This is a genomic window from Pseudomonas frederiksbergensis (assembly GCF_003732275.1).
In the GTDB taxonomy this organism is placed as follows: Bacteria; Pseudomonadota; Gammaproteobacteria; order Pseudomonadales; family Pseudomonadaceae; genus Aquipseudomonas; species Aquipseudomonas frederiksbergensis_H.
On the sequence record NZ_MOBM01000039.1, the window covers coordinates 608,684 to 834,337 of the forward strand.

General features: G+C 59.4%; 216 protein-coding genes, 2 tRNA genes, 1 pseudogene and 1 riboswitch (2 of these 220 only partly in view). Of the genes and pseudogenes, 100 read left to right on the top strand and 119 right to left on the bottom strand.

What is annotated here, in order from left to right:
- On the top strand, positions 1 to 232 hold the 3' portion of the coding sequence (locus BK662_RS28895) for a PepSY domain-containing protein (RefSeq protein WP_007898755.1). 74 nt of this gene lie to the left of the window's left edge; 232 of the gene's 306 nt are visible here — the last part of the coding sequence; the start codon falls outside the window, past its left edge; it ends in the stop codon at positions 230 to 232.
- Between the two features lie 159 nt (positions 233 to 391).
- Entirely contained in the window at positions 392 to 1,570 is a 1,179-nt protein-coding gene (locus BK662_RS28900) for a GAF domain-containing sensor histidine kinase (protein WP_123360363.1), read from the top strand.
- Here BK662_RS28900 and BK662_RS28905 read toward each other — a convergent pair.
- Positions 1,567 to 2,000, bottom strand: a pseudogene (locus BK662_RS28905) (hypothetical protein). The gene BK662_RS28900 and the pseudogene BK662_RS28905 overlap by 4 nt on opposite strands.
- Positions 2,001 to 2,111: 111 nt before the next feature.
- Positions 2,112 to 3,737 carry a methyl-accepting chemotaxis protein gene (locus tag BK662_RS28910; RefSeq protein ID WP_123360364.1) on the bottom strand — a complete coding sequence of 542 codons (1,626 nt, stop codon included), beginning with the start codon at positions 3,735 to 3,737 and terminating at the stop codon, positions 2,112 to 2,114.
- A 277-nt stretch (positions 3,738 to 4,014) separates the two neighbouring features.
- Between BK662_RS28910 and BK662_RS28915 the strand changes: the two genes are divergently transcribed.
- Positions 4,015 to 5,037 (top strand): transporter, encoded by a 1,023-nt coding sequence (locus BK662_RS28915; RefSeq protein ID WP_123360365.1) that lies wholly within the window; start codon positions 4,015 to 4,017, stop codon positions 5,035 to 5,037.
- A 192-nt stretch (positions 5,038 to 5,229) separates the two neighbouring features.
- A complete protein-coding gene (locus tag BK662_RS28920) occupies positions 5,230 to 6,846 on the top strand; it encodes an inorganic phosphate transporter (protein ID WP_123360366.1) in 1,617 nt (538 codons plus the stop codon).
- Positions 6,847 to 7,028: 182 nt separating this feature from the next.
- Here BK662_RS28920 and BK662_RS28925 read toward each other — a convergent pair whose 3' ends face one another.
- Positions 7,029 to 7,466, bottom strand: a complete 438-nt coding sequence (locus BK662_RS28925; RefSeq protein ID WP_123360367.1) for a multidrug/biocide efflux PACE transporter — start codon at positions 7,464 to 7,466, stop codon at positions 7,029 to 7,031.
- Positions 7,467 to 7,555: 89 nt separating this feature from the next.
- On the opposite strand from BK662_RS28925, the gene BK662_RS28930 reads away from it, so the two are divergent.
- Positions 7,556 to 8,410 carry a LysR family transcriptional regulator gene (locus BK662_RS28930; RefSeq protein WP_123360368.1) on the top strand — a complete coding sequence of 285 codons (855 nt, stop codon included), beginning with the start codon at positions 7,556 to 7,558 and terminating at the stop codon, positions 8,408 to 8,410.
- A 121-nt stretch (positions 8,411 to 8,531) separates the two neighbouring features.
- On the opposite strand, the gene BK662_RS28935 is transcribed toward BK662_RS28930, so the two are convergent.
- From BK662_RS28935 to BK662_RS28950, 4 genes are all read right to left on the bottom strand, one after another.
- The gene (locus BK662_RS28935) at positions 8,532 to 9,767 is read right to left on the bottom strand and encodes an RNA polymerase sigma factor (RefSeq protein WP_123360369.1); all 1,236 of its coding nucleotides are present in this window, start codon (positions 9,765 to 9,767) and stop codon (positions 8,532 to 8,534) included.
- Complete coding sequence (locus BK662_RS28940) at positions 9,767 to 10,258, bottom strand: SRPBCC family protein (RefSeq protein WP_123360370.1); 492 nt, start codon at positions 10,256 to 10,258, stop codon at positions 9,767 to 9,769. The genes BK662_RS28935 and BK662_RS28940 overlap by 1 nt, the downstream gene beginning before the upstream one ends.
- 27 nt (positions 10,259 to 10,285) lie before the next feature.
- Positions 10,286 to 10,630 carry a YciI family protein gene (locus BK662_RS28945; protein ID WP_123360371.1) on the bottom strand — a complete coding sequence of 115 codons (345 nt, stop codon included), beginning with the start codon at positions 10,628 to 10,630 and terminating at the stop codon, positions 10,286 to 10,288.
- A 129-nt stretch (positions 10,631 to 10,759) separates the two neighbouring features.
- Entirely contained in the window at positions 10,760 to 11,185 is a 426-nt protein-coding gene (locus tag BK662_RS28950; RefSeq protein WP_007898742.1) for a YybH family protein, read from the bottom strand.
- A gap of 141 nt (positions 11,186 to 11,326) precedes the next feature.
- Here BK662_RS28950 and BK662_RS28955 point away from each other — a divergent pair, with 141 nt between their 5' ends.
- From BK662_RS28955 to aqpZ, 3 genes are all read left to right on the top strand, one after another.
- Entirely contained in the window at positions 11,327 to 11,812 is a 486-nt protein-coding gene (locus BK662_RS28955) for a GNAT family N-acetyltransferase (RefSeq protein WP_123360372.1), read from the top strand.
- Between the two features lie 18 nt (positions 11,813 to 11,830).
- On the top strand, positions 11,831 to 12,436 hold the full coding sequence (locus BK662_RS28960) for a pyridoxamine 5'-phosphate oxidase family protein (protein ID WP_123360373.1): 606 nt from the start codon (positions 11,831 to 11,833) through the stop codon (positions 12,434 to 12,436).
- A 182-nt stretch (positions 12,437 to 12,618) separates the two neighbouring features.
- Positions 12,619 to 13,317: an aquaporin Z gene (gene aqpZ, locus BK662_RS28965; protein ID WP_123360374.1), complete on the top strand. Its 699-nt coding sequence runs from the start codon at positions 12,619 to 12,621 to the stop codon at positions 13,315 to 13,317.
- Positions 13,318 to 13,337: 20 nt separating this feature from the next.
- Here aqpZ and BK662_RS28970 read toward each other — a convergent pair whose 3' ends face one another.
- The 7 genes from BK662_RS28970 to aceK form a co-directional block, all read right to left on the bottom strand.
- Positions 13,338 to 14,462 (bottom strand): GNAT family N-acetyltransferase, encoded by a 1,125-nt coding sequence (locus BK662_RS28970; protein ID WP_123360731.1) that lies wholly within the window; start codon positions 14,460 to 14,462, stop codon positions 13,338 to 13,340.
- Between the two features lie 149 nt (positions 14,463 to 14,611).
- Complete coding sequence (locus BK662_RS28975; protein ID WP_123360375.1) at positions 14,612 to 15,955, bottom strand: OprO/OprP family phosphate-selective porin; 1,344 nt, start codon at positions 15,953 to 15,955, stop codon at positions 14,612 to 14,614.
- Between the two features lie 232 nt (positions 15,956 to 16,187).
- Positions 16,188 to 16,424, bottom strand: a complete 237-nt coding sequence (locus BK662_RS28980; RefSeq protein ID WP_008071928.1) for an anti-sigma factor family protein — start codon at positions 16,422 to 16,424, stop codon at positions 16,188 to 16,190.
- Positions 16,418 to 17,032, bottom strand: coding sequence for an RNA polymerase sigma factor (locus BK662_RS28985; RefSeq protein WP_123360376.1), 615 nt, complete (start codon positions 17,030 to 17,032; stop codon positions 16,418 to 16,420). Before BK662_RS28985 ends, BK662_RS28980 begins: the two co-directional genes overlap by 7 nt.
- Before the next feature lie 191 nt (positions 17,033 to 17,223).
- A complete protein-coding gene (locus BK662_RS28990) occupies positions 17,224 to 18,345 on the bottom strand; it encodes a beta-ketoacyl-ACP synthase III (protein WP_123360377.1) in 1,122 nt (373 codons plus the stop codon).
- 373 nt (positions 18,346 to 18,718) lie between these two features.
- Positions 18,719 to 22,630, bottom strand: a complete 3,912-nt coding sequence (gene hrpA, locus BK662_RS28995) for an ATP-dependent RNA helicase HrpA (protein ID WP_123360378.1) — start codon at positions 22,628 to 22,630, stop codon at positions 18,719 to 18,721.
- A 224-nt stretch (positions 22,631 to 22,854) separates the two neighbouring features.
- Complete coding sequence (aceK, locus tag BK662_RS29005; RefSeq protein WP_123360379.1) at positions 22,855 to 24,576, bottom strand: bifunctional isocitrate dehydrogenase kinase/phosphatase; 1,722 nt, start codon at positions 24,574 to 24,576, stop codon at positions 22,855 to 22,857.
- 129 nt (positions 24,577 to 24,705) lie between these two features.
- On the opposite strand from aceK, the gene BK662_RS29010 reads away from it, so the two are divergent.
- Complete coding sequence (locus BK662_RS29010; RefSeq protein ID WP_123360380.1) at positions 24,706 to 25,614, top strand: DMT family transporter; 909 nt, start codon at positions 24,706 to 24,708, stop codon at positions 25,612 to 25,614.
- Positions 25,615 to 25,813: 199 nt separating this feature from the next.
- Here the strand turns inward: BK662_RS29010 and BK662_RS29015 are convergent, their stop codons facing one another.
- The 4 genes from BK662_RS29015 to cysK all read right to left on the bottom strand — a co-directional run bounded on the left by BK662_RS29015 (position 25,814) and on the right by cysK (position 29,508).
- A complete protein-coding gene (locus tag BK662_RS29015; RefSeq protein WP_123360381.1) occupies positions 25,814 to 26,677 on the bottom strand; it encodes a DMT family transporter in 864 nt (287 codons plus the stop codon).
- 106 nt (positions 26,678 to 26,783) lie between these two features.
- Positions 26,784 to 26,948, bottom strand: a complete 165-nt coding sequence (locus BK662_RS34975) for a hypothetical protein (RefSeq protein ID WP_165353262.1) — start codon at positions 26,946 to 26,948, stop codon at positions 26,784 to 26,786.
- A gap of 423 nt (positions 26,949 to 27,371) precedes the next feature.
- Positions 27,372 to 28,310, bottom strand: coding sequence for an aspartyl/asparaginyl beta-hydroxylase domain-containing protein (locus BK662_RS29025; RefSeq protein WP_123360383.1), 939 nt, complete (start codon positions 28,308 to 28,310; stop codon positions 27,372 to 27,374).
- Positions 28,311 to 28,533: 223 nt separating this feature from the next.
- Entirely contained in the window at positions 28,534 to 29,508 is a 975-nt protein-coding gene (gene cysK / locus BK662_RS29030; RefSeq protein WP_123360384.1) for a cysteine synthase A, read from the bottom strand.
- A 126-nt stretch (positions 29,509 to 29,634) separates the two neighbouring features.
- On the opposite strand from cysK, the gene BK662_RS29035 reads away from it, so the two are divergent.
- The 3 genes from BK662_RS29035 (at position 29,635) to BK662_RS29045 (ending at position 32,903) form a co-directional block, all read left to right on the top strand.
- Positions 29,635 to 30,711, top strand: a complete 1,077-nt coding sequence (locus BK662_RS29035) for a DUF748 domain-containing protein (RefSeq protein WP_123360385.1) — start codon at positions 29,635 to 29,637, stop codon at positions 30,709 to 30,711.
- 142 nt (positions 30,712 to 30,853) lie between these two features.
- On the top strand, positions 30,854 to 31,699 hold the full coding sequence (locus BK662_RS29040; protein WP_038979370.1) for an AAA family ATPase: 846 nt from the start codon (positions 30,854 to 30,856) through the stop codon (positions 31,697 to 31,699).
- A gap of 25 nt (positions 31,700 to 31,724) precedes the next feature.
- Positions 31,725 to 32,903, top strand: coding sequence for a vWA domain-containing protein (locus tag BK662_RS29045; RefSeq protein ID WP_123360386.1), 1,179 nt, complete (start codon positions 31,725 to 31,727; stop codon positions 32,901 to 32,903).
- A gap of 120 nt (positions 32,904 to 33,023) precedes the next feature.
- Here BK662_RS29045 and BK662_RS29050 read toward each other — a convergent pair whose 3' ends face one another.
- From BK662_RS29050 to BK662_RS29065, 4 genes are all read right to left on the bottom strand, one after another.
- Entirely contained in the window at positions 33,024 to 33,950 is a 927-nt protein-coding gene (locus tag BK662_RS29050) for a 5-oxoprolinase subunit C family protein (protein ID WP_123360387.1), read from the bottom strand.
- Positions 33,947 to 34,651 (bottom strand): 5-oxoprolinase subunit PxpB, encoded by a 705-nt coding sequence (gene pxpB, locus BK662_RS29055; protein WP_123360388.1) that lies wholly within the window; start codon positions 34,649 to 34,651, stop codon positions 33,947 to 33,949. Before pxpB ends, BK662_RS29050 begins: the two co-directional genes overlap by 4 nt.
- Positions 34,648 to 35,400, bottom strand: coding sequence for a 5-oxoprolinase subunit PxpA (locus tag BK662_RS29060; RefSeq protein WP_123360389.1), 753 nt, complete (start codon positions 35,398 to 35,400; stop codon positions 34,648 to 34,650). The genes pxpB and BK662_RS29060 overlap by 4 nt, the downstream gene beginning before the upstream one ends.
- 78 nt (positions 35,401 to 35,478) lie before the next feature.
- Positions 35,479 to 36,762 carry an MFS transporter gene (locus BK662_RS29065; RefSeq protein ID WP_123360390.1) on the bottom strand — a complete coding sequence of 428 codons (1,284 nt, stop codon included), beginning with the start codon at positions 36,760 to 36,762 and terminating at the stop codon, positions 35,479 to 35,481.
- A gap of 147 nt (positions 36,763 to 36,909) precedes the next feature.
- Here BK662_RS29065 and BK662_RS29070 point away from each other — a divergent pair, with 147 nt between their 5' ends.
- The 4 genes from BK662_RS29070 to BK662_RS29085 all read left to right on the top strand — a co-directional run bounded on the left by BK662_RS29070 (position 36,910) and on the right by BK662_RS29085 (position 43,199).
- Positions 36,910 to 37,839 carry a LysR family transcriptional regulator gene (locus tag BK662_RS29070; RefSeq protein ID WP_123360391.1) on the top strand — a complete coding sequence of 310 codons (930 nt, stop codon included), beginning with the start codon at positions 36,910 to 36,912 and terminating at the stop codon, positions 37,837 to 37,839.
- 111 nt (positions 37,840 to 37,950) lie between these two features.
- Complete coding sequence (locus BK662_RS29075) at positions 37,951 to 39,873, top strand: IucA/IucC family protein (RefSeq protein WP_123360392.1); 1,923 nt, start codon at positions 37,951 to 37,953, stop codon at positions 39,871 to 39,873.
- A complete protein-coding gene (locus BK662_RS29080; RefSeq protein ID WP_123360393.1) occupies positions 39,863 to 41,074 on the top strand; it encodes an MFS transporter in 1,212 nt (403 codons plus the stop codon). The genes BK662_RS29075 and BK662_RS29080 overlap by 11 nt, the downstream gene beginning before the upstream one ends.
- Positions 41,075 to 41,087: 13 nt before the next feature.
- Positions 41,088 to 43,199 carry a TonB-dependent receptor gene (locus BK662_RS29085; protein WP_123360394.1) on the top strand — a complete coding sequence of 704 codons (2,112 nt, stop codon included), beginning with the start codon at positions 41,088 to 41,090 and terminating at the stop codon, positions 43,197 to 43,199.
- Between the two features lie 111 nt (positions 43,200 to 43,310).
- Here the strand turns inward: BK662_RS29085 and BK662_RS29090 are convergent, their stop codons facing one another.
- From BK662_RS29090 to BK662_RS29100, 3 genes are read right to left on the bottom strand one after another with little or no spacing between them, the layout of a single operon-like run.
- Entirely contained in the window at positions 43,311 to 43,853 is a 543-nt protein-coding gene (locus BK662_RS29090) for a DUF2937 family protein (RefSeq protein WP_008067554.1), read from the bottom strand.
- A 13-nt stretch (positions 43,854 to 43,866) separates the two neighbouring features.
- On the bottom strand, positions 43,867 to 44,643 hold the full coding sequence (locus BK662_RS29095; RefSeq protein WP_007898710.1) for a class II glutamine amidotransferase: 777 nt from the start codon (positions 44,641 to 44,643) through the stop codon (positions 43,867 to 43,869).
- A gap of 32 nt (positions 44,644 to 44,675) precedes the next feature.
- Positions 44,676 to 45,173 (bottom strand): MFS transporter, encoded by a 498-nt coding sequence (locus BK662_RS29100; protein ID WP_123360395.1) that lies wholly within the window; start codon positions 45,171 to 45,173, stop codon positions 44,676 to 44,678.
- Positions 45,174 to 45,389: 216 nt separating this feature from the next.
- Here BK662_RS29100 and BK662_RS29110 point away from each other — a divergent pair, with 216 nt between their 5' ends.
- Together BK662_RS29110 and BK662_RS29120 are read left to right on the top strand one after the other, a co-directional pair.
- Positions 45,390 to 47,444, top strand: coding sequence for a S9 family peptidase (locus tag BK662_RS29110; protein WP_123360396.1), 2,055 nt, complete (start codon positions 45,390 to 45,392; stop codon positions 47,442 to 47,444).
- Positions 47,445 to 47,655: 211 nt separating this feature from the next.
- Positions 47,656 to 48,129, top strand: a complete 474-nt coding sequence (locus BK662_RS29120; protein WP_123360397.1) for a cyclic nucleotide-binding domain-containing protein — start codon at positions 47,656 to 47,658, stop codon at positions 48,127 to 48,129.
- A gap of 4 nt (positions 48,130 to 48,133) precedes the next feature.
- Here the strand turns inward: BK662_RS29120 and BK662_RS29125 are convergent, their stop codons facing one another.
- On the bottom strand, positions 48,134 to 48,424 hold the full coding sequence (locus BK662_RS29125) for a hypothetical protein (RefSeq protein ID WP_123360398.1): 291 nt from the start codon (positions 48,422 to 48,424) through the stop codon (positions 48,134 to 48,136).
- A 95-nt stretch (positions 48,425 to 48,519) separates the two neighbouring features.
- Between BK662_RS29125 and BK662_RS29130 the strand changes: the two genes are divergently transcribed.
- From BK662_RS29130 to BK662_RS29145, 4 genes are all read left to right on the top strand, one after another.
- Positions 48,520 to 49,206: a spermidine synthase gene (locus BK662_RS29130; RefSeq protein WP_007898703.1), complete on the top strand. Its 687-nt coding sequence runs from the start codon at positions 48,520 to 48,522 to the stop codon at positions 49,204 to 49,206.
- A gap of 133 nt (positions 49,207 to 49,339) precedes the next feature.
- A complete protein-coding gene (locus BK662_RS29135; RefSeq protein ID WP_123360399.1) occupies positions 49,340 to 49,714 on the top strand; it encodes a YajD family HNH nuclease in 375 nt (124 codons plus the stop codon).
- A gap of 211 nt (positions 49,715 to 49,925) precedes the next feature.
- On the top strand, positions 49,926 to 50,396 hold the full coding sequence (locus BK662_RS29140) for an RNA methyltransferase (RefSeq protein ID WP_123360400.1): 471 nt from the start codon (positions 49,926 to 49,928) through the stop codon (positions 50,394 to 50,396).
- A gap of 92 nt (positions 50,397 to 50,488) precedes the next feature.
- Positions 50,489 to 50,866, top strand: a complete 378-nt coding sequence (locus BK662_RS29145) for a YgaP family membrane protein (RefSeq protein WP_123360401.1) — start codon at positions 50,489 to 50,491, stop codon at positions 50,864 to 50,866.
- Between the two features lie 96 nt (positions 50,867 to 50,962).
- Here the strand turns inward: BK662_RS29145 and BK662_RS29150 are convergent, their stop codons facing one another.
- The gene (locus BK662_RS29150; protein WP_123360402.1) at positions 50,963 to 52,192 is read right to left on the bottom strand and encodes a hypothetical protein; all 1,230 of its coding nucleotides are present in this window, start codon (positions 52,190 to 52,192) and stop codon (positions 50,963 to 50,965) included.
- 136 nt (positions 52,193 to 52,328) lie between these two features.
- Positions 52,329 to 52,778: a YcgN family cysteine cluster protein gene (locus tag BK662_RS29155; RefSeq protein ID WP_038979355.1), complete on the bottom strand. Its 450-nt coding sequence runs from the start codon at positions 52,776 to 52,778 to the stop codon at positions 52,329 to 52,331.
- 279 nt (positions 52,779 to 53,057) lie between these two features.
- Here BK662_RS29155 and BK662_RS29160 point away from each other — a divergent pair, with 279 nt between their 5' ends.
- Positions 53,058 to 53,651: a nitroreductase family protein gene (locus BK662_RS29160; RefSeq protein ID WP_123360403.1), complete on the top strand. Its 594-nt coding sequence runs from the start codon at positions 53,058 to 53,060 to the stop codon at positions 53,649 to 53,651.
- 63 nt (positions 53,652 to 53,714) lie between these two features.
- Here BK662_RS29160 and BK662_RS29165 read toward each other — a convergent pair whose 3' ends face one another.
- From BK662_RS29165 to BK662_RS29190, 6 genes are all read right to left on the bottom strand, one after another.
- Complete coding sequence (locus BK662_RS29165; protein ID WP_123360404.1) at positions 53,715 to 54,647, bottom strand: D-2-hydroxyacid dehydrogenase; 933 nt, start codon at positions 54,645 to 54,647, stop codon at positions 53,715 to 53,717.
- 120 nt (positions 54,648 to 54,767) lie between these two features.
- On the bottom strand, positions 54,768 to 55,061 hold the full coding sequence (locus tag BK662_RS29170; protein ID WP_007898694.1) for a YcgL domain-containing protein: 294 nt from the start codon (positions 55,059 to 55,061) through the stop codon (positions 54,768 to 54,770).
- Positions 55,058 to 56,191 (bottom strand): ribonuclease D, encoded by a 1,134-nt coding sequence (rnd, locus tag BK662_RS29175; protein WP_123360405.1) that lies wholly within the window; start codon positions 56,189 to 56,191, stop codon positions 55,058 to 55,060. The genes BK662_RS29170 and rnd overlap by 4 nt, the downstream gene beginning before the upstream one ends.
- Before the next feature lie 181 nt (positions 56,192 to 56,372).
- Positions 56,373 to 57,035: a class I SAM-dependent methyltransferase gene (locus BK662_RS29180; protein WP_123360406.1), complete on the bottom strand. Its 663-nt coding sequence runs from the start codon at positions 57,033 to 57,035 to the stop codon at positions 56,373 to 56,375.
- A 73-nt stretch (positions 57,036 to 57,108) separates the two neighbouring features.
- Positions 57,109 to 58,758, bottom strand: a complete 1,650-nt coding sequence (locus BK662_RS29185) for a phosphoethanolamine transferase (RefSeq protein ID WP_123360732.1) — start codon at positions 58,756 to 58,758, stop codon at positions 57,109 to 57,111.
- Positions 58,759 to 58,925: 167 nt separating this feature from the next.
- On the bottom strand, positions 58,926 to 60,308 hold the full coding sequence (locus BK662_RS29190) for a glutamine synthetase family protein (RefSeq protein ID WP_123360407.1): 1,383 nt from the start codon (positions 60,306 to 60,308) through the stop codon (positions 58,926 to 58,928).
- Positions 60,309 to 60,844: 536 nt separating this feature from the next.
- Here BK662_RS29190 and BK662_RS29200 point away from each other — a divergent pair.
- From BK662_RS29200 to BK662_RS29210, 3 genes are all read left to right on the top strand, one after another.
- On the top strand, positions 60,845 to 62,029 hold the full coding sequence (locus tag BK662_RS29200; RefSeq protein ID WP_123360408.1) for a cyanate transporter: 1,185 nt from the start codon (positions 60,845 to 60,847) through the stop codon (positions 62,027 to 62,029).
- A 15-nt stretch (positions 62,030 to 62,044) separates the two neighbouring features.
- Positions 62,045 to 62,992 carry a DMT family transporter gene (locus BK662_RS29205; protein WP_123360409.1) on the top strand — a complete coding sequence of 316 codons (948 nt, stop codon included), beginning with the start codon at positions 62,045 to 62,047 and terminating at the stop codon, positions 62,990 to 62,992.
- Between the two features lie 147 nt (positions 62,993 to 63,139).
- A complete protein-coding gene (locus tag BK662_RS29210; RefSeq protein WP_123360410.1) occupies positions 63,140 to 64,075 on the top strand; it encodes a LysR family transcriptional regulator in 936 nt (311 codons plus the stop codon).
- Positions 64,076 to 64,077: 2 nt separating this feature from the next.
- Here the strand turns inward: BK662_RS29210 and BK662_RS29215 are convergent, their stop codons facing one another.
- The 8 genes from BK662_RS29215 to dapA all read right to left on the bottom strand — a co-directional run bounded on the left by BK662_RS29215 (position 64,078) and on the right by dapA (position 69,806).
- A complete protein-coding gene (locus tag BK662_RS29215) occupies positions 64,078 to 64,443 on the bottom strand; it encodes a 5-carboxymethyl-2-hydroxymuconate Delta-isomerase (protein WP_123360411.1) in 366 nt (121 codons plus the stop codon).
- Positions 64,444 to 64,503: 60 nt separating this feature from the next.
- Positions 64,504 to 65,430: a LysR substrate-binding domain-containing protein gene (locus tag BK662_RS29220; RefSeq protein ID WP_123360412.1), complete on the bottom strand. Its 927-nt coding sequence runs from the start codon at positions 65,428 to 65,430 to the stop codon at positions 64,504 to 64,506.
- A gap of 152 nt (positions 65,431 to 65,582) precedes the next feature.
- Positions 65,583 to 65,774 carry a YegP family protein gene (locus tag BK662_RS29225; protein ID WP_008074435.1) on the bottom strand — a complete coding sequence of 64 codons (192 nt, stop codon included), beginning with the start codon at positions 65,772 to 65,774 and terminating at the stop codon, positions 65,583 to 65,585.
- 342 nt (positions 65,775 to 66,116) lie between these two features.
- A tRNA-Ser gene (locus tag BK662_RS29230) sits at positions 66,117 to 66,206 on the bottom strand.
- Between the two features lie 83 nt (positions 66,207 to 66,289).
- A complete protein-coding gene (gene purC / locus BK662_RS29235; protein WP_007898671.1) occupies positions 66,290 to 67,003 on the bottom strand; it encodes a phosphoribosylaminoimidazolesuccinocarboxamide synthase in 714 nt (237 codons plus the stop codon).
- A 28-nt stretch (positions 67,004 to 67,031) separates the two neighbouring features.
- Complete coding sequence (locus BK662_RS29240) at positions 67,032 to 67,790, bottom strand: MBL fold metallo-hydrolase (protein WP_038979338.1); 759 nt, start codon at positions 67,788 to 67,790, stop codon at positions 67,032 to 67,034.
- A 4-nt stretch (positions 67,791 to 67,794) separates the two neighbouring features.
- Positions 67,795 to 68,910 carry an NlpB/DapX family lipoprotein gene (gene bamC, locus BK662_RS29245; protein ID WP_123360413.1) on the bottom strand — a complete coding sequence of 372 codons (1,116 nt, stop codon included), beginning with the start codon at positions 68,908 to 68,910 and terminating at the stop codon, positions 67,795 to 67,797.
- Between the two features lie 17 nt (positions 68,911 to 68,927).
- The gene (gene dapA / locus BK662_RS29250) at positions 68,928 to 69,806 is read right to left on the bottom strand and encodes a 4-hydroxy-tetrahydrodipicolinate synthase (RefSeq protein ID WP_007941448.1); all 879 of its coding nucleotides are present in this window, start codon (positions 69,804 to 69,806) and stop codon (positions 68,928 to 68,930) included.
- Between the two features lie 325 nt (positions 69,807 to 70,131).
- Here dapA and BK662_RS29260 point away from each other — a divergent pair, with 325 nt between their 5' ends.
- Positions 70,132 to 70,692, top strand: a complete 561-nt coding sequence (locus BK662_RS29260; RefSeq protein WP_007898662.1) for a glycine cleavage system transcriptional repressor — start codon at positions 70,132 to 70,134, stop codon at positions 70,690 to 70,692.
- A gap of 10 nt (positions 70,693 to 70,702) precedes the next feature.
- Entirely contained in the window at positions 70,703 to 71,176 is a 474-nt protein-coding gene (locus BK662_RS29265; protein ID WP_095051510.1) for a peroxiredoxin, read from the top strand.
- A gap of 126 nt (positions 71,177 to 71,302) precedes the next feature.
- On the opposite strand, the gene BK662_RS29270 is transcribed toward BK662_RS29265, so the two are convergent.
- On the bottom strand, positions 71,303 to 72,373 hold the full coding sequence (locus BK662_RS29270) for an AI-2E family transporter (RefSeq protein ID WP_123360414.1): 1,071 nt from the start codon (positions 72,371 to 72,373) through the stop codon (positions 71,303 to 71,305).
- Between the two features lie 31 nt (positions 72,374 to 72,404).
- Positions 72,405 to 72,644, bottom strand: a complete 240-nt coding sequence (locus BK662_RS29275; protein WP_007898654.1) for a sulfurtransferase TusA family protein — start codon at positions 72,642 to 72,644, stop codon at positions 72,405 to 72,407.
- Between the two features lie 98 nt (positions 72,645 to 72,742).
- On the opposite strand from BK662_RS29275, the gene BK662_RS29280 reads away from it, so the two are divergent.
- Positions 72,743 to 74,176, top strand: coding sequence for a M48 family metalloprotease (locus BK662_RS29280; protein ID WP_123360415.1), 1,434 nt, complete (start codon positions 72,743 to 72,745; stop codon positions 74,174 to 74,176).
- A 90-nt stretch (positions 74,177 to 74,266) separates the two neighbouring features.
- Here BK662_RS29280 and BK662_RS29285 read toward each other — a convergent pair whose 3' ends face one another.
- From BK662_RS29285 to rpoE, 4 genes are all read right to left on the bottom strand, one after another.
- Positions 74,267 to 75,697, bottom strand: a complete 1,431-nt coding sequence (locus BK662_RS29285; protein ID WP_008014849.1) for a DegQ family serine endoprotease — start codon at positions 75,695 to 75,697, stop codon at positions 74,267 to 74,269.
- Between the two features lie 248 nt (positions 75,698 to 75,945).
- Positions 75,946 to 76,908: a MucB/RseB family sigma factor regulatory protein gene (locus BK662_RS29290; protein ID WP_123360416.1), complete on the bottom strand. Its 963-nt coding sequence runs from the start codon at positions 76,906 to 76,908 to the stop codon at positions 75,946 to 75,948.
- Positions 76,909 to 76,916: 8 nt separating this feature from the next.
- Entirely contained in the window at positions 76,917 to 77,504 is a 588-nt protein-coding gene (locus BK662_RS29295; protein WP_123360417.1) for a sigma-E factor negative regulatory protein, read from the bottom strand.
- Positions 77,505 to 77,534: 30 nt separating this feature from the next.
- Positions 77,535 to 78,116 carry an RNA polymerase sigma factor RpoE/AlgU gene (rpoE, locus tag BK662_RS29300; RefSeq protein ID WP_003172477.1) on the bottom strand — a complete coding sequence of 194 codons (582 nt, stop codon included), beginning with the start codon at positions 78,114 to 78,116 and terminating at the stop codon, positions 77,535 to 77,537.
- A 557-nt stretch (positions 78,117 to 78,673) separates the two neighbouring features.
- On the opposite strand from rpoE, the gene nadB reads away from it, so the two are divergent.
- Complete coding sequence (gene nadB, locus BK662_RS29305; RefSeq protein WP_123360418.1) at positions 78,674 to 80,290, top strand: L-aspartate oxidase; 1,617 nt, start codon at positions 78,674 to 78,676, stop codon at positions 80,288 to 80,290.
- On the opposite strand, the gene BK662_RS29310 is transcribed toward nadB, so the two are convergent.
- Entirely contained in the window at positions 80,259 to 80,711 is a 453-nt protein-coding gene (locus BK662_RS29310; RefSeq protein ID WP_123360419.1) for a protein YgfX, read from the bottom strand. The two genes, nadB and BK662_RS29310, sit on opposite strands and share 32 nt — an antisense overlap.
- Positions 80,695 to 80,949 (bottom strand): FAD assembly factor SdhE, encoded by a 255-nt coding sequence (locus tag BK662_RS29315; RefSeq protein ID WP_007898624.1) that lies wholly within the window; start codon positions 80,947 to 80,949, stop codon positions 80,695 to 80,697. The genes BK662_RS29310 and BK662_RS29315 overlap by 17 nt, the downstream gene beginning before the upstream one ends.
- A 148-nt stretch (positions 80,950 to 81,097) precedes the next feature.
- On the opposite strand from BK662_RS29315, the gene ygfZ reads away from it, so the two are divergent.
- Both ygfZ and BK662_RS29325 read left to right on the top strand, forming a co-directional pair.
- A complete protein-coding gene (gene ygfZ / locus BK662_RS29320) occupies positions 81,098 to 82,039 on the top strand; it encodes a CAF17-like 4Fe-4S cluster assembly/insertion protein YgfZ (protein WP_123360420.1) in 942 nt (313 codons plus the stop codon).
- 35 nt (positions 82,040 to 82,074) lie between these two features.
- A complete protein-coding gene (locus BK662_RS29325) occupies positions 82,075 to 82,896 on the top strand; it encodes an HDOD domain-containing protein (protein WP_123360421.1) in 822 nt (273 codons plus the stop codon).
- A gap of 118 nt (positions 82,897 to 83,014) precedes the next feature.
- Here BK662_RS29325 and tctE read toward each other — a convergent pair whose 3' ends face one another.
- The gene (gene tctE, locus BK662_RS29330; protein WP_123360422.1) at positions 83,015 to 84,403 is read right to left on the bottom strand and encodes a two-component system sensor histidine kinase TctE; all 1,389 of its coding nucleotides are present in this window, start codon (positions 84,401 to 84,403) and stop codon (positions 83,015 to 83,017) included.
- Complete coding sequence (gene tctD, locus BK662_RS29335; protein WP_007898613.1) at positions 84,396 to 85,067, bottom strand: two-component system response regulator TctD; 672 nt, start codon at positions 85,065 to 85,067, stop codon at positions 84,396 to 84,398. Before tctD ends, tctE begins: the two co-directional genes overlap by 8 nt.
- Positions 85,068 to 85,300: 233 nt before the next feature.
- Between tctD and BK662_RS29340 the strand changes: the two genes are divergently transcribed.
- The 5 genes from BK662_RS29340 to BK662_RS29360 are packed head-to-tail and all read left to right on the top strand — an operon-like array spanning position 85,301 to position 90,675.
- The gene (locus tag BK662_RS29340; RefSeq protein ID WP_123360424.1) at positions 85,301 to 86,593 is read left to right on the top strand and encodes an OprD family porin; all 1,293 of its coding nucleotides are present in this window, start codon (positions 85,301 to 85,303) and stop codon (positions 86,591 to 86,593) included.
- A gap of 38 nt (positions 86,594 to 86,631) precedes the next feature.
- Positions 86,632 to 87,609 carry a Bug family tripartite tricarboxylate transporter substrate binding protein gene (locus BK662_RS29345; protein ID WP_123360426.1) on the top strand — a complete coding sequence of 326 codons (978 nt, stop codon included), beginning with the start codon at positions 86,632 to 86,634 and terminating at the stop codon, positions 87,607 to 87,609.
- Between the two features lie 58 nt (positions 87,610 to 87,667).
- On the top strand, positions 87,668 to 88,126 hold the full coding sequence (locus tag BK662_RS29350; RefSeq protein ID WP_123360427.1) for a tripartite tricarboxylate transporter TctB family protein: 459 nt from the start codon (positions 87,668 to 87,670) through the stop codon (positions 88,124 to 88,126).
- A gap of 1 nt (position 88,127) precedes the next feature.
- Entirely contained in the window at positions 88,128 to 89,642 is a 1,515-nt protein-coding gene (locus BK662_RS29355; protein ID WP_123360428.1) for a tripartite tricarboxylate transporter permease, read from the top strand.
- Positions 89,635 to 90,675, top strand: coding sequence for an AbrB family protein (locus BK662_RS29360; RefSeq protein WP_123360430.1), 1,041 nt, complete (start codon positions 89,635 to 89,637; stop codon positions 90,673 to 90,675). Before BK662_RS29355 ends, BK662_RS29360 begins: the two co-directional genes overlap by 8 nt.
- A gap of 119 nt (positions 90,676 to 90,794) precedes the next feature.
- On the opposite strand, the gene ung is transcribed toward BK662_RS29360, so the two are convergent.
- Positions 90,795 to 91,487: a uracil-DNA glycosylase gene (gene ung / locus BK662_RS29365; protein WP_123360431.1), complete on the bottom strand. Its 693-nt coding sequence runs from the start codon at positions 91,485 to 91,487 to the stop codon at positions 90,795 to 90,797.
- Between the two features lie 132 nt (positions 91,488 to 91,619).
- On the opposite strand from ung, the gene dspII reads away from it, so the two are divergent.
- Positions 91,620 to 92,732 carry an enoyl-CoA hydratase/isomerase DspII gene (gene dspII, locus BK662_RS29370; RefSeq protein WP_123360432.1) on the top strand — a complete coding sequence of 371 codons (1,113 nt, stop codon included), beginning with the start codon at positions 91,620 to 91,622 and terminating at the stop codon, positions 92,730 to 92,732.
- A gap of 53 nt (positions 92,733 to 92,785) precedes the next feature.
- Here dspII and BK662_RS29375 read toward each other — a convergent pair whose 3' ends face one another.
- Both BK662_RS29375 and BK662_RS35610 read right to left on the bottom strand, forming a co-directional pair.
- The gene (locus BK662_RS29375; RefSeq protein WP_123360433.1) at positions 92,786 to 93,238 is read right to left on the bottom strand and encodes a hypothetical protein; all 453 of its coding nucleotides are present in this window, start codon (positions 93,236 to 93,238) and stop codon (positions 92,786 to 92,788) included.
- A 210-nt stretch (positions 93,239 to 93,448) separates the two neighbouring features.
- Positions 93,449 to 93,685 (bottom strand): hypothetical protein, encoded by a 237-nt coding sequence (locus tag BK662_RS35610; RefSeq protein WP_123360434.1) that lies wholly within the window; start codon positions 93,683 to 93,685, stop codon positions 93,449 to 93,451.
- Between the two features lie 295 nt (positions 93,686 to 93,980).
- Positions 93,981 to 94,081, top strand: a riboswitch (guanidine-I (ykkC/yxkD leader).
- 62 nt (positions 94,082 to 94,143) lie between these two features.
- Here BK662_RS35610 and BK662_RS29385 point away from each other — a divergent pair.
- The 13 genes from BK662_RS29385 to BK662_RS29450 all read left to right on the top strand — a co-directional run bounded on the left by BK662_RS29385 (position 94,144) and on the right by BK662_RS29450 (position 109,266).
- Positions 94,144 to 95,211 (top strand): putative urea ABC transporter substrate-binding protein, encoded by a 1,068-nt coding sequence (locus tag BK662_RS29385; protein WP_123360435.1) that lies wholly within the window; start codon positions 94,144 to 94,146, stop codon positions 95,209 to 95,211.
- 17 nt (positions 95,212 to 95,228) lie between these two features.
- Positions 95,229 to 96,044 (top strand): ABC transporter permease, encoded by an 816-nt coding sequence (locus BK662_RS29390; RefSeq protein WP_123360436.1) that lies wholly within the window; start codon positions 95,229 to 95,231, stop codon positions 96,042 to 96,044.
- Positions 96,041 to 96,829, top strand: coding sequence for an ABC transporter ATP-binding protein (locus BK662_RS29395; protein WP_123360438.1), 789 nt, complete (start codon positions 96,041 to 96,043; stop codon positions 96,827 to 96,829). Before BK662_RS29390 ends, BK662_RS29395 begins: the two co-directional genes overlap by 4 nt.
- 12 nt (positions 96,830 to 96,841) lie before the next feature.
- On the top strand, positions 96,842 to 97,567 hold the full coding sequence (locus BK662_RS29400; RefSeq protein ID WP_123360440.1) for an urea amidolyase associated protein UAAP1: 726 nt from the start codon (positions 96,842 to 96,844) through the stop codon (positions 97,565 to 97,567).
- An 11-nt stretch (positions 97,568 to 97,578) separates the two neighbouring features.
- Positions 97,579 to 98,220, top strand: coding sequence for an urea amidolyase associated protein UAAP2 (locus BK662_RS29405; protein WP_123360443.1), 642 nt, complete (start codon positions 97,579 to 97,581; stop codon positions 98,218 to 98,220).
- A gap of 307 nt (positions 98,221 to 98,527) precedes the next feature.
- Positions 98,528 to 102,169, top strand: a complete 3,642-nt coding sequence (uca, locus tag BK662_RS29415; RefSeq protein WP_123360447.1) for an urea carboxylase — start codon at positions 98,528 to 98,530, stop codon at positions 102,167 to 102,169.
- A 15-nt stretch (positions 102,170 to 102,184) separates the two neighbouring features.
- Complete coding sequence (gene atzF, locus BK662_RS29420) at positions 102,185 to 103,963, top strand: allophanate hydrolase (protein ID WP_123360449.1); 1,779 nt, start codon at positions 102,185 to 102,187, stop codon at positions 103,961 to 103,963.
- A gap of 91 nt (positions 103,964 to 104,054) precedes the next feature.
- Positions 104,055 to 104,273 carry a cysteine-rich CWC family protein gene (locus BK662_RS29425; RefSeq protein ID WP_032836298.1) on the top strand — a complete coding sequence of 73 codons (219 nt, stop codon included), beginning with the start codon at positions 104,055 to 104,057 and terminating at the stop codon, positions 104,271 to 104,273.
- 45 nt (positions 104,274 to 104,318) lie between these two features.
- The gene (locus BK662_RS29430) at positions 104,319 to 105,011 is read left to right on the top strand and encodes a pseudouridine synthase (protein ID WP_123360450.1); all 693 of its coding nucleotides are present in this window, start codon (positions 104,319 to 104,321) and stop codon (positions 105,009 to 105,011) included.
- Between the two features lie 315 nt (positions 105,012 to 105,326).
- Positions 105,327 to 106,211 (top strand): alpha/beta fold hydrolase, encoded by an 885-nt coding sequence (locus tag BK662_RS29435; RefSeq protein ID WP_123360451.1) that lies wholly within the window; start codon positions 105,327 to 105,329, stop codon positions 106,209 to 106,211.
- Between the two features lie 179 nt (positions 106,212 to 106,390).
- Positions 106,391 to 106,464, top strand: a tRNA-Gly gene (locus BK662_RS29440).
- Positions 106,465 to 106,795: 331 nt separating this feature from the next.
- Entirely contained in the window at positions 106,796 to 108,361 is a 1,566-nt protein-coding gene (locus BK662_RS29445) for a Fic family protein (RefSeq protein WP_123360453.1), read from the top strand.
- A 344-nt stretch (positions 108,362 to 108,705) separates the two neighbouring features.
- Positions 108,706 to 109,266 carry a magnesium transporter gene (locus BK662_RS29450; protein ID WP_123360454.1) on the top strand — a complete coding sequence of 187 codons (561 nt, stop codon included), beginning with the start codon at positions 108,706 to 108,708 and terminating at the stop codon, positions 109,264 to 109,266.
- A gap of 30 nt (positions 109,267 to 109,296) precedes the next feature.
- Here the strand turns inward: BK662_RS29450 and BK662_RS29455 are convergent, their stop codons facing one another.
- The 5 genes from BK662_RS29455 to BK662_RS29475 are packed head-to-tail and all read right to left on the bottom strand — an operon-like array spanning position 109,297 to position 114,326.
- Positions 109,297 to 109,614 carry a cytochrome C oxidase subunit IV family protein gene (locus BK662_RS29455; RefSeq protein WP_123360456.1) on the bottom strand — a complete coding sequence of 106 codons (318 nt, stop codon included), beginning with the start codon at positions 109,612 to 109,614 and terminating at the stop codon, positions 109,297 to 109,299.
- Between the two features lie 13 nt (positions 109,615 to 109,627).
- Positions 109,628 to 110,341, bottom strand: coding sequence for a heme-copper oxidase subunit III family protein (locus BK662_RS29460; protein ID WP_123360457.1), 714 nt, complete (start codon positions 110,339 to 110,341; stop codon positions 109,628 to 109,630).
- Positions 110,342 to 110,347: 6 nt separating this feature from the next.
- Positions 110,348 to 111,037, bottom strand: coding sequence for a cytochrome c oxidase subunit 3 (locus tag BK662_RS29465; RefSeq protein WP_123360458.1), 690 nt, complete (start codon positions 111,035 to 111,037; stop codon positions 110,348 to 110,350).
- Positions 111,034 to 112,809, bottom strand: coding sequence for a cytochrome c oxidase subunit I (gene ctaD, locus BK662_RS29470; protein ID WP_123360733.1), 1,776 nt, complete (start codon positions 112,807 to 112,809; stop codon positions 111,034 to 111,036). Before ctaD ends, BK662_RS29465 begins: the two co-directional genes overlap by 4 nt.
- Positions 112,810 to 112,859: 50 nt before the next feature.
- Entirely contained in the window at positions 112,860 to 114,326 is a 1,467-nt protein-coding gene (locus BK662_RS29475) for a cytochrome c oxidase subunit II (protein WP_123360460.1), read from the bottom strand.
- A 369-nt stretch (positions 114,327 to 114,695) separates the two neighbouring features.
- Here BK662_RS29475 and BK662_RS34985 point away from each other — a divergent pair, with 369 nt between their 5' ends.
- The 3 genes from BK662_RS34985 to BK662_RS29490 all read left to right on the top strand — a co-directional run bounded on the left by BK662_RS34985 (position 114,696) and on the right by BK662_RS29490 (position 115,984).
- Positions 114,696 to 115,031, top strand: coding sequence for a hypothetical protein (locus BK662_RS34985; RefSeq protein ID WP_185047197.1), 336 nt, complete (start codon positions 114,696 to 114,698; stop codon positions 115,029 to 115,031).
- Positions 115,032 to 115,361: 330 nt separating this feature from the next.
- The gene (locus BK662_RS29485) at positions 115,362 to 115,541 is read left to right on the top strand and encodes a type II toxin-antitoxin system HicA family toxin (protein ID WP_123360461.1); all 180 of its coding nucleotides are present in this window, start codon (positions 115,362 to 115,364) and stop codon (positions 115,539 to 115,541) included.
- Positions 115,542 to 115,576: 35 nt separating this feature from the next.
- Positions 115,577 to 115,984: a type II toxin-antitoxin system HicB family antitoxin gene (locus tag BK662_RS29490; protein WP_008074516.1), complete on the top strand. Its 408-nt coding sequence runs from the start codon at positions 115,577 to 115,579 to the stop codon at positions 115,982 to 115,984.
- Positions 115,985 to 116,040: 56 nt separating this feature from the next.
- Here BK662_RS29490 and tam read toward each other — a convergent pair whose 3' ends face one another.
- Positions 116,041 to 116,811 (bottom strand): trans-aconitate 2-methyltransferase, encoded by a 771-nt coding sequence (tam, locus tag BK662_RS29495; RefSeq protein WP_123360462.1) that lies wholly within the window; start codon positions 116,809 to 116,811, stop codon positions 116,041 to 116,043.
- Positions 116,812 to 116,882: 71 nt separating this feature from the next.
- Entirely contained in the window at positions 116,883 to 117,212 is a 330-nt protein-coding gene (locus BK662_RS29500; RefSeq protein WP_123360463.1) for a YXWGXW repeat-containing protein, read from the bottom strand.
- A gap of 447 nt (positions 117,213 to 117,659) precedes the next feature.
- On the opposite strand from BK662_RS29500, the gene BK662_RS29505 reads away from it, so the two are divergent.
- Both BK662_RS29505 and BK662_RS29510 read left to right on the top strand, forming a co-directional pair.
- On the top strand, positions 117,660 to 118,163 hold the full coding sequence (locus BK662_RS29505) for an inclusion body family protein (protein ID WP_038979303.1): 504 nt from the start codon (positions 117,660 to 117,662) through the stop codon (positions 118,161 to 118,163).
- A gap of 123 nt (positions 118,164 to 118,286) precedes the next feature.
- Positions 118,287 to 118,826 (top strand): AidA/PixA family protein, encoded by a 540-nt coding sequence (locus BK662_RS29510; protein WP_123360464.1) that lies wholly within the window; start codon positions 118,287 to 118,289, stop codon positions 118,824 to 118,826.
- A gap of 64 nt (positions 118,827 to 118,890) precedes the next feature.
- Here BK662_RS29510 and BK662_RS29515 read toward each other — a convergent pair whose 3' ends face one another.
- On the bottom strand, positions 118,891 to 119,976 hold the full coding sequence (locus BK662_RS29515; protein ID WP_123360466.1) for a type I restriction endonuclease: 1,086 nt from the start codon (positions 119,974 to 119,976) through the stop codon (positions 118,891 to 118,893).
- 175 nt (positions 119,977 to 120,151) lie between these two features.
- On the bottom strand, positions 120,152 to 120,298 hold the full coding sequence (locus tag BK662_RS34990) for a hypothetical protein (protein ID WP_185047198.1): 147 nt from the start codon (positions 120,296 to 120,298) through the stop codon (positions 120,152 to 120,154).
- A 196-nt stretch (positions 120,299 to 120,494) separates the two neighbouring features.
- On the opposite strand from BK662_RS34990, the gene BK662_RS29520 reads away from it, so the two are divergent.
- Positions 120,495 to 120,896: a low affinity iron permease family protein gene (locus BK662_RS29520; RefSeq protein ID WP_123360467.1), complete on the top strand. Its 402-nt coding sequence runs from the start codon at positions 120,495 to 120,497 to the stop codon at positions 120,894 to 120,896.
- A gap of 53 nt (positions 120,897 to 120,949) precedes the next feature.
- On the opposite strand, the gene BK662_RS29525 is transcribed toward BK662_RS29520, so the two are convergent.
- From BK662_RS29525 to yiaY, 10 genes are all read right to left on the bottom strand, one after another.
- Positions 120,950 to 121,453, bottom strand: coding sequence for a DUF4142 domain-containing protein (locus BK662_RS29525; RefSeq protein WP_123360469.1), 504 nt, complete (start codon positions 121,451 to 121,453; stop codon positions 120,950 to 120,952).
- Between the two features lie 73 nt (positions 121,454 to 121,526).
- Positions 121,527 to 121,682 carry a KGG domain-containing protein gene (locus BK662_RS35725; RefSeq protein WP_008014777.1) on the bottom strand — a complete coding sequence of 52 codons (156 nt, stop codon included), beginning with the start codon at positions 121,680 to 121,682 and terminating at the stop codon, positions 121,527 to 121,529.
- Positions 121,683 to 121,798: 116 nt separating this feature from the next.
- The gene (locus BK662_RS29535) at positions 121,799 to 123,148 is read right to left on the bottom strand and encodes a sensor domain-containing protein (RefSeq protein ID WP_123360735.1); all 1,350 of its coding nucleotides are present in this window, start codon (positions 123,146 to 123,148) and stop codon (positions 121,799 to 121,801) included.
- 103 nt (positions 123,149 to 123,251) lie between these two features.
- On the bottom strand, positions 123,252 to 123,890 hold the full coding sequence (locus BK662_RS29540; RefSeq protein ID WP_123360470.1) for a LysE family translocator: 639 nt from the start codon (positions 123,888 to 123,890) through the stop codon (positions 123,252 to 123,254).
- Between the two features lie 64 nt (positions 123,891 to 123,954).
- Positions 123,955 to 124,371 (bottom strand): fosfomycin resistance glutathione transferase, encoded by a 417-nt coding sequence (gene fos, locus BK662_RS29545; protein WP_123360471.1) that lies wholly within the window; start codon positions 124,369 to 124,371, stop codon positions 123,955 to 123,957.
- A gap of 212 nt (positions 124,372 to 124,583) precedes the next feature.
- On the bottom strand, positions 124,584 to 125,915 hold the full coding sequence (locus tag BK662_RS29550; RefSeq protein ID WP_123360473.1) for an MFS transporter: 1,332 nt from the start codon (positions 125,913 to 125,915) through the stop codon (positions 124,584 to 124,586).
- 182 nt (positions 125,916 to 126,097) lie between these two features.
- Positions 126,098 to 127,024: a hydroxymethylglutaryl-CoA lyase gene (locus tag BK662_RS29560; protein ID WP_123360477.1), complete on the bottom strand. Its 927-nt coding sequence runs from the start codon at positions 127,022 to 127,024 to the stop codon at positions 126,098 to 126,100.
- Positions 127,021 to 128,214 carry a CaiB/BaiF CoA transferase family protein gene (locus BK662_RS29565; RefSeq protein WP_123360479.1) on the bottom strand — a complete coding sequence of 398 codons (1,194 nt, stop codon included), beginning with the start codon at positions 128,212 to 128,214 and terminating at the stop codon, positions 127,021 to 127,023. The genes BK662_RS29560 and BK662_RS29565 overlap by 4 nt, the downstream gene beginning before the upstream one ends.
- Before the next feature lie 238 nt (positions 128,215 to 128,452).
- Entirely contained in the window at positions 128,453 to 129,361 is a 909-nt protein-coding gene (locus tag BK662_RS29570; RefSeq protein WP_123360481.1) for a LysR family transcriptional regulator, read from the bottom strand.
- Positions 129,362 to 129,431: 70 nt separating this feature from the next.
- Positions 129,432 to 130,580, bottom strand: coding sequence for an L-threonine dehydrogenase (yiaY, locus tag BK662_RS29575; RefSeq protein ID WP_123360483.1), 1,149 nt, complete (start codon positions 130,578 to 130,580; stop codon positions 129,432 to 129,434).
- Between the two features lie 157 nt (positions 130,581 to 130,737).
- Between yiaY and BK662_RS29580 the strand changes: the two genes are divergently transcribed.
- The gene (locus BK662_RS29580; protein ID WP_123360485.1) at positions 130,738 to 131,757 is read left to right on the top strand and encodes a DUF4917 family protein; all 1,020 of its coding nucleotides are present in this window, start codon (positions 130,738 to 130,740) and stop codon (positions 131,755 to 131,757) included.
- Positions 131,758 to 131,948: 191 nt separating this feature from the next.
- Here BK662_RS29580 and BK662_RS29585 read toward each other — a convergent pair whose 3' ends face one another.
- The 3 genes from BK662_RS29585 to BK662_RS29595 form a co-directional block, all read right to left on the bottom strand.
- Entirely contained in the window at positions 131,949 to 132,293 is a 345-nt protein-coding gene (locus BK662_RS29585; protein ID WP_123360487.1) for a YegP family protein, read from the bottom strand.
- A gap of 182 nt (positions 132,294 to 132,475) precedes the next feature.
- A complete protein-coding gene (locus BK662_RS29590) occupies positions 132,476 to 132,781 on the bottom strand; it encodes a ribbon-helix-helix domain-containing protein (RefSeq protein WP_007935755.1) in 306 nt (101 codons plus the stop codon).
- 14 nt (positions 132,782 to 132,795) lie between these two features.
- Positions 132,796 to 133,377 carry a DJ-1/PfpI family protein gene (locus tag BK662_RS29595; RefSeq protein WP_095051422.1) on the bottom strand — a complete coding sequence of 194 codons (582 nt, stop codon included), beginning with the start codon at positions 133,375 to 133,377 and terminating at the stop codon, positions 132,796 to 132,798.
- Positions 133,378 to 133,749: 372 nt separating this feature from the next.
- Between BK662_RS29595 and BK662_RS29600 the strand changes: the two genes are divergently transcribed.
- On the top strand, positions 133,750 to 134,655 hold the full coding sequence (locus BK662_RS29600) for a DMT family transporter (RefSeq protein ID WP_123360488.1): 906 nt from the start codon (positions 133,750 to 133,752) through the stop codon (positions 134,653 to 134,655).
- Between the two features lie 59 nt (positions 134,656 to 134,714).
- Here BK662_RS29600 and BK662_RS29605 read toward each other — a convergent pair whose 3' ends face one another.
- From BK662_RS29605 to BK662_RS29625, 4 genes are all read right to left on the bottom strand, one after another.
- The gene (locus tag BK662_RS29605) at positions 134,715 to 135,929 is read right to left on the bottom strand and encodes a class I SAM-dependent methyltransferase (protein WP_123360489.1); all 1,215 of its coding nucleotides are present in this window, start codon (positions 135,927 to 135,929) and stop codon (positions 134,715 to 134,717) included.
- Between the two features lie 270 nt (positions 135,930 to 136,199).
- Positions 136,200 to 136,817: a TPM domain-containing protein gene (locus tag BK662_RS29615; RefSeq protein WP_007903764.1), complete on the bottom strand. Its 618-nt coding sequence runs from the start codon at positions 136,815 to 136,817 to the stop codon at positions 136,200 to 136,202.
- Between the two features lie 48 nt (positions 136,818 to 136,865).
- Entirely contained in the window at positions 136,866 to 137,615 is a 750-nt protein-coding gene (locus tag BK662_RS29620) for a TPM domain-containing protein (protein WP_123360491.1), read from the bottom strand.
- Between the two features lie 43 nt (positions 137,616 to 137,658).
- A complete protein-coding gene (locus BK662_RS29625; RefSeq protein ID WP_048393987.1) occupies positions 137,659 to 138,270 on the bottom strand; it encodes a LemA family protein in 612 nt (203 codons plus the stop codon).
- 238 nt (positions 138,271 to 138,508) lie between these two features.
- Between BK662_RS29625 and bglX the strand changes: the two genes are divergently transcribed.
- On the top strand, positions 138,509 to 140,800 hold the full coding sequence (bglX, locus tag BK662_RS29630; RefSeq protein ID WP_123360493.1) for a beta-glucosidase BglX: 2,292 nt from the start codon (positions 138,509 to 138,511) through the stop codon (positions 140,798 to 140,800).
- A 142-nt stretch (positions 140,801 to 140,942) separates the two neighbouring features.
- On the opposite strand, the gene BK662_RS29640 is transcribed toward bglX, so the two are convergent.
- The 5 genes from BK662_RS29640 to BK662_RS29660 all read right to left on the bottom strand — a co-directional run bounded on the left by BK662_RS29640 (position 140,943) and on the right by BK662_RS29660 (position 145,406).
- The gene (locus tag BK662_RS29640; protein ID WP_123360494.1) at positions 140,943 to 142,100 is read right to left on the bottom strand and encodes a phospholipase D-like domain-containing protein; all 1,158 of its coding nucleotides are present in this window, start codon (positions 142,098 to 142,100) and stop codon (positions 140,943 to 140,945) included.
- Position 142,101: 1 nt separating this feature from the next.
- Positions 142,102 to 142,692: a YceI family protein gene (locus BK662_RS29645; protein WP_123360496.1), complete on the bottom strand. Its 591-nt coding sequence runs from the start codon at positions 142,690 to 142,692 to the stop codon at positions 142,102 to 142,104.
- A 233-nt stretch (positions 142,693 to 142,925) separates the two neighbouring features.
- Positions 142,926 to 143,252, bottom strand: coding sequence for an amidase (locus BK662_RS29650; protein WP_123360497.1), 327 nt, complete (start codon positions 143,250 to 143,252; stop codon positions 142,926 to 142,928).
- Positions 143,249 to 144,343, bottom strand: coding sequence for a serine hydrolase domain-containing protein (locus BK662_RS29655; RefSeq protein WP_123360499.1), 1,095 nt, complete (start codon positions 144,341 to 144,343; stop codon positions 143,249 to 143,251). Before BK662_RS29655 ends, BK662_RS29650 begins: the two co-directional genes overlap by 4 nt.
- A 184-nt stretch (positions 144,344 to 144,527) precedes the next feature.
- Positions 144,528 to 145,406: an acyl-CoA dehydrogenase middle domain-containing protein gene (locus tag BK662_RS29660; RefSeq protein WP_123360501.1), complete on the bottom strand. Its 879-nt coding sequence runs from the start codon at positions 145,404 to 145,406 to the stop codon at positions 144,528 to 144,530.
- A gap of 154 nt (positions 145,407 to 145,560) precedes the next feature.
- Here BK662_RS29660 and olsB point away from each other — a divergent pair, with 154 nt between their 5' ends.
- Positions 145,561 to 146,316, top strand: a complete 756-nt coding sequence (gene olsB / locus BK662_RS29665; RefSeq protein ID WP_007903792.1) for an L-ornithine N(alpha)-acyltransferase — start codon at positions 145,561 to 145,563, stop codon at positions 146,314 to 146,316.
- Positions 146,316 to 147,107, top strand: a complete 792-nt coding sequence (locus tag BK662_RS29670; RefSeq protein ID WP_123360503.1) for a lysophospholipid acyltransferase family protein — start codon at positions 146,316 to 146,318, stop codon at positions 147,105 to 147,107. Before olsB ends, BK662_RS29670 begins: the two co-directional genes overlap by 1 nt.
- 110 nt (positions 147,108 to 147,217) lie before the next feature.
- On the opposite strand, the gene BK662_RS29675 is transcribed toward BK662_RS29670, so the two are convergent.
- Positions 147,218 to 147,796: an acyl carrier protein phosphodiesterase gene (locus BK662_RS29675; RefSeq protein ID WP_123360505.1), complete on the bottom strand. Its 579-nt coding sequence runs from the start codon at positions 147,794 to 147,796 to the stop codon at positions 147,218 to 147,220.
- Between the two features lie 154 nt (positions 147,797 to 147,950).
- Here BK662_RS29675 and BK662_RS29680 point away from each other — a divergent pair, with 154 nt between their 5' ends.
- From BK662_RS29680 to BK662_RS29690, 3 genes are read left to right on the top strand one after another with little or no spacing between them, the layout of a single operon-like run.
- Positions 147,951 to 148,271, top strand: coding sequence for an ArsR/SmtB family transcription factor (locus BK662_RS29680; RefSeq protein WP_123360506.1), 321 nt, complete (start codon positions 147,951 to 147,953; stop codon positions 148,269 to 148,271).
- A gap of 2 nt (positions 148,272 to 148,273) precedes the next feature.
- Positions 148,274 to 149,443 carry an MFS transporter gene (locus BK662_RS29685; RefSeq protein ID WP_123360508.1) on the top strand — a complete coding sequence of 390 codons (1,170 nt, stop codon included), beginning with the start codon at positions 148,274 to 148,276 and terminating at the stop codon, positions 149,441 to 149,443.
- A gap of 21 nt (positions 149,444 to 149,464) precedes the next feature.
- Positions 149,465 to 150,514: an alkene reductase gene (locus BK662_RS29690; RefSeq protein WP_123360510.1), complete on the top strand. Its 1,050-nt coding sequence runs from the start codon at positions 149,465 to 149,467 to the stop codon at positions 150,512 to 150,514.
- 100 nt (positions 150,515 to 150,614) lie between these two features.
- On the opposite strand, the gene BK662_RS29695 is transcribed toward BK662_RS29690, so the two are convergent.
- Complete coding sequence (locus BK662_RS29695; protein WP_123360512.1) at positions 150,615 to 151,499, bottom strand: DMT family transporter; 885 nt, start codon at positions 151,497 to 151,499, stop codon at positions 150,615 to 150,617.
- A 161-nt stretch (positions 151,500 to 151,660) separates the two neighbouring features.
- On the bottom strand, positions 151,661 to 152,293 hold the full coding sequence (emhR, locus tag BK662_RS29700; protein WP_038979269.1) for an efflux system transcriptional repressor EmhR: 633 nt from the start codon (positions 152,291 to 152,293) through the stop codon (positions 151,661 to 151,663).
- A 267-nt stretch (positions 152,294 to 152,560) separates the two neighbouring features.
- On the opposite strand from emhR, the gene emhA reads away from it, so the two are divergent.
- From emhA to BK662_RS29720, 4 genes are all read left to right on the top strand, one after another.
- The gene (gene emhA / locus BK662_RS29705) at positions 152,561 to 153,718 is read left to right on the top strand and encodes an efflux RND transporter periplasmic adaptor subunit EmhA (RefSeq protein ID WP_123360513.1); all 1,158 of its coding nucleotides are present in this window, start codon (positions 152,561 to 152,563) and stop codon (positions 153,716 to 153,718) included.
- A gap of 3 nt (positions 153,719 to 153,721) precedes the next feature.
- A complete protein-coding gene (emhB, locus tag BK662_RS29710) occupies positions 153,722 to 156,883 on the top strand; it encodes an efflux RND transporter permease subunit EmhB (protein ID WP_123360515.1) in 3,162 nt (1,053 codons plus the stop codon).
- On the top strand, positions 156,883 to 158,343 hold the full coding sequence (gene emhC / locus BK662_RS29715; protein ID WP_123360517.1) for an efflux RND transporter outer membrane subunit EmhC: 1,461 nt from the start codon (positions 156,883 to 156,885) through the stop codon (positions 158,341 to 158,343). The genes emhB and emhC overlap by 1 nt, the downstream gene beginning before the upstream one ends.
- Positions 158,344 to 158,723: 380 nt before the next feature.
- Positions 158,724 to 159,980, top strand: a complete 1,257-nt coding sequence (locus BK662_RS29720) for an OprD family porin (protein WP_123360519.1) — start codon at positions 158,724 to 158,726, stop codon at positions 159,978 to 159,980.
- Between the two features lie 402 nt (positions 159,981 to 160,382).
- Here BK662_RS29720 and pcaC read toward each other — a convergent pair whose 3' ends face one another.
- The 11 genes from pcaC to pcaR all read right to left on the bottom strand — a co-directional run bounded on the left by pcaC (position 160,383) and on the right by pcaR (position 171,458).
- Positions 160,383 to 160,775, bottom strand: coding sequence for a 4-carboxymuconolactone decarboxylase (gene pcaC, locus BK662_RS29730; RefSeq protein ID WP_123360523.1), 393 nt, complete (start codon positions 160,773 to 160,775; stop codon positions 160,383 to 160,385).
- Positions 160,776 to 160,785: 10 nt separating this feature from the next.
- Positions 160,786 to 161,592: a 3-oxoadipate enol-lactonase gene (pcaD, locus tag BK662_RS29735; RefSeq protein WP_123360524.1), complete on the bottom strand. Its 807-nt coding sequence runs from the start codon at positions 161,590 to 161,592 to the stop codon at positions 160,786 to 160,788.
- Positions 161,593 to 161,603: 11 nt separating this feature from the next.
- The gene (locus BK662_RS29740) at positions 161,604 to 162,968 is read right to left on the bottom strand and encodes a 3-carboxy-cis,cis-muconate cycloisomerase (protein ID WP_123360527.1); all 1,365 of its coding nucleotides are present in this window, start codon (positions 162,966 to 162,968) and stop codon (positions 161,604 to 161,606) included.
- A 45-nt stretch (positions 162,969 to 163,013) separates the two neighbouring features.
- A complete protein-coding gene (locus tag BK662_RS29745; protein ID WP_123360736.1) occupies positions 163,014 to 164,309 on the bottom strand; it encodes an MFS family transporter in 1,296 nt (431 codons plus the stop codon).
- 239 nt (positions 164,310 to 164,548) lie between these two features.
- Positions 164,549 to 165,115, bottom strand: coding sequence for a protocatechuate 3,4-dioxygenase subunit alpha (gene pcaG / locus BK662_RS29755; protein ID WP_123360528.1), 567 nt, complete (start codon positions 165,113 to 165,115; stop codon positions 164,549 to 164,551).
- 1 nt (position 165,116) lies between these two features.
- The gene (gene pcaH / locus BK662_RS29760) at positions 165,117 to 165,821 is read right to left on the bottom strand and encodes a protocatechuate 3,4-dioxygenase subunit beta (protein WP_123360530.1); all 705 of its coding nucleotides are present in this window, start codon (positions 165,819 to 165,821) and stop codon (positions 165,117 to 165,119) included.
- Positions 165,822 to 165,873: 52 nt separating this feature from the next.
- Positions 165,874 to 167,079, bottom strand: a complete 1,206-nt coding sequence (gene pcaF, locus BK662_RS29765; RefSeq protein WP_173667551.1) for a 3-oxoadipyl-CoA thiolase — start codon at positions 167,077 to 167,079, stop codon at positions 165,874 to 165,876.
- Entirely contained in the window at positions 167,076 to 167,855 is a 780-nt protein-coding gene (locus tag BK662_RS29770; protein ID WP_123360532.1) for a CoA-transferase subunit beta, read from the bottom strand. Before BK662_RS29770 ends, pcaF begins: the two co-directional genes overlap by 4 nt.
- Positions 167,855 to 168,712, bottom strand: a complete 858-nt coding sequence (locus BK662_RS29775) for a CoA transferase subunit A (RefSeq protein ID WP_007903838.1) — start codon at positions 168,710 to 168,712, stop codon at positions 167,855 to 167,857. The genes BK662_RS29770 and BK662_RS29775 overlap by 1 nt, the downstream gene beginning before the upstream one ends.
- 269 nt (positions 168,713 to 168,981) lie before the next feature.
- A complete protein-coding gene (gene pcaK, locus BK662_RS29780; protein WP_123360534.1) occupies positions 168,982 to 170,328 on the bottom strand; it encodes a 4-hydroxybenzoate transporter PcaK in 1,347 nt (448 codons plus the stop codon).
- 287 nt (positions 170,329 to 170,615) lie between these two features.
- Positions 170,616 to 171,458 carry a pca regulon transcriptional regulator PcaR gene (pcaR, locus tag BK662_RS29785; RefSeq protein ID WP_007903845.1) on the bottom strand — a complete coding sequence of 281 codons (843 nt, stop codon included), beginning with the start codon at positions 171,456 to 171,458 and terminating at the stop codon, positions 170,616 to 170,618.
- Between the two features lie 667 nt (positions 171,459 to 172,125).
- On the opposite strand from pcaR, the gene BK662_RS29790 reads away from it, so the two are divergent.
- Positions 172,126 to 172,326 (top strand): hypothetical protein, encoded by a 201-nt coding sequence (locus tag BK662_RS29790; RefSeq protein ID WP_007903846.1) that lies wholly within the window; start codon positions 172,126 to 172,128, stop codon positions 172,324 to 172,326.
- Positions 172,327 to 172,704: 378 nt separating this feature from the next.
- Positions 172,705 to 174,180 (top strand): inorganic phosphate transporter, encoded by a 1,476-nt coding sequence (locus BK662_RS29795; RefSeq protein WP_123360536.1) that lies wholly within the window; start codon positions 172,705 to 172,707, stop codon positions 174,178 to 174,180.
- 266 nt (positions 174,181 to 174,446) lie between these two features.
- Here BK662_RS29795 and ccoM read toward each other — a convergent pair whose 3' ends face one another.
- From ccoM to BK662_RS29800, 3 genes are all read right to left on the bottom strand, one after another.
- On the bottom strand, positions 174,447 to 174,560 hold the full coding sequence (ccoM, locus tag BK662_RS35730; protein ID WP_010462558.1) for a cytochrome c oxidase subunit CcoM: 114 nt from the start codon (positions 174,558 to 174,560) through the stop codon (positions 174,447 to 174,449).
- Between the two features lie 144 nt (positions 174,561 to 174,704).
- A complete protein-coding gene (locus BK662_RS34995) occupies positions 174,705 to 174,866 on the bottom strand; it encodes a hypothetical protein (protein WP_008074569.1) in 162 nt (53 codons plus the stop codon).
- A gap of 105 nt (positions 174,867 to 174,971) precedes the next feature.
- Positions 174,972 to 175,313 (bottom strand): hypothetical protein, encoded by a 342-nt coding sequence (locus tag BK662_RS29800; protein WP_052966937.1) that lies wholly within the window; start codon positions 175,311 to 175,313, stop codon positions 174,972 to 174,974.
- Between the two features lie 230 nt (positions 175,314 to 175,543).
- On the opposite strand from BK662_RS29800, the gene rapA reads away from it, so the two are divergent.
- The gene (rapA, locus tag BK662_RS29805; protein WP_123360537.1) at positions 175,544 to 178,390 is read left to right on the top strand and encodes an RNA polymerase-associated protein RapA; all 2,847 of its coding nucleotides are present in this window, start codon (positions 175,544 to 175,546) and stop codon (positions 178,388 to 178,390) included.
- Between the two features lie 187 nt (positions 178,391 to 178,577).
- On the opposite strand, the gene BK662_RS29810 is transcribed toward rapA, so the two are convergent.
- Positions 178,578 to 179,960, bottom strand: coding sequence for a spinster family MFS transporter (locus tag BK662_RS29810; protein ID WP_375539015.1), 1,383 nt, complete (start codon positions 179,958 to 179,960; stop codon positions 178,578 to 178,580).
- Positions 179,961 to 180,214: 254 nt separating this feature from the next.
- Between BK662_RS29810 and BK662_RS29815 the strand changes: the two genes are divergently transcribed.
- Positions 180,215 to 182,497, top strand: a complete 2,283-nt coding sequence (locus BK662_RS29815; RefSeq protein ID WP_123360541.1) for a putative bifunctional diguanylate cyclase/phosphodiesterase — start codon at positions 180,215 to 180,217, stop codon at positions 182,495 to 182,497.
- On the opposite strand, the gene BK662_RS29820 is transcribed toward BK662_RS29815, so the two are convergent.
- Positions 182,388 to 183,284 carry an NAD(P)-dependent oxidoreductase gene (locus BK662_RS29820; protein ID WP_123360542.1) on the bottom strand — a complete coding sequence of 299 codons (897 nt, stop codon included), beginning with the start codon at positions 183,282 to 183,284 and terminating at the stop codon, positions 182,388 to 182,390. The genes BK662_RS29815 and BK662_RS29820 overlap by 110 nt on opposite strands.
- Positions 183,285 to 183,480: 196 nt before the next feature.
- Between BK662_RS29820 and BK662_RS29825 the strand changes: the two genes are divergently transcribed.
- Positions 183,481 to 185,676 carry a hypothetical protein gene (locus BK662_RS29825; RefSeq protein WP_123360544.1) on the top strand — a complete coding sequence of 732 codons (2,196 nt, stop codon included), beginning with the start codon at positions 183,481 to 183,483 and terminating at the stop codon, positions 185,674 to 185,676.
- 299 nt (positions 185,677 to 185,975) lie between these two features.
- Here the strand turns inward: BK662_RS29825 and BK662_RS29830 are convergent, their stop codons facing one another.
- A complete protein-coding gene (locus BK662_RS29830; RefSeq protein WP_123360545.1) occupies positions 185,976 to 186,281 on the bottom strand; it encodes a DUF2288 domain-containing protein in 306 nt (101 codons plus the stop codon).
- Positions 186,282 to 186,632: 351 nt separating this feature from the next.
- Here BK662_RS29830 and BK662_RS29835 point away from each other — a divergent pair, with 351 nt between their 5' ends.
- The 9 genes from BK662_RS29835 (at position 186,633) to BK662_RS29875 (ending at position 194,362) form a co-directional block, all read left to right on the top strand.
- Positions 186,633 to 187,760: a branched-chain amino acid ABC transporter substrate-binding protein gene (locus BK662_RS29835; RefSeq protein ID WP_123360546.1), complete on the top strand. Its 1,128-nt coding sequence runs from the start codon at positions 186,633 to 186,635 to the stop codon at positions 187,758 to 187,760.
- 233 nt (positions 187,761 to 187,993) lie between these two features.
- Entirely contained in the window at positions 187,994 to 188,917 is a 924-nt protein-coding gene (gene livH, locus BK662_RS29840) for a high-affinity branched-chain amino acid ABC transporter permease LivH (RefSeq protein ID WP_008005854.1), read from the top strand.
- On the top strand, positions 188,914 to 190,170 hold the full coding sequence (locus BK662_RS29845; protein WP_123360547.1) for a high-affinity branched-chain amino acid ABC transporter permease LivM: 1,257 nt from the start codon (positions 188,914 to 188,916) through the stop codon (positions 190,168 to 190,170). Before livH ends, BK662_RS29845 begins: the two co-directional genes overlap by 4 nt.
- The gene (gene livG, locus BK662_RS29850; RefSeq protein WP_123360548.1) at positions 190,167 to 190,934 is read left to right on the top strand and encodes a high-affinity branched-chain amino acid ABC transporter ATP-binding protein LivG; all 768 of its coding nucleotides are present in this window, start codon (positions 190,167 to 190,169) and stop codon (positions 190,932 to 190,934) included. The genes BK662_RS29845 and livG overlap by 4 nt, the downstream gene beginning before the upstream one ends.
- On the top strand, positions 190,935 to 191,636 hold the full coding sequence (locus BK662_RS29855; RefSeq protein WP_030128348.1) for an ABC transporter ATP-binding protein: 702 nt from the start codon (positions 190,935 to 190,937) through the stop codon (positions 191,634 to 191,636).
- Positions 191,637 to 191,936: 300 nt separating this feature from the next.
- Entirely contained in the window at positions 191,937 to 192,242 is a 306-nt protein-coding gene (locus BK662_RS29860; RefSeq protein WP_123360549.1) for a BufA1 family periplasmic bufferin-type metallophore, read from the top strand.
- 25 nt (positions 192,243 to 192,267) lie between these two features.
- Complete coding sequence (gene bufB, locus BK662_RS29865; RefSeq protein ID WP_123360550.1) at positions 192,268 to 193,122, top strand: MNIO family bufferin maturase; 855 nt, start codon at positions 192,268 to 192,270, stop codon at positions 193,120 to 193,122.
- Positions 193,119 to 193,880 (top strand): HvfC/BufC N-terminal domain-containing protein, encoded by a 762-nt coding sequence (locus BK662_RS29870; RefSeq protein WP_123360551.1) that lies wholly within the window; start codon positions 193,119 to 193,121, stop codon positions 193,878 to 193,880. The genes bufB and BK662_RS29870 overlap by 4 nt, the downstream gene beginning before the upstream one ends.
- Complete coding sequence (locus tag BK662_RS29875; RefSeq protein WP_123360552.1) at positions 193,877 to 194,362, top strand: DoxX family protein; 486 nt, start codon at positions 193,877 to 193,879, stop codon at positions 194,360 to 194,362. Before BK662_RS29870 ends, BK662_RS29875 begins: the two co-directional genes overlap by 4 nt.
- Before the next feature lie 146 nt (positions 194,363 to 194,508).
- Here BK662_RS29875 and BK662_RS29880 read toward each other — a convergent pair whose 3' ends face one another.
- On the bottom strand, positions 194,509 to 195,423 hold the full coding sequence (locus BK662_RS29880) for a LysR family transcriptional regulator (RefSeq protein ID WP_123360553.1): 915 nt from the start codon (positions 195,421 to 195,423) through the stop codon (positions 194,509 to 194,511).
- A gap of 106 nt (positions 195,424 to 195,529) precedes the next feature.
- Here BK662_RS29880 and BK662_RS29885 point away from each other — a divergent pair, with 106 nt between their 5' ends.
- The 3 genes from BK662_RS29885 to BK662_RS29900 all read left to right on the top strand — a co-directional run bounded on the left by BK662_RS29885 (position 195,530) and on the right by BK662_RS29900 (position 198,706).
- Positions 195,530 to 196,129 (top strand): short chain dehydrogenase, encoded by a 600-nt coding sequence (locus tag BK662_RS29885; RefSeq protein WP_123360554.1) that lies wholly within the window; start codon positions 195,530 to 195,532, stop codon positions 196,127 to 196,129.
- 202 nt (positions 196,130 to 196,331) lie between these two features.
- A complete protein-coding gene (locus BK662_RS29895; RefSeq protein WP_123360556.1) occupies positions 196,332 to 196,997 on the top strand; it encodes a COG3650 family protein in 666 nt (221 codons plus the stop codon).
- A 95-nt stretch (positions 196,998 to 197,092) separates the two neighbouring features.
- Positions 197,093 to 198,706, top strand: coding sequence for an NAD(P)/FAD-dependent oxidoreductase (locus tag BK662_RS29900; RefSeq protein WP_123360557.1), 1,614 nt, complete (start codon positions 197,093 to 197,095; stop codon positions 198,704 to 198,706).
- Between the two features lie 142 nt (positions 198,707 to 198,848).
- Here the strand turns inward: BK662_RS29900 and BK662_RS29905 are convergent, their stop codons facing one another.
- Positions 198,849 to 199,946, bottom strand: a complete 1,098-nt coding sequence (locus BK662_RS29905; RefSeq protein ID WP_185047209.1) for a PLP-dependent cysteine synthase family protein — start codon at positions 199,944 to 199,946, stop codon at positions 198,849 to 198,851.
- Between the two features lie 247 nt (positions 199,947 to 200,193).
- On the opposite strand from BK662_RS29905, the gene nhaA reads away from it, so the two are divergent.
- The 3 genes from nhaA (at position 200,194) to BK662_RS29920 (ending at position 202,988) form a co-directional block, all read left to right on the top strand.
- Positions 200,194 to 201,381 carry a Na+/H+ antiporter NhaA gene (gene nhaA, locus BK662_RS29910; RefSeq protein WP_123360559.1) on the top strand — a complete coding sequence of 396 codons (1,188 nt, stop codon included), beginning with the start codon at positions 200,194 to 200,196 and terminating at the stop codon, positions 201,379 to 201,381.
- 121 nt (positions 201,382 to 201,502) lie between these two features.
- On the top strand, positions 201,503 to 202,726 hold the full coding sequence (locus BK662_RS29915) for a colicin E3/pyocin S6 family cytotoxin (protein WP_123360560.1): 1,224 nt from the start codon (positions 201,503 to 201,505) through the stop codon (positions 202,724 to 202,726).
- Between the two features lie 7 nt (positions 202,727 to 202,733).
- Entirely contained in the window at positions 202,734 to 202,988 is a 255-nt protein-coding gene (locus BK662_RS29920) for a colicin E3-like toxin immunity protein (RefSeq protein ID WP_123360561.1), read from the top strand.
- Positions 202,989 to 203,055: 67 nt separating this feature from the next.
- Here the strand turns inward: BK662_RS29920 and BK662_RS29925 are convergent, their stop codons facing one another.
- Positions 203,056 to 203,520, bottom strand: a complete 465-nt coding sequence (locus BK662_RS29925) for an outer membrane lipoprotein (RefSeq protein WP_123360562.1) — start codon at positions 203,518 to 203,520, stop codon at positions 203,056 to 203,058.
- 168 nt (positions 203,521 to 203,688) lie between these two features.
- Between BK662_RS29925 and BK662_RS29930 the strand changes: the two genes are divergently transcribed.
- On the top strand, positions 203,689 to 203,925 hold the full coding sequence (locus BK662_RS29930) for a hypothetical protein (protein ID WP_052966960.1): 237 nt from the start codon (positions 203,689 to 203,691) through the stop codon (positions 203,923 to 203,925).
- A gap of 5 nt (positions 203,926 to 203,930) precedes the next feature.
- Here BK662_RS29930 and pdxH read toward each other — a convergent pair whose 3' ends face one another.
- The 5 genes from pdxH to dinG form a co-directional block, all read right to left on the bottom strand.
- The gene (gene pdxH / locus BK662_RS29935) at positions 203,931 to 204,578 is read right to left on the bottom strand and encodes a pyridoxamine 5'-phosphate oxidase (RefSeq protein ID WP_008005815.1); all 648 of its coding nucleotides are present in this window, start codon (positions 204,576 to 204,578) and stop codon (positions 203,931 to 203,933) included.
- Between the two features lie 24 nt (positions 204,579 to 204,602).
- Positions 204,603 to 205,700: an OmpA family protein gene (locus BK662_RS29940; protein WP_123360563.1), complete on the bottom strand. Its 1,098-nt coding sequence runs from the start codon at positions 205,698 to 205,700 to the stop codon at positions 204,603 to 204,605.
- 111 nt (positions 205,701 to 205,811) lie between these two features.
- Complete coding sequence (locus tag BK662_RS29945) at positions 205,812 to 206,957, bottom strand: serine hydrolase domain-containing protein (protein ID WP_123360564.1); 1,146 nt, start codon at positions 206,955 to 206,957, stop codon at positions 205,812 to 205,814.
- Positions 206,958 to 207,182: 225 nt separating this feature from the next.
- On the bottom strand, positions 207,183 to 209,705 hold the full coding sequence (locus BK662_RS29950; RefSeq protein ID WP_123360565.1) for a beta-galactosidase: 2,523 nt from the start codon (positions 209,703 to 209,705) through the stop codon (positions 207,183 to 207,185).
- 96 nt (positions 209,706 to 209,801) lie between these two features.
- A complete protein-coding gene (dinG, locus tag BK662_RS29955; RefSeq protein ID WP_123360566.1) occupies positions 209,802 to 211,946 on the bottom strand; it encodes an ATP-dependent DNA helicase DinG in 2,145 nt (714 codons plus the stop codon).
- 99 nt (positions 211,947 to 212,045) lie between these two features.
- On the opposite strand from dinG, the gene BK662_RS29960 reads away from it, so the two are divergent.
- A complete protein-coding gene (locus BK662_RS29960; protein ID WP_123360567.1) occupies positions 212,046 to 212,510 on the top strand; it encodes a CopD family protein in 465 nt (154 codons plus the stop codon).
- Positions 212,511 to 212,673: 163 nt separating this feature from the next.
- Here the strand turns inward: BK662_RS29960 and BK662_RS29965 are convergent, their stop codons facing one another.
- The 4 genes from BK662_RS29965 to BK662_RS29980 form a co-directional block, all read right to left on the bottom strand.
- The gene (locus BK662_RS29965) at positions 212,674 to 213,432 is read right to left on the bottom strand and encodes a collagen-like triple helix repeat-containing protein (RefSeq protein ID WP_123360568.1); all 759 of its coding nucleotides are present in this window, start codon (positions 213,430 to 213,432) and stop codon (positions 212,674 to 212,676) included.
- Positions 213,425 to 213,703 (bottom strand): DUF1145 domain-containing protein, encoded by a 279-nt coding sequence (locus tag BK662_RS29970; protein WP_123360569.1) that lies wholly within the window; start codon positions 213,701 to 213,703, stop codon positions 213,425 to 213,427. Before BK662_RS29970 ends, BK662_RS29965 begins: the two co-directional genes overlap by 8 nt.
- Positions 213,704 to 213,851: 148 nt before the next feature.
- On the bottom strand, positions 213,852 to 214,565 hold the full coding sequence (locus BK662_RS29975; protein ID WP_123360570.1) for a PA1041 family peptidoglycan-binding anchor lipoprotein: 714 nt from the start codon (positions 214,563 to 214,565) through the stop codon (positions 213,852 to 213,854).
- 90 nt (positions 214,566 to 214,655) lie between these two features.
- Complete coding sequence (locus BK662_RS29980; RefSeq protein WP_123360571.1) at positions 214,656 to 215,351, bottom strand: PA1041 family peptidoglycan-binding anchor lipoprotein; 696 nt, start codon at positions 215,349 to 215,351, stop codon at positions 214,656 to 214,658.
- Between the two features lie 201 nt (positions 215,352 to 215,552).
- On the opposite strand from BK662_RS29980, the gene BK662_RS29985 reads away from it, so the two are divergent.
- The 4 genes from BK662_RS29985 (at position 215,553) to BK662_RS30000 (ending at position 217,346) form a co-directional block, all read left to right on the top strand.
- The gene (locus BK662_RS29985; RefSeq protein WP_123360572.1) at positions 215,553 to 216,050 is read left to right on the top strand and encodes a DUF6231 family protein; all 498 of its coding nucleotides are present in this window, start codon (positions 215,553 to 215,555) and stop codon (positions 216,048 to 216,050) included.
- A gap of 4 nt (positions 216,051 to 216,054) precedes the next feature.
- A complete protein-coding gene (locus tag BK662_RS29990) occupies positions 216,055 to 216,531 on the top strand; it encodes a YchJ family protein (protein WP_123360573.1) in 477 nt (158 codons plus the stop codon).
- Positions 216,532 to 216,645: 114 nt separating this feature from the next.
- Positions 216,646 to 217,131: an LEA/WHy family protein gene (locus tag BK662_RS29995; RefSeq protein ID WP_123360574.1), complete on the top strand. Its 486-nt coding sequence runs from the start codon at positions 216,646 to 216,648 to the stop codon at positions 217,129 to 217,131.
- Positions 217,132 to 217,136: 5 nt separating this feature from the next.
- Positions 217,137 to 217,346, top strand: coding sequence for an SEC-C metal-binding domain-containing protein (locus BK662_RS30000; RefSeq protein ID WP_007906737.1), 210 nt, complete (start codon positions 217,137 to 217,139; stop codon positions 217,344 to 217,346).
- A gap of 200 nt (positions 217,347 to 217,546) precedes the next feature.
- Here BK662_RS30000 and BK662_RS30005 read toward each other — a convergent pair whose 3' ends face one another.
- Positions 217,547 to 218,104 (bottom strand): cysteine hydrolase family protein, encoded by a 558-nt coding sequence (locus BK662_RS30005; RefSeq protein ID WP_123360575.1) that lies wholly within the window; start codon positions 218,102 to 218,104, stop codon positions 217,547 to 217,549.
- Positions 218,105 to 218,250: 146 nt separating this feature from the next.
- Between BK662_RS30005 and BK662_RS30010 the strand changes: the two genes are divergently transcribed.
- The 5 genes from BK662_RS30010 to BK662_RS30035 form a co-directional block, all read left to right on the top strand.
- Positions 218,251 to 218,895 carry a glutathione S-transferase N-terminal domain-containing protein gene (locus BK662_RS30010; RefSeq protein ID WP_123360576.1) on the top strand — a complete coding sequence of 215 codons (645 nt, stop codon included), beginning with the start codon at positions 218,251 to 218,253 and terminating at the stop codon, positions 218,893 to 218,895.
- Positions 218,896 to 219,248: 353 nt separating this feature from the next.
- Positions 219,249 to 221,699: a penicillin acylase family protein gene (locus BK662_RS30020; RefSeq protein WP_123360577.1), complete on the top strand. Its 2,451-nt coding sequence runs from the start codon at positions 219,249 to 219,251 to the stop codon at positions 221,697 to 221,699.
- Between the two features lie 252 nt (positions 221,700 to 221,951).
- Positions 221,952 to 222,983 carry a ligase-associated DNA damage response exonuclease gene (locus BK662_RS30025; protein WP_123360578.1) on the top strand — a complete coding sequence of 344 codons (1,032 nt, stop codon included), beginning with the start codon at positions 221,952 to 221,954 and terminating at the stop codon, positions 222,981 to 222,983.
- Complete coding sequence (locus tag BK662_RS30030; protein ID WP_123360579.1) at positions 222,980 to 224,668, top strand: ATP-dependent DNA ligase; 1,689 nt, start codon at positions 222,980 to 222,982, stop codon at positions 224,666 to 224,668. The genes BK662_RS30025 and BK662_RS30030 overlap by 4 nt, the downstream gene beginning before the upstream one ends.
- Positions 224,669 to 225,039: 371 nt before the next feature.
- Positions 225,040 to 225,654, top strand: partial view of a transporter substrate-binding domain-containing protein gene (locus BK662_RS30035; RefSeq protein WP_123360580.1) — the 5' portion only. The gene runs 168 nt beyond the window's last position; only the first 615 of its 783 coding nucleotides appear in the window; it begins with the start codon at positions 225,040 to 225,042; the stop codon falls past the right edge of the window.

Below are 225,654 nucleotides of genomic sequence, written 5' to 3' on the forward strand. Positions count from 1 at the left end.
CGTCGACCAGATCCCTGAGTTGGTCAAGAGTGGCAAGATCAAGCCCCTGGAAGAACTGAACCAGGCTGCCTTGAAGTTGCACCCGGGTGCCACGATTACCGACACCGACCTGGATAACCACTTCAACGGTTACGAATATGAAGTTGAACTGCGCAGGGCTGACGGTACCGAATGGGACGTGGACTTCGATGCCACTACCGGCAAGGTTCTGAGCAACAAACAAGACACGTGATTCAACTGCAAAAAAGCCGCACGACTTTCGGGTCGTGCGGCTTTTTTGCGTTCGGCGTCAGGCAGTTCGCTGAAGCGACGAACGAAGCCGCGACAATTCGCGCAAGCCCGCTAGAATCCCTCCAGACCATTTGGCATGTTGAAGCAGAGAACCAAGGATATGGGGCAAACAGCGGCAGCAGACGTCGCCACGATCAGCCGGATCAGCGCGGTGCCGGCGATTCTTCAGGTGATCAGTGAGCTGACCGGCTTGCGGTTCGCGGCGGTGGCTCGCGTCATCGAAAACACCTGGACCGCCTGCGCGGTGCTCGATCGACTGGGTTTCGGTTTGCAGGTGGGCGATGAACTGGATCTGGTCTCCACCCTGAGCAACGAAATTCGCCAGGGCCACCACTCGATGGTGATCGACAAGGCCAGCGAAGATCCGCTCTATCGCAATCACCTCATGCCTCAGACTTATCAATTCGAAAGCTACATTGCCGTCCCGATATTGCGCACTGACGGGCGCTTTTTCGGCACTATTTGTGCCCTTGATCCCGATCCGGCACCGCTCAAATCCAGCACGATCCTTAGCACCATGGAGTCGTTCGCCCGGATGCTGGCGCTACAGATCGAAGCTGACGAAAACCTGCAACGGACCGAAGCGGCGCTGATCAAGGAACGCCAAACCGCCGAACTGCGCGAACAATTCATTGCCGTGCTCGGCCATGACCTGCGCAATCCCTTGTTCGCCATCAGCGCCGGCGCCGAAATGCTCCTGCGCAAACTTTCCGATCCGGCGAATGAGCAACGAGCCCGGCACATCCTCACCAGCGCCCGACGTGCGACCAAACTGGTGGAAGATGTGCTGGACTTCGCGCGGGGTTCACTGGGCCGAGGCATCCCCGTAAATATCGAGCCGTGCCCGGATCTGGCGGATGCGTTGCGGCATGTGATTTCCGAGATCCAGAGCATTTACCCTAAACGCATCATTCAGTCGTCGATTGGCGACCTGAGCAACGTTCATTGCGATCGCGAACGGGTCGCGCAATTGCTGTCCAATCTGCTGGCGAACGCGGTTGTCCACGGAGATCCCGACAGCCCGATCGAGGTCAGTGCTCAGGTCGAGGATGGACACTTCGAATTGAGCGTGAAAAACCAAGGGCTGATTGCCGAGGATGCGCTGCCGCATCTGTTCCAGCCCTACTCGAAACCAGCCGGCGCAATACCGCAGGCAGGTCTCGGGTTGGGGTTGTACATTGCCAGTCAGATTGCGCAGTCCCATGGCGGGAAACTGGAGGTGGTATCGACCGAGCAACAGGGCACGACGTTTACCTTCAGCTTGCCCTCACGGACTTAAGCGGTGGTGCTGACCACCGAACCCGACGTGCTGCCACCCTCATCCTGCAACGCTTGCAACAACGCCGCCGTCACCGTCTGCAACGAAGCCGACGTGGCCGCAACCTGCGACTGAGCCGCCGCGACGTCCGCAGCTTTGGCTTCGGCGCTGTCTTGCCTGGCCTGGGCTGCTTGCAGTTGTTGCTGTTGTTCCTGTAATTGCTTTTGCAGCTCGGCGAGCTGCTTGCGCAGTTCTTTCACCGTATCGGATTCGCTGCTGCTGGAACTGCTGTCGCTCGACGCGGATGCACCGCCAGCGGCAACCTTGGTGGTGTCGCTGGACACCTCAGTCGTCGCTGCGATGTGGTGTCTTCGGTGCTGTCGCTGATCGCGGTTTTGCTTGAAGGGGTCGACAGGGTCTGGTTGATCGAAACGGAGCTGATGCTGACCATGGGATTTATCCAATGTGGCGTTTGGGTAAATCCCTCATCGACGGGCACGGCAGGAACTTGAGAGCGACTGTGTACCGGCTCGGTAACCGAACCGGTACACAGCCCGTTCCACTAGGCGCCCAACCGCGCCGTCACTTCATTCAACTGCCCCGACAACCCATGCAGATTGTGGCTGGCCGCTTCGGTGCGTTGCACGTTATCCAGGTTGGTACTGGCGATACTGGTGATTTCGGTGAGGTTGCGCGAGATATCCTCGGCCACTGAGGTCTGCTCTTCAGCGGCGGTGGCGATCTGGCGGTTCATGTCGCGAATGGCTTCCACGGCATGGGTGATGCGCTCGAGCATGGCGCCAGCCTGGGTCACTTGCTCGACGCTCTCTTCACTGCGCGACTGGCCGCTTTCGATAGCCTGGGCCGCGTCCACCGCACCGGTTTGCACGGTTTGAATGATCTGGTTGATCTCGATGATCGACGCCGCCGTGCGCTGGGCCAGACTACGCACTTCATCGGCGACCACCGCAAAACCGCGCCCGGCTTCACCGGCACGGGCCGCTTCGATTGCGGCGTTGAGCGCCAGCAGATTGGTCTGTTCGGCGATGCCGCGAATCACTTCCAGCACCTTACCGATGCGCCCGCTGTCGGCTTCCAGACGACGGATGACGGTGGCGGTATTAGCGATTTCACCGCGCATTTGGGTAATGGTGTGAATGGTGCCCTGCATGACTTTTTCGCCCTGCTGAGCGGACTGGTCGGCATCATCGGCCGCTCGTGCCGCATCGGCCGCGTGGCGCGCGACTTCTTGCGCGGTGGCGGACATTTCGTTCATCGCCGTGGCCACCTGATCGGTACGGTTGAACTGCTCGTTAGTGCCGCTGGCCATGAGGCCGGCAATCGAGTTCAGTTCGCCGCTGGCGCTGTCCAGGTCCGTCGCGCTGCGCTGCAAACGACTGAAGGTTTCGGCGAGGAAATCGCGCAAGGTGTTGGCGGCCTTGGCCAGGTTGCCCAACTCGTCTTGACGGGTGCTGGCCACGCGCTCGGCGAAGCGCCCTTGGCTGAGCTGTGCCACATAGTCGATCAGTTTGCGGATCGGCTCCACCAGGTTGCGGTTGACCAGCCACAGACTCAACAGGCCAATCAGCAGGCCCGACACCAACATCACGATGATCCCCAACAACACCGTCTGATCGGCGCTGGCGCTGATCAGTTTCGATTGCTCGGTGCCCTGCTTGCGCAACTCGCTGACCAGTTCACTCATCTGCTCACTGGCGGCACGGTCCACGCCTTTGACCGCGTTGTCGCCAGCCGTTGGATCGGCACCGGCTGCCACGTAGGCATCACGGCCCTTCTGATAGGCCCCACCCAACAGACGATGTTCGTCACGCAGGCGTTCGATGCGGGTCTTGAGTTGCGGCTCGATGCCCTTCTGCCCGGCCAGTTCACCGAGGATGCCCTGCACGTCGCGCTGGCGGTCCTCGAATTGCTTCCAGTATTTGTCCAGGTCCGCAGGTTGCTTGCCGCGCAGCAGGACGTTTTTCCATTCCTGAACCTGCACCTTGAATTGCAGGTTGGCTTCATCGATCAATTGCGACGTGTGCAGCGGGCCTTCGATCAGGTTCGCGTAGCTCTGAACGCCGTTGGACAGAAAGTGAAAGCAAGCCAAAGCGATCAGCAACATCGCCAACAGGCTGCCGCTCAACAGGGCGAGGATTTGCGCTCTCAAGGATTTTTGCAAAAACATTCGAGTGGTATCTCATGACAGGGATAAGGCACGCCAAAGTGGCATGCAAGATGTCCGGACAATCCCTGTCAGCGACACTGGTTCACCACCAGAATCGGAAGATCAACCTTAGCGTCATCGGCGGGCCAGAGCCTTTCTTGAGCCCTTCCGACCACCGGTAGGAGGCCGGATTTGCGCCGCCCTCAAACTGTCACAAAACCTTCAACATACGTTGCGATGATGGGGCTCAAGTGAACCTGTGAAACCCGCGACAGGCGCCTCCTCACAGCGAGACCTCATGAATCACAGCATTGACCAACGCCATCGCGATTCTGACCTGTTCGGCCTGCTTTACGGTTTCAGTTTTCGCCCCGGCGAGCGCGGTCGGGAAATCGATTCGGCCAGGGCGCTGCACTGCCTGCAGCACCCGGACGACAGTGATGAATTCCTCTGGCTGCACCTGAACCTGGCCCATGCCGCGTGCGAGCGCTGGATGAAAAGCCATCTGGCATTGCCCGACGAGTTTTTCGAAGCGCTGCACGAAGGCTCCCGTTCGACACGCATCGAGCATGTCGATTCGGCGTTGCTGGCGGTGGTCAACGACGTGGTGTTCAACCTCAGCAGCATGGTCTCCTCGGATGTCTCGACGCTGTGGGTTTGCGCCCGCAGTCGGCTGATCATCAGCGCACGCCTGCAACCGCTGCACTCGGTGGACAAATTGCGTTCTTCGGTGAAGGCCGGTGAATGCTTTCGCTCGCCGCTGGAGTTGCTGGTGCATTTGCTGCGCGATCAGGGCGAAGTGCTGACGCAGATCGTGCGCAAGACCAGCCTCAGCGTCGATCAGATCGAGGATGAGTTGCTGTCTTCGCGCCTGTCGACCAACCGGGCTGAGCTGGGCGCCAACCGCCGGGTGCTGGTGCGCCTGCAACGGTTGCTGGCGCTGGAGCCGGGCTCGTTGCTGCGCCTGCTCAATCGCCCGCCGCAATGGTTGCAGAAAGAGGACGTCAAGGAGCTGCGCAAGTCCACCGAGGAGTTTGCGCTGATCATCAACGACCTCACGGCCCTCGGTGAACGGATCAAGCTGTTGCAGGAAGAAATCGCCGCCAACCTCAACGAACAGAGCAACCGCACGCTGTTCACCCTGACCGTGGTCACGGTGCTGGCGCTGCCCATCAACATCATCGCCGGCTTCTTCGGCATGAACGTCGGTGGCGTGCCGCTTGCCGGCGATCCGGAGGGGTTCTGGATTCTGGTGGCGCTGGTCGCGACGTTTACCCTGATTGCCGGGCGCTGGGCGTTTCGCAAGCGCCAGGATTATTAAGATCAAAAGATCGCAGCCTTCGGCAGCTCCTACATTTGAAATGCGATCCCTGTAGGAGCTGCCGAAGGCTGCGATCTTTTGCCTCTGCGCTTTAAGACTGCAAAAAACCCAAACACTGATCCAGCGCAGCCTGTCTGTAATATTTACCAACGATCATGGGAGACACTCCTTCTCTGCTCAGGATTGTCCGGCATGGCTACGCCTTCCTTCACCGCCGCTGCCCAGGCTCCCGCCAGCAGTGCCAAGCCACAACTCGATAAAAAGCCCGGCCTGTTCACCATTGTGCTGTTCTTTGTAGTGCTGGGCAGCGGGCTGTTATTCACCGCCTACAGCCTGATGCACGACATGAGCGAACTCGGCACGGTGGTCACCACCTGGACGCCGTTTCTGTTGTTGGGCGTCGCGCTGCTGATTGCTCTGGACTTCGAGTTCGTCAACGGTTTTCACGACACCGCCAACGCCGTGGCGACGGTGATTTACACCAACTCCCTACCGCCGAATTTCGCCGTGGCCTGGTCCGGGTTCTTCAACTTTCTGGGGGTGTTGCTGTCGAGCGGCGCGGTGGCGTTCGGCATCATCGCCCTGCTGCCGGTGGAGCTGATTCTGCAAGTCGGTTCCTCCGCCGGTTTCGCGATGATCTTCGCGCTGTTGATCGCCGCGATCCTGTGGAACCTCGGCACCTGGTGGCTGGGCTTGCCGGCGTCTTCGTCGCACACCCTGATCGGCTCGATCATCGGTGTCGGCGTGGCCAATGCCCTGATGCATGGCCGTGACGGCACCAGTGGCGTGGACTGGGCCCAGGCGACCAAAATCGGTTACGCGTTGCTGCTGTCGCCGCTGATCGGTTTCGTGTTTGCTGCGCTGTTGCTGCTGGCGTTGCGCGTCTTCGTCAAAAATCGCGCGTTGTACAAGGCGCCGAAGGGCGACACCCCGCCACCGTGGTGGATTCGCGGCATGTTGATTCTGACCTGCACCGGTGTGTCCTTCGCTCACGGTTCCAACGATGGCCAGAAAGGCATGGGCCTGATCATGCTGATTCTGGTCGGTACCCTGCCGATGGCGTATGCGCTGAACCGCACCATGCCGGCGGATCAGGCCTTGCAGTTCGCTGCGGTGGCTGAAGTTACCCAGCAAGCGCTGATGAAAAATTCGCCGCTACCGGCACCCGCCGATCCACGCCCGGTGCTGACTGATTACATGCGCAGCAAGGAGGCCACGCCGCAATTGATCCCCGCCCTCGCCGCGCTGGCAGGCCACATCGGTAACGAAGTGAAGGGGTATGGCTCGCTGTCGAAAGTCCCGGCCGAAGCGATGGGCAACGTGCGCAACGACATGTACCTGACCAGCGAAACCATTCGCCTGATGGACAAGAACAAGGTTGGCAACTTCGACGCCGACACCACCGGCAAGCTGCAACTGTTCAAGCAACAGATCGACAATGCCACTCGGTTTATTCCGCTGTGGGTGAAAATCGCAGTAGCCATTGCCTTGGGGCTGGGCACCATGGTTGGCTGGAAACGCATTGTGGTGACGGTCGGCGAAAAAATCGGCAAGACGCACCTGACCTACGCCCAGGGCGCCTCGGCGGAAACCGTGGCGATGCTGACCATCGGCGCTGCCGATATGTTCGGCCTGCCGGTGTCGACCACCCACGTATTGTCTTCAGGCGTGGCCGGGACCATGGTCGCCAACGGTGGCGGCTTGCAGATGAAGACCATCCGCAACCTGCTGATGGCCTGGGTGCTGACCTTGCCGGCGGCGATTGTGTTGTCGGGCAGTTTGTATTGGTTATTTACCAAGCTGTTCTGATCACACAAGCCTCGCTCCTACACGTCGTCCGTTGTTGTTCAGGTCGGGGCTAGGGTTGGATATTTTCTGGAATCAGGATCAAAAGATCGCAGCCTGCGGCAGCTCCTACGCCGATTGGGTACATCCGTGATGATGGTTGTACTCAATCAACGCAGGAGCTGCCGAAGGCTGCGATCTTTGCTTTAAACCTCGCAAGCCCTGCGCACCAACAGCCGCTCACGCACCACGTCATAACCCCAGTGATAAACGTAGGTGTACGGCAGGAAAAACAGCAGCACGCCGATGTCCAGCAGGAACGCCTGCCACAGGCTGACCTTCAGCCACCAGGCAATCAACGGCACACCAAACGCGACCAGACCGCCTTCGAACAACAGCGCATGCACCACGCGCACCCAAGCGTTACGCACAATGGCAAAGCGCTTGAGCAACCGGTCGAACAGGCCGTTGAAGACCACGTTCCAGGCCAGGGCAAGGGCTGCAATGGCCATGGTTACCGCGCCCATTTCCAGCATGGGTTTGTCCATGACCCAGGCCAGCAGCGGGGTACAGATCAATATCGCCAGCAGTTCGAAACCGATGGCCTGGAAGATTCGTTCAGTGATGGATTTGTTGGCGTTCATGGCCAGACTCCCTGAGTGACTATGGTTGCCATGATCTGTCATCACACCGATACTTCATAATCAATAACCATCGATCAAGGCGATAGTTAATGGCTTCCCACGAAGTGTTGCTGGCGTTTGTCCAGGCGGCGACTCAAGGCTCGTTTTCTGCTGCGGCGCGCAAGCTCGGTCGCAGTCAATCGACCATCAGCGCCGCAGTGGCCAGCCTGGAAATCGACCTGAACCTTGCCCTTTTCGACCGCAGCAGTCGCAAACCAAGCCTGACCCCGGCCGGACACGTCATGTTGCAGCGGGCCGAGGAGATTCTGGCCGCCACCAGCCGTCTGGAAATGACCGCCAGCCAACTGTCCCAAGGCGTCGAGCCGAAGCTGACCGTGGCGATTTCCGACACCTATCAGTCCGACCGTTTCGAAGCGGCGCTCAGTGCTTTCGAGCAGCGCTATCCCGATCTGGAACTTGAATGCCTGATCGCCGAATGCGATGACCTGGTGGCTCTGGTGCAACGCGGCCGAGCGCATGTCGCGTTCGCCGAGATGCAAGACAGCTACCCACCAGACCTGGTCAGTTCAACGGTGGACGAGCGCACGGAAATCGCCCTGTTCGTGTCCCACGCTCACCCACTGGCGAAGCTGGAGGGAATCGATCAGGACGTGCTGCAACAGCACCGCGAGCTGCGTCTGGCAACGATCGTCAATCCGTATGAAAGCCGGGCAAAGGGGCGCGTCTGGTCGGCGCCGAGCTACCTGATGCTGCTGGAAATGGCCCAGGGCGGGTTCGGCTGGGCGCCGTTGCCTCGCTGGCTGGTAGGCCGGTTCGGAGCCGGATTGTTGGTGGAGCTGAATGTGCGCGGCTGGCCGAAACCGGTATGCGTCGATGCGCTGTGGTCGCGGCTGCATCCGCCGGGGCCGGCGGGGAGTTGGTTGCTTGGCAAGATGCTGGAATAGCGGTGCTGCCATCGCGAGCAAGCCCGCTCCCACATGGGTTCTATGTCGGGCACATATTCTCTATCCACCGACGATCAAATGTGGGAGCGAGCCTGCTCGCGATGGGGCCAGTGAAATCACATCACTCCAACGCCTTGAGCCGCCCCTCGATAAACCGCCGCTCCGGCACTTGCTGTGTCAATTCCAGCGCCCGCTCATACGCCGCTCGCGCCTCATCCACCCTCCCCAACTGCCGGTAAAACTCTGCCCGCGCCGAGTGCGCCAGGTGGTAATCGAGCAACTCGCCCCGGGCCAGAATCCCTTCGATCAACGTCAGCCCGGCCAACGGTCCATCGCGCTTGGCCAGCGCCGCCGCGCGGTTCAGTTCGATCACCGGTGACGGCACGGCCCGCAGCAGCACATCATACAAACCGACAATCTGCAGCCAGTCCGTCTCCGCCGCCGTGGGCGCTTCGGCATGCACCGCCGCAATCGCCGCTTGCAGGCAATAAGGCCCGAAACGCCCCGTCGTCAGCGCCCGCTCCACCAATGCACAGCCTTCGGCAATCAGCTCGTCGTCCCACAACGAGCGATCCTGCTCGTCCAGCACAATCAGCTCGCCGTCGGGCGAAGTCCTGGCCGGGCGCCGGGACTCATGCAACAGCATCAGCGCCAGCAGCCCCATCACTTCCGGTTCGGGTAGTAATTCCATTAACAATCGACCGAGACGAATCGCTTCACGCGTCAGGTCTTCGCGGGTCAATTCGTTGCCGATAGACGCCGAATAACCTTCGTTGAACACCAGGTAAATCACCCGCAGCACGCTGTCGAGACGCTCGGGCAGTTCTGTCAGGGTGGGCACCTGATAAGGGATTTTCGCGTCACGAATCTTGGCCTTGGCCCGCACGATGCGTTGGGCGATGGTGGCCGGTGCCGAGAGAAAGGCCCGGGCGATTTCTTCCGTGGTCAGGTCGCAGACTTCACGCAGGGTCAGCGGCACTTGAGCGTCCGCCGCGAGTGCCGGGTGACAACAGGTGAAAATCAGCCGCAAGCGATCGTCTTCCACATCTTCATCACTCCAGTCAGCCTGCTCCAGCTCTTCCAGTTGAGCGATCAACATCGGCCGGGACGCATTAAAGCGCGCGCGCCGACGCAACACATCGATGGCCTTGAAGCGCCCGGTAGACACCAGCCAGGTGCGCGGATTGTCCGGCACACCGTCACGCTGCCAGCGTTCGACCGCGACGAAAAACGCCTCGTGCAGCGCTTCTTCGGCGAGGTCGAAATCGCCGAGCAGACGGATCAGGGTCGCCAGAATCCGCCGCGAGTCTTCGCGGTAGACCTGCTCGACTCGCGCCCGTACCAACTCGCCAGGCATCAGTCCGGCATGCCTTCAGTCACCAGCGTCTCCAGCCGATCGAGGCTTTGCCCCCAACCGTCGTGAAACCCCATGGCCTCGTGCGCCTGACGATCTTCTTCGCTCCAGTGCATGGCGCGGGCGGTGTAGAGGGTTTTGCCGTCCCGGTCTTCGAGCGTCACTTCGGCGGTCATGAACGGTTTGCCGGAGGGAATCCAACCGGGAAGAAAAGCGTCGGTGAACACCAGACGCTCCGGGGCGACGATCTCCAGAAACACGCCCATGGTCGGATACTCGGAGCCATCCGGCGCCCGCATCAAGGTGCGAAACTGACCGCCCACCCACAGGTCCATTTCGCACTCCGGCGTGGTCATGCCGTGAGGCCCCCACCATTGGGCGAGCAGCGCGGGCTCGGTCCAGGCGCGGAAGATTTTGCTGCGCGGCGCATCGATCAGGCGACTGATGGACAGCTCGAATTCGGCCGGTTTTCGCTGGACGGATTGCGGACTCATGAAAGAACTCCTGTTGTGATTGTTATTTTAGGGATTCAACTGGCGAACGGGTCGCACCTCGACACAGCCGACCCGGGCCGCAGGAATGTTGCCGGCGACCTGGATGGCCTCATTGAGGTCCTTGGCATCGATCAGGTAAAACCCGGCCAACTGCTCCTTGGTTTCAGCGAACGGGCCATCGGTGACCGACATTTTGCCGTTGCGCATGCGCACGGTGGTCGCGGTCTGCACCGACTCCAGCGCTTCGGCGGCGATCATCCGGCCGCTGCCCTGGATCGACTCGCTGTAGGCCATGCACTCGGCGTCATTGGGGCTTTCGGGCAACGAGTGCAACTCGTGCTCGTTACTGTAGACCAGGCATAAATACTTCATGGGGACTCTCCATTCTTTGGGGCTCTCCATCTCTTGGAGCTCTGCCCTGATCGAACTGATCAACTATGGCTGCAGATGGGTGTTTTGGCGTTGCTTTCCGATAAACAGCCCGACGAATCAGGCCGACCATCAGGGTTCCAGATTGAATAGCGCCGCACCGCTCGTCATGTCGAACGGTGCCGACCAGTGCTCGTGAACGATCTGCCATAGCCCCGCTTCCTGGCGGTAGCACGCGGTGACGCGCATCCAGCAGGCCTGGGTTTCACCCTTTTCATTGGTGCCGCCGCAATGCGCCAGCCAGTGAGCGAAAGCGATCTCCTGCGACGGCACGATGTCGATCTCGTGGAACTCGAAAATGTGCGGGCCAGGGCACATCTCCATGCATTCCTGCCAATGCGCACGGTAGGCCGCCTTGCCCTTGAATTGCAGCGCTTTGACGGCATCGAAGGAGACGATGTCGTCGGCGTAAAGGGCCATGACCTTTTCCACGTCCTTGGCGATGACCGCCTGGCGATAGTTCTCGATCAGGTTATGGATTTGTGTCTGAGCATTCATGATGGTTTCTCCGTGTTTTTTTATTGAAGACACCCTTAGTCGTCTGGTGATAAGCCAAATCGACAACCGAAATAAAAATAATCCATGGCTGCAAACTCGCTAGAATCCGAGCCTCATTTCCGTTGGAAAAAGGACACTCCAGTGACTGCCCGACTCGTGCCTTACGAAAGCCTGAACGCTCTGCAGCGCCAACAGGTCGAGGCCATCGAAATCCACGCTGAACAAATCAAATTCTCCGGCGACATTCATGGTGCGTTGCACACCTTGCTGTCCAAGCCTGGCCCTGGCGTCAAAGGCTTTGCGCTACTGGTGGAGGATGCTCCGGTGGCCTTCCTGCTGCTCAAGCGCCCGCCGGTGCTGCCGGCCTGGGCCGATGAACACAGCGCCACCCTGCACGCCCTGCAGGTCGATCGCCGCGCCCAGGGCAAAGGCTATGGCAAAGCCTGCCTGCAAGCCCTGCCCGAGGTTGCGCGCCAGGCCTGGCCGGAAATCAAAGGACTGGAGTTGTCGGTGGATGCAGACAATGAGTCGGCCATCGCGTTGTATGCCAAATATGGCTTTGTCGACAGCGGCGAAGCGTACAAAGGCCGAATCGGTTACGAACGGCGAATGGGGCTGGTTTTCTGATTCGTAGAGGGATGAACGATGTTGAATTCAATCGAAGCGCTGGAAGCGATCTACGGCCTGCCCCATGACCGCGCGGTGCGCAAGCAGATCCCGTTTCTGAACGAGGACTATCAGGCGATGGTCCGCGCCTCGCCACTGGTGATTATCAGCTCGGTCGGCCCCGACGGCATGGACGGTTCGCCACGTGGCGATACACCGGGTTTCGTGCGGATCGTCGATGAACGCACGCTGGCGATCCCGGATCGACCGGGCAACAACCGCATCGACACGCTGCGCAATGTCGTGCTCGATTCGCGGGTATCGCTGCTGTTCATCATTCCAGGGATAGGCGAGACATTGCGGGTCAATGGCACGGCGCAGATCAGCGCCGAGCCCGAGTTGCTGGAGAGTTTTGCAGTCAACGGCAAACAAGCACGCACGGTGATGCTGGTGACGGTGCAAGCGGCGTATTTCCATTGTTCGAAAGCGATTGTGCGTTCGGATTTGTGGAACCCGCAGAAACACCTCGAACGCTCTGCACTGCCGACCGCCGGGGCGTTTCACAAGCGCCTGAACGATGGGCAGTTCGATGCCGAGGCGTATGACCGGGAAGCACCGGCGAGAGTGCGGGAGAGCCTCTACTGATCACCCGCTCCCACATTAGATCGGCGAACCGCCACAACCCTTTAAGCAGGGCCCTGGCGGTTTTTTATGGTCACTGGAATTTCATTAAAACCCTGCTGTACTCAGCCAAGGTTCTGGAGATGGTTCTGTAGTCCATCTGCTGGATGCACAACGACAGTGTTATCTCGACAGGGAAATTCGCTATGTCTTTGTTCAAACGCTCGGCTACAGAATTGGTGGGGACGTTCTGGTTGGTGTTAGGGGGGTGCGGCAGTGCGGTCCTGGCAGCGGCGTTTCCAGACGTGGGGATCGGTTTGCTGGGGGTGTCTTTGGCATTCGGTTTGACGGTGCTGACGATGGCCTTCGCTATTGGCCACATTTCGGGCTGTCATCTCAACCCTGCGGTTTCGGTCGGGCTGGTGGTCGGTGGACGGTTCCCTGCCAAAGAACTGCCCGCCTACATCATCGCCCAGGTGATTGGCGGGATCATCGCAGCGGCTCTGCTGTACTTCATCGCCAGCGGCAAACCTGGCTTCGAACTGGCCAGCGGCCTTGCATCCAATGGTTACGGCGAACACTCGCCAGGCGGCTACTCGATGGCAGCGGGCTTTGTCAGTGAACTGGTGATGACCGCCATGTTCATCCTGATCATTCTCGGCTCCACCGACAAACGCGCCCCGGCCGGGCTGGCGCCCATCGCCATCGGCCTGGCGCTGACCCTGATCCACCTGATCTCGATTCCGGTCACCAACACCTCGGTGAACCCGGCCCGCAGTACGGGCCCGGCGCTGATTGTCGGCGGTTGGGCGATTCAACAACTGTGGCTGTTCTGGCTGGCGCCGATTCTGGGTGCCGTCATCGGCGGCGTGACCTATCGCTGGCTCGGTAAAGAGGACAGCTAACAAGGGACATAATGCGAAGATCAGCCTTGTCGGTAGGGCAAGGCTGTCTTCGCTTCTTCTGCATAGCCCATGACCCCGACCCGCTCACGCTCAAGGAAGTCTTTCACCGCCGACTTCAAGCCCGGGTGGCGCAGGTAATGCCAGGAATGGGTGATCACCGGTTCAAAGCCACGAATCAATTTGTGCTCACCCTGAGCGCCAGCGTCGAAACGATGAAAGCCGTTGGCAATCGCGTAGTCCATGCCCTGATAGAAACAGGTCTCGAAATGCAGGCGATCGAACTCTGCCAGGCAGCCCCAGTAACGACCATAAAAACTGTCGCCACCGACCAGACTGAAGGCCATGGCCACCGGTCGTGAGCCTTGTTTGGCCAGCACCACACGGATCGACTCCGGCATGCGCTCGGCCAACAGACTGAAAAATTCTCGCGTCAAATACGGCGCTTGCCGACGTACTGCGTAGGTATTGGCGTAGCAGGCATACACAAAGTCCCACTGCGCCTGGTCCAGTTGTCGTCCTTCCAGCCATTCGAAATCGATGCCCTGCCCCGCCACTTGCTCACGCTCCTTGCGCATTTGCTTGCGCTTGCGCGAACTGAGGGCGTCGAGGAAGTCCTGAAAATCCCGATAACCGCGATTCTGCCAGTGGTACTGACAGCCAATGCGCTGCAACCAGCCAGGCTGTTCGGCCAATGCCGCGTCGGTGAATGGATCGGTGAAGTTGATATGGGCGCTGGAGAGTCCTTCGATCTCCAGATAACCCGGCAGGCTCTGCAGGAGTTCGAAACCGTCCTCGATCGTCGCCGCCAGCAATCGCGGCCCGCTGACCGGGCTGAACGGCACCGCCGTCAACAACTTGGGGTAGTAGTCGATGCCGGCACGCTCACAGGCTTCGGCCCAGGCATGGTCGAACACGTACTCGCCGTAGGAATGCCATTTGCGGTAACTGGGCAACGCGGCGATCAGGCGATCGCCTTCAACATGCAGCAAATGCTCGGGCTGCCAGCCGGAATGCGGGCCAAGGCTGCCGCTGTCTTCCAGCGCGCTCAGAAAGGCATGACGCAGAAACGGCTGAGTTTGCGGTACCAGCGCGTCCCAGGTGTGCGGCGCGATTTCGGACAAACTTTTCAGACGTTGCAGCGGCATTAGCATCCCAACCATCATTTTCTACAGATGGGACGAGTATCGCTTATCTGATTGCCTAACCCGAAACAAAAAAAACCCCGCCGAAGCGGGGTTAAAACGAGAGGAGCTTTAACGGATGAAGAAAGAGCTCTTACAGCGTTTACTGCAATTTAGAACACGTATTGAGCGCGGACCACGAAGCCGTCACCGCTGTCATCACCGGTACGACGTGCCGGGGTAGTACCGCTGGCAGCCGTGGCATTGGTCACGTTGTCAGTCTTGGCCTTGAGGTAGGCGCCAGTGATTTTTACCGCTTCGTTGGCGTACCAGTTGACGCCCAGGGTATGCACCTTGGCTTCGGCATCGCCGACATCGCGGGTCAGGCTGGCGGTGGTGATGTTGTCGTCTTCGACGGTCAGGCTGTCGTAACGATAGAACAGCTCCCAGGCGCCGATGGATTTGTTGGCTGGCTTGATCGCATCGAACTTGCCGACTTTATAGCCACGGGCTTCGCCGGTGAGGGTGTAGGCACCCTGAACGTAGAAACCGTGACCCTTGATGTCTTCAAGGTTGCTGGCATCGGCCTTGGTTTTGCGGGCGACGTATTCACCCTGGATCGAGGCCGGGCCCATGGCGAATGCGGCTTCCAGGCCGTAAGCGTCGTCACGGTCATAAGAGCCGGCAGCCGAAGTGGAACTGCCGCCCAGCACCGGACGGTTGCCGTTGGTGCCAGCATCATTGCCGCCGAGGGTTTCCACACCACGCATGCCCATGCGGGTGCGATAACGCGAATCGAAGGCCGTGTCGGAGACATCACGGGAAGCCACGTTCACACCAAAGTGCAGCACGTTGCCGGCGTCATGCATCGGCGCGAATACAAAGCGGCCGTTGACCTGTTTGACGCTGTTGCCATCGGTATCGTCGGTGTCTTTGCTGAACACGCCGGCGGAAGCGTAGAACGAATCAGCGAAGGTGCTGGAGGCTTGCAGGCCCAGACCATTCTGGTGGCTGTTCGCCCAATCGACCATGTCGTAGGCCATGTTGCGTTCTGGTGCGGTAACCCACTTGGAGCTGGTGGCTTTTTCCAGGCCGAAGTCCGGATCGAAACGACCGACTTTGATTGAGACCGGTTTGAAGCCGTTGTAGGCCAACGACGCTTCGTCGAAGTAACCGTTGTCGGAATCACCGCTGTTGTGGGAGAAGTCGTAGTTGATGGTGTAAGCCCAATCCGTGTACAGCACACCAGACAGCTCCAGGAAGCCACGACGGATGTAGGCAGCGTCAGCGGTATCGCCGTTTTTGGTGTAGACGCCATCGAACTGGCTATAGTCCGCCTGCAAGCGACCGCCGAGTTTGAAGCTGAATTCTTTATCGGTAGTGGCGACTTCGAGGCCGCCCTTGGTTTTGACTACGATATCGGCGCCGTCAGAGGTGACGGTGCCAGCGAAAGCCTGGGCGGTTACTGCCATGGCCAGTACGCTGGCGGCAAAACCGGCGAAGTGCTTACGGATCATCGAAGAGTTCCCCTAATTGGTGGTCTGTAGCTTGGAAACACGCGGGTCTGGCCCGCTTGTGTTGGGAGGGAATCTTGGGGGCGCGGTATTTCAGCCGGGTTGCTGATAGATAAAGATTTTATGACAGGGGAACTTTTTTACTTCGAATTGAAATAACAGAAAAGCAGCCACGGAAGATGAGCTGCAAGCCGCAAGCTAGAGCGGCTGAAGAGGTGTGTTACGGACGGGGAAACTACGGTTTGTTCTTCAGATGCTCGTTGGCAAGCCGTTCAGCCAGCGCATCCAGATCAGCCACAGGTGGCTCGGGCATCACTTTCAGGGTGGCCTGCATCAACCGCATCTGCCGAATGAACCGTCGGCAATTGGGGCAGAACATCAAATGATGCCGCACCATCAGTCGCTCGCGAAAACTCAACTGGCCATCGAGATAATCACTGGAGCGCGCCACTTGTTCCTTGCAGGTCAACATTCGCCGGTTTCCTCAAAGTGCTCCACGGTCGCAAAGACCTTCAACCGAGCCCGATGCAGCAGCACACGAACATTGGAGAGCGAGACCTCCAGAAGATTACAGATCTCCTCCAGCTCCAGTCCTTGTCGTTCGCGTAACAGCAAAACACTGCTTTGCAGTTCCGACAGGCTGAGCAACGTGTGCTCCAGACATTCGCGCAGTTCGTTTTCGGTCAACAGAGCCTCTGGCGTGTCCTGATGCCAGGCGTACGGCGCCACCAGCCAATGACCATCAGTCGATGAAAAACGATCGTCATCGACCGTGCCGTGAGGCGACGGCAGGTCATCGAGCAGCACTTCCCGGCGGTTTTGCTTGTAGCGGCTTTTGGCCGAGTTGGCGGTGATGGTCAGCAGCCAGGTCTTGAGGCTCGAACGCCCCTCGAACCCGCCGAGATTGCGCACCACCGACAGCCAGGCATCCTGTACTACCTCGTCGACGTGTCGGTTGCCGACGATGGCATAGGCCACCGCGCGCATGGCGCTCTGGTAAGTGCTGACCAGTTCCTTGAAAGCCCTCTGCTCGCCCGCCAGCAGGCGTTCGATCAATAGGGTGTCGTCAGCTGCGGCCATGCAAACCTCGTTTCAGAACCCACCGATATTCCAGTGTCGGACACCATTGTGGGAGCGGGCTTGCTCGCGAAGAGGGAGTGTCGGTCGACATGAATATTGCCTGATACACCGCCTTCGCGAGCAAGCCCGCTCCCACAGGTTCCGCGCCTTAACCGAGAATGGCATTGGGACAATGCCACCTCGCGACAGCTTCAGCGCTTGCGCAGAATCACGCTACCGATCGAGTAGCCAGCGCCGAACGAGCTGAGTACAGCCAGCGAACCGCTGACCAGATCGTCCTGATTTTTGTGAAACGAAATCACCGAACCGGCCGAACTGGTGTTGGCATAGGTGTCGAGAATCACCGGGGCTTCTTCTTCGGTGGCTTCGCGGCCCAGCAGCTTCTTGACGATCAAGTGGTTCATGCTGAGGTTGGCCTGGTGCAGCCAGAAGCGCTTCACGTCGCTGACGTTGAGCTGGTTTTCTTCCAGGTGCGTGGCGATCAGCTCGGCGACCATCGGGCAGACATCGCGGAACACCTTGCGGCCTTCCTGGACAAACAGTTTGTCGGGGGCACCGATGCCCTCTTCCGCAGCGCGGTTGAGGAAGCCGAAGTTGTTGCGGATGTTGTTGGAGAACTTGGTCAGCAGTTTGGTGCTGACCACGTCGAACTGATACTTGGACGTCGCGAGATCCGCACGTTCGATGATCACCGCGGTGGCGGCGTCGCCGAAGATGAAGTGGCTGTCGCGGTCACGGAAATTCAGGTGACCGGTGCAGACTTCCGGGTTGACCATCAGGATCGCCCGGGCCTGGCCCAGTTGCACGCTGTTGGCCGCAGCCTGGATGCCGAAGGTCGCCGAGGAACAGGCGACGTTCATGTCGAAACCGAAACCCTGAATGCCCAGCGCTTCCTGAACTTCGATGGCGATGGCCGGGTAGGCGCGTTGCAGATTGGAGCAGGCGACGATCACACCGTCGATGTCAGCGGCGGTCTTGCCGGCACGCTGCAAGGCTTGTTCGGCTGCACCGATGGCCATCTGGCAAAGCACCGACCACTCGTCGTTGGAACGTTCTGGCAGGCGTGGTGCCATGCGCTGCGGATCGAGAATGCCGTCCTTGTCCATGACAAAGCGGCTTTTGATGCCAGACGCTTTTTCGATAAACGCTGCGCTGGATTCGGTCAATGCCTGGATTTCGCCGCGCGCGATGGCGTCGGCGTTGTCGGCGTTGAACAGCGCGACGTAAGCGTTGAAAGACTGCACCAGCTCTTCATTGGAAATGCTGTTGGCCGGGGTGTACAGGCCGGTGCCGCTGATGACGACGTTATGCATGGTCGTTTCTCTAATCCGTTCAGGCAGAAAGCGCTGGCACCGACGTACCAACACACAAAGGGTCTATTCCAGGTTCCGGACGCAAACCTGGCATCGCTTTATTCCGATCCGCCCGGGCCCGTGAAGGCTCAAAACCGCGGGACTGGCGTTTATAGGCGCGAAGTTTGCCATAAACGTTGGCTTTTGGCGCCTTTTGCTGGAACAACAGCATACGTGTGGGAGCCGGTGTGGCGAGGGGGCTTGCCCCCGTTCGGCTGCGTAGCAGTCGTAAAACCAGCGCACTCGGTATAACTGATACACCGGGGCCGCAGGTTTGGGGCGGCTTCGCCACCCAACGGGGGCAAGCCCCCTCGCCACACCGGCTCCCACAGGATCAAGGTTCGACCTGGCTCCATTGCTTGTTCAGGCGCTTGTCGGAGATCGGTACCTTGGTCCCCAATTGCTGCGCGAACAGCGAGACCCGGTATTCCTCCAGCCACCAGCGATAGAGTTCCAGCTGCGGATCGCGCTTGCCTTCCTGGGCGTGTTTGTTGGCGCGGGTCTGGTATTGAGCCCAGAGGCCGGACAACTCACCACTCCAGACCCGGTCTTTCTGCACCTGAGCGCCGAGTTTTTCGAAACGTTGCTCGACAGCCTTGAGGTAACGCGGCAGTTCCTTGAGCCACGGCATCGGCGTTTCACGCACGAACCCCGGATACACCAGATGACTGAGCTGCTGCTTGATGTCGTTCAAGGCCACGGCTTGCGCCAGATCGATCTTGCCCTTGAAGCGTTTTTGCAGGCCATGCCACAGTTTGAGAATCTCCAGCGTCAGCTTGGCCAACCGTTCGGCGTGCTCGGTCCAGCCACCGCGTTTACGCTCAGCCAGCGACGCCAGTCCGGCGCCATCGCGTGGCAATGGGTCTTCACCGTCGAGAATGCAGCTGTCGAGACTGGCCAGCAGAATGTCTTCCACCAGGCTGTCGATGCGCCCCAGTTCGCGGTACATCAGGCCCAACTCGGTCAGCCCCGGCAACTTGCCGCGCAGGAACTTCGCCGGTTCCGCCAATTGCTGCATCAGCAAACGCTGCAAGGCCCGGCGATGCTGGAACTCGGCTTCGGCCGGGGTCGAGAATCGACCTTCCTTGACGGTGCCGCCCTCTTCCACCAGCGCCGGATACACCGTCATCGATAGCCCGGCGATTTTCTGCTGGGTTTTTTCGGCCACGGCGGCAAAGACTTTCGGCTCCACCGGTTGTTGGCTCTTCGCCGTTTGCGGTACCGCCAACGCAGCCTGACTGGCCTCGGCAAAGCGTGCGGTCAGTTCGGCCAAGTCACGGCCTTCGCCGAGAAACTTGCCCTGACCGTCGACGATTTCCAGATTCATCCGCAAATGGCTTTCGACCTGCTGCGAGGCTTCGGCCCAGGCTTCATCGCTGACCCGCGCACCGGTCATGCGCAACAACTCGCGGCCCAGCGCCAAAGGCAACGAGCCCTCGGCAAACGTGATGCGCTGCAACGCGGCTTTGACGAAGTCCGGCACCGGCACGAAATTCTTGCGCAGAGCCTTGGGCAGGTTGCGCACCAGCGCGATGCACTTGGCCTCGATCACCCCCGGCACCAGCCATTCCAGACGTTCCGGCGGCAACATCGGCAACAGCGGCGCCGGCACGCGCAAGGTCACGCCATCACGGGGATGGTTGGGCTCGAAGTGATAACTCAGCGCCAGTTCCAGATCGCCGATGTGCAGGGTATCCGGGTAATGCGCGGCGGTGACCTCGCTGGCTTCGCGAGCCAGCACGTCTTCTTCGCGCATGATCAGCAACTGCGGATCTTTCTGGCTGTTGACCCGGTACCAGCTGTCGAAAGTCGCGGTCTGGTGAATCTCTGCCGGCAGTCGCGCATCGTAGAAGGCGAACAAGGTTTCTTCGTCGGCGAGGATGTCGCGGCGGCGGGCCTTGGCTTCCAGTTCGTCGAGCTGTTCCAACAACTGTGCATTGGCAGACAAACACTTGGCTTTGGATTGAATCTCGCCACGCACCAGACCTTCGCGAATAAAAAATTCACGAGACACCACCGGGTCGATCGGCCCGTAATGCACCGGCCGACGCCCGACCACGATCAGCCCGAACAGGGTGATTTGCTCGAAAGCCACGACCTGACCGCGCTTCTTCTCCCAGTGGGGTTCGAAGTGGTTTTTCTTGATCAGGTGCCCGGCCAGCGGCTCGATCCAGTCGGCGTCGATCTTGGCGACCATCCGCGCGTAGAGTTTGGTGGTTTCCACCAGTTCGGCGGTCATCAGCCATTGTGGACGCTTCTTGCCCAGGCCCGACGACGGGTGAATCCAGAAGCGCCGCTGACGGGCGCCGAGGTAATCGCCGTCTTCGGTTTTCTGGCCGATCTGGCTGAGCAATCCGGAGAGCACGGCTTTGTGCAGTTTCGGGTAATCCGCCGGCTCTTTGTTGAGGCTCAACTGCATGTCGCGGCAGATCAGGCTCAACTGACGATGGGAGTCGCGCCACTCGCGCAGGCGCAGGTAATTCAGAAAATTCTTGCGGCACCAGTTACGCAGCGGACTGGCCGTCAGCGCCTGGCGCTGCTCTTCAAAACCACGCCACAGATTAACCAGCCCGGCGAAGTCCGAGTCCACGTCTTTCCACTGGGCGTGGGCCTGATCCGCCGCTTGCTGACGCTCCGGCGGACGTTCGCGCGGGTCCTGAATCGACATGGCGCTGGCGACGATCAGCACTTCCTGCAAGCTGCCAAGTTTCGCCGCTTCCAGCAGCATGCGGCCCATGCGCGGGTCCACCGGCAGCCGCGCCAGTTGGCGACCAAGCGGCGTCAGCTGACTGTTGCGGTCCACCGCCGAGAGTTCTTGCAGCAGGTTGAAACCATCGCTGATGGCTTTGCCGTCAGGCGGCTCGATAAACGGGAAGTCGGTGATCTCGCCGAGGCGCAGATGAAGCATCTGCAGAATGACTGCTGCGAGGTTGGTCCGCAGGATTTCCGGGTCGGTGAATTCCGGCCGACCGATGAAATCTTCTTCGCTGTAGAGGCGGATGCAAATACCCGGCTCGACCCGCCCGCAACGGCCTTTACGCTGGTTGGCGCTGGCCTGGGAAATCGCTTCGATGGGTAGGCGCTGGACCTTGGCGCGGTAGCTGTAACGGCTGATGCGCGCGGTGCCGCTGTCGATCACGTAACGAATGCCCGGCACCGTCAGCGAGGTTTCGGCGACGTTGGTCGCCAGTACCACGCGACGCCCAGGGTGCGACTGGAAAATCCGCTGCTGCTCGGCCGGCGACAGCCGCGCGTACAACGGCAGAATCTCGGTGTGTTTGAGTTGGGCCTTGCGCAGCATGTCGGCGGCGTCGCGAATCTCCCGCTCGCCGGGCAGGAACACCAGCACATCGCCGGGGCTCTTGCGCTCACTGCGTTCGAACGCGGCAATTTCGTCGAGGGTGGCGAGGATCGCCTGATCCACGGTCAGGTCATCCTCGACACGGTTGCCCTCCTCGTCCTGCTCCAGGGTCAGCGGGCGATACCAGGTTTCTACCGGGAAGGTACGGCCGGAGACCTCGACAATCGGCGCATCATCGAAATGCTTGGAAAAACGCTCGAGGTCGATGGTCGCCGAAGTGATGATGACTTTCAGATCCGGACGACGCGGCAGCAGGGTTTTCAGGTAACCGAGCAGGAAGTCGATGTTCAGGCTGCGTTCGTGGGCTTCGTCGACGATGATCGTGTCGTAGCGTTCGAGGTAGCGGTCGTTCTGGGTTTCCGCCAGCAGGATGCCGTCGGTCATCAGTTTGATCAGAGTGTTGGAATCGCTCTGGTCCTCAAACCGCACCTGATAACCGACCAGCGCGCCCAGCGGTGTCGCCAATTCTTCAGCGACCCGGCTCGCCACGCTGCGCGCGGCGATTCGACGGGGCTGGGTGTGGCCGATCAGACCATGCTGGCCGCGGCCGATTTCCAGGCAGATTTTCGGCAACTGGGTGGTTTTACCCGACCCGGTTTCGCCGGCAATGATCAGCACCTGATGCTTGAGCAGCGCGGCTTTGATTTCGTCGCGCTTGGCGGCGATCGGCAGGCTGTCGTCGTAACGAATCACCGGCAGGCTGGCGCGCCGCGCCAACACCTGATCACAGGACGCCTGCGTGCGCGTCACCCACTGGGCCAGTTTGGCCTCGTCAGGTTTCTTGCGCAGCTCAAGCAACTGCCGCCGCAGCCGGTGGCGGTCGGCGAGCATGGCGTGATCGAGGTTTTTCAGCAGTTTGTCGATGGAAGGCGATTCGTCAGTCATCAGGTACGCAAAAGTCGTCTAGTGGCGCAGGGGGCGGATTGTCGCAGATTTGAGGCGCTGAGTGACGCGCTTTTGTGGCGAGGGAGCTTGCTCCCGTTCGGCTGCGAAGCAGTCGTAATCCTGTCATCGCGGTTTGCCTGAAGTTCCGAGATGAATGGTTTTGGGGTCGCTTCGCGACCCAGCGGGAGCAAGCTCCCTCGCCACAGTGTGTTCACTCAGGCGGGCTACTCGTTATCGAGGCCCTTGCGCCGATACGGGAACACATCAATCACCTTCCCCGCTCGAATTGCCTCCTGCAAACTCTTCCAGTAATCAGCGTTGTACAACTCGCCATGCAACTGATCGAACAACTTTCGTTGCCCCGAATCGGCAAACAGGAACGGTGGAAACTCCTCGGGGAATACATCCAGTGGCCCGATCGAGTACCACGGTTCGGAGGCCATTTCATCTTCCGGTGTGCGCGGTTGCGGGATGTGGCGGAAGTTGGCTTCGGTCAGGAAGCAGATCTCGTCGTAGTCATAAAACACCACACGACCGTGACGGGTGACGCCAAAATTCTTCAGCAACATGTCGCCGGGGAAAATGTTCGCCGCCGCCAGTTGCTTGATCGCCAGACCGTAATCCTCCAGCGCCTCGCGAACCTGCGCCTCGTTGGCGTGTTCCAGATAGAGGTTCAGCGGCGTCATCCGGCGTTCGGTCCAGCAGTGGCGAATCAGCACCGTGTCACCTTCCAGCGATACCGTGGACGCGGCCACTTCGAGCAACTCTTCCAGGCATGCCGGCTCGAACTTGCTCAACGGGAAACGGAAGTCGGCGAACTCCTGGGTATCGGCCATGCGCCCGACCCGGTCGACGCTTTTCACCAGGCGATACTTTTCGATCACCGTGGCGCGGTCGACGTTTTTCGACGGTGAAAAGCGGTCCTTGATGATCTTGAAGACGGTGTTGAAGCCCGGCAAGGTAAACACGCTCATGACCATGCCGCGCACGCCGGGGGCCATGATGAACTGATCGTCGGTGTTGGCCAGGTGATTGATCAGCGCCCGATAGAACTCGGACTTGCCATGCTTGTAGAAGCCGATCGAGGTGTACAGCTCGGCGATGTGCTTGCCCGGCAGGATGCGTTTGAGAAAGCCGATGAATTCCGCCGGCACCGGCACATCGACCATGAAGTACGAACGGGTGAAGGAGAAGATGATCGACACCTCCGCCTCGTCGGTGATCAGCGCATCGATCTGGATGCCCCGACCTTCGCGGTGCAGCAGCGGAATCACCAGCGGCCATTGCTCGTCATGGGTGTAAATGCGCCCCACCAGATAGGCGCCCTTGTTGCGGTAAAGCACCGAGGAAAACAGCTCGACACTCAGCTCCGGGTCCTTGCAGACCCAGTCCGGCAGGTTCTCGCGCAATTGCGCTTCGAGGCGACGCAGGTCGCCGGAAAGATCGGCGTAATCTTCGCTGAAGCGGTAGTCGGCAAAGATGCTCGTGAGCATGCCGGCCAACTGCCCCTGCGGCTTGTAGGTGCGGGTTTGCGCGGCCCGGGCGCGGCGCAGGCTCGGCCGGGTGGTGTGGATGAACATGCAGCCGTCGCTGATCAGGTCATGGCTGAACAGCCCGCAGAAAATCGAGTTGTACCAGGTCTCGGACAGTTCATCGTCGAAGCGCAGGTCGATCAAGCTGATGTAAGCGCTTTTGACCAGCGGCCAGTTGCTGACATCCATCAGCACCTCGGTCGCGAACGACGCGTGCAAGCGCCCTACCGTTTCGCCGACCTTTTCCTCGTAGAGGTTGATTCGCGCCGCCGACGCGACTTGCGTTTCCTGCCACTGGGCCTGCTCGAAACGGGCTCGGGCGCCGTCGGTGATCTGACGGAAATGCTCGCGGTAATCGTCAAAGCCATCGAGGATCGTTCGGGCGATGTCGGCGGCTGGCCATTGCTGCGGCATAGGTAAAACCTCGGCGGCTGTTCTTGTCGTTGGAGTCTGAGCTTAGTGGCCCTGTATGAAGCAACGCAACCATTGCCTTGTGCCCTGACTGGCGCGACACTTGCGCGCCAATCAAGGAAGGAAAGTGCTGTGAACCCCGTCGATATCCTGCGTATGTTGTCGCTTGCCGCCATTTGGGGTGCGAGTTTTCTGTTCATGCGCGTTATTGCCCCAGTGATTGGCACAATCCCCACTGCTTTTTTTCGCGTGTCGATTGCCGCCGTCGGGCTGCTGGTGATCCTTGGGCTGATGCGCATCAGCTGGGATTTCAAAGGCAAGCTCAAGACGGTGATGCTGCTCGGGATGATCAACTCCGGGATTCCAGCAACCCTCTATTCCGTGGCCGCCCAAGTGCTACCGGCCGGTTACTCGGCGATTTTCAACGCCACCACGCCTTTGATGGGGGTATTGATCGGCGGCCTGTTCTTCCATGAAAAACTCACCGCCGCCAAGTTGGGTGGAGTATTTCTCGGCCTGTTCGGCGTCGGCATCCTCACCCGGGCCGGGCCGGTAGCGTTCAACCTGGAACTGCTGATGGGCGCGCTCGCGTGTCTGATGGCCACCACCTGCTATGGCTTTGCCGGGTTCCTCGCCCGGCGCTGGCTCGACCATGCCGGCGGCCTCGACAGTCGCCTTTCGGCGCTGGGCAGCATGCTCGGCGCGACGTTGTTGTTGCTGCCGCTGTTTGGCTACAGCGTGATCAGCCAGCCACCGGCGAGCTGGGGCGGCTGGAATGTCTGGTTGTCGTTGCTGGGGTTGGGTTTGGTATGCACGGCCTTTGCCTACATTATTTACTTCCGTTTGCTGACTTCGGTTGGCCCGGTGAAATCCATGACCGTGACCTTCATGATCCCGCCGTTCGGGGTGTTGTGGGGGGCGTTGCTGCTGGATGAGCCATTGTCGATGGCGCACCTCTATGGCGGGGTGTTGATTGCAGTGGCGTTGTGGTTGGTGTTGAAGCCGGCGGTGGTGAAGACGGCTGAGGTGGCTGCCCGGTAGTGATGGGGTGTTGCTGATGACGCCTTCGCGGGTAAGCCTCGCTCCTACACTGGAAATGCATTCCCCCGTAGGAGCTGCCGAAGGCTGCGATCTTTTGATCTTGCTCTCCGGTGGCCCCGAAAAGATCGCAGGCTACGCCAGCTCCTGCATTGGATCGAAGATCCAGTGCGGGAGCTGTGCCTGGAGCGGCCTTTCGGCTTCAAGCGCTCTTACGGAACACAAACATCAGGCCGACGATGATCAGCCCCATGCCCAACAGACTCAACGCCGCCAGTCGGTTGCCGAAAAACAGGTAATCCATCACCGCCGTCACTGCCGGCACCAGGTAGAACAGGCTGGTGACATTCACCAGATTGCCCCGGGCGATCAGTCGATACAGCAGCAGCGTCGCCAGCACTGATACCACCAACCCCATCCACAACACCGGCACGATGAACCCTGTGCTGTGTTCGACGTGAAACGGCTGGAACGGCACGAAGATCCCGCAGAGCAACAACCCCGCCAGGTACTGCACCGGCAGCGTGCCGAGGGGATTGTCGGTGATGCGCTTCTGCATGATCGAACCGAAGGTCATGCTCGCCAGCGCCAGCAAACCGAAGAGCATGCCCGCCAAAGACATACCGGCCAAACCAATGCCCTGGTAAACCACCATGATCAACCCGACCAGGCCCAACGCCAGACCGAACATCCGGCTTATTGATCGGTGCCGCTCCATGATCACTACGGTGAGAATCGGTTGCACGCCCATGATGGTTGCCATCACACCCGGTGTGACTTTGAGGTCGAGAGCCAGCAGATAGAAAATCTGATAAGCACCCAGCAACACCACGCCCGTGGCCATCGCATACAACATCGGCTTGCCGCCCTTGGGCAGTTTCAGCTTGAGCAACGGCGCCAGTAGCACCAGCCCGCACAAGGCAATGGCGAAACGAACCAGCAGAAAGGCAAAGGGTGACGCATGGGCCAGGCCCCATTTGGAGAAGATCGCCCCGCTGCTCCACAGCAGAACGAACAGGCTCGTGGACGCCGCCGCGAGCGCGGTTTTTTTCGAAAGGACAAACATGAATACCACCTGTAGTCAGGCAAAAAGCCAACTCAGCCGAGGCTGAAATTCAGTAGTTTTTTCAGGCGCTTTTCAAACGGGCATGGGAACAGCAGAAAAAAGCTGATCAGCCCGAGAAGCCAACGCCTGGCGGTGATACGACTGCGCACACCGGCGTGCTACTGACAGGTGGAGGGTAATGACTGATCTGCGCAGGCTGCTGATTCCCGCACGGCACGACGCCAGCGTTGACCGCTGAATCGACTACCGCGTTGATGAGGGAAGCTGGCATGGGCTGATCTTTTTTTGATGGGTGAAAGCGTGGTTCAGGAAACCACAGAGCGCCGACTATAACCAGCGTGTGACATGGATTGCAATGACTTGGACAAAGGGCCAGTAAGGACAGCCAGGGAAGCGCTGGTTACTCTGGGAGAAATGGAATCGCCCGTGATGGGGACATGGAATGCAAGAGATCAAATGCCCAGGGAACGGAGGGAAGATGCGCAAAGTGATCAAAAAATCCCCCACAAGGAAGAGCTCATCCACTACAAAAAAGTCTATTGCGGTAGAACTGACAGCCAGTCAACGGCGCATTCTGCAGGTTGTTGCAATGGGTACCGAAACCGAAGAACCTAGCCTGCTCGCCGGGCGTCCCTAAAACTCGCGGGCAAAAAAAACCGCTCTCCAGGAGCGGTTTTTCATCCCGTAATCGGCCTCAACCAAACAGCCAATACCCCAACAACGTCAACACCGCCACCGCCAGCACCGGCCGCAGTACGCGGTAGGCCTTGGGGTTACGACGCTTCCACTGTTTGATCACGCCGCTGAATTTGTCGCTTGAGTTCTTGCTCCAGGCGTAGGCCTGGTTGATCCCGCCAACGCGTTCATCATCAAGGTTCTGGGGTGCAGTGGCGCGCCCCAGCAAGCCGCTGATCCAGCGGTTGATACGGGTCATGAGGCGATTGCTCAGCGGTCGCTCGATGTCGCAGAACAGGATGACCCGGGTTTGCTCGGTTTCGTTCTTGACCCAATGCACGTAGGTTTCATCGAACATCACATCTTCCCCATCACGCCAGGCGTAAACCTGACCGTCGACGAAGATGCGGCAATGATCGGAGTTCGGTGTCGACAACCCAAGGTGATAACGCAGGGAACCGGCGAACGGGTCGCGATGCGGGTTGAGGTGACTGCCACCCGGTAGCAGCGCGAACATGGCGCCTTTGACGTTGGGAATACTGCTGACCAACGCCACGGTTTTCGGGCACAAGGCTTCGGCCGATGGCAGCGGTTTGTCGTACCACTTGAGGTAGAAACGCTTCCAGCCCTTCTTGAAGAACGAACCAAAACCGGCGTCGTTGTTCTTTTCGGCGGCGCGAATGTAGCCCTCGTCGAACAAGTGCATGGCTTCGTCACGGATAACTTCCCAGTTGTCCCTGAGCACATCCAGTTCCGGGAACTTGCTGCGGTCCAGATAGGGTTTGGACGGTACGCCGGAGAACAGATACATCAAGGCGTTGTAAGGCGCGAACAGGGCCGAATGATTGACGAACTGACGCAGGACCGGCAATCGCGCCTTGCCACGCAAGTGGACATAGAGTGTGCTGCCCAGGAATAGCAGCAACACCGACGCCTTCGCGACAAAAGAAAAGCTCATCTACGACTCCTTCAGGATAGGTAACTCCGCACAACGCCATTTACCCGACGTAGCAGTCGGCCATGATAAACACTACCGGCCTCGGGAAAAACCCACATAACTCAACATTCAGTGTTAAGGATTGCGCAATAAAGCACTTCTTAACATAAGGTTCCTGAACAGGGGCTGACCTGAATCAACCCCTTTTACACGAGAATCAAAAGATCGCAGCCTTTGGCAGCTCCTACGGTTGATTTTCCTGTTCGGTAAACAGGTCACTAAACAGCATGCTCGACAGGTAGCGTTCGCCAGAGTCGGGCAGGATCACCACGATGGTCTTGCCCTGCATTTCCGGGGTTTCGGCCAGCCGTACAGCCACCGCCATGGCGGCGCCGCACGAGATACCGCTCAAAATCCCTTCTTCCTGCATCAAGCGCCGGGCCATCGCCTTGGATTCGTCGTCGCTGACCAGCTCGACCCGGTCAACCATCGACAAGTCCAGGTTCTTCGGCACAAAACCGGCGCCAATGCCCTGGATTTTGTGAGGGCTCGGTTTGATCTCTTCCCCGGCGATCGTCTGGGTGATCACTGGAGACACCAGCGGCTCCACCGCCACCGAGATTATCGGTTTGCCCTGGGTATTCTTGATATACCGCGAAACCCCGGTAATGGTTCCACCTGTCCCGACACCCGCCACCAGAACGTCGACTGCGCCGTCGGTGTCGTTCCAGATTTCCGGGCCGGTGGTTTTTTCGTGGATGGCCGGGTTAGCCGGGTTTTCGAACTGCGCCGGCATGAAGTAGGTCGATGGATCACTGGCGAGGATTTCGGCGGCCTTCTCGATCGCGCCTTTCATGCCTTTGGCCGGCTCCGTCAACACCAGTTCGGCACCAAGGGCTTTAAGCACCTTGCGTCGTTCGATGCTCATGGACGCGGGCATCGTCAACACCAGCCGGTAACCGCGGGCGGCGGCAACGAACGCCAGGCCAATGCCGGTATTGCCCGAAGTCGGTTCGATGATGGTCATGCCAGGCTTGAGTTTACCGCTGCTTTCAGCCTCCCAGATCATGTTCGCCCCGATCCGGCACTTGACCGAATAACCGGGGTTGCGCCCTTCGATCTTGGCCAGGATGGTGACACCGCGCGGGGCGATACGGTTGATCTGCACCAGCGGCGTATTGCCAATGGAATGGGCGTTGTCAGCATAAATACGGCTCATGGCTGGGTCCTTATACAGCGTTGAATTAGCTGTCCAAGGTATGCCTGTTACCCGTGGTCGTCCAGTCAGTCGAACGTCCGCTTACCCCAGCAGTCAATCGCTTTATACAGCCAGAGATTTGTCGTCATGAAGCGTCGATACAGTTGGCCCCTGTGGACCCTCGCCGGCCTCGTTCTGCTGCTGGTTGCCCTGCACATTGCCCTGCCCTACATGGTGCGCGATTACCTCAACGAGAGATTGGCGAACATGGGTGACTACCGCGGCCAGATTACCGACGTCGACCTGGCCCTGTGGCGCGGCGCCTACAAAATCAACGGCCTGAAAATCGTCAAGGTCAATGGCAAGGTCCCTGTGCCTTTCGTCAACGCGCCATTGATCGACCTGTCCGTCAGCTGGCACTCGCTCTGGTACGACCACGCCGTGGTGGCCGAGGCGCAGTTCGACAAACCCGAGGTGAACTTCGTCGACGGCGGTGCCAACAAGAAAAACTCCCAGACCGGTCAGGGCACCGACTGGCGGGCACAATTGGAAAAATTGCTGCCAATAACCCTGAACGAAGTGCGGATCAACGATGGGCGGGTCACCTTTCGAAACTTCAATTCAAAACCACCCGTGAACATGAATGCCACTCAGGTGAATGCCAGCATTTACAACCTGACCAATGTGGTCGACACCAAAGGCAAACGCGACGCCCGTTTCGACGGCAAAGCTCTGTTGCTGGGACATGCACCGCTGGAAACAACGGCAACCTTCGATCCGCTGAGCGACTTCCAGAACTTCGAGTTCCGCCTGCGCGCCAGAAACCTTGAACTCAAACGAATGAACGACTTCGCCTCGGCTTACGGCAAGTTCGACTTCAATGCCGGCCATGGTGACCTGGTGATCGAAGCCGAAGCCAACGAGGGCCAACTCACCGGCTACATCAAGCCGCTATTGCGGGACGTCGATGTGTTCAATTGGCAACAGGACGTGGAGAACAAAGACAAAGGGATTTTTCGCTCCATCTGGGAAGCACTCGTCGGAGGCACCGAGAATGTGTTGAAGAATCAGCCGAAAAACCAGTTCGCGACGCGCGTCCAGCTCAGAGGCAGCGTGCATCAGAAAGATATCAGCGCATTCGAGGCTTTTTTGCAGATTTTGCGTAATGGTTTCATCCAGGCGTTCAATGCCCAGTACGAACGACCCAAGCCGGATACGGACTGAGTCAAGATGTGACGCCCCATTCAGAGACTGAATAAGCCGTCTGCGTTCACAGTCGACCGGGCAGCGCGTTATAGTCGAGCCTGACATTTATTGCGCCCCGCCCTGCCTCGTTCAGGTCGGCGTACCGTTCGAGGATTAGCAGATGAAGTTCGAAGGCACCCAGGCCTACGTCGCCACCGATGACCTGAAGCTGGCGGTCAACGCCGCCATCACCCTGGAGCGGCCACTGCTGGTCAAGGGCGAGCCAGGCACCGGCAAAACCATGCTCGCCGAGCAACTGGCCGAATCCTTCGGCGCCAAGTTGATTACCTGGCATATCAAGTCCACCACCAAGGCGCATCAAGGCCTGTACGAGTACGACGCGGTCAGTCGCCTGCGGGACTCGCAGCTGGGAACGGAGAAGGTCCACGACGTTCGCAACTACCTGAAAAAGGGCAAGCTCTGGGAAGCGTTCGAGTCCGAAGAGCGGGTGATTCTGCTGATCGACGAAATTGACAAGGCCGACATCGAGTTCCCCAACGACTTGCTGCAAGAACTCGACAAGATGGAGTTCTACGTTTACGAGATCGACGAGACCATCAAGGCCAAAAAACGCCCGATCATCATCATTACCTCCAACAACGAGAAAGAGCTGCCGGACGCCTTCCTGCGCCGCTGCTTCTTCCATTACATCGCTTTCCCGGATCGCGTCACGATGCAACGGATCGTCGACGTGCATTATCCGAACATCAAGAAAGACCTGGTCAGCGAAGCGCTGGACGTGTTCTTCGACGTACGCAAGGTGCCGGGCCTGAAGAAGAAGCCATCGACTTCTGAACTGGTGGACTGGCTGAAGCTGCTGATGGCCGACAACATCGGCGAAGCGGTGCTGCGCGAGCGCGATCCGACCAAGGCCATTCCGCCACTGGCAGGCGCCTTGGTGAAGAATGAACAAGACGTGCAATTGCTTGAGCGCCTGGCGTTCATGAGCCGTCGCGGCTCTCGCTAAGTCCCGATAGAGAGAGACGATCGCCATGCTGCTCAACCTGTTCAATGAAATGCGTGCAGCCAAGGTGCCGGTCTCGGTACGTGAGCTGCTGGACCTGATCAACGCGCTGAAACAGCGCGTGACCTTCGCCGACATGGACGAGTTCTATTACTTGTCGCGGGCGATTCTGGTGAAGGACGAAAAGCATTTCGACAAGTTCGACCGGGCGTTCGGTGCCTACTTCAACGGCCTGGAAAAGCTCGACGATCACCTCCAGGCGTTGATTCCGGAAGACTGGCTGCGCAAGGAATTCGAGCGCTCCCTGACCGATGAAGAGCGGGCCGCGATCCAGTCCCTGGGCGGCCTGGACAAGCTGATCGAAGAGTTCAAGAAGCGCCTGGAAGAACAGAAAGAACGCCATGCCGGCGGCAACAAGTGGATCGGCACCGGCGGCACCAGCCCGTTCGGCTCCGGTGGCTTCAACCCCGAAGGCATTCGGGTCGGCGATGCCGGCAAGCGTCAAGGCAAAGCGGTCAAGGTCTGGGATCAGCGCGAGTACAAGAACCTCGACGATTCGGTCGAACTGGGCACGCGCAACATCAAGGTCGCCCTGCGGCGCCTGCGTAAATTCGCCCGTCAGGGTGCGGCTGAAGAACTCGACATCGACGGCACCATCGACCACACCGCTCGCGATGCCGGCTTACTGAACATCCAGATGCGTCCGGAGCGGCGCAACACCGTCAAGTTGTTGCTGTTGTTCGACATCGGCGGCTCGATGGACGCCCATGTGAAGATCTGCGAAGAGCTGTTCTCGGCCTGCAAGACCGAGTTCAAGCATCTGGAGTACTTCTACTTCCACAACTTCATTTATGAATCGGTGTGGAAGAACAACATGCGCCGGAGTTCCGAACGCACCGCCACCCAGGACCTGTTGCACAAGTACGGCGCCGATTACAAAGTGATCTTCATCGGCGACGCCGCCATGGCGCCCTATGAAATCACCCAGGCCGGCGGCAGCGTCGAGCACTGGAACGAAGAAGCAGGTTACGTGTGGATGCAGCGCTTCAAGGAAAAATACAAGAAGCTCATCTGGATCAACCCGTACCCGAAAGACACCTGGGGCTACACCTCGTCGACCAATATCGTGCGGGATTTGATCGATGACCAGATGTATCCGCTGACGTTGCGGGGGTTGGAGGAAGGGATGCGGTTTTTGTCCAAATAATCTTCGTCGTCTGTTCGGCCGCCATCGCGAGCAGGCTCGCTCCCACAGTTGATCTCCAGCGAACACACTATTTGTGTACGACTAAAATCCAATGTGGGAGCGAGCCTGCTCGCGATGCTTTTAGCGGCGCAAAAACCGGCGCAAATACTCGACCTGCTCCCGGTGCGCAACGTCCTGCACCACCGGTTTCAACCGCACCTTCGCCCCTGGCAAACACTGCGCCAGCCGCGCCAATGCCAACAGCGTCAACGCCCCCAACCGCGGGTAACCACCAATGGTCTGCCGATCATTGAGCAGCACAATCGGCTGTCCGTCCGGTGGCACCTGGACCGCGCCCAGCGGGATGCCTTCGGAAATCATCGGTTTGCCCTGATACTGCAACGCCGTTCCCAACAGACGAATGCCCATGCGGTCGGCGCGGCTGTCGAGGGTCCAGACGCTGTTGAACGCATCGAACAAACTCTGTCCACTGAACTCGCCGATCTGGGCACCGAGCACCAGGTCCAGCGGCGCATTGAGTTTGAAGTCCGGCACTTGTTCGGGCGCCAACGCCCGCAGCAGTAACAGCGAGCTCCCCGAGTAGCTCAACTGCGCATCTTTGGCCAACGCCCGCCCCCTGCCATCCAGCCCACCGAGCTCCTCACGGACCACCGTTGCGCTACTGCCCAACACCTTTGGCGCATCAAATCCGCCCGGGGCCGCCAAATAAGCCCGAGCGCCAAGCCGCGGCTGAGTGAATTGCAATTGCTGACCTTTGTGCAGCCTGAAACTGCGCCACGGTGCCAATGCTTCGCCATCCACCTGCGCCCCCAGATCCGCCCCGGCCAACGCCAGCACGCAATCTTCCTGGGCAACGACCGTAAACCCGCCGAGGGTAATTTCGATCACCGATGCATCCAGCCCATTGCCCAGCAGCCAGTTGGCCCACGACATCGATCGCCAATCCGCCGCCCCGCCCTGGGTCACGCCCAGATGCCGCACGCCAAACCGCCCGGCGTCCTGCAACAGGCACAGCGGTGTACTTGCTTCAATCGTCAGTCGGCTCATGCCAGGGCCTCCAACGGCGTGTCATCACCGCCCAGATTGATGAACTCTGCGTGGCTGACCGCTTCGAAACGCACGGTGTCGCCCGGTTGCATCAAGCTGTAGCCGTCGCGCTCGCGGTCGAACAATTTGGCCGGGGTGCGGCCGATCAGGTTCCAGCCGCCGGGGGATACCACCGGATAAGCCGCCGTCTGGCGTTCGGCGATACCAACACTGCCGGCAGCCACTTTTTTGCGCGGAGTATTCATACGCGGTGCAGCCAATACTTCCTCCACCAATCCCATGAAGGCGAACCCCGGCGCGAAGCCCAACGCGAACACCTGATACTCGTGTTCGCTGTGGCGACGGATCACCTCTTCCACCGTTAATCCACTGCGCTGAGACAGCAACGTCAGTTCCGGGCCGACACTCAGGTCATACCAGACCGGCAACACATGGCATTTACCGCTAGTGCGAGCGTTGGGGGACAGATCGATCAAGGCTTCAGCAATCAATTCCCGCGCCTGGGCCGGATTCAGCGCCATCAAATCGTAATGCACCATCAACGTCGTGTAGGACGGCACCAGATCGATCAAATGGCTGGCGAACGCTTCTCGCAGACGCTTGCTGGCCGCAAGCATCCACGGCATGTTGGCCTCGCTGATTTCATCGAACAGACGCACCATCAGGCAATCCAGCGCCACCACTTCCACCCGTGGTTTCATGATGCACTCTGCTGATTCAAGGCTTCGCGAATGCGCTGCACGGCGGCCACCGAACCGGCGTTATCGCCGTGTACGCACAAGGTGTTGGCCTGCAGGTGCAAGGCGCTGCCATCGCTGGCCGTAAGATTGTCACCGCGAGCAATGATCAACGCCTGTTCGATGATTTTCTCGGGATCGTGATGCACGGCTCCCGGCAGTTGCCGCGAAACCAGCCTGCCTGCGCTGTCGTAAGCGCGATCGGCGAAGGCTTCAAACCACAATGTCACGCCATATTCATCGCCAAGTTGCTGCGCGGCACTGTTGTCGCGGGTGGCCATCAGCATCAATGGCAGCGTCCGGTCGTAGGCCGCCACGGCCTGAATCACCGCGCGCAGTTGCGCCGGGTTGGCCATCATGTCGTTGTACATCGCGCCGTGGGGTTTGACGTAACTCACCCGCCCGCCCTGAGCCCGGCAAATGCCGTCGAGGGCGCCGATCTGGTAATGCAACAGGTCCTGCAGTTCCTGGGCGGTGTAAGCCATGGATCTGCGACCGAACCCCACCAGATCCTGATAGGCCGGATGAGCACCAATCTGCACGCCGTGGCTCAGGGCCAGGCTGACGGTCTTGCGCATGATGCTCGGGTCGCCGGCGTGGAAGCCGCAGGCAATGTTGGCGCAATCAATGAAAGGCATGACCTCGGCATCCAGACCCATGGTCCAGTTACCGAAACTCTCGCCGATGTCGCAGTTCAATAGCAGGCGGTTCACGGTGAACACTCCTGTAGGCTTTTATCTTCTTAGCTGAAGGACATATGCCCCTCAGATTATCAGTTACCGGATATTCGGTTATTGAGCGTCGAGTTGCTTGCCACGGGTTTCCGGCAGGCTCAGGGCCGCCAGGATCACTACCCCGTAAGACACCGCCGCGAAAGCCCCGATTCCCACACTCAGTGGCACCTTCTGGCTAAGCAAGCCGATCAACAGCGGGAACAATGCCGCCAGCGCCCGACCGATGTTGTAGCAAAAACCCTGGCCCGAGCCGCGAATCCGCGTCGGAAACAGCTCAGTCAAAAACGCACCCATGCCGCTGAAGATCCCCGAAGCGAAGAAGCCCAGGGGGAAACCCAGCCAGAGCATCACGCCGTTGCTGACCGGCAATTGGGTGTACAGCAGAACAATGGTGAACGAGCCGACCGCGAATAGAATGAAGTTCTTTTTACGACCCAGGATGTCAGTCAAATACGCGCTGATCACGTACCCGACGTAGGACCCGACGATCACCATGGCCAGATAGCCACCGGTGCCGAGTACGCTCAAGCCCCGTTCGTTTTTCAGAAAGGTCGGCAGCCAGGAGGTGATCGCGTAGTAACCGCCGAGCGCGCCGGTGGTCAGGATCGAAGCGCGGATCGTGGTGAAAAGGATGCCGGGGGCGAAAATCTCGTAGAACTTGGCCGGGTTGCTTGGTTCTTGCTTGGCCTTGGCTTCGCGGTAGATCTCCGGGTCCTTGACCAGGCGACGGACGAAGATCACGAAAATCGCCGGCACGATGCCAAGGATGAACAATGCCCGCCAGGCGTCTTCCGGCGGTAATACGGAAAATAGCAGCGCGTACAGAATCGCTGTCAGCCCCCAACCCAATGCCCATCCCGATTGCACCATGCCGACGGCTTTGCCACGGTCCTTGGCGCGAATCACTTCGCCCATCAGCACCGCGCCGGCGGTCCATTCACCGCCGAAACCGAAGCCCATCAACGTGCGGCTGATCAACAGTTGTTCGTAGTTCTGGGCGAAGCCGCAGAGGAAGGTGAAGAAGGCAAACCACAGAACGGTCAGTTGCAGGGTGCGCACCCGGCCGATGCGGTCAGAGAGAATCCCTGCCACCCAGCCACCGATGGCCGAGGCGATCAAGGTGCTGGTGTGAATCAGCCCGGCTTCGCCAGTGGTAATGCCCCACATGGCAATCAGGGTCGGCACCACGAAGCTGAGCATCTGGGTGTCCATGCCGTCCAGGCCATAGCCGATCTTGCAGCTCCAGAACGTACGACGTTCCTGCTTATTGATGTTGTGGTACCAATCGAAGGGTCCCGGGCGAGCCGTGGCTTTGGGAATGAGGGTGTCGGGCGCACTCATGGCAAGTCTCCGTGCAAATTTTATTGGTATTGTTCTGAGCCCCGACGACGCCTATCGTGGGAACCGGATGCGTCGATTTTTGGACGCTTGGCCCTGCTGCGTCCAACTAATAAAAACCCGGCCAAGGCATAAGAAAAAGTTGATGCCATGAACCTGAAGTTTCTCGAGACCTTTGTCTGGGTCGCCCGACTCAAGAGTTTTCGCCTGACGGCAGACAAGCTCTTCACCACCCAGGCGTCGATTTCCAGCCGTATCGCCGTACTCGAAGGCGAGCTCGGGGTGAAGCTGTTCCTGCGCGATTCTCGCGGCGTGAGCCTGACGCCTGAAGGCTTGAAAGTGCTCGAATACGCCGAGCAGATGATGGACACGATGCAGGCGCTCAAGCAGTCGATCGAGACGCGTTCGAGTAAGGTCGGGCGGGTCCGGATCGGCGTCATGGACACCGTCATCCACACCTGGCTCAGCCCGTTGGTGGCGCAGATGATGGATCATTACCCGCTGGTGGAAATCGAGCTGGTGGCCGATACCGCGCTCAACCTCTGCGATCAGCTGCAAAAAGGCTTTCTCGATCTGATCTTGCAAACCGACTTGTTGCGTCAGGAAAGCGTGCGCAGCCTGGAGCTGGCCAGTCATCCGATGGGCTGGATCGTGGCCAGCAATTCCATCTACAACCGCGAGTATTCAGGTGTCGCCGATCTGGCGCGGGAGCGGATCATCACCTATTCGAAAAACTCCCATCCTCATCAGGACATCTTGAGCCTGATGCAGGCCAATGGGGTCATGGCGCCACGGCTGAACTGTGTGAATTCAGTGTCGGCGATTACCCGATTGTTACGGGACGGATTTGGCATTGGCGCGCTACCGCCGGTATTGGTAGCCGAGGAATTGGCGCGTGGGGAATTGACCTTGCTGGCCATCGATCAGCGACCGCCGAATTTGCAGGTGGTGGTGTCGTGGCGGGTTGGCGTGGAATGGGTCGAAGAAATCGTGGCGTTGTGTCAGCAAGTCGTGGAGCGCTATTCGCAGAAAGTGGGCGAGCACTACATCGTCTTGAGCAAACCACAGGTCAGCATCTGAAGGATATTTCTCAAACTCTAAATCCGAACCACTATCATTTGCATTATTTTTTCAAGGAGGTATTCTCTGCGCGCTTTCAGCTAAACAATTGTCCAGAAGGAGTCGGACCTGATGCGCGCTCACACGCAAAAACAGCAACAATTGCTCGCTCACTGGAGCGAAGCGCTTGGCACTCAGGCTTTCCAGTCCCACCGCATCACGCTCGATCATTTGAGCAATGCGCTGGAGCCCGCCGCCCAACGCTGTTTCCAACGCCTGATCCAGGCGCTGTTTCGTGAAGATCTGATCAACCCCGACGCCTGCGAATACGACGACTCCAGCCGTTGCTGGCTGCCACTTGGCGATGGCGCGCATCTTTGCTTCGAGCACTTGTCCGGCGGCAGAATGAACAGCTGGGACGTACGCGGCAGCATCGTCCTGCACACTCCCGACAGACTGCCCCAAAAAATCCAGTTGCCCAGCGAACTGCTTGCTCATCTCAGCACTCAGCTCAACCCGCCAGCCTCCCCGCAGGTACTGGAACGTCTGGCCCGGGAGCTGGATGACAGCTTCAGCAACGACACCCTGTGCCTGGCGTTTCACCATGGATGGACCGAGCGCCTGAGAGAGCAGATCGATACCGAATACGACGACAATCTGCTCGCTTGGCTCAAAACCGGCCCCAGCCACCAGAACCCTACGTCATTGCTCGAACAGTGGGGCACGCTCGGCCATCCGTGGCACCCGAACTACAAGACCAAACTGGGCTTGAGCGCCGCTCAGGTCATCGCTTTCTCGCCAGAATTCGAAGCGAGTTTTCCGATCGTCCTGTGCGCCCTGCACCGCCAGTACGCACACGTCGAAGCGCTGGCCGGCACCACCGATTACTGGGACTGGTGGCAAGGTCACTTCCCTCAGGCCGCCGAGCAATTGCAACGCCATTTGCAGCAGCTGGGCCTGGATGCAAAGGATTACCTCCCGCTTCCGTCTCACCCATGGCAAGCCCATGAAGAGCTGCCACATTCGTTCGCCAACGAGATCGCCGACAACCTGCTGATTGTCACTGACATCATGGCTTTTACCGGTCACCCGACCATGTCCTTCCGCACGGTCCTGCCGCAGGCCAGTCGCGTGGCGCCGATGGTCAAACTGCCGGTGGCTCTGCGACTGACCAGCGTGCAGCGCACCGTGTCACCGCGCTCCGCCCGGATGGGGCCGCGCATCAGCCAACTGGTATTGGATATTCTCGATCAGGAGCCGCAGATTCAGCGTCTGCTGAACATCGTTCCCGAGCGCATCGGCGTGCACTACGCACCACTGCCGGCCGATGACGAGCGCTCCCGGCATGCTGCCGTGCTGTATCGCGACAACCCGCTGACCCTCCTGCAAGAAGGCGAGCTGGCGGTGCCGGTCGGCAGTCTGTTCGCCGTCAACGAATTCGAACAACCGTTGCTGCGTGATTGGGTAAGGCTGGCTCAGGGCAGTGACGACAGCGAGGCCATGTTGACGTTCTTCGAGGATTACCTGTCGATTGCCGTACCGAGTCTGCTGGGCATTTACCTGATGTATGGCGTGGCGTTCGAAGCGCATCAGCAAAACAGTTTCATGGTGATGGGTGCTGACGGGCAGTTGAATCGGCTGCTATTACGTGATTTCGGCGACGTTCGTATCGATCGCAAAACCCTGCATGCCAAGGGCCTGGATATCCAGCTGCACGATCCGAAAATGACCCTGTATGACGACTCCGGCTTTGTCCGCGACAAACTCTTGCACACCACCTTCATGTGCCACCTCGGTGAGCTGACTTTGCTCTGTGCCCGCCACTGGAATGTGTCGGAGAGCATCCTTTGGGAGCGATTGGCATCGCACGTTGCGCAGTGCTTCGAGACCTTGCGCGAGCGCGTTGAACCGGCACGTTGGGAAAGCGAGCGCCAGGCCTTGCTGGAACAGGATTGGCCCGCCAAATCGTTCATGCGCATGCGCTTGCTCGACAGCCATGCCGACATCGTCGGACGCCTGAGTAACCCTCTGCGACCCAACACCCATGCTCGCTGACGGTCGCGCCTTGCGACTGCTGATCGTCATCCAGTTTGTCTCCATGGGCGCAATGGAAATGAGCGGCCCGTTCTGGCCCTTGCAGATCCAGCATCTGCTCGGGCCGGAGGGCGCCGGCTACACCGCGCTGCTATCGGCGCTGGTTTATGCCGGTCCGATGCTGGCGGCCATGCTCCTGACGCCCATGTGGGGCCGGTTGGGGGATCGCACCGGACACAAACCAATGATTGTTCGGGCGTTGCTGGCACTCGCGCTGTGCCAAGGGTTGGCGGCCATCACCCTCGACCCGTGGCTGCTGGTGGGTATTCGCGTGATGCAAGGCGCATTGGCCGGTTTTCTCGCTGCCGCGCAAGCCTATGCCTTGGCCTGCTGCGACAGTTCCAGACGTGGTCACACCTTGGCGCGCCTGCAATCGGCCACCGCCGTCGGCTCATTGATCGGCCCGGTGCTGGGTGGCTGGCTGATGGACGTCTCGGGGTTTGCCCTGCTCTGTTATGGCGCGACGGCGATTTGCCTGCTGTGCGCACTGGGGAGTTTTTTCCTGCCGGCCGACAAGGCTCGGACCTCGAAGAAAAAAGCGGTTGAACCGGTCGCCCTGCCCAAAGGCTGGCTCGGTGGAATCCTGTTGGTGATCGTGTTGATTCAGGCCGCGAAGATGATGCCGCAGTCGTTCTACGCGCTGTATGTCGCGAACATTCTGCATGCCCCAAGTTGGCTGATCGGCGCCACCTACGCGGCGAGCGCCGCGACCCTGGCGATTTCCGCACCGCTGTGGGGACGCCTGTTCGACCGCTGGCAGCCGGCCTACACCTTGCGCGTCATCGAAGGCGTGGCCTGGCTGTGTGCGCTGACGCTGGCGGCCACGGCATTGGCCAACGAATGGCTGGGGTTTCTCGTCAGTCGACTTGTCTGGGGCATCTGGCAAGGCGCCCTGCTGCCCGTCGCCTATGCACTGATCGCCAACACCATTTCCGTAACCCAGCAGGGCTTCGCGCTGGGCCTGGGCAACAGCGCGGCAAAGGCTGGCGCTCTGCTCGGCGTCGTCCTTGGCGGGATCGGCATGGGCCTGGTCGGCCTGGCTCACAGTTTCTGGCTGGTGGCACTGACCTACGCCATCGCCGCCATCGGGATCCGCTGGGTGCGCTCGTTCAACGCCGCGCCTGACCGCTCGACCTTATCGCCCCACACTTATCACAACTAAAAAAGACCACGTCATGATCCGAACCAAACTCTCCCTGCTGATCCCGCTGCTCGGTACCTTCAGCGCCCAGACCTGGGCCGAGGATACCGAGCAGCAGCCCGGCACCTTGAACATGCAAGCCACCGTCGTATCTGCTACTCGCAGCGAAGCGAGCATTGCTTCGATTCCGGGCTCGGTCCAGGTGATCGACGAACAGCAAGTCCGTGAGCAGAGCGGCGCGGGTCGCCGGGTCTCCGACATCCTCGGGCAATTGGTTCCCGGTCTTGCGCCGTCCAGCGGCGGGATGAGCAACTTCGGTCAGACCCTGCGCGGGCGCAACATGCTGGTGTTGATCGACGGCGTATCGCAGAACGCCACGCGCGACAACTACCGCCAGCTCAACAGCATCGCCCCGGCCAGCATCGAACGCATCGAAGTGATTTCCGGCGCCAGCAGCATCTACGGTGCCGGTGCTTCAGGCGGCATCATCAACATCATCACCAAGCGCAATCAGGGCCAGGACATTGCCTACAGCAGCAAACTGGGCCTGACCAGCGGCAACAACCTCAACCGCAAAGGCTTCGCCTACGAAGCCTTCCAGAGTGCGACGGGGCGCAAGGATGCCCTTGACTGGTACGTCTCCGCCGATCTGACCCAGCGTAACGATCAGTACGATGGCAACGGCAACCGCATCCCTCAGGACACTTCCCAGGGCAGCAACATGGACACCGAAACCTATGACCTGCAAGGTCGTTTCGGTTACGAACTGGATGCCGACAAAAAACTCAGCCTGTCGTTGCAGGACTACAAGGACCAGCAAGACACTGGCTACACAAAAGACCCGACAAACCGCCAGCAAGCCGTGGCCGTCAAAGGGCTGAAACTCGACGACCAACCCTATACCCATAACCAGGCGGTCAACCTCAACTACGCCGACAAGGACTTCTACGGTCAGGGCCTGCAACTGGAAAGCTACTGGCGCCGCACCGATGCACTGTTCTTTCCGGACCTGTCGCGAGGCAGGGCCGGGATCTCCGATAACAACAGTGTGCAGGATGTCTACGGACTGCGCGCGGCCATCGACACGCCGCTGCCGGCGATCGGGAGTGCCACGGGCAATCTGGTCTGGGGCGCCGACTATGATAATGAGCGCTCTCGCCAACGAGGTGATCAATACACGCTCAATGGCCTGAACTACACCAAGACCGGCACCACCTACGAGCTGGGCCCGGACATCGAAACCACCACCAAGTCGCTGTTTGGGCAGATGTCCTGGGACATCGGTGACTGGACCTTGCGTGGCGGTGTGCGCCGCGAATGGATCGAAAGCGATGTCTCCGACAGCATCGCTTATGGTCAGATCGTCCAGACCGGCGTACGCGCAACGCTGCCCGGTGACACCCTCAAATACGATGCCACGCTGTACAACCTGGGGGCGGTGTACCACCTGAGTGAAAACCAGGACGTCTTCGCCAATTACAGCCAGGGGTTTTCGCTGCCGGATATCCAGCGCTTCATGCGTGATGTCAGCAGCACCTTCGACATTCAGAGTCTCAACGCCCAGGCCATCAAGGTCGACAGTTACGAACTGGGCTGGCGCGGTAACTGGGACCAGTGGCAGGCCGACGTCACCGTGTACGAAAACACCTCGGACGTGACCCAGTTCTACGATGCCAATGATCGCGTATTGCGCCTGATCAACCAGAAAGAGCGGGTTCGCGGCATTGAAAACAGCCTGACCTACCGCGCGACCGATCGCTGGTCGGTGGGTGGCACTTATGCCTGGGCCAAAGGCGAGACCGAGCAGAACGGCAAATGGATCGATCTGCCGGCTACGCGCATCTCACCGGCCAAGACCACACTGTTCGTCGGCTACACAGAAGACGACTACACCCTGCGCCTGCAAGGCATGCATTTGTCCAGTTACGACGCCGCCGCCAAGGACAACAACGGACGCGAGATCGAAGGCTATACGCTGGTGGACCTGCTCGGGTCCGTGCAACTGCCGGTCGGTCGTCTTGAAGGCGGCGTGTACAACCTGACCAACCGCACCTACCAGAACCTGTTCACCCAGGCCAACGCCAGAGCGCCGTACGCCAACGCGGAAGGCCGCACGCTGAGCATGAGCTACTCGGTCGATTGGTAAAAACAGGAGCCGACTTGCCGGCGATGCGATCTGCCAGGCATTCGTGTCGCGGCAATCGCCGGCAAGTCGGCTGCAGGAGCTGCCGAAGGCTGCGATCTTTTGATCTTTTTCTTACAAACCGCGCACATCCCGGTCTTCAATCGGCCGGCTCTGGCGCAAACGCTTGCCGCCCAACACCACCCAGTCGATCAGTCGGAACAGGCATTCAATGCCGAACGACAGCAGCAACGCGCCGCTCATGCCCCAGATCATCGCTTCCGGCGTCAGCAGGATCTGATAGCTGTAGCCGTTCCAGGTTTCCTTGCGAATATCCGGGTCGGCGGCCAGGGCCACTTGCAGGACGCGGATGTACCACGGGCCCTGCATGGCCTGGAATTGCTTGTCGAGGGCCAGTTGACGGGTGAGCAAGGTGCTCAGGCTGTCGGCATCGCTGCGAAAGATCGGATCTTCGCTGGCACGGTAATGGGCCACGAGCGCCTGCATGTCACCCTTGAAAAACTGATTGGCAGTGCCCTGAAAACCGCTCAAACCGGTCTGCGCCTCAATCAGATGCGCCTCGACCCGCTTGGCATAGTCACTGATGAACCCAGGCACCTGGACACCGATCAACAGGCCCGCCGCGAACAACACCAGCCGAAGATAACTGAGCAACATGGGGGAGAGATCCTTATTCGGTCTTGCCCTGGCTGACGCATTCACCGCGTCGCCAGAGGCTCCATTGGCCCGGTTCGTAGCGGGTCCAGGTTTCGTTTTCGGTCAAGGGTTCGGTGGCAATCACCGTGACCACATCGTTGGGCGTGGTTTCGGCCTGAAAGTCGACGATCACATCGACATCCTTCAAGCGCGCCGGGCCAAAAGGCGCACGGCGGGTGATCTGCGCCAGTTTGCTCGAGCAGTAGCAGAACAACCAGTCGCCATCACTGAGCAAGCAGTTGAACACGCCTTTGCTGCGGTACTCGGCGCAGGCGGCCACCAGGTCCGGCAACAGTGCTTCGATCTCTACCGGCTCGGGGAACGCAGCGCGTACCCGATTGAGCAAATCGCAAAATGCCGCTTCGCTGTCGGTATCGCCAACGGGGCGGTAAAAACTGGCGGTCGGGTTGAAATCGGCCAACTGGCCGTTATGGGCGAAACACCAGTTGCGCCCCCACAATTCGCGCACGAACGGGTGGGTGTTGGACAGGCAGACCTTGCCGACGTTGGCCTGGCGAATGTGCCCGATCACCACTTCGCTTTTGATCGGATAGCGCTGCACCAGGTTTGCCACTTCCGACTCGCTGCTCGCCGCCGGGTCCTGGAACAGCCGCAGGCCACGGCCTTCATAAAAAGCGATGCCCCAGCCGTCACGGTGCGGCCCGGTGCGGCCACCGCGCTGCATCAGCCCGGTGAAGCTGAACACGATATCGGTCGGGACATTGGCGCTCATGCCCAATAACTCACACATGCTCGGACTCTCGATTCAGTACAGGGGCACCGTTACAGACGCGGTTCGACCCGCAAACGCTGAGGGTTGCTCGGCACCGGTGGCCGGCCGTAACGATCATCGCCGGCACCGCCGAAAGGCTGATCATCGTCAGGCTCGTCGGCCCGCGCCGCTGCCTTGGCGGCAGCCGCCTGTTCCTTGCGAGCGTTGGAGGCGCGCTCGATGGGAAAACGGATCGCCACGAACACCAGGTAAATGCCGAAGGCAATCATGCCGTACATGAACAGATCGGAAATCGCGCGCCAGGCGTTGTTGCCGACCTTGAACAGCAGATCGAGGGCAGTGATGGCGATGGCCGGAGCGACCTTTTCCTTCACCGGGTCGATGATGGTCGGGCTGAACAGCAACACCGCCACCAGCAGCCGCAACGGCTCACGCAGCCAGCGCCACATCCAGCGGGTGATGCGCATCCACACCAACAGGCAGCCTAAAGCGGCAAAGGCGTAGAGGCCCCAAGCGATCAGATAGTCGTTCTCGGTCATGGTGTCCATGGCAAGGCAGGCAAAGAGGCGCTTATAGTAACGACTTTTCGCACGTCAGGCTTGTCCCAATACCAGTGAGTTAAGCGCATTCCATGTGGGAGCGGGCTTGCTCGCGAAGAGGGAGTATCACTCGACATTGATGTTGCCTGACACACCGCCTTCGCGAGCAAGCCCGCTCCCACAGGTTGCGAAGCCCCTATTCCGTACATTGTTCGAGAGCCATTCATGCCCCTATCCGCCAACGTCACCAGCGCTCCGATTGCCCACAAGGCCGACGGTTCCGACCCGTATGCCTGGCTGCAGGAGCGCGACACCGACGCGGTGCTCGATTACCTGAAAGCTGAAAACCGCTATCAAGAGGCACAAACCGCCGATCAAGCCGGGCTGCGCGAAACCCTGTTCGAAGAGATCAAGGGGCGGATTCTCGAAACCGACCTGTCGCTGCCCTCGCCCTGGGGCCCGTACCTGTATTACACGCGCACCACTGCCGGCGACGAGTACGCCCGCCATTACCGCTGCCCGCGTCCGGTCGATGGCAGCCTGCAGATTGACGAAAGCCAGGAACTGCTGCTGCTTGATCCGAACGTGCTGGCCAAGGGCGGCTTCTTTTCCCTGGGCGCGTTCAGCATCAGCCCGGACCACCAGCGTCTGGCCTACAGCATCGACTCCAGCGGCGAAGAGATTTACACGCTGTTCGTGAAGGAATTATCCAGCGGCCGCGTCAGCGAACTGGAATTCCAGGATTGCGACGGCAGCATGACCTGGGCTAACGACAGCCTGACGCTGTTCTTCGGCGAACTCGACGACACCCATCGCCCGCACAAATTGTTCCGCTATCGGCTGGACGGCACCGCGGCCGAAGAAGTGTTCCATGAGCCGGACGGCCGATTCTTCCTGCATTGCTACCGCTCAAGCTCCGAACGGCAACTGCTGTTGTCGCTGGGCAGCAAGACCACCAGCGAAGTCTGGGTGCTCGACGCCTCGCTGCCGCATCAGGCCTTTACCTGCCTGGCGCCGAGGGTCGAAGAACATGAATACGATGTCGACCACGGCAAACTCGATGGTGAGTGGACGTGGCTGATCCGCACCAACCGCGACGGCATCAACTTCGCCCTGTACCAAGCCATCGATACTGGCGTCGCGCCGACCGAAGCCGACTGGCAGAACCTGATTCCCCACAGCGACACAGTGATGCTCGAAGGCATGAGCCTGAACGCCGAGGCCATGACCCTGAGCCTGCGCGAAGGTGGCCTGCCGATCATCGAAGTCCGCCCACGGGATTTAGTGCCATATCGCGTGCAATTGCCGGACGCGGCCTACAGCCTGCATGTGCAGAACAGCCTGGAATTTGTCAGCGACCGGATCCGTCTGCGCTACGAAGCCTTGAACCGTCCAGCGCAGATCCGCCAACTGATTCTGACCACCGGCGAGCAGCAAGTCCTCAAGGAAACCCCGGTGCTCGGCCCATTCGACGCCGATGCGTATGTCAGCCAGCGGCTTTGGGCAACCGCACCGGACGGTACGCAAGTGCCGATCAGCCTTGTGGTCAAACGCGAGTTCCTCGGCAAGCCGACGCCGCTTTATCTGTACGGCTACGGCGCCTACGGCGAAAGCCTCGACCCGTGGTTCTCCCACGCCCGCCTGAGCCTGCTGGATCGCGGCATGGCGTTTGCCATCGCCCATGTACGCGGTGGCGGTGAGCTGGGCGAAGCCTGGTACCGCGCCGGCAAGCAGGAACACAAGCACAACACCTTCAGCGACTTCATTGCCTGCGCCGAACACCTGATAGCCAACGGCTTCACCACCCCATCGCAGCTGGCGATCAGCGGTGGCAGCGCCGGTGGTTTGCTGATCGGCGCGGTACTCAATCAGCGGCCGGAGCTGTTCGCTGCGGCGATTGCCGAAGTGCCGTTCGTCGACGTGCTCAACACCATGCTCGACCCGGAACTGCCGCTGACCGTCACGGAATACGACGAGTGGGGCAACCCGCAAGAGCCGGACGTCTATGATCGGATCAAGGCCTACGCCCCGTACGAAAACGTCACCGCGCAAGCCTATCCGGCAACGCTGGTAATCGCCGGCTACAACGACAGTCGCGTGCAGTACTGGGAAGCGGCCAAGTGGGTGGCGAAATTGCGCGCGACCAAAACCGACACCAACGCCTTGTTGCTCAAGACTGAACTGGGTGCCGGCCATGGCGGGATGAGCGGTCGTTATCAGGGATTACGTGACGTAGCCCTCGAATACGCATTTGTTTTCAAGGTTTTGGACATCGCCTGAGGAACTTGGCCCGGCGTACCGGTCTTAACACCAGTACGCCAGACCGGATGCAACACATATCCCCTGTGGGAGCGAGCCTGCTCGCGATGAGGGCATCACATTCAATATCCATGTTGAATGTGCCTCCGCCATCGCGAGCAGGCTCGCTCCCACAAGGGATTGGGGACATCCAAAAAACCGGAACCAGACACAAGAAAAAGACCGTGACGACATGTCAGAACCGACCTTACTGAACAACGAAATTCGCGACTGGCTGATGGACTGCGGCCTGTTCGATCAACTGCTGCCGGCAGACTTCGTGGCGGCTTCGGGTTATTTCAGCATCAGCACCATTCCCGAAGGCAAAGAGATTTTCCATGAGGGCGATGCCGGCAGTTTCATGTGCATCATCCACACCGGACAGGTCGCGGTGCAGAAGACCAACAGCGACGGGCAACGGGTGACCATGGCCACCTTGCGCAGCGGTCGGGCGTTCGGCGAAATGGCTGTGCTCGACGGTGAACGGCGCTCAGCCAGTTGCGTGGCCGCGAGCAATTGCCAGTTGCTCAACCTGGGCAAGGACTCCCTGGAAAAGATGCTTAACGACGCGCCGAAAATCGCCGCCAAGATCATCCGCGCCCTCGCCGTTTCCCTTTCCAAGCGCTTGCGCATGGCCGATGGGCAACTGCTCTCGCAGCAGATTTAGATACTTACCCGCCCGGCGTTTTGATTTTCGTTGTACTCGGCTCAAGGCCCGGCAAGGTCTGGTCCTTGGGCGGGTTGGGCATTTCGATCGGTGGCAACAACGGTGGTCCGCCATTGCCGGAACCGGCCTTGGGCACGCTGGTCGGGGTGATCTGCGGGTACGGCGTCGGGGTGGCGGTGCCGGGTGAACCGGGCATCGGCACGGGGCTGGTGGGGATGGTTTGCAGCTCCTGGGCCTGCACTGCAGTTATCGAGAGCGCGGCCAGGGCAATGACCGTTAGAATGGTGCGCTTCATCAATGGCTCCGTTGGCCTTGTTGTCTTTTGCAGGCTACTCCCAACTGCGCTCGTTTGCCTTCCTCGGTATATCAATTTCTCCTCAAGAGAGCCCCATGAAACGTTTCGTTCTGCTCGACACCACCCCCATTCCTGAAAACGGCGGTGCCCTGTGCCTGTTCGAATACGGCGAGGATTTCGTCATCAAGATTCAGGGCGGTGACGGCGGGCAGTTGATGAACACCCGCATGCACGGTTCCGAAGATGCCCTGGCCGAAATCCCTTGCCGCAAGGTCGCCGGCCGGCCAAATTCGCGGGTATTGATCGGTGGCCTGGGCATGGGCTTCACCCTCGCCTCGGCACTCAAGCACTTGGGCAAGACGGCTGAAGTGGTGGTCGCCGAACTGGTACCCGGCGTGGTGGAGTGGAACCGTGGCCCCCTTGGTGAGAAAGCCGGCAACCCACTGCTTGACCCGCGCACCGTGATCCGCATGGAAGACGTGGCCAAGGTGCTGCAAGCCGAGCCACAAGGTTTCGATGCGATCATGCTCGACGTCGACAACGGCCCCGAAGGTCTGACCCAGAAGGCCAACAGCTGGCTCTACTCCGCCGGCGGCCTGAGCGCGTGTGCCAAGGCCCTGCGGCCAAAAGGCGTGCTGGCGGTGTGGTCGGCCAGCGCCGACCGGCAGTTTTCCGACAAGCTGAAAAAAGCCGGTTTCAAAGCCGAGGAAGTGCAAGTCTTCGCCCACGGCAACAAGGGCACCCGCCACACCATCTGGATTGCCGAAAAGCTCAAGGGCTGAGCGTGGGCCTGTCATCACTTATTTCCTAGGCCGCGTTGCGCCACAGCAGACCCGGCGCGGCCTAGGAAATAAGTGATGACAGGCCCTACACTTGGCTCATAACCGTCATTAGTCTTTTTACAAAGGTGAACCCATGAGTTCGTCAACGCCTCCGTCCAACACGTCGAAGCTGGACCGCATCCTTGCCGACAACCAACGCGACAAGGAAATGGGTTACCGCGACAAGGCCCTGAAGATGTACCCGCACGTGTGCGGCCGCTGCGCCCGTGAGTTCTCCGGCAAACGCCTGAGCGAACTGACCGTGCATCACCGCGACCACAACCATGACAACAACCCTCAGGATGGCTCGAACTGGGAGCTGTTGTGCCTGTATTGCCACGACAACGAACACTCGCGTTATACCGATCAGCAGTATTTCGATGAAGGTTCGCTGAGTACACCGAAGATTGCCAAGGCGACGCACAACCCGTTTGCGGCGTTGGCGGGGTTGATGAAGAAAGAAGATTAAAGATCTTCAGTGCCCTAACTGGCCTCATCGCGAGCAGGCTCGCTCCCACAGGGGATCTTCTGTGCATATAGTACTTGTGAACACCCAAGATCCAATGTGGGAGCGAGCCTGCTCGCGATAGCAATTGCTCAGACACCACCAATCTCCAAACTGAACACCCCTCCCCCAATCCCCGTATAATCGCCGTTTTTTCCCCGAAGGCACCCCGCTCGTGGCAGATAAACGGTACAGCTGCATTGGTTTGTACAACCCCAAATCACCGGAGAACGTCGGTTCGGTAATGCGCGCCGCCGGCTGCTATGGCGTGGCGTCGGTGTTTTACACCGGCAAGCGCTATGAACGCGCTGCCGATTTCGTCACCGACACCAAGAAAGTCCATTACGACATTCCGCTGATCGGCATCGACGACCTGAAGAGAATCCTGCCCCTGGGCTGTGTCCCGGTCGCTGTTGAACTGGTCGACGGCGCCCGCTCGCTGCCGGAATACACGCACCCGGATCGCGCCCTCTACATCTTCGGCCCCGAAGACGGCTCGCTGGATAAAGAAATCCGTGACTGGTGCGAAGACGTGGTCTACATCCCGACCACCGGCTGCATGAATCTGGCGGCCACCGTCAACGTTGTGCTGTACGACCGCATGGCCAAGGGCAACAACACCCGCTCGGGGCCGAAATTCCGCTGAATTGCCGCATATTCGATGGAACAAGCCGCTCGCCCAGGCAGTCAGCTAAATATCTATTGCTGAAGCAACCCTTCCCTGCCTGGAGACAGATCATGCGCGAGTTCAATCCTGTAGAACGTATCGAAACCACCCCGTTCCAGAGCCCTTCCGTACAGAACGTTCATGGTTGGGAGCGCGCCGGCTCCCTGGCGGGCGGCGTGGTCATGCTGAGCAAGGGCCTGCGACGCGGCGGCGTGTTCGGATTGATTGAAATAGCCATCGGCGGCATGGCCCTGGCCCGGGGAATCACTGGGCATTGCTCGGCGAAAAGGCTGTTGGAAAAGAACCGTCAGGACATGAAAAACGCACGCGCGAGAATCGAGCGCGCCGGGGATGAGCTGGCCCGCATGAAAGCCAATGCCGAAGCGGCGACCAGCACGGCGACCGTGACGGGAAATGATTCGTTGAATTCGCCGAAGGCTGGGGTTTAACCCTTTTAGATCAAAAGATCGCAGCCTTCGGCAGCTCCTACAGGTGGTACACCATCCCAATGTAGGAGCTGCCGAAGGCTGCGATCTTTTGATTTTTTATTGCAACAATCCGGTATCAAGCACCTTGGAAGACTCGCCAATAACGCTTTCCGCGAGCTGAACGAATGCCTTCGTATCCACACTCTCCAACTGCATCGCCCCACGCAGCACATCATCGAGCGAGCGCTTGTTGCGGGTCTTCAGGCGAATCTCGCGGTCCAGTTCCTGTAGCAACACCACCGCTTTGGCCACCTGCGCCGGGTTGATCTGCTCACCGCGCAACGTGCTGACCTTCTGGCTGTCCTTGACCAACTTGCTGTGTAGGCTTTCATACCGCTCATCACTCATGCCGCCTGCGCGGCGCACCAGTTCGATGGCGTAATACTCGGCAACCCCTTCGCTGATCCAGTCGCTGCGCTGGCTGTCGTTGATCCGCCCGAACACTTGAGCCAATTCACGCACCAAGGCACTGCTGCCGCTTTCGCTGACCAGCGGCAGACGCGTGTTCAGGTAGATCGATTCATGCGCGGCCAGGCTGCCGCGCCACATCGGGTCGTTGGCGCCGACAATCAGCAACTTGCTGGGATGACGCGGAAAAGTTTCCTGCACTTGCGGCCAGACAAAGGTCAGCAGCGTCAGCACGTCCATGCGGCGCATGCCCTGCCCCTGTGGCGAGGCGACGGTGACTTCGGTTTCTCCCAGCCGCGTGCGGCGGCTGCCGAGGTGGCCGGCGAGCATCCAGCCAGTGGGACGATCGAACAGGCGCGAGACGTTGTCGATCCGGAACTTGTTCTTACCGATCCGCGGCCAGGCGGTTTCGACGCTTTTCCAACCGGTGGGCAATTCGAATTCAAGGCGTGAGACCAGCTCGATACCGTCCTGTTGATCGAGTTTGGCCGCGGGCACCAGGTCATCGCCACGCATCAGCGCCCAGTTCGGCGTCATTCGGGTGTCGAAGCTGCCGCTCTTGCGCCCATGGCTGATGCGCACGCGGTAGGTCAGGCTGGCCTTTTCGGCGGTCGGACGCCAGACACCACGGGCCTGTTTGCCCGGTGTGAGCTGCCATTGGCCATCGGCCTTGAAATCACTGTAGTGACTGCCATCGCCCAAGTCGAAATCCAGACTGCGCACCGCCGAGCCCTGGGCCAGGGTCAGGCGCACTTCGGCCTGATCGCTTTGCGGCAACAGGCGCACGTGATAATCCAGATCGACTTTCTTCGCCGCCCATACAGGCAAACTCAGGGCCAGCAGCCCGACAGCCAACGCCCGCCGCACTCCCACAGCCATACACACTCCTATTGTGGCGAGCGAGCTTGCTCGCGCTGGGCTGCGTAGCGGCCCCGAATTTTTGTCATCACTTCCTATTTTGTGAGTGCTACGCACTCAAGCGCGAGCAAGCTCCCTCGCCACAAAGCAATGGGAATCAACCCGCGCGAAAAATCAGATGGTCTTCCCAATCGTCTTCGGCCACGCTGCCCTCGGCGAGCATGCGCCCGGACTGGGAAATACGTTCGTGATGCACCGCCTCGCGATCACCGCATACCAAGTGATGCCAGAGCGGTAAATCCTTGCCTTCGCTGACCAGTCGATAACCGCAGGTCGGCGGCAGCCATTTGAACTCATCGGCCTTGCCCGGCGTGAGCTGGATGCAATCGGGCACAAAGTCGCGGCGGTTGGGGTAATCGGTACACTGACAGGTTTTGAGGTCCAGCAGTTTGCAGGCGATACGCGTGTAGTAGACGGAGTTGTCGTCTTCGTCCTCGAGTTTTTGCAGGCAGCACAGGCCACAGCCATCGCACAGCGATTCCCATTCCTCTTGATCGAGTTGATCGAGGGTTTTGCGTATCCAGAACGGTTCGACTTTGGCGGCCATGGCTCAAGCATCAACATCAGGTGGTGAAAAGGCCGCCAGTCTAGTGCCAAGGCACCGGCGGGCCAAGCATTGGCGACTGCCGGTACACGGCACTTGTGAGTTTTTGCGCCGCCCGGTAGCTTTGCCAGCTGCAAAGAGCCCTGCCCACGTGCCATTAACGCTCAACCGCGTTGCATTCAGGTGAACGGCCCAGGCTCTCGAAAAACTCTATCGCTCAGCTCAACTGCGCCCGCCGGTTTTTTAGACGACCCTCACTTTCAGACGTAAAGGAATCTCTTGATGAGCGCTAACCCACGCGTTGCCGATTACGCCATTCACCCTCAGTTCACCGATCGCTGGTCGCCCCGCGCCTTCACCGGCGAAACCATTGCCGAAGAGACGCTGCTGAGCTTCTTCGAAGCCGCACGCTGGGCACCTTCGGCGTATAACTCGCAGCCTTGGCGGTTTCTCTATGCGCGTCGCGACACGCCGAACTGGGAGCGTTACCTGGGCCTGTTGAATGAATTCAACCGCAGTTGGGCGCAGCATGCCTCGGCGCTGGTGATCGTGGTCTCGAAAACCACCTTTGCGATACCTGGCGCCACCGAAGAAACACCGGCGCTATGGCACACCTTCGATACCGGTTCGGCCTGGGGCCACCTGGCGCTGCAAGCGAGCATCAGCGGCTGGCACACGCACGGCATGGCTGGTTTCGATCAGGAACTGACCCGCAAAGAGCTGAATATTCCTGAGGGCTATGCGCTGCACGCGGCGGTGGCGATCGGCAAGCTGGGCGACAAGGCGACGCTGGCCGAGTACCTGCAAGCGCGCGAAGAGCCAAGCCCGCGTCGTCCGCTGAGCGAGTTGGCGGCTGAAGGTGATTTCACCCTCTAACCAACGATGAAGTTCAAATGTGGGAGCGGGCTTGCTCGCTCCCACATTTGATTGGTGGTGGATTCAATACCCGCGATTGAAATCCACTTCCCCGCGCAACGCTTCGCCCGCCTGATACGCCCGCAGGTTTTCGGCGAACAACTTCACCATCATCGGTGGCGACGTCGGTGCCGAACTGTGGCCGGTCAGCAGCAGGCCCCACGCGGTCCAGAACGGATGGCGTTGCGGCAGAGGTTCCTGACGGCAGACGTCGATCACGGCCCCGGCCAGATGCCCCTCCTTCAAGGCTTCCACCAGATCCGCATCGACCACCGCCACGCCGCGCCCAACGTTGATGAACAATCCGGTCGGCTTGAACTGCTTGAACAGTGCGGCGTCGTACAGGTCGTGAGTATTGGGGGTATTGGGCAGCAGATTGATCACGTAATCCACTTCACCGACCAGACGCGGCAGATCAGCCAGGCTTGCGACTTCGACAAACGGCGTCTGCTCGCGGGCTTCGCTGGCGATGCCATACAACTCGACGCCAAACGGCAGCAGAAACTGCGCCACGGTCTGGCCGATATCACCGGTGCCGACGATCAACACCTTGCGTCCGGCCAGGCTTTGACCCTGGCGGTTGTCCCACTTTCGCTCGACCTGGCTGACCAGCCGCGCCAGTACTTCGCGCTCGTGGCCGAGCATGTAAGTCAGTACGTATTCGGCCATAACCTGACCGAAAATTCCTACCGCGCGAGTCAGGCGATAGTGCCGTGGCAGGCCGTCGGCCAGCAACGGCGTGATGCCGGCCCAGGTCGACTGCAGCCATGCCGGCGTGTGGCCCTGGCGCAACAGTGTCGCCAGCAGGTCCGGCTGACCGAGCCAGACCTGGCAATCGGCGGCCTGACGGGCCAGTTCGGCGGAGTCGCCGCTGGTCAGTACTTCCAGATCAGGCGCTGCCTGACGCAACAGTTGGGCATACACAGGGTGGTCGTGTTCAGCAATCAGAACGCGCATGGTTCAAACCTTTCAAAAACAGTGCAGACGGCCGCCGACGGAGTATCACTCCATCGCCCTGGCCATCGCCAAAATCATTCCAGTATTTCATACAGGCTCTGAACAGAGCCTGTCTGCCGATCACATCGGGTCGTTGCGTCGCAGCAATTCTTCCGGCAGATGCTCGATGTATTCGTCTTCGGCCGGCGGCATTTGCAGGTGGTAGCCCTGCTTCTCAAGGTTTTCCAGCACCACAGTGATGTCTTCGCGCGACAGCTTGCGCTCGGGCGTCAGCACCAGATCGAAAGCGTGATGCGGTTTGCCGAAGGCCGCCATCAGGCTTTCCGGAACGCGCTCCAGTGCATCGCTTTTGAGCACATAGAGGTACATCTCGTTTTTCTTCAGGCTTCGATAGATGGAGCAAATACGTTTCAAGGCTGTTCTCCGGCGGTGGCCAGGCTGTCGAGCAGCGCCTGGCCCATCAACTCGCGGCGCCAGCCACGCAGCGAATCAGGCAATTGGTAAGGACCATTGGGGAAGCCGCTCTTGAGCAGCGCTTCCAGGGTTTTCTTGCGCAGCATCAGCTCTGGCGCGATGTTCAGGCGTTCGGCTTCGGCCTGGCCGATCGCGCGCAGCTGTTTGACCAGCGCGGCGGCATCCACCGGCAACGGCTCCGGCACCGCAGGTGGCCATTGATCAGGCGACACACTGCCAGAGCGCTTGATCAGATCAAGCAGAAATTCGCCGTCCTGACGCACGGTACGCGGGTGCATGTCTTCGATTTTCGCCAGCGCGCCGAGGTTGTCCGGTTGCGTGCGCGCCAACGGCCACAGGGAATGTTCACGGACGATGCGGTTGCGCGGCAGATCACGGGCACGGGCCTGCGTCTCACGCCAGGCGCAAAGTTCACGCAACACGGCGAGTTGGGCGCGGGACAGTTTCCAGGCCAGTTTGGCGTCGCGATAGACCTCATACGGGTCGACCTCGCGACGCAGATTGGCCACCAGCTCGGCACCGTCTTCCAAAACCCAGGCGTATTTTTCGTCAGAAAGCTTCGGACGCAGCTGTACGAAAACTTCCGCCAGGTGCAAGGCATCTTCGGCGGCATAGCTGATCTGGGTGTCGGACAGAGGACGTTGCAGCCAGTCGGAACGGGTTTCACCCTTGGGCAGGTCGATGCCGAGCACTTCCTGCACCAGCCGCGAATAGCCCATGGAAAAACCGAGGTTCAGGTAAGCGGCGGCCAATTGGGTGTCGAACAGCGGCGCCGGCAGGCTGCCGGTCAGGCGCAGTAACACTTCGAGGTCTTCGCTGCACGCATGCACGACTTTGACCACGGCCGGGTTTTCCAGCAATGCGGCCAACGGCTGCCAATTGTCGATGGTCAGCGGATCAATCAGGTAAGCGCGTACGCCATCGCCGATCTGCAGCAGGCCGGCGATCGGGTAAAAGGTGTCGACCCGCATGAATTCGGTGTCGAGGGCAACGAATGGCAGCTGCTGCCACTCGGCACAAAACTGACCGAGGCTATCGTTGTCGCGAATCCAGTGAATATCGATGGCCACACGGCTCTCCCTTGAAGAATGGCGCGCAGTATATATCGCCCCCGGCGATTTCCGCGCATCCACTGAACAAGAGCTTTAGCGAAAATACCTGCTGGACCACAAGAATAGTCTGACAGGAGGAGACAAGGGGGCGTTCTCAATTAGTTTCCCCGCCGGTGTGGAAACTAATTGAGAACGCCCCCTAGCTGCCCTTACGCAGCACGTAGACCCGCATCCGCGCACAACCCGGCAGGAAGTCCTGATGGTTGAGCAAGTGGAAACCCGCCTGCCTGAACTCTGCCTCAAGTTCGGCCTTGCTCGCCTGTGGCTGGACCTCTGCGCCCTCCCCATCCGATCGGCGGAGCTTGAAACGCCCATCAACCCGCACCGCCACAATCACGGTATCGCGACTGACCCGGTGGAACTCGCCCAGCATGGCCAACCGATGCTCAGGACTGACGATGCGTTGAAACAGTTGCATGCAAAAAATGCAATCAACCGCGTTCTCCGACAAACCGATGGTGAAGGCTGAACTCTGAAAGGTCTTGACCCGTTCCAGCAGGTGCTGCGGATGGTGGGTGCGGGCATGATCGAGCATGTCCTGAGACGGATCAGTCGCAAGAATCACCCGATTCGCATGCTCGGCCAGTATCGACCAGAAGCGCCCGGCACCGCAGGCCACATCAAGAATCAATCCCGGTTCGCCGGCGACCTGAAGCGCGTTACGCACCAGTTGCTCGTCGCGCCAGAACGTCAAACGCCCTGCCAGGCCACGCGGTCGCGACTGAAGGCAGACGCGAGCGTGTTCCTGATCGTAGCGCCGGGCGAACTCGAGTTCGATGGCGGATGGGGGCTGCGCGGACATGTGCAAGGGCTCTTGTTGGACGTTCCAGGCGCCGCAGGTTAGCGGTCGCTACGTGAAAAAAAGGTCGAATCATTCATTTTTTGGCCAGAACACCGTCGATCACTGCACCGCGACAACCGGCAAACATGTCCAGCCCCGGGTCGTAGACCTTGCTGTTGACCTCCAGCAGGCCAAGCATGGAATGGAACAGGTTGTCCTGGCTCAAGGGCTTTTCGCGACTCAGTTGCAGGCAATGGGTGTCGACCGAGAACGATTTTTGATAGCTGTCGGAGAACCATGCCAGCATCGCTACATGCTTCTGTTGTTCCGGCGCCAGCATGTAAGGCGTGCCATGAAGGAACAGGTTGTATTCGCCCAGCGATTCGCCGTGGTCCGACAGATAAAGCATCGCGGTATCGACTTTGTCCTGATTACTGCGCAACAAATCAATCAAGGTCGACAGCACATGGTCGGTATACACCAACGTGTTGTCGTAGCCATTGACGATACTTTCGCGGCTGCAATTGTTCAGTGCATTGCTTTCACACACCGGGGTGAAGTGTTCGTATTCTTTCGGGTAGCGCTTGAAGTATTCCGGACCGTGACTGCCCATTTGGTGCAGTACCAGCACGGTGTCTTTATCCAGCGTGTCAATGAAATGCTGCAAACCTTGCAGGAGAATTTCATCGCGGCACTCGCTATTGGCACACAGCACCGGATCTTTCAGGTTACTCACGTTGTCGACAGTGACTCGATCGCAAGTACCTTTGCAGCCTGACTGGTTATCCCGCCAGATAACCTCCAGACCCGCGTGTTTGAGCACGTCCAGCAGACCTTCCTCATTCTTCGCCTTGCTGGCGTTGTAATCCTTACGGCCCATGTTGGAGAACATGCAAGGCACCGACACGGCAGTTTCCGTGCCGCACGAATGCACATCGGTGAAGGCAATCAGGCCGGCCTCTTTATCCAGTTTGGGTGTGGTGTCGCGGTCATAACCCAGGATCCCGAAGTTCTCGGCCCGGGCACTTTCACCCACCACCAGTACCGTCAAGGATTTACGGTCGTGGGTCTGCCAGATCGGGTTTTTCCGAGCGTCTTCACCGATGTTGATGAAGGGCTGCCGGGCAGAAACTACTCGCTCGTGCAGATAACCGAACGAGGCTCCAATGTAGTTGCTTGGTACCACCATCAGGCGCAATTCATGGTGATTGCGAAACAACGACGACAAGCCTTGATAGTTGACCAAGGCTACACCACCAATCACCGCAACCGACGCCACACTCACCAATACTTTACTTAATAATTCACGGTGCCAGCGCCGATAGTGGACGGGAATCTTCCACAACAACCACGACGGCAAAATTCCGAGAAGTACAATATAAACAAACAATTTCGTGGACAGTAAGTCCCGTACTTCCGTGGCATTGGTTTCTGCGAAGTTGCGCAACATACCCGCGTCGATCAATACACCGTATTGGCTCATGAAATAAGCCACGCCGGCACTGATCAAAAAGATCAGCGTCAACAGGGGTTTCATCACTGGCCGGAATGCCAGCATGGTCAGCACAATGTTGAAGACCGCCAGGATCATCACCCCGAACGCGACACGCATGACGATGCCTTGACCGTCTGCAGCGGTGATATCGAAGAGGTGTTGCCAGAGAACTGAATTGAACCCTGCCAATAAAAAGGCACTGACAATCAACGTCACCCACTCGGGGCGCACGGCTTTGAACTTCAACATGATGAACGGCTGTTCCTGGAAAGAAGTGCCCACGGCAAATGTGAAAATTTCATTTACCGCGACAACACTAATTTTAAGCAGCCGACCATCAATTTTTCGTGAAAAAGAAGCCAACGAATAGTTGGTTCATGGCATTGGGCCAAAACTTTCAGCAATGAAAACCAGTTTCACGCCTGATGCAGATACCAGCGCCAGTCCTGCTCACCGACTTCACCCATGAACTGCCGGTATTCGGCACGTTTCACCGCCAGATACACGCCAAGAAATTCACTGCCGAATGCCTCCCGCGCCCAGTTCGATGCCTCCAGCGCTCGCAACGTAGTCAACCAGTCGGTGGGCAACAATTCCATAGACTGGGCGTACCCGTTACCTTCCACGGGTGATCCTGGGTCAAGCTGCTCGCGGATGCCGCGATGAATCCCGGCCAGGATCGACGCAGCCGCCAGGTACGGGTTGGCATCGGCACCACAGATGCGGTGCTCGATATGCCGAGAGAATGCCGGCCCGCCGGGCACCCGCAAACTCACGGTGCGGTTGTCCACGCCCCAGGTGGCCGCCAGTGGTGCGTAGCTGTTGGTCTGGAAACGACGGTACGAGTTGGCGTTCGGACAGAACAACAGCAATGAATCGAGCAACGTGCTGAGCATCCCGCCGACCGCTTGCTTAAGCAGCGGCGTGCCGTCCGGGGCTTCGCTGGCGAACAGGTTATTGCCGTTCTTGTCCGCCAGGCTGACGTGCATGTGCATGCCAGTGCCGGCCAGATCATCGAAAGGCTTGGCCATGAAACAGGCCGCCATCCCATGCTTGTGGGCCACACCCTTGACCAACCGTTTGTAGCGCACCGCTTCGTCCATCGCCTGTAAAGCATCGGTGCGGTGTTCGAGGGTGATTTCCACCTGCCCCGGCGCATATTCGGAGATCGCCGTGCGCGCCGGAATGCCCTGAAGTTTGCAGGCGCTGTAAAGGTCGGCCAGAAACGGCTCGATCTGCTCCAGCTCGCGCAAGCCATAAACTTGAGTCCCATGGGGGCGCCCGCCATCGACATCCCGCGCCGGCTGCGGCCGACCGTTGCTGTCGCGCTGCTGATCCAGCAAATAGAACTCCAGCTCCGCCGCCATCACCGGGTAATAACCGTCGGCCTGCAAACCTTCGATGACCTTGGCCAGCAGGTGCCGTGGGTCGGCGATGGTTGCGGGCATGCCCTCTTTTGGATGCATGCTGACCTGCACCGCCGCCGTGGGAATCAATCGCCACGGCATACGCTGCAAACTGCCGCTGATCGGGTAGGCCCGGCAATCGATATCACCGACGTCCCAGACCAGCCCGGAATTTTCTACATCATCGCCATTGATGGTCAGGCCCAGAATGGTGCTCGGCAGCGGCCGCCCGCTCTCGTACACCGCCAGCAGTTCATCGCGATGCAGCAGCTTGCCCCGTGGCACACCGTTGTTGTCGAGGATGAACAGCTCGAACATCTCGATATCCGGATTATGTTCCAGGAAGGACAGGGCTTCTTCTTTCGTGGCGAAGGATGTCGTGGCACAGCTCATGGGAATTCTCGTCTATCCGCGTCGGGCAAACGCACAGGCGCCGCCGGTTTGATCCCGGCGCACCGCGCGGGACCTGTCAGAACAATCAACGGGACATGCAGGAATCCGGCGGGCGGGCGTGGCGACAGTGCCACAGCGCCCAGAAGGCCAGTTCGGAGGGAAGTGCGACCGGACAACCGTCCATAGAGAAGACCGCAGTAAACAGATGAGCAGCAGCGTCACACGGGGGGTTAAGTCGTTAAATCGGGATTTGAAGAACCTTGGGTGTGGATTGGCTAAACATTCACTAAATGCCTTAAGTGAACAAAATCTACCAAACACCACATCCCCCTGTGGGAGCGAGCCTGCTCGCGAAGAGGCCATCACATTCAATATGTATGTTGACTGTCACACCGCTATTGCGAGCAGGCTCGCTCCCACATTGGATCTGCGTTGCATCACAGCTATTTAATTTTTAAATACCGCTCCAGACTTTCTGATTTGCCGCCTTCGGGGCTCGCGCGCCTAATCGGCTCCTTGTTTTTGAAGGTCCGATTATGGAAAACGTTCGCGCAACCTCCCGTCCTGCCTTCTGGCTGATGTTCGGTATCATTCTTGTCGCCCTGAACCTGCGTCCGTCCATGGCCGCTGTCGGTCCTTTGCTATCAGCCATTCGCGGTGATATCCCGCTGAGTTTCAGCCTGGCCTCTCTCCTGACGATGCTGCCAGTCATGGCCATGGGGCTGGCGATGTTCTTCGGTATCGGCGTCAGTCAGCGCCTGGGCGAGCAGCGCACCGTGGTGCTGTCACTGCTGATCATCGGCCTGGCCACGGTATCGCGGCTGTTCCTCGATTCGGCGGCGGAACTGATCTTGAGTGCCGTGTTGGCCGGCATCGGCATTGCGTTGATCCAGGCGTTGATGCCCGCCCTGATCAAGTCCCGTTTCAGCGACAACGTTTCCGTATGCATGGGCCTCTACGTGACGTCGATCATGGGCGGCGCGGCAATCGCCGCGTCGTTTGCGCCGCTGGTGATGACCCGCACCGACAGTTGGCGAATGGGCTTGGCGATCTGGGCGGCGCTGGCACTGGTGGCATTGCTGCTCTGGTGCGCTCAACGCTCGGGAATGCCGACGCTGGATGCCAAATCATCAGGCAAGGAATCCTTTTTCACCCATTCCCGCGCCTGGTTACTCGCGATCTTCTTCGGCCTCGGTACGGCGTCCTACACCTGTGTGCTGGCCTGGCTGGCGCCGTACTACGTGGAAAAAGGCTGGAGCGAACAACAGGCCGGTTTGTTGCTGGGCTTTTTGACGGCCATGGAAGTGTTGTCGGGGCTATTGGTACCCGCCATCGCCAACCGCAGTCGCGACCGGAGACTGGTGCTGGTGGTGTTGCTGACACTGATCATGGCCGGTTTCTGCGGGCTGATTCTGAGCCCGAAAAACCTGAGCCTGTTGTGGCCCTGCCTGCTTGGACTGGGCATCGGCGGGCTGTTCCCGATGAGCCTGATTGTGTCATTGGATCATCTGGACAATCCCCAACGCGCGGGCGGATTGACTGCCTTCGTGCAGGGCATCGGTTACCTGATTGCCGGCCTCTCGCCGCTGATGGCCGGGATAATTCGCGATCAGTTGGGCAGTTTCGAATGGGCCTGGTGGTCACTGACTGGCGTCATGGCGTTAATGATCCTGATGGCTCTGCGCTTCGATCCGCGGCATTACGCCAAACACATTCACTGACCCGGAAAACCCACCATGAAACGCACAGGTTTTGCTGCCGCTCATGTCGGCATGCTGCTCTGGGCACTATTGATTGCCGTCTCGTTTTCCGCGGCAGCCCAGGTCAGCCAGGCCATCGACCCGATTCTACTGACCGGTTTGCGCTTGCTGTTTTGCGCCCTGGTGTTTTTTCCCCTGCTGCTGTTCAAGGGCGACACCGCCATGAACATTCAAGGACTGCTCAGCCATGCGGTGCTCGGTATGCTGTTGGCGCTGTATTTCGGCTCGTTGTTCGAAGCGCTGCGCTACACCTCGGCAGTGAGCACCGGAACGATGTTCACTCTGGTGCCGTTGCTGACGCTGCTGTTCGAAGCTTTCCTGATACCCGACAGCAGCCTGAAACAACGCGTATTGCCCATGCTGATTGCCGCAGTCGGTGCCGTGCTGCTGGTGTTGAAAGGCGCTGGCCCCGGCGAACTGCCGTCGCTGTATGCGGTGTCGGTGTATGGGATCGGTTGTTTGGCAATGGCGCTCTACTCGCCCCTGAGCCAACGGCTCAAGGCCAATAGCCTCAAGGGGCGCGGCCCGGTGGCCATGACCTTCTGGAACATGCTGTTCGGCGCGCTGTTTCTATTGGCGTTCTGTGGGTTCAGCGGCGGCTGGCGCTCGGCGTCGTTGCTGACCGCGAGCGATCTCTGGTGGTTGATATACCTGGCACTGTTCGCCACGCTGGCGACCTTCTGGCTACTGCATCGAGCCATTGGAATCATCGCCCCCTCCTCGGTCATTTCCTACATCTACCTGAGCACTCTGTTCATCACGCTGTTCCACTGGTTCTGGCTACGCCAGTCGCCACTAGCCCTGGAAATCATCGGCGCATTACTGGTGGGCATCGGCATGTTGGCGCTGCTAATATCCAGTCGCGACGCGATCCCCGCGCAGCCATCAGCGTTAAAGGCCTCTGGCCAGCTTTCAAGAGATTGAATTCATAGGTCGTGTTCGTAACATTTTCTGTCCCACAACTGACCATGAAAAATCCTACAAGGCATTCTCTTGGCACCATCGTTCCGTTAGGATCGTTCGCACACGTTTGCGCACAGTCAGCGCAAGGAGCACAGCGAGACAGAACGGATGCTGAACAGTAACTTGCTTAGAAAGCTCGATATGCAGGACCTCATGGTGTTTGTCGCCGTGTATGAGCAAAGCAGCGTCACCGGTGTGTCGGAGGCGCTCTGCGTCAGCCAGTCCACCGTGAGTTACTGCCTGAAAAAACTGCGCACCAGTTTCGAAGACGAATTATTCATCAATACCCGTATGGGTATGCGCCCCACCTACAAAGCCAGCACCATGCATACCCATGTGCTGAAAATTCTCGAAAGCATCAACCTGTGTCACGCCGGAGCGCCGACGTTCGACCCGACCTTGCAACCGGTCACCTTCAATATCTGCGCGCCGGAGTACTTCGAGCAGTTGATCCTGCCGCGCCTGTTGAAGAGCTTCGATTTCGCCGACCTGCCGGTAATGGTCAACATGCACAAGTTCGAAACCGACATTCCGGCTGAAGAGTTACGCGACGGTAGCCTTGACCTGGTGATCTGTTTCGGTCCGAACTTTCATCGCAGCCATACCGATTTCAACTCCAGGATGTTGCTACAAGACGATCTGGTTTGCGTCTTCGACAAACGCGCTACGCCGCTGGAACCGCGCTTGAGCCTGAAAGCATTTACTCAACGCCGGCATGTGTTCCCGACGCCTTGGACATCTACTACCAATATGGTCGACGGCTGGCTTGCTCAACAGGCCCACAAACGACAGATAGTCGCGCGCTCCAACAGCTACAGCGCGGCGCTGAAGATGATCACCGGCACCGATTACATCCTGACCTTGCCCCGACGCATCCAGCAATTGCTGGCCAACGAGGCAATCTTCAATCACTGCGAAGCGCCCAACAACTTACCGGGCTTCACCCTGGACATGCAGTGGAGTCAAAGCGTCGATCAGGACAGCGCCAACACCTGGTTACGCGAGCAAGTGATCAAAGCCTGCGCCGAGCAGGAAATGGCCTGAACTCAGAGGCCAATGGCAGTCTTGGTGTAGGACTCTCGATCGATGTCGAGGATTTCCACACACAGCTGGACCTCAACCCCCGCCGGCCATTCACACAAATCCTGCACCACGGCCAACAGGCTTTCAGACAACTGCTTTTTGATCTCCGGTGAACGACCGCTCAACAGCGCCAGCTTCACATGCACAAACGCTCGCTCGCCCAATGCGGTGCCAACCTTGAAACTCTCGACCTTCACTGCACGGCTCTTGATATCGAACTCGGCCGCAAACTGACCGGAAGCCATCAACGCATTATTGAGTCGGATCAACGCCATATCGGCATTCAGTTCGGGCAAGTTAGCGGTGTATTCCATGTGCAGGTGAGGCATGACAGGGCTCCTGAAGATTGGCAGAAAGGTTGTACATATAACACAGCGCCGCCGCCCTACTCACTGGGACAGCGGAAGGATCGGCCGCTCACTCATGAACGCCTCCAGACGCGACCGTAGCCACCGTTCAGCTGGATCGCTGTCAACATGGCTGAGCCAGACCATGGACAGGTCCAGGGTCGGCGTCTTGAACGGAAACGGCTCCTTGAATAGTTGGCCTGACGCGGCCATCGCTTCGGCCGTGTAATCCGGCAGGCTGGCGATCAGATCGGTGCCGGCGAGCAAGGCCGGCAACGAGCTGTATTGCGGGACGGACAGCACTACGTGGCGCGTACGACCAATCTCCGCCAGCCATTCATCGGCGTAGCCACTGACATTGGCAGTGTGGGACACCAGCACATGCGGCCGCGAGCAATATTCATCGAGGCTCAGCGGTGTGTCCGATGCGTCTGCACGCAAAATACTGGGCTGGATGTTTCGCAGCAATTTGCGCTTGGCGTTGGCTGGCAAGCCCCGGGTCTGGCTGATACCAACGGTGATATCGCCAGACGCCAGCAGGTCCGGAATGCGCCAGTAGTCGACATGCTGGACCACGAACACCACCTTCGGCGCTTCCTGGCGCAAAGCACGCAGTAGCGGCGGCAACAGGCCGAACTCGACATCGTCCGACAGCCCGATGCGAAACGTCATGGTGCTGCTGAGCGGATCGAAATCGTGGGTCAGGCTCAAGGCCACCGACAGCGAATCCAGCGCCGGTGACAGGTGCTGAATGATCTCCTCGGCCCGCGCCGTCGGCTCCATGCGATGGCCGACCCGAATGAACAGCGGATCGTTGAACATCGTCCGCAAGCGGTTCAGCGCCGCACTGATGGTCGGCTGACCGAGAAACAGCTTCTCCGCCACCCGTGTGACGTTGCGCTCAAGCATCAATGTCTCGAATACCACCATCAGGTTGATGTCGGCCTTGCGCAGTTCGTTGCGGTTCATCCATTGCACCCCAGTCCCCAAGACTGGAGACAGTTTAGGGAGGTGTGGCAATCGGCGTCTATGCTGGCTGGCAAATGACCTGACCCATAAAAACCTGGGAGCCCGGGGAAAAACGAAGCTGCTCTGATTGAGCAGCTTCACCGCCCTGGAGTCTATATCTCCTTGACCGGGGTCTGATCATGAGTCCCTTTGATCAAACTGATGGCATGCACGCAATCAGACTTGTTGACGTAAGCCTCCCCACTGGCAATCGTTTCATGATTCCCCGCCCGCAAACGCCAGCGCCATTGGCCCTTGCCAGTTTGTGCGATACCACGGGTTTGCCTGTAAATCTCAAAATACATTGATCGCTCCTTGCGACTGCTGATTACGACAGATCAGTGACCTGCGAAACCAGAGTAGATGAGGAATTTTTGAGGCAATGGCTTTCAATGTCAGGGGATGTTTCGGAGAAAAACCCTTGATTCGCGGGACGATCAATAGATACGGGGGGTGGTAATTAAAGAGACTCGGTGACGTCAGCTTTCCCGTAAATATGCATATTTTTCTTACGCTGTTGGCCTGATTTATCCGACACCAAAAATTTGGGGTAAAAAGTCGGAGGAGCGCGAAATGGTCCAATATAAAAAGCTGCGCAAACGAAAAAGCCCCGTAGCTTATTCAGCTACGGGGCTTTTTCTATGTAATGGCGGAGAGATAGGGATTCGAACCCTAGGTACCGGTGAAGGTACAACGGATTTCGAATCCGTCCCATTCGGCCACTCTGGCATCTCTCCAACGGCGCGCATCATAACAACACTTTTGCCGGAAGCGAACCCCCCAAGCGAAATTTTTCCGTGCTATCAGATGCTTGCGTCGATTACAGCGGTACGCCCAGACGATTGGCGACTTCTTCATAGGCTTCGATGACGTCACCGAGACCCTGACGGAAGCGGTCCTTGTCCATTTTCTTGCCGGTGGCCTTGTCCCACAGACGGCAGCCGTCCGGGCTGAACTCGTCGCCCAGGACGATGGAGCCGTCGGAGAAAACGCCGAATTCCAGCTTGAAGTCGACCAGCAGCAGGCCGGCGTCGTCGAACAGTTTGCTCAGGACTTCGTTGACCTTGAGCGACAGTTCTTTCATGCGAACCAGTTGCTCGGCGGTGCCCCAACCGAATGCCACGACGTGGGATTCGTTGATGAACGGGTCGCCCTTGGCGTCGTCCTTCAGGAACAGCTCGAAGGTGTAAGGGTTGAGCTTCATGCCTTCTTCGACGCCCAGACGCTTGACCAGGCTGCCGGCGGCGTAGTTACGCACGACGCACTCGACCGGGATCATGTCGAGTTTCTTCACCAGGCATTCGTTGTCGCCCAGCAGTTTGTCGAATTGAGTCGGCACGCCGGCTGCTTCGAGTTTCTGCATGATGAAGGCGTTGAACTTGTTGTTCACCATGCCTTTGCGGTCGAGCTGCTCGATGCGCTTGCCGTCGAACGCCGAGGTGTCGTTGCGAAACAGCAGGATCAAGCGGTCAGCGTCATCGGTCTTGTAAACCGATTTGGCTTTGCCGCGGTAGAGTTCTTCACGTTTTTCCATGATGGGCTCCGCTTGCTAAGTAGGTGGGCTAGGCGATGTGTCGCCAGTCGAGCCCTGAATCTTGATCGGCCAGTTGCAGCCAGTCCGGGTCGCACCCGAGGGTGTCGACAAAACATTGCCGGGCCAGCTGCGGCAGGTTGTTCTTGCTGCTCAGATGGGCCAGGACCAGATGTTGCAGGCCTTGCCAGCCCAACTCGGCCACCAGGAATGCCGCCTGATGGTTGTTCAAATGTCCCAATTCACCGCCCACCCGCTGCTTGAGAAAGTACGGGTAGTGACCGCGAGCCAGCATGTCACGGCAATGGTTGGACTCGATCATCAATGCATCGAGGTCCCGGTAGCCGTCCAGCACCGTGTTGCAATACGAGCCCAGGTCGGTCAACAGGCCGAAACGCCGCTGACCATCGCTGAAGACATACTGCGTCGGCTCCTGTGCATCATGGGCCACGGCAATGACGCCGATGCTCAGGTTGCCGATTTGCAGTTGCTCGCCGCCAGCCAGAAAGCCTGCGGGTTCAATCGGTTTGCGCATCCCGCGCAGTGTCCCGCGACTGAGGTAGACAGGCAGATTGTAACGCCGAGACAGCAAACCCACGCCATGCACGTGGTCGGCATGTTCGTGGGTCACGAGTATCGCGCTCAGTTGCGAAGGGTTTACACCCAGTCGCAGCAGGCGTTTTTCGGTTTCTCGCAGGGAGAAACCACAATCCACCAGTACATACGTGTCGTCGCTGGCTATCAGCGTGCCGTTCCCTTGGCTACCGCTGCCGAGAACGGCAAAACGCATGTGATCAGCCCAGGTTGTCCTGAATCACGCTCAACACTTTACGCGCCACGTCTGCTGGCGCCACGGTGTTGATGTTTTTCTCGACGGTGACTTGTACGTTCTCGCCAACCTTGCTCAGGCGAACCTGATAACGCTCGGCGCGGGCTTCAACTTCTTCCTTGCTCGGCGCGCTGCCGAACAGACTACTGAAGAAGCCAGGCTTCTCGTCTTTCTTCTCGGCTTTTTCGGCGAGGTTGATGTAGTACAGCCCCAGGCTGCGGTTGATGTCTTCAACGCGCCATTCGCCCTGTTCCAGCGCACGACCGACACTCGACCAGGCACGATCCAGATCGGAACCGACGTTGAGCACCGGGTTGCCGCTGCCATCTTCGGTCAGGCTGACACGACTTGGCGTATCGAAATCACGAGAGGCCAGCATGGAGACCGAACCGCCCTTCTCCGAGGTGCGGCTCATGCTCGCGAGCATGTCGTCGACCAGTGCTGCGTCCAGGCCGGTGTTAACCGAACGATTGGTGAAATCCACATTGGCGGTGCTGCCGGCAGGACGCTCGGCGCTGACCACGTAGACTTCACTGGTGTTGCGCTGCACGCCCGGCTCGATACGCACCCGCACACGGCTTTCACTGTCGGCGCCGACACCGGCCGCGCTCAGACGCTTGGCCATTGCTGCGGACAGTTCGTCGGAATGCTGCCAAGTGGTGGTGAATTCACCGGTTTGCGGGCGTTGCTCGTCCAGACGGAAACCGTTGTCCTGGAAGAACTGCACGGCCACGGGCCAGACTTCAGCCGGTGGGTGCTGGGCCATGACCCAACGCGAATCGCCGCTCTTCTGCAGGGTGTAGTCGCTGGCATCAGCCGCTGCCGACAGCGGCTGCGGACGAGGCACGATGTATTCGCCCTTGGCGGTGTCATCGGCCACGTTGCGCGGGATCGGCAACAGCGGATCCAGACGCTTGGCGGTGCTGACGTCCGGTGGCAGTTGCATCGGTGCAGTCTGTTGCGCTTCCAGGTAATCGCTACCACGGTCACGGAAGTAACCTTCCGGGCCCCAGATCCATCCGCAGCCACTGGTGCTGGAGATAATCAAGGCAAGTGCGGAAAGTCCGGCCATTCGCTTCATGCGTAGTACTTCCTCAATTAAACCAGGACGCCGGACTGGCGCATGGCCTGCCGCAGCGGTTCGTGACAGGCAGCACTGAGCCAGGTGAGCGGCAGACGGATACCGTCCGGCATCAAGCCCATTTCATGCAGAGCCCATTTCACGGGGATAGGGTTGGATTCGATAAACAGGGTTTTATTGAGCGGCATCAGCTTTTCGTGGATCGCCCGGGCTTTGACGGCATCGCCGGCCATGGCCGCGGCACACAACTCGCTCATGGCGCGCGGTGCGACGTTGGCAGTCACCGAAATATTGCCCTTGCCGCCGAGCAGCATCAGCTCGACCGCGGTCGCGTCGTCACCGGAATAAACCAGGAAGTCGCTGCTCACGCCGGCCAGGATGTCCTTGGCGCGCTGCAGGTCACCCGTGGCTTCCTTGATGCCGATGATGTTCTTCACGGTCGACAGGCGGATCACCGTCTCGGCCTGCATGTCGCACGCGGTACGGCCCGGCACGTTGTAAAGGATCTGCGGGATATCGACCGCTTCGGCGATAGCGCGGAAGTGCAAGTACAGGCCTTCTTGCGTCGGCTTGTTGTAATAAGGGGTTACCAGCAGGCACGCGTCGGCGCCGGCGTTCTTCGCGTTGGTTGTCAGTTCGATCGCTTCGCGCGTCGAATTGGCGCCCGTACCGGCGATCACCGGAATACGCCCTGCAACCTGGGCAACCACGCGACGAATCACTTCGATGTGCTCGTTCACGTCAAGCGTGGCCGACTCACCTGTAGTGCCGACCGCCACGATGGCGTTGGTGCCCTCTTGCAGGTGGAAGTCCACCAGTTTGCTCAGGCTGTCCCAGTCGAGACGACCCTGTGCATCCATGGGTGTGACCAGTGCCACCATACTGCCCGCAATCATGCAACCGCTCCTGCCGGAAAAAGAGAGCGGTAATGGTACTGGCGCCAAGATGCTTGTACAAGCGAAGTACTGCGCTGCTGCCATTCCCCTTGGCGCTGCTTTTCGCTACCCTTCAGACTTTGATCGGTACTGATAAGCTCGTACGCCGCGTTCCAGCCTTCATTTTCGGCATCACAAGCCCCGATCCAGCGTTGCCACCCCTCGCTCTTGCCATACTGGAGCACGTTGCAACCTTCGGCCGGGTTTTCTGAATTCGCATCCGCTGGCTCGTCCCGGTAAAAAAGCCCATAAAAGTATCGACCGCTCATCGCTTTAGGAATGCTGCATGTCCACCCCCACAGTTCGCGAACAATTCCTTGTCATCAGTGCCCTCGGCGCCAACCCCATGGAGCTGACTAACGTCCTGTGCCGCGCCAGCCATGAAAACCGCTGCGCCGTGGTCACCTCTCGCCTGACGCGCCATGGCGAATGCAGTGCGTTGATCCTTGAAATCTCGGGCAGCTGGGACGCCCTGGCGCGCCTCGAAGGCAGCCTGCCAGTGCTGGCCAAACGGCACGCCTTCACCGTTAACGTGGTCCGCAGCGCTGCCCTGGAGAACCGTCCCCAAGCCCTGCCGTACGTTGCTTATGTCAGCTCGGCCTACCGCCCGGACATCATCAACGAACTGTGCCAGTTCTTCATGGATCACAACGTCGAGCTGGAGAACCTGACCTGCGATACCTACCAGGCCCCGCAGACCGGCGGCACCATGCTTAACGCCACGTTCACCGTGACCTTGCCGGCCGGCACCCAGATCAGCTGGTTGCGTGACCAGTTCCTGGATTTCGCCGACGCCATGAACCTGGACGCACTGATTGAACCGTGGCGCCCACAAAACCCAATGTAAGGAAGCTTTCATGGCCGTAGCCATCGACCAACCGGTTGCCGACTTCGAAGCACCCGCCACCAGCGGGCAATCCGTCAGCCTCGCGGGCCTCAAAGGCAAGCAAGTGGTGATTTACTTCTATCCGAAGGACAGCACGCCGGGCTGCACCACCCAGGGCCAGGGTTTTCGTGATCAGCTTGAAGCCTTTAAAGCCGCCAATACCGAAGTTTTCGGCGTGTCTCGCGACAGCCTGAAATCCCACGAAAACTTCAAGGCCAAGCAGGCGTTCACCTTCGAGCTGATCAGCGACAAGGAAGAAGCGCTGTGTCAGCTGTTCGACGTGATCAAGCTGAAAAAGCTCTACGGCAAGGAATATATGGGCGTTGATCGCAGCACGTTCCTGATCGACAAGAATGGTGTGCTGCGTCAGGAATGGCGCGGCGTGAAGGTGCCGGGGCATGTGGATGCGGTTTTGGCTGCTGCTCAGGCCCTCAATAAAGCCTGATTCATTAGTGCCCGTTCGGACGCCATCGCGAGCAGGCTCGCTCCCACAGGATTTGCGCAAACCTTGTGGGACCGAGCCTGCTCGGGATGAGGCCATCAGCCTCACCACATTAACCAGCACTGGCCATTAAAGCAGTGGCGCCACCATCGGCTCTTTACGCGGCCAGGCATCCAGTACGGCCTTGAACAGCGTCGCCAGGGGAATCGCAAAGAACACGCCCCAAAAACCCCACAACCCGCCAAACAACAGCACCGCGCAAATGATCGCCACCGGATGCAGGTTGACCGCTTCCGAGAACAGCAGCGGCACCAGCACATTGCCATCCAGCGTCTGGATGATCCCGTAGACCGCCATCAAATAGATGAACTGATCGCTCCAGCCCCACTGGAACAATGCAATCAGCAGCACTGGCACAGTCACCACCACCGCTCCGACGTAAGGCACCACCACCGAAACACCCACCAACAACGCCAGCAGCGCCGAATAGTTGAGCCCCAGCGCCACGAATGCGATGTAAGTCACGCCACCGCAAATGAAGATCTCGATGACCTTGCCGCGAATGTAATTGGCGATCTGCCGATTCATTTCCTGGGCTACCCGGGTGATCAGCGCCCGCTCGCGCGGCAGATAACCGCGCACCCACTGGCCGATCATCTCCCGGTCCTTGAGAAAGAAGAACACCAGGATGGGCACCAGCACCAGGTAGATCATGATGTTCACCAGCAGCGGCAGACTCGACAGCGAGAATGTCAGCGCCCACTGACCGAACTTGCCGATCTCGCCCCGCGCCACTTCGATCGCCTGCAGCACTTGCTCATCCGACACCAGATGCGGATAGCGTTCGGGCAGCAGCAACAGCAGCGACTGCCACTTGGCGAGCATGCCGGGCAATTCGTTGAACAGCGTGATCAGTTGGTGCCAGAGCAGTGGTACCACGATGATGATAAAGACCAGCAACAACCCCATGAACAACGCGAAGACCAACCCCACCGCCACGCCACCGGGCACACGAAGGCGCTCGAGGGTCACCACCAGCCCCTGCATCAGATACGCCAGCACCATACCGGCCAGTACCGGCGCGAGCATTCCACCCAGGGTGAGCACCGCGGTAAATGCCAGAAACAGCAGCACCGCCAGCACCACGGCTTCTTCATCCGAGAAGTAGCGCTGAATCCAGTCGCGTAACACCTTGAACATCAATAATCCTTAGAAACGAACGCAGCAGGTTTCAGGCTTTTTTCAACCAATAGCGGTAAACACCCGCCTCATCTTCTTCACGAAGCAGGGTATGACCGGCCAATCGGGCAAAGGTGCGAAAGTCGCGCTGAGAGCCTGCATCGGTAGCGATCACCTTGAGTACCGCACCGCTGGCCAGCCGGTTGAGTTCCAGTTTGGCCTTGAGCAACGGCAACGGGCAATTCAGACCGCTAGCGTCCAGCTCGGCGTCGTGGGTTACAGCGTCAGTCATCGAGTCACTCCGGGGCAGGGGGTTAAGCCGCTTAGAATATCTGGTCCCAAGCGTAGTGTCCGGCTACAGTAAGGTCTTTGTCGACTAAGGCTTTGTGCATGACTTTTTTGCGCCCTACCCTGCTGACGCTCGCTTGCCTGCTCGCCTCACCGGGCTTCGCCGACGACTTGCCGTCACTCGGTGACGCCAGTTCTGCCATCGTCTCGCCGCAACAGGAACATCAACTGGGCCGTGCGTGGCTGGCGCTGTTGCGCAGCCAGGTGTCGCAGCTCAACGATCCGCAGCTCAAGGATTACGTCGAATCCAGCGTCTATCGGCTGGTGGAAACCAGCCAGGTCAATGACCGGCGCCTGGAGTTCATCCTGATCAACAGCCCGCAGCTCAACGCTTTTGCCGCGCCGGGCGGGATCGTCGGCGTCAACGGTGGCTTGTTCCTCAATGCCCAGACCGAGGGCGAATATGCCTCGGTACTGGCCCACGAACTGGCTCACTTGTCGCAGCGTCACTTCGCCCGCGGTGTCGAAGCGTCGCAACGCATGCAAGTGCCCATGATGGCTGCGCTGCTGGCCGGCATCGTGATTGCCGCGGCCGGTGCAGGCGATGCCGGGATCGCGGCCATTGCCGGTACTCAAGCGGCGGCGATTCAGGAACAACGACGTTTCTCGCGCCAGAACGAACAGGAAGCCGACCGCATCGGCATCATGAATCTGGAAAAGGCCGGTTACGATCCGCGCTCGATGCCGACCATGTTCGAACGGCTGATGCGCCAGTACCGCTTCGACGCCAAACCACCGGAATTCCTGCTGACTCACCCGGTGACCGAATCGCGGATCGCCGACACCCGCAACCGCGCCGAACAGGCCAAGCCGGGCGGTATTGAAGACAGCATGCGTTACCAGCTGATTCGGGCACGCGTGCAACTGATCTATGAAGAAACCCCAGGCCTGGGCGCCAAACGCTTCCGGGCCCAACTCGATGAAAACCCGAAAAATGACGTCGCGCGCTATGGTCTGGCGATCGCCCAGATCAAGGGCGGCCAGTTGAATGAGGCTCGGGAGAACCTCAAGTTGCTGCTGGCCAAATCGCCGAACGAGATCATCTACAACCTGGCGCAGGCCGATCTCGACATCACCAATAATCGTCTGCCTGATGCTCAATCACGGGTCGACCGGATGCTCACTCAATACCCCGGCAACTACCCGCTGAATCAGGTGCGTGTCGACCTGCTGCTCAAGCAGAATCGAGCGGCCGATGCGGAAAAAGCGCTGGAGAATCTACTCAAGAGCCGACCTGATGATCCGGACGTCTGGTACATGGTGGCCGAGACTCGCGGCCTGTCGGGCAACATCATCGGCCTGCATCAGGCTCGCGCAGAGTACTTTGCGCTGGTCGGCGACTATCGCCAGGCAATCCAGCAACTGGACTTCGCCAAGCGCAAGGCTGGCAGCAACTTCCCGCTGTCATCGCGCATCGACGCACGGCAACGTGAGTTGATGGAGCAGGAACGTATGGTCAAGGACATGATGGGCTAACGTCTTCAGATACAAAGCTCGGTAACAAAAAATGCAGGTACAAAAAAACCGCCTCTTTCGAGGCGGTTTTTTATTCAGCCGACAACCGGTTTATTCAGCCAGCTTGAAGGTGATGAAGCTGGCGCGACCTTGACGCAGAACCCGCATCGACACCGAGCGGTTCTTCGGCAGTGCCTTGGCAATGTCCGTGAACTCCTTGGATGAGCCGATCGCCTGGTTGTTCAGGTGAGTGATCACATCGCCCGGCTGCAAGCCGATCAGGGCAGCAGGACCGTCCTGAACTTCCTTGATCACCACACCACCTTTAAGGTCGAGGGTTTTCTTCTGCTCTTCGGTCAACTCGGCCACCGAAACACCCAGGCGATTGCTACTGCGCTCGACGCTGGATTTAGGCAGGGCTTCCAACTCTTTGCCTTCTTCGGGGATAGCGCCGACGGTCAGCTCAACGTTCTTGCGCTTGCCTTCGCGGATCACTTCAAGATCGGCTTTCGAGCCAGCCTTCAGCGCGCCCACCAGGTGCGGCAGATCGGCGGACATGACGATCGGTTGACCGTTCATGCTGAGGATCACGTCACCCACTTGCAGGCCACCCTTGGCAGCCGGACCGTCATCCTGGATCTGAGCCACCAGCGCACCGGCCGGTTTCTCGAGACCGAACGACTCGGCCAGATCCTTGTTCACTTCCTGGATCACTACGCCCAACCAGCCACGACTGACCTTACCGCCGCTTTTCAGCTGATTGGAAACGTCCATCGCCACATCGATCGGGATTGCGAACGACACGCCCATGAAGCCGCCGGAGCGGGTATAGATCTGCGAGTTGATGCCGACCACTTCACCGGCCAGGTTGAACAGCGGACCACCGGAGTTGCCCGGGTTGATCGGCACGTCGGTCTGGATGAACGGCACATAGTTTTCGTTCGGCAGGCTACGGCCGATGGCGCTGACGATACCTTGGGTCACTGTGTGATCAAAGCCGAACGGCGAACCGATGGCCACGACCCACTGACCGGCTTTCAGGTCCTGCGACTTGCCAAGCTTCAGAACCGGCAGGTCCTTGCCTTCGATTTTCAGCAAAGCGACGTCAGAGCGCGGATCAGTACCGATCAGCTTGGCCTTTAACTCACTGCGATCGGCGAGGCGCACGAGAATCTCGTCGGCATCGGCAATCACATGGTTGTTGGTCAGGATGTAGCCGTCGGACGAAATGATAAAGCCCGAGCCCAGGGATTGCGCTTCACGCTGACGATCGCCACGAGGGGAACGTGGCTGCTGCGGCATGCCCCGCTCAAAGAATTCGCGCAGCATCGGCGGCAAACCTTCAAGGTCAGGCATTTGCTCGCTGGACACCTTACGGTCCGGCAGTTTCTGGGTAGTACTGATGTTAACCACCGCGGGCGAGGCTTGCTCGACCAACTGCGTGAAGTCAGGCAACTCGACCGCTTGCGCAGCGACCGCCTGACCGAGCACCAGCACGGTGGCAAAAATGGAGAGATAAGACTTCAAGCGTGGTATCGACATACGGCTCCCGTTACGACGAGCATGGTTAAGCGATATGGAGCAAGGAACACCGGAAACGATACGCCGGTATTTTTGTTCCGGGAACAACAAACAAGGCCAGAGCCGAGGGGGCTCTGACCTATAAAAAATTTTCGGGATATTTGCAAATGAAAATGCTCGGCAAAACATTTCGAGGCATCAACGGCGGGATAGCCATTGTCGACCTCCCGCACCATCCAGACCCCGATTGGTGAGCATGGCTGATCAGCTTACTGCTTGCTGGTAGCCGCGGCATCGTTGCGCATGGACAGCGCAATCCGTTCGGCAGTGCCAATCGGTATTTCACCGACCACGGTCACCATCATCTCGCCTTGCGGAGTAGTCAATCGCCGGGAGACAGCAACGGTTGGCCCCAGCTGGGTGCGCGTATCAGTGACTGTCGCGCCATTCAACGGCTCAAGGAACACCGAGAATCGGGCCAGACCGTCGTCGAACATCAGACTGTTGACCTGGGCTTTGGTCTCCGGGTCCTTGTGAGAGGTACTACTGGTCAGCTCGAAACCTGGTGGTAACCAGTCCGAATGCCAGACCTGCGCAGTTTTGACGGCGGAAGCCTTGTCACTGTCGAGGGTAATGGGTTTGCAATCAGAACCTGCCTGCAAATCGTTGTCGGAAGGCACCTCGGCAGTATCCAGTCGGGTGAACTGGAAGCGCTCCAGCAGTTGCCCTTTGTCATTGAGCAACAATGACTTCAACGGCAAACCGGTTTCCTTGTCCAGATGCAGCTCAAAACCGTAGCGATGCTGATCGCGAGGCGTCAACGACACGATCACTGCCGAACGCCCGGCCACACGCGACTTGCCAATGACGGCAAGGTCGTACCAATTCTTTAGCTTTTGTGGATCGAGTGCACGAGCGGTGGAGTTGGGTGAGTCCCCCAGCCCTGCTATCAGGGTGCCGCTCACGCATTGAGTATGCCCATCAATGCGCACGACTTCCTGTGCCGAGCCGTCGAGCTGGAGTAAACGCTCGCGGACCTTGCCATCCTGGACGCGATGCCAGATGTTATGGGTAGAGAAACTACCGTTACGCTCGTAGACGAAAGTACCGTGAAAGCTCTGCGTTTGCTCCGCCTGTCCCAGACGCTTCAGCCAGTCCTGGGCTTCATCGGCGTGGGCTGGAACAACGAACCAGCCACTGAGCAGAAGCGTAAGTAGAGGTATGGCGCGCATGATCCTCCTTAGCGGTTTTCCAGGCTTGCTGCACGAGCGTAAGGCAGAGCGCTCTCAGTACCTTTCAGTGCAGCCTGTTGAGCATGTTGGCGCAAGTAACCTGGCAAACGCTGATCGTGCCAGCCTGGCTGACCTTGCAATACGCCGTTGGCCATAGGGCCAGTAGCTTCCGAACTCTCATTGTAGCCTGCCAATACAGCGGGCCCCTTGACCTGAGGAGCGGCCAGACCCGGTTGACTGGATTGCTGGGCCAACTCGACACCGGCGATTTCGTCCTGGTTGTACAGACGAACACCCGCCAGCACGGCAATAGTCACCGAAGCAGCGACTGCCAGACGACCCAGGCTGCGCCATGGACCGCGAGAGGCTTTTGCCGGTACGGCTTCGTCAGCCAGCGCAGCAGAGACTGCAGCAGCGATGTCCAGACGAGGAAGCAACAGGTCTTTGTGCATGACTGCCCGAGCGATCTGGTAACGAGCCCAGGTTTCGCGGGTTTCAACATCGTCGAAGGCATTCAACACCCGACGCAATTCCAATTCGTCCGCTTCGTTATCCATCACTGCGGACAGCGATTCCTGCAGGGCTTCACGACTCATGGCGTTCCTCTCTTGGCTGTCGCCGCTGTCTCAGTTTTCCTGCAACAACGGCTGCAGGGCTTTATCGATGGCTTCCCGAGCGCGGAAAATCCGGGAGCGCACGGTACCCACCGGACACTGCATGACGCTGGCAATGTCCTCGTAACTCAGACCATCGAATTCACGTAAAGTTAAAGCCGTACGCAAATCTTCTGGCAGTTGCTGAATGGTTCGATGGACGGTGCCTTCGATCTCATCCCGCAGCAATGCACGTTCTGGCGACTCGAGATCCTTGAGGCCATGATCGCCATCGTAGAACTCTGCATCCTCGGAACTGACATCGCTATCCGGCGGCCGGCGGCCGCGTGAAACCAGATAGTTTTTCGCCGTGTTGATGGCGATGCGGTAAAGCCACGTATAAAACGCGCTGTCTCCGCGAAAATTACCAAGTGCACGGTATGCCTTGATAAAGGCTTCCTGTGCGACATCCTGGGCTTCATGGGTGTCGTGCACGAACCGCACGATCAACCCGAGAATTTTGTGCTGGTATTTCAGCACTAGCAGATCGAAAGCTCGCTTGTCGCCGCGTTGAACGCGCTCGACCAGCTGCTGATCCTCTTCCTGGGTTAGCATGAACACTCCTCGATAAGCTCGAAGGAGGCTTGCATTACTGAACGACCAGACTTGCAAACATAGACTCGGGCTTTTCGCAAAAGTTCTCCCCCTTCAAGCAAGTTTCCTGCGCGCTCTGATTTGGCACGCACGAAAAGCGCAGCGCGGGATAACCCGGCTGCGCGAATAATCTTGTCATCGGAATCGTCAGCAAGGACCCAACCGCAAGTCCCGCTCTGAAACCGACACTGTCCCTTGTTTCAGGCAACCTTCTATTGATCTTGGGCCTTTGGCAAAAGTTCCATATTTATAGCTGCCCGCAGCCGACATTGTGCAACTCTGAAGAGAAAAAGACTGTTAAATCCACGATACAGTCGCCTTGTCGCCGAAGCCCTCAAAAAAACTTCCGACGAAGCGTCCAGCCTTTTCCGTCACAGTAGTTTCACAATGCCATGCTGGCCCGGCTATTGTGCCGATCCCCCCCTCTATATACTAGTGGGCTGTGTGGCTGTCTTGACTCGCCGACCCAGCTGTCTTGCGCCAACCCCGTCCCGGGTCGCTTTGAGCGGAATCCTGAAATGAGCCAACAGTTTCAACACGATGTTCTGGTAATTGGCAGCGGTGCTGCCGGCTTGAGCCTTGCGCTGACCTTGCCCGGTCATTTGCGCATCGCCGTATTGAGCAAAGGCGACCTCGCCAATGGCTCAACTTTCTGGGCCCAGGGTGGTGTCGCTGCCGTTCTGGATGACACCGATACTGTCGAATCCCATGTCGATGACACCCTCAACGCCGGTGGTGGCCTGTGCCATGAAGACGCCGTGCGCTTTACGGTCGAGCACAGCAGAGAGGCGATTCAATGGCTGATCGACCAAGGTGTGCCCTTTACCCGCGATGAACAGTCCGGCACCGAAGACGGTGGTTTCGAGTTTCACCTGACCCGCGAAGGCGGTCATAGCCATCGGCGCATCATCCACGCCGCCGATGCGACGGGCGCGGCGATCTTCAGAACCCTGCTCGATCAGGCCAAACAGCGTCCCAATATCGAACTGCTGGAGCAGCGGGTCGCGATCGACCTGATTACCGAAAAGCGCCTGGGTCTTGAAGGCGACCGTTGCCTCGGCGCCTATGTGCTCAACCGCAGCACCGGTGAAGTCGACACCTACGGCGCGCGTTTCGTGATCCTTGCCTCGGGCGGCGCGGCAAAAGTCTACCTCTATACCAGCAACCCCGACGGCGCCTGCGGTGATGGCATTGCCATGGCCTGGCGTTCGGGCTGCCGGGTGGCGAACCTGGAATTCAACCAGTTCCACCCCACTTGCCTTTATCACCCGCAAGCCAAGAGTTTTCTGATCACCGAAGCCCTGCGCGGCGAAGGCGGACACCTGAAGCTGCCCAATGGCGAACGCTTCATGCAGCGCTTCGACCCACGGGCCGAGCTGGCACCACGGGACATCGTCGCCCGCGCCATCGACCATGAGATGAAGCGTCTGGGTATCGACTGCGTCTACCTGGACATCAGCCACAAGCCCGAAGACTTCATCAAGACGCACTTCCCGACGGTCTATGAACGCTGCCTGGAATTCTCCATCGACATCACTAAACAACCGATTCCGGTGGTGCCAGCGGCGCACTACACCTGCGGCGGCGTGATGGTCGATCAGCGGGGCCGCACCGATGTGCCGGGCCTGTATGCGATTGGTGAAACCAGCTTCACCGGCCTGCATGGCGCCAACCGCATGGCCAGCAACTCGCTGCTGGAATGTTTCGTTTACGCCCGTTCGGCTGCAGCGGACATTCTTGAGCAGTTGCCAGACGTGTCGATTCCGACCGCCCTGCCCGTTTGGGATGCGAGCCAGGTCACCGATTCCGACGAAGACGTGATCATTGCGCACAACTGGGACGAACTGCGGCGATTCATGTGGGACTACGTCGGTATCGTGCGCACCAACAAGCGTCTGCAACGGGCTCAGCACCGAGTGCGCTTGCTACTGGACGAAATCGATGAGTTCTATAGCAACTACAAGGTCAGCCGGGATTTGATCGAGCTGCGTAACCTGGCGCAAGTAGCCGAGCTGATGATCCAGTCAGCCATGGAGCGTAAGGAAAGTCGCGGCCTGCATTACACCCTCGACTACCCGAACATGCTGCCGATCGCCCTGGACACTACTCTGGTGCCGCCCACCTACGCCGACTGAACTTGAGCCGAACCCGCAGGCGTCGGTGCATATCCGCCGCCTGCGAATCGCGCGGCACACAGATCGCCCTGACCCGTCGTTCATCACGCAAACGAAAACGCAGTACCACAATCAATGGCAACGCCAGACTGTCCGGCCGCAGTTGCACGGGCTGCCAACCCACCGCCTGATTCCACAACTGCCAACCATCGGCATCTCGCCGCAAGCCGCGAAACGCCTGCGGGTGTGTCAGCAGAATCTGTCGCGGCAATGCCCAGACGCCATGAGCCAGGCAGCAAAAAGCGCCGAACAAACTGGCCCAGACCGGTAGGGAAAGAAGAAACAACGAACCCAGCGCGAACAGCTGGGCCAGAAGATAGGCCGCCAGCAATTGCCGTGAGGCATGCCAGCGGCATTCGAACGCGTTACTTGGGCTGAACACGATCCAGAATCATGCGAACCATGCGCTGAAGCTCAGGATCTTCCGATTCGGCACGTTCCATGAACCAGCCGAACATGTCCTGATCTTCGCATTCGAGCAGCCTGACGTAGCATGCGCGATCAACTTCGTTGAGGTGCGGGTAAACCTCTTTCACAAACGGCACCAGCAACACGTCAAGCTCAAGCATGCCGCGGCGGCTGTGCCAGTAGAGGCGATTCAGTTCAACATCTTCGACCATGGAGCGCTCCTCAAATAGGCGGCAAGTATACAGCCCCCGGCCCGCTCGAACAGTCGGCTTTGGTCGCCCCCATCGATCCTTTGTGAACTACCCATTTCATGGGCGCCCCCTTATGATGTCCCTCGGACTCTTTACCCTGCGATGACCCATGGCCGATTCTGCTTTTTTCTGCACCCTGTCTCACGAAGGCGTTCTCGCGGTACGCGGCGCGGATGCCGGCAAATTCCTGCAAGGCCAATTGACTTGCAACCTTAATTACCTGAGCGACACCCAGGCCAGCCTTGGCGCGCGCTGCACGCAGAAAGGCCGGATGCAGTCGAGTTTCCGCATTCTGCTGGAAGGCGACGGTGTGCTCATGGCGATGGCCAGCGAACTGCTGGAGCCGCAACTGGCGGACCTGAAAAAGTACGCGGTGTTCTCCAAATCGAAACTGACCGATGAAAGTGCCAGCTGGGTTCGTCTTGGCCTCGAGCATGGTGATGCGGCACTGACCAGTCTGGGCCTGGAACTACCGGCGGAAACCGACAGCGTGGTGCGCAATGACGGCCTGATTGCCCTTCGCGTCTCGCCTGACCGCACTGAACTCTGGGTTCGCGCCGATCAAGCCGACACCATCAAGGGCAAGCTGTCCGCTCTGTTGGCCGAAGGTGAACTGAATCAATGGCTGCTGGGCCAGATCCGCGCCGGGATCGGTCAGGTCATGCCGAGCACCCGCGAGCTGTTCATCCCGCAGATGCTCAATCTGCAAGCCGTCGGTGGCGTGAGCTTCAAGAAAGGCTGCTACACCGGCCAGGAAATCGTCGCGCGCATGCAATACCTTGGCAAACTCAAGCGCCGCCTGTATCGCCTGCAACTGGATGCTAGCGAATTGCCGGAGCCCGGCACCCAACTGTTCTCCCCGACCCACGGCAGTTCGATCGGTGAAGTGGTGCTGGCCGCCCGCACCGGGCAAAACATTGAACTCCTTGCGGTGCTGCAAGCCGAAGCGGCAGAAGATGGCAACCTGCACCTTGGCGCACTCGACGGTCCGGGCCTGCATCTGCTCGACCTGCCTTACCAACTGGATCGTGATCGCGAAATCCAGCGTTAACAGCAGCATTTGTCGCAATACCCTAGAGAAAAGAAATGATCGAGCTGGCGGATAAGGTCCAACAGGATTTGGTTGAGGCCATCGATAACGATGACCTGGTTCTGCCAACGTTACCGGAAGTGGCCCTGCAGATTCGCAAGGCCGCTGAAGACCCGGAAATCAGTGTCAGCACACTGAGCAAAGTGATTGGCCGCGATACCGCGCTGTCGGCGCGCCTGATCAAAGTGGTCAATAGCCCATTGCTGCGTGCGACCCAGGAAGTGACTGATTTGCACACGGCCATTACTCGGTTGGGCGTCAATTACAGCAGCAATCTGGCCATCGGCCTGGTGATGGAACAGATCTTCAATGCCCGTTCCGAAGTAGTGGAACAGAAAATGCGCGAGGTCTGGCGCAAAAGTCTGGAAATCGCCGGCGTCAGTTACGCGTTGTGCCGCAGTTATACGCAACTCAAGCCGGATCAGGCGGCGCTCGGCGGGCTCGTGCATCAGATTGGTGTACTGCCGATTCTGACCTACGCCGAAGATCACTATGAATTGCTGTCTGACCCGGTCAGCCTCAACCATGTGATTGACCGGATTCATCCGCTGCTCGGCGATAAATTGCTCAGGGTCTGGGAGTTTCCGGAAATGCTGGTGCAATTGCCGGGGCTGTATCTGGATTTCAAGCGGCAATCGGAACGGGTCGATTATGTCGATCTGGTGCAAGTGGCCAGCCTGTACTGCCACAAGGACACCGATCATCCACTTGCCCGTATTGACCCCTTCAGCGTACCGGCCTTCAAGAAGCTGGGGATCGATCCGGAGAACGAGGCGATGTGCAAGGATCTGGAAGAGTCGCGGTCGATGTTTTACTGATTTCTGTGGCGAGGGAGCTTGCTCCCGCTGGGCCGCGAAGCGGCCCCACTCTCTACTAAAAAGAAAGGGACTGCTGCGCAGTCCAGCGGGAGCAAGCCCCCTCGCCACAGGGTTGTGTTCACTCTCCAGCAATAAAACTCACCCGCACCTTCAGCCCCGCCTGCTCGCCATCGTGCAGGCTGATCTGCGCCAGGTGGGCTCGGCAGATCTCGCCGACAATGGCCAAACCCAGTCCTGATCCGGCCACCTGTTCGTTACGCCGATAAAAACGCTCGAACACCCGCTCCCGTTCTTCAAGAGGAATCCCCGGGCCATCGTCCTCGACCTCCAGCACCGCGGGTGACATGACCCGCAGGATCACATTGCCGCCCGGCGGCGTGTGGGCCAGGGCGTTGTCCACCAGATTGCTCAACAGCTCATTCAACAGTGTCGGCTCGCCGCGCAGCCATACCGGCTCGTCGGCTTCCAGCGCCAGTGCCACGCCACGTGCGTGGGCCAGCGGCGCCATGGCCATGCCCAATTCACGGGCCAACTGACTGAGGTCGAGCAACTGTGCGCCACCCTCGGCGATTGCCCGGGCGCCATTCTCGACCCGTGCCAGCGAGAGCAATTGATTGGCCAGGTGGGTCAGACGATCTGTGCCCTGGGCGGCGGTTTCCAGGGTGCTGCGCCAGGTTTCGGGTTCGTTCGACCGCATGCCCAGTTCGAGTCGTGCCTTGAGCGCCGCCAACGGGGTACGCAATTCATGGGCGGCATCGGCGATGAACTGCGCCTGACGCTCGAACTGCCCGCGTAAACGCTCGGTGAAGTGATTGAGCGCACGCACCAGCGGCCCCAACTCGTGCTGCACTTCCACCAGCGGCAAGGGCCGCAAGTCATCAGGCTGACGCTCTTCCACCGCCGTGCGCAGCCGTTCCAGCGGACGCAGCGCCGCACTGACCGCAAACCACACCAGTAGCAGCGCACCGATCGCCAGCATGCCCAGACGCAACAACGTGTCGGCCATCAAACTGCGGGCCATGCGGACCCGCGCCTCATCGGTTTCCGCTACGCGGATTTCCGCCATGCCGTTCATGTTCGGCTCGCTGACCGCTTTGAGCAGGCTGACCACTCGCACATTCTGCCCTTGATAAGTGGCGTTATAGAAACGCGCCAGCGCCGGATAGTCATCGGTGCGCGGCGTTCCCGGCGGCGGTGCCGGCAGGTTTTCGTAGCCCGAGATCAGCTTCTGATTGATATCGTTGACCAGGTAAAAAATCCGCCCGGCGCTGTCGTAGGCGAACGTATCGAGGGCCACGTAAGGCACATTGGCGCTGAGGCTGCCATCGCGCTGGGACAGGCCCGCGGCGATGGTCCGCGCCGAGGCCAGCAAGGTCCGGTCATAGGCGGTGTCGGCGGCTTCACGACCGTTCCAGTACGCGCTCAAACCACTGGCGAGCATCAACACCACCAGCAACAGCGCAAGGTTCCACAGCAGCCGCCAACGCAGGCTGCTGAGCTTATGCATCGCGGCTTTCCAGCAGATAGCCAAGGCCGCGGAAGGTCACGATAGCTACCGGTTGACCGTCGAGTTTCTTGCGCAAGCGGTGAACGTAGATTTCGATGGCATCGGGACTGGCCTCCTCGTCCAGACCGAACACCTGGGCGGCCAGTTGCTCCTTGCTCATCACTCGACCGGGACGGGCGATCAGGGCTTCGAGCACCGCCTGTTCGCGGGAGGTCAGGGTCAGCAATTCTTCGCCGAGGGTGAAGCGCCGGGTGTCCAGGTCATAGGCCAGCACGCCACAACGCTGCTGGCGTTCACCGCCGAGCACACTGCGGCGCAGCAAGGCTTTGACCCGAGCTTCGAGCTCTGTCAGTTCGAAGGGTTTGGCCAGGTAATCGTCAGCCCCAAGGTTCAGGCCGTGAACCCGATCCTTGACGTCGCTGCGAGCGGTCAACATCAGCACCGGCAGGTTCTTGCCCCGGGCCCGCAGACGCGCCAGCACTTCGAAGCCATCCATGCGCGGCAGGCCCACATCGAGGATCGCCACGGCGTATTCCTCGCTGCTCAAGGCCAGGTCGGCCGCCACACCGTCGTGCAACACATCCACGGTCAGGCCGGTGCTCTTGAGCGCCTGAGCGACACTTTCGGCAAGCTGCAGATGGTCTTCAACGAGCAGAACACGCATGGATCTTTACCTCATTCAGGGATGGTCGACGCCATTCTTTGGCGCGGAGTTTACAGCCGCATCCGTCGCTGTGAAGCCCGAAAACCGTGAAAGTCAGCTGAAAGGTTAGCGAAAGGTTGGCCGGTTAGAGTCCAGCCACGGACAGTTTCGACTGCCGTCGCTACCGCACATAGCGTACGAAAAACGCCTCGAAGCGTTTTCGCCAATAAGAACAATAAACGGAGTACGTCACCATGCTGTCCATGCAGCTTCAGGCTCGCCCGCCTGCTCGTTTTTCCCGTCTCAGCCACACCGCCCTTGCCAGTGCCGCCGCCCTCGCCGGCTTTTCGCCGTTGAGCCAGGCTGCCTTCGTCGAAGACAGTACGGCAACCTTCGAAACCCGCAACATGTATTTCAACCGCGACTTTCGCGACGGCACCAGCGCCCAGCAATCCAAGCGGGACGAATGGGCCCAGGGGTTCATGCTCAATCTGCAATCGGGTTACACCGACGGCACCGTGGGGTTCGGTGTCGATGCGTTGGGCATGCTGGGGGTAAAACTCGATTCAAGTCCGGATCGCACCGGCACCGGTTTGTTGCCGACCCATGACGACGGGCGCGCGGCGGATGAATATTCCAAGCTCGGCCTGACCGGCAAAGTGAAAATTTCCGCCACGGAACTGAAAATCGGCAGCCTGATTCCGGAACTGCCGATCCTCAAGCCCAACGACGGGCGCATTCTGCCGCAGACCTTTGAAGGCGGCCTGCTGACCTCCAAAGAGATCAAGAACCTGACCTTCACCGGCGGACGTCTGGAGAAAGCCAAGGACCGCGACAGCACCGATTTCGAGGACATCGCCCTCAACAACAAGAACAGCCGTTTCGCCGGCACCGTGGCCGGCAAGCATTTTGACTTTGGCGGCGTGGACTATAAGTTCACCGACAAGATCACCGGCAGCTACCACTTCGCTCAGCTCGATGAAGTCTACAACCAGCACTTCCTCGGTGTTGTCGCGTCGCAACCATTCGGCCCCGGTACATTCGGCACCGACCTGCGACTGGCCATCAGTGACGACGAGGGCGCGGCCCGGGGCGGCAAGATCGATAACCAATCCCTGAACGGTCTGGTGAGCTACGCCTTGAACGGGCATAAACTCAGCGCCGGCTATCAACACATGTCCGGTGACAGCGCTTTCCCTTATGTCGACGGCAGCGATCCGTACCTGGTCAACTTCGTGCAGATCAATGACTTTGCCGGCGCCGAAGAACACTCCTGGCAGGCACGTTACGATTACGATTTCTCCAAACTCGGCATTCCCGGCCTGAGCTTCATGAGCCGTTACGTGAGCGGTGACAACATCAAGCTCAAGAACGGTGACGAAGGCAAAGAGTGGGAACGCAACACCGAGATCAAATACGTTGTACAAAGCGGCACCCTGAAAGACGTCGCCGTACGCCTGCGCAATGCCACCTACCGTTCCAACTACTCCGCTCGCGATGCCGATGAAGTGCGTCTGCTGGTGAGCTATAGCGTTGCACTTTGGTAATTCAGTACGTCCATAACAAAAATCCCAAGGAGACTTGAATGAACCTATCACTGCGTAAAGTTGCTCTGGCCGCTGGCGTCATGCTGTTCGCCGGCCAATTGATGGCCGAACCGAAACGCCCGGAATGCATCGCCCCGGCCTCGCCAGGCGGGGGGTTCGACCTTACCTGCAAACTGGCGCAAAGCGCGCTGGTGAACGAAAAACTGCTGACCAAACCGATGCGCGTGACCTACATGCCCGGCGGTGTCGGCGCGGTGGCGTACAACGCCGTCGTTGCTCAACGCCCGGCCGATGCCGGCACGCTGGTGGCGTGGTCCAGCGGTTCGCTGCTGAACCTGGCGCAAGGCAAGTTCGGTCGTTTCGATGAAAGCGCGGTGCGCTGGTTGGCCGCCGTTGGCACAAGCTATGGCGCCATCGCGGTGAAAAGCGATTCGCCTTTCAAGACGCTGGACGATCTGGTCAAAGCCCTGAAGAAAGATCCGGGTTCCGTAGTGATCGGTTCCGGCGGCACCGTCGGCAGCCAGGACTGGATGCAGACCGCACTGATCGCCAAGGCAGCCGGGATCAACCCGCGCGACCTGCGTTATGTCGCCCTCGAAGGCGGTGGTGAAATCGCCACCGCCCTGCTCGGTGGCCACATCCAGGTCGGCAGCACCGACATCTCCGACTCCATGCCACACATCCTGAGTGGTGACATGCGCCTGCTCGCGGTGTTCTCCGAGAAGCGCCTGGACGAGCCGGAAATGAAAGACATTCCGACGGCTAAAGAGCAAGGCTACGACATCGTCTGGCCAGTGGTTCGCGGCTTCTACCTCGGGCCAAAAGTCAGCGACGAAGACTACGCCTGGTGGAAAAACGCCTTCGACAAACTGCTGGCCTCCGAAGACTTCGCCAAGCTGCGCGATCAGCGTGAACTGTTCCCGTTCGCCATGACCGGTCCGGAGCTGGACACCTACGTGAAGAAACAGGTCGCGGACTACAAAGTGCTGGCCAAAGAGTTCGGCCTGATCCAGTGATCGCCTCTGTCTAGCGGCCACGACCCCGGTTCTCGGGGTCGTGGCCCAGGAGTTCCTCATGCTCATACAACGCATTTTCGCTTCGGTGCTGTTGCTGGCCTGTATCGGCCTGGCATTGATGGCGTGGCCGTATCAAGCGGCTTTTTCCTACGAACCGGTCGGGCCTCGGGCCTTCCCTCTACTGATGCTCGGTCTGATGGGCCTGGCTTTGCTGTACATGGTGTTTCGACCGGCGCCGATCGTGCATAGCGACGATGAACCGAAACTGGACCGCGAAACCCTGACCAAAATCGGCATTTGCGTGCTGCTGTTGCTGGTGTTCGCCGGGACCTTCGAACCCCTTGGTTTCATCGTTGCCAGCATTCTGATCGGAGTCCCGATGGCACGCCTGTATGGCGGCCGCTGGCTGCCCAGCGCGGTGATCATCAGCCTGATGGCCATCGGTCTTTATCTGCTGTTCGACAAGTTGATGGACGTTCCACTGCCGCTGGGCGTGCTCGACGTTCTGGAGAACTGATATGGATACTCTTGGCTATTTGGGTCAGGGCTTCGGCGTCGCGCTGACCCCATACAATCTCGTGACCGCGCTGTGCGGCACCCTGATTGGCACCGTCGTCGGGCTGTTGCCGGGTCTGGGCCCGATCAACGGCGTGGCGTTGCTGATTCCGATCGCGTTCGCCCTCGGCCTGCCACCGGAGTCGGCGCTGATCCTGCTGGCGGCGGTGTACCTGGGTTGCGAATACGGCGGCCGGATCAGCTCGATCCTGTTGAACATTCCGGGCGAAGCCTCCACCGTAATGACCACCCTCGACGGTTACCCGATGGCCCGCAAAGGCCTGGCCGGCGTAGCGTTGTCGCTGTCGGCGTGGAGCTCGTTCATCGGTGCCTTCATCGCGACGTGCGGCATGGTGCTGTTCGCCCCGCTGCTGGCGAAATGGGCGATTGCCTTCGGACCGGCGGAGTATTTCGTGCTGATGGTGTTTGCGATTGTCTGTCTCGGCGGCATGGCCGGCGACCGACCGCTCAAGACCTTCATTGCGGCACTGATCGGTCTGTTTCTGTCGAGTGTCGGGATCGATGCCAACAGCGGCGTATACCGTTTCACCGGGGATAACATTCACCTGACGGACGGCATTCAGTTCGTCGTACTGGTACTGGGCCTGTTCTCCATCAGCGAAATCCTTCTGCTGCTGGAAAAAACCCACCGAGGCCAGGAAGCGGTGAAAGCCACCGGGCGCATGATGTTCAACTTCAAGGAAGCCTCGGCGGTGTTCGTGGTGAACATCCGTTGCGGTTTTCTGGGCTTCATCATGGGCGTGTTGCCGGGTGCCGGCGCGACATTGGCCAGCGCTGTGGCCTACATGACCGAGAAACGTATCGCCGGCGCCAAGGGCACGTTCGGTCAAGGCGACATGCGCGGCCTCGCGGCTCCGGAAACCGCCATCGGTGGCGCCGCCTGCGGTGCGCTCGTACCGATGCTGACCCTCGGCGTTCCGGGTTCGGGTACCACGGCGGTGATGATCGGCGCACTGTCGCTGTACAACATCACCCCCGGCCCTCTGCTGTTCCAACAGCAACCGGACATCGTCTGGGGCCTGATCGCATCGTTGTTCGTCGCCAACGTGATGCTGGTGATCCTCAACATTCCGATGATCCGCATCTTTACCCGCATCCTCGCCGTGCCGAACTGGGCGCTGGTGCCGGTGATCGCGATCATCACCGGGATCGGTGTCTACGCGGTGCATGCCACCACGTTCGACCTGTTCCTGATGATCGGCATCGGCATTTTCGGCTACATCCTGCGCAAGCTGGACTTCCCGTTGTCGCCGGTACTGCTGGGTTTCATCCTTGGTGGTCTGATGGAGCAAAACCTGCGTCGCGCGCTGTCGATTTCCAACGGTGCGCTGGAAATCCTCTGGTCGAGCCCGATCACGTTCGGTTGCTGGGTACTGACTGCAATCATGTTGCTGATGCCGCTGCTGCGTATCTGGCGCAAACGTTCGGTCGCCCGGCGCGCTATCGCCGATGTCTGATCGGCCCCCCTTCAAAAGCTGGTGGGGAACACCGCTGGTCGGTCTGCTGGGCGGTTACCTCGCCAGCCAGATCGGCTGGCCATTGCCGTGGATGGTCGGCTCGTTGCTGGCGATCATCCTGGTGCGCTGCCTGACGCCCTGGCAATTGGCGGAAATCCCTGGCGGGCGCAAGTGCGGCCAGTGGATCGTCGGCATCGGTATCGGCCTGCACTTCACCCCGGTGGTGATGGAGCAGGTGCTGAGCCACTTCGGTTTGATCTTCTTCGGTGCGCTGGTTACCAGCCTTTCCGCCGTGGTGGGGGTCTGGTTAATGCGGCGCACCGGGGAAGATCGCGCCACCGCATTCTTTTCCAGCATGCCCGGCGGCTCCGGGGAGATGGTCAACCTCGGCGCCCGCAACGGCGCGGTGCTCAGCCGGGTCGCGGCGGGGCAGAGTTTGCGGGTGTTGGTGGTGGTGCTGTGTGTGCCGGCGGCGTTCAAATATCTGTTAGGCGACGGTGCGCCGGTCTTGCATCCAACGACCGTCGACTGGTGGTGGCTGGCCCTTCTGTTCCCTGCGGGCGCCCTTGCCGCCTGGATCTGGGAGCGGCTGCGACAACCCAATCCCTGGCTGTTCGGACCGTTGCTGGTGACTGCTACGGTGAGCATTGCTTGGGACCTGCACATCGGTCTGCCCAACGGCGGCAGTCAGATCGGCCAGTGGTTGATTGGCAGCGGGTTGGGGTGTCACTTCAATCGACAGTTCTTCCGGCGGGCACCGTCGTTCATGGGCCGAACCCTGCTCGGCACGGTGTTGACCATGTTGATCGCCACGCTGGCGGCGTTGGGGTTGAGTGCGCTGACCCATCTGGATCTGCGCTCGCTGACCTTGGGCATGATGCCCGGCGGAATCGCCGAAATGAGCCTGACGGCGGAGACCCTGCAATTGTCGGTGCCGTTGGTGACGGCGATGCAGGTGATGCGGTTGTTGTTTGTATTGTTTCTGGCAGAGCCGTTGTTTCGGTATTGGAACCGGGAGCCGGATTCTCCCTGATAGACCGAGTCGCCTTCTTCGCGAGCAAGCCCGCTCCCACATTAGACCGTGTATGCCTGGACAACTCGGCCTAATGTGGGAGCGGGCTTGCTCGCGAAGGGCCCCTCCCGGCCAACACATCAGACCGACGGCAATCGCCACTCGATCGGCGTCTCGCCATTCTGTTCCAGAAACTTGTTCGCCCGGCTGAAGTGCCCGCATCCAAGGAAGCCGCGATAGGCGGACAGCGGCGACGGGTGGACCGAAGTCAGCACCAGGTGTTTGGTGGCGTCGATGAGTTTCTGCTTGCTCTGGGCATGCGCACCCCATAGCAGGAACACCAAATGTGACTGATGTTCGCTGACCACTTCGATAATCCGGTCGGTAAAATATTGCCAGCCCTTGCCCGCATGGGCGTTGGCATTCGCGCGTTCCACGGTCATGGTGGTGTTGAGCATCAGCACGCCCTGCTCTGCCCAACTCTGCAGGTAGCCATGATTGGGAATGTCGATGTTCAGGTCGCGCTTCAACTCTTTATAGATGTTCACCAGCGATGGCGGTGCCGGCACGCCCGGTTGCACCGAGAAGCACAACCCATGGGCCTGACCCGGGCCGTGGTAAGGGTCTTGACCTAGAATGACCACTTTGACCTTGTCCAGCGGCGTGGAATTGAGCGCGTTGAAAATCATCGGTCCGGGTGGATAGATCTCTTTGCCCGCCGCGCGTTCCTGTTGCAGGAATGTGCGCAACTCTGCCATGTAAGGCTGGTCGAATTCGGCACGCAGTGCCTCCTTCCAGCTCGGTTCGAGTTTGATACGGTCGTCAGCAGTCATGGTTACATCCGGCAAAAACAATGGGGCGAACCCTAGGAAACCCTATCTCCCTTGTCAATTGATCTGACGCAGATCCGGCACTTTCCTATAGAGCGATCATACTGAACGCTCAATTTCCCGATCGAGGTCACGATGAATCTGCACTTCGAAGAACTCACCGGCACCGACGGCGCACGCATCGGCATCGCCAGCCTGGATGCCGAAAAGTCCCTCAACGCCCTCTCCTTGCCGATGATCAACGCCCTGCGCGATCAACTGGACGCCTGGGCCAAGGAGCCACAGATCGTTTGCGTGCTGCTGCGCGGCAATGGCGCCAAGGCTTTTTGCGCCGGCGGTGAAGTACGCAGCCTGGTGGAGGCGTGTCGCGCCCACCCCGGCGAAGTGCCGCCCTTGGCTGCACACTTCTTTGCGGCAGAATATCGCCTCGACTTCAACCTGCACACCTACCCGAAACCGCTGATCTGCTGGGGTCATGGGTATGTGCTGGGCGGTGGCATGGGGCTGCTGCAAGGGGCAAGCATTCGGATTGTCACGCCGAGCAGCCGGTTGGCGATGCCGGAGATCGGCATCGGCTTGTACCCTGACGTCGGCGCCAGTTGGTTTCTGTCGCGGTTGCCCGGCAAGCTCGGATTGTTTCTCGGCCTGACCGGCGCCCAGATGAACGGTCGTGATGCAATCGATCTGGACCTCGCCGACCGTTTCCTGCGCGATGATCAACAGCATGAGCTGCTCGAAGGTTTGCTGCAATTGAACTGGCAGGAACAGACAGCCATGCAGCTCAACAGCCTGCTCAAGGCCTTGCAGCAGGAAGCGATCGCGCAGCTGCCCGAAGCGCAGTGGCTGCCTCGACGCGAGCAGATCGACGAACTGTTGGATGTCAGCGACGTTCGATGCGCCTGGAAGGCCATCAGTACGCTGAGCGATCATTGCGACCCGCTGCTCGCTCGTGCCGCCAAAACCATGACTGAAGGCTCGCCCCTGACCGCTCATCTGGTGTGGGAACAGATCGATCGCGCCCGGCATCTATCGTTGGCTCAAGTCTTTCAGATGGAATACACCATGAGCCTCAACTGCTGCCGTCATCCGGAGTTCAGCGAAGGCGTGCGAGCGCGGTTGATCGACAAGGACCAGAAACCTCACTGGCACTGGCCGGACATCAACAATGTGCCAGAGGCGACGGTGGAGGCGCATTTCCATAAGGTCTGGGAAGGCCGGCATCCTCTGGCTGATCTCTCGGAATACTAAAAATCAGGCACAAAAAAAGCGGCGCTTCATGCGCCGCTTTTTTATTGAGTGGTTTACCGGCGGTGGCCTCGGCCATCGCGATCGCCATCACGGTGATCGCCCCTACCGCTACGATGATCCGACCTATTGTGGCCTCGATAGTCATCGCCTCGACCGCCTCGTTGACGGCCGTCCCAGCCACCGCGGTCATGACGGTCCCATCCGCGATTCTGGTAGCCGCGGTAGTCGTAATAGCGCGGTGCCGATTGATAAACCCGCGGCTGGTGGTAATAACGCGGCGTTGGCTGGTAATACCGTGCAGGCGGTGAGTAATACCTGCGCGGGGACGTGTAGTAACCACCGTCGGAGTAGTAAGACCCGCCACCGGAGTAATACGGTGCTGGGGACGTGTAAACCTCGGAACGGTAGTAGCTGTCTCCTCCGTCGGAATAGGGTACGCACGCACCAAGAAACAATCCCAATAGAGCAATCAGCAGAATTTGGTGGAGCTTTTTTTGACAGAGCATGGCGGCCTCCTGGACCGCGAGTGAGCCATACCAGCGACGCTGGCAGGCGACAGTCAATTGTTCACAACTGTCGAAAGATCAGACAGTGAAATCGGAATCTGGTGCGTTCCTGCAACACTCTGAAACAAGTAGCCGATGAAAGGTTTTTCATCCACCCAAAGAAAGCGGCGCCTCCATAAGGTCAGACGCGCCGTCGAATTCATGACGTGATTAACGGTGCCCGTGATGGTGTCCACCGTGGTAATGACGGGGCCCACTGAAATAATAGTAGCGATAGCCCCCGTAAAAACGCGGACCGCCATAGTAGTAAGGAGAGTAGTAATAGCCGGGATAGTAATAAGGTGCCGGATAAACATCGGCACCACCTGCGTAGTAATAGCAGCCGGACAAGCCCAAACCAAAAAACACACAGAGCAGTATTCGGCGGAGCTTTTTCTGACAAAGCATGGCGGCCTCCTGGAAGACCCGCAAACAGCAGTCGGCACAGGCCGGCTGACACCTGTTTGGACTTTCAAAGCGGCACCGAGTGCCAGACAGCGCCTGGCCTTCAGATCAGCGGCCACTGCGTCCATCTACGGTGCATAGACATGCACCAACGCACCATGACAAGGCAGGGCATGCCGTTTGTTTATCCCTCCCCTTTTCCTCCATGCCCAAGCTAGAGGGCTCAAGCCGACTTGGCACGGCTCTCGCTTAACCAAAGGCGTGCAGGAGTCATCACAGGTTCGCGGCACCACAATTTGCAATGGCTGACTAGGGTTCCGGCTCGCTTAGGCGAGTGGCTGGTCCGAGAGTTGGCGACCTCCAGTTGAGGTTACACGGCGGGACAAAAGCCCGGGAGACAAGCCACCGTTCGCGGTGCCGCTGCCTTCCTGTCCGCCCTTGATCAACTGGAGAACCATCCCATGTCCCGACTTCGTTTACCCGCCCTGCTCGCCGCTGCTTTTGCAGCCCTCGTGAGCGTCTCGTCCCAGGCCGCACAGAAAGACCATTTCAGCGTCTGCTGGACTATTTATGCCGGCTGGATGCCCTGGGAGTATGCCGGCAGCCAAGGCATCGTCGACAAATGGGCGAAAAAGTACGGCATCAAAATCGATGTGGTGCAGCTCAACGATTACGTCGAATCGATCAACCAATACACCGCCGGCCAGTTCGACGGCTGCACCATGACCAACATGGATGCGCTGACCATTCCGGCTGCCGGTGGCGTCGACAGCACGGCGCTGATCGTCAGCGACTTCTCCAATGGCAACGACGGCATCGTGCTCAAAGGCGAAGGCAAGAAAGTCGCCGACCTCAAGGGCATGGACGTCAATCTGGTCGAGCTCTCGGTGTCCCACTACCTATTGGCCCGGGCACTCGATTCGGTAGACCTCACCGAGAAAGACCTGAAAGTGGTCAACACCTCCGACGCCGACATCTCAGCCGCCTTCAACACCGATCAGGTCAATGCTGTCACCACCTGGAACCCGATGCTTTCGGACATCAAGGCCAAGCCCGGCGTGACCGAAGTCTTCAACTCCAGCCAGGTCCCCGGCGAAATCATGGACATGATGGTGGTCAACTCATCGACCCTCAAGGACAACCCGGCCCTCGGCAAAGCGCTGACCGGTGCATGGTTTGAAGTGGTGGAGTTGATGAACGCGAAAAACGCCGCCAGCAAAGCCGCCCTCGAACACATGGCCAAGGCCTCGGGCACCGACCTGGCGGGTTTCCAGTCGCAACTCGACACCACCAAATTGTTTGCCACGCCCAAAGAAGCCCTCGCATTTTCCACCAGCAAGCAACTGCCCGACACCATGCGCAAGGTCGCCGAGTTCTCCTTTCAGCACGGCTTGCTGGGTGAAGGCGCCAAGGACACCAGTGCCATCGGCATGGCCTTCGCCAATGGCGTGACCAGCGGCGACAAGACCAACCTCAAGCTGCGCTTTGACCCGAGCTACGTGCAGATGGCCGCCGACTCCAAGTTGTAATAACGGAGGACTAGGCCATGCGCCTGATCAATCGCCACCCGGATCGCCCGAGTCGCCTGCTGTTGGTGATCCTGCCGTTCGCCCTGGTGTTGTTCGCCTACTTCATGGGCTCGGCCGATCGGCTGATGGACAACCCCAACGACAAGCTGCTGCCCAGTGCCGTGCAGATGACCGACGCGGTGAAACGCCTGGCCTTCACCGCCGACACCCGCACCGGCGAATACCTGCTCTGGCAAGACAGCGCCGCCAGCCTGCGACGGCTGGCCATCGGCCTCGCAATCAGCGCGCTGGCCGGGCTGTGCCTGGGCATCGCCGCCGGGACCCTGCCGCTGTTTGGCGCACCGTTGTCGCCGGTACTCACCGTGTTGTCGATGGTGCCGCCGCTGGCGATCCTGCCGATTCTGTTCATCGTGTTCGGGCTGGGGGAGTTGTCGAAAGTGATGCTGATCGTGATCGGTATCACCCCATGCCTGGCCCGCGATCTGGAACAGCGCGCCCGGGAAATCCCCGTCGAGTTGCTGATCAAGGCGCAAACGCTTGGCGCTTCGACCTGGACTTTGATGCTGCGCGTGGTGCTGCCGCAATTGTTGCCGCGCCTGTTGATCTCGCTGCGACTGATGCTGGGTTCGGCGTGGTTGTTCCTGATCGCAGCGGAAGCCATCGCCTCCACCGACGGTCTCGGCTATCGGATTTTCCTGGTGCGCCGCTACCTGGCGATGGACGTGATCCTGCCGTATGTCGTCTGGATCACCCTGCTTGCCTGGCTGATGGACTGGGGCCTGAAACGCCTGACTCAACGGGCGTTCCCTTGGTATGCGGGGGCCCGCGCATGAGCTTCATCACCGTGAAAAACGTCTGGCAGCAATACGCCGATCAGGTGGTGCTCGAAGGTCTGAACCTGAACGTCAACGAGGGCGAGTTCTGCACCTTGGTGGGTGCGTCAGGTTGCGGCAAATCGACTTTCCTGCGGCTACTGCTGGGCCAGGAGCGGGCCAGTCGCGGCGAGATTCTGTTGGACGGCCAGGCCCTGGCCAGTGAACCGGATGCCAGCCGTGGCGTGGTATTCCAGCGCTACTCGGTGTTCCCGCATTTGAGCGTGCTGGACAACGTCGCCCTCGGCCTCGAACTGCCGCGCTCGCCCCTGCTGGGGCGGTTGTTCGGCAGCGCCAAACGCGAGGCGCGGGAACAGGCTTCGGTGCTGCTGCACAAAGTCGGCCTCGGTCACTCGCTGGACAAGTACCCGGCGCAGCTCTCCGGCGGTATGCAACAACGGCTGGCGATTGCCCAGGCGCTGATCATGAAGCCGCGCGTGCTGCTGCTCGACGAACCCTTCGGCGCGCTCGATCCGGGTATCCGCAAAGACATGCACGGCTTGCTGCTGGAACTGTGGCGCGAGACGCAGCTTACGGTGTTCATGGTCACCCATGACCTGTCCGAAGGTTTCAGCCTTGGCACCCGTTTGCTGGTGTTCGACAAGGTCCGCATCGATCCGCACGCCCCCGGCGCCTATGGCGCACGCATCACCTACGACATCCCTTTGAACAGCGACCGCCGTGCCAATCGCGCCGCCGTCGACGCCCTGCCGGCTCAGCTGGCAGGTTCGCTTCGCATCGCTTAGAGGAATTTACACATGACTGATTCGACCCAACTATTTCCGCCCTTCGCCGAAGAAATGCTCCCCGGCGGCGGCCATCGTTCTTTCATTCTGAAACGCGGCCAACTGCTGCGCCTGACCGACCTGCGCGGCGGTGCCAACGTCAGCCTGACGTTGCTCAACGCGCATGAAAAAACCGAACGCCTGAACCTGCCCGACAGCCTCAAATGCCAACACACCGCCAAGCTCACCACTGGCCATTGCCTGTACTCGGACATGGGCCGCGTATTGGCGGCAATCACTGCCGACACGTGCGGCTGGAGCGACAGCCTCGGCGGCGTGCTGTGCGCTGAAGAGGTCGCACAAAAGTACGGCGCGGGCCGCTATCAGGAACTGCGCAACGGCTTCTTTCGCAACGGCACCGACAACCTGTTGGTGGAATTGGGTAAATGGGGTTTGGGCCTGTCCGATCTGTTGATGACCCTCAACCTGTTCAGCCGCGTGAACGTCGATGAGGCCGGACGTTTCCACTTCGTCGAAGGCCATTCCAGGGCCGGTGAGTACATCGAGTTGTACGCGCCGATGGACACTCTGGTGGTACTCACTGCGCTGCAACATCCGATGGATCCGGCGCCTGAGTACGCCCCCAAACCGCTGAAGCTCAGCTGGATGAACGCCGATGCGAGTGTCGCCGAACACTGCCGCACCTCGCGCCCGGAAAACGAGCGCGGCTTCATCAACACCGACCGTCTGTTCGCCTGAGGATCGCTGCCATGTCACTCGCTATCGCCACCGCTCAACAGCTACCTGAAACCGCGGTGTACCGCGCCACCATCCCCGCCGGCGAACCCTGGCTGATGGAGGTCAAGGCCGGCCAGACCTTGCGCATCCTCGACCTGGAAGGCAATCAGGCCGTCGACACCTTGTTCTACAGCCTCGCCAATCCCAAGGAGCGCTATGACGTACAGCGCACGTTGCGTCGGCAGAACAGCGTCTACCTGAGCACCGGCAGCGTGCTCTATTCCAACCTCGGCAAACCGATGCTGACCATCGTCGCCGACACTTGCGGGCGTCACGACACCCTCGGCGGCGCCTGCGCCCAGGAGAGCAACACCGTGCGTTATGCGCTGGAGAAGCGCTACATGCACAGCTGCCGCGACAACTACCTGCGCGCCTGTGCCCACGATGGTCGGCTGGGCAAGGGAGACATCGGGCCGAACATCAACTTCTTCATGAACGTGCCGGTGACGGCCGATGGTGGCCTGACCTTCGAAGACGGCATTTCGGCGCCAGGCAAATACGTCGACCTGCGGGCCGAGATGGACGTGATCGTGCTGATCTCCAACTGCCCGCAACTGAACAACCCATGCAATGCCTACAACCCGACTCCTGCGGAGCTGCTGGTATGGAACTGAAATTTTCGCGCTTGCGGCGGTGGTTGTTTGCCCTCTGCCAGGCCCGTTCCGGCCAGTGCATCAAATAGAAGAACACCCTCAACCCAATGTGGGAGCGAGCCTGCTCGCGATGGCGTCAGCACATTCACCACTGATGTCGACTGGTACACCGCTTTCGCGAGCAAGCCCGCTCCCACAGGGGGTCAGCGGTGCTTTTTAAGTGAACTGATTCTGCCGCCGAGGACGACCTCGGTGCCTGTCGAAAAACTGCGGGACGGCCCGCATCCCAGGTCGAGGCTGATGCGTTATCGCCTCCGGGGGTTATGCCATGTTCGAAAAAGTCCTCATTGCCAACCGCGGCGCCATTGCCTGTCGCATCTTGCGTACCTTGGATGAATTGCAGGTCAAGGGCGTTGCCGTTTACTCCGAAGCCGATGCCGCCAGCCTGCACATCCTCCAAGCCTTTGAGTCTCACAGCCTCGGCGAAGGCGCTGCCGCTGGCACTTATCTGGCGGTCGACAAAATCCTCGCCATCGCAAAAGCCACCGGCGCCACCGCGATCCATCCCGGCTATGGCTTTCTCTCGGAAAACGCCGCATTCGCCCAAGCCTGCGAAGCGGCCGACATCGCCTTCATCGGTCCCACACCGGAACAGCTGCGGGTGTTCGGCCTCAAGCACACCGCTCGCGCATTGGCCAAGCAACACGGCGTGCCAATGCTTGAAGGCACCGAGCTGCTCGATAGCCTCGACGCAGCGTTGATAGCCGGCGAACAGGTCGGCTACCCGGTGATGCTCAAAAGCACCGCCGGCGGTGGCGGCATCGGGATGCGCGAATGCCGCAGCGCCTGCGAATTGAGCGAATCATTCGAAACCGTCAAACGCCTTGGTCAGAACAATTTCAGCGACGCCGGCGTGTTCATCGAGAAGTACATCCAGCGCGCCCGGCATCTGGAAGTGCAGGTCTTCGGCGACGGCCAGGGCGAGGTGCTTGCCCTCGGCGTGCGCGACTGCTCAGTGCAGCGACGCAACCAGAAAGTCCTCGAAGAAACTCCGGCACCGAACCTGCCCGAGGGCATGGCCGAGGAGCTCTGTGCAGCGGCAATCAAATTGGCCAGAGCGGTGAATTACCGCAGCGCGGGCACTGTGGAGTTCGTCTTCGACAGCGATGCCCAGCGTTTCTATTTTCTTGAAGTGAATACCCGTTTGCAGGTGGAGCACGGCGTCACCGAACAAGTATGGGGCGTGGACCTGGTGCGTTGGATGGTGGAATTGGCGGCCGGTGATTTGCCGCCGCTGCGCGAGTTGAGCCAGGGTTTGAAAGCCAACGGTCATGCGATTCAGGCACGACTCTATGCCGAAGATCCTGGTCGGGATTTCCAGCCGAGTCCCGGTCTGCTCACAACCGTCAACTTCCCCATTACCGATGGCAAACACCTGCGCATCGACACGTGGGTCGAGGCCGGTTGCGAAATCCCACCGTACTTCGATCCGATGATCGCCAAGGTCATCAGCTGGGCACCGACTCGCGAAGCAGCGCGCGTAGATCTGCATCAGGCTCTGGGTGACAGCCTGCTGTACGGGGTGGAAACCAACCGCGATTACTTGCGGCAGATTCTGCTCGATACGCCCTTTGCCAGCGGCCAGCCGTGGACCCGTTGCCTGGAAGGCCTGGTCTATCAAGCCAACACCTTTGAAGTGCTCAGCGCCGGCACGCAGACCAGCGTTCAGGACTATCCGGGACGCCTCGGTTACTGGGCGGTGGGCGTGCCGCCGTCGGGGCCGATGGACAGCCGGGCACTGCGTCTGGGCAATCGCTTGCTGGGTAACGACCAAGGTGCAGCGGCGCTGGAAATCACCATGAGCGGGCCGCTGCTGCGTTTCAATTGTGAGGCGGTGGTGGCCGTCACGGGTGCGGTGATTGCGTTGATGCTGAACGGTGAAGCGGTGCCGATGAATACCGCACTGTTGATTCCTGCCGGTGCCACTTTGAGCCTCGGCACCCTTGGCGGTGCAGGCGCGCGCAGCTATCTGTGCCTGCGCGGTGGCGTGCAAGTGCCGGATTATCTGGGTAGCAAAAGTACCTTCACCCTCGGCCAGTTTGGTGGGCATGCTGGTCGTGCATTGCGCGCTGGGGACGTATTGCATATTCCGGCCTTGAGCGACCACAGCGCCGGGCAAAGCCTGGCGATCCAGCACGTTACCGAGTTGCCCGCCGTGCGGCAGATTCGGGTGATCTACGGCCCTCACGGTGCCCCGGAATACTTCACCGAAAACTACATCGGCACCTTCTTCGCCACGCAGTGGGAAGTGCATTTCAACTCCAGCCGCACCGGTGTGCGGCTGATCGGGCCGAAACCTGAATGGGTGCGGGCCGACGGCGGCGAAGCGGGATTGCACCCGTCAAATATTCATGACAATCCGTACGCGATTGGCGCGGTGGACTTCACTGGTGACATGCCAGTAATCCTCGGTCCCGATGGCCCGAGCCTCGGTGGCTTTGTCTGCCCGGTGACGGTGATCGAGGCGGACCTTTGGCAACTGGGACAGCTCAAGGCTGGGGACAAGGTTCAGTTCGTCCCGGTCGATCTCAAGACCGCGCGCAATCTCGCCTTGAAATGGGATCAATGTGGGAGTGGGCTTGCTCACGAAGAAGTTGATGCGGTGCCTGATCTGGCCCCTTCGCGAGCAAGCCCGCTCCCACAGGGGATTGTGTCGCCTGTGGTGTTGGATTTGGGTCAGGACGACACAAGACTGGTTGCGAGGTTATCGGGCGACACTCATTTATTATTGGAAATCGGTGCCCCCGAACTGGACCTGGTCCTGCGCTTTCGCGCTCACGCATTGATGCAGGCATTGGAAAGCAAACACCTGCACGGCGTGATCGACCTGACGCCGGGCATTCGCTCGCTGCAAGTTCACTACCAACCCGAACAACTGCCGCTGGCCGATCTGCTGGGCATTGTCGCCGGTGAATGGGACGCCGTGTGCGCTGCCAAGGACCTGCAAGTGCCGTCGCGCATCGTCCATCTGCCACTGTCCTGGGATGATCCGGCCTGCCAGTTGGCCATCGAGAAATACATGACCACTGTGCGCAAGGACGCGCCCTGGTGCCCGAGCAATCTGGAGTTCATCCGCCGCATCAACGACCTGCCGAACCTCGACGAAGTGCAGCGCACCGTGTTCGACGCCAGTTATCTGGTGATGGGCCTGGGCGACGTCTACCTCGGCGCACCGGTCGCCACCCCGCTCGATCCTCGGCATCGCCTGGTGACGACCAAGTACAACCCGGCCCGCACTTGGACCGCGGAAAACTCGGTAGGCATCGGCGGCGCCTACATGTGCGTGTACGGCATGGAAGGCCCCGGCGGTTATCAGTTCGTCGGTCGCACGCTGCAGATGTGGAATCGCTACCGCGAAGTCGCCGCGTTCGACGGCAAGCCGTGGCTGCTGCGCTTCTTCGACCAGATCCGGTTCTACCCGGTGAACGCCGATGAACTGCTGCGCATTCGTCGGGATTTCCCGCTTGGGCGCTTTGATCTGAACATCGAACACAGTCAGCTGAATCTGGCGGATTACCAGGCGTTTTTGACGAAAGAAGCCCAGGGCATCGCGGCATTTCGGGATCAGCAAAAAAACGCGTTCAACGCCGAGCGCGAACGCTGGATCGCCAGCGGCCAGGCGCATTTCGACAGCGAAGAGCTGGCCCCTGAAGTGACCGAAGATGCACCGTTAGCCGATGGTCAGCAGAGCGTCGACAGCCACATCGCCGGCAACCTCTGGCAGGTTCAGGTGCAGGCTGGCAGCCGGGTCGCGGCGGGGGATGTGCTGGTGATTCTGGAGTCGATGAAGATGGAAATCCCGCTGCTCGCGCCCATCGCGGGCGTGGTGCGCGAGATTCGCGTGCAACCGGGTTCAGCGGTGCGCGCCGGGCAGCGTGTGGTGGTGCTGGAACTCGACTCAAGCCATTAAAAAAGGATTAACGCCATGAACATCAATCTGCAACTCGACGCCCTGCGCAATGCTTACCGTGACGGCAGCACTACGCCTCGACGACTGCTGCTGAGCCTGCGGGAAAAAGCCGCGGCACTGAACCCGGATTATCACCTGTTCATCCATTTGCTCAACGCCCTGGAACTGGAACCGTACCTCGCTGCCCTCGACGATCGTGACCCAGGCAGCCTGCCGCTGTACGGCGTGCCGTTCGCGATCAAGGACAACATCGACCTGGCGGGCATTCCCACCACGGCGGCGTGTCCGGCGTTTGCCTATGTGCCGGAACGCTCGGCAACCATCGTCGAGCAACTGCTGGCACTGGGTGCGATTCCGTTGGGCAAGTCCAATCTCGACCAGTTCGCCACTGGCCTCAATGGCAGCCGCTCGCCGTATGGCGCTTGCCCGAACAGCGTGTGGCCGGAGTATCCGTCGGGCGGTTCCAGCGCCGGGTCTTCACTGGCGGTGGCGCTCGGCGTGGCGAGCTTTTCCCTGGGCACGGACACGGCAGGCTCCGGTCGTGTGCCGGCGGCATTGAATAATCTGGTCGGTTTGAAAGCCAGCAAAGGGCTGATCTCCACTGCCGGTGTGGTTCCGGCCTGTCGAACGCTCGATTGCGTCACGACCTTCACGGCCACTGCCCGGGAGGCCAGTGAGTTGCTCGCGCTCACCGCTCATCTCGATCCACGGGACGAATACAGCCGCAGTAATCCGCTGTGGAATGACGGTTCGGCCTTCGGCACACCGCGTCCATTCCGTTTCGGTGTACCCCGTGCGCGGGATCTGGCGTTCTTCGGCTGTCATGAAGGCCCGTTGCTGTTCGGCGACGCCATCGACCAGCTCAAAGCCATGGGCGGCGAAGCGGTCGAACTGGATTTGTCGCCGTTTCTCGAAGCGGCGCGGTTGCTCTACGAAGGGCCGTGGGTGGCGGAGCGTTACAGCGTGGCCGGCGAGTTGATGGAGCAACATCCTCAAGCCGTGCTGCCGGTGATTCGCGCCGTATTGGCCAAGGCTCCAGCGGTGACCGGCGTGCAAACCTTCCGCGCCCAATACCGTCTGCAGGCCTTGAAAGTGCTGTGCGACAAAGCTTTGGAAGGCCTTGATTGCGTGGTCACGCCAACCATCGGCCGCCCGGTGACACTGGCGGAGCTTGCGGCCGAGCCGGTGCTGCGCAACTCGGAACTGGGCTACTACACCAACTTCATGAACCTGCTCGATTACGCCGCCGTCGCCGTGCCCAGCGGATTCATGGGCAATGGTTTGCCATGGGGCGTGACGTTGTTCGGCCGGGCGTTTACCGATCAGTATCTGTTGAGCGTGGCGGATGCCTTGCAACGTCAGCAAGGCTTGGCCGCGCCTGCGCCGACGAATATTGCGCGCAATGATCGCGCACGGCTGGTGGTCTGCGGCGCACACCTGGATGGGCTGGCGCTGAACTGGCAACTCAAGCAGCGTGGAGCCCGTTTGCTCGAAGTCACTCACAGTTCCCCCGACTATCGGCTGTATGCCCTGGCCGGTGGCCCACCCTATCGCCCTGGCATGGTCCGAGTGAAGGAAGGTGGCGCGGCGATTGCGGTCGAAGTATGGGAGTTGCCAAGCAGTGAGTTGGGTTCGTTCCTGACCGCCATTGCGGCGCCGCTGGGGTTGGGCAAGGTGCAACTGGCGGACGGGCGCTGGGAGAGCGGGTTTATCTGTGAGCCCTATGGCCTGGAGGGGGCGGTGGATATCAGTCATTTGGGCGGGTGGCGGGCGTATCTGAACGATCGGCGTTGATTTCCAGGATCACCGGCTTGCGCAGGAGTGCTTGCCGGCCGATCATGCGCGGTCTCGGGCCAAGCAAACCGGCCGTAATCGAATGCCCTTCATGAATAAACCTGACCTCTGCCCGGCTTGCGGCGCCTCCAACGACTGCAGCCTGGCTGACCCGCGAACCGTCGATCGTGCCTGCTGGTGCTACGGCGTCAGCATCGATCCGGCGGTGCTCCAGGCGTTGCCCGCCGAACTGCGCGACAAGTCCTGCCTGTGCCCGGCCTGCGCCCAGGTCGAGATGCAGTTGCAAGCAGCCGCTGAGCCGATCACGTAAGATGCGCGGTGCTCTCCCACCGAATCCTCCCACCGAACCCTAGCCATGCGCGTTGACCGCTTCCTCAGTAACCTGCCCCGCTTCAACCGTAAGCAGGTACGCCTGTTGCTGGTGGAAAAGCGCGTCAGGGTCAACGGAGAAGTCGTCAGCGACCCCCACGCCGAGGTGCTCGAGTTCAGCCGCGTGGAAGTCGACGACGAGGTGCTGCAAGTTGGCAAGCCGGCCCGCTACTTCATGCTGCACAAACCACCCGGCTGCGTCAGTGCCACCCGCGACCCGCAACACCCGACGGTGCTCGACCTGATCGATGAACCGGACAAGGATGACCTGCACATCGCCGGTCGCCTGGACTTCAACACCACCGGCCTGATGCTGATCACCAACGATGGCAGCTGGTCGCGACGCCTGACCCAACCGCAGACCAAACTGCCCAAGATCTACCACGTCGAGACGGAACAGGACATCACTGCCGAATACGCGATCACCTTCGCCAAAGGGCTGTATTTCGCCTTCGAAGACCTCACCACACAACCTGCCGAACTGGTCGTACTCGGGCCAAAATCTGCGCGCCTGAGCATCGTCGAGGGCCGCTATCATCAGGTCAAACGGATGTTCGGCCACTTCGACAACAAGGTGTTGCGCCTGCACCGCGAATGCATGGGACCGCTGGTGCTCGACGACACGTTGAAGCCTGGCGAATACCGGCCGTTGAGCAGCGATGAGATCCGAATGATCTAAGCAGGCGACCGCTCAGCAGAAGCCGCTGAAAATTTTACGAAAGATACTTGCGCGATGACGTGACCCCTGCTTGAATCAGGACGTCGGCGCGAAATGTGACCGACGAGTCACCAAAACTACTCTAAGAAACTTTTTGCCGGCAGAGAACCCTCAGGTTCCGCCTTCCCCCGGCAAACTGCCCGCTTATAACAATACCCGTCGACCGGCCTTCAATGGATCGACATGGGCCTTCAAAAATTCCAGGCGTATGCCTACCTGTCACAAAGCTCGTGCAATCTGATTTGCGCGCATACCCGCTTGCCAGGAGTCTTTGACATGAGGCCAGAAATCGCTGTGCTGGATATACAAGGGCAGTATCGGGTTTACACGGAGTTCTATCGCGCAGACGCCGCAGAAAAGACCATCATTCTGGTCAACGGCTCGATGTCCACGACTGCGTCGTTTGCACAGACCGTGAAAAACCTTTACCCAGAGTTCAATGTGGTGTGCTACGACCAGCCCTACGCGGGCAAGTCCAAGGCCCACAATCTGCATGAGAAAATGCTCACCAAGGAAATCGAAGGGCAGATCCTCCTTGAGCTGATCGAGCACTTCGCCGCCGAGCACGTGCTGTCGTTTTCCTTTGGTGGCGCCGCCACTCTCGTCGCCCTCGCCCAACGGCCACGGCGCATCGAAAAGGCCGTGATCAGCTCGTTCTCGCCGGTGGTCAACGAGCACATGCTCGACTACCTTGAGCGCGGTGTCGATTATCTCGGCAGCCGTGACGGGAACCGGGTCGGTGACTTGGTGAACAGCACCATCGGCAAACACCTGCCCTCGCTGTTCAAGCGCTTCAACTACCGTCACGTCAGTTCGTTGGCCGAACATGAATACGGGCAGATGCATTTTCACATCAGCGACGTGCTCAACAGCGACCGTCAGTGCTACCTGAACGCGGCGAAGAAAATCAACGTGCCGGTGCTGTTCATGAACGGCGAATGGGACGAGTACACCGCCGCCGACGATGCCAGGCTGTTCGCCGGCCACGTGCAGCACAGCACCTTCAGCACCCTTCAGGCCACCGGCCACTTTCTCGACATGGAGCATAAAGCTGCCTGCCGAGACAGCCGCAACGCACTGCTGGGTTTCCTGAAACCGGCGCAACACGAAAGCCGGCCGCGTTACCACTACGTTCAGGACCACCATGCATTGGCAATTTGAAACAGAGTCATCGCGAGCAAGCCCCGCCCTGCAGCCTTAAACGTTCCTGTGAGAGCGTGGCTTGCCCGCGAAAGACCGCAATACGGTCTCTGCTTTCGTTTCACCCGTGCTAAAGCCATCGCGTGCAAAGAAAAACTTCATTTTCACACGCACATCTGGTACAAAGTCAGCCGCTCTGAGCGGGTGTCGTATAATGGCATTACTCCAGCTTCCCAAGCTGATAACGAGGGTTCGATTCCCTTCACCCGCTCCAATCGAATTTTTGTCTCACGTCAGTTTTTTTGGCGGGGGATGCAGGAACAAAAAAAAACCGGCCTCGATGGCCGGTTTTTTTGTGTCTGGGGTTTGGTGGAATCGGGCTCTGAAACATCCCCCAATTTTCGTCCATTATCCGCTGATCGATGAGTAAGTGCTCTCGGGCGTTAACGACTACCCTGAATTCTGTTAGCGTTTTTTTCTAAAAGCACGGGTTTATTATCAAATTTCATCAGGCGTTAATGTTTTCACATCTATGAAAATTAACGTTTTCGCATATGATTGATCTTCTGTTAGCGTTTTTCTTGCCCCAGTAAAGGATTTCGTCAATGCAAGTCGGTTTCAAGACCCTCGCGAACCGTTACGACATCGCACTGGCACAACCTCTACGAGTCGACTCGATGATCGGCACTGTACGTGTCAGTCGCGAAAGTGCCGGAAATGTGGAGAACCGGTATCCGGCAAGCTATCGGCCCGCAGACGATTTCGCAGGACACTTCGAATTCGGCCTCAAGTACGAAGAGATCCATCTCGAGTTCTTCGCCCGCCTGTTTGCGGCCATTGGTCCGCAGCCTGTCGAAGACTGGTGCCGACGGGAGCCATTCGGCCAGTACGCCCGTCGCACGGGGTTCCTCTACGAATGGCTGACAGGGGAACGTCTGGATGTGCCAGACGTGACGAATGGCGGCTATGTTGATGTACTTTCGCCACAAGATTACCTGACTCGTCGCGAAGCACTGCGAACGCGGCGCTGGCGAATCAATAACAATCTGCCGGGGACGGCTGAGTTCTGCCCCTTGGTTCGTCGTACGGCGCCAGTGCAGGACGCTCTGCAATTCGATCTGCGCGAGGCACTGGATGAATTGGACCAGGCCTTTGGCCCCGACATCCTGATGCGTACCGCCAGTTGGCTGACATTCAAGGAATCGCGCGCGAGCTTTCTCATCGAAAAGGAAGCCGACCAGGCCGATCGCATCCAGCGGTTTGCCCATGTCATTGCCCAGTACTGCGGACATATCGAAGATCCGTTGAGCGACGACAGCCTGCACTCCCTGCAAGCCGGCATTCTAGGGCGTGACGCCATTGGACTGGGCTTGCGGCGCTCCCCTGTGTTTGTGGGGCAGGCCACGATGCGCGAGGACATCGTGCATTACATTGCCCCCCATTTCGCGGATCTTGCGCAGCTATTGGCAGGACTCAACGAGTTTGAGGTCGCAACGCGTGGTGCGGAGTCAGTGGCACGTGCCGCTGTGTTGGCATTTGGCTTCGTGTATATCCATCCCATGCGCGATGGCAATGGCCGGATTCATCGCTTCCTTATCAACGACACCCTGATTCGGGATAAAGCAGTGGCCGACGGCGTAATACTGCCGGTGTCAGCCACAATCACGAGTTCGATCGACTTCAGGGCCGGCTACGACCGTACGCTAGAAGTGTTCTCGCGACCGTTCATGCGACGTTACGCAGCGGCCTATCGGTTCGGCGAACTCGTGACCTACGAGGACGGGACTCGCAGCAACTTCATCTTCGATGAATACGAGGACGCGTGTTTTGCCTGGCGGTATCCCGATCTGACCGAACACGTCCTGTACACCGCACGCGTCGTCGAACACACGATTCGAAAGGAAATGGCGGATGAAGCCAGAGTACTGGTGATCTTTCAGCGAGCTCAGGAGCAGCTGAAAGAGGTACTGGAAATGCCAGACCTGGATGCGAACCGCATCATCCGTTCCATCAAGGAGAACAGCTGGGCGGTGTCCGGTAAGCTAAAGAAAGGGTACCCGCAGCTTGAAGATGAGCGCATGGCGGGACGCGTCGTGGAGGCCGTGCGTTCTGCGTTTGAGGATCGAGAGATGGGTGCAGGCGAAGAAGGATCTTTCGGCGAATCTGGATAAGGCGCTGGGGTGGATTAGAAAAAACCGGCTTGATAGCCGGTTTTTTGTGTCTGGGGGTTTAGGGGCTTGCAACGACTGTTTTGAATATCCGCCCCCTGCTTCCGCCCTCGTTGAGCGAATTTACCAATGGCACTTCGACACAGAATTCGTCGGGCTACGCCAGGCCCTGCTGCCACCTCTCAGATCTTGACGTTGCCCGCCCCGCATGCTAGCGAATGCTATACTTCCTACGAATTGCATCAAGTGTGCAACGTTCCCCACGGGTACAGATACCGACTGCAAATCTCAGTTAACGGCTGCAAGACAAAGGAGGTCTACAGCCAATACGAGATGGGAGGTGTGGCATGAATCGGCACTATTACATCAGTGACAATCTCGATGATCTCGAGTCCGTTGAAAATGAACTGGAAGCCAACGGCATCAATACCGAACAAATTCATGTGCTCAGTGAACAAGTTGCTGATGTTGAAGAACATCACCTCCACGAGGTTAACTCGTTGATGAAACAGGATGTTGTTCACTCTGGCGAGATTGGTGCGTTGGTCGGCGTGCCACTCGCGGCGCTGATCCTTGGCGGCGCCTATTGGATGGGCTGGACCGAATCCGCCGCAGGCTGGGTGCCTTTTATCTTCCTGGCCATTGTTATATTTGGCTTCTGCATCTGGGAAGGCGGTTTTTTTGGTATTCAGGTGCCGAACGCTCACTTCCGCAATTTTAAACAGATGGTAGAAGAGGGAAAACATATCTTCTTCGTGGATGTTGAACCGAATCAGGAACCGGTATTGGATCGAGTCATTGAACATCATCCAAAGCTGACGGTCGCCGGCACAGGAACCGCTGCCCCCCACTGGACAGTGGCCTGGCAGCACAAATGGCATCAGTTCAAGCGAGTGATATCGGGTTAGCCCTGGAGACTCAAGGCCACCGGACGCCGCTTATTGGCCGAAGGAAATGACCCGGCTGAGGAAAACATAGTCTGCCTCGGTGGCCATCAGTCCGACGAGCACCAGTAAACACAAAGGTGGCAACAATATGGCGTAGACCATGGCCAACCGTTCCCAGGCCATGTGCATGAAGATGGAGACAATCAAACCTGCCTTCAACAACATGAAAGTGATAATCAGGGACCACCGAAGGTAGCCATGGAAGTGGAAATAGTCGACAAGGTACGACATCGTGCTGAGGACGAATAACAGCCCCCAGATTTTAAGGTACAAACTGATTGGATGTTGCTGACCCTGAGCATGTGCCATCACCCGTGCTCCTCTACCATAAATAGAAGAAAGCAAAAATAAACACCCACACCAAATCCACGAAGTGCCAGTAAAGCCCGGCTATCTCGACGTTCTGATAGTTTCCGGAGCGCTCATAATCTCCCCGAAAAACTTTCATCGCCACAATGCTGAGGTAGATGGCGCCAATTGATACATGCAGTCCGTGGAAACCGGTAATCATGAAAAAGCTGGCACCAAATTGCGCCGCTCCCATGGGATTCCCCCAGGGACGCACTCCTTCTGCGATGAGCTTGCTCCATTCAAATGCCTGCATGCTGACGAAGGTCACCCCCAAGGCAGCGGTCGCCAGCATCAGGGCAGTGGTTTTCGCGCGATCACGGCGATAGGCGAAATTAACGGCCATGGCCATGGTGCCGCTGCTACTGATCAGCACAAAGGTCATGATCGCGATCAGAATAAGCGGGATTTCTCTACCGCCGATCGTCAATGCGAACACTTCACTGGGGTTCGGCCAGGCGGTGGTGATGGTCATGCGTACCGACATGTAGCCGGTTAAAAAACAGGTGAATATAAACGTATCGCTGAGCAGGAATATCCACATCATCGCCTTGCCCCAAGGGACCTGCTTGAAGACCTCTCTATCCGAGGACCAGTCGCTGGCGATGCCCTGCCATCCCGGAGCAGGCGGTGAGTCTGGTGGATTGGATGAACTGGATTCGCCTGGGGCAAATGGGTGCGATGCCATGGCTTTTCACCTCAGGCCGCAGAATCTGGCGATGACTTCATAGGTTTGCGGCGTGCTGGCCAGCAAAGCGAATAGCACGAACCAAAGACCCAGTAAGTAGTGCCAATAGGTGGTACAGAGCTCTACGCTGACGCTGAGTTGCGCCAACGGCACGCGACGCAGGAATTTAGCGCCGATTATGCTCCAGGCTATCAGCCCGCCCAGCAGGTGGAGCCCATGCAAGCCGGTCAACAGGTAGAAGAAACTGTTGGCCGGATTGCTGGCGACAAAGTAGCCCCAGGCGACAAACTGCTGCCAGACCCAGAGTTGCCCCACCAGAAAGGCAATGGCAAATACGCCCCCCAACGCAAAACCAATGACCGTAGCGTCCAGTCGAGCCTGCCGGGCGGCCATACGCGAGCACTGCAATGCAATGCAACTCAATACCAGAAAAGCCGAATTCAGCCATAGCTGCCAGAGATTGGCTAACGGCGCCAAGGGGTCTGTCAGGGGGAGCCAGTCGGCCATTTGTGAACGGGCGATAAAGGCGATCAGGAAAAGAAAGAATAACGAGCTCACCACGCCCAGAAACAAGCGCAGGCCCGTTCTTGCGATTTGGCTTCTATCAGCCTCGGTGGCCTGAATCCCCCCAGGGTCGCGACTCCAACTGCCGCCGGGGTCAGCGCCGTCGGCGTTTCTCAATAGCAGCCTTTTCATGTTTTAACGTCCGCTATCTTGGTTCCGGCACTCAGTTGCCGCATCTGCTCCAGCTCCTCGGCGGAGACCGTTTGCGGAACGAAATCCTGTTCTATCCCCGGCACACTGTAGTCATAGGCCCAGCGATGCACGACCGGCAGCTTCGCTCCCCAGTTACCGTGTATCGGCGGGGTGTTCGGCGTTTGCCATTCCAGACTGGCCGCCCCCCAGGGATTACTGCCTGCGGGCTTGCCCTTGAATGCACTCCAGGCCAGGTTGAACAGGAACAGCAGTTGGGAAACGCCGACGATCAATGCGACCACCGTAATGAAGGCATTCAACTCTTGCGCTGACTGCGGAATGAACGCGTAGTTTTCATAGGCGTAGTAACGACGTGGCATGCCCTGGAAACCCAGATAGTGCATGGGGAAGAAGATGGCGTAGGTACCCAGAAAGGTAATCCAGAAATGCAACTTGCCCAGGGTGTCGTTCAACATGCGCCCGGTGACTTTCGGGAACCAATGATAAATGCCGCCGAACACCACCAATACCGGTGCAACCCCCATGACCATATGAAAATGGGCGACGACGAAATAGGTGTCCGAGAGCGGGATATCCACGATCACATTGCCGAGAAACAACCCGGTCAGACCGCCGACCAGGAAAGTGACGATAAAGGCCAGGGCAAACAGCATCGGCACGGTCAGATGGATATCGCCCCGCCATAGGGTCAGCACCCAGTTGTAGACTTTCAGTGCGGTCGGCACCGCGATGATCAAGGTGGTAGTGGCGAAGAAAAAGCCAAAGTACGGGTTCATTCCGCTGACATACATATGGTGCGCCCAGACCACAAAGCTGAGTACGCCAATCGCAATAATGGCCCACACCATCATTCGATAGCCGAAGATATTTTTACGCGCATGCGTGCTGATCAAGTCGGAGACCAGGCCAAACGCAGGGAGAGCAACGATGTAGACCTCCGGGTGGCCGAAGAACCAGAACAGGTGCTGGAATAATATTGGGCTGCCACCCTGGTGATCGATCTGCTGCCCCAGCGAGATCATCGCCGGCATAAAGAAGCTGGTGCCCAACAGCTTGTCAAACAGCATCATGACCGCACTGACGAACAACGCCGGGAAGGCCAGCAAGGCCATAATCGAGGCAGTGAAAATTCCCCATACGGAGAGCGGCATGCGAAACAAAGTCATGCCATGCGTGCGCGCCTGCAACACCGTGGTGACGTAGTTCAATCCACCCATGGTGGCTGCGACAATAAAAATCGCCAGTGAAACGAGCATCAGGACGATGCCCCACTCGACCCCCGGTGTCCCCTGAGAAATGGACTGTGGCGGATAGAGCGTCCAGCCCGAACCAGTGGGGCCGCCAGGGACAAAGAAACTGGAGAGCAACACCACTACCGCTAGCAGGTAGAACCAGTAACTCAGCATGTTGACATAGGGGAAGACCATGTCGCGGGCGCCCACCATCAGCGGGATCAGATAGTTACCGAAGCCACCCAGAAACAAGGCCGTCAGCAAGTAAATGACCATGATCATGCCGTGCATGGTCATCGCCTGATAGTAAGCACTGGCGTCCATGAACGCCAAAGTGCCGGGGAAGCCAATCTGTATACGCATCAAGCCGGACAACACCACGGCGATAACGCCCACGAATAAAGCCGTCAAGGAATATTGAATGGCGATGACCTTGTGGTCCTGACTCCAGATATATTTGGTCAGGAAGCTTTTGGGTTCGTGTAGCGCTTCTGTTTCGGCTTGCTCCGCATAGGCCATCACGTCATCCTCCTGTTCGAAGTTTCGGTGCATTCCTGGCTGCTTTACGGCTACTTCCCTGGCTCCGCCTTGCTCGCATCAGCGTCGGCATTCGCTTTGGATTTGATAAAAGCGATCAGCGCGTTCAACTCCTGATCACTGGGGGTAAAGGCTGGCATGACGGCTGCATAGCCTTTGACGATTTTGGCGCCGGGATTAAGAATCGAGTCCTTTATATAGCCCTCGTCGGCATTGATACTCGTACCGTCGGCAAGGGTTACGGTCTCGCCATAGAGGCCCTGCCAGCTGGGGCCGACACCCTTGCTGCCATCAACACTGTGGCAGGCCAGACAGCCGAGCGACTCGGCCAGCCGCTGCCCCTGCGTCGCCAAGTCGTCACCTCTGTCCAATTTTTCGCTGGCAGAAGGTTCTTGCTCCGCGGCACCCAGTGATTTGATCAGGGCGACGACAGCACCCAATTCATCTTCAGTGAGAGTATAGGCCACCATGACCGGCGGGTAGCCCTGTACCAGTCGGGCCTTCGGATCGAGGATCGACTCTTTCAGGTAGGCCTCATCGACCAGCGCACTGGTGCCATCGGCAAACTGTTCAGTGCGGCCGTACAGCCCCTTCCATCCCGGGCCGAGACTGGTACTGCCATCCTGGCTATGGCAGGCACCGCAGCCATATTTTTCGACCAACAAGCGACCTTTTTCCAGCACGCTGTTCTGACTGGGTTTGGCAGCTGTCGTTAATGTCTGCGCAAAAGTCGGTTGGCTGTTCAGCCATTGATCGAAGGCGCCCTGCTCTTCCACGATCATCTGGCCGCGCATGTTGTAATGACCTACGCCACAATATTCAGCGCAAAGGATTTCATATTTCCCGGTTTTAGTCGGTGTAAACCAAAAGTACGACACCATCCCCGGCACCATGTCCATCTTGCTGCGAATTTGCGGGATATAGAAATTGTGCAGCACATCTTTAGAGCGCAGTAAAACTTTCACGGGCTGATCGAGCGGAAGGCGAACTTCATTGTTTTTTATCAGCACATCGTCCTGCCCAACAGGATCCTTGGGATCAAGGCCGAGGGGATTGGTGGAATCAACAAACTTGATATCCGACTTACCCAGCTTCCCGTCCTGGCCGGGAAAACGAAAGGCCCACTGCCACTGCTGGGCGACCACTTCAAGTTCATAAGCATTTTTCGGCACCCGGATGAAATCACTGTAAACCACCAGACCTGGCGCCAACATCGCGGCAATACCTACCGATGTCACGATAATCAACCATGTTTCGAGTTTTTTATTTTCTGGCTGATAGTGCGCCCTGGCACCCTCCTTGTGACGATAACGCATCACGGCTACCGCCATAAATACCGTGATGGCGATGAAAAATATTCCGCTAATGATCAGGGTGATGAACAGGGTGGTGTCTATGGACCCCCAGTTGGAAGCTGCCGGTGTCGCATGCCAAGGCGCTAGTATGTGGAACAACACTGATGCAATAACGATTAGTATCAAGATAATTGCTATTGCCATTTTCTGCTCATCCTATTCCTGTTGTTCACTGGTTATGCAACAGCATCGCCACTGACGTCCAAGCAGGGCAGACAAGTACCATCCATTCCGACGGTAAAGTCAGCACAAAGTATAGTGCAGGGACGGGAACAAGCGCTTTTTCTGAAAAATCTGCTGGCCAGATATTCCAATTCGAACATTAAGTTAACCGTTTAAAACTATTCGCTACATATAACTATGGATATCAGCAATACGTCTCTCGGGACTAAATGGGCGTGGCGAATTGACGTGGGTACAGCAAGCAAGGCCGGGTTGCCAGCTATACTCAATCCGGATGATGAGAAGAGACAAGAGCTACAGAGTCCAGCAGTCCACGACGGAGATTTCGTCATGAGTAACCTGACGATCGAAGGCTGGTGCAAACCCAGCGGCGCCCCAAAGTCCACCCCGGTGGGTGAGATCAGCTTTGATGTCGATGGCCCCCTCCATCTGCGTCTGGAGCAAGCTGAAGAACGCCTACAGAAGACCCATGAGCCTGAAGCCATGGTTGATGTCGACATGAGCTCAATGAATTTGATCCTGCCAGAGGGATACGACCCCTTGTCCGACTGCCAAATGCGCGTCTACTTGCAGCACGGGCGCGGTCAGTTCCATTTGGTCGGGCATCGAGCGAGCGACGGAAGCTTGGTCTATACCAACGCGGTTTTGATTGATCAGCTGCTTTAGAAGCTCGGCATTGGTTTTTCTTCTGGTTCGATTCCCTTTGCCCGCGCCAGTCTCACGTCATGATGGTTTTGACGGGAAATGCAGAAAACAAAAAAACCGGTCCGAAAGTGGCCGGTTTTTTATGCATGAAATTGGATCTCCCTCGCTCCCCAGCGCCTCGGTAAACCCTGCAATACAGAAAGCCGGCCTTCCCCAAGCCATCGCCAAATGCCCTCCTAGACTCTTTTCATGCCGCTAACACATCGGTGCCCAGGATGCATTGGTGGTTATAGTGTTGATTATTGGATTTCAGTAGGTATAGTAACCACAAGCACAGCACAGGGAGGTGATGTGAATAGCCGGTTTTTGATAAGCCAAATCGTTGCAGACGGCTGGTACTTGGTACGAATCAAGGGCAGCCATCACCATTTCAAGCATCCGACCAAGCCGGGACTGGTAACGGTTCCTCATACGAAAAAGGATCTGCTCAAAAAAACGGCCATCAGTATTTTGCAACAGGCGCTGCTCTGACGAGCCGATGGCAGCGCCTTCGGAGGATGACGAACATGCTTTACCCAATTGCAATTTCCATGGGCGATGACGAACACGCCTGGGGGGTGGAAGTACCGGATATTCCAGGTTGTTTCTCCGCCGGGGAGGATCTGGATGACGCCATGGCCATGGCTCGCGAAGCCATCGAAGGCCATTTCGAGATATTGGCCGAAGACGGATCACCGATTCCGCCCGCCAACAAAGTGACCCTGCATGCGGCCAATCCGCAGTACGCAGGGTGTACGTGGGCCGTGGTGGACATCGATGTCACCAAATACCTGGGCAAAGCCCAGAAACTAAACATCACCTTGCCGGGCTACCTGCTCAACCGCATCGACGAATACGTACTGCATCATCCGGAAGAGAAAAGTCGCTCCGGGTTTCTGGCCTCGGCGGCGCTCAAGGTTTTGCAGCAGGGCTGATGGTTCGAAGGTTGGTAAACCAAAGGGGCAAACGACCAGGCGCGCCCCTTTGTAGGTCAGCGCGTCGCCACCATGAACAACCGCGGAAACGGCAACAGCACTGAACCATCGCTCAGTGCCGGATAGGCCTGCTCAATCGCCGCCTGATACTGCTTGAGATACTGCACCCGCTCCGCTTCATTCAGCGGCTCAAGAAAAGGTCGCAAACCGCTGCCCTTGAACCACTCGACCACGCCCGATGCGCCATCCGCGAGCGGATGATAGTAAGTGGTGCGCCATACATCGACGCGGGTGCAGTGGGCACGCAGCATCGAGTAGTAACCAGCCGCATCCTCCATTTCCGTTCGCAACCCAGCGGCCCTTGCCAGTTTGTCAGCCCAAGGGCCGTTCGCTGCGACCTCGCGCATCAACCGGTGCGACGGTTCGTTGAGGTTGTCGGGCATCTGAATCGCCAGGCTACCACCGGGGGCAAGCCTGGCCACCAATGACGGCAGCAACCGGGCGTGATCGGGCAACCACTGCAACACCGCGTTGGCGAAAATCACGTCGAACGGGCCGGTCTCGTTCCAGGTATCAATGTCAGCAATGTCGAAACGCAGGTGAGGCAAGCGCTTGCGAGCGGCCTCGATCATATCGGGTGAACTGTCCACCCCTCGCACCGCAGCATTGGGAAAGCGCTGCACCAGCAACTCGGTGGAATTACCCGGGCCGCAGCCGATGTCGATTGCCGATCGGACGTCCACTGCGGGGATAGCGGCCAGCAAGTCACGCGCCGGGCGCGTGCGTTCATCTTCAAAAGCTACGTATTGTTTGGCGGACCAACTCATATCACTCTCCTGTCGGTGCAGGGTTGTAGCCAGAGGCAGACAACCGGTTCGCTGACGATACATCGTCCGCGTCAGTTAACCCACGCCCCCACCCGCCAATGCCAGCCATCGTTACGTTGCTCCCAGTGCGGATGCACATAACGATACCCCGGCCGTTCCGGGACCCAATGGCCATGAACCGCGACATAACGCCCACCTTCCCAACGCCAGTACCCCCTGGACCAGACATAACCCGGCCGTCCCGCAGGCTCTACCTCAACAACGCGTTCCGGTGGCGGCTGCGGTGCGATGACCTCAACATATTCACGCTGCACCGGACGCCGGTCATGAACAACCCGTTCCTGCACACAACCCGCAGCGGCCACCACCACCGCCAGCAACACCATGTAACGTAACAACATGCCGCCTCCTCAGGCTTGAAAGCCAAATCGAGTGAATCAGCAAAAAAACAGCCCCCCTTTTCTAACCATGCTCCTGCCTGGTTCATTACTCTTTTAACAGGCCTTGTCTGTCTATTGCCTGAACCCGGATCACTTGACGATTGAAAAACACAGGGGATCTGAATGAGCCTTTTCTTATCGCAAAATCATTGAAAGTCATAACCAAAAGGACCGTTCGTCGACCGAATAGCAAAGCGATTTTGACAGTATAAAAATGACATCTATAGTCCTACTCGCGGCCTGTTGGAAGGAACCCGACCCGTCATTTCAAGGCAAGGAGCAAGGCCAGCTCGTACCCCGTGATCGAGTGGGTTCCCCAGTAGTGTGTTCGCAACGGCCGCAAGGCAAACAAGCGTTGTCGTACCTGGTAGGTAGCCAGGTAATCACTATGTTCAAAGGAGCTTTACTATGTCTCGAGTCACGGATGTACTTGTTTCCATCGACACTGAAACCATTCTGAAAAACTACCCGAACATCAGCAAAAATCCTGCTGCGCCGACGATGATCGACGTCAATCATGTGTACATGGTGACCAATCAGAACAACGTGGTGAGTGGCCAGGCCGGTGGCGAGCTCAACCTGAAAGCCCAGGTAGGCGATTTGATTCGCTGGCGTGAAGCCAGCCTGTCGCTGGGCTTCGAGCAAGCAGTGATTTTCTACAAATTCGTCGGTAACGCAGGCAACGAGTTGATCTCTACGCCCACGCCACGCAAGGCTACCGCCTCCTTTGCAGTCCCGAACACCAGCAATCCGTCGGTGCCCAGTTGCCAGAAGGTCGATAACCATTACTGGTCTTCGGAAACCCTTGCCTGCGGCAGCGTGACCTATCACTTCCAGTTTCTGATCGTGAATCGCGACTGCCAGATCATCGGCTGCTGCACATGGGATCCGTTCATTACCATCCATAACTGATGATGGCTGGGCCCCTTGGCAACGAGGGGCCTACCGAGCTCGTTGCCGCCTCGGCTGGAACAGGATGTCTCGCTTGAACCGAAGCGGTTACCGTTTTGCGTCAACATCATGAAAGGATCCATGATGACTTCCGAACCGATTAGCTCCCCTTCGGCGGGTGCCGTGATAGCCAGTAGCGTGCTTCTGATTGTCGATGCCGAATCACTGCTTTCACGCTATCCGCAACCCAGTCTTGAATCGCAGAATCCGACTGTGATTGAAGATGGTTTCATCTTCCCCGTGACTAGTAGCACGACGACACAAAGTGCTGAAAATGACAGTAAAATAACGCTGACAGCCAGCAACGGAAAAGTCTTCCATATTCGCGGCAGGACCGTCAGCCTGCTGACCGAACATACGGTGGTATTTCACAACCTGACGGTGGACGATGCCGGGGTCCTTTCCCCGCCCAAACTGATCGTTCATAGCGACCAGACAGTCCCCGCGCCCGACCCCACCAATCCGACCCAGCCTGGCAGCCACAGCGCCGATGATCATTATTGGGAGTGTTCGCAACTGAGCACCGGCGTGACAGCCTGCGAACTGAGCTTCATGCTGATCAACCAGCGCTGTGAAGCGTTGGGGTACTTCAGCTGGAAGACTGAGGTGACGCTGTCGGCGTGAATAGATATGTAAAAAGAAACCGGCCTCAAGGGGCCGGTTCTTTGTATGCCGTTTATCCAACACGTCAGTCGTAGTATCCAACTGTCTTCTTCAAGTGATCCGAATAATCGTAAATCTCATCAACCGAGCCAATCGGATGCCGCGTTTCATTTTTTTCTTCGTCAAAAATCCCAATGTACTTTTGTGAACGATTGAAATGAAGGCGACAAATCGGCTTGCGATTATTGTCATCGAGCAAGATCCCAAAATAGCTTTGCGTATCGCGCTGCACTATCCGTTTTGCGTCTACAACTGAACGAACCACCGCACGGACAATGTGATAACCCTCCAATTCTTCCAGGGTCGTCAGCACTTTATCCTCTGATTCGTCACGCTGATCTGTCGGATCACTGCCGCCGGCAGGAACCGATCTCGATGCCAGCGCAGGCTGAATGGCACCACTCATAGCTGATTTGAGTCGGTCATTGATCTGATCATTGAGAAACTGCACGACTGCTTTTCTCGTCAGCTCGTGGAACTGCTCACGGACTTTCTGAGTTATGACCCCGTCGTACACTCGGGAGGCGAAGACTTTTACAAAGTCGTCATCAGGTTTGATGACCTGCGAGGCGATGACCTTTTTGATCTGACTGACGTATTTCAGCTCACCTGCAGCATTGATGATCGAATCCACGTCGAATGCAGACTTGGTGAGCTTGATCAATTCGGGGACGGAGTACTCATCGATATCCAGAAGATCAAGTTCAAGAAACGGTTTCTCATCCATCTTGTTTGGCGCATCCAGGTCGGTGAAGAATTTATAGACCTGGCCGTTGGTGAGGATAGAGATTCGAGCGCTGGTGACATGGAAATAGCGAAACAGCTGGGAGGCGTGATTGATGTGCAGCGACTCGCCTATTTTTTTGCACTCGATGAGGATCTGTACCTCTCCTTCCTTCATGATTGCGTAATCAATTTTTTCTCCTTTTTTCGTTCCGATATCGCAAACGAATTCTGGAGTCACCTCACTCGGATCAAAGACATCGTAGCCCAGCACCGTACTGATGAAGGGCATGACGAAAGCATTCTTGGTCGCCTCCTCCGTCTGAATTGCAGCGCTTTGCAAACGAACCTTGGCGGCTAGGCTTGCTAACTTCTCAAAGAATTCCATGAGTGACCTCTTACTTGGTTTCGATCCGTGTGTTTGCATGCTGGCAAATTGACTGCCATTTGATACTAGACACAAACCGGCACAAAGAAAGAATCCAATCAAAGATTCCAGACGCAGCAAGGCATAAGCCACATTCCTATGAAGAGCGCGAGCGATTAACTCACAGGCAAGTCATTCACTGCTTATCCGCCCCCTTCTCCTGCATCTGCACCGAAGACTTGGTGCCGTCAGTATTGTCTTTAGTCTCGTTATCGGAGTTATCGAAGCAGCCCTGCAACACAAGCAGGCTGCAGCAAAGGTAGAACGTGCGAGCGAGGTTCATGCTGTTCTCCAGTTTCAGGGGCTTGAAGTAGTGACCCATGTCGGTAGAAATGGTTGCGACTTTCTCGGCCCCAAGCGACGAGCATTGACAGAGGCTTCAGCACACCGGCTTTTCATCCCGCAGGCAATATTCAGCAGAATTTTCGTCATGCCCGTGCTGTCTGAAAATCAGGCGCATCCCTATAAGGAACACGGCAATGAAATTCGCAAAAATTGCACAGAAACTCTCCCTGTGGGCCGGCCTGCCCCGGACATTTCTGGGGGCGATCGTTCTGCTGATCCTGTGGGGTTTGAGCGGGCCGATTTTCCATTTCAACGATACCTGGCAACTGATCATCAACACCTCGACCACCATCATCACCTTCCTGATGGTGTTCCTGATCCAGAACACCCAGAACCGCGACACGGACATTTTGCACTTGAAGGTCGATGAGTTATTGCGAGTAACGAAAGAAGCGCAGAACGCGATGCTGGGGCTCGAATCGCTGGATCTCAAACAGTTGGAAGAATTGAGAAAGAAATATCGCCACCTCGGCGAGGGCGAAACGATTTCCCTGGACGGCACTGTCGTCCCGGAAACAAAGAAACAGGATGAATGAATGTTGATCCATGCCCCGCGGGTGACCGACGTCACCCGCGCAAAACAGGGTGATTAGCGACTGGCTTGCAGGGCCCTGGCCATTTGCAGATGGTTTTGCAGTTTGGGCAGGGTTTCTTCGGCGAACGCTTTGATTTGCGGCACGTCCGTGGTCTGCGCTTGTTGTTGAAGCTGCTCGATGGTCTCTTGGGTGGTTTTCACCTGACTGGCGGCATACGCCTGATCGAACGACGCATCGTCCTTGACCTCCGGAATCAAGGCTTTGGCCTTGTCCATCACCTCTTCGCGTGGTGCGACCGGTAAATCGAGTTGCTTGGCAATTTTCGCCAGATGCTGGTTGGCGGTGGTGAGGTCGTTGATCACCACGATGGTGTAATCCTTGACCTCTTTGGACTCGGTTTTCTGGTGCGCCAGGCGACTGGCTTCGATGTCGGCCATGCCTTTGGCTGACGCTTCGTTGATGAATTCAGCGGCTGACTGGGCAAAGGCACTGTTGGCAAACAGGCCCAGTAACGTGACAAAACTGGCATTGCGTAAACGGGTGGCCATCCGGCTCATGGTCGCGCCCTCCTTCTTTGAAAATTCCAACGGGGGCTTTCGCCCCCGTCTTTTAATAAAACCATCTTCACTATTACCGGGATTTCTGACCACCTTTGCGGCCCATGCCGCCTTTCGCGGAGTCTTTATCAACGGTCGTCGTGGTGGTTTTCCCACCTTTGCGACCGGCTTCAGACGCCTTCGTTCGATCATGGGCACTACCCGGACTCGGATTTTTTGAAGTAGGCATGGTTTTCATCCTCTTGATGATGAGAGCAGCGAGCAGCCGCCCGCATAGAATAAGAATTTCCATAGCCAAAAAGGTTTAGAAAAACTGGCAACGCTGCGACGAACGGTGACGGGCTTTCAGGCCCCGAGACGCAGGTGATGCTGGCGCTTGGCGCTGTACATCGCCTCATCGGCATGCCTGAACAGCTGGTTTTCTTCAGTGCCGTGCTCGGGGTATCGCGCAACACCGATACTCGGTTGAATGTTCAGGCTATGCCCGTCCAGGCGCAGGGGCTGAACCAGTACCTGGCGAATTTTTTCCGCCACACTCTCGGCATCCTCCGCGGCGTGGATGCTGTGCAACAACACGACAAATTCATCACCACCGATACGCGCTACGGTGTCAGTTTCGCGCACGCAACCCTTGAGTCGATTGGCGACCGCTTGCAGCAGCATGTCGCCGACCGCATGACCAAGGGTGTCATTGACTTGCTTGAAGCGGTCGAGGTCGACGTAGAGCAATGCCATTCGACCGGAGTTTGTCCGGGCCTGCGCCAGCGAGGCTTTGAGGCGTTCGCGCAGCAATTCGCGATTGGGTAACTGAGTCAATTGGTCGTACTGGGCCATGCGCTGGAGCCGGGTATGCAATTGCTTGCGCTCGATAGCGGTCGCGACCTGAGCGCAAACATACTGCAGCAGTTCCTTGTCTTGCTCGGTGTAACGCTCGCCGCCCGGTACGCTTTTAACGATCAGCGCACCAATGGTGCCATTCTGCGAACTCAACGGCACGCCCAGCCAGCAGGGCGAATCCTGGCCCGCGACCAGTGCCGCAAACCCCGCCGGCGGATTGTCCTGGTCCGGGGTCAGCAGAATCGGCAGGCCGCTGCGAATCACTTCACTGCAAAGACGCCCGGTCACCGTCCCGGGCTCCTCGGGTTGCAGTTCACGGTCGTCGACGTGATAGGGAAAATTCAGCTGCGCGCAGTGCTCGTCATGCAGCGCTACGGAAAAATTCAATGCCGGGAGCCATTCGCCGATGATCGAATGGATGCGTTTGAACAGCGCCAGCAGATCTTCCGCCGCGTGGGCCGCTTCGGAGATCGCATACAGCGCCGCTTGCCGGGACTCGGCCTGTTTGCGCTCGGTGATGTCGCGCGCCACGGCAATGCGCAGCTGATCGACCTCCGACCAGCGCGCCGACCAGAGAATATGCACCACCCGGCCGTCCTTGCGCAGGTAACGATTTTCAAAGTTGAGCTTGGGCTCGCCCCCCATGATCTCCCGCGCGGCGTCGAGGGTGCGCTGTCGGTCGGCGGGATGCACCAGGTCGATCATCGGCTGGCCGATCAGCTCGTCGGGGGTGTAACCGAAAATGCGCTCGCAGGCCGCGCTGACAAATACGAAGCGACCTTGTTTGTCCACCGCACAGACGGCGTCCAGCAAGAGGTCGATGTAGCTCGCCAGTGGGGCGGAATTTCTGCTTTCCATGATGCCGAGAGCGTGTCCGGACAATGCAACATTGAACAACCCTCCCTGACCGGTCATACGCCCGAGCGATGACTGTGCAGCTGACGCTTCCCTGCGATCAGCCTCAAGCCTTGTTCGTCACCAGCCCCGGCAGCGCATGCACCAGGGCATTGATGGCAAAACCGATGAACATTACCCCGCACAACCGGGTGATCGCCAGTTCATGGCGCTGATACAACGTGCGCACCTGACGCGCACCGACGATGCCTATGAGGATAGCGTAGGCCATCAGGCCACCGACGAAGCTCAAGACGATCAACCATGGCAGCATCGACCAATGCAGCAATTCTGCACGGCTGGACAGCAGCGCAGTAAAGGTCGCCACCGCCACCGGGTATGCCTTGGGGTTGGTCAGGCCGAACATGATGCCGTGCCAGAATGGCTGCCGCGCCGGGCCTTGAGGAGCTTCGGCACTGCCGCGACGAGCCCGCACCGCGCGCAGGCCCAGCCAGAACAGATAGAGCCCACTGAATACGCCCAGCACATCGAATGCGGTACTGCCGATTTCCCGCGCACCGACAATCGCGATCAGCGCCGTACTGCACCAGACCACGTCGCCCAGCAAATGCCCACACAGAAACCCCGCTCCGGCCCGCCGCCCGCGCGCCGCGCCGATGCCGAACACCGCCAGCACACCCGGCCCCGGCGTGATGCCATAAATGAAGCCCGAGGCGAGAACGGCCATTAGCAGCGATGGGGTCATGGGAATTCCTGTTGAAACGCCGGATGAATGGACGCAAGTCTATCTCAGGACCCCGAGCATCGACTCACTGATCGTCGAAGAACTTCATCCCCGCATATGGTCGTTGCCGACAAGCTGCCAGCCGCGACGCCAGATCCCCGACATGCGCCTCAAGCTTGTGCCCGTCCGGGTCGAGAAAATAGAACGACGCGCCTTCGCTGCGGTTGTCCCGCCATTCCCGCACGTTGGCCGATCGCAGGCGTTCGACGAACATCGGGAAGTCCGCAGCGCCGATACTGAAGGCGTAATGGGTGTAGTCCGCGGCGGGCGTGGATTCGCGTAGAGGATCGAGAGAAAGGCACAACCACAGATTTGGTAATGAGAGATAGGCGCCGGTGTCCCACGTGGCTTCAAGCTGAAGTTGCAGCAGATCGCGATAAAACGCCACGCTGCGGTTCAGGTCGGTGACGGCGAGGGTCAGGTGGTTAAGGCCGGTTAGCATGGGTTAAGTAACCTTGAGGCTGAGTCCGACCGGAGCGTACAACTTAAACGTCCTTGAGCGTATAGCCGCTGGGGGTTTGTTGGCTGTGAGTCAGTCATCGCGAGCAGGCTCGCTCCCACATTGAATGCGTCGGGCACAGGATTTGTGTCCGACGCCAACCCCTTGTGGGAGCGAGCCTGCTCGCGATAGCGTCCGGTCCAGCACCGCAGATTTCAGAACTTATCAAGCGTACGCAGCTTCTGCGGCAACCCCCACAGCAACAACGCAGCGGCGATCAGCGCGGCAACGCCGATGACATACAGGGCCGGCGTGGTGCTGCCGGTCAGGTCCTTGATCCGCCCGACCATGACCGGGCTGACGATCCCACCGAACTGGCCGAGGGTGTTGATCACCGCGATCCCGCCAGCAGCACCTGCGCCAGCCCCGGCCAGCAGTTTCGGCGGCAAGGTCCAGAAGCTGGGGATGGAGGCGATGATTCCGGCACCGAGCAAGCCCAGCGCGACAATCAGGAAGGTCGTGTGGTTAGCGAAGATCCCTGCGCTGAAGAACCCCACCGCGCCTACCGCCACCAGACCTGCGACAAACTTGCGCCGCTCGCCGGTGGCATCGGACAACCGCCCGATCACCACCATGCTGATGGCGCCGCAGACATAGGGAATGGCGGTCAGCAAGCCGATCATCACCGGGCTCTCGGTGCCGGCACTGCGGATCAGTTGCGGGGCCCAGAAGTTCAAGCCGTAGGACGCCACCTGAATCAGAAAGTAGATCAGCCCCAGCATCAGGAAACCTGGAATCCGCAAGGCTGCCAGCAAGGAACCGCCGCTCTTGTGCGGTTCGTGGTGAGCGATTCGGCTGGCGAGCAGGGTCTTCTCCGACGGCGTCAGCCAATGGGCGTCTTCGATGCGGTCCTTAAGCAAGGTCAGCACCAACAAACCGAGGCCGATGCAAGGCACGCCACCGAGCAGAAACAGCCAATGCCAGCCGCGCATGTCAAGGAAGCCATCCAGGTGTTGCAGCACCAGCCCGGAGAACGGTGCGCCAACCAGCCCGGCAAACGCCGACGCGAGAAACAGCATCGAGGTGATGCGCCCGCGATAGTGCTGCGGGAACCACAGCGTCAGGTAATACAGCACGCCGGGGGCGAAACCCGCTTCCATCGCGCCGATCACAAAGCGTAGGGCGTAGAACTGCCATTCGCTGTTGACGAAAACCATGGCCGCGGTGGCGATACCCCAGGACATCATGATCCGGGCGATCCAGCGCCGCGCACCGACCTTGTAGAGCATCATGTTGCTCGGCACTTCGAAGATCACGTAACCGACCACAAACAGCCCGGCGCCGAGGCCGTAAGCGGTGTCGCTCAGGCTCAGGTCGGTCTGCAACTGGAACTTGGCGAAGCTGATGTTGATGCGGTCGAAAAACGCGAACAGGTAGCAGACCATGATCAACGGCATCAGTCGCCAGGCGACTTTGCGGACCAGGGCTTTTTCGGCGTCGTGGCTAACGGACGGGCTCGCGCCCGCCTCCAATACATTGAGGCTCATAGTGTTTCTCCAGATGGACTTCACGAGGGAGTCCCGATTGTTTTTGTTGTCTGGTTGAGGTGTTCAGTGAACGCTTTTCTGTGGGAGCGAGCCTGCTCGCGATAGCGGTGCCTCAGTCGACATCCATGCTGGATGTGACTCAGTCATCGCGAGCAGGCTCGCTCCCACAGGGATTTCAGGGATCAGGAAGGTGTGGGGTGCAGGTCGCAATTGCGCCCGGCCTTGGCGAGTTGCCCGTGCACTTCGTGACTCAGCAATGCGGGTAACCCTCGGGACAACTTCAGCAACAACGGCAGATCGATGCCGGTGTGAATACCGATTTCATCGCACAGGTTGACCAGATCTTCAGTGCAGATATTGCCCGAAGCACCCGGTGCAAACGGGCAACCGCCAAGGCCACCGAGGGCCGCGTCGAAGCGTCGGGCTCCGGCCTCGTAGGCGGCCAGGACGTTGCACAGACCGAGGCCGCGAGTGTTGTGAAAATGCAAGGTCAGATCCGCCGGCGAAATCCGCTGCAAGACTCTGCGCACCAGCCGATCGACCTGACGCGGATTGGCCATGCCGGTGGTGTCAGCCAGGGTAATGCCCTTGATCCCGAGTTCCTGATAGGCGTCGACGATTTGCAGCATTCGGTCCTCATCGATCCTGCCTTCGAACGGGCAACCGAAGGTCGTGGCGATGCTGCCGTTGAGCCGCACCTGGGTGCCGCGAACGAATTCAACGATCTCGCCAAACGCCGCCAATGACACCTCGCAGCGCATCCGCATATTCGCCAGGTTGTGGGTCTGGCTAGCGGACATCACCAGATTCAGCTCATCGGCCCCCGAATCCAGCGCTCGTTGTGCGCCTTTGAGGTTGGGGATCAATGCGACATAGATCACGCCCGGCCGTCGGGCGATACCCTTGAACACTGGCTCGCCATCGCGCAGCGCTGGAATGGCCTTGGGCGAAACGAACGAGCCTGCTTCGATGCGGCTGAACCCCGCCAGCGACAACTGATCGATCAGCGCAATCTTGTCGACGGTTTCGACCCAAGTCGGCTCGATCTGCAAGCCATCACGAGGGGAGACTTCCTGGACGATCAGTGTCTCGGAATAATCAGTGATCATTGCACCACCCCCTCAGCTTTCAGCCGTTCGATGTCCTGGTCAGTCAGGCCCAGCCCCGCGAGGATGCCGTCGGTGTGCTGACCCAGACTCGGTCCCGACCAGTTCACGCCGCCGGGGGTCTCGGACATTTTCGGTACGATGCCCGGCATCTTCACCGTGGCGCCGCCGGGCAGTTCGGCGCTGAGCAGCATGCCCCGCGCCTGGTAGTGAGGATCGGCGACGATATCTGCCACCGAATAGATGCGGCCGGCCGGGACTTCGGCGGCTTCCAGGGCCGACAGCACTTCGTCGATGGGCAGGCTGCTGGTCCAGTGAGTGATGGCGGCGTCGAGCACATTACTTTTGGCGGCGCGGCCATCGTTATGAGCAAATTCTGGTGCTTCGGCCAGGTCAACCCGGCCGATTACCGCCATCAGGCGCTTATAGATAGGGTCACTGTTGCCGGCGATCACCACATAGGCGCCGTCGGCAGTCAGGTAAGTATTGGATGGCGCGATGCCTGGCAATGCCCCGCCGCTGCGCTCACGAACATGGCCAAGCATGTCGTATTCCGGCACCAGACTTTCCATCACATTGAACACGCTTTCGGCCAAAGACACATCCACCACCTGCCCGCCGCCCTGCCCGGTCTTGACCCGCAGCAGCGACATCAAGGCGCCGATCACCGCATGCAGCGAGGCCAAGGAGTCGCCGAGGCTGACACCGACCCGAGCCGGCGGTGAACCGGGGGTGCCGGTGGTGTAGCGAATCCCGCCCATGGCCTCGCCGATCGCACCGAAACCCGGACGATCACGGTACGGGCCGGTCTGGCCATAACCGGAAATGCGCACCAGTGTCAGGTTGGGATTGAGAGCATGTAACACGTCCCAGCCCAGGCCGAGTTTTTCCAGGGCGCCGGGGCGCAGGTTTTCGATCAGCACATCGGCGTCGGTCGCCAGTTGCTTGACCAGCTCGATGCCTTCCGGGGATTTCAGATTCAGTGCCAGGGATTTCTTGTTTCGCGATTGCAGGTACCACCACAGCGAAGTGCCTTCGTGCAGCTTGCGCCATTTGCGCAGGGGATCGCCCTGGCCCATGGCTTCGATCTTGATCACTTCGGCGCCGAACTCGGCGAGCATGCGCGCCGCGAATGGCGCGGCGATCAGTGTGCCGATCTCGATCACTTTGATTGCACTCAAAGGGGCAGTCATCGCGGGGTACCTCTTGTTCTTGGAATATGAGCCAAGGCTAGAGGACCGAGGGGCAAGGAATCCAACCTTCAGTTGGCAACGACCGTTCGCGAGACGCGAATGCTCGGCAGCAGAATTGCCGCGACCTTAAGTCCGCCATCGCGAGCAGGCTCGCTCCCACAGGGGATTTGTGAACACCGAAGATCAATGTGGGAGCGAGCCTGCTCGCGATGAGGCCAACCCATTTAATAGAGAACTGTCAGACCACCCCGCGCAACTGCTCAAACAACATCCGGCTCACCGGCGACAGCCTCGCTTCATCACGCACCACCAGAATCAACGCACGATCCGACCAGTCATCCGTCAGCGGTACCGCGTGTAAACCCAGCGCCCGGCCAAACAGTTCGTAAGCCTTTTGCGGCAGGATGCCGATGCCCATGTTGGCCTGGACCATCCGGCACATGGCATCGAACCCCGGCACATGAATCCGCAGCCTCAGCACCTTGCCGGCCTTGCGCGCGGCCGCATGGGTGCGCATGTTGATGGAACTGGCGGCGTGCAAGCCGACGTAATCGCTGTCCAGCGTGTCGGCAAAAGCCAGGGTCGAACGACTCGCCAACGGATGATCGGGCGGCATCAACACCATCAGTTTGTCCCGGCGATAAAGAACACTGTGCAGGCCTTTGACGTCACTGTCGCTGGAACAAATCCCGAGGTCCGCGACGCCATCGAGCACACCTTGAATCACCCCACTGCTGGGGCGTTCTTCGAGGTCGGTCTTGACCTGCGGATGGCGCTCGGAAAAGTCTCGCAGGTCTTCGGGCAGGAACTGAATGATCGCCGACAGATTGGCAAGCATCCGCACATAACCGCGTACCCCGTGACTATGTTCGCCCAGTTCGAGGCCCATTTTCTCGACGTTGAACAGCATCTGCCGGGCGTGGTGCAACAGGGTTTCGCCGGCTGGCGTCAGGGTCATGCCTTTGGCCTGGCGCACGAACAAGCTGATGCCCAGCGCCTCCTCCAACTCCATCAAGCGCTTGCTGGCCGCCGACACCGCAATCGCTTCACGGGCGGCGGCACGGGTCAAGGTGCCCTCTTCATGGACAGCGACGAACAGTTGGAGAGTGATCAGGTCGAGGCGGCGAATCAGGCTTTTTTGCAGCATCAGGCACTCGGCAATGTCGGCTCGGACGAGATCGCAGCATAGCGTTCTTTGCGTCCGAACCGTGCCCTGGTTAAAACGCGCTGCGGAAAATCTCCTCGATCTGCCGCTGATCCGCCTTCCGTGGATTGGTCAGTCCACAGGCGTCTTTCAGGGCATTGCCGGCAAGCACCGGGATGTCGTTGAGCCGGGCACCGAGCTCGCGTAAACCGGCGGGGATTTCCACGTCCTTGGCCAGGTTGCGAATGGCTGCGATCGCTGCTTGAGCGCCCTCTTCCGGGCTGAACCCGCGAACGTCTGCGCCCATCGCACGGGCAACATCGGTCAGGCGGTCGGCGCAGACCAGCGCGTTGAAACTTTGCACATGAGGCAGCAACACCGCATTGCACACTCCATGGGGCAAGTCGTAGAACCCGCCCAATTGGTGGGCCATGGCGTGGACATATCCCAAGGACGCATTGTTGAACGCCATACCCGCGAGGAACTGCGCGTAAGCCATGTTTTCCCGCGCAATCATGTCACTGCCGTCGCGTACGGCCAGGCGCAGGTTATTGCTGATCAAGGTGATGGCTTTCAGCGCACAGGCATCGGTAATCGGGTTGGCTGCCGTGGAAACGTAGGCTTCGATGGCGTGGGTCAGTGCGTCCATGCCGGTGGCGGCAGTCAGGCTCTTGGGCATGGCGACCATCAGCGCCGGATCGTTGACTGACAGCAGCGGTGTGACGTTGCGATCGACGATGGCCATTTTCACGTGACGGGATTCGTCGGTGATGATGCAAAAACGGGTCATCTCGCTGGCGGTACCGGCGGTGGTGTTGATCGCGATCAACGGCATTTGCGGTTTGGCCGACTGATCGACACCTTCGTAGTCACGAATCGTCCCACCGTTCGTGGCGCACAAGGCGATGCCCTTGGCGCAGTCGTGAGGCGAACCACCGCCCAGAGACACCACGAAATCACAGCAACTTTCCTTGAGCAGGCCCAGGCCAAGTTCGACGTTAGCAATGCTCGGATTCGGCTTGGCGCCGTCGAAGATCACCGAGTCGATGTCCTGGATCGCCAGTTTCCCGGCAATCATCGTCGCCACGCCAGCCTTGGCCAGCCCGGTGTCGGTGACGATCAGCGCCTTGCGAAAACCATACTTGCGAATAGCGTCCATGGCTTCGTCGAGACAACCGGTGCCCATGATGTTCACAGCGGGGATGAAAAACGTACTGCTCATGCGCGAGTCTCCTGGCTGAAGCCGAATCAACAACACCGATCCGGCGGGTGCGCACAGGATCGACCCATTAGTCGTGCGGTAACTTGATCTGGCTCAAGTCCGGGTCGTGATAAAGTCGCCGTCCATCAGACCTTTTGCTTTGAGACTTTAGATCGCAATGACCGATTTCCAGGATGTCGATGCCCAACTTGAAGACTGGAACGCCTTGCGCACCACCGCCTCTTTCGGTGGCCTGCTGGTGGGTAACGGTGCCAGTCGTGCGGTATGGGACGACTTCGGCTATGACTCGCTGTTCGAAAACGCCCGCACGGTTGAAGAAAAGCCTCTGAGCCAATCCGAACTGAGCGTGTTCGACGCGATGCAGACGCGTAGTTTCGAGCAAGTTCTCAGCGCGCTGAAAACCACCAGCCGGGTCAACAAGGCGTTGGCCGTCAGCTCTGCCGCGCCGCGCAATCGCTATTACGCGATCAAGGAAGCGCTGATCAACACCGTGCATGCGGTGCATATCCCTTGGCGGTTGGTGGTGCCCTCGACGCTGGCGACGATCAATCAGGAACTGGGCAGCTATCGAACGGTGTTCACCACCAATTACGACTTGCTCAACTACTGGGCGGTCCAGCACCGGCCTGACGCTATTACCGATCTGTTCCAGGGCACCGAGCCACGCTTTGATCTGAGCCTCACCGCGACAGACAAAACCCGGTTGCTGTACCTGCACGGCGGCCTGCATCTGGTGCGCAATCAGGACGGCACGGCGCGTAAATTGATGTCGACCGAGGGTACGTTGCTGGGCAGTTTCGCCATCAACAATACGATCAAGACCCTCGACGACGTGCCCCTGTTCGTCAACGAAGGTCCGACCCAGGACAAGCTCAAAACCATTCGCAGCTCGGATTACCTGTCGTTCTGCTACGACCAGTTACTGGGCCATGGCGATGGGCTGTGCATCTTCGGGCATGCCCTTGGCGAGCAGGACAGTCACATCATTCATGCATTGCGCCAGGCGAAGCCGAAGACAGCGGCGATCTCGATTTACCCGCGCAGCAAAGCGTTCATCCAGCATCAGAAGCGGCATTACGCGAAGGTGTTCGAGGGGACGGGAGTGGAGCTGCGGTTTTTTGATTCGAAGACGCATGCGCTCGGTAGTCCCAAGCTGACCGTACCGGTCGAAGTTTAGCGGCGCTGAGGCCGGCCCCTTCGCGGGCAAGTCGAATCGTCGCACCGCCGCTCCCACAGGGATTTGTAAACGCCGCCGAACCAATGTGGGAGCGAGCCTGCTCTCGATAGCGGTCTGACATTCAACATTTATGCTGACTGTTATGGCCTCATCGCGAGCAGGCTCGCTCCCACATTAGGTATCCGGTGTGTTTAGAACACCGGCAAGGTTTTGTCCTTGATTACCGTGGTCGGGCCGTTGGCCTTGACGCTGGCGATGCCTTTATCCCTTGCGGCATCCGATGAGTAGGATTCGCTGCTGCCGATGATCTCGTGGTTACCGGCCTTCAGGTTGAAGTAAGGATGACCGTCCTTGGTGGTTTTTTTCTCGTAGCGTTCGTCCAGCGGACTGTTGGCCTGAACCGAGGCAATACCGCCATCGGCCGCACCGCGAGAGGTATACAGCTCACTGGTCAGAATGGTTTCGGCGTTGGCCGCTTTCAATACAAACTTGAACTGACCGTTGCTGGTTTTGCTCACTTCGTACCATCCAGACATGCTTTTTCTCCTTGGCGATTGAGAGGTTTCGCGCTTCAGAGTAAAGACTAGCTTGCTGCTTCTGTCGCCTATACCGCCGCCATCGCGAGCAGGCTCGCTCCCACAGTGAGTTTGTGTACATCAATCCATTGTGGGAGCGAGCCTGCTCGCGATGAGGCCGGCAAAGTCAGCACAACACCTCGCTACTTCACCACCGCCCGCACCACCGACAACTCAGGTGCCTGCACCCGACGCTGGCTCAAATAGCGCATGCAACTGACCCGCAAGAACGAGGCGAAATTCACCACTTCGCCGCGGTAGTCCATCACCTCTTCATACAGCTTGGCGATCAACTGATTGGTGGTCATGCCATCGACCTCGGCGATTTCGCTGAGGATGTCCCAGAACTGATTCTCCAGCCGCAAGGTGGTCACCACCCCGCAGATGCGCAGCGAGCGGGAGCGCGACTCGTAGAGAATCGGATCGGCCTTGACGTAGAGCTCGCACATGAACAGGTCCCTCGTTACAGCGTGATTTTGGTGCCCAGCAACCCAAGGAAACCGGCCAGCCAGCTCGGGTGCGCCGGCCAGGCCGGAGCAGTGGCCAGATTGCCTTGAACGTGACCTTCCGTCACCGGGATATCGATGAACGTACCGCCAGCCAGGCGTACTTCCGGGGCGCACGCCGGGTAGGCGCTGCACTCGCGACCTTCAAGAATGCCTGCCGCGGCCAACAGTTGCGCACCGTGACACACGGCGGCGATCGGTTTGCCGGCCTTGTCGAACGCTCGCACCAGGTCCAGGACTTTTTCGTTCAGGCGCAGGTACTCCGGCGCACGACCGCCCGGCACCAGAAGCGCGTCGTAGTCCGCGGCGTCTACCTTGGCGAAATCGAAGTTCAGGGCAAACAGGTGACCGGGTTTTTCGCTGTAGGTCTGGTCGCCTTCGAAGTCATGGATCGCTGTGCGCACGGTCTGGCCGGCGGTTTTGTCCGGGCAAACGGCATGCACCGTGTGGCCGACCATCAGCAGTGCCTGGAAGGGCACCATCACTTCGTAGTCTTCGACGTAATCGCCGACCAGCATCAGAATTTTTTTAGCCGCCATGGGGAGGACTCCTCTGGAAAATGCGTGGGCATGCAGGAGTATTCAAGGTAGTCCTTAATCTGCATGTCAGGTAATACCCGACTACTACGCTGATCACCTGTAGGAGCTGCCGAAGGCTGCGATCTTTTGATCTTGGAGTGGTGATCATTTGATTTGCCGATGTGCACGGCCAGCAGGAGCTGGCGAAGCCTGCAATCTTTTGGCGGTATCCAGGGGCAAGATCAAAAGATCGCAACCTTCGGCAGCTCCTACGGTTGGGGGCATTACCCCCAACTGTACGGATAACTCTGCGCCTATCTGTAACAGAGCAGCGCCTGCGGTTTATGGCTAGATAAAGAAACTTCCCGCCATCCTGAATTCTGGTCACCCATCATGTCCTCGCGCGAAAACACTGGCATGGCCCTCGGCCTGCTCGGCGTCGTTATCTTCAGCCTGACCCTGCCCTTCACACGGATCGTCGTGCAGGAACTTCATCCGCTGCTCAACGGCCTCGGCCGTGCGCTGTTCGCGGCGATTCCAGCGGCGTTGCTGTTGCTGTGGCACCGTGAAAAGTGGCCCACCTGGAAGCAGGTCAAAGGCCTGACGCTGGTGATCGCCGGGGTCATCCTTGGTTTCCCGGTGCTGTCGGCCTGGGCCATGCAGACGTTGCCCGCTTCCCACGGCGCACTGGTCAACGGCTTGCAACCGCTGTGTGTGGCGCTGTATGCCGCGTGGCTGTCCCATGAGCGTCCGTCGAAAGCCTTCTGGGCCTGCGCCGCGTTGGGCAGTGCGTTGGTGCTCGGTTATGCGCTGATCAGCGGCGCGGGCAGCATTCAGGCCGGTGATTTACTGATGCTCGGCGCGATTGCCGTGGGTGGGTTGGGTTATGCCGAAGGCGGCCGATTGGCCAGGGAGATGGGTGGCTGGCAAGTGATCTGCTGGGCGCTGGTGTTGTCGACGCCGCTGCTGATCGGGCCGGTGCTGTACCTGGCGCTGCAACATCAGGGCGAGATTTCAGCGAAAACCTGGTGGGCGTTTGGTTACGTCTCGCTGTTTTCACAGTTCATCGGGTTCTTTGCCTGGTACGCCGGGCTGGCCATGGGCGGCATTGCCCGGGTCAGCCAGATCCAGTTGCTGCAGATCTTCTTCACGATCGCGTTTTCGGCGTTGTTCTTCGGTGAGCATGTCGAGCCGATGACCTGGCTGTTTGCGGGCGGGGTGATCGTGACGGTGATGTTGGGGCGCAAGACCGCAATCAAGCCCCATGTGGGAGCGAGCCTGCTCGCGAAGGGGCCATGACATTCAACATTTATGCTGACAGTTAAGCCGTCTTCGCGAGCAGGCTCGCTCCCACAGGTTTAGAGAAGGCCGTCGGCCCGCAGCAATGTTTCCAGGCAATGTTCGCTGATGTGGTAGAAATCCTTCAGTTCCTGGATCTTCACCAACAGCTGAGCCGGGTCTACCGGTTCGGCGCGTTTGACCGCCAGGATCATCTTGTTCTTGTTGGTGTGGTCCAGTGAGATGAACTCAAAGACCTTGGTCTCGTAACCACAGGCTTCCAGAAACAGTGCGCGCAAACTGTCGGTGACCATTTCCGCCTGCTGGCCCAGGTGCAGGCCGTATTGCAACATCGGCTTGAGCAGCACCGGGCTCTGGATCTGCAGGCGGATCTGCTTGTGGCAGCACGGCGAGCACATGATGATCGAAGCGCCGGAACGAATGCCGGTGTGAATCGCGTAGTCGGTGGCGATGTCGCAGGCATGCAACGCGATCATCACGTCCAGCTCGCTCGGCGCGACGCTGCGCACATCACCGCATTTGAATACCAGCCCCGGATGCTCCAGCTTGGCCGCCGCGCTGTTGCACAGGTTGACCATGTCTTCGCGCAGCTCGACGCCGGTCACCTCGCCCTCGGCCTTCAAGGTGTTGCGCAGGTAGTCGTGGATCGCGAACGTCAGGTAGCCCTTGCCCGAGCCGAAATCCGCCACTCGCACCGGTTTGTCCAGCGCCAGCGGCGACGAGGTCAGCGCATGGCTGAAGACTTCGATGAACTTGTTGATCTGCTTCCACTTGCGCGACATCGCCGGGATCAGCTCCTGCTGCGCGTTGGTCACGCCGAGGTCTTTGAGAAACGGCCGGCTCAGGTCGAGGAAACGGTTCTTCTCGCGGTTGTGCTCGGCGGACGGCACTTCGCGCAATTGCTGAGGTTTGCTCTTGAACAGCGAAGATTTGCCCTTTTTGCTGTATTCGAGCTGAGCTTCGTCGGTCAATGACAGTAAATGCGCATTTTTGAACGATGCTGGCAACAGCGCCGCAATGGTCGCCACGCCTTCGGCCAGCGGCAGGTTTTTGGTGATGTCGCGGGTCTTGTAGCGGTAGACGAAGGACAGGCATGACTGATCCTTGACCGTCAGTTGCTTGATGATCAGCCGCTGCAAGTCCGCTTCGCCACCGACGTACTTGGCCAGCACCAGTTTGATGAACGCGTTCTGATCGAGGCTGGTTTGCAGCAGGTCGATGAACTGGGCGTGATGATCCGGCGCGAGGCTGGCGGGAGTGGCGGTGACAGACATGGGAAAAAACGGCCTCGGACGGTGCGAATCGGGGAATGGAGGGTATTTTAGGGGGGATGGAGTTGAGGAACACTGTTATTTGCCAAACGGCAAATATTCTGTGGCGAGGGAGCTTGCTCCCGCTCGGCTGCGCAGCAGTCGCCAGGCAGACAACGAGGTGTGTCTGATGGAGTGCGTTTACCGATTTTGGGGCCGCTTCGCAGCCCAGCGGGAGCAAGCTCCCTCGCCACAAAAGCATCTCAAACAAAGTGCCTCAGGCTGGAAATGGCGTCAGCTCAACACCACCAACCGATTCGGCAATTCATTGCGCACATGGGTCACCGGCACATGCACTTTGAGCAACTCGCCGCACGCCTCGATGCACGTCACAAACCCCTGCAACGTCTGCCCCTGTTTCACCTGCTGCGTAAACGCCGCCACAATCGCGTCCCAGTTCTTGTTGTCCAGCCGTTTGGAAATGCCTTCATCCACCAGAATCTCCACATAGCGCTCGGCCTCGGAGACAAAAATCAGCATGCCGGTGCTGCCCACGGTGTGGTGCAGGTTTTGCTCCAGGAACTGCCGACGCGCCAGGTTCGACGCGCGCCAGTGACGGACCGAGCGCGGGATCAGGCGCGTGGTGACTTTCGGAATACGGAACACCAGGCACAACACGATGAAGCTGAGCCATTGCACCAGCAACAGGCTGTGCATGGTCAGCCAGCCCGTCAGGTAATGCACGATACCCGGCACCACCAGCGCCAGCAGACTGGCCCAGAGCAGCGGGATATACGCGTAATCGTCGGCGCGGGCCGCAAGCACCGTCACCAGTTCGGCGTCGGTATCGCGTTCGACCCGGGCAATCGCCTCGGCGACTTTGCGTTGTTCGTGTTCAGTCAGTAATGCCATGTTTATGAATGCCTGCTCGCTATTGTTGTTGTGTTACCTGCAGTGTGATCACCAGCCGCCCGACGAACCGCCGCCCCCGAAACTGCCCCCGCCGCCGCTAAAGCCCCCGCCGCCACCGCCGCCAAAACCTCCGCCGCCGAAACCGCCTCCCGAGCCGCCACGGCCTCCTCCGCTTGGCAGAATACCGAACATCTGGCCGACGAAGATCGTCAGGATAAACAGCAACACCAGGAACACGAACAACCCCGGATGCCGCTCAACGAAATCACTCTCCTGATCGCCACGCGGTTCATACACCGTCGACGGTTCATCCAGCGGATTGCCGCCCAGCACCACCAGCATCGCCGCGACCCCGTCGCTGATGCCTTTGCTGAAGTTACCGGCCTTGAAGGCGGGCGTGATCACTTGATTGATGATCACCGAACTCTGCGCATCGGTCAGGCGCCCTTCCAGGCCATAGCCGACTTCGATCCGCAGCTTGCGCTCGGCACGCGCAACGATCAGCAACGCGCCGTTGTTCTTGTCCTTCTGGCCGATGCCCCAGTAGCGTCCCAGCTGATAACCGAAATCCGCGATGTCGGTGCCCTGCAAGTCCGGCAACGTGACCACCACCAACTGCTCGCCGGTGGTTTTTTCGTGGGCGTTGAGCTGTTGCGTCAGTTGCTCGCGCACCGCAGGCTCGATCATCTGGGCGTTGTCCACCACCCGACCGGTCAATTCCGGGAACTTCAACTCGGCCTGGGCCGTCAGGGCAAACACCCAGAACACCAGCACCAGGCCCACTTTCAACACGCGCATTGGCAACCTCATCCTTGGTGACGCTTCAAGCCCGTTCCGGCGCTTACTGGAACTTCACTTCAGGCGCTTTCTCGGCGCCGGGGCTGGTGGCCTCGAAGGTTTCGCGGATTGGCAGATCGCTATACATCACGGTGTGCCACAGGCGACCGGGAAAGGTGCGGATCTCGGTATTGTATTTCTGCACCGCCAGGATGAAGTCGCGACGCGCCACGGCGATGCGGTTCTCGGTGCCTTCAAGTTGCGATTGCAGCGCCAGGAAGTTCTGGTTGGCCTTGAGGTCCGGGTAGCGCTCGGACACCACCATCAACCGACTCAGCGCGCCGGTCAGCTGATTCTGCGCCTGCTCGTACTGTTTGAGTTTTTCCGGATTATCCAGCGTGCTCGCATCCACCTGAATCGACGTGGCCTTGGCGCGGGCTTCGATCACCGCGGTCAGGGTATCTTGCTCATGCTGGGCATAACCCTTGACGGTTTCCACCAGGTTGGGAATCAGGTCGGCGCGACGCTGGTACTGGTTCTGCACCTGACCCCAGGCGCCTTTGGCTTGTTCGTCGAGGGTCGGGATATTGTTGATGCCGCAGCCGGCCAGCAGTGTTGTCAGCAACATCAAGGCTGCAACCTGCAGGCTCGACCGATAGTGATGTCGTACATTCATCTGGTTGATGCTCCCTTGCACATTCCGTTGATGAAACAACCTGCGAACTTTGAACCCGGCTCTTGGGGCATAATCGGCGCCGCTACTGGATTGCAACGAGCCAATGGGCTAAAAGATGGCCCAGCGCTGACACACTGCGCAAGTGTGTCTGCATTTACCTGAACAACAATAGTCGCTCCCTAAATTTTGGCTGACCGGCGCGTATTCACTGCCGTTTAGGCTTTTGAGAAAACAATTCATGAAGAAGCTGTGTTTGCTGGGCCTGTTCGTCAGCCTGGCCAGTCATACCGTATTGGCCGCCACGACGCCCGCACCTATAGAGAACAAGGACGCCTTCATCAGCCACCTGATGAAGCAAATGACCCTCGATGAAAAGATCGGCCAGTTACGCCTGATCAGCATCGGCCCGGAAATGCCGCGGGAGATGATCCGCAAGGAGATCGCTGCCGGCAATATCGGCGGCACCTTCAACTCGATCACCCGCGCCGAAAACCGTCCGATGCAGGATGCGGCCATGCGCAGCCGGTTGAAGATCCCGATGTTCTTCGCCTATGACGTGATCCACGGCCACCGGACCATTTTCCCGATTCCGCTGGCCCTGGCCTCGAGCTGGGACATGGACGCCATCGGTCGCTCCGGGCGCATCGCCGCCCAGGAAGCGGCAGCTGACAGCCTCGACATCACCTTCGCGCCAATGGTCGATATCTCTCGCGACCCACGCTGGGGCCGCACGTCCGAAGGCTTCGGCGAAGACACCTACCTGGTTTCGCGGATCGCCGGCGTAATGGTCAAGGCGTTCCAGGGCTCAGGCGCGAACGCGGCCGACAGCATCATGGCCAGCGTCAAGCATTTTGCCTTGTACGGCGCGGTCGAGGGCGGTCGCGACTACAACGTCGTCGACATGAGCCCGGTCAAGATGTACCAGGATTACCTGCCACCGTACCGTGCGGCGATTGACGCCGGTGCCGGCGGGGTGATGGTTGCGCTGAACTCGATCAACGGCGTGCCGGCCACCGCCAACACCTGGCTGATGAACGACCTGCTGCGCAAGGAATGGGGCTTCAAGGGCCTGGCGGTCAGTGATCACGGGGCGATTTTCGAGCTGATCAAGCACGGCGTCGCCGCTGACGGTCGCGAAGCCGCGAAGCTGGCGATCAAGGCCGGCATCGACATGAGCATGAACGACACCCTCTATGGCAAGGAACTGCCGGGGCTGTTGAAGGCTGGTGAGATCGAACAGAAAGACATCGACAACGCCGTGCGCGAAGTGCTCGCCGCCAAGTACGACATGGGCCTGTTCAAGGACCCGTACCTGCGCATCGGCAAGGCCGAGGATGACCCGGCCGACACCTACGCCGAAAGCCGCCTGCACCGTGCCGAGGCCCGTGATGTGGCGCGTCGCAGCCTGGTGTTGCTGAAGAACCAGGGCGACACCCTGCCGCTGAAGAAAACCGCAAAAATCGCTCTGGTCGGTCCACTGGCCAAGGCGCCGATCGACATGATGGGCAGTTGGGCTGCTGCTGGCCGTCCTGAGCAATCGGTGACCTTGTTCGACGGCATGACCAGTGCGCTTGGCGCGCAGTCGACGCTGATCTACGCCCGTGGCGCGAACATCACCAGCGACAAGAAAATCCTCGATTACCTGAACTTCCTCAACTTCGATGCACCGGAAGTGGTGGATGATCCGCGCTCGGCCAATGCGTTGATCGCTGAAGCGGTGAAAGCCGCGCAACAGGCCGATGTGGTGGTGGCAGCGGTGGGCGAATCCCGTGGCATGTCCCACGAATCGTCGAGCCGCACCGACCTGAACATCCCGGCCGCCCAGCGCGAGCTGATCAAGGCGTTGAAAGCCACCGGCAAACCGCTGGTGCTGGTGTTGATGAATGGCCGTCCGCTGTCGATTCTCGAAGAGAAAGAGCAGGCTGACGCGATTCTGGAAACCTGGTTCAGCGGCACCGAAGGCGGCAACGCCATTGCTGACGTGCTGTTCGGCGACTACAACCCGTCGGGCAAACTGCCGATCACCGTCCCGCGCTCGGTGGGTCAGATTCCGACGTACTACAACCATTTGAGCATTGGCCGGCCGTTCACCCCGGGCAAACCGGGCAACTACACCTCGCAGTATTTCGAAGACACCACCGGGCCGCTGTTCCCGTTCGGCTTCGGCCTGAGCTACACCCAGTTCAGCCTGACCGACATGGCCCTGTCGTCGACCACACTGAACAAGACCGGCAAGCTCGACGCCAGCGTCGTGGTGAAGAACACCGGCAAGCGTGACGGCGAAACCGTGGTGCAGTTGTACATCCAGGACGTGACCGGTTCGATGATCCGCCCGGTCAAGGAACTGAAGAACTTCCAGAAAGTATTGGTCAAGGCCGGCGAACAGAAAGTCGTGCATTTCACCATCACCGAGGATGACCTGAAGTTCTACAACGCCCAGCTCAAGTACGCCGCGGAACCGGGCAAGTTCAACGTGCAGATCGGCCTGGACTCCCAGGACGTGACGCAGCAGAGCTTTGAGTTGCTGTAACCCCTGACACACTGCAATAAAACTGTGGGAGCGAGCCTGCTCGCGATAGCGGCATAACATTCAACATAGATGCTGAATGTTATGGCCTCATCGCGAGCAGGCTCGCTCCCACATTGGTTTTGCGGTGTTGGGAAAATTGGGCTCAGTCCCGCCGATCCAGCAGATTCACCACCAGCCGATCCACCCATCCCCATACCCGTTGCTTGACCCGCCGCCACAACGGTCGGCGCTTCCATGCCTCGAGGCTGACTTCCTGGCTCAGGGCAAAGTCATTTTCGAAACTCGCCGCCACCGCCCGGGTCAGTCCGGGGTCCAGTGCTTCGAGGTTGGCCTCCAGATTGAAGCGCAGATTCCAGTGATCGAAATTGCACGAGCCGATGCTCACCCAGTCATCGATCAACACCATTTTCAGATGCAGGAAACACGGCTGGTATTCGAAGATCTTCACCCCGGCCCTGAGCAGTCGCGGGTAATAGCGATGCCCGGCGTAGCGCACCGACGGGTGATCGGTGCGCGGCCCGGTCAGCAGCAGACGCACATCGACGCCACGAGCCGCCGCCCGGCGCAGTGAGCGGCGGACTTTCCAGGTCGGCAGAAAATACGGCGTGGCCAGCCAGATTCGGCGCTGGCCGCTGTTCAGCGCGCGAACCAGCGATTGCAGAATATCGCGGTGTTGGCGGGCGTCGGCATAAGCGACCCGGCCCATGCCCTCGCCCACGGCCGGCACTCGCGGCAGGCGTGGCAAACCGAAGTGCGCAGTGGGTTTCCAGGCGCGCCGATGGCGGTTGGCGATCCATTGGCGGTCGAACAGCAGCTGCCAGTCGAGCACCAGCGGGCCACCGATTTCCACCATCACTTCGTGCCATTCGCTGGTGTCTTCGCCCGGCGTCCAGAACTCATCGGTGACCCCGGTGCCGCCGACCACCGCCAGGCATTGATCCACCAGCAGCAGCTTGCGGTGATCGCGATAAAAGTTGCCCACCCAGCGTCGCCAGCTCAGGCGATTGTAGAAACGCAACTCGACACCGGCAGCCATCAGGCGCTGACGCAAAGTCAGGGTAAAGGCCAGACTGCCGTAGTCATCGAACAGGCAACGCACTCGCACACCGCGTTCGGCAGCCTGGACCAGCGCCTGAACCATGGCCTCGGCGCAGGCTCCCGCCTCCACCAGGTACAGCTCCAGTTCAACTTGTTCTTCGGCGCGGGCAATCGCCACCAGCATTCGCGGAAAAAACTGCGGGCCGTCGATCAGCAGCTCAAAGCGGTTGCCTTCGCGCCACGGGAAAATTGCGCCGCGCATCTCAGCGCGCCGTGAAAATCAGCACCGCACCCACCGGCACCGACAGACTGATGGCCGACAAACCGGCAACCTTGCGCAAACTTTCCAGGCCCGGGGCCAGGTCGAAATCTTCAGCGCTGATCACCAAAGGTTCGAGAGTCACCACTTGAAAGCGCCGGTCATCGAGACGGGTCGCCAGCAGTTCGGCGTTGTATTGGTGTTGTTTGCCATGCAGGTTGACGGTCAGCGGCAAGCGCAACTCCAGTTGCGCACCCGGCGCCAGGTCGTTGATCGGCCGCAGATCGATTTGCGTGGTGATCAGCGCTTCAGGAAACGTCTGGATCTCGAACAGTTCGTTGCGCATACGCTCGTCACGCAGCGGAATGCCGCTGTTGACCGACTCCATTTCAACCTCCACCTGCGCCAGGCCTTTGGGATCGACCTTGCCGTGCAGCACCAGAAAGCGCTGCACTTCGGAGATGTTCGCGTTTTTAGTGCTGATGAACGACAGCCGCGAGGACTCGCCATCCAGATACCAATTGGCCTGGGCCGACACGGTGACACCGGCCAGCAGCAGGAAAGCGAGGGTTTTGCAGACAAAGCGGTTGAACATAGAGACTCATGGGCAGATAAACCTGAGCGAACCTTAACTGGCCTGAGGCAGGTTGCAAACTTTCTGTTACTCCAACCTAACCTTTGTGGCGAGGGAGCTTGCTCCCGCTGGAGTGCGAAGCGCTCCCAAAATCAGACAATGAGTTCTTCCCGTCAGACCTCGGCCACTGGCATTACGACTGCTTCGCAGCCGAGCGGGAGCAAGCTCCCTCGCCACAAAAAAACTGACCACTGTCAGGGTTGCAGGCGACAGCCTTGGCGTTCACCAACCCAAGCAGCGCTATTGCTGCGCCCCATACCACCAACCGTCACGCGCTTGTTCACGGCGTCATCGACGAACCCTGTGGTGGGCAAATACTGCTTCACATAGCTCTGGCAATACTCGGCCGGATTGCTCATCACATAGCGGCAAGAACAGTATTCCTTGGCGGTGTAGGCGCTGATGATGTCGGGGAAGGCCCACAGCGCCACCCGCTCCTGCCAGATCCAGCCAAGCAAGGCGATCAGCAGCACCAGCAACAGCGTGCTGAATGGCCGACGGCGAATAAAACGGCGGCTCATGGCTGCACCTTCATGGCAAACGCCTTGAGCGCAAGTTTGAGCAATTCGTTGTGCCGATACCTGCCATCGCGATCATCGCCGTAACGTACGATCACCAGCTTCTCGCTGGGAATCACGTACATCGCCTGCCCCCAATGACCCAGCGCGGCGAAGGTATCGACGGGGGCATCGGGCCAAGGTTGTGTCGCGCCATCCACCGCGCGATTGAGCCACCAGTGACCGCCGGGCACTGCTTCATCCTGGTTGGCTTGATAGCGGGCGAAAGGCTCGCGACTGAAGTCGACCCAATCCTTGGGCAGCAATTGCCGCTCACGCCAACGACCGTCGCGCGCCATCAACAGGCCGACCCGCGCCAGATCCCGGGCGGTGAGGTAGGCATAGGACGATGCGACAAACGTCCCCGTGGCATCCGCTTCCCATACCGCACTGCGAATCCCCAAGGGTTCGAACAGCGCGGTCCATGGATAATCCGGATAACGGGCCGGGCCGACGATGGTTTTCAGCGCTGCCGCCAGCAGGTTGCTGTCGCCGCTGGAGTAGCGGAATGCCTGACCGGGTTTGGCGTACTCGTCGTGGTCGGCAGTGAACGCGGCCATGTCGCGGTGACCACGGGTGTAAAGCATGGCCACCACCGAGGACTTCAATGGGGCGTATTCGTAGTCTTCCTGCCAGTCCAGGCCCGAGGCCCAGTGCAACAGGTCGGCCATGGTCATGGCGGGATGTTTTTCCAGCGGTGGATAGAACTTCACCGCCGGGTCCTGCAGTTTGAACAGCCCTTCGCCATAGGCCACCCCGAGCACCGCGGCCATCAAGCTTTTGCTGATCGACCAGGTCAGGTGCGGTGTTTCAGCAGTGGTCGGGCCGGCGTAGCGTTCGTAGACGAGTTGACCGTCGCGGATCACCAGCAAGGCATCGGTGCGAATGCCTTGGTGAGTGGCATCGTCGCGGGGTGGGAAGGCGTAACTCTCCAGGGCCTGAAGTGCCGGCCCGGTGACTTTCGGGCCGGGCGACCATTGCTCGGCCGGCCAGTTTTCGGCCTGGGCCGTGAGGCTGAGCAGCAGCATGACAATCAGGGACAAGCCTTTGAACATGAGGGGCGCTCGGAGGGATGAACCTGCAGAGCCTAGTCGAGCTTGATGACAGTTTTGGAATTTGTGTCGCCCATGGAATCGCTATCGCGAGCAGGCTCGCTCCCACAGGAGGGCTGTGTTGAGCACAAATCTGCGGCACGACACAAATCCAATGTGGGAGCGAGCCTGCTCGCGATGAGGCCCGTCAATACACCGCCAACGCCTTGGTCAACCGCTTCCCCCGCGCCCCTGCCGCCAGATCCATCACGGTCTGATCGCGCTGCCACATCGCCGCCCATGTTGGCGGGCCATCGGCCAGGGCCTGATTCACTTCAGCCTTGAGCCCATCGAACTGCGCAAACAACCCGCCCAGCAACACATGCCCGGCCGGATTGTTCGGCGCCTGGCGGCTGACTTCCGCGCACCCGGCCAGCAGGGCGAGCAAGCGCAGTTGCAAGGATTGCGGCCAGTCGCTGTCTTGGCCCACGCCGTACAGCCAAGCGGTCATGGCGCTCAGCACATAGGTGTCTTCAAGGGTTCGGAACGGTTTGACGTAAGCATCCCAACCATCCCCCGCCAGTAATTCGCACAGCGCGTTATCGAGAAACAACCGGCCGTGGCCTATGTCCGGCATCAGAGGCATCGGCGCGAGCTTTTCCAGACGCACACCCGGTTCGCCGGGATAAACCACCGCAAGGTTCAAGCGCGGCACTTCGCCGGGTTCTTCACTGCGTGCGGCGACTAATAGCCAGTCGGCGGAATCGCCAGCGGTGACGAAGTCCTTGCGCCCGTTCAGGTGCAAATCGCGCAGCCGGGTCTGCATGTCCGCCACCCGCAAACTGCGCTGTTCGGTCGCGCACAGCGCGCCGAGGCTCAGTGGCGCGCTCGGCCAGAGCATGCGCAACGCCGCCTGATAACCCACCAGAAACGCCAGCCCCGGCGTCGCCATCAGCCGTCCGCCGGCCACCGCCAATTCGAACGGCGACACCGCGCCCAATTGTTGCAACAAGGTTGCAAAGCCTTCGCCCAGATCAGGATTGGCGGGCAGACGATCGCGACGTTTCAACAGGGATTGCCAAGGCATAAGAGGCTCCTCGTGGGCTGTCATATAAGCATCACCAAAGCTTCATGGCGATGACACCGGGGCTACATAGCCTGACTTTGCACAACACGGCTGCATAAAGAAAGTCGATCGGCTGCAACCCAAGACGGGTGGCCAGCCCGTACGGAGACTCACAATGACTCAGATCGCCCGCATCAGCGACACCGGCAATGAACGCCGCCTGCAAGCCGAACGCCTGGTGGGCGCCGAGGCGTTGCAGGAAGCCCAGGCCTTGCGCTTCAACGTGTTCAGCGGCGAATTCAACGCCAAGCTGAAAGGCGCGGAGCTGGGTCTGGACATGGATGACTATGATGTTCACTGTGCCCACATCGGCGTGCGTGACTTGAACACCGGGCGCCTGGTGGCGACCACCCGTTTGCTCGACCACACAGCGGCCAGCAGCCTGGGCAAGTTCTACAGCGAAGAAGAATTCAGCCTGCATGGCCTGGTCCATCTGAAAGGCCCGATCCTGGAAATCGGTCGCACCTGCGTCGACCCGGCCTACCGCAACGGCGGCACTATCGCAGTGCTCTGGGGTGAACTGGCCGAAGTGCTGAACCAGGGCGGTTACAGCTATTTAATGGGTTGCGCGAGCATTCCGATGCAGGACGGCGGCATTCAGGCCCACGCGATCATGCAGCGCCTGCGCGAACGCTACCTGTGCACCGAACACCTGCGCGCCGAACCGAAGAAGCCACTGCCGACGCTGGATATTCCGTCCAATGTCATCGCCGAAATGCCGCCGCTGCTCAAGGCCTACATGCGCCTGGGCGCGAAAATCTGTGGCGAGCCGTGCTGGGACGAAGACTTCCAGGTGGCCGACGTGTTCATCCTGCTCAAGCGCGACGAGCTGTGCCCGCGCTACGCCAAGCACTTCAAGGCGGCTGTGTAATGAGCCGCTTGCGGGTGTACGCGCGAATTGCGCGAGTGCTTTTAGTGGTGACGCTGGGCTTGAGCATGGCCAGTGTGTTCGGATTATTCGAGCGACTGGGGATTGCCCATTCGATGGTCCGTCGCCAGCGCTGGTCGCGGTTTTTCATGGCGCGGCTGAGCAATGCCCTGCCCTTTCGCGTGACCGTGCATGGTGAGTTGCCCAAGCAACCGATGCTCTGGGTCAGCAATCACGTGTCCTGGACTGACATTCCGTTGCTGGGCATGCTCACGCCGCTGTCGTTCCTGTCCAAGGCCGAGGTGCGCACCTGGCCGGTGGCGGGCTGGTTGGCGGCCAAGGCCGGCAGCCTGTTCATTCGCCGTGGTTCAGGTGACAGTCAGTTGATCCGCAAACAAATGACCCGTCATCTGGAGCAGGAACATCCGCTGTTGATGTTCCCGGAAGGCACGACCACCGATGGCCGCTCGCTGCGCACGTTTCATGGTCGTTTGCTGTCCGCGGCGATCGATTCCGAAGTGGCGTTGCAACCGGTAGCGATTCGTTATCTGCGCAATGGCGAGCTCGATACCCTGGCACCGTTCATTGGCGATGATGATTTGCTCTCGCACCTGATGCGCTTGTTCGCCAATGATCGGGGTGAGGTGGAAATTCATCTGCTCAAGCCGATCGAATGCCAGGACCGGGAACGTGCGGCGCTGGCGTTCGAAGCGCAGCAGGCGGTGCAGAAGGCGTTGTTCGGGGCGATTCCGGAAATGCAGCAAGCACCAATGCGACCCGCAATCGCGGCTTAAACACACACATCCCCTGTGGGAGCGAGCCTGCTCGCGATAGCGATTTAACATTCAATGATGATGCTGAATGTCACACCGCTATCGCGAGCAGGCTCGCTCCCACATTGTTTTTATGTCGCTGGATAGTTTTGGGCAAAGTCCTGCAACTCGGGATAGAACAACCGAAAATCCTCACTCAACGGTTCATACAATCGTCGCAATTCCTGCATCGCCCCGGCCAACTCCTCCGGTCGGGTCAACCTGCGCGAAATCCCCCGCAGTACCTGCTCCAGCACCGCAAATTCCCGGTAAGAACCCAACCAGTCATTGGCCACCATGTGCGGCGCAATCATCGCCAGGCGCTCCGGCAACTGCGGCTCGGCGGACAGCACCCGGTAAACGTCGGAAGTGAACTGCGCCAGCGGACGGTCGGCGTACAACTCCCAGTCCCGCGCCAGGCAGTGGTCGAAAAACACATCGAGCACGATCCCGGCGTAACGCCTGCGTGTGATGGAAAACCGCGACAAGGCGATGTCCACCAGCGGATGGCGGTCGGTAAACACGTCGATGCTGCGGTGCAACTGGATGGCCGCTTCGATCTCCGGATCGAACTGCCCTTGCAGCCGTCCTTTGACGAAATCGCCATACAGACTGCCGAGCATTTGACCGGGGCGCTGGCCACCGAGGTGCAGATGTGCGAGATAGTTCATGCGCGCAGCTTAACACTGCGACATCCATATCGTTATAACCCGATATACCGATTTACATGGCTATCAGACCAAAATCATATTGGTATATCGCGAAGTACCGATTTAAAGTTCGCTTCATCGCGATATAGCGTTTTACTCATCACGAGCCCAAACCATGACCATCGACCTCGACGAAATAATAAAAGCGCTGGCACACCCAGTACGCCGAGACATCCTCATCTGGCTGAAAGACCCCAAGGCCCAGTTCCCGGAACAGCTCCACAACCATGAGTACGGCATTTGCGCCGGACAGATCGATCAACGCTGCGGTCTGTCGCAGTCGACCGTGTCCGCCCATCTGGCGACCTTGCAACGGGCGGGACTGATCAGCAGCCAGAAAGCCGGTCAATGGCACTTCTTCAAACGCAACGAGGACGTGATTCAGGCGTTTCTCGACGCCATCGACAAGGAGCTCCGCGCTCCGACAAGGAACTGACAATGCCCCTCTCGCTACTCATTCTGGCCTTGAGCGCCTTCGCCATCGGTACCACCGAGTTCGTCATCATGGGCCTGTTGCCCGAGGTGGCGGCCGATCTCGGTGTGTCGATCCCCGGCGCCGGCTGGCTGGTGACCGGTTACGCCCTGGGCGTGGCCATCGGTGCACCGTTCATGGCACTGGCCACCGCCAGACTGCCACGCAAGGCCGCTTTGGTAGCGTTGATGGGCATCTTCATCATCGGCAACCTGCTCTGCGCCTTGGCCAGTGACTACAACGTTTTGATGTTTGCCCGTGTGGTCACCGCGCTATGTCATGGCGCCTTCTTCGGCATCGGTTCGGTGGTGGCGGCAGGTCTGGTGCCGGCCAACAAACGCGCGTCGGCCGTGGCCCTGATGTTCACCGGCCTGACCCTGGCCAACGTCCTCGGCGTGCCGCTGGGCACTGCGCTCGGTCAGGAAGCCGGCTGGCGTTCGACCTTCTGGGCGGTGACCGTGATCGGTGTGATTGCGCTGATCGGCCTGATCCGCTTCCTGCCGGCCAAGCGCGATGAAGAGAAACTCGACATGCGCGCCGAACTGCGCGCCCTCAAGGGGGCCGGCATCTGGCTGTCCCTGAGCATGACTGCGCTGTTCGCTGCCTCGGTCTTCACCTTGTTCACCTATGTCGCGCCTCTGCTGGGCGAGGTCACCGGAGTTTCGCCACGCGGCGTGACCTGGACCTTGATGCTCATCGGCCTGGGCCTGACGGTCGGCAACATCATCGGCGGCAAGCTGGCGGACAAAAGCCTGGCTGCGACGCTGATCGGTGTGTTCATCACCATGGCGGTCGTGTCCACCGTGCTGACCTGGACCAGCATTGCCGTGATCCCGACCGAAATCACCCTGTTCCTCTGGGCCACCGCGTGCTTCGCCGCCGTACCCGCCCTGCAAGTGAACGTTGTGACCTACGGCAAGGCGGCACCGAACCTGGTATCGACCCTGAACATCGGCGCTTTCAACGTCGGCAACGCGCTGGGTGCCTGGGTCGGCGGCAGCGTCATCGCCCACGGCTTCGGTCTCACCAGCGTGCCGCTCGCGGCTGCCGCGCTGGCAGTACTCGCCCTGCTGGTGACCCTGATTACTTTCCGTCAGAGCGGCGATCCCAAACTGGCCCCTGCTACTTCTAACTGATCTCCAAAAGAGAGCTATTAAATGACGACTATTTTCGATCCGATCAAACTGGGCGACCTCGAGTTGGCCAACCGCATCATCATGGCGCCACTGACCCGCTGCCGCGCCGATGAAGGCCGTGTGCCGAACGCGCTGATGGCCGAGTACTACGTGCAACGCGCCTCTGCCGGCCTGATCCTCAGCGAAGCCACGTCGGTCACGCCGATGGGCGTCGGCTATCCGGATACTCCCGGCATCTGGTCCAACGACCAGGTGCGCGGCTGGAGCAACGTGACCAAAGCGATCCACGGCGCGGGCGGCAAAATCTTCCTGCAACTGTGGCACGTGGGTCGGGTTTCCCACCCCTCTTACCTGAACGGCGAAGCACCGGTCGCGCCGAGCGCCATCCAGCCTAAAGGCCATGTCAGCCTGGTTCGTCCATTGGCCGACTTCCCAACCCCGCGCGCGCTGGAAACCGCTGAAATCGCCGACATCATCGACGCTTACCGCGTCGGTGCCGAGAACGCCAAGGCCGCCGGTTTCGACGGTGTGGAAATCCACGGCGCCAACGGTTACCTGCTCGATCAGTTCCTGCAAAGCAGCACCAACCAGCGCACCGACAACTATGGCGGCTCCCTGGAAAACCGTGCGCGTCTGTTGCTGGAAGTGACTGACGCTGCGATCGAAGTCTGGGGCGCGGGCCGCGTCGGTGTGCACCTGTCGCCGCGCGCCGATTCCCATGACATGGGCGACGACAACCTGTCCGAAACCTTCACCTACGTCGCTCGCGAATTGGGCAAACGTGGCATCGCCTTCATCTGCTCCCGCGAGAAGGAAGGTGCCGACAGCCTCGGCCCGCAACTCAAAGAAGCCTTCGGCGGCCCGTACATCGCCAACGAACGCTTCACCAAGGACAGCGCCAACGAGTGGCTGGCCAGCGGCAAGGCTGATGCGGTGGCGTTCGGTGTACCGTTCATTGCCAACCCGGATCTGCCGGCGCGTTTGAAGGCCGATGCGCCGTTGAATGAAGCACGTCCGGAACTGTTCTATGCGAAAGGGCCGGTCGGTTACATCGACTACCCAGCGCTGTAAACGTCCGCGTAGAAATGCAAAAGCCCCGACTCGAAAGAGCCGGGGCTTTTGCGTTGGAAGATCAAAAGATCGCAGCCTTCGGCAGCTCCTACAGATCCTGTCAGCGCTTGCGCTGTCCCCAGGCGACCGCAAGACCGCTGAGGCAAATCACCGTGATACCGATCACGCCAAAGCTGTCCGGGGTATGGTCGAAGATCAAATACCCGTATATCCCGGCAAATAGAATCTGCCCGTAACTGAACGGTGCCAGCATCGCCGGGGCCGCATGGCGGAAGGCCTGGGTCAGCAACATGTGACCGAGCATGCCGCAAGTGCCCAGCCCGATCATGAACAGGCCATGCAGCAGCGTCGGCGTGCTCCAGAAGAACGGCAACAGCGCAGTCATGATCAGGCTGTTGAGAATGCCGGTGAGAAAGTTGCTGGTGGTCGGGCTGTCGATACCGCTGAGCAGGCGGGTGAGCAATTGATAGAAGCCAAAACACAAGGCCGAGCACAGTGGCAACAAGATCGCCGGGGTGAACAGCGCACCGCCGGGCCGCACGACGATCAACACGCCGACAAATCCACCCAGCACCGCCAGCCACTGATTGCGGGTTACCCGCTCATGCAGCAACGGTACGGACAACGCGGTCACCAATAAAGGAGCAAGAAAGGTGACGGCGGTGGCTTCAGCCAAGGGGATGTAACGCAGACCGGTAGTGAAAAACAGGCTGGTGCCGATCAGGCACAGGGCGCGTAATAACTGCAAACCCGGACGCTTGGTGCGCACTACCACCGAGAAACCACTGCGTGGCACGAAAATCACCAGCATCAACAAGGTATGCACCACGTAGCGTGCCCAAACCACCATCACAATCGGGTAGAACCCGGACAGGTACTTGGACAACGTGTCGTGACTGGCGAACAACAAAACCGCCAGGCAGATCAGCGCAATACCCTTGATCGGCTGCTCGGCGCCCTTGTAGCCCGGGTTGTTAACATTCATTCACAGACTCGACACAAAATTCCTACAAAATACGTAGCTCGCTACCTATCAACCTGGCAAACGTACGTATATAAAAGCACCCCATTACAGAAAGGCGAGCGAAGCAGGGACATTCCCCGCTTCAAGTCTTGACACAAACGGATCCAATTACGCATTTTGTTTCAATTGCGCAGGCTCGGACTCAAGCGCAGCATATCCAACCCTGTATCGACGCAACGCTCGGCTTCGGTGTGCAGTTGAAAACTGTCGGGAGCCAACAGCCACTGATACAGGATGCCATCGATATACGCATGCAGGCTGATGGCCGCGCGGGCAGTGTCGAGGTTTTCCGGCAACTGCCCGCGATTCACCGCATTACTCAGGGCCAGAGCGATTCGCACATTGCAATCGAGACTGGCCGTTCGGCGCTGCTGGCGCAGATCGCACATTTCATCGGTGAATTCGCACTTATGAAACAGAATCTCGTTGATGCGTCGGGTTTTCGGGTCCAGAGCAACTTGATGAAACAAATGAATCAGCAGCTTGCGCATGCAGCCCAGCGGATCGAGTTCATCTTCGCTTTCACTGGCCTTGGCCATTTCATCCAGCGGCTCATGCAAGGTGTCGAGCATCGCCTGCACCAGATCCGCCTTATTACTGAAATGCCAGTAGATGGCCCCGCGAGTCACACCGGCCAGGGTCGCGATATCCGCCAGCGTCGTGCGGGCCACGCCCCGCTCGTAAAAGGCTTTTTCTGCCGCTTCGAGTATCTGGCTTCGGGTTTCTTGAGCTTCCTCTTTGGTACGACGGACCATGGCAGTAAAACCTCAATCAGGGTGTGCTTCAGCGATGTCTGAATATCAGCTGAATAAAAGTGGGGCGAGCGCTCTCGAGCTTCGTCTGCGGCCTACAATTCCAACCTTTGAACGGCTTATGTAACCGTGTGGGTACACCGCCAAGGCCTTTACAAACAACCATGAACGTAAGTATATTCATTAGCAAGCTACTTATCCACCCGGAAAAAATTTTTTAACCTTCCACATTTCTTGTGCGCAATTTGCGCGCCTGACCCGAGGATCTTCATGCAATTCAAGCCAGCTGTTACCGCTCTGGTTACTGCCGTCGCCCTGGCATCGCTGCTCAGCGGATGTAAAAAGGAAGAGGCGGCACCTGCCGCACCAGCCCCTCAGGTCGGCGTCGTAACCCTGCAACCACAAGCCTTCACCCTGACGTCCGAACTTCCGGGGCGCACCAGTGCATTCCGCATCGCCGAAGTTCGCCCACAGGTCAACGGCATCATTCTCAAGCGACTGTTCAAGGAAGGCGGCGACGTCAAGGCCGGTCAGCAGCTCTACCAGATCGACCCATCGGTCTATGACGCGACCCTGAAAAGCGCCGAAGCCAACCTGCGTTCGACCAAGTCGATCTCCGACCGCTACAAGCAACTGGTCGACGAACAGGCTGTCAGCCGTCAGGAATACGACACCGCGCTGGCCAATCGCCTGCAATCGGAAGCGTCCCTGCAGAGCGCCCAGATCAACGTGCGCTACACCAAGGTTTACGCACCGATCTCCGGTCGCATCGGTCGTTCTTCGGTGACCGAAGGCGCGCTGGTCAGCAGCGGCCAGACCGACGCCATGGCAGTCATTCAGCAACTGGACCCGATCTACGTCGACGTCACCCAGTCTTCGGTGGAGCTGCTTGAGCTGCGCCGCGAGCTGGAAACCGGTCGTCTGCAAAAGGCGGGTGATAATGCCGCCGCGGTCAAGCTGACTCTGGAAGACGGCAGCCAGTACAAGCTGGACGGCAAGCTCGAGTTCTCCGAAGTTTCGGTTGACCAGACCACCGGCTCCGTGACCCTGCGGGCCGTGTTCCCGAACCCTGATCACACCCTGCTGCCGGGCATGTTCGTTCACGCACAGTTGCAGGCCGGTGTGGACAGCGCGGCGATTCTGGCCCCGCAACAAGGCGTGACCCGCGACCTCAAAGGCTCTCCGACCGCGTTGGTCGTCGGTCCGGACAACAAGGTCGAACTGCGTCAGCTCAAGGCCAGCCGAACCGTCGGTAACCAATGGCTGATTGAAGACGGTCTGAAGGCAGGCGATCGCGTGATCACCGAAGGGCTGCAATTCGTCAGACCTGGTGTCGAAGTCAAGGCCACTGAAGCCACTAACGTTGGCGCAAAGAGCCCGGCCCCCGCACAGGCAGCTAACACAGCTGTCGGCGGCAAAGGGGAGTAAACCATGTCAAAATTTTTTATCGACCGTCCGATTTTCGCCTGGGTGATTGCCCTGGTGATTATGCTGGTCGGGGCTTTATCGATCCTCAAACTGCCGATCAACCAATACCCGAGCATTGCGCCTCCGGCCATTGCCATCTCGGTGACCTACCCGGGCGCGTCTGCACAAACCGTGCAGGACACCGTGGTGCAAGTGATCGAGCAACAGCTCAACGGTATCGACAACCTGCGTTATGTCTCGTCGGAAAGTAACTCCGACGGCAACATGACCATTACCGCGACCTTCGAGCAGGGCACCAGCTCCGATACCGCGCAGGTTCAGGTCCAGAACAAACTGAACCTGGCCACCCCGCTGCTGCCGCAAGAAGTGCAGCAACAGGGTATCCGCGTGACCAAGTCGGTGAAAAACTTCCTGATGGTCATCGGCGTGGTGTCGCGCGACGGCAGCATGACCAAGGACGACCTGTCCAACTACATCGTGTCGAACATGCAGGACCCGATCTCGCGCACCGCCGGTGTCGGTGACTTCCAGGTCTTCGGTGCCCAGTACGCGATGCGGATCTGGCTCGACCCGGCGAAGTTGAACAACTACAACCTGACCCCGGTGGACGTGAAAACCGCCATCGCGGCGCAGAACGTCCAGGTCTCGTCCGGTCAACTCGGCGGCTTGCCTGCCCTGCCCGGCCAGCAACTGAACGCTACGATCATCGGCAAGACCCGTCTGCAAACCGCCGAACAGTTCAAGGCGATCCTGCTGAAGGTCAACAAGGACGGCTCGCAAGTACGTGTCGGCGACGTTGCGGAAGTCGGTCTGGGCGGTGAAAACTACTCGATCAGCGCCCAGTTCAACGGCGCCCCGGCCTCCGGTCTGGCAGTGAAACTGGCCAATGGCGCCAACGCCCTCGATACCGCAAAAGCCCTGCGCAATACCATTGACACCCTCAAGCCCTTCTTCCCGGAAGGGATGGAAGTGGTGTTCCCGTACGACACCACCCCGGTGGTGACCGAGTCGATCAAGGGCGTGGTTGAAACCCTGGTCGAAGCGATCGTGCTGGTGTTTTTGGTGATGTTCCTGTTCCTGCAAAACTTCCGCGCCACCGTCATCACCACGATGACCGTGCCGGTGGTATTGCTGGGTACGTTCGGGATCCTCGCGGCGTTCGGTTTCAGCATCAACACCCTGACCATGTTCGGTATGGTGTTGGCCATCGGCTTGCTGGTGGACGATGCCATCGTCGTGGTGGAAAACGTCGAACGGGTCATGAGCGAAGAAGGCCTGTCACCCAAGGAGGCCACCAAGAAATCCATGGGGCAGATCCAGGGTGCCCTGGTCGGTATTGCCCTGGTTCTGTCGGCGGTACTGTTGCCGATGGCGTTCTTCAGTGGCTCCACCGGTGTGATCTACAAGCAGTTCTCGATCACCATCGTTTCGGCCATGGCCCTGTCGGTACTGGTGGCGTTGATCTTCACCCCGGCGCTCTGCGCCACCATGCTCAAAGCAATTCCGAAAGGTGAGCACGGCACGCCGAAACGCGGCTTCTTCGGCTGGTTCAACCGCAGCTTCGACCGTGGCGTCAAAAGCTACGAGCGCGGCGTGGGCAACATGCTCGCGCACAAGGCTCCGTACCTGCTGGCGTACCTGATCATCGTGGTTGGCATGATCTGGCTGTTCACCCGTATCCCAACGGCATTCCTGCCGGAAGAAGATCAGGGCGTACTGTTTGCTCAGGTGCAGACACCGGCCGGTTCCAGCTCCCAGCGCACGCAAGTGGTCGTGGACGAAATGCGCGAATTCCTGCTGCGTCCGAGCAACGAGGGCGGGGAAGGCGACGCGGTGGCCTCGGTGTTTACCGTGACCGGCTTCAACTTCGCCGGCCGTGGCCAGAGTTCGGGCATGGCGTTCATCATGCTCAAACCGTGGGAGGAACGTAACGCCGACAACAGCGTGTTCAAACTGGCGGCCCGTGCCCAACAGCACTTCTTTACCTTCCGCGACGCCATGGTGTTTGCCTTCGCGCCACCGGCGGTACTGGAACTGGGTAACGCCACCGGTTTCGACGTGTTCCTTCAGGACCGCGCCGGGATCGGTCACGAGAAGCTGATGGCGGCACGCAACCAGTTCCTCGGCATGGCAGCGCAAAGCAAGGTCCTGTCGCAAGTGCGTCCGAACGGCCTGAACGACGAGCCGCAATACCAGCTGGAAATCGACGATGAGAAGGCCAGCGCCCTGGGCGTGACCCTCACTGACATCAACAACACCCTGTCGATTGCCCTGGGCAGTAGCTATGTGAACGACTTCATCGACCGCGGTCGAGTGAAGAAGGTTTACATACAAGGCCTGCCCGGCGCTCGCATGAGCCCCGAAGACCTGAAGAAGTGGTACGTGCGCAACAGCGCCGGCACCATGGTTCCGTTCTCGGCGTTCGCCAAGGGTGAATGGATCTACGGTTCGCCGAAACTGGCCCGTTACAACGGCGTAGAAGCGATGGAAATTCTCGGTGCCCCGGCGCCAGGTTATTCCACCGGTGAAGCGATGGCCGAAGTCGAAGCCCTGGCCAGGAAACTGCCGGCCGGTGTCGGTATTTCCTGGACCGGTCTGTCGTACGAGGAACGTCTGTCCGGCTCGCAAGCGCCAGCGTTGTACGCCTTGTCGCTGCTGATGGTGTTCCTGTGTCTGGCGGCGTTGTATGAAAGCTGGTCGATCCCGATCGCGGTGATGCTGGTGGTGCCGCTGGGGATCATCGGTGCGCTGATGGCGACCAGCCTGCGCGGCCTGTCCAACGACGTGTACTTCCAGGTGGGGCTGTTGACCACGATCGGTCTGGCAGCGAAAAACGCCATTCTGATCGTCGAGTTCGCCAAGGAACTGCATGAGCAAGGACGTAGCCTGCGCGATGCCGCAATCGAAGCCTGCCGGATGCGTCTGCGACCGATCATCATGACCTCGCTCGCGTTCGTGCTCGGTGTGGTTCCACTGGCCATTTCCACGGGCGCAGGTTCGGGTAGCCAACATGCGATCGGTACCGGCGTGATTGGCGGTATGCTCACGGCCACGATCCTGGCGATCTTCTGGGTTCCATTGTTCTTCGTCACTGTGTCGTCCATGGGCCAGCGCAAAGTCGCCGACCAGGATGACGCCATTGAACCTTCTAAAGAGGCTGGCTAATGAGCAAGTCGCTACTCTCCATCGCAGTCGCCGCCTTCGTGCTGAGCGGCTGCTCGCTGATACCCGATTATCAGCAACCCGAAGCACCGGTGGCGGGCCAATACCCGCAAGGCCCGGCGTATTCGCCGGCCCAGGCGCCTAACCAGGCCGCCGCCGAACAGGGCTGGAAGCAGTTTTTCCACGACCCGGCGCTGCAACAGATGATTCAGACCGCGCTGGAGAATAACCGTGACCTGCGCGTCGCGGCGCTGAACATCGACGCGTATGCGGCTCAGTACCGCATCCAGCGTGCCGATCTGTTCCCGGCCGTTTCGGCCACCGGCAGCGGCAGCCGTCAGCGAGTTCCGGCACGGGCCTCGCAAACCGGTGAAGCGGCCATCAGCAGTTCCTATTCGGCCACCGTCGGCATCAGTGCCTATGAACTCGACCTGTTCGGTCGGGTTCGCAGCCTGAGCGAAGAAGCCCTGCAGAAATACTTCGCCACTGAAGAAGCGCGCCGCAGCACGCAGATCAGCCTGGTGGCCAGTGTGGCCAATGCCTATCTGACCTGGCAGGCTGACAAGGAGCTGCTGAAACTGACCCAGGAAACTCTCGGGGCCTTCGAGGAGAGCTACAAGCTCACCTCGCGCAGCAACGAAGTGGGTGTAGCCTCGGCGCTGGATCTGGCCCAGTCGCGTACCTCGGTGGAAAACGCCCGTGCGCAACAGGCTAAATACACCCGTCAGGTCGCCCAGGATGAAAACAGCCTGGTGCTGCTGCTCGGCACCGGTATCCCGGCCAATCTGCAAGCGGCCAGGCCACTGTCGGACGACCTGCTGAGCGAAGTACCGGCCGGCCTGCCGTCGGACTTGCTGCAACGTCGTCCGGACATCCTTCAGGCCGAGTACAACCTCAAGGCTGCCAACGCCAACATCGGCGCGGCACGGGCTGCGTTCTTCCCGAGCATCAGCCTGACCGCCAATGCCGGCTCCCTGAGCCCGGACCTGTCCGGTCTGTTCAAGGGCGGTTCGGGCACCTGGTTGTTCCAGCCGCAGATCAACCTGCCGATCTTCAACGCCGGCAGCCTGCGCGCCAGCCTGGATTACTCCAAAATCCAGAAAGACATCGGCGTGGCGAACTACGAGAAGTCCATTCAAACGGCCTTCCAGGAAGTCGCCGATGGCTTGGCCGCACGCCAGACCTACACCGAGCAGTTGCAGGCTCAGCGTGACTTCGTCAGCGCCAACCAGGACTACTACCGTCTGGCCGAGCGTCGCTACCGCATCGGTGTCGACAGCAACCTGACCTTCCTCGATGCCCAGCGCCAGCTGTTCAGTGCCCAACAAGCGCTGATCACCGACCGTCTGGCGCAGCTGGTCAGCGCGGTCAATCTGTACAAGGCGTTGGGTGGTGGCTGGAATGAACAGACGGCGAAGAACGAGCCGTTGAAAGAAGAAGCGCCGAAGATGAAGTTGTTCTGATAGCGCGGTAAACACGAAGCCCACCGATTGGTGGGCTTTTTGTTGGCTGCAGGAAAAGCCAGATCAAAAGATCGCAGCCTTCGGCAGCTCCTGCATGGAATCGCGTACCTGCGTAGAAGCTGCCGAAGGCTGCGATCTTTTGATCTTTTGCTGTTCGATAATCGCCCAGAACCCGCCCTCCCCCGATTGAACCATTTAGTCCGTTTCCCTCACCATCTGTCGTACAAAACCAATAACAACAGGTTCGACACCATGCTCCCGCGCCCTGCCCTGTCCGGCTGATTTCGCCCCCGCTTTTCTGAATTCGAATCATTTGTCTGCAACCCGAACGTTGCGGCACCGCCCTGTTTCACCTCCAAGAATTAGAGAGACCCGAGCTCATGACGCCTTCCACGCAGTATTTCTTTCCCAGCCTGATCGCCATCGCACTGGCCGGTGCGGCCCTGCCCGCCATGGCCGAGGAAGCCGGTTTTGTCGAAGGCGCCAAGGTCAACCTGAACCTGCGTAATTTCTACATCAACCGTAACTTCACCAACCCGACCAAGACCCAGGGCAAGGCTGAAGAGTGGACGCAAAGCTTCATCCTCGACGCTAAATCCGGGTTCACCCAAGGCACCGTCGGGTTCGGCATGGACGTGCTGGGGTTGTATTCGGTCAAGCTCGACGGCGGCAAAGGCACCGGTGGGACGCAGCTGCTGCCACTGGACCACGATGGTCGCCCGGCAGACAACTTCGGTCGCACCAACGTGGCATTCAAGGCCAAGCTGTCCCAGACCGAAGTGAAGGTCGGCGAATGGATGCCGGTATTGCCGATCTTGCGTTCGGACGACGGCCGCTCGCTGCCGCAAACCTTCCGTGGCGGCCAGATCACCTCGAAGGAAATCGACGGTCTGACCCTCTACGGCGGCCAGTTCCGCGCCAACAGCCCGCGCGATGACAGCAGCATGAACGACATGTCGATGACCGGCAAAGCGGCGTTCACCTCAGACCGCTTCAACTTCCAGGGCGGCGAATACGCCTTCAACGGCAAGCGCACTCAGATCGGCCTGTGGAACGCTGAACTCAAGGACATCTACAGCCAGCAATACGTCAACTTGATCCACACCCAACCGCTGGGCGACTGGACATTCGGCGCCAATTTGGGGTTCTTCTACGGTAAGGATGACGGCAGCGCCCGGGCTGGCGAGCTGGACAACAAGACCTGGTCGGGCCTGTTCTCGGCCAAATATGGCGGCAACACCTTCTACTTCGGCCTGCAAAAACTCACCGGCGACAGCGCCTGGATGCGGGTCAACGGCACCAGCGGCGGCACCCTGGCGAACGACAGCTACAACGCCAGCTACGACAACGCGAAGGAAAAATCCTGGCAACTGCGCCACGACTACAACTTCGCCGCCCTCGGCGTGCCGGGCCTGACCCTGATGAACCGCTACATCAGCGGCGACAACGTACACACCGCAACCACCACCGATGGCAAGGAATGGGGCCGCGAAAGCGAACTGGGCTATACCGTGCAGAGCGGTACGCTCAAAGACCTCAACGTCAAATGGCGCAACTCGACCATCCGCCGCGACTTCAGCAACAACGAGTTCGACGAGAACCGGTTGATCATCAGCTATCCGATCAGTCTGCTGTAAATCCCACTACCGCCATCGCGAGCAGGCTCGCTCCCACAGGATCTTCGGTGAACACAAAACTTGCGTTCACGCCGGACAACTGTGGGAGCGAGCCTGCTCGCGATGGCAATCTTTCAGTCACACCAATATTGAATGTACTGCCGCCATCGCGGGCAAGCCCGGCTCCCACAAGGATCTTCAGTGAACACAAAACTTGCGTTCACGCCGGACAACTGTGGGAGCGAGCCTGCTCGCGAAGGCAATCGTTCAGTCACATCAATATTGAATGTACTGCCGCCATCGCGGGCAAGCCCGGCTCCCACAGGAATCTTCGGTGAACACAAAATTAGCGTCACACCGCACACCTGTAGGAGCGAGGCTTGCCCGCGAAGGCGGCAGTTCAGGTAATACAACTTTCGCGGATCACTCGCGCGATTCAACCCCCAACTCATCCCACACCGATTCCGCCAGGTGGAAGGTCGCGTTGGCCGCCGGGATGCCGCAGTAGATCGCGCTCTGCATGATCACTTCCTTGATCTCGGCGCGGGTCACGCCGTTGTTGGCGGCGGCGCGCAGGTGCAGTTTGAGTTCTTCGTTGCGGTTCATGCCGATCAGCATGGCGATGGTGATCAGGCTGCGGGTATGGCGCGGCAAGCCCGGGCGGGTCCAGATGTCGCCCCAGGCGTGGCGGGTGATCATCTCCTGAAACTCCGAGTTGAACTCGGTCAGCGCGTTCAGGCTGCGGTCGACATGGGCGTCGCCGAGTACTGCGCGGCGAACATTCAGGCCCTCGTCGTAACGTTGTTTCTCGTCCACAACAATCCCCTCAATGAGCTGACAAAAACGCCACTACTCGGTCGCTGAACGCAGCGCCGGCCTGGACGTTGGACAGGTGCGCGGCGTAGAACTCGGCGTACTCGGCGCCACGCACATGTTCCTGAATGAAATGCCCGCCGGACGGCGGCGTCACCGCATCTTCAGTGCCGGCGATCACCAGCAGCGGCACCTGAATCGAGGACAACTGATCGCGGAAATCGGCATCACGTACAGCCGCGCAATTGGCCGCATAGCCTTCGGGCGAAGTCGCCGCGAGCATGTCGGTGATCTGTTTGGCTGTGTCTGGATGCGCCGCAGAAAAATCCGGAGTGAACCAGCGTGCAATCGACGCATCGCGCAGGGCAACCATCGCCACCCCGCCGTCACGCAGCACGGTTTCGATCCGTGGATTCCATACCGACGGATCGCCGATTTTCGCCGCGGTGTTGCACACGATCAGTTTGTTCAATCGCTGACCGGCATTGATCCCCAGCCACTGACCGATCAACCCGCCCATGGACAGACCACAGAAATGCGCGCGTTCGATATGCAAGGCATCCAACAGCGCCAGCACGTCGCGGCCCAGTTGCTCGATGCTGTACGGCCCCGGCGTCACCAACGACTGGCCGTGACCTCGGGTATCAAAACGCAGCACGCGAAAATGCTCGGTGAACGCCGGGATCTGCGCGTCCCACATGTGCAGGTCGGTACCCAGTGAGTTGGACAGCACCAGCACCGGCGCCTCGATAGGGCCATCGAGTTGCGGCCCTTGAATTAGGTAGTGCAGTTCGCCCTCGGCGAGTTGTACGAATGCCACAGCAGTCTCCTTCAAGAGGTCAACGCAAAATGTTCAGCCACCGCTCGCTCGACCCAGGTATGGGCCTGACCGAGGTAATGGGCAGGGTCCAGCAGACGATCGAGTTCGGCATCCGACAGTTCGGCAGTCACCTGCGGCTCGTCACCGAGTACCGCGCGCAAATGACGTTGCTCGGCCACTGCGCGTTTGCAGCATTGCTCCAATAGATGGTGCGCAGTGTCGCGACCGACCCGTTGCGCCAGGACGATGCTCACGGCTTCGGCCAGCACCAGGCCCTGGGTCAGGTCGAGGTTGCGCGTCATTCGGTCGGCGTCCACTTCCAGTCCGTCGGCCACCAACAGCGCTTGCTGCAGACTGCCTGACACCAAACAGCAGATCTCCGGCAGGGTTTCCCATTCGGCATGCCACAGGCCAAGGCTCCGTTCGTGCTCCTGCGGCATCGCGCTGAACAAGGTCGAGAGCAAACCCGGCACCCGCGTCGCCGTGCCGATCAGCACCGCTGCGCCCACCGGGTTGCGTTTGTGCGGCATGGTCGAGGAACCGCCCTTGCCCGGCGCCGACGGCTCAAACACTTCGCCGGCCTCGGTCTGCATCAACAGGCTGATATCGCGGCCGAGTTTGCCGAGGCTGCCGGCGATCAATCCAAGCACCGCACCGAACTCCACCAGACGATCACGCTGGGTGTGCCAGGGTTGATCCGGCAAGGTCAGTTGCAGTTCTGCGGCCAAGGCTTCGGCAATCGGCATCGCCTGCTCGCCGAGGGCCGCGAGGGTGCCGGAAGCGCCGCCGAATTGCAGCACCAGCAAACGTGGTTTGAGTTCCTGCAGACGTTGACGGCTGCGCGTTACTGCCCCCAACCAACCGGCGATCTTCATGCCGAGGGTGACCGGTGTCGCGTGTTGCAACCAGGTGCGCCCGGCCAGCGGCGTGGCGACATAACGCCAGGCCTGGGTCGCGAGGGTTTCCCCCAGCTGCATCAGATCAACTTCGATCAATTCCAGCGCGCGGCGCAGTTGCAGCACCAGGCCGGTGTCCATTACATCCTGGCTGGTCGCGCCCAGATGCACGTAACGCTCGGCTTCGGCATCGTTCTTCGAGATCTGCTTGCCCAGTGCCTTGACCAGTGGAATCGCCGAGTTCCCCGCCGTGGCAATGGCCTCACCAAGCGCGGCGAAGTCGTAATGCTCGGCCCGACATGCCGCTTCGATAGACGCGACAGCCGTCTGCGGAATCAGGCCAACCCGTGCCTCAGCGCGAGCGAGTGCCGCTTCGAAATCAAGCATGGCCTGAACCCGGCCCTGATCACAGAACACCTCACGCATGTCGCGTGCCGTGAAGTAGGCATCGAACAATTGATTGCCCGGTCGCTGATTCATAAACAGTCCTTGCAGGCGAGGGCCGGTCAGGCCCCCGCGTAAAGATCAAAGGTCGTTTTGCAAATACTTCGCCTGTTTCGGCAGACGCAGGCTGAACAGGAACGCGACCGCCATCATCACCGTCACGTACCAATAGAACGAGTTTTCCATGCCCCCGGCTTTAAGGCTCAGCGCCACATACTCCGCCGAACCGCCGAAGATGGCATTGGCCACCGCATACGCCAGGCCGACGCCCAAGGCGCGCACCTCTGGCGGGAACATTTCGGCTTTCACCAGACCGCTGATCGAGGTGTAGAAACTCACGATCGCCAGCGCCAGGGTAATCAGGACAAAGGCCAGGAACGGACTGCTGACACTTTTCAGGCTCAACAGGATCGGCACGGTGAACAACGTTCCGAGGGCACCGAACCAAAGCATCGAATTGCGTCGGCCGATCTTGTCGGCGAGCATGCCGAAGAACGGTTGCATGCACATATATAGGAACAGCGCGCCGGTCATGATGTAGCTCGCGGTCTTGGCGTGCATGCCGGCAGTATTCACCAGGTACTTCTGCATGTACGTGGTGAAGGTGTAGAAAATCAGCGAACCGCCGGCGGTGTAACCCAGCACGGTGATGAACGCAGCCTTGTGATCGCGGAACAGCGCACGGATGCTGCCGGCGTCCTTGTTTTCGCGCATTTCCTTGCTGCTGGTTTCCTTGAGCGCACGACGCAGGAACAACGAAATCAACGCAGCGGCCGCACCGACCACGAACGGAATTCGCCAGCCATAGGCACGCAATTCATCCTCGCTGAGAAACTGCTGCAGGATCACCACCAGCGACACCGCCAGCAACTGCCCGCCGATCAGCGTCACATACTGGAATGAGGCAAAGAAACCGCGCTGGCCCTTGAGGGCGACTTCGCTCATGTAGGTCGCGGTGGTGCCGTACTCGCCGCCCACCGACAAACCCTGCAGCAAGCGCGCGAACAACAGCATGATCGGCGCCCAGACCCCGATGCTGTTGTAGGTCGGCAAGCAGGCGATGAGCAACGACCCGAAGCACATCATCAGAATCGAGATCATCATCGAATTCTTGCGCCCGTGTTTGTCCGCCACCCGACCGAAGATCCAGCCGCCGATGGGCCGCATCAGAAAGCCGGCAGCGAAGACGCCCGCCGTGTTCACCAGCTGCACCGTGGGGTTGTCGGAGGGGAAAAACGCCGGGGCGAAATAGATTGCGCAGAAGGCGTAGACGTAAAAGTCGAACCATTCAACCAGGTTGCCGGACGAGGCGCCGACAATCGCAAAGATCCTTTTGTTGCGTTCTTCACTGGTGTAGAGAGCTGTGAGAGTTGTCATCATTCTTCACTCTTTTGGGGACCGTGAGAGTCTAGACACATTTAGCAACAGTCCCGTTCCGCAAATGCATAACCTGAGAGCAACGCAATCTCTGTGGCGAGGGAGCTTGCTCCCGCTCGGCTGCGAAGCAGTCGTAAAACCGGTTGGCGCGGTTTGCCTGATACATCCTGTAAGCCGGGTTTGGGTTTGCTTCGCAAGCCAGCGGGAGCAAGCTCCCTCGCCACAAGAGCAACGATCACTCAATAATCAAAAAACACCGTCTCCGCATCCGTCCCCTGCAAAATCACATTCCACTGATAAACACCCGCAACGTCCTGCTTCGCCAGCAAGGTGCTGCGGCGTTCAGCCGGCACGCACTCCAGCAACGGATCCGCCACGTTGGCCGGTTCGCCGTCGAAGTAAATCCGCGTCAGCAAGTGCTTCACCAACCCGCGAGCAAACACCAGCACCACCAAATGCGGCGCCTGGGTCGTGCCTTTCAAGCCTTCCACTGTGCCCGGTTTGATCGTGGTAAAGCGGAAGCGCCCTTCTGCATCCACCGGCACCCGGCCAAACCCTTCGAAGTTCGGGTCCAGGGGTTTGTCTTGATCGTCTTCGGGGTGATCGTACTTACCGGCGGCGTTGGCCTGCCACACTTCGAGCATGGCGTCGTTGACGAAGTCGCCATTGCCATCGACGACTTGCCCGGTGATCGCCACGCGCTCGCCGAGGGTCTGTGCAACGGTCAGGTCTTCACGGTTCAGCCAGGTCAGGCCGATGTGGTAATACGGCCCGACGGTGTGGGACGTGGTCGCGTTCAGCGTCATCTTATTTCTCCATCGGCGTGGCTTCGCGGCCGCGCAAGACGATGTCCCAGCGATAACCGAGGGCATAGGAAGGGATGGTTTTTTCCAGGTCGAAACTGGCGATAAGGCGCTCTTTAGCACTCGTATCAGGCACGCAGTTGTAGATCGGGTCGTAAGCCAGCAACGGATCGCCCGGGAAATACATCTGGGTCACCAGGCGCGTGAGAATACTCGGTCCGAACAGTGAGAAATGGATATGCGCCGGGCGCCAGGCGTTGTGGTGATTGCCCCACGGATAGGCGCCAGGCTTGATGGTCTGGAACTGATACCAGCCATCGGCGTCGGTCACGGTGCGGCCGGTGCCGGTGAAGTTCGGGTCCAGCGGCGCGTCGTGCAGGTCGCGCGCATGGTTGTAGCGACCGGCGGCGTTGGCCTGCCAGATCTCTACCAAAATGCCCGGCACCGGCAGGCCGTTTTCATCCAGCACACGGCCGTGGATGATGATCCGCTCACCCAGTGGTTCGCCTGAGTGCTGGGAAGTCAGGTCATTGTCCTGCTCCGCGATGCGCTCGGCGCCAATGATCGGGCCGGTGATTTCCGACAGAGAATGAGGCAAAAACACCAACGGCTTGGACGGCGAGCGAAGGTTGGTGGATTGATAAGGAGGGTGCAGGTATTCCGGCTGAGTGCCCGCCTGCGGGCGACGGTAACCAGGTTTGTCAGTCATTGCGCTTTCCTCAGTTCTTATTAGTCGACGCTTTTAATTCACAGCCAGCGTGTCAGACCCGTTCGATCGCCAAGGCCAGACCTTGGCCGACACCGACGCACATGGTCGCCAGGCCTTTCTTGCCGCCGGTCTTTTCCAGTTGATGCAACGCGGTCAGTACCAAACGAGCACCGCTCATGCCCAGCGGATGGCCCAAGGCAATGGCGCCACCGTTCGGGTTGACCTGGGCCGCATCATCCGCCAACCCCAGTTCACGCAGCACGGCCAAGCCCTGGCTGGCGAAGGCTTCGTTGAGTTCAATCACGTCGAAATCGCTGACCGCCAGGCCCAGGCGTTCAGTCAATTTGCGCACCGCTGGCACCGGGCCGATACCCATCACCCTCGGTGCGACACCGGCACTCGACATACCCAACACACGAGCGCGGGCGGTCAGGCCATGTTTCTTCACCGCGTCGCCGGAGGCCAGAATCAACGCCGCCGCACCGTCGTTCACGCCGGAAGCGTTGCCGGCGGTAACGGTTTTATCCGGACCATTGACCGGTTTGAGTTTGGCCAGGGTTTCCAGTGTCGTGTCAGCGCGGGGATGCTCGTCTTGTGTAACGACGCTTTCACCCTTCTTGTGGGCAATGCGCACTTCGACGATTTCTTCGGCGAAAAATCCTGCGGCTTGCGCGGCCGCTGTGCGTTGCTGACTGCGCAGGGCGAAAGCATCCTGATCGGCGCGGGAAACCTGGTAATCGTCGGCCACGTTATCGGCGGTCTGCGGCATCGCGTCCACGCCGTACTGGGCTTTCATCAACGGGTTGATAAAACGCCAGCCGATGGTGGTGTCTTCCAGTTTCATGTTGCGCGAGAACGCCGCATCGGCCTTGCCCATCACGAACGGTGCGCGAGACATCGACTCGACGCCGCCGGCAATCGCCAACTCCATCTCGCCACTGGCGATGGCCCGGAACGCAGTGCCGATCGCATCCATGCCCGAAGCGCAAAGACGATTGAGGGTAACCCCGGGAATGGTTTCCGGCAGGCCCGCCAGCAGCAATGCCATGCGTGCCACGTTGCGGTTGTCTTCGCCGGCCTGGTTGGCGCAACCGAGGAACACCTCGTCCACCGCGTTCCAGTCCACCGAGGGGTTGCGCGCCATCAGCGCCTTGATCGGCACGGCGGCCAGGTCATCGGCGCGAACTGCCGACAGGCCGCCGCCGAAACGGCCGATGGGGGTGCGAATGGCGTCACAGATATAAACGTCACGCATCAGGCTTCTCCGGGTGCTTGGCCGTGGGCCGCAGCGGTGCGGGCTTCCAGACCGCGCAGCGCGGTCAGCTCGACATCGGTTGGCTCGGCGGTGTTTTCCACCTGATCGGCAAAACGAATCGCCCAACCGGTGGCGGCAATCACTTGCTCGCGAGTCACGCCTGGGTGCAGCGCAGTCACCACGAATTCATGAGTATCCGCTTCGGGTTCCATGATGCACAGGTCGGTAATAATGCCGACAGGACCGGCGCCCGGCAGGCCGAGACGCTTGCGTGAGTCCCCGCCCTCGCCATGGCCTACCGAGGTGATGAAGTCGAGTTTGTCGACAAAGGAGCGCGCCGACTGCTTGAGAATGATCAGCACGCTCTTGGCGGAGCCGGCGATCTCCGGCGCGCCACCGGCACCCGGCAGGCGAACTTTCGGCTGATGGTAGTCACCCACCACCGTGGTGTTGATGTTACCGAAGCGGTCGACTTGCGCGGCGCCGAGAAAACCGACGTCGATGCGCCCGCCCTGCAACCAGTAGCGAAAAATCTCACCGGTCGGGACGACAGTGTCGGCGGTTTCCGCCAGTTCACCGTCACCGATCGACAGCGGCAATACGCTCGGCTTGGCACCGATCGGACCCGATTCATAGATCAGGACTACATCTGGCGAGGAAGTCAGACGCGCCAGGTTGGCGGCTTTCGACGGCAGGCCGATGCCGACGAAGCATACCGAACCGTTTTTCAGACGGCGGGCGGCGGCAACGGTCATCATTTCATTGGTGGTGTAAGTCATTACTTGGCCTCCGAAGCAGCGGCCAGCTTGGCCTGGAACTCGCTGAAGTCAGCGCAACCGTGGATGTACTCGTTGATCCACGCGGTGAAGGTTTCACGGTCGCGGGCAATCGGGTCCCAGGCTTGATAGAAGCGGTTGTCGCGCTCGGTGTAACCGTGGGCGTAGGACGGATGCGCGCCACCCGGTACATGGCAGACCGCGCTCAAGGCCCAGGTCGGCAGCACGCAAGCGTTCATCGGTGCATTGAGGTCGTCGACAATTTCTTCAACAGTGACAATGCAGCGCTTGGCGGCCAGCGCCGCTTCTTTCTGCACGCCGAGAATGCCCCAGAGCAGCACGTTGCCTTTGCGGTCGGCTTTCTGCGCGTGAATCACGGTGATGTCCGGGCGCACCGACGGCACCGCCGCCAACACTTCGCCGGTGAACGGGCACGTGACGGTTTTGATCAGCGGGTTGACCTTTGGCAGGTCGGAGCCAGCGTAGGCACGCAACACAGCAAACGGTAAGCCCGAAGCGCCCGCGACGTAGGCATTGGCCAGGTCGGCGTGGCTGTGTTCTTCGATTTCCAGCGCATGCGGCCACTGCCTTTCGACCGCGTCACGCAGACGGTGCAGCGAGCCCACGCCCGGGTTACCGCCCCAGGAGAAAATCAGCTTGCGAGCACAACCGGCACCGATCAACTGGTCGTAGATCAAGTCAGGCGTCATCCGCACCAGGGTCAGATCTTTCTTGCCCTGACGGATGATTTCGTGACCCGCCGCCGTAGGAATCAGGTGAGTAAAGCCTTCGAGCGCGACGGTATCGCCGTCGTTGACGAACTGCTTTACCGCGTCATGCAGCGAAAGGATTTCAGCCATGGGGCAGGCTCCCGTTTTGTTATGAACCGACAGTGGTAGAAAAAGGCGCGAGGTTCAGCGCCGGAATGACTGAAGAGTAAGCCCCTGAAAAACGCCAAACAATCCGATAATCGACTGAGTGTTCGTTTATCGAACAGATTGTTGTCTGGCTATCGTTCTCTGTCGCCTGCAAAAGATCGCAGCCTTCGGCAGCTCCTACGGGTGTTCACTTTCCTCTGTAGGAGCTGCCGAAGGCTGCGATCTTTTGCTACACCACTGTCTCAGCCGGATCAGGTCGCATCCGCATGACTGACCATGCCCTTGATCACCACTGCCGTGGTCGCCAATGCGGCCGGGATCACCAGCGCCGTCAGTACCTGTTCGAAATTCCAGCCCAGGCCCAGCAAGGTTGCCCCCATCCACGCACCGAGGATCGCGCCGAAGCGACCAATCCCGAGCATCCACGACACACCGGTCGCCCGCCCTTGAGTCGGGTAAAACCGCGCCGCCAAAGACGGCATCGCCGATTGCGCACCGTTGACGCACATCCCGGCCACCAGCACCAGGGTTGCCAGCAATGTAATGTTGCCCAGGCTCTGCCCTACCGCGTAGGCAAACACCCCGGCGAATAAGTAGAAAATGCCGATGACCTTGTGCGGATTGAACCGGTCCATTGCCCAGCCCACACCCACTGCGCTCAACACCCCACCAAACTGGAACAGCGCACCGATGAACGCCGCCTGTTCCATGCTCGCGCCGCTGTCGCGCATCAGCGTCGGCAACCAACTGGTCAGCAGGTAAACGATCACCAGGCCCATGAAGTACGTCAGCCACAGCAACAACGTACCGGTGCTGTACGTGCCGGAGAAAATCACCGCAAACACATTGCGCGCCTTCACGGTTTTCTGTTCCGGCACGCTGAAGCTCGAAGCCTGAGCCACCACCGTCGGGTCGATCGGCGCCAAGGCCTTGCGCACTTTGTCCGTGCCACGGTTGCGCACCACCAGATAGCGTGCCGATTCCGGCAACCAGAACAGCAAAACGACGACGAGGATCAACGGCAGAATCCCGCCGATCATCAACAGGCTGTGCCAGCCGAAGGCCGGGATCAGTTTGGCCGAGATGAACCCGCCACCGGCCATGCCAAGGTTGAAGCCACAGAACATGCTGGTCACCAACAGGGATTTCTTGCGCTCCGGGGTGTATTCGGACAGCAGCGTGGTGGCGTTCGGCATGCCGGCGCCCAGGCCCAGGCCGGTAAGGAAACGCAGTACCAGCAACTGATCGACGTTGGTGCTGTAGGCCGACACCAGGCTGAAAGCGCCGAATAACAAAACCGCGCCCACCAGTACGACTTTTCGCCCAAAGCGGTCAGCCAACGGACCGGAACCCAAAGCGCCGAAGACCATGCCGATCAACGCCGCGCTCATCACCGGGCCGAGACTGGCGCGATCGATGCCCCAGTCCTGGGACAGTGCCGGCGCAATAAAACCCATGGCCGCGGTGTCGAGGCCATCAAGGAAAACAATCAGGAAACATAGAATCACCACCCGCCATTGGTAGCGCGAAATGGGTTGAGCGTTGATGAAGGACTGCACGTCGAGGCAGTTTCCTACAGCAGACTGAGGCTGGTTCATTATTTTTATTCCACGCAAAGAACGCTGTCGAACAGGTGCCAACCAGGGCTGACGCTGTCACAGGAAAGGAGGTCGGGATCAGGCGATTCGGTTTCGGCAGCTAAACCGGAGGGAACAGCGACAGTCGGGAAACGTGCGCATGACGATGCCTCTTCTCATTATTATTGGGGCGTGATCCGGCGGCTGACTGAAGGTCAACAGAGCCGGATGACGCTGCCGCGACATTAATGATCCAAGGGAAAGAGCGTCAATTCGATAAACGCGACTCTGTGCGTTTATCGAACAGCTTAGGCAAAGAGTTGCGCGCTCAGATCACGACTGGCGCTTAGCAGACCGGGCAGGAAACGCTGTTCCAGCTCGCTGCGACTGACCCGGCCGGCGTGGGTGCTGACGTTTAACGCCGCTACTACTTGGCCAGAAGCGTCGTACACCGGAACGGCAATCGAGCGCAGGCCCTGCTCCAGTTCCTGATCGACGATGCACCAGCCCTGTTGCCGTACCTCTTGCAGGCATTCGAGCAATGCCTCGGGGGTATGCAAGGTGCGACTGGTCTTGGCTTGCAGCTCTGCATGGTCGAGGTATTCGCGCAGCGATGTGTCGTCCAGCGCGGCGAGAAGAATCCTGCCCATGGACGTGCAATAGGCCGGCAGTCGCCCGCCCACCGAGAGGTCGACGGAAATCAGCCGCTGGGTGGTCGCCGAACGCGCAATGTACAAAATGTCATCGCCTTCCAGCGTGGCCATGTTGCAAGCCTCATGCAGTTGCTCGCTCATGCGGTCCAGATATGGCTGGGCAGAAACCGCCAATGGCGTCGACGACAAATAGGCATGGCCCAGAGTCAGTACTTTGGGCAGCAGCGAATAGGTACGCCCGTCGGTGGTGGCGTAGCCGAGCTTGATCAGCGTATGCAGGCAACGTCGCACTGCGGCGCGGGGAATTTCCGTGCGATGGCTGATTTGCGCAATGGTCAGGTGCCGCTTGCGCTCCTGGAACGCTTGCACCACCGCCAGACCACGGGCCAAGGAGGTCATGAAATCCGGGTCACCGGTCAGGGCCTGGATTCGCTTGGCGGGCGAGGCAACGATCGGCGGTGCCACTGAAGCGAAGGAATTGCGCATTTGATCGTTCATATCGGTTGTTTCCCACACGGATCAGCGACTATTACAAGCGGCTCCCGGTCTGACACACAAGCCACCGGCCACCAAGATTGGGCGATTATCGAACCGCAGGCCGATAATCGCAATCGATGGTTGCTTATGGTGAGTCATGCTGCTTTCACTCCTCATGCAATACGATTGTTATTTTCGGTCACGATTTAAAGAAGCACCTGTGTACTAATTCGTCCGGCTTAATGACGCCAGAAAGTCATCGCTGTAACTGGCATCACAGCACCGTAGTTACCGGTAAAAGTTTGCGAGTAACAAAACAATCACACACGAGGAACTACTTTTAACTCTCAAGAGATAGTGTTCTTCGGATCGACCGCTATAATACATCTCAGTGGCGACCGGTTTTTTACGTGCCGATTCCGCCAACCGGCAGCGCAATATCCATTGCCGCTGTCCGCAGCAAGCGCCTGACGCTCATTTCATATGCACCGCCAACGCGCTCGCTGAAACAGGAGACTGATGCTACGTCAGCTGTTCTTCTCTGGTGCCGTGGCCGCCTGCAACAAGGACGAATTGATTGCTCCGAGGGAACGATGCCGTGTCAGGCATTGTCCCTTCTACGAGCGTGGTCAATAAATCGATGCAGCGCGTTTCACCAGAATTAATCTCAACTCAATCAGGTAGCACTGTGACGAAAGACGAACTGCGCGCGGAACTTGAGCGCCAGGAACAACGTTACAAGGAAGTTTACGGCGGGGAAGTCACCACCTACGCCGCTCAGCCCGAACCCGAACGCAAACCCTGGCGTAAACGCGCCACCGTTCAGGACCAGGCCTTCTCCCAGGAATTGCAGAAGATGGAAAAGGAACTCAAAGCCGAAGAGCCATGACTGCCTCGGCTTGAATCCTTTCAAGAGCCTGCGTCTGCACCCGTTAAAAGCGGGTTGTATGGATGATGCTTTTCGCGCCCGCTACAAGCGGGCAGCGGTCTTCCCCATCCGTTGGATGAGGCAAATGGCTCCTGTCTGGCGCTCTTCTCAGATATTTCACACAAGCGTTCAAGCCTCTCGCTTCGTCGGGAGAAATCCTTGTGGCTGCGGCCTTTCCAAGTAATTTCAACGACTTGTAAAGCCCTGAAAAAACCCGGAGCCCGGGGGATTGCCACAAATTAATTCGTTGAAGAATGTTACCGATGAGCAGCAAGTGCATCGATTAGCAGTCTTTTCTGGCATAATCGCGCCCCCTTACGACCGGGTCAGAAAACCTTCATGATCGATTTATTCAGCGGACTGGATGCTTGGGTGCTTGTGAGCCTCTTGCTCGCCCTGGCCTTTGTCCTCGCCTTCGAGTTCATCAACGGCTTTCATGACACCGCAAACGCGGTGGCCACTGTTATCTACACCAAAGCCATGCCGCCTCATCTGGCGGTGTTCTTTTCCGGTGTGTTCAACTTCCTCGGCGTGCTGCTGGGCGGTGTGGGCGTGGCGTATGCCATCGTCCATTTGCTGCCGGTAGAACTGCTGATCAATGTGAACACCGGTCACGGACTGGCCATGGTGTTCTCGTTGCTCGCCGCCGCCATCACCTGGAACCTGGGCACCTGGTACTTCGGTATCCCCGCCTCCAGCTCCCACACGCTGATCGGTTCGATCCTCGGTGTCGGTCTGGCCAACGCCTTGATCAACGATATTCCGTTGGCCGACGGCGTTAACTGGCAGAAGGCGATCGATATCGGTGCGTCCCTGGTGTTCTCGCCGATGGCCGGGTTCCTGGTCGCTGCCCTGGTGCTGATCGGCCTTAAATGGTGGCGCCCGTTGTCCAAGATGCACAAGACACCGGAACAACGCCGCAAGATCGACGACAAGAAACACCCGCCGTTCTGGAACCGTCTGGTGCTGGTGATTTCAGCGATGGCAGTCAGCTTCGTGCACGGCTCCAACGACGGCCAGAAAGGTATCGGCCTGATCATGCTCGTGCTGATCGGTATCGTGCCGGCGCAGTTCGTACTCGACCTTGGCAGCACGACTTACCAGATCGAACGGACTCGCGACGCGACCCTGCACCTGAGCCAGTTCTATAAGCGCAATGCCGATACACTGGGTGAATTCCTGGCTTTGGGCAAAAGCGTGGAAGGTGATCTGCCGGAGAAATTCCGTTGCAACCCGCAACAGACCGAACCGACCATCGCCGCCCTGCTGGACACCCTCAAGGGCGTAGCCGACTACCACTCGCTGCCGTCGGAAAGCCGCATCGAAGTGCGTCGTTACCTGCTCTGCCTGGACGACACGGCGAAGAAAGTCAGCAAGTTGCCTGGCCTCGCAGCCCGTGAAAAGGCGGACCTGGACAAGCTGCGCAAAGACCTGACCACCACCACCGAATACGCTCCGTTCTGGGTGATTCTTGCGGTCGCACTGGCCCTCGGCCTGGGTACCATGGTCGGCTGGAAACGCGTGGTATTGACCATCGGCGAGAAAATTGGCAAGCAGGGCATGACCTATGCCCAAGGCATGTCGGCGCAGATCACCACCGCGTGCATGATCGGCCTGGCCAACATCTTCAGCCTGCCCGTCTCCACCACCCACGTCCTGTCTTCAGGCGTGGCCGGCACCATGGTCGCGAACAAAAGCGGCCTGCAAGGCGGCACCGTCAGAACCATCCTGCTGGCCTGGGTCCTGACCCTGCCAGCCACCGTGGCCCTGTCGGCCGGCCTGTTCTGGCTGGCGTCGAAGGCACTGGGTAGCTGATACACCGCTACTGAAAAAGGCGCGTTCCGTGAGGTTCGCGCCTTTTTTATTGCTGCAATCTTCGCTACACCACCGACCAACTGTGGGAGCGGGCTTGCTCGCGAAGAGGCCATAACATTCAACATCTATATGGGCTGCCAAGCCGCCTTCGCGAGCAAGCCCGCTCCCACAGTAGTTCTATGTACATCCGACAGATTTTCGCAGGCAAAAAAAAGGGCGACCGAAGTCGCCCAAAATGCCTTGCGTGCTCATTGCTCCAGAAAGACCTACGGTTTGCGCTTATGCGAATCCTTCCAGATAAAAAATCCAAACCCTGCAAAAAACAGAACCATGAGGCCGACTGTCAGCACTCCGGCGATCACCACGTTGTCGAAAAACATGACGGGTCTCCTGCACTTGCCCTGTTGCGATGGGGCTAAGTTAACCAATCGGGCAGGAGAGAAAATTGACCGGGATCAATGCCGCCCCAGACGGGCGTAAAAGGAAGGGAAATAACTGACCTGCATCAACCGATGCAGGGTGTTTCAACGCTTTTTCGGTTTGTTCTTCGGCTTTTTCTTTGCTTTGCCCAACGGCATCGCCTGCTCGAATGCCTGGCGCACTTCGTTCAGGCGCTTTTCATTAAGGTCATGAACCCGCTTGGCGCGTTCGGCGTTGAGGTCGATCAGCTTGTCATCTTGGCTCATGGCGTTCAGTGCATCGCTTGGAAATGAATTCAACTGCCGGTTAAAGGCGACAGGATTACGCCAATAATGCGGTCTGGCGCGGACGCTGACCAGTGATCCGACACTTCAGATCTCGATATCGACCCACAATCCCTGGCGTGGCTGATCCTCCATCAACGGCACCACCGGTACGGTGTTGTCGGCATTGAGCTCATTACCGGGAATCGCCAGGTGCTCTTCGGGATCTTCATCGGCCTCACGACGTCGCCGTTCCCGTTCCTGCTGTCGACGCTGTTCCTCGCGCAGTTGCAGGCCAGCCTCTTCCGGGTCGCGCTTTTGCAGGTCGATGGTGCTTTCGTTGGAGCTTTCCTGCACTGGCACCACGGGCGGAATATCCGGGCGCTGGCGGATCGGATCCTGCTGTGACGTGATCGGTACGGCGCTCAAGGGGAGCATCGGTGGCAGCATATTATTAGTCTCCTGTCAGCAGGCTGTCGGCTGCGGGAATGGCGACTTGAGCCATCGGTCGCAAACTTGTAACCCACCTGGCATCGTAGGATGCTGGCGCAGCCGGCGATCTTTTGATCTTCATCTCCCGAAAAGTTCGCATCCTCCCTCAGCGCGCGCATGTATTCCTTTGGTCCTGAAGGCTCATTCCGTTAAGATAGCCCGCTTTTTCAAGGTGGGAGTCAGGCAGCATGGCGCAGCAGTATCAACCGGGGCAACGCTGGATCAGTGACAGCGAAGCCGAGCTGGGTTTGGGCACCGTTCTGGCACAGGACGGCCGCTTGTTGACCGTGCTCTATCCGGCCACTGGCGACACTCGCCAGTACGCGCTACGGAATGCGCCCCTCACCCGTGTGCGGTTTTCGCCGGGTGACAGCATCACTCACTTCGAAGGCTGGAAACTGACCGTACAAGAAGTCGACGATGTCGATGGCCTGCTGGTCTACCACGGCCTCAACGCGCAGAACGAAGCGGTCACCCTGCCGGAAACCCAACTGTCGAACTTCATTCAATTCCGTCTGGCCAGCGACCGTCTGTTCGCCGGCCAGATCGATCCGCTGGCCTGGTTCTCCCTGCGTTATCACACCCTGGAACACACCAGCCGCCAGTTGCAGTCCTCCCTTTGGGGCCTGGGTGGCGTGCGTGCGCAACCGATCGCGCACCAACTGCACATTGCCCGTGAAGTCGCTGACCGCATCGCGCCTCGGGTTCTGCTGGCAGACGAAGTGGGCCTGGGCAAGACCATCGAAGCCGGTCTTGTGATCCATCGCCAACTACTCTCGGGCCGCGCCAATCGCGTGTTGATCCTGGTGCCGGAAAACCTCCAGCACCAATGGCTGGTGGAGATGCGCCGCCGCTTCAACCTGCAAGTCGCGCTGTTCGACGAAGAACGCTTCATCGAAAGCGATGCCGCCAACCCGTTCGAAGACACCCAGCTTGCATTGGTTGCGCTCGAATGGCTGGTGGATGACGAGAAAGCCCAGGACGCATTGTTCGCGGCCGGCTGGGATTTGCTGGTGGTCGACGAAGCGCACCACCTGGTGTGGCACGAAGACCAGGTCAGCCCTCAGTATTCGCTGGTGGAGCAACTGGCCGAAGTCATTCCCGGCGTCTTGCTGCTGACCGCGACCCCGGAACAACTGGGTCAGGACAGCCACTTCGCCCGTCTGCGCCTGCTCGACCCGAACCGTTTTCATGACCTGCACGCTTTCCGCGCCGAGAGCGAAAACTATCGCCCGGTGGCCGAAGCCGTTCAGGAGCTGCTGGACAAGGGACGCCTGTCGCCTGAAGCGCACAAGACCATTCACGGCTTCCTCGGCAACGAAGGCGAAGCCCTGCTGACCGCCGTCAACGATGGCGATGCCGAAGCCAGCGCCCGTCTTGTCCGCGAACTGCTGGACCGTCACGGCACCGGCCGCGTGCTGTTCCGTAACACCCGCGCCGCCGTGCAGGGTTTCCCGGAGCGCAAACTGCACCCGTACCCGCTGCCGTGCCCGGCCGAATACCTCGAACTGCCATTGGGCGATCACGCCGAGCTGTACCCGGAAGTCAGCTTCCAGGCCCAGCCGGACGCCAACGAAGAAGAACGCTGGTGGAAATTCGACCCGCGCGTCGAGTGGCTGATCGACACCCTGAAGATGCTCAAGCGCACCAAAGTGCTGGTGATCTGTGCCCACGCCGAAACCGCCATGGACCTGGAAGACGCCCTGCGCGTGCGTTCCGGCATTCCGGCCACGGTCTTCCACGAAGGCATGAACATCCTCGAGCGTGACCGCGCCGCCGCCTACTTCGCCGACGAAGAATTCGGCGCTCAGGTGCTGATCTGCTCGGAAATCGGCAGTGAAGGTCGTAACTTCCAGTTCTCGCACCATCTGGTGCTGTTCGATCTGCCATCGCACCCGGACCTGCTGGAGCAGCGTATCGGTCGTCTCGACCGGATCGGTCAGAAGCACATCATCGAACTGCACGTGCCATACCTGGAAACCAGCCCGCAAGAACGGCTGTACCAGTGGTACCACGAAGCGCTGAACGCGTTCCTCAACACTTGCCCGACCGGCAACGCCTTGCAGCATCAGTTCGGCCCACGCCTGCTGCCGCTGCTGGAAAACGCCGACGATGGCGAGTGGCAAGCGCTGATCGACGAAGCCCGCGCCGAACGTGAGCGTCTGGAAGCCGAACTGCACACCGGTCGCGACCGCTTGCTGGAACTCAACTCCGGCGGTGCTGGCGAAGGTGATGCGCTGGTCGAGGACATCCTCGAACAAGACGATCAGTTCGCCCTGCCGATCTACATGGAAACCCTGTTCGATGCCTTCGGCATCGACAGCGAAGACCATTCGGAAAACGCGCTGATCCTCAAGCCAAGCGAAAAAATGCTCGACGCCAGTTTCCCGCTGGGCGACGACGAAGGCGTGACCATCACCTACGACCGCAACCAGGCGCTGTCTCGCGAAGACATGCAGTTCATCACCTGGGAACACCCGATGGTTCAGGGCGGCATGGACCTGGTCCTGTCCGGCTCGATGGGCAACACCGCCGTGGCGCTGATCAAGAACAAGGCGCTGAAACCGGGTACCGTGTTGCTGGAACTGCTCTACGTCAGCGAAGTGGTTGCCCCGCGCTCGCTGCAACTGGGCCGTTACCTGCCGCCGGCCGCCCTGCGCTGCCTGCTCGACGCCAACGGCAACGACCTGTCGACCCGGGTGTCTTTCGAGACGTTGAACGATCAACTGGAAAGCGTACCCCGCGCCAGCGCCAACAAGTTCATCCAGGCCCAGCGCGACCAGCTGACACCTCGGATCAACGCCGGCGAAGAGAAAATCACCCCGCGTCACGCCGAACGTGTGGCCGAGGCGCAACGTCGCCTGGCGGCGGATACCGACGAAGAACTGGCACGCCTGACCGCGTTGCAAGCGGTCAACCCGACCGTGCGCGACAGCGAACTGGTTGCCCTGCGCAAGCAACGTGAGCAAGGCCTGGCCATGCTCGACAAGGCGGCGCTGCGACTGGAAGCGATTCGGGTGTTGGTGGCGGGTTAAGTTCTTCTGCTCCACCACTAAAAAGAAGGCCCGCAGCGATGCGGGCCTTTTTTTGTCTGTTTGGTTGTTGTGGTGTTGCTGATGGCCTCATCGCGAGCAGGCTCGCTCCCACAGGGGATCTGATGTGGCCACACTATTTATGAACACCATTAATCAACTGTGGGAGCGGGCTTGCTCGCGATGGCGATCATGCAGTCACCGCAGAACCCACAGGCTCAACCACCGCCACCAACCCTTCCTTCATCCGCTTGGCATCCCTGACAAAACACCGCGAGGCCAAAAACAGAAACACCATGGTAAAGAACAGCGCTACCGGAATCAGGTACATCGCATCATGCAAACCAACAGCCTTGAACGCTTCAGTCATCTGCTCAGCACCTGCCGATAGCATGGCCGTTTGCGCAAAGTGATCCGACAATCCCCCCACCACCACCGGCCCCAAGCCACCGCCCAACAGATACAACCCGGCAAAGAACAACGCCATCGCCGTCGCCCGCAAACGCGGTTCGACCACGTCCTGAATCGCCGTGTACACGCAGGTATAGAAGTTGTAGGCGAACAACCAACCCAAGCTGAACACCGCGACAAATACCCCGATCTCGATCCGTCCGGCGTGCAGCGCCCAAGCCGTGCATACGGTCGAAATGATCAGGCTGAACGCCGCGAACAGCAGCCGCCCATTGGCCACGCGCTGGTGAATCTTGTCGGCGATCCAACCGCCGAGCGTCAGGCCGAACAACCCGGTCACCCCGACAATCACCCCGGTCGCCACCGCCGCGTCCTGCAACGGCATCAGGAAATAACGCTGCAGCATCGGCACCAGAAACGAGTTGCAGGCATAGGTCGCGAAGTTGAAGCACAGCCCCGCCATCACTAGCCACAGGAAGGTCGGCACCGCCAGCACTCGACGGATCGGCCGGTCTACGCGCTCCTGAGACACTTGCACACTTTCGGCCGCGCCGCGTTTCGGCTCTTTGATGAAGAACATAAAGACCGCCAGGATCAGCCCCGGCACTGCCGCGATAAAGAACGGCGCACGCCAGCTATCGAACGTCTTGACCATCCAGCCGATGGTGAAGAACGCCAGCAGCAACCCCAGCGGCAGGCCAAGCATGAAAATGCCCATGGCCCGAGCCCGACGATGAGCCGGGAATAAATCGCCGATCAGCGAGTTGGCGGCCGGCGCATAACTGGCTTCACCGATGCCGATGCCCATGCGCACGATCAGGAAACTCCAGAAACTGCCCACCAACCCGTTGACCGCAGTCAGCCCGCTCCACGCTGCCAGGCCCCAGCCCATCAGCTTGCTGCGCGAACCGGTATCGGCCAATCGCCCCAGGGGCAGGCCGGCAATGGCGTAAACGATGGTGAATGCGGTCCCGATGATCCCCAGTTGAAAGTCGCTGAGGTGCCACTCCATGCGGATTGGCTCGATGATGATGGCCGGGATGGTGCGGTCGAAGAAGTTGAACAGGTTGGCCAGGAACAGCAGGAACAGAATGCGCCAGGCATTCGCCGCTTGGGTCGAGTTCTGCATGGGTCCGTCTCTTTTATTGTTATTGGGCTTCATTGCCAACGCATTCGAGCCCGGAACCGTCAATCTAGTCAGGCCCGCCAGCGCTGTCTGTAATTATTCGTAAGGCTGATACCCACCCATGGCAGCCAATGCGGCCCATGCAACCATTCATTTCCAATTGTTCTAAAGGCCATTCCAAAAACATAGGCATTAATATGCCACCACCTCTTGCGCTCCGTGCAAGGCCTCTATACTGCAAGCATTCGCCAGCGTACATGGCGCAGGATGATTCAGAGATGGGGCATGCTATGGAGTGGCTTGGTTTGCATTTCATGACCGGGCTACCGGAGAGCGGGCAGGTCATACTCGATTGCACCCATAACCCTTTTCTGGTGTTGCTGGCCTATCTGGTGGCCTGTGCGGCCGGCTTCGCCACGCTGGACATGACCGAGCGGGTCGGCCATGTGGAAAAATCCGCCTCCCAACGCCTCTGGCGCTGGGTCGGTGCCGGGTGCTTGGCGGGCGGCATCTGGGCCATGCATTTCATCAGCATGCTGGCGTTCCAGGCGCCGATCGAAATCCATTACCACTTGCCCACTACCCTGCTCTCGCTGTTGTTCGCCCTGACCGCCTCGTGGCTGGCCATGCACACCCTCAGCCATCCTCAGTTGAATTTCTGGCAATACCTGCGGGCCGCGGTATGGATCGGCCTGGGCATCGCAACCATGCATTACGTGGGCATGGCCGCCCTGCGATCGAATGCGATGGCCTACTACCAACCCGTCCTGTTTGTGCTTTCCATTGTGATCGCCATCGGTGCCAGCCTGGCTGCCCTGTTGATTTCCAGCCACCTGCGCGATGGCGCCGGCGTGTTTCATCAATTGCTCAAATACACCGCCAGCCTGGTGCTCGGGGCCGGCATCGTCAGCATGCACTTCACCGGCATGGCGGCCTTCAGCCTGGTGCTGCCCGTTGACAGCCTTCAGCCGCTGCCCGGCGACAACAATCATCTGCAACTGGGGCTGACGGTAGCGGTGATGACGCTGCTGATCATCGGCAGCAGCATCAGCGCTGCCCTGGCAGACAAGAAGCTGCAACACAAGGAGCATGACCTGCAGCGGGTCAATGCCCTGCTCAGTCAACTGGATCAGGCGCGCATGTCGCTGCAACAGGTGGCCCATTACGACCCCTTGACCAACCTGATCAACCGCCGGGGCTTCAATCAGATCTTCGCCGAGAAGCTCATCGAGAAAACCAACGAAGGCGGCATGCTGGCGGTGATGTTCCTCGACATCGACCACTTCAAGCGAATCAATGACAGCCTCGGCCATGACGCCGGCGACGAATTGCTCAAAGTCCTGACCGGCCACATCAAGGCCTCGGTGCGCAGTCATGAAGACGTGGTGGCGCGCTTCGGAGGCGACGAATTCTGCATCCTCATCACCCTGTACGACCGTGAAGAAGCGCGGCAAATGGCCCAGCGCATCATGCTGAAAATGAAGGAGCCCATCGAGTTGTCCGGACGGCGTATGGTCATGACCACCAGCATCGGTATCAGCCTGTTTCCGGAAGACGGCAAGAGCTGCGAAGAACTGCTGAAGAACGCCGACCTGGCGCTGTACCAGTCCAAGGATAGCGGTCGTAATGCCCTGCATTTTTTCAGTTCAAACCTGAGAACCCGCGCCACCCTGGAGTTGCAACTTGAAGAGGAACTGCGTCACGCCCTGCGCGAAAACATCGGGTTGATGCTGTATTACCAACCCATCTATGACCTCAGAATCGGCCAAGTCACCAAACTTGAAGCGCTGATTCGCTGGCAACACCCGGTTCACGGATTGCTCACGCCGGATCGGTTCATCGCCATTGCCGAAGCCAATGGCCTGATCGCTGAGCTGGACAACTGGGTGCTGCGCAAGGCCTGCGAAGACTTGGGCGAGCTGTCCCGGCACGATTGCGAACAACTCAAAATCGCGGTGAATTGCTCGCCCCTGAACCTGGCGCGAGACGAACTGGCCAATGAAATCGAACACGCCCTGCACGCCTTCGGGGTGGCACCACACCGGCTGGAACTGGAAGTGACCGAGAATGCGCTGATGGGCAATATCAGCAACACCCTGGTGCTGCTGCGGCAGATTCGCGCCCTCGGGGTCTCGTTGTCGATCGATGACTTCGGCACAGGCTATTCATCCCTGGCCTACCTCAGGCGCCTGCCATTAAACACGTTGAAGATCGACCGTTCGTTCATTCAGGACATCCCCAAGGCCACCCAGGACATGGAAATCGTCCAGGCCATTATCGTCATGGCCCACACCCTGCATTTGCAGGTCGTCACCGAAGGCGTCGAAACCTTCGAGCAATACGACTTTCTCGAACGCCACGGCTGCGATTTCGTTCAGGGCTACCTGCTCAGCCGTCCAGTGCCGCTGGCCGAGTTGCGTCCGGTGCTGGCCGAAATCAACCAGCGCAAGCATATGCACACCGTCAATCCTTTGAGTCTGGCTCGCGGTATAGCTGCACTAGCGTCGACGGATCCTTTTCCAGAAACCCCTGCCCCCCATGGAGGCGCATCAGTTGTGCGGCCAATCCGCTGATCGGCGTGGCCGAACCCTGTTCGCGGGAAAATTTCACGGCGGTGTCGAGGTCCTTGAGCAGCGTGCGCACGTGCCATTTCACCGGCTCGAAACGACTCTCAGCCATTTGCGGCGCGAGAATCTGCAAGGGTTTTGAATCGGCGAAACCACCGGCCAACGCTTCGGCGATCAGGCGCGCGTCGACCCCGGAACGCTCGGCCAGGGCCACCACTTCGGCAATCACCAGGGCATTGCAGGCGACGATCATCTGATTGCAGGCCTTGGTCACCTGCCCCGCGCCGACGGCGCCCATGTGGGTCACGCGCTGACCCAGGGTCAACAACACCGGCCGCACGCGCTCAAGGTCTGCCGCTTCGCCACCGACCATGATCGCCAGGCTGCCGGCCTCGGCACCGACCACCCCGCCGGAGACCGGCGCATCGAGCCAACTCATACCGGTTTTACTGGCCAATGCGCTCGCCATTTCCCGCGTCGCGGTGGGTTCCAGGCTGGAAAAATCCACCAGCAACTGGCCGCTTTTCGCGCCCTCGGCAACGCCTGCCGGGCCAAACACCACCTCACGTACAACAGCAGTGTCGGCCAGACATAGCATCACCAGGTCCGCGTGCTGACACAGTTCAGCCGGTGTCGCCACTTGCCGAGCTCCGGCCTCAACCAGCGCTGCGCACTTGGCGGGATTACGGTTCCACACCGTCAGCGGACACCCCGCCGCCAACAGGCGTCGGCACATTGGCAAGCCCATCAGGCCGATTCCGGCAAACCCCAGCGCAGGTAACGTTGCCATCATTTAGCCTCTTTTTGATTAAAGATCATCGAATATTGGCCGATTCATCATGATTAAGGAAAGGATTCCCCCAGCGATGCTCAGGCCAAGGCCCTGACGCTTGGGCCACATTCGCGCTGCAAAAAGACGCGAGATCCCATTCCGTGATGACTCGATGACACTTGTCGCCGAGCCGACCAGTCCAGGTATATGGCGCACAATGACTTCTAAAAACAATCCGGCCACCGCGGTATCCGACCTGACCCTGAGCCCCGCGGCGAACAGCCCTTCATCGTCGAAGCCATTGAGCCCGTCGCGTCCGCTGGCGACTCAGCAATACCTGTACTTCACCGAAACCAATACCGACCGCATCCTCGATAACCTCGACGGCCTGCGCGATATGGTGTTCCCGCGCCCGCCCCATCTGGAAGGCGACAGCGAACAGCACAACGATCAGGAATTCCCCTCGGTGTGCCTGATCGGCCTGGGCCGCTGTGGTTCGAACATCGCGCTGGACGTGGCGGAGCTGGTGTACAACGCCCGCAAGTTCTACCTCAACGAATTCAACAACGAAGACCGTCTGTCGCCGGACAAACGCTACGCCGAAAAAGGCTACAGCCCGGCGCAGTGGATCCGCAACAACCTGCGCCTGGGGTCGAACAAGGCCAGCAAACCGGTGTTTCTGGTCGAGCCGTTGGTGATGCTCGGCGACCTGGACAAAGACATCGCCGGTCGCATCCGTTTCTCGCGCAAGGGCGAAAAAAGCGGCTTTTTGCGCGACTACAGCAAAATGAAAATCATGGACTTGTCGGAAGTCCATGCCGGTGGTGCCGGTAACGCGCCGATCCTCGGCCAGTACCTGGCCAAGATCATCCTGAACAAGGATACCCAGCGCTTCTCCAGCCCTGACTGGAAGATGATTCACTCGTACCTGATCGACAGCTGCGGGATCAAGGCCAACCAGTCGCGCCTGTATTTCTCGATCTTCAGTGCCGGCGGCGGTACCGGCTCTGGCATGGCCTCGGAGTTCGGCCTGGCCCAGCAACACTCGTACATGAACAAAACGTTCGACACCAAACCAATGGACGAACACGACGGCAAGAGCGGTCATTCCTTCGTCTTCGAGCCGATCTTCACCAGCGGCATTTGCGTACTGCCGAACATTTCCGATCACCGCAGCGAAATGTCCGAGGCGCTGCACATCAACGCCGGTCGTCTGCTGTGCAAATACCTGTCGGAAGAGTGGGACTTCTCCTACAACTTCGCCAATGAAGACAGCAGTGAAGCCAGCGTCATGGGCCGTATCCGCCCATGGAACGCGATGATGCTGATCTCCAACGACATCATGCGTTATGCCGAAGAAAGCGATGACGGCAACATCCAGAACATTGATGTCAATGCCATGGAAAAGCACGCCAACCAGTACATCTCACAGCAGATCTTCAACATTCTGACGGCGCAGGCGGTGACCACCGACTACGACCAGAACTATTTCCGTCGTGCCGGCATCGACATCGGCGAAACCATTCGCCTGGACGCCAACGACCTGTTCATGAGCCTGGCCGGGCCGGTGGCGATTGCCTACGCCGAGTCCGTGGTGCCGGAAACCCCGCCGCCGAGCAGCGACAAGTTCAAGGTGTTCGAGAAAGAGCCGCAGCGCCTGAACATCGACGACCTGTTCTTCCGCTCCATCGACCTGCCGCACTTCAACAAGGTCACCCAGGCGATCGAAGGCATCAGCCTGTTGCCGATCGAGTCCAAGCGCTATCGCGCTTCGCTTGAGCAGTACAAGAATTCGGGCTATGACGCGGCCGCGCTGCATGACCTGCACTTCTTCAAGAATTGCTCATCGGTGGTGTCGATTGTTTCGCTGCCCAAGGACTACAAGCTGTCCTACATGGACCTGAACCGGTTGAAGACTCACCTCAACAGCCTGTTCCCCAACACTACGCTCAAGCGATATGCGCTGGTGATCGGCGCGTCGGCCAACCTGTCGCTGACCACTTTGATCGCCAAGAGCCCGTGCCTGTCGGACGACTTTCTGACCCTGATCGTGGCCTTCATCAAGCGCTGCTTTGCGAAAAACCCGTACCGCTTCGACGAGACGCTCGACAACTCAATCCTGGACTTCATCATCAATGAAGACTTCGACGAAGACCGCATCGACGAACTGCTCAACGAATTCGAAAACCCGGCGAAAATCCTCGATACCAACTGGTACGCGATCAAACCGATGTACGAGAAGAAATACCGTGAGCTGATCAACGACAAGGACAAGTTCGTCTCGATCAATGACATCCGCCTGTCCCGGGATTGCGTGAAGAAGGCGATCAAGTATCTGCGCGAGATTTACCGTCACCGGATTGGCAAGACCAAGGTTATTTCGCTTAATAACCATACGGGCAAGACGGCTTAATTAGCGGCGCGCCCAATCGCGAGCAGGCTCGCTCCCACAGGGGACCGCGTTCTTTCAGGAGGAATGCGATCACATTGTGGGAGCGAGCCTGCTCGCGATGGCGGCATAAGAATCACCACAAATCCCAACATCCAGAAACAATTAAGCAGCCCATCGGCTGCTCAATAAACTGTTCCCGTTACGTTTACGTCACCCTCGCCAAGACCCTTCTGTGGCCTTTCTCTACGGCAACATGCCATCACGCTACTCGGCTACACACTTTTAACCGGCAAAACCGCGCACCAGATAAGTGCAAGCACTCAGCTCGTCGCCCTTTCCTGGATCAGAATCCACGGCGAAACCACCACGGCCCAAAGCTCCGGATCGCGCTCGAAAAGATCCAGCGCCCGCGTTTCAGACAGTTTGGCGACCTTGTCGGCGGCCAGCCAGGCAGCGACTTTCTCGCCTTCATCGGTTGCCACTGCTTCTGCTGCAGCGATCAAATCCAGGTCTGGATCGACCCACAATAGGGCACCCCTGGCGAAGAACGGCTCCAACTCTTTCCAGGTAATAGATGCGGTTTCACCAAGCAGCTTGGCATAGAGGGTGCTAGGTTCTTGAGTCATGGGTTTCTGTCCGTAAAGAAAATCGACGTGAATGATAACGTCGGTATTGCGCCAGAAAAACCCGGACGCAATTGCGTTACCGATTGAAAAAACGCAGGAAAGCCAAGGAATGCTGCTGAATCAAGTATTAGCCAGCTAACATCCCGCCGCGATTCTGTCTTTTTCTTTCAATAAAGCGACACCCTCAGGTTTTGCCCCCTGGCGCCAGCTTCCCAGGCTAACAATCGGCGCTCTACACTGTACCGGTACAGTTGCCGGGGGCATTTTCCGGAGGATATCAACGATATCTGACCCGGTTCTGCTGCTACGGCGCCAGGACTATAAAAACTACAACAGTAAGAGTGGAGCACTATGACTAAGGCTACTAAGCAGATTTCAAAACTGTTTGCCGCTATGGTTCTGGCCGGGGTTGCCAGCCATTCGTTCGCCGCTGACACCATCAAGATCGGCATCGCCGGCCCTAAAACCGGCCCTGTAGCCCAATACGGCGACATGCAATTCAGTGGCTCCAAAATGGCCATCGAACAAATCAACGCCAAGGGCGGCGTCGACGGCAAGAAGCTCGTCGCTGTTGAATACGACGATGCCTGCGATCCAAAACAAGCGGTTGCTGTTGCGAACAAAGTCGTCAACGACGGCGTCAAGTTCGTGGTCGGTCACCTGTGCTCCAGCTCCACTCAACCGGCGTCCGACATCTACGAAGACGAAGGCGTGATCATGATCACCCCGGCTGCCACCAGCCCGGACATCACCGCCCGTGGTTACAAAATGATCTTCCGCACCATCGGTCTGGACAGCGCCCAGGGCCCTGCTGCCGGTAACTACATTGCTGACTTCGTAAAACCGAAAATCGTTGCTGTTCTGCACGACAAACAGCAATACGGTGAAGGCATCGCCAGCGCCGTGAAGAAAACCCTCGAAGCCAAAGGCGTCAAGGTTGCCGTGTTCGAAGGCATCAACGCCGGCGACAAAGACTTCTCCTCGATGGTCTCCAAGCTCAAGCAAGCCAACGTCGACTTCGTCTACTACGGCGGCTACCACCCGGAGCTGGGTCTGATCCTGCGTCAATCCCAGGAAAAAGGCCTGAAAGCCAAGTTCATGGGTCCGGAAGGCGTGGGTAACGACTCCATTTCGCAGATCGCCAAGGAAGCTTCCGAAGGCCTGCTGGTGACCCTGCCGAAATCCTTCGACCAGGATCCGGCCAACATCGCCCTGGCTGACGCGTTCAAAGCCAAGAAAGAAGACCCGAGCGGTCCGTTCGTGTTCCCGGCCTACTCGGCTGTGCAAGTCATCGCCGAAGGCATCAAGGCCGCGAAGAGCGAAGACACTGCCAAAGTCGCTGAAGCTATCCACAAAGGCACGTTCAAAACCCCGACCGGCGACCTGTCTTTCGACGAAAAGGGCGACCTGAAGGACTTCAAATTCGTGGTTTACCAGTGGCATTTCGGCAAACCTAAAACTGAAGTTTCGCCTCAGTAAGGCCTTGGCCTGACTGACTGCCAATAAAGCCCACGGCGTGCCGTGGGCTTTGTTTTACGAACGTATTGGGCCGCGCTGGCGTGATCCGCCAGTCTCCCCACCTGAAAATCTCAAAACCGTCATCAGCGGTTCGCTGGCAAACCTCGAATTCGAAGTGGATGCAGATCCACGGGGCTCGAGCGGGAAAATGACTCCACCAGTGAAATGCGTATCAGGTTTTTAGGAGCGCAGTAATGCCTGACATCTATCACTTCTTCCAACAGCTGGTTAATGGTCTGACCATTGGCAGCACGTATGCCCTGATCGCCATCGGCTATACGATGGTTTACGGCATCATTGGAATGATCAACTTCGCCCACGGCGAGGTGTACATGATCGGCTCTTACGTGGCGTTCATCGCCATCGCCGGGCTGGCCATGCTGGGGCTCGAGAGTGTCCCGCTATTGATGACCGCCGCTTTCATCGCGACCATTGTCGTTACCAGTGCCTACGGTTACAGCATCGAACGGATCGCCTACCGCCCCCTGCGCGGCAGCAACCGTCTGATCCCGCTGATCTCCGCCATCGGCATGTCGATCTTCCTGCAGAACACGGTTCTGCTGGCGCAAGACTCCAAGGACAAATCCATCTCCAACCTGATCCCTGGCAACTTCGCCATCGGGCCAGGTGGCGCACATGAAGTGCTGATTTCCTACATGCAAATCGTCGTGTTCGTGGTGACTCTGGTCGCCATGCTCGGCCTGACGCTGTTCATCTCCCGCTCTCGCCTGGGTCGCGCCTGCCGCGCCTGTGCCGAAGACATCAAGATGGCCAACCTCCTGGGTATCAACACCAACAACATCATCGCCCTGACCTTCGTCATCGGTGCGGCACTGGCGGCCATCGCGGCCGTGCTGCTAAGCATGCAATACGGCGTGATCAACCCGAACGCCGGTTTCCTGGTCGGCCTCAAGGCCTTCACCGCAGCAGTGTTGGGCGGTATCGGCAGCATCCCCGGCGCGATGCTCGGCGGGCTGGTGCTTGGGGTGGCGGAAGCCTTTGGTGCCGATATCTTCGGCGACCAGTACAAGGACGTCGTGGCGTTCGGTCTATTGGTCCTGGTGTTGTTGTTCCGGCCAACCGGCCTGTTGGGCCGTCCGGAGGTTGAGAAAGTATGACTAGGAATCTTAAACAGGCGTTGTTCAGCGCCTTGCTGGTGTGGGCTGTCGCCTACCCGGTACTGGGTCTGAAACTGACCATTGTCGGCATCAACCTCGAAGTCCATGGCACCAGCACTGCAACGCTGATCACCATCGCCGTGTGCTCGGTGCTGATGTTCCTGCGGGTGCTGTTCGACCAGCAGATCAGTTCGGCCTGGAAAGCCTCGCCCAACCTGCCGGTGATGCCGGCCAAGGCCAGTACCTTCCTGACTCTGCCGACCACCCAGCGCTGGATCATCATCGCGTTGATCATCGGTTCACTGGTCTGGCCGTTCTTCGGCTCCCGCGGGGCGGTGGATATCGCCACCCTGGTGCTGATCTACGTGATGCTCGGCCTGGGCCTGAACATCGTGGTTGGCCTGGCCGGCCTGCTCGACCTCGGTTACGTCGGCTTCTACGCCGTGGGCGCCTACAGCTACGCGCTGCTGTCGCACTACTATGGCCTGAGCTTCTGGATCTGCCTGCCGATCGCCGGGATGATGGCGGCCACGTTTGGCTTCCTGCTCGGTTTCCCGGTACTGCGTTTGCGCGGTGACTACCTGGCGATCGTGACGTTGGGCTTCGGTGAAATCATCCGCCTGTTCCTGCGTAACCTGACCGGCCTCACGGGTGGTCCGAACGGCATCAGCAACATTCCCAAGCCCACGCTTTTCGGGCTGAGCTTTGATAAAACTGCCGCAGAAGGTCTGCAGACCTTCCACGAGTTCTTCGGCCTGGAATACAACTCGATCAACAAGGTGATCTTCCTTTACCTGATCGCGGTGTTGTTGTCGTTGTTCGCGCTGTTCGTCATCAACCGCTTGCTGCGCATGCCACTGGGTCGTGCCTGGGAAGCGCTGCGTGAAGACGAAATCGCCTGCCGTGCATTGGGTCTCAATCCTACGATCATCAAGCTGTCGGCCTTCACCCTGGGTGCCTGCTTCGCCGGTTTCGCCGGTAGCTTCTTCGCCGCGCGCCAGGGCCTGGTGACACCGGAGTCCTTCACGTTTATCGAATCGGCGACCATCCTCGCCATCGTGGTGCTGGGCGGCATGGGCTCGCAACTGGGCGTCGTCCTCGCCGCCACGGTGATGATCCTGTTGCCGGAAATGATGCGTGAGTTCAGTGAATACCGCATGTTGATGTTCGGCGCCTTGATGGTGCTGATGATGATCTGGCGTCCTCAAGGTCTGCTGCCGATGCAACGCCCCCACATGGAGCTGCGCAAATGAGCCGTGAGATCCTGAAAGTCACTGACCTGAGCATGCGCTTCGGCGGCCTGTTGGCGGTCAACAGCGTGGCCCTGACCGTCAAAGAGAAACAAGTGGTGTCGATGATCGGCCCCAACGGTGCCGGCAAGACCACCGTGTTCAACTGCCTCACCGGTTTCTACCAGCCAACCGCCGGCAGCATCGTGCTGGACGGCGAGCCGATCCAGGGCCTGCCGGGCCACAAGATTGCTCTCAAAGGCGTGGTGCGCACCTTCCAGAACGTGCGGCTGTTCAAGGAGATGACGGCGGTCGAGAACCTCTTGATCGCGCAACACCGTCACCTGAACACCAACTTCCTGGCCGGTCTGTTCAAGACCCCGGCGTTCCGCAGAAGCGAACGCGAGGCTATGGAGTACGCCGAGTACTGGCTGGAAAAGGTCAACCTCAAGGAGTTCGCCAACCGTCCGGCCGGCACCCTGGCCTATGGTCAGCAACGTCGCCTGGAAATCGCTCGCTGCATGATGACCCGCCCGCGGATTCTCATGCTCGACGAACCGGCCGCCGGCCTCAACCCGCGGGAAACCGAAGACCTCAAGTCACTGATCGGCACCCTGCGTGAAGAGCATGACGTGACCGTGCTGCTGATCGAACACGACATGAAACTGGTCATGAGCATCTCCGACCACATCTTCGTGATCAACCAGGGCACCCCCCTGGCCAATGGCACGCCGGAACAGATCCGCGACAATCCTGAAGTGATCAAAGCCTACCTGGGGGAAGCGTAAATGCTGCAGTTCGAAAACGTTTCCACCTTCTACGGCAAGATCCAGGCGCTGCACAGCGTCAACGTCGAAGTCCGCCAGGGCGAGATCGTGACCCTGATCGGCGCCAACGGTGCCGGCAAGTCGACCCTGCTGATGACCCTCTGCGGTTCGCCGCAAGCCCACAGCGGCAGCATCCGCTACATGGGCGAGGAGCTCGTCGGCCAGGACTCGTCGCAGATCATGCGTAAAAGCATCGCGGTGGTCCCGGAAGGCCGTCGGGTGTTTGCCCGTCTGACCGTGGAAGAGAACCTCGCCATGGGCGGATTCTTCACCGACAAGGGCGATTATCAGGAACAGATGGACAAGGTCCTCGGACTTTTCCCACGCCTGAAAGAACGCTTTGCCCAACGCGGCGGCACCATGTCTGGCGGCGAACAGCAAATGCTCGCCATCGGCCGTGCGCTGATGAGCAAGCCCAAGCTGTTGCTGCTCGACGAGCCATCGCTGGGCCTGGCACCGATCATCATCCAGCAGATCTTCGACATCATCGAACAGCTGCGCAAGGACGGTGTAACGGTGTTTCTGGTGGAGCAGAACGCCAACCAGGCCCTGAAAATCGCTGACCGTGCCTACGTGCTGGAGAACGGCCGGGTAGTGATGACAGGGACAGGTGAAGCACTGTTGACCGACCCGAAAGTGCGCGAAGCGTACCTCGGTGGTTAAGCGATTGCGGTAAACAAAAAAACGGCCTTCGGGCCGTTTTTTTATGCCTGCCACAAACCTCACAACAATGAAGATCCAATGTGGGAGCGGGCTTGCTCGCGAAAGCGGTATCACATTCAACAGAGATGTTGGCTGACACACCGCTTTCGCGAGCAAGCCCGCTCCCACAGGGAATTCGTGTGTTTTGAGAATTTCTGAAAAAGTTTTGGCGTGAGCTGTAACGCATCGCCCTGTCGTTTCTCTAGAGCAGTAAGCAAGCACAAACGCTTGCCAATCCAAGCTCAATTCCGGAGAAATATCATGACTGCTACCACCCGCACCCTGTCCGCCACCGCCCTGGTTCTGGCACTCGGTTCTGCCCTGAGCATTGCCGCTGTCTCCACTGCCCATGCCGCTGACGCCAACATGGAAAAATGCTTCGGCGTGGCCATGAAAGGTCACAACGATTGCGCCGCAGGCGCTGGCACCACTTGCGCCGGCACGGCAAAAACCGACTACCAGCCAAATGCTTTCAAACTGGTTCCTAAGGGCACCTGCGCCACCACGATGAGCAAGACCTCGCCAACCGGTTTCGGCCAGATGGAAGCCTACAAAGCCAAGTCGTAATCAGAACCCAGCCTGAGTGTCGACCATGAACCCTTCATCTTCCGGGCTCCCGCCCCGCTCCGGGCTGGGGCTCAAGACCGAGCACTTTCGTGAAGTGCTCGGTACACAACCGGACATCGGTTTCTTCGAAGTCCACGCCGAAAACTACATGGTGGCCGGCGGCCCGTTTCATCATTTTCTGGGGTTGATCCGCGCGCAATATCCGCTGTCGCTACACGGCGTTGGCCTGTCCATTGGTGCCGAAGGTCCGCTGGATCTTCAGCACCTGCAAAGGCTTGCCGCGCTGATCGAACGCTATCAACCCCAATCCTTTTCCGAACACCTGGCCTGGTCCAGCCATGGCCCGGTGTTTCTCAATGACCTGCTGCCCCTGGCCTATGATGCGCCGACGCTGAACCGCGTCTGCGAGCACATCGATCAGGTGCAGGGCACCCTCAAACGCCCGATGCTGCTGGAGAATCCGGCGACGTATCTGGCGTTCCAGCGCTCGACCCTGGATGAGGCAGACTTCATCAGCGAAGTCATTCGCCGCACGGGTTGCGGCCTGCTACTGGACGTCAACAACGTCTACGTCTCCTGCATCAATCACCAAAAAGATCCGCTGGCCTATATCGACGCGCTGCCTCTGCATGCGGTGGGAGAGATTCATCTGGCCGGGTTTGCCGAAGACACCGACAGCCTCGGCGACCGTCTGCTGATCGACGATCACGGTGCGCCCATCGATAACGCGGTGTGGGCACTGTATGCGCAGGTGCTGGAGCGAGTTGGTCCGATCGCCACGTTGATCGAGCGCGACAATCAGTTACCGGCCTTCAGCGTTCTGCACGCCGAAGCCCGTCAGGCTGATGAGTTGCTGCATTGCGCGGGGGGCCGATCATGAGCACTCAAGCTGCGTTTGCCGCCGCCCTGCTCGATCCGCAACGGCCCTGCCCCGAGGGCTTGCTCAGCACCAATGGTGCCGATCCCGCCAGCCGATTCGCGGTGTATCGCAACAATGTGCAGAGCTCGCTGATCAACGCCCTGGCCGACAGTTACCCCGTGGTTTCGCAGTTGGTGGGCGATGAGTTCTTTCGAGCGATGGCGGGGTTGTATGTGCAGCGTTGCCCGCCTCAAGGCCCACTCATCAACGACTACGGCAAGGACTTCGCCGAGTTCATCGACCGCTTTGAGCCGGCAGCCGGCGTGCCGTATCTGGCCGACGTGGCGCGATTGGAGCGGTTACGCGTTCAGTCCTATCACGCCGCCGATGCGCAGCCACTGCGCCATGAGCAGATCGCCGCCGCGCTATCGGACCCGCAGGCGCTGAGCGAGCTGACGGTCGGGTTTCATCCCTCCCTGAATCTGCTGACTTCAGCTTTTGCCGTGGTTGCGATCTGGGCCGCGCATCAACAGGACGCGACGCTGGCCGGAATCGACCTCGACCACGGGCAAAACGCGCTGGTGCTGCGCAATGGTCTGACGGTTGAGGTTTTCGCCATCGACCACGGCGCCAGCACCTTCATTCAGCACCTGCAAAACGGCCAGTCCCTCACCCAAGCGTTAGAGACAGCGCCCGCCTTCGACCTCAGCCAAACCCTGGCGCTGCTGATCAGCCACAACGTCATCACCCATTTACACCACAATCAGGTATCGCCATGAACACCCATCGGAACCCCATCGCCCGCGCCATCGCGCTGCTGGAAAAAATTCCCCACAGCCTGATCGCGTTTATCGCGCGCTTTTCCATTGCCGCGGTGTTCTGGAAGTCCGGGCAGACCAAAGTGGAAGGCCTGGCCATCGACTTGATCGACGGCACCTTTCAACTCGGCGTACCAAGGCTGGCGGACTCGACCATCCCTTTGTTCCAGAGCGAATATCACCTGCCGTTGCTCTCCCCGGAACTGGCGGCACACCTGGCGGCCTTCGCCGAGCATTTCTTTCCGGTGCTGATCCTGATCGGCTTCGCCACACGGTTTTCGGCGCTGGCACTGCTGGGTATGACGCTGACTATTCAGCTGTTCGTGTACCCCGATGCCTATCCGACCCACGGCACCTGGGCGGCGGTGCTGCTGTACTTGATGGCGACCGGGCCGGGTAAGTTGTCGATTGATCATCTGATTGCCAAGCGTTACGCCCGCTGATCTCTACCTCGTAATTCCAGAAAAATGAAGATCCAAATGTGGGAGCGAGCCTGCTCGCGATAGCGGAGTGTCAGCCAGCATCAATGCCGAATGTCACACCGTCATCGCGAGCAGGCTCGCTCCCACAGGGGTTGCGTGGTGAGACGCTACCGTTGAAGCCGATCCAACGCCTCACCACTGCGCTTGAACCAACCCATCAAATAATCCGCCAGCACTTGGGTGCGTTTCGGCAAACCTCCCTGATACGGATGCACCAGGTACATCGGCATGCTGCGGGTCTGATAATCGCGCAGCAGCCAGCGCAAACGCCCGTCAGCCAATTCCTCTTGCAGCAAGTACGACGGCAAACGCGCAATGCCCGCATCCGCCAGCGCGGCTTTCTTCAAGAGGTTGTAATGGTTGCTGGCGAACGGCCCCGACACTCGCACCCGCAGTAACTCGTGCTGTTGGTGATAGAGCCATTCTTCGCGACCGCTGTAATGGCTGTTGAGCAGGCAGCGGTGTTCGGCCAGTGCCTGAGGCGTCAGTGGTTCACCGAATCGCTCAAGGTACGCAGGGCTGGCGCAGGTCATCTCGTGCCAGGCCAGCAGCGGGCGGGCAACCAGGCGTTCGTCGTTGGCCACTTCCGAGCGGATCGCCAGGTCGAAACCGTCCCGGGACAGGTCACGGTAGTTATTGTTGAGCTCCAGTTCGATCTGCACCTCGGGGTACTGCCGGGAAAACTCCAGCAGCGCGCCGTCAAAGAAGGTTTCCCCCAGCGATACCGGAACCGTCATCCGCACCGGGCCGGCCATGTCGTCTTTCAACCGCGCCAAGGCCTGACGCGCTCGCTCGACTTGAACCACCAGTGCCTGGGCTTGCGGCAACAGCGCCGCGCCCGCCGCGGTCAGGCTCAAGCGGCGCGTGGTGCGTTGCAGCAACACCACGGCAAACCGCGTTTCCAGCAGGCTGATGCGTTTGGAGAGTTGCCCTTTGCTGCAACCCAGTTGCTGGGCGGCCAAGGTGAAACTGCCCGCCTCGATCAACACCGCGAATGCCGCCAGGTCGTCCATTTCGCTCATGGGATTGTTTCCATTTGAAAACCAAAGGTTGCCTATTAGCCCGCTTATCAATGGGAAAAACCACTCTAAACTTAAATTTAAATCCAGCCCATTCAGGTACAGCACGATGAAAATTCTTTTGATTGGCGCCTCTGGCACCGTCGGTTCGGCCATTGACCATGAACTGTCCCAGCGCCACGAAATCATCCGTATCGGCCGTAAAAGCGGTGAGTTCCAGGTCGACATCAGTGACAGCGCCTCGATCCGCAAATTGTTCCAACAGACCGGCAACTTCGATGCGCTGATCTGCGCCGCTGGCAGCGTCAACTTCGTGCCGCTGGCGACCATGACCGAACAAGACTTCGAGCTCGGCTTGCGGGATAAGCTGATGGGTCAGGTCAACCTGCTGCTGATCGGCCGGGAATTCGCCAATGACGGTGCGTCATTCACCTTCACCACCGGCATCCTCAGCCACGATCCGATTCGTACCGGCAGCTCGGCATCGATGGTCAACGGCGCCCTAGACAGTTTCGTCCGCGCAGCGGCGATCGAGCTGCCGCGCGGCTTGCGCATCAACTCGGTCAGTCCGAACGTGCTGGTCGAAGCCATGGGCAGCTATGCCCCGTACTTCCGCGGTTTCAAACCGGTTCCCGCTGCCGACGTGGCGCTGGCCTACGCCAAAAGCGTGGAAGGCTTACAGACCGGCCAGACCTACCGCGTCGGCTGAACCAAACACGACCCGTAGGAGCTGCCGCAGGCTGCGATCTTTTGATCTTGCTCTTTTCGGAGCTGCTAAAAATCAAAATCAAAAGATCGCAGCCTTCGGCAGCTCCTACGGAAAACAAGAGGACCGAGATGAGAGGACATTGCAGGGTTGTGATGAGCGGTCAGGCTAAGTAACGTGGCGACACTTGTCAGGAGACTCAAAGATGCGTGTTGCCCGTTCCTTAGTGCTTGTTGCCCTGCTTCCGCTGTTCGCAGCCTGCCAGTTGCTTGATGGTCCGCGCGAAAGTGCTTCCCATGTGGGCCAGACCCGCATGCAGGGCCAGTTGACAGCGGCCGATGGCAAGTTGCTGTTCCAGCCGTGCAATGAGCAGCGCAGTTATGTGGTCAACGACACCGGCGGCACCAGCGTCCTGCAAGAGGCCGCGACCCTGGCCAATGATCAGGGCAAGTTATTTGCTGACGTGCGTGGCCGGATCGTTGCCAGTGGTGCCGATAGCCGGCTCGATCTGGAGCAGCTGTACCGCGTCGAACGCTCGGGCACAGCGTGCGACGATCCCAATTTCAAACAGCTGACTCTGCGCGCCGCCGGCCATGGCCCTGAATGGAACGTCAAAGTCAGCGGCAAAGGCATGGTCATCGACCGCGCCGGCCAGCCACCGTTGGCCCTGCCGTACGTTGAAGAGCAACTGGGCGATGGCCGCTTCAACCTCAGCACCGAAGCCAATAATCAGCGCATCGAGCTCTGGGTCGCGCCGCAACGTTGCGTCGACAGCAGCACCGGCAGCGTGCAGCACATGAGCGCCGAGCTGCGCATCGATGGCCAGGTGCAACGCGGCTGTGGGTATTTTGGTGGATCGCGCGACGACTGATCGTTTTTGCCTCACGGGAATCATCCTTTGAGGCTTATAATCGCGGGCTTCAAACGCCTTGGCGCAGTTGTGCGCCCCGCGAACCGGATCCCGTCATGTTACGAATCACCGAACTCAAGCTGCCGATCGACCATCCCGAAGAAGACCTGCGCCCTGCCATCGTGCAGCGCCTGGGCATCGCCAGTGATGACCTGCTCGACTTCACCTTGTTCAAGCGCAGCTACGATGCGCGCAAAAAGTCCTCCGAACTGTGCTTCATCTACACCATCGACCTCAACGTTCGCGATGAGGCGTCGGTGCTGCACAAATTCGCCGATGATCGTAACGTCAACGTGGCGCCGGATGTCAGCTACAAAGTGGTCGGCCAGGCGCCGGCTGATCTTGAGCAACGTCCTGTCGTCGTGGGTTTCGGCCCGTGCGGAATCTTCGCCGGCCTGCTGCTGGCGCAAATGGGCTTCAAACCGATCATCCTCGAACGGGGCACCGAAGTGCGTCAGCGCACCAAGGACACCTGGGGCCTGTGGCGCAAAAGCGTGCTCAACCCCGAATCCAACGTGCAATTCGGTGAAGGCGGCGCGGGTACGTTCTCCGACGGCAAGCTCTACAGCCAGATCAAGGACCCGAAATTCATCGGGCGCAAAGTCTTGCACGAGTTCGTCAAGGCCGGCGCGCCGGAAGAAATCCTCTACGTCAGCAAACCGCACATCGGGACGTTCCGTCTGACCGGTGTAGTGGAAAACATGCGTGAGCAGATTCGCGCCATGGGCGGCGAAGTGCGCTTCCAGCAGCGTGTCACTGACGTCTTGATCGAGGACGGCCAACTGGTCGGCGTCGAGCTCAATGGCGGCGAGCAGATCCATTCGAAACATGTGATTCTGGCCCTCGGCCACAGCGCCCGGGACACCTTCCGCATGCTCCACGGTCGTGGCGTGTACATGGAGGCCAAGCCGTTCTCGGTGGGTTTCCGCATCGAGCACCCGCAATCGCTGATCGACCGCGCGCGCCTGGGCAAATACGCCGGGCACCCGAAACTCGGCGCGGCCGACTACAAACTGGTGCACCACGCCAGCAACGGCCGTTCGGTCTACAGCTTCTGCATGTGCCCGGGCGGCACCGTGGTGGCGGCGACCTCCGAGCCGAACCGCGTGGTCACCAACGGCATGAGCCAGTACTCGCGTAACGAGCGCAACGCCAACTCCGGGATCGTCGTCGGGATCACCCCGGAAGTCGATTATCCAGGCGGCCCGCTCGCCGGCATCGAGTTGCAGGAACGCCTGGAATCCCACGCCTTTGTGCTGGGCGGCAGCAATTACGAAGCACCGGCGCAACTGGTTGGCGACTTCATCGCAGGCAAGCCATCCACTGAATTGGGCAGCGTTGAGCCGTCCTACAAACCGGGCGTTGCCTTGGGCGACTTGGCCCTGGCCCTGCCGGCGTTTGCCATCGAAGCGATTCGCGAAGCCTTGCCGGCGTTCGAGAAGCAGATTCGTGGCTACTCGTTGCATGACGCGGTGTTGACCGGGATCGAGACGCGCACGTCATCGCCACTACGGATTACCCGTAACGAGTCGATGCAGAGCCTGAACGTGAAAGGCTTGTTCCCGGCCGGTGAAGGCGCGGGTTATGCCGGCGGGATATTGTCGGCGGGCGTCGACGGTATTCGAATTGCTGAAGCGGTGGCCCGAGACATCCTTGGCCTCGAGGCCTGACCGGCATTTCCTGACAAAATGCAAAACCCTGTGGGAGCGGGCTTGCTCGCGATAGCGGATTAACATTCAACAGAGATGTTGACTGATCTACCGATATCGCGAGCAGGCTCGCTCCCACATTGATTTCAGCGTCCGACCAATATCAAATATTGGCGCGCAACACGCTGGCCGGCAGCGGCTCGCCGCGCTCGACACTCGCCGCCACGGCATCCATCAAACCACTCAACTCATACCCCTGGGCCTTGAGCCAGGCCTGATCGTAATAGGTGGTGGCGTAGCGCTCGCCGCCATCGCACAAAATCGCCACGATCGACCCCGACTCCCCCGCCGCCACCATCTGCTGGGCTGCCATCAAGGCGCCGATCAGGTTGGTCCCGCTCGATCCGCCGACCCGTCGCCCCAAATGCTGCGCCAGATAATGCATGGCCGCCAGCGACAACGCGTCCGGTACTTTGACCATCGCATCGATCACCTTGGGCAGGAACGACGCTTCCACCCGCGGCCGACCAATGCCTTCAATCCGTGACCCGCAATCCAGGCGCAGGCTGGCATCGCCGGTCTGGTAATAATCGAAGAACACCGAACGCTCGGCATCGGCGCACAGCACGCGGGTGCAATGCTGGCGATAGCGCACGTAACGGCCGAGCGTCGCGGTGGTGCCGCCAGTGCCGGGACTGGAAATCAGCCAGCTCGGCTCCGGGTGCAGCTCGAAGCGCATCTGCTGGAAGATCGATTCGGCGATGTTGTTGTTCGCCCGCCAGTCGGTGGCACGTTCGGCGTAGGTGAACTGGTCGATGAAGTGCCCGTCATGTTCGCGAGCCAGGCGTTCGGATTCGGCGTAGATCTGCGTCGGATCGTCCACCAGATGGCTCTTGCCACCGTAGAAAGCGATCTGCGCGATCTTTTCCCTGGACGTGGTCGCGGGCATCACCGCAATGAACGGCAACCCCAACAAGCGGGCGAAGTACGCCTCGGAAATCGCCGTCGAACCGCTGGAGGCTTCGATCACTGGCGCACCGGGTTTGAGCCAGCCGTTACACAGGGCGTAGAGGAACAACGAGCGCGCCAGCCGGTGTTTCAGGCTGCCGGTGGGATGGCTCGACTCATCCTTGAAATACAACTCGATGCCCGGCAACCCCGGCAGCGGCAAAGGGATCAGGTGGGTGTCGGCGCTGCGCTGGAAGTCGGCTTCGATGATCCGGATGGCTTCGCGGGCCCACTGTCGGTTGTCGCTCATGATGGTTTTCTCGTTGAATCAGGCAAGAGTCGGCCTTGTCGCAAGGCTCAGCCCACAAGCTTAGGAAAGAACCTACATCATGCACAGATACAGCTGAGGTCCAATACGTCCGGCAACTGCTAGGCTCAGGCCTTTGCTGACCGTCCGCGTTGTAACGACATATAACAAAAAAGAATATAACTTTTGTTTTAACAACTAACGGTACGGGTTAGGGTGTGACACCTTTTGAATTCATCGATGGAGAGCGACCTTGCCTCTGCGTAGCACGTTCACGCGTTTCTTTCAGTTGGAAGCTGCCAGCGGTCTGTTATTGATCGCCGCGGCCGCTCTCGCCCTGATCATCAACAATTCATCGCTGTCGTGGCTCTATAGCGGCCTGCTGGACACCCCCGTGGTGGCTCAGATCGGCGCGCTGAAAATCGCCAAGCCGCTGCTGTTGTGGATCAACGATGGCCTGATGGCCCTGTTCTTCCTGTTGATCGGCCTGGAAGTGAAACGCGAAGTCCTCGACGGCCAACTGTCGAAACCATCGCAGATCGTCCTGCCCGGCGCGGCGGCGATTGGCGGCATGGTGGTGCCGGCGCTGATCTACTGGTTCCTCAACCGCGACAACCCGTCCGCCTTGGGTGGCTGGGCCATTCCGACCGCCACCGACATTGCCTTCGCCCTCGGCGTACTGGCCCTGCTGGGTAAACGCGTGCCGGTGTCGCTGAAACTGTTCCTGATGACCCTGGCGATCATCGATGACCTGGGCGCGATCATCATCATCGCGATCTTCTATTCCGGCGCACTGTCGACCTTGTCCCTGGCGCTGGCCGCAGCCTGCATCGCGGCCTTGATCGGGATGAACCGACTCGGCGTGGTCAAGCTCGGGCCATACATGATCATCGGGCTGATCCTCTGGGTCTGCGTGCTCAAGAGCGGCGTACACGCCACGCTGGCCGGTGTGACCCTGGCCTTCTGCATTCCACTGCGCACGAAAAACGCTGAGCCTTCGCCGCTGCTGACCCTGGAACATGCCCTGCATCCGTGGGTGGCCTACGGCATCCTGCCGCTGTTTGCCTTCGCCAACGCCGGTCTGTCCCTGAGCGGCGTGACCGTCGAAAGCTTCACCCACGACGTGCCGATGGGCATCGCCGTCGGCCTGCTGCTGGGCAAGGCCATCGGTGTCTACGGCCTGACCTGGCTGGCGGTAAAAATCGGCATCGCCACCCTGCCCCAAGGCGCCAACTGGGGTCAGGTGCTGGGTGTAGCGATTCTCTGCGGCATCGGTTTCACCATGAGCCTGTTCGTCGGCTCCCTGGCCTTCGTGCCCGGCAGCAGTGAATACGCCGGGATGGATCGAATGGGGATTCTGACCGGCTCGATACTGGCGGCATTGATCGGTTATGCGGTGACGGCGGCGGCGAGTCGCAAGAGCACTGCGCTGCAGTCCTGATCGTTAGAGAACACTCTTAGCGACATTCAGGATTCGTCCTACAGCCACGATTAGCCACGTTCGTTAACGTCGTGCAGCCCCTCTTTCCGGGGTTGCCGATGGACGAGCGAAAGGACAATCAGTGGCTGGTAACAAGGACATTCCCCGGGTTCAAAACCCACCGTCCGGCGACGGGCATCACGTCACCCACCGTTACATGACGGCCACCGAACTGGCCGAGCGCGATGCCAGGCAAAACGCCTACGACGCCATGCTCGCCAGGCAGCAGGCCTTCGAAGCCAGCCTTCAAGTCGCTGCGAAAAAGGACGACGTTGTCCGCGCGGGATGCGTGTTCGCCAAGTCCTGCAAGCTGCCCGACGCAATCATCGACTACACGAATCCCTCCGGCGTTGTTCCGACTGACAGCCTGAAAGACTACGGCGAGCTGGTTCTGCTCGGTGCTCGCGAAGCCGATGAAAGCGGTGTCGTGCCGCTCAAGAAAATCAGTGGCACTGCGATTCCGGCAGGTTTCGGCAGCTTTGCTTTGACCGGCTCAGCGTTCGCCGCACTGCCCGCCGTCGCCGCCAGCACCGCTGCGGCCACCTTGGCAGGTTTGGTGGCCCTGGTCATACCGTCGAGCCTTGGCGACAGCTCGCTCTACACCGAAGACCAACTGCGCGCCCTTAAACAGGCCCGCACTCGCGTGCGCCTGCGAGTCGAACAACAGGCTGACGGCAGTCTCAAGGGATACGGTTTCTACACCGGTAAAAACCGTGACTGGGAAATGGTCGATGTCGCGCAATTCACCTTGCGCGGCAGTCAGCAGGTGGCTGACCTTGGGGACGGGATCGAGCTGATCTGGACACCGGCCGAGGACGGTTCAAATATCCTCGGCATCCCCGCTTTGGAAGCCGCACCGCAAGCACCGCACATCTGGGTTTATCCGCCGACGAAGGCGGCTGACAGCATCATCGTCAATCCGGTGTACCCGCCCGAGTACAAGGATTTCATTCTGGTGTTTCCGGCGGATTCGGGGGTGTTGCCGGTTTATATTGTGGTGAGTGTTTCAGGAAGACGGGTTCCTAACCCCGATCACGACTATCACTCTGCACCTGAAACAGAGGAAATCACTGGTTTCTTGGGCTTGAAAGAAGCAAAAAAGAAAACCCCACGACAAGGGGGCGGTGGACTTCGAGAGCGTTGGATTGATGCCAAAGGTCGAACAATTTATGAATGGGACTCTTTGCATGGGGAGCTGGAAGCTTATCGGGCAAGCGATGGAAGCCATCTAGGCTCGTTCGACCACCTGACAGGCAAGCAAATAGACCCGCCTAAAAAAAACCGCAGCATTAAAAAGTATTTGTGAGGCCAAGATGGGACTGAAGATCAGATTGGACTGGTATGACAAAGAAACGGAAATAGCAGCCGGAAAAGAATACTCCGCTGATCTTGGTGATGACGGTTCAGTAATCGATGCATTAGGCCTGATGGCGGAAAGCGAGATCTACGACGGTGGATTTGACGTTTTATCGGCGTGGGTGCCAGAGCTCCAGCCTCTGTTCAAGCATAAGATCAATATTGCCGCTTTTGATTACCAAGTTGCATTTCGATATCGGAAAGTATGGTAATTCCCCCAAAAAACACAAAACCCCGACCAGTCACCTGATCGGGGTTTTCTTTTACCCGTATTCCCGCTTAGTGCGCAACGCGGCTCGTACCACCCACAGTGGAAATCCGCACCCGCTCACCCACACGGAACACTTCATTAGGCTGAACTTCCTGCACGTAGGCGCGCATGCTGCCATCGTCTTCGCGCACGGTGATTTCAACACCTTGCGTACGGGTCAGGCCTTCTTCGGCAGCCGAGCCCATCAGGCCGCCGGCGACAGCGCCGATGACCGCTGCGACGATGCTGCCGCGACCGCCGCCGATGGCGCTACCGCCGACACCACCCACGACTGCACCGGCGGCGCCGCCGATCGGGGTTTTGGTGCCTTCGATTTTCACCGGACGCAGGGCTTCAATGGTACCCATGCGAATCGTCTGCACACGACGCGCTTCGTCACGGGAGTAGGAGTCACCGGTCAAGCTCGATTGGCAGCCAGTGAGCAACATCGCCATCGTGGAAAAGGAAGCAACCAGCAGAACAGACTTACGCATAGCATCAAACTCCATAGGACAGGTATCCATTAAACTCCGCAGCTTGACGCCTGTCACGACATCGCCCGGATAAAATTGGTTTCATTCAGGCCAAGTACAGGCGCTTTCTCGAACTCACACACAGTAGCGTCAAATTACAAAATCTGCGCCGCTGACCCAAGGATTTTCATGGATTACTTCATCATTGTCGTCACGACCGTCGCCGGCTTGTACTTCCATTGGTGGCTGTACGTGCGGATCAAACGCTGGATGGACCGCGATCTGGCGTTGTCACTGGCGGGTAAAGACCAACAGAAAAGAGCCTTTATGCTCCAGCAACTGGCGAACGCTCAAACGCAGAAGATCAAGCGGCGGGACCTGCCCCAATGGCTGGAGGCCGCTGCGGCAGGGTATCCCGATCGGTAGACTATTTACGGCGCCAGGCGTTCACGAACCCAGTCGGTGCCTTGCAAGCGGTAGTTGAGGCGATCGTGCAGACGGCTCGGACGGCCCTGCCAGAATTCGATGCGCTCGGGCAGCAAGCGATAGCCGCCCCAGTGCTCGGGGCAGTGAGGCTGAGTATCGCTGAAACGTTGCTCGGTGTTCTTGAGCAGCGCTTCCAGTTCGCCGCGATCAGCAATCACCCGGCTCTGGGGCGAGGCCCAGGCACCGAGACGACTGCCCAGAGGACGAACCTGATAATAAGCGTCGGACTCTTCAGGCGTGACCTTCACCACCCGCCCTTCGATGCGCACCTGGCGCTCCAGGGCTGGCCAGAAGAACGTCATGGCCGCAAATGGATTGGCTGCCAGTTGCTGACCCTTGTCGCTTTCATAGTTGGTGAAGAAGGTGAAGCCCTGCTCGTCCAGGCCCTTGAGCAGCAGGATGCGGCAATGCGGCCGACCGTCCTGATCGACGGTGGCCAGCGTCATGGCATTCGCCTCCACCGGCACCTGCTCGGTTTTCACCGCATCGGCAAACCACTGATGGAACAGCGCGAACGGCTCGGCCGGGGCTTGCGCCTCGGTCAGGCCATCTCGGGTGTAGTCGCGACGCATATCTGCCAAGGGCCGGGTCATGGCGCATTCCTTTTGGTTAACGAATCACTTCTTTGTGTCATCGCCGACAGCGACTTTCTTGGTGTCGACAGCGGCTTTGGCCGGCGCAGTATTTTTCACCACTGCTTTTTTGGCTGGAGCCTTGGCAGCCGCTTTCTTGGCTGGTGCCTTTTTCGTCGCCGGCACAGCCGCTTTCTTCGCAGCAGGCGCCGGGGTCACCGGCTTGGCCACTGGCTTGATGTCTTGCGCAGCGACCATAGTTTTCACCGGTGCCGGAGCCGGCATGTTGTACTTGCTCAGCAACGCGACCATGGTGTTTGCCGGGGTCACCAACAGCTCGACGCGACGGTTCAGGGCACGACCTTCAGAACTGTCGTTGGCAGCACGCGGAGCCTCACCACCCATGCCGCGCAGCATCAGGCGATCACGCTGCAGACCGCTGAGACGGAAGATTGCCGCCACTGCCTGGGCGCGTTCCTGGCTCAGCTTCACGTTGGCCGGTGCGGCGCCCGACGTATCACTGTGACCGAGTACCAGCACGGCAGTCTTTGGATCGACTTCAAGGATTTTCGCGACACGGGTGAACGGGCCGAGGGTCACCGGCAGCAGCATGGCCGGACGATCAGGGTTGAACGAGCCTTCTACCGGTGCCGTGACGACCAGCACGTTTTCGCGGCGCTCGAGTTTCAGGTTGCTGTCCTTGATTGCCTCGCGCAGGCGCGGTTCGTAGTCGTCGAGCCAGGCCTGGGTGACTTTCGGATCGGGCATCGGCACGGCTTTGGCGGTGCTCTGCTCCTTGCCGCCGAACGGCCACCACCAATTGCCACCGGCATCGGCTTCAGCCTTGGCTGCAACGGCCGGTTTGGCTTCAGGTTTAACCTCAGGCTTCACTTCGGGCTTGGCGACCTTGCCGGCACCATCATCGGAACCGAACGGCCAGTACCAAGGGGATGCACTGTCAGCCTTGGCGACGGGTGCTGTTGCAGCAGGTTTCAGTGGGGTCGGGGCCGGCTCTTTGGTCGCAACCTTGTCGGAAGAGCCGAACGGCCACCAGCTGCCGCCGTCTGCGTCATTTTGTGGGGTTTGTGCGCAACCGGTGATAGCGAAGCACAGGGCCAGGGCGAGAGTTTTATTGGATGACATTGGATATCCACAAAATGAGTAATGAAGAATCAGACCGGGTTGGCCCGGATAAACAGCGCTTTGAAACCACAAAGGCTTTCGGGTTCCGGCCCTGGCCCCCTTGAGCGTGATTTACAGACAAGTGGCCAGTACTCGCACAAGCTTTTGGGCTCGTGGATCCATCAAGACGTACGGCCCCAGGGTATTTGTCACAAAGCCGAAGGCCACATCGTATTCCGGATCAGCAAAACCGATGGAACCGCCGGCACCCGGGTGACCGAACGCCCGTGGGCCGAGGCCGTAGGTGGCGTTGGGTACGTCCGGTTGATCGAGCATGCAACCCAGGCCGAAGCGGGTCCGGGTCAATAAAGTCTTGTCTTCGCCGACGCTGTGTTCGCGGGTCAGCTCGTCGAGCATTTCGCTTTCCAGCAAGCTGCCGTCGAGCAGACCGGCGTAGAACCCGGCCAGGCTGCGGGCATTGCCATGGCCATTGGCGGCCGGCTGCTGCATGCGCCGCCATTCCGGTTTGTTGGTGCTGGTCATTATAGACGGCGGGTTGGTGAAGGCCCGCGTGCTCATGGCCGTCGGCTCGCGCATGGTCACTTGCAGCAAGCGCTGGGCCGCGGCATCGCCGAGATTGCCCTTGCCACGGGCGATGTGCGCCACGCGATGGAACTCTTTGTCGGCGAGGCCGACGTGGAAGTCCAGCCCCAAAGGCTTCGCGACCCGTGCCACGATGGATTCGCCCGGCCCACGACCGTCGGCGCGACGCAGTAATTCACCGACCAGCCAGCCATAGGTGATCGCCGCATAACCATGACCTTCACCCGGCGTCCACCACGGCGCTTCGGCAGCCAGGGCATCGACCATGGTCTGCCAGTCATAAAGTGCTTCAGGGGCCAGCAGTTCGCGTAGCGCAGGCAGGCCGGCCTGATGGCAGAGCAAGTGGCGCAGGGTCACGGATTCTTTGCCGGCGGCAGCGAACTCGGGCCAGTAACGGGCAACCGGGGCATCCAGTTGCAGCTTGCCTTCGGCCACCAGTTGCAGCGCGGTCACGGCGGTGAAGGTCTTGGTGCAGGAAAACAGGTTGGCAATGGTGTCGCTGTGCCAGGCTTCGGTGCCGTCCTTGTCAGCGGTACCGCCCCAGAGGTCGAGAACGGTTTCCCCGCCAATGCGGATGCACAACGCCGCGCCACGCTCCTGAGGATCGTCGAACAGCGCCGCAAACGCTTCGCGCACCGCTTCGAACTTAAGCTCGTAATGACCCTGAATCTGCACCCACAACTCTCCCGGATAAACGCTCTATAAAGTGGCCCGCATTGTTCCAGCCCTTGAGGGTTTTGGGAACAGGGTCGGGCCGGGCGGTGTACCCGCCCATAAAATTAATCAGAAAACTTTGTGGCGAGGGAGCTTGCTCCCGTTGGGCTGCGCAGCGGCCCCAAAAAAGGGACTGTTACGCAGTCCAACGGGAGCAAGCTCCCTCGCCACAGGGGATATCGGTGCTTAATGACCATTACCCGAATGCCCACCCGCATGGCCGGCGCCCTGCTCCGCACCTTTGTCGGTAGCGCCTTGCTTGCCGCCCTCGCCCTCATGGTTCTCGGCAGCTTTTTCCGCCTCGGCTTTGGCCTTCTCGGCCTCTTTGCCGAGTTGATCGACAGTCTGCACATTGCTTTTGCGCACCGTGTCGACAAAGCCCTGGAACGGCAGGTCAGTAATGCCTACCAGCCCGAAGTGGCCGTTCTCGCCATCCAGCAGGCGACCCGTCACCGGTTGATCGAGGTACTGGAACCAATGCACTCCGACAATCGACGGCTCGCTCATCGCTTGTTTGAGGAAGTTGGCGTAGGCCGGGCCGCGGTCTTCTTCTTTCGCCAGTTGCGTCACGCCGCCCCAGAACGGGCCGCGATCCTTTGATCCGAAGTTGAATTCGGTGATCAGTACCGGTTTGTCCAGGCTGCGCAGTCTGGCGAAGTCGTAACCGTCCTGGGGTTGCAGGGTGTACATATTGAAGCTCAACACATCGCAGTATTGCGCGCAGGACTCGACGGCTTCCGGGGTACTGACGGCAAAACGGCCGCCCAATAACAACTGGTTCGGCGCATGCCATTTGAGCGAGTCAGAGACGGTTTTGAAGTAGGTGTCGGCGAACACTTTCTGGAAGTATTTGAAGTCGGCTTCGATTTCCGGGTATTCGGCGCTCGGCTGCGGTGGCACGAAGCCCGGGTCTTCCATCAATTCCCAGGCCGGCAGATCAATGCCCCATGCCTTGGAAAGGCCCGCCTGGTTGCGGTACTTGTCACGCAGTTGTTTGAGGAAGGCACGTTTTGCCGGCACATCGGTGGTCATTTTCAAGGTGCCGTAGGCCAACGCATAACGGGCCTTTGGGTCATCGCCGGGACCGGCCCAGGCCAGTTCATTGTCGGCGAAGTAACCGATCAGCCACGGATCGTCGCGATGGTCGCGGGCGGCGATGGCCACGGCGCGTTCGGTGGCCATGGCGAAACGCGGATCGAACGGGTCGGGCATGCCGCCCCACCAATCGGTGCCGGTGCTGATGCTGGCGTAATCGCCGACGATCGACAGCGGCAAGGTGTACGGCACACGGTCAGCATTGCCAAACACCGATGCGCTCCAGTTGCCGAGGGTGTTGAAGCCCCAGGCTTGCAAGCGATCGAGGGTATGGCTGGCCCAGCGTTGTTCGTCGAAAACCACTTTGCAGGGTTCGGCGGCCGTTTGCTCGGCCGCTTTTTCGACTGACGCTTCAACGGCGCCGGTCTTGGCCGCTTCGGCAACACCAGCCGCGGATTCGGTCGCCGCAGGAGCGGCTGATTGCTCAGCAGCCTTATCGGCCGTCGCCTCGACCGCATCGGCCTTGGCCGCTTCGGCGACACCGGCCTTGGTGTCGCTGCCCGGTGCGCAAGGTTTGCCATACAGACGCTGCAGGTTGGCGCCATAGAAATCGTACCAGCGCCCGGCGTTGTAGGCTCGGCCCTGATCGGCGCCATTGCCGCCACGGTTGTCGCCTTCGCCATAATAGCTGGCAAGAGGCTCATCGGGTTTGGGCAGGGACTCGAACATCCACTCTCGACCGGCGATGTAGGTCTGGTTGACGTTCGGGGTCACGCTGTTGACGCCCAGGGAATAGAACGGATGCCCTTCCGGCGTCACCAGATACCAGCGGCCGTCACGCTTTTCAGTGCGGAAAAAGCCGCTGGCCTTGAACGCCGGGCCTTTGGTCCAGCCGCCGAACTTGTCCAGCGAGGCCTTCTCGCGCTCGGCCAGCCAGGTTTTCAGTTGTTGCTGTTCTTTGGCCGCGGCGGACTTCAGTTGCTCGTCGCTGCTGATTTTTTCCGGCCATTTGGCCCGGGTCGATTGACCGAAAGCATCCACCAGACCGCCATAAACGGCCTTGGTGACAGCCTCGCCGTCCTGCACGCCGAAGCGTTCGAGCAGGATGCTTTGGGCGACTTTCGGCTGATCCATCGACAAGGTCACCGACACCACCTGGCTGCGGTCCAGCTCACCGGCGCTGCTGGCCAGCAATACACGCTGGCCTTCAAAGTCGAACGGCATCGGTGGGCCGGCTTTCATCCCCTGGCTCAGCGGCGAACTGGCGACCAAAGGCACCAGCAGGGTCTGCGCAGGGCCGGCCGGCAGATCGACACGGCTGACCAGGGTCTTGCCGTCGTTGCTCTGGATTTTCACGTACAGGGTCACGGCCCAGTTCATCGCACTCTGGATCCGCAGGCTCATGACGCCCGACTGCGACCAGTCCCAGGCACCGGTCTGCGGCGTCAGGCGCAAGGTCGGCTGGGCCACTGGGTTGAAGGTCACACGGCGCAGCACTTCGCCTTCGGCCGTTTGCTCCGCGTTCGATTGCGGCAGGCTGGCGTCCTGGGTCGCCACCTGAACCACGTCGGCGGGACGCACAAAGTTGAACAGCGTTTGCTGGCCGGCAGGGGCCGCCAGCAAAGGGGCTGCGAACATCAAGGCAAAAACAGCAGGCAACGAACGGCGAATCATAGGAACGTGGATCTCCCAAGCGACCATCAATGGGCCAGTGGAAAAGCGGTGGCAGTGAGGTAGACAACGCGGTGGGCCTATTTGCCCACCGGTGCATCAGGAAATTTCACGACGGAATGGCGGCAATGAATTGAGAATAGCTTTGCCGTAGCGCTGCGTGACCAGACGACGGTCGAGCAAGGTGATGGTGCCGCGGTCTTCTTCGGTCCGCAGCAAGCGACCGCAGGCCTGGACCAGTTTCAGCGAGGCGTCCGGCACGGAGATTTCCATGAATGGATTGCCACCGCGGGCCTCGATCCATTCAGCCAGCGCCGCTTCGACCGGATCGTCGGGCACCGAGAACGGAATCTTGGCGATCACCACGTGCTCGCAGTACGCACCGGGCAAATCCACGCCTTCGGCGAAACTCGCCAGGCCGAACAGCACGCTCGAATCCCCGCCATCAACCCGCGCCTTGTGCTTGTTCAGGGTTTCCTGCTTCGACAGGTTGCCTTGAATGAACACTTGCTTGCGCCAGTCGCGATCCAGTCCGTCGAACACGTCCTGCATCTGTTTGCGTGAGGAGAACAGCACCAGGGTGCCACGTGAACCTTCTACCAGTTGCGGCAGGTCGCGGATGATTGCCGCGGTGTGAGCCGGCGCGTCACGCGGGTCGGCTTTCAGGTCCGGCACCCGCAGCACGCCGGCGTCGGCGTGATGGAACGGGCTCGGGACCACCGCGGTGACGGCGGTTTTAGGCAGGCCGGCACGCATGCGGAAGCGGTCGAAAGTGCCGAGAGCGGTCAGGGTCGCCGATGTCACCAGCGCCCCGTAGGCCACGTTCCACAGGTTGCGCCGCAGCATGTCTGCCGCGAGGATCGGGCTGGCATTGACCTCGATGTCGAACAGCGAACCGCTTTCGGCCAGGGTCAGCCAGCGGGCCATGGGCGGGTTGTCTTCCGGGTCTTCGACGGTGAAGGCGGTCCACAACTCCCAGTTGCCCGAAGAACGGGACAACAGGCTGCCGAACAGCGGATACCACTCTTCGGCCTGGTTGCTGGCGATGCCGATGTTGACCTCACCGTCCATGCCTTCCTTGAGCAGCTCGGTGAGCCGGGTGAACAGGTCGGTCAGGCGGGCAAAGCCCTTCTTCAGCTCGATGCCCATTTCGCGCATGTGCTCGGGAATCACCCCGCCGACGAAACGGTGACGTGGCCGCTCGCGACCTTCGACATCTTCGCCGGGCTTGAAGTCGGCGGCTTGCTCGCAGGCGCTGAACATGAACTGCTGCTGGGTCTTTATCTCCCGGGCCAGCTCCGGCACCTGCTCGATCAACTTGCCCAGATCGCCCGGCAGCGGGTGCTGGGCCAGCAGTTTGGTGAGGTTCTTGGCGGTGGTTTCCAGCCAGTCGGCGGTGGAGCGCAGACGCGTGTAGTGGGCGAAGTGACCGATAGCCTTGTCCGGCAGGTGATGACCTTCGTCGAACACGTAGATGGTGTCCCGCGGATCGGGCAGAACCGCGCCGCCGCCCAGGGCCAGGTCGGCCAGGACCATGTCGTGGTTGGTAACAATCACGTCGACTTTGCCCATGCCTTCGCGGGCCTTGTAGAAGGCGCACTGGCCGAAGTTCGGGCAATGACGGTTGGTGCACTGGCTGTGATCGGTGGTCAGGCGCGCCCAGTCGGCGTCTTCCAGCGCCGTCGACCAACTGTCGCGGTCGCCGTCCCACTTATTGCCGGCGAGCTTCTCGATCATGCTGGTGAACAGCTTCTGGCTGGCCTCATCGACCTCGATCTTGAAACCTTCTTCTTCGAACAGCTGCGCGGTGGCAGTCTGCGCATGACCTTCCTGGAGCAACATGTCGAGTTTGGACAGGCACATGTAGCGCCCGCGGCCCTTGGCCAGGGCGAAGCTGAAATTCAGCCCGCTGTTGCGCATCAGGTCGGGCAAATCCTTGTAGACGATCTGCTCTTGCAGGGCCACGGTGGCCGTGGCGATCACCAGACGCTTGCCGGCGGCCTTCGCGGTGGGGATGGCCGCCAGGCTGTAGGCCACGGTTTTGCCGGTACCGGTGCCGGCTTCCACCGCGACAATCGCGGGGTCGCCACTGCGCCGGCCTTCGTCGTCGGTGTCGATGGCACCGAGGACCTTGGCAATTTCGGCGATCATCAGGCGTTGGCCGTAGCGTGGCTTGAGGCTCTTGGCTTCGAGAAAACGCGAGTAGGCGCCCTGGATCGTGGTTTTGAGTTCGGTGCTGATCATGGATTGTCGGGCGCAAAAAATGCTGGATAAATTTTCAGTGGTTCGGATCGGCCGCTATCATACCCCGCTAATCAATCCCGCGCAGAACGGAGTACCTCAATGACACCTTTTGGCATCGTTTATACCCTGCATGTCCTGGCCGCCCTGGTGTGGGTCGGCGGCATGTTTTTCGCCTGGATGGTCCTGCGCCCCGCGGCGATGAAGGCGCTGGAAGGCCCTGCCCGGTTGAAGCTGTGGGTAGAAGTGTTTCAAGGTTTTTTCCGCTGGGTCTGGATCGCGGTGGTGCTTTTGCCGATCAGCGGCGTGGGCATGATTCATCTGCAGTTCACCGGATTTGAAGCCGCGCCGCGGTATGTGCAGGTGATGATGGGATTGTATGTGGTGATGACGGCGCTGTTTATCCGGATTCAGGCGTTGTTGCTGCCGGAACTGCGCACGGCGGTGGCGGCTCAGGACTGGCCGACGGGCGCAGCGGTGCTGGGTAGGATTCGTCGGTTGGTGGGGATTAACCTGATGGTGGGGTTGGCGCTGGTGGCGATTGCTGCGGCTCGGCCGATGTTCTGAGGAAGATGTAGTCTCTGTGGCGAGGGAGCTTGCTCCCGCTCGGCTGCGCAGCAGTCGCAAATCAATCACTGCGCACGTTCCGAAAGAACAAGATCGCCGGATTTGGGGCCGCTTCGCGACCCAGCGGGAGCAAGCTCCCTCGCCACAGAGTTGTTGCCGGTTCTTACAACCGCTGAATGCTCACCGAACCCGCCACCCCCGCAGGCCCTGCCTGGCCATCGGCACCGGGACGACCGCTCTTGCCGCCATCGGCTTTATAGACGATGCAGCCCTTGGCCTTGCCGCCCGATCCAGGTTTACCCCCCGGCCCTGCCGCGCCACCCACCCCGCCTGCAACCTCGACCTTGATCTGCTCCGTCGGGTAATCACGTGGCACTTCCAGCCGAACCAGCGCCCCAGGCGCGCCCGGCTGGCCATCGCTGCCATCGCTGCCATCAGCGCCGCGTCCGGCCTGGCCCCAGGTGCAACCCGGTGCTTGACCGTTGGCCCCATCAAGGCCGACAAACCCGGGAGCACCCGCGCCACCGCGAGCGTCTACCGACAATTGCGGCGCGTTCAACGCTTTGATCTGCAAATCCAGATTGCGTCCGGAGCGGGCGGCCTTGAGGTATGTCCCCGGCGCGCCCCGTGCAGTGATCTGGCTACCTTCTGCCAACTCGGCACGGCTGACCTTCAACGCCAGAGCTTGTTCGCTCGGCACAATGGCGATCCGCGCGTCACGTCCCAGGTGCAGCTCGCCGACCGTCACTTCGGTCACGTTCGAGGGAATGAGCAAAGTGCCGTAATCGGCCACTTCCAGCCGTTCCAGTTGCAAGGTACTGGCCGTGTTGGGCAAGCGCATCAGCGAGTTGGTTTCGACGCTCACCACCTGCGCGCAGGCCAATGGGCTGATAAGTGCAGCGAGCAGACAGAGTTTACGCATGGGAGGCCTTCGAAGCGGCCGGGGCCGGAATGGTTTGCAGGTGGAAAACGCCGAAAAAGACGATCTTCAGACGATCACGCCAAGGGTGGGCTCGACCTTTGAGGCTGCGGTTGCAAAACACCAGCTCCAGAAGATGGAGCCCTGCCAACACGCTGCCCGCCAGATTGACCAACAGGTGCAGCGGATGAACAAACGGTATGAGCAGGTTGACGAGCGCCACCAGCCAGAACAGCAGGGTCAACAACTTCCCCAGCCCCCAAAACACCTTCATACGCGCCCCCGTTGAGAATTATTCTTTGCGCGCACAGTAACGGCTTACGCGCGGGATAAGCCAGAGGCCAACAAAAAATTCTTCCAGAAGGTCGCCACTTGGCCGCCGAAACAACCTGAATGGTCGTCCGACGGCTCTATCACACGGCTCAGCGATTGATGTGCAATTCCACGCGACGGTTTTGCGCCCGCCCTTCTTCCGTGTCGTTATCGGCCACCGGCTGGCTTTCGCCCCGGCCTTCGCTAGTGAGTTTGTTCGGCGCCAGCCCTTGACTCAACAGGTAGGCCGCCACGCTGCTGGCACGCCGTTCCGACAGTTTCTGGTTATAGGCATCCGACCCCTGGCTGTCGGTATGACCGACGACTTTGACGCTCACCACATCGGCGCTCTGCAACTTGGCCATCAGCGAATCCAGCTGACTGCGCGCTTCGGGCATCAGCTCGGATTGGTTGTAAGCGAACAGCACGTTACCGTTCAGGGTGATGACTTCGGATACCGGAGGTTCAACAGGTTTCACGCTGGCCGGGTATTGCGGCAGCGGGCAACCGTGATGTTCGACAGGCGTATCGGCGGGTGTATCGGGGCAGCGATCACGTCGATCGAAGACGCCATCATCATCTTCATCGCCATCCTGGGCGTAGCAGATCAGGCCACCGGTCAAGATCCCGAGCGCCGCTCCACCCGCTGCCCAGCCACCGCTTTCAATTGCGCCCAAACCGCCGCCGACCAGTCCGCCTATGACGCTGCAGATCGGCCAGGTACGTTGATTGAGGGGGGCGGTGCCATCGCTGTGAGTCGCACAACCGGTCAGAAGACTGCCAAGCAACAGAACCGGCAAGACGGTCCTTGTGAGAACGCTCATTGTGAATGCTCCTGTGTCACCGGCCCATACCGGTCACACAGGAGTAAAGACCCGCATCCGCGACTGTACAAGCCGCGGAGTACAAGGGATCTAGCGGTTGATTTTGATTTCCGTGCGACGGTTCAACGCACGGCCGTCAGCGGTTTTGTTATCGGCCACCGGCTGGCTTTCACCGGCACCGGTCACAGTCACGAAACTGCTGCGTGGCACGCCTTGGGAAATCAGGTATTCCACCACCGAATGGGCGCGTCTATCCGACAGTTTCTGGTTGTAGGCATCGCTGCCGACACTATCGGTATGACCGGTCACGGTCAGTTGGGTGCTGGAGGACTCCTGTTTCAGGCGCGTGGCAATGGTGTTGAGTACGTCTTTATCGGCAGGGGTGAGCTTGGCCGAGTCGAACTGGAAGTGCACATCACGGATAACGATGACTTCTTCCTTGACCACCGCCGTTTCCTCAACCACCGGCGCAGGCGCTGGTGGAGGGCAGCCGTCGGCATCGACCCGCACGCCTTTAGGTGTACCCGGGCACTTGTCGCGGCTGTCCAGCACACCATCGCCGTCTTCGTCGCCATCGCCATGCACCCAGCACCAGGCTGCTGCCGTGCCGCCGACCAGCAGCGCACCATACCCCGCCCATGCCGAGCTCTCGGTCGCGCCGAGCCCTGCACCGACGACACCACCGACCGCCGCACAGGTCGGCCAGTCGGTTTTCTGCAAACCTGCGCAACCAGTCAACACACTGGTTAGCAGAACCAAGGGTAATGCTGTCCGAATTATGCTCATCTAGTTCTTCTCCTGAGGGATCGGCTTAAAACCGATTCTAGGGAGTAAAGACCCGTCTTTTAATCTCCGCCAGCAATAGGCCATTGCTGTTTTGCCCCATGTTCACTGAAGATCGGCGCTTTTTGGCAATACCCGCAAGACAGGACACTAGGCCCGGACGTTGGGGCAGGCTAGTCTTGGCGTTCTGATTGAGGATCTTCGATGATTGCAGGTATCTCTTCGCGCACGCCCCAACAGGCGTTGGCCGCTTTGCTTGATCGTTATGCCCCGGCACGTCTGTTGCTGATTGGCGCCAGCGAATTCCCCGCGCTTGAGGCATTCAAGCTCGCCCACCCGGACAACATCGTCGCCTTTGCGGCGCCCGGGCCACTGCCGGCCGAGCTGGCGGCGCAGCGGTTTGACCTGGCGCTGGTGGTCGATTGCCTCGAGCACTTGCCCAAGCGCGACGGCCTGAATCTGCTTGGCGGAATACGCAACCTCAATGCCAGTCGCATTGCGGTGCTGGCCGACTTGCCGGCATGCGGTTGGCAAGAGACGGATTTTTTCTCCCTGGCGCTGCAAGCCAGCGAACGCTTCCAGCGCGACGATCAAGTGCTGACCCTGTTCACCTACGATCTGCTTGACTATAAACAGGTGCCCGACTGGCTGAACTCACGCTTCTGGGCCAATCCGGAAAACTTCGGGAAATATTGGTGGTAACGCAATGAGTACATCCATTTGCCCTTGCGGCAGCGGCACGCTGCTCGATGCCTGCTGCGGCCATTACCATGCCGGCCATTCGGCCCCTAGCGCCGAAGTCTTGATGCGTTCGCGCTACAGCGCCTATGTACTGGGGCTGATCGACTATCTGGTGACGACCACTCTGCCCGCACAACAGGCCGGCCTGGATCGCCAGTCGATCAGCGACTGGAGCGCCCAAAGCACCTGGCTGGGCCTTGAGGTGGAAAGCGCCGAGGTCTTTGGCGGTCAGCCGGAGCACGCTTTCGTCACCTTCACCGCTCGCTGGCACGACAGCAGCGGCGAACACAGTCACCGCGAACGTTCGTCATTCGTACAAAACGCCGGCCATTGGTACTTCATCGATCCCACCGTGCCACTCAAGGCCGGGCGCAACGATGCGTGCCCGTGCGCCAGCGGGCAGAAGTTCAAGAAGTGTTGCGCGAGTTATTTCGGCGCTTGAGTTGATCAACCGCAAAAAGATCGCAGCCTTCGGCAGCTCCTACGCGCCTATGGGCGCCGCGGAAGGCTGCGATCTTTTTAAGGCTAGACTGGGTCTCAAGGGAGATACCTCACCATGACCCGTCAACGGCGCGCTTTACAGCTGCTCACCCTGCTCCTGTTTCTGGGGCTCGGCGGCTGCGCGTCGTGGTTCGGCGACGACTTGCCGGAGCCACAAGTGCATCTGGTCAAGGTCGAGGTGGTCCGGGCCAAACTACTGGAGCAGAAGTTCCTGTTGCACTTTCGCGTCGACAATCCCAATGACCAGGACCTGACGGTGCGCGCCCTGGAATATCGCATTCACCTCGGGGACATCCTGCTGGCCGAAGGTGAGCACGAACACTGGTTCACGGTCGGCCCCAAACGCAGCGCTTATTTTAAAGTGCCGATCCGCACCAACCTGTGGCCCAAGGTTCGGGAGCTGGTGAAACTGCTGAAAAAACCCGACCAACCGATTCCCTATCGTCTGGAAGGTGAACTGGAAACCGGTATATTCATCGCGCACTACGTGCACCTGGCGCGCAATGGCGTGATAATCGCCGCCGATTTAATTCCGGAGTGACCCCGATGACCCAGCAACCTCATGTCCATGGCCCTGACTGCAACCACGATCATGACCATCACGACCACCATGATCACGACCATGGCCATGTCCACGGCCCGAACTGCGGTCACGCCCACCAGGAACCGGTGCGCAACGCCCTGAAAGATGTCGGCCGCAACGACCCTTGCCCATGCGGCAACGGCAAGAAATTCAAGAAGTGCCACGGCGCTTGATGCTTCGGGCGGATATCTTTTTCGCCTGTTGAATCGCTATCGCGAGCAGGCTCGCTCCCACATTTGATCGGCGGTGCTCACAATTTTGTGGTTCACAAAAGATCCCTGTGGGAGCGAGCCTGCTCGCGAAGACGGCGGCACATTCACTATCAATTTGGCCGTTAGACCGCTATCGCGAGCAAGCTCGCTCCCACAGGTTTTCAGCCAGCCGTTAATATTTCTGCTGTGCCGACAACCGTCGCATACTCCCCATGCAAATTACCCAGCGACATCGCATGCACTTCCTCGGCTGAATGGGCGTTACCGAAAAAATCCGCCTTGTCGAAGGTAAAGCACGCATCCTGCGCAACCCACGCTTCAAACCCCAGACTCCCGGCCGTTCGCGCCGTGGACTCCACCGAATTGTTGGTCGCCACACCCACGATGATCAACTGATCGATCCCCTCCTCGCGCAAACGCGCTTCCAGCCCCGTCGAACAAAAGGCATCCGGCACCTGCTTCTGAATCAGCCACTCACCCATCGATGGTTGAAAACGCTCCTGAAATTCAACCCCCGATTGCTGCGGCCAGAACACTGAATCCTCTGAGCGGGACAGGTGCTGCACATGAATCACCGGCCGCCCGGTTCGGCGCCAATGTCCCAGCAATTCCAGGATGCGCTCTTCGGCTTGAGGGTTGTTTCGACGACCCAGTTTGGGATGCAGGATGCCTTTTTGTTGATCGATGATGATCAGCGCTGCGTTTGTCTTGAGCTCCATGCCGACTTTTCTCCTGCCGGGGCATTGAATTCCCCGCACTTCAGCATCACCTCTTGCTACTGGCAAGCCATCAAACGCAAACAGGACGATCTGATGCCGACGGTCGCTGTCCGTACCTGACGATGTCTCTTGATTTGGAGTACTTCATGATCGACTTGTATTACTGGACCACCCCAAATGGCCACAAGATTTCGATATTCCTGGAAGAAGCCGGCCTGCCGTACAACGTTTACCCGATCAACATCAGCCAGAATGACCAATTCAAACCCGAGTTCCTGAAGATCTCGCCGAACAACAAAATCCCGGCCATCGTCGATCATGAGCCGGCCGATGGCGGCGCTCCACTGTCGCTGTTCGAGTCGGGGGCTATTCTGCTGTACCTGGCGGAGAAAACCGGCAAGTTCCTGCCCAAAGACCTGCGCGGGCGCCAGCAAGCGCTGCAATGGCTGTTCTGGCAGATGGGTGGCCTGGGGCCGATGGCCGGGCAGAATCATCATTTCAGCCAATTCGCACCGGAAAAAATCCCTTACGCGATCAAGCGCTACATCGACGAAACGGCCCGTCTCTACGGGGTGCTAGACAAGCAACTGGCCAACAATGAATTTGTTGCCGGCAGCGAATACAGCATTGCCGACATGGCGATCTACCCGTGGATCGTTTCTCACAAATGGCAGAGCCAGAACCTGGAAGACTTCCCCAACGTGCTGCGTTGGTTCAACCACATCCAGAACCGCCCGGCGACGGTGAAGGCGTATGCGCTAGTGGCAAAGATTAATCCACCGAAATCCTGATAGAGAAAGATCAAAAGATCGCACCCTTCGGCAGCTCCTACAGGGGATCGGCGTACACCCGTAGGAGCTGCCGAAGGCTGCGATCTTTTGGGTTTAACAATTAAATCCCGAAATAAGATCTGTACCCCGCTTGCGCGGCCACCTCCTGCTCACTAACGTAGCGCCTTTATTGTGCCCCGCCTCGGAAGTCCGTTCAGTTTTGGCGAGTGGCTAATGTTGTCAGGCAAGGCGCCGCGACGAGTCATAGCCCGCTATGGCGAGGAGCGGCAACGCAGTCTGACGACATTAGACGCCGTCAACACTGAACAGCGACTTTCGAGGCGGGGCACCACTACCCCCGCAGGAGCTTTGCCATGGCCTCGCCAGCCCTCACACATTTACTTCCCCGGTTCGGCGTTGCCGCAGCAGTGGCCAGTGTTTTGAGCCTGACTGGTTGTCAGACCTGGAACACCCAGGACACCCTCCCGCAGACCTCCGGCGTGCAACCGCTCAAGGGTCTGGCGCAGAATGTTTCGATTCGACGCAACGCCATGGGCATGCCGCTGATTGAGAGCAACAGCTTCCACGATGCACTGTTCACCCTCGGCTACGTTCACGCCAGCGACCGCATTACGCAAATGGTCACTCTGCGTTTGCTGGCCCAGGGCCGTCTGGCGGAGATGTCCGGTTCGGACCTGCTCGATGCCGACCGCTACATGCGTGCAGTCAATCTGAAGAAAAGCGCGGGTGAGCTGTACAAGGCCTCTTCGCCGCGCCTCAAACGTTTCTTCGAAGTCTATGCCCGTGGGGTCAACGCCTACCTGTTCCGCTACCGCGACAAACTGCCTGCGGACCTCGCGGCCACTGGCTACAAACCGGAATACTGGAAACCTGAAGATTCAGCGCTGATTTTCTGCCTGCTGAATTTCAGTCAATCGGCGAACCTGCCGGAAGAAATCTCCTTATTGATGCTGGCCCAGACCGTCAGTACCGACAAGCTGGCGTGGCTTGCGCCGTCCGCACCCGATGAAAAACTGCCGGTCGCTGAAGCCGAAAAACTTCAGGGCATCAAGCTCAACGGGCAAATCCCGGGGCTGAGCGAAATCAATAAAGCCACGGGCCAACTGTCCGACCTGAACTTGTTGGGGGCCACGTCTTCGAACAACTGGGCGATCGCTCCGCAACGCAGTCGCAGCAGCAAAAGCCTGCTGGCCAGCGACAGTCATGGGCCGCTGGGCGTGCCGTCACTGTTCAGTTACGTGCAGATTCGCGCGCCGAAATACCAGGCCTCCGGCGTGACCATTGCCGGGTTACCCATGGTGCTCGGTGGTTTTAACGGCAAAGTGGCGTGGAGCATGACCACGGTCATGGGCGACAACCAGGACCTGTTCCTGGAAAAAATCAAACGTCAGGGCAATGGCCTTTCCTACGAAGTCAGCGGCAAATGGCAGCCGGCGATCGTGCGCAACGAAACCTACTTCGTCAAAGGCCAGAAGCCGATTCGCGAAGCGGTGTACGAAACCCGCCACGGGCCGTTGCTCAACAGCGCCCAAGGCACCGCGTTGGCGAATGGTTTCGGCCTGGCCTTGCAGACGCCGAACTTCACCGATGACAAAACCCTGGACGCCTTTTTCGATCTGTCTCGAGCGCAGAGCGTCGAGAAAGCCTCGGACGCCAGCCGTGAAGTACGCGCCATTGCGCTGAATCTGGTGTTTGCCGATGCCAGCAATATCGGCTGGCAAGTCACCGGTCGCTACCCGAACCGTCGCGAAGGCGAAGGCTTGCTGCCATCGCCGGGTTGGGAAGGTCGCTATGACTGGGACGGTTACGCCGACCCGATGCTCCATCCGTATGACCAGGACCCGGCCCAAGGCTGGCTCGGCACCGCCAACCAGCGGGTCATTCCCCATGGCTACGGCATGCAGCTGTCCAACTCCTGGTCGGCGCCGGAGCGCGGCGAACGCATGGCCGAACTGGCGGGCGTGGGCAAACACGACACGCGTAGCCTGATCGCCATGCAATACGATCAGACCACCACCTTCGCCGCCAAGCTGAAGAAGGTGTTTGAAGCGCCGGGCATGGCTCAGCCACTCAAACAGGCCATCGAAGCGCTGCCGGAGGCTGATCGCGGCAAGGCGCGCGAGGCTTACACGCGCTTGATGGCTTTCGACGGCAAACTCAGCCCGACCTCCGCCGACGCGGCGATCTACGAGCTGTTCCTGCAGGAAAGCACTAAGCAGATTTTCCTCGACGAACTCGGCCCGGAAAGCACCCCGGCGTGGAAAGCCTTTATCGCCAACGGCAAGTTGTCTTACGCGGCGCAGGCTGATCATCTGCTGGGCCGTGAGGACAGTCCGTTCTGGGACGATCTGCGCACCCCGCAGAAAGAAGACAAACCGACGATCCTCGCCCGTAGCCTGGCGGCCGCGATCAGCGCGGGTGACAGCCAGTTGGGTGGCGATCACAAAGCCTGGCAGTGGGGCAAACTGCATCGCTACGAGTGGAAGAACGCCAGTGGCCAGACCGTGCGCGGTCCGCTGCCAGCCGGCGGCGACCACACCACGCTCAACACCGCCGCGTTCACCTGGGGTCAGGACTTCAACACCACGCTGGCGCCGGCCATGCGCTTTATCGTCGATTTCGGCCAGGCCGAACCGCTGATGGGCCAGAACGGTACCGGTCAATCCGGCAACCCGGCCAGCCCGCACTATCTCGACAGCGTCGATCCATGGCTCAAGGGGCAATACATGAGCCTGCCAATGCAGCCGCAGAACTTTGACAAGGTGTATGGCAAGACGCGGTTGACGCTGACGCCTGGCAAGTAACCTCGAGTGGGACCGGGATTGCTCGCGAAAGCATGCTGCCGGTCCCATTGTTGTTGAATGTACCGCCGTCTTCGCGAGCAAGCCCGCTCCCACATTTGATCGCATTCTTTCTGACAGAACTCGATTAAATGTGGGAGCGAGCCTGCTCGCGATAGCGGCCTGTTTAACCCCACCATCCTTCCTTGAAAAAAATAGAACTTCTCGCCACGCGCAAACCTCCTAGCTAACAGGCCTCTCCATTTGGGTAACAATATGGACCTTGTTATCGCCCGTCCTGAAGGTTTGTACTGCCCGCCTGGTGATTTCTATATCGATCCATGGCAGCCGGTCGAACGCTCGGTCATCACCCATGCCCACAGCGACCATGCTCGCCGTGGCAATCAACATTATCTGGCGGCGGCATCGGGTGCAGGCATTCTGCGCGCGCGCCTGGGCCAGGACATCAATCTGCAAACCTTGCCCTATGGCGAGCAGTTGCTGCACCGCGGCGTAAAACTGAGTTTCCACCCTGCGGGCCATGTACTCGGCTCGGCCCAGATACGACTGGAATACGGCGGTGAGGTCTGGGTCGCCTCGGGGGATTACAAGACCGAGCCCGACGGCACCTGTGCGCCGTTCGAGCCGGTGCGCTGTCACACGTTCATCACAGAATCGACGTTCGGCCTGCCGATTTACCGCTGGCAATCCCAGACGCAAATCTTTGCCGAGATCAATCAGTGGTGGCAGACCAACGCCGCAGTCGACAAAACCAGCGTGCTGCTCTGCTACGCCTTCGGCAAGGCACAGCGGATTCTCCATGGCATCGATGCCAGCCTCGGCCCCATTCTGGTACATGGCGCGGTTGAACCCATCAATCGGATTTATCGCGAGAGCGGCATCTATTTACCGCCAACGATCTATTCCGGCGAAGTAAAAAAACATGACCCGATGATGCGCAAGGCCTTGGTCCTCGCACCACCTTCGGCTGGCGCCAGCCCCTGGATACGGCGTTTCGGTGACTACAGCGATGGCTTCGCCAGCGGTTGGATGCGATTGCGCGGGACACGGCGGCGGCGCGGCGTGGACCGCGGTTTCGTGCTGTCCGATCACGCCGACTGGCCCGGCCTGCTCTGGGCCATCGAACAAACCGGAGCCGAACGCGTGATCGTCACCCATGGTTCAATCGGGGTGTTGGTGCGCCATCTGCGCGAACTAGGCCTCGATGCCATGAGTTTCAGCACCGAATACGGCGATGATGAAGACACCACAGTTCTCGAACCCGAGGGCGCCGAGGTGCTGGCATGAAAGCCTTCGCCGACTTGTATGCCGAACTCGATGCCACCACCTCGAGCAACGCCAAACTGACGGCGATGCAGAACTATTTCGCCCAAGCCTCGCTCGAAGATGCCGCCTGGGCGGTGTACTTTCTGTCCGGTGGACGACCTCGGCAATTGGTGCCGGTACGAATGCTGCGGGAAATGGCAACAGCGTTTTCCGGACTCTCGCCCTGGTTGTTCGAAGAAAGTTATCAGGCCGTCGGTGATCTGGCGGAAACCATCTCGCTGGTGCTGCCCGAAACGCGCCACACATCGACCGACGGGCTGGCGGTGTGGATTGAAGACAAACTGCTGCCGCTGCGTAACGCGCCTGCGCAGACCCTCGCCGAATGCTTGCCCGCCCTGTGGGCACAACTGGATCGCCAAAGCCTGATGCTCTGCATCAAATTGATCACTGGCAGTTTCCGTGTCGGTGTCTCCAAGTTGCTGGTTACCCGCGCCCTGGCGGCGATGGCTGGGCTAGACAGCAAACGCGTGGCCCAGCGGCTGGTGGGTTACACCGATCTGTCTAACCGCCCAAGCGCCGCCAGTTACCTGAAGCTGATCGCCCCCGAATCACCCAATGAGCATGCCCAACGGGGTGGCCAGCCGTACCCGTTTTTCCTTGCCCATGGGTTGTCGCACCCGGTCGAGCAGTTCGACGCCCTGCTCGGGCCGGCCAGTGAGTGGCAGGTGGAATGGAAGTGGGACGGCATCCGCGCTCAAGTGGTCAAGCGCGATGGGCGCTTGTGGATCTGGTCGCGAGGTGAAGAACTGGTGACTGAACGCTTCCCCGAACTGGAGAGCCTGGTCCATGACTTACCCGATGGCACGGTGATCGACGGTGAAATCGTCGCCTGGAAAGCCGCGCAACCGTCTACCGAGGATGCCTTCGACGCGCAATCGCTATCGTCTCCTTCAGTGCAGCCTTTCGCCCTGTTGCAACAGCGGATCGGCCGTAAAATGCTGAGCAAAAAAATCCTCGATGAGGTGCCCGTGGTCATCCAGGCCTACGACTTACTGGAATGGCAGGGTGAGGATTGGCGTAACCAGACTCAAGTCACGCGCCGCACTCAGCTGGAGCAACTCATCCTCACCTGCGCAAACCCGGTGTTACTGAGCTCGCCCGTGCTGACCGGTGAAGACTGGTTCGACCTCGCCCGCCAACGAGAGGCCTCCCGCAGACTGGGCGTCGAAGGCATGATGATCAAGGCCCGCGATGCGCTGTATGGCGTCGGACGGACCAAGGACATGGGCGTGTGGTGGAAATGGAAAGTCGACCCGTTCAGCGTCGATGCGGTGCTGATCTATGCCCAACAGGGTCATGGCCGTCGGGCCAGTCTCTACACTGATTACACCTTCGCTGTGTGGGACGGCCCACCCTCTGCCCGCGAGCGAACGCTGGTGCCTTTCGCCAAGGCTTACTCCGGGTTGACTGACGAAGAAATGCGTCAGGTCGACAGCATCGTACGCAAGACCACGGTGGAAAAATTCGGACCGATGAGCAGTGTGAAGCCGACCCTGGTGTTTGAGCTGGGATTCGAGGGCATTGCCCTGTCGAAACGGCACAAGAGCGGAATTGCTGTGCGGTTTCCGAGGATGCTGCGTTGGCGGCAGGACAAGTCGGTGGAGGACGCTGACAGCCTGGCGACATTGCAGGATTTGCTCACCTGACCTGATCCTGCTGCCCCAATGCAGGTCAGTGAAGTTGCAGAACCTGTGGGGGCGGGCTTGCTCGCGAAAGCGGTGTGCCCGGCAACATTAATGTCGACTGACACGCCCTCTTCGCGAGCAAGCCCGCTCCCACATGGATTGTGGCTTAACTGATCAGGCATTAGGCTCCCCACACTTGGCACCACCCTGGCGCAAGAATCTGGCGATGCCCGTTTTCGTGCATAGATCGCGCTTTGCCACTTCTTGTATTACCTTTTAAACGCTTGTTCGGGACTCTGGTTCGGAAATTGCTACTTTTAATAGGTCTTACGCTTTCCAGTAACAGTACTTCTGCGCCACAAGCGCTCATATTGGTTCTTAGGGATTGAATAATGAAAAAAGCATTGCTGACCCTTTCTGCACTGGCGTTGTGCATGGCTGCTGGCTCCGCGCTGGCCAAGGAATACAAAGAATTGCGTTTTGGCGTTGACCCTTCTTACGCGCCGTTCGAGTCCAAAGCAGCCGACGGCAGCCTGGTAGGCTTCGACATCGACCTGGGCAATGCGATCTGCGCCGAGCTGAAGGTCAAGTGCAAATGGGTCGAAAGCGATTTCGACGGCATGATTCCGGGCTTGAAAGCCAATAAATTCGACGGTGTGATCTCTTCGATGACCGTCACCCCGGCCCGCGAAAAAGTCATCGACTTCTCCAGCGAGCTGTTCTCCGGCCCAACCGCTTACGTGTTCAAGAAAGGTTCCGGCCTGACTGAAGATGTCGCTTCGCTGAAGGGCAAAACCGTCGGTTACGAGCAAGGCACCATTCAGGAAGCCTATGCCAAAGCCGTGCTGGACAAGGCCGGCGTGAAAACCCAGGCCTATCAGAACCAGGATCAGGTGTATTCCGACCTGACTTCCGGCCGTCTCGACGCAGCCATTCAGGACATGTTGCAAGCCGAACTGGGCTTCTTGAAGTCGCCAAAAGGCGCCGATTACGAAGTCAGCAAGCCA

Excerpts from the sequence above, each read along its gene's own strand:
- BK662_RS29520 (WP_123360467.1), top strand. The coding sequence starts at position 120,495 with ATGAAATTCGCAAAAATTGCACAGAAACTCTCCCTGTGGGCCGGCCTG.
- BK662_RS35610 (WP_123360434.1), bottom strand. The coding sequence starts at position 93,685 with ATGCTTTGTCAGAAAAAGCTCCGCCGAATACTGCTCTGTGTGTTTTTT.
- BK662_RS29585 (WP_123360487.1), bottom strand. The coding sequence starts at position 132,293 with ATGTCTGGATGGTACGAAGTGAGCAAAACCAGCAACGGTCAGTTCAAG.
- BK662_RS29770 (WP_123360532.1), bottom strand. The coding sequence starts at position 167,855 with ATGACTTACACCACCAATGAAATGATGACCGTTGCCGCCGCCCGCCGT.
- BK662_RS29390 (WP_123360436.1), top strand. The coding sequence starts at position 95,229 with ATGCGCCTGATCAATCGCCACCCGGATCGCCCGAGTCGCCTGCTGTTG.
- BK662_RS29190 (WP_123360407.1), bottom strand. The coding sequence starts at position 60,308 with ATGAGCTGTGCCACGACATCCTTCGCCACGAAAGAAGAAGCCCTGTCC.
- dapA (WP_007941448.1), bottom strand. The coding sequence starts at position 69,806 with ATGATTGCGGGCAGTATGGTGGCACTGGTCACACCCATGGATGCACAG.
- BK662_RS29740 (WP_123360527.1), bottom strand. The coding sequence starts at position 162,968 with ATGAATCAGCGACCGGGCAATCAATTGTTCGATGCCTACTTCACGGCA.
- emhB (WP_123360515.1), top strand. The coding sequence starts at position 153,722 with ATGTCAAAATTTTTTATCGACCGTCCGATTTTCGCCTGGGTGATTGCC.
- BK662_RS29315 (WP_007898624.1), bottom strand. The coding sequence starts at position 80,949 with ATGGTCGAAGATGTTGAACTGAATCGCCTCTACTGGCACAGCCGCCGC.
- BK662_RS28945 (WP_123360371.1), bottom strand. The coding sequence starts at position 10,630 with ATGAAGTATTTATGCCTGGTCTACAGTAACGAGCACGAGTTGCACTCG.
- tctD (WP_007898613.1), bottom strand. The coding sequence starts at position 85,067 with ATGCGTGTTCTGCTCGTTGAAGACCATCTGCAGCTTGCCGAAAGTGTC.
- BK662_RS29285 (WP_008014849.1), bottom strand. The coding sequence starts at position 75,697 with ATGTCGATACCACGCTTGAAGTCTTATCTCTCCATTTTTGCCACCGTG.
- BK662_RS29860 (WP_123360549.1), top strand. The coding sequence starts at position 191,937 with ATGACTGCTACCACCCGCACCCTGTCCGCCACCGCCCTGGTTCTGGCA.
- BK662_RS29975 (WP_123360570.1), bottom strand. The coding sequence starts at position 214,565 with ATGAGCGTTCTCACAAGGACCGTCTTGCCGGTTCTGTTGCTTGGCAGT.
- BK662_RS29160 (WP_123360403.1), top strand. The coding sequence starts at position 53,058 with ATGAGCGCTAACCCACGCGTTGCCGATTACGCCATTCACCCTCAGTTC.
- BK662_RS29015 (WP_123360381.1), bottom strand. The coding sequence starts at position 26,677 with ATGTTTGTCCTTTCGAAAAAAACCGCGCTCGCGGCGGCGTCCACGAGC.
- BK662_RS29445 (WP_123360453.1), top strand. The coding sequence starts at position 106,796 with ATGCAAGTCGGTTTCAAGACCCTCGCGAACCGTTACGACATCGCACTG.
- BK662_RS30005 (WP_123360575.1), bottom strand. The coding sequence starts at position 218,104 with ATGGAGCTCAAGACAAACGCAGCGCTGATCATCATCGATCAACAAAAA.
- BK662_RS34990 (WP_185047198.1), bottom strand. The coding sequence starts at position 120,298 with ATGAACCTCGCTCGCACGTTCTACCTTTGCTGCAGCCTGCTTGTGTTG.
- BK662_RS28940 (WP_123360370.1), bottom strand. The coding sequence starts at position 10,258 with ATGAGTCCGCAATCCGTCCAGCGAAAACCGGCCGAATTCGAGCTGTCC.
- BK662_RS29820 (WP_123360542.1), bottom strand. The coding sequence starts at position 183,284 with ATGATGGCAACGTTACCTGCGCTGGGGTTTGCCGGAATCGGCCTGATG.
- BK662_RS29570 (WP_123360481.1), bottom strand. The coding sequence starts at position 129,361 with ATGCTGCAAAAAAGCCTGATTCGCCGCCTCGACCTGATCACTCTCCAA.
- BK662_RS29660 (WP_123360501.1), bottom strand. The coding sequence starts at position 145,406 with ATGCCTTGGCAATCCCTGTTGAAACGTCGCGATCGTCTGCCCGCCAAT.
- BK662_RS29050 (WP_123360387.1), bottom strand. The coding sequence starts at position 33,950 with ATGAGCCGACTGACGATTGAAGCAAGTACACCGCTGTGCCTGTTGCAG.
- BK662_RS29870 (WP_123360551.1), top strand. The coding sequence starts at position 193,119 with ATGAGCACTCAAGCTGCGTTTGCCGCCGCCCTGCTCGATCCGCAACGG.
- BK662_RS29375 (WP_123360433.1), bottom strand. The coding sequence starts at position 93,238 with ATGCTCTGTCAAAAAAAGCTCCACCAAATTCTGCTGATTGCTCTATTG.
- BK662_RS29095 (WP_007898710.1), bottom strand. The coding sequence starts at position 44,643 with ATGTGTGAGTTATTGGGCATGAGCGCCAATGTCCCGACCGATATCGTG.
- rpoE (WP_003172477.1), bottom strand. The coding sequence starts at position 78,116 with ATGCTAACCCAGGAAGAGGATCAGCAGCTGGTCGAGCGCGTTCAACGC.
- BK662_RS30010 (WP_123360576.1), top strand. The coding sequence starts at position 218,251 with ATGATCGACTTGTATTACTGGACCACCCCAAATGGCCACAAGATTTCG.
- BK662_RS28960 (WP_123360373.1), top strand. The coding sequence starts at position 11,831 with ATGTTGAATTCAATCGAAGCGCTGGAAGCGATCTACGGCCTGCCCCAT.
- BK662_RS29525 (WP_123360469.1), bottom strand. The coding sequence starts at position 121,453 with ATGAGCCGGATGGCCACCCGTTTACGCAATGCCAGTTTTGTCACGTTA.
- BK662_RS28990 (WP_123360377.1), bottom strand. The coding sequence starts at position 18,345 with ATGCATAACGTCGTCATCAGCGGCACCGGCCTGTACACCCCGGCCAAC.
- BK662_RS29325 (WP_123360421.1), top strand. The coding sequence starts at position 82,075 with ATGATCGAGCTGGCGGATAAGGTCCAACAGGATTTGGTTGAGGCCATC.
- BK662_RS29065 (WP_123360390.1), bottom strand. The coding sequence starts at position 36,762 with ATGAGTGCGCCCGACACCCTCATTCCCAAAGCCACGGCTCGCCCGGGA.
- emhC (WP_123360517.1), top strand. The coding sequence starts at position 156,883 with ATGAGCAAGTCGCTACTCTCCATCGCAGTCGCCGCCTTCGTGCTGAGC.
- BK662_RS29675 (WP_123360505.1), bottom strand. The coding sequence starts at position 147,796 with ATGAACTATCTCGCACATCTGCACCTCGGTGGCCAGCGCCCCGGTCAA.
- ctaD (WP_123360733.1), bottom strand. The coding sequence starts at position 112,809 with ATGGCCTATGCGGAGCAAGCCGAAACAGAAGCGCTACACGAACCCAAA.
- BK662_RS34975 (WP_165353262.1), bottom strand. The coding sequence starts at position 26,948 with ATGCCAGCTTCCCTCATCAACGCGGTAGTCGATTCAGCGGTCAACGCT.
- BK662_RS29690 (WP_123360510.1), top strand. The coding sequence starts at position 149,465 with ATGACGACTATTTTCGATCCGATCAAACTGGGCGACCTCGAGTTGGCC.
- aceK (WP_123360379.1), bottom strand. The coding sequence starts at position 24,576 with ATGCCGCAGCAATGGCCAGCCGCCGACATCGCCCGAACGATCCTCGAT.
- BK662_RS34985 (WP_185047197.1), top strand. The coding sequence starts at position 114,696 with ATGAGTAACCTGACGATCGAAGGCTGGTGCAAACCCAGCGGCGCCCCA.
- BK662_RS29280 (WP_123360415.1), top strand. The coding sequence starts at position 72,743 with ATGACTTTTTTGCGCCCTACCCTGCTGACGCTCGCTTGCCTGCTCGCC.
- BK662_RS29455 (WP_123360456.1), bottom strand. The coding sequence starts at position 109,614 with ATGGCACATGCTCAGGGTCAGCAACATCCAATCAGTTTGTACCTTAAA.
- BK662_RS29070 (WP_123360391.1), top strand. The coding sequence starts at position 36,910 with ATGAACCTGAAGTTTCTCGAGACCTTTGTCTGGGTCGCCCGACTCAAG.
- emhA (WP_123360513.1), top strand. The coding sequence starts at position 152,561 with ATGCAATTCAAGCCAGCTGTTACCGCTCTGGTTACTGCCGTCGCCCTG.
- BK662_RS29135 (WP_123360399.1), top strand. The coding sequence starts at position 49,340 with ATGAGTTCGTCAACGCCTCCGTCCAACACGTCGAAGCTGGACCGCATC.
- BK662_RS29895 (WP_123360556.1), top strand. The coding sequence starts at position 196,332 with ATGCGTGTTGCCCGTTCCTTAGTGCTTGTTGCCCTGCTTCCGCTGTTC.
- BK662_RS29640 (WP_123360494.1), bottom strand. The coding sequence starts at position 142,100 with ATGCGCGGCGCAATTTTCCCGTGGCGCGAAGGCAACCGCTTTGAGCTG.
- BK662_RS29220 (WP_123360412.1), bottom strand. The coding sequence starts at position 65,430 with ATGAACCGCAACGAACTGCGCAAGGCCGACATCAACCTGATGGTGGTA.
- BK662_RS29985 (WP_123360572.1), top strand. The coding sequence starts at position 215,553 with ATGATTGCAGGTATCTCTTCGCGCACGCCCCAACAGGCGTTGGCCGCT.
- BK662_RS29835 (WP_123360546.1), top strand. The coding sequence starts at position 186,633 with ATGACTAAGGCTACTAAGCAGATTTCAAAACTGTTTGCCGCTATGGTT.
- BK662_RS29615 (WP_007903764.1), bottom strand. The coding sequence starts at position 136,817 with ATGGCATTACTGACTGAACACGAACAACGCAAAGTCGCCGAGGCGATT.
- BK662_RS29965 (WP_123360568.1), bottom strand. The coding sequence starts at position 213,432 with ATGCGTAAACTCTGTCTGCTCGCTGCACTTATCAGCCCATTGGCCTGC.
- BK662_RS28985 (WP_123360376.1), bottom strand. The coding sequence starts at position 17,032 with ATGGCCGCAGCTGACGACACCCTATTGATCGAACGCCTGCTGGCGGGC.
- purC (WP_007898671.1), bottom strand. The coding sequence starts at position 67,003 with ATGGAAAAACGTGAAGAACTCTACCGCGGCAAAGCCAAATCGGTTTAC.
- cysK (WP_123360384.1), bottom strand. The coding sequence starts at position 29,508 with ATGAGCCGTATTTATGCTGACAACGCCCATTCCATTGGCAATACGCCG.
- BK662_RS35725 (WP_008014777.1), bottom strand. The coding sequence starts at position 121,682 with ATGCCTACTTCAAAAAATCCGAGTCCGGGTAGTGCCCATGATCGAACG.
- BK662_RS29165 (WP_123360404.1), bottom strand. The coding sequence starts at position 54,647 with ATGCGCGTTCTGATTGCTGAACACGACCACCCTGTGTATGCCCAACTG.
- BK662_RS29825 (WP_123360544.1), top strand. The coding sequence starts at position 183,481 with ATGACTTCTAAAAACAATCCGGCCACCGCGGTATCCGACCTGACCCTG.
- BK662_RS29120 (WP_123360397.1), top strand. The coding sequence starts at position 47,656 with ATGTCAGAACCGACCTTACTGAACAACGAAATTCGCGACTGGCTGATG.
- livH (WP_008005854.1), top strand. The coding sequence starts at position 187,994 with ATGCCTGACATCTATCACTTCTTCCAACAGCTGGTTAATGGTCTGACC.
- BK662_RS29600 (WP_123360488.1), top strand. The coding sequence starts at position 133,750 with ATGTCCTCGCGCGAAAACACTGGCATGGCCCTCGGCCTGCTCGGCGTC.
- BK662_RS29125 (WP_123360398.1), bottom strand. The coding sequence starts at position 48,424 with ATGAAGCGCACCATTCTAACGGTCATTGCCCTGGCCGCGCTCTCGATA.
- BK662_RS29845 (WP_123360547.1), top strand. The coding sequence starts at position 188,914 with ATGACTAGGAATCTTAAACAGGCGTTGTTCAGCGCCTTGCTGGTGTGG.
- BK662_RS29345 (WP_123360426.1), top strand. The coding sequence starts at position 86,632 with ATGAACCTATCACTGCGTAAAGTTGCTCTGGCCGCTGGCGTCATGCTG.
- BK662_RS29990 (WP_123360573.1), top strand. The coding sequence starts at position 216,055 with ATGAGTACATCCATTTGCCCTTGCGGCAGCGGCACGCTGCTCGATGCC.
- BK662_RS29435 (WP_123360451.1), top strand. The coding sequence starts at position 105,327 with ATGAGGCCAGAAATCGCTGTGCTGGATATACAAGGGCAGTATCGGGTT.
- pcaG (WP_123360528.1), bottom strand. The coding sequence starts at position 165,115 with ATGACGCTGAACGCGACCACGTCCCACACCGTCGGGCCGTATTACCAC.
- BK662_RS29815 (WP_123360541.1), top strand. The coding sequence starts at position 180,215 with ATGGAGTGGCTTGGTTTGCATTTCATGACCGGGCTACCGGAGAGCGGG.
- BK662_RS29605 (WP_123360489.1), bottom strand. The coding sequence starts at position 135,929 with ATGTCTGTCACCGCCACTCCCGCCAGCCTCGCGCCGGATCATCACGCC.
- BK662_RS29240 (WP_038979338.1), bottom strand. The coding sequence starts at position 67,790 with ATGCGTTTTGCCGTTCTCGGCAGCGGTAGCCAAGGGAACGGCACGCTG.
- BK662_RS28935 (WP_123360369.1), bottom strand. The coding sequence starts at position 9,767 with ATGCCTGGCGAGTTGGTACGGGCGCGAGTCGAGCAGGTCTACCGCGAA.
- BK662_RS29460 (WP_123360457.1), bottom strand. The coding sequence starts at position 110,341 with ATGGCATCGCACCCATTTGCCCCAGGCGAATCCAGTTCATCCAATCCA.
- BK662_RS29025 (WP_123360383.1), bottom strand. The coding sequence starts at position 28,310 with ATGAGCTTTTCTTTTGTCGCGAAGGCGTCGGTGTTGCTGCTATTCCTG.
- BK662_RS29395 (WP_123360438.1), top strand. The coding sequence starts at position 96,041 with ATGAGCTTCATCACCGTGAAAAACGTCTGGCAGCAATACGCCGATCAG.
- BK662_RS29225 (WP_008074435.1), bottom strand. The coding sequence starts at position 65,774 with ATGTATTTTGAGATTTACAGGCAAACCCGTGGTATCGCACAAACTGGC.
- BK662_RS30000 (WP_007906737.1), top strand. The coding sequence starts at position 217,137 with ATGACCCAGCAACCTCATGTCCATGGCCCTGACTGCAACCACGATCAT.
- BK662_RS29885 (WP_123360554.1), top strand. The coding sequence starts at position 195,530 with ATGAAAATTCTTTTGATTGGCGCCTCTGGCACCGTCGGTTCGGCCATT.
- BK662_RS29085 (WP_123360394.1), top strand. The coding sequence starts at position 41,088 with ATGATCCGAACCAAACTCTCCCTGCTGATCCCGCTGCTCGGTACCTTC.
- BK662_RS28975 (WP_123360375.1), bottom strand. The coding sequence starts at position 15,955 with ATGATCCGTAAGCACTTCGCCGGTTTTGCCGCCAGCGTACTGGCCATG.
- BK662_RS29215 (WP_123360411.1), bottom strand. The coding sequence starts at position 64,443 with ATGCCTCACCTGCACATGGAATACACCGCTAACTTGCCCGAACTGAAT.
- BK662_RS29720 (WP_123360519.1), top strand. The coding sequence starts at position 158,724 with ATGACGCCTTCCACGCAGTATTTCTTTCCCAGCCTGATCGCCATCGCA.
- tam (WP_123360462.1), bottom strand. The coding sequence starts at position 116,811 with ATGAGTTGGTCCGCCAAACAATACGTAGCTTTTGAAGATGAACGCACG.
- BK662_RS29645 (WP_123360496.1), bottom strand. The coding sequence starts at position 142,692 with ATGTTCAACCGCTTTGTCTGCAAAACCCTCGCTTTCCTGCTGCTGGCC.
- BK662_RS29595 (WP_095051422.1), bottom strand. The coding sequence starts at position 133,377 with ATGGCGGCTAAAAAAATTCTGATGCTGGTCGGCGATTACGTCGAAGAC.
- pcaR (WP_007903845.1), bottom strand. The coding sequence starts at position 171,458 with ATGAACGATCAAATGCGCAATTCCTTCGCTTCAGTGGCACCGCCGATC.
- BK662_RS29505 (WP_038979303.1), top strand. The coding sequence starts at position 117,660 with ATGTCTCGAGTCACGGATGTACTTGTTTCCATCGACACTGAAACCATT.
- BK662_RS29400 (WP_123360440.1), top strand. The coding sequence starts at position 96,842 with ATGACTGATTCGACCCAACTATTTCCGCCCTTCGCCGAAGAAATGCTC.
- BK662_RS29295 (WP_123360417.1), bottom strand. The coding sequence starts at position 77,504 with ATGAGTCGTGAAGCCCTGCAGGAATCGCTGTCCGCAGTGATGGATAAC.
- BK662_RS29930 (WP_052966960.1), top strand. The coding sequence starts at position 203,689 with ATGGATTACTTCATCATTGTCGTCACGACCGTCGCCGGCTTGTACTTC.
- BK662_RS29510 (WP_123360464.1), top strand. The coding sequence starts at position 118,287 with ATGACTTCCGAACCGATTAGCTCCCCTTCGGCGGGTGCCGTGATAGCC.
- BK662_RS30025 (WP_123360578.1), top strand. The coding sequence starts at position 221,952 with ATGGACCTTGTTATCGCCCGTCCTGAAGGTTTGTACTGCCCGCCTGGT.
- BK662_RS29090 (WP_008067554.1), bottom strand. The coding sequence starts at position 43,853 with ATGTTGCTCAGTTATCTTCGGCTGGTGTTGTTCGCGGCGGGCCTGTTG.
- BK662_RS34995 (WP_008074569.1), bottom strand. The coding sequence starts at position 174,866 with ATGAGCCAAGATGACAAGCTGATCGACCTCAACGCCGAACGCGCCAAG.
- BK662_RS28915 (WP_123360365.1), top strand. The coding sequence starts at position 4,015 with ATGAATCACAGCATTGACCAACGCCATCGCGATTCTGACCTGTTCGGC.
- yiaY (WP_123360483.1), bottom strand. The coding sequence starts at position 130,580 with ATGAGCAGTACGTTTTTCATCCCCGCTGTGAACATCATGGGCACCGGT.
- BK662_RS29425 (WP_032836298.1), top strand. The coding sequence starts at position 104,055 with ATGAATAAACCTGACCTCTGCCCGGCTTGCGGCGCCTCCAACGACTGC.
- BK662_RS29180 (WP_123360406.1), bottom strand. The coding sequence starts at position 57,035 with ATGTCCGCGCAGCCCCCATCCGCCATCGAACTCGAGTTCGCCCGGCGC.
- BK662_RS28920 (WP_123360366.1), top strand. The coding sequence starts at position 5,230 with ATGGCTACGCCTTCCTTCACCGCCGCTGCCCAGGCTCCCGCCAGCAGT.
- BK662_RS29950 (WP_123360565.1), bottom strand. The coding sequence starts at position 209,705 with ATGATTCGCCGTTCGTTGCCTGCTGTTTTTGCCTTGATGTTCGCAGCC.
- BK662_RS29145 (WP_123360401.1), top strand. The coding sequence starts at position 50,489 with ATGCGCGAGTTCAATCCTGTAGAACGTATCGAAACCACCCCGTTCCAG.
- nadB (WP_123360418.1), top strand. The coding sequence starts at position 78,674 with ATGAGCCAACAGTTTCAACACGATGTTCTGGTAATTGGCAGCGGTGCT.
- BK662_RS29855 (WP_030128348.1), top strand. The coding sequence starts at position 190,935 with ATGCTGCAGTTCGAAAACGTTTCCACCTTCTACGGCAAGATCCAGGCG.
- BK662_RS29535 (WP_123360735.1), bottom strand. The coding sequence starts at position 123,148 with ATGGAAAGCAGAAATTCCGCCCCACTGGCGAGCTACATCGACCTCTTG.
- BK662_RS29045 (WP_123360386.1), top strand. The coding sequence starts at position 31,725 with ATGCTGCTCAACCTGTTCAATGAAATGCGTGCAGCCAAGGTGCCGGTC.
- BK662_RS28970 (WP_123360731.1), bottom strand. The coding sequence starts at position 14,462 with ATGCCGCTGCAACGTCTGAAAAGTTTGTCCGAAATCGCGCCGCACACC.
- BK662_RS29875 (WP_123360552.1), top strand. The coding sequence starts at position 193,877 with ATGAACACCCATCGGAACCCCATCGCCCGCGCCATCGCGCTGCTGGAA.
- BK662_RS30030 (WP_123360579.1), top strand. The coding sequence starts at position 222,980 with ATGAAAGCCTTCGCCGACTTGTATGCCGAACTCGATGCCACCACCTCG.
- BK662_RS28910 (WP_123360364.1), bottom strand. The coding sequence starts at position 3,737 with ATGTTTTTGCAAAAATCCTTGAGAGCGCAAATCCTCGCCCTGTTGAGC.
- BK662_RS29800 (WP_052966937.1), bottom strand. The coding sequence starts at position 175,313 with ATGCTGCCACCGATGCTCCCCTTGAGCGCCGTACCGATCACGTCACAG.
- pdxH (WP_008005815.1), bottom strand. The coding sequence starts at position 204,578 with ATGACCCGGCCCTTGGCAGATATGCGTCGCGACTACACCCGAGATGGC.
- BK662_RS29080 (WP_123360393.1), top strand. The coding sequence starts at position 39,863 with ATGCTCGCTGACGGTCGCGCCTTGCGACTGCTGATCGTCATCCAGTTT.
- BK662_RS29970 (WP_123360569.1), bottom strand. The coding sequence starts at position 213,703 with ATGAAGGTGTTTTGGGGGCTGGGGAAGTTGTTGACCCTGCTGTTCTGG.
- bglX (WP_123360493.1), top strand. The coding sequence starts at position 138,509 with ATGAAGAAGCTGTGTTTGCTGGGCCTGTTCGTCAGCCTGGCCAGTCAT.
- BK662_RS29075 (WP_123360392.1), top strand. The coding sequence starts at position 37,951 with ATGCGCGCTCACACGCAAAAACAGCAACAATTGCTCGCTCACTGGAGC.
- BK662_RS29110 (WP_123360396.1), top strand. The coding sequence starts at position 45,390 with ATGCCCCTATCCGCCAACGTCACCAGCGCTCCGATTGCCCACAAGGCC.
- rapA (WP_123360537.1), top strand. The coding sequence starts at position 175,544 with ATGGCGCAGCAGTATCAACCGGGGCAACGCTGGATCAGTGACAGCGAA.
- ung (WP_123360431.1), bottom strand. The coding sequence starts at position 91,487 with ATGACTGCTGACGACCGTATCAAACTCGAACCGAGCTGGAAGGAGGCA.
- BK662_RS29830 (WP_123360545.1), bottom strand. The coding sequence starts at position 186,281 with ATGACTCAAGAACCTAGCACCCTCTATGCCAAGCTGCTTGGTGAAACC.
- BK662_RS29995 (WP_123360574.1), top strand. The coding sequence starts at position 216,646 with ATGACCCGTCAACGGCGCGCTTTACAGCTGCTCACCCTGCTCCTGTTT.
- BK662_RS29810 (WP_375539015.1), bottom strand. The coding sequence starts at position 179,960 with ATGAAGCCCAATAACAATAAAAGAGACGGACCCATGCAGAACTCGACC.
- BK662_RS29270 (WP_123360414.1), bottom strand. The coding sequence starts at position 72,373 with ATGTTCAAGGTGTTACGCGACTGGATTCAGCGCTACTTCTCGGATGAA.
- BK662_RS28930 (WP_123360368.1), top strand. The coding sequence starts at position 7,556 with ATGGCTTCCCACGAAGTGTTGCTGGCGTTTGTCCAGGCGGCGACTCAA.
- ygfZ (WP_123360420.1), top strand. The coding sequence starts at position 81,098 with ATGGCCGATTCTGCTTTTTTCTGCACCCTGTCTCACGAAGGCGTTCTC.
- BK662_RS29040 (WP_038979370.1), top strand. The coding sequence starts at position 30,854 with ATGAAGTTCGAAGGCACCCAGGCCTACGTCGCCACCGATGACCTGAAG.
- fos (WP_123360471.1), bottom strand. The coding sequence starts at position 124,371 with ATGCTAACCGGCCTTAACCACCTGACCCTCGCCGTCACCGACCTGAAC.
- BK662_RS29940 (WP_123360563.1), bottom strand. The coding sequence starts at position 205,700 with ATGTCATCCAATAAAACTCTCGCCCTGGCCCTGTGCTTCGCTATCACC.
- BK662_RS29650 (WP_123360497.1), bottom strand. The coding sequence starts at position 143,252 with ATGAGCCGCCGTTTTATTCGCCGTCGGCCATTCAGCACGCTGTTGCTG.
- BK662_RS29775 (WP_007903838.1), bottom strand. The coding sequence starts at position 168,712 with ATGGCTGAAATCCTTTCGCTGCATGACGCGGTAAAGCAGTTCGTCAAC.
- BK662_RS29880 (WP_123360553.1), bottom strand. The coding sequence starts at position 195,423 with ATGAGCGAAATGGACGACCTGGCGGCATTCGCGGTGTTGATCGAGGCG.
- ccoM (WP_010462558.1), bottom strand. The coding sequence starts at position 174,560 with ATGTTTTTCGACAACGTGGTGATCGCCGGAGTGCTGACAGTCGGCCTC.
- BK662_RS29500 (WP_123360463.1), bottom strand. The coding sequence starts at position 117,212 with ATGTTGTTACGTTACATGGTGTTGCTGGCGGTGGTGGTGGCCGCTGCG.
- BK662_RS29550 (WP_123360473.1), bottom strand. The coding sequence starts at position 125,915 with ATGAGCCTCAATGTATTGGAGGCGGGCGCGAGCCCGTCCGTTAGCCAC.
- bamC (WP_123360413.1), bottom strand. The coding sequence starts at position 68,910 with ATGAAGCGAATGGCCGGACTTTCCGCACTTGCCTTGATTATCTCCAGC.
- BK662_RS30020 (WP_123360577.1), top strand. The coding sequence starts at position 219,249 with ATGGCCTCGCCAGCCCTCACACATTTACTTCCCCGGTTCGGCGTTGCC.
- bufB (WP_123360550.1), top strand. The coding sequence starts at position 192,268 with ATGAACCCTTCATCTTCCGGGCTCCCGCCCCGCTCCGGGCTGGGGCTC.
- BK662_RS29290 (WP_123360416.1), bottom strand. The coding sequence starts at position 76,908 with ATGCGCGCCATACCTCTACTTACGCTTCTGCTCAGTGGCTGGTTCGTT.
- BK662_RS29275 (WP_007898654.1), bottom strand. The coding sequence starts at position 72,644 with ATGACTGACGCTGTAACCCACGACGCCGAGCTGGACGCTAGCGGTCTG.
- BK662_RS29350 (WP_123360427.1), top strand. The coding sequence starts at position 87,668 with ATGCTCATACAACGCATTTTCGCTTCGGTGCTGTTGCTGGCCTGTATC.
- BK662_RS29490 (WP_008074516.1), top strand. The coding sequence starts at position 115,577 with ATGCTTTACCCAATTGCAATTTCCATGGGCGATGACGAACACGCCTGG.
- BK662_RS29150 (WP_123360402.1), bottom strand. The coding sequence starts at position 52,192 with ATGGCTGTGGGAGTGCGGCGGGCGTTGGCTGTCGGGCTGCTGGCCCTG.
- BK662_RS29130 (WP_007898703.1), top strand. The coding sequence starts at position 48,520 with ATGAAACGTTTCGTTCTGCTCGACACCACCCCCATTCCTGAAAACGGC.
- pxpB (WP_123360388.1), bottom strand. The coding sequence starts at position 34,651 with ATGAAACCACGGGTGGAAGTGGTGGCGCTGGATTGCCTGATGGTGCGT.
- BK662_RS29795 (WP_123360536.1), top strand. The coding sequence starts at position 172,705 with ATGATCGATTTATTCAGCGGACTGGATGCTTGGGTGCTTGTGAGCCTC.
- BK662_RS29620 (WP_123360491.1), bottom strand. The coding sequence starts at position 137,615 with ATGCGCGTGTTGAAAGTGGGCCTGGTGCTGGTGTTCTGGGTGTTTGCC.
- BK662_RS29980 (WP_123360571.1), bottom strand. The coding sequence starts at position 215,351 with ATGAGCATAATTCGGACAGCATTACCCTTGGTTCTGCTAACCAGTGTG.
- BK662_RS29565 (WP_123360479.1), bottom strand. The coding sequence starts at position 128,214 with ATGACTGCCCCTTTGAGTGCAATCAAAGTGATCGAGATCGGCACACTG.
- BK662_RS29685 (WP_123360508.1), top strand. The coding sequence starts at position 148,274 with ATGCCCCTCTCGCTACTCATTCTGGCCTTGAGCGCCTTCGCCATCGGT.
- uca (WP_123360447.1), top strand. The coding sequence starts at position 98,528 with ATGTTCGAAAAAGTCCTCATTGCCAACCGCGGCGCCATTGCCTGTCGC.
- BK662_RS29580 (WP_123360485.1), top strand. The coding sequence starts at position 130,738 with ATGACCGATTTCCAGGATGTCGATGCCCAACTTGAAGACTGGAACGCC.
- BK662_RS29430 (WP_123360450.1), top strand. The coding sequence starts at position 104,319 with ATGCGCGTTGACCGCTTCCTCAGTAACCTGCCCCGCTTCAACCGTAAG.
- BK662_RS28980 (WP_008071928.1), bottom strand. The coding sequence starts at position 16,424 with ATGTTGACCTGCAAGGAACAAGTGGCGCGCTCCAGTGATTATCTCGAT.
- BK662_RS29200 (WP_123360408.1), top strand. The coding sequence starts at position 60,845 with ATGGAAAACGTTCGCGCAACCTCCCGTCCTGCCTTCTGGCTGATGTTC.
- BK662_RS29695 (WP_123360512.1), bottom strand. The coding sequence starts at position 151,499 with ATGAATGTTAACAACCCGGGCTACAAGGGCGCCGAGCAGCCGATCAAG.
- BK662_RS29360 (WP_123360430.1), top strand. The coding sequence starts at position 89,635 with ATGTCTGATCGGCCCCCCTTCAAAAGCTGGTGGGGAACACCGCTGGTC.
- BK662_RS29655 (WP_123360499.1), bottom strand. The coding sequence starts at position 144,343 with ATGTTCAAAGGCTTGTCCCTGATTGTCATGCTGCTGCTCAGCCTCACG.
- hrpA (WP_123360378.1), bottom strand. The coding sequence starts at position 22,630 with ATGACTGACGAATCGCCTTCCATCGACAAACTGCTGAAAAACCTCGAT.
- BK662_RS29560 (WP_123360477.1), bottom strand. The coding sequence starts at position 127,024 with ATGATCACTGATTATTCCGAGACACTGATCGTCCAGGAAGTCTCCCCT.
- pcaK (WP_123360534.1), bottom strand. The coding sequence starts at position 170,328 with ATGAACCAGCCTCAGTCTGCTGTAGGAAACTGCCTCGACGTGCAGTCC.
- BK662_RS29465 (WP_123360458.1), bottom strand. The coding sequence starts at position 111,037 with ATGAAAAGGCTGCTATTGAGAAACGCCGACGGCGCTGACCCCGGCGGC.
- BK662_RS29185 (WP_123360732.1), bottom strand. The coding sequence starts at position 58,758 with ATGTTGAAGTTCAAAGCCGTGCGCCCCGAGTGGGTGACGTTGATTGTC.
- BK662_RS29925 (WP_123360562.1), bottom strand. The coding sequence starts at position 203,520 with ATGCGTAAGTCTGTTCTGCTGGTTGCTTCCTTTTCCACGATGGCGATG.
- BK662_RS29680 (WP_123360506.1), top strand. The coding sequence starts at position 147,951 with ATGACCATCGACCTCGACGAAATAATAAAAGCGCTGGCACACCCAGTA.
- aqpZ (WP_123360374.1), top strand. The coding sequence starts at position 12,619 with ATGTCTTTGTTCAAACGCTCGGCTACAGAATTGGTGGGGACGTTCTGG.
- BK662_RS29450 (WP_123360454.1), top strand. The coding sequence starts at position 108,706 with ATGAATCGGCACTATTACATCAGTGACAATCTCGATGATCTCGAGTCC.
- BK662_RS29205 (WP_123360409.1), top strand. The coding sequence starts at position 62,045 with ATGAAACGCACAGGTTTTGCTGCCGCTCATGTCGGCATGCTGCTCTGG.
- BK662_RS28950 (WP_007898742.1), bottom strand. The coding sequence starts at position 11,185 with ATGAATGCTCAGACACAAATCCATAACCTGATCGAGAACTATCGCCAG.
- BK662_RS29385 (WP_123360435.1), top strand. The coding sequence starts at position 94,144 with ATGTCCCGACTTCGTTTACCCGCCCTGCTCGCCGCTGCTTTTGCAGCC.
- BK662_RS29265 (WP_095051510.1), top strand. The coding sequence starts at position 70,703 with ATGGCCGTAGCCATCGACCAACCGGTTGCCGACTTCGAAGCACCCGCC.
- BK662_RS29355 (WP_123360428.1), top strand. The coding sequence starts at position 88,128 with ATGGATACTCTTGGCTATTTGGGTCAGGGCTTCGGCGTCGCGCTGACC.
- BK662_RS29590 (WP_007935755.1), bottom strand. The coding sequence starts at position 132,781 with ATGTGCGAGCTCTACGTCAAGGCCGATCCGATTCTCTACGAGTCGCGC.
- BK662_RS28925 (WP_123360367.1), bottom strand. The coding sequence starts at position 7,466 with ATGAACGCCAACAAATCCATCACTGAACGAATCTTCCAGGCCATCGGT.
- BK662_RS29155 (WP_038979355.1), bottom strand. The coding sequence starts at position 52,778 with ATGGCCGCCAAAGTCGAACCGTTCTGGATACGCAAAACCCTCGATCAA.
- BK662_RS29475 (WP_123360460.1), bottom strand. The coding sequence starts at position 114,326 with ATGGCAATAGCAATTATCTTGATACTAATCGTTATTGCATCAGTGTTG.
- BK662_RS28900 (WP_123360363.1), top strand. The coding sequence starts at position 392 with ATGGGGCAAACAGCGGCAGCAGACGTCGCCACGATCAGCCGGATCAGC.
- BK662_RS29625 (WP_048393987.1), bottom strand. The coding sequence starts at position 138,270 with ATGAATGTACGACATCACTATCGGTCGAGCCTGCAGGTTGCAGCCTTG.
- BK662_RS29670 (WP_123360503.1), top strand. The coding sequence starts at position 146,316 with ATGAGCCGCTTGCGGGTGTACGCGCGAATTGCGCGAGTGCTTTTAGTG.
- livG (WP_123360548.1), top strand. The coding sequence starts at position 190,167 with ATGAGCCGTGAGATCCTGAAAGTCACTGACCTGAGCATGCGCTTCGGC.
- BK662_RS29920 (WP_123360561.1), top strand. The coding sequence starts at position 202,734 with ATGGGACTGAAGATCAGATTGGACTGGTATGACAAAGAAACGGAAATA.
- BK662_RS29405 (WP_123360443.1), top strand. The coding sequence starts at position 97,579 with ATGTCACTCGCTATCGCCACCGCTCAACAGCTACCTGAAACCGCGGTG.
- BK662_RS29035 (WP_123360385.1), top strand. The coding sequence starts at position 29,635 with ATGAAGCGTCGATACAGTTGGCCCCTGTGGACCCTCGCCGGCCTCGTT.
- olsB (WP_007903792.1), top strand. The coding sequence starts at position 145,561 with ATGACTCAGATCGCCCGCATCAGCGACACCGGCAATGAACGCCGCCTG.
- tctE (WP_123360422.1), bottom strand. The coding sequence starts at position 84,403 with ATGCATAAGCTCAGCAGCCTGCGTTGGCGGCTGCTGTGGAACCTTGCG.
- dspII (WP_123360432.1), top strand. The coding sequence starts at position 91,620 with ATGAATCTGCACTTCGAAGAACTCACCGGCACCGACGGCGCACGCATC.
- BK662_RS29540 (WP_123360470.1), bottom strand. The coding sequence starts at position 123,890 with ATGACCCCATCGCTGCTAATGGCCGTTCTCGCCTCGGGCTTCATTTAT.
- BK662_RS29515 (WP_123360466.1), bottom strand. The coding sequence starts at position 119,976 with ATGGAATTCTTTGAGAAGTTAGCAAGCCTAGCCGCCAAGGTTCGTTTG.
- BK662_RS29900 (WP_123360557.1), top strand. The coding sequence starts at position 197,093 with ATGTTACGAATCACCGAACTCAAGCTGCCGATCGACCATCCCGAAGAA.
- BK662_RS29960 (WP_123360567.1), top strand. The coding sequence starts at position 212,046 with ATGACACCTTTTGGCATCGTTTATACCCTGCATGTCCTGGCCGCCCTG.
- BK662_RS29745 (WP_123360736.1), bottom strand. The coding sequence starts at position 164,309 with ATGACAACTCTCACAGCTCTCTACACCAGTGAAGAACGCAACAAAAGG.
- emhR (WP_038979269.1), bottom strand. The coding sequence starts at position 152,293 with ATGGTCCGTCGTACCAAAGAGGAAGCTCAAGAAACCCGAAGCCAGATA.
- BK662_RS29340 (WP_123360424.1), top strand. The coding sequence starts at position 85,301 with ATGCTGTCCATGCAGCTTCAGGCTCGCCCGCCTGCTCGTTTTTCCCGT.
- pcaH (WP_123360530.1), bottom strand. The coding sequence starts at position 165,821 with ATGACTGACAAACCTGGTTACCGTCGCCCGCAGGCGGGCACTCAGCCG.
- BK662_RS29100 (WP_123360395.1), bottom strand. The coding sequence starts at position 45,173 with ATGGACACCATGACCGAGAACGACTATCTGATCGCTTGGGGCCTCTAC.
- BK662_RS29210 (WP_123360410.1), top strand. The coding sequence starts at position 63,140 with ATGCTGAACAGTAACTTGCTTAGAAAGCTCGATATGCAGGACCTCATG.
- atzF (WP_123360449.1), top strand. The coding sequence starts at position 102,185 with ATGAACATCAATCTGCAACTCGACGCCCTGCGCAATGCTTACCGTGAC.
- BK662_RS29260 (WP_007898662.1), top strand. The coding sequence starts at position 70,132 with ATGTCCACCCCCACAGTTCGCGAACAATTCCTTGTCATCAGTGCCCTC.
- dinG (WP_123360566.1), bottom strand. The coding sequence starts at position 211,946 with ATGATCAGCACCGAACTCAAAACCACGATCCAGGGCGCCTACTCGCGT.